Here is a 230,686-nt window from a genome sequence, read left to right as displayed (position 1 = left end):
CCCGCTTTCATGAGCGGGTTTTTTCGTTTCTGGAGGGTTATAAAATGCAGATCTAAACGGATAGACCGCAGCTATTAGGTAAAGCAGCAGTCATGATGCTGCCCCGAGTCGCGTAATGGCGAACCTGTGTAGTGATGGGTGAGGATCATAGATCAAAACAAGCTCCGGTAAAGCAGCGCGACAGCCAAACGCGCACCGGTTATTAGCGGCGATGAAGCGACAGCACCTCAAGGGCATGAGCGTGGCCACTCCGGGAAGTGGTAAAGAATCTACAGAGGCTCGCATATGCGGGCCTTTTTCACACCCGCGCTACGCTCGGCGCAATTCAACCACAGAGCCTTTCAGAGGTGAGCCAGAGTGATGGTCGGTGTGACCGTCTCTGTGGGCTGACCATTTCTGAGCGCTGGCTCACCCCCTAAAAGGAAAGTCACTATGTTCGGTTTCGGTAAAAAAGCACGTAAAGCAGTAAGCGACATCAAGAAGTTCGAAAAGCGGGATCTGGCCCAGGCGGTGGTAAACGCTGCTTACCTGGTGGCATACGCCGACGGCGAGTGTGAAGCGTCAGAAAAGGCGAAGATCGAACAGGTGCTGCGCAACCAGCCATCACTGGCGGCGTTCACCTCTGAAATCAACGCTATCAGCGCAACGATCGTCGGCCAGCTGGATACCAACTTTAAGATTGGTCGCCGGGCAGCGCTGCGTGAGATTGAAGATGTTAAGCACGATCCCCGTGAAGCAGAAGACGTTCTCGACGTGGCGGTGGCTATTGCTGAAGCTGACGGGGAAGTAGAATCGGAAGAGCGTAAGGTGCTGGAAGAGATCGCCAACGCGCTCGGCCTGCGTCTGGAAAATCACCTGTAATGGCAAAGCTGCGATGGGTAGCCGCTGGTGTGCTGCTGTTCCTGGTGATCGCTATCGACTTTACCAGCAAGTTGATGTCGATCCTTGCGGACGGCGTGCTGGTGGCGGGTGTGATTGTTTTGCTTCTGCCACTGATTAAAACAACAAAATAACATTCTTCTAAAGGCGTCCGCCGGGCGTCTTTTACAGAGTGCATTGGGCTGCCAGCAGGTGGCCTTTTTATTTCCCCTCATCTGAGAGGATCAACAGCAATGACGAGGGGGCTAAATGTCCGAACCTTTATCCGGGTCTGTTGCAGCTGCGAGTGCATTAACGGGCGCCAGCATTTATGGACTGCTGACCGGCACTGATTATGGTGTCGTGTTCGGCGCGTTCGCTGGTGCCGTTTTCTACGTGGCCACCGCAGCAGACCTGACGATTTTCCGCCGATCTGCATACTTCATCGTTTCCTATTTTGCCGGGGTATATGGTTCCGGGCTGGTGGGCTCCTGGCTCGCCAGCATGACCAGCTACAACGACAAGCCGCTTGATGCGCTGGGCGCGGTACTTCTTTCCGCGCTGGCTATCAAGACACTCACTTTTTTCAGTGAGCAGGATCCGCTGACGTTATTGCAAAGGTGGAGAGGAGGAACCAATGGTAATAAGTGATCCTCTGGTGCTGACCAACGTAATGACATGCACCGCGATCGTTCTGCGCCTGATGATGTTCCGCAAGCCGGGTGGCAAACATAACTGGTGGGCGTCCTGGCTGGCGTACCTGATTATCCTGGCGTATGCCTCGGTACCGTTCCGCTTCCTGTTCGATTTCTATTTCCACGCCCACTGGGCGACCGTCACCATCAACTTAATCATCTGCGCCGCCGTGTTCAGGGCTCGGGGTAATGTGGCGCAGCTGTTCCAGGTACTGAGGCCAGAATGAACCAGACACAATTTCAACGGGCGGCTAATCTCAGCGCCGGGTTAGCCGCGCGCTGGTTTCCGCATATCGATGCGGCGATGCGTGAATTCGGCATCACCGAACCGGTGCAGCAGGCCATGTTCATTGCGCAGGTAGGCCACGAATCAACGGGCTTTACCGCGCTGGTGGAGAGCTTCAACTACAGCGTGGCGGGTCTGGCCGATTTCATCCGCGCCGGGCGTATCACGCAGGACCAGGCGAATATGCTTGGCCGCCGCGCCGGTGAACCTTCACTTCCGCTGGAGCGCCAGCGCGCGCTCGCAAATCTGGCTTACAACAAACGCAACGGCAACAAAGGTCCGCAGGATGGCTGGAAATATCGCGGTCGCGGTCTGATCCAGATCACCGGTCTGGAAAATTACCGAAAATGCGGTGCTGCCCTGAAACTCGATCTGGTCACCACGCCTGAATTGCTGGCGGAAGACCGCCACGCAGCCCGATCAGCGGCATGGTTCTTTGCCACCAGCGGTTGCATGCGGTATCCGGGCGATGTGGTGCGGGTGACGCAGATCATCAACGGCGGGCAGAACGGCCTCGATGACCGTGCTGAACGTTATAAGCGCGCCCGTCGCGCACTGTGAGGTGAGCATGGTTATCGAAAACTGGCGTAAGTGGTGGCGGCTGTTCAGCGTTCAGGCGCTGGCAGTAGCTGGCGCCATCCCGCTTATCTGGTCGCAACTGCCTGATGATGTGAAAGCAAACATCCCGGCAAGCTGGATGGGCACCATCACTGCGGTTGTGGCGGTATGCGGCATCATTGGCCGCCTGGTGAAACAGCCAACTGTAACGGAGAAACCGTAATGGGTGCTGAAGGGTTGATCGGCGGCATAATTACACTGGTGCTCCTGCTGGTGGGCACCTGGCGCATCAGTAAATCGCAGGGCAAAGACACTGCCGAGGCGGACGCCCGGGCGCGTGAGGCAGAACAGCGGGCCGCAGGCAGTGCAGCAGCGGCAGAACGCCGCGTTGAAGCAACAAAGAGGGCGGCAGATGCTGAACAGGCTGTTAACCATATGTCTGGCGATGATGTTGATCGCGAGCTGCTCGACAACTGGCAGCGTAAGGATTGAGGTTGTAGATACCGCCTGCGACTGGGTGCGGCCGATTTACGTAACTGCCCATGACGTAGCCGTGATGGACAGGCAGACCAAAGCCGACGTCGCGGCGCATAACAAAGCGTGGCAGGATAACTGCCACGCGAAGGAGAATTAATCATCTTCCATGAATCTGCGTTTGTTTGAAGCGCGAAAAGATTCTTCTTCTTCGCAACTTTCGCAGAGCATGCTTTCTTCTTGGTAGCAGTGAATGAGCCTTCCTTCTTCAATTGTGCTTGGACAGTCGAAATGCGAGCCCTCGTCACCATCAAATTCGTCATACCATCCTTGGCAAGGTACATCCTCTATGAGGGGAAGTAGAGCATTATCGAACAGGTAACGTTGCTTTTCAGATAAGCCGGTGATGCTATTTTCACCCACGACTTTTTGAGCGACACCCCAAACATTATCTTCGTTTAGTCCATTATCATTTGCTGAATCACGAATTAATTCTTCACGATTCCGAACAAGAAAATTCAGTACATCAAGGTTCATATTTTCTCCGTTTGCTGTGTGTGTAACGGTTCTAACGTAGCGAATCACCTGAAAGTGTCAGCAATATTTCTGTGGAAATGATATATGGCTCACGAATGAATGCCGTTTAGTCAACGTTTTTTCCTGAGACACTGTCACAAGGCGCTTTCACAGCAGAGCGCCTGATGATGTTCTCTCCGCTGCACAACAACACGGTTAGCCACGCTGCGAAGCGCCGCGACTCCGGCCCACTGCTCACCCTGAGCAACGAGACAATCAATTACTCTGGTAAAACGTGATGAGAAAGACGCTTCTCTGCCTGGCGGTGCTGGCGCTTGCTGCCTGCGATATCAATGATGCCGATGTAGCCAGCCGCAACGTAAGCAAGGCCGCTGATAACTTTGAGGCGCAACGGCGCTTTGTTTTTTATAACGGGATTACCGGCGAGTTCATGCTGGAAATTACCGGGCTTTGCTCAAAGGACAATACCAGCACCGAGCGAACGCTGGGCGTTATCTGCAAGACCGGGCCGGACACTTACAAAAAGCACATGCTGGGCCTGTCGGATAACGTGACCTGGTTTATGGAAGACCTGAGCGGCACGAACGCCAGCGTTAACCATTACCGTGTCACCTTCAAGCCGTCGGTGATCATCCCTGATATTGACGTTCGTTAATCGCCGTCATTTAAAGCGCATCGCAGCGCACCATTAACCCATAAGGTAAAACAATGAGCGAAGCAAAACCGCAGGACGGCAGCACCGTTAAGGGTTATCGCACGTTAACGCCGGGCGATATTGAAGTGATGAACCGGATGAAAGATGTGAGTCGTCATTTCCTCCACCTACTGGATACAGCTAAAGAGACAGGCGCAGATCCGCGCTGGGTTGCTATGGCGAAAACGGAAATGCAGAAAGCTTGCATGTTTGCGTGTCGCTCTGTAGCCAAGCCTGATGACGACTGTTAAGGCATTACAGCAGGCATTCACTGAGTGCCTGTGATAATGACGAATTGTGGTGTGCGTGTTAATCGTCAAATAAGCAGGAAAAGGCGAGCGCACCTTTACGATGGCTATCCGACTTAGATCGGCACACCCGAGCCAACACGTACACCACAACCCATTCAAGCCACTGGTATCCGCTGGTGGCTTTTTTATTGGAGTGAATATGGCTTCCAGTTCACCCTGGCATAACCTCTACAACACCAAGCGCTGGTACCGTCTGCGTTACCACCAGTTGCAGAAACAGCCACTGTGCGAGTTTCACCTTAAACGTAATCAGGTAGTGTCAGCCTCCATCGTTGACCACGTCACACCGCATAAGGGTGATGAAACACTCTTTCACGACCCGGAAAATTTACAAAGTTTATGCAAACGCTGCCACGACTCCGTGAAGCAGCGCATGGAGAAGGGCGGAACGGTGACAGAGTTCGACAGTGAAGGCCGGGTTATCTGGTAAAAGGAGCATGCAATGCAGGACCTCAGGATTGAATACCGTGAAGGCAAGCTGATTGAACTGAGCATCGATGGCATCAGCTTCAGCTCACTCACTGCGATCAGCCTCCACCATCAGGTAGGCGAGACGCTGCCCACGGTTACATTGACCATTCCCATCGGTACCCGCGAACGACTGGTGCCAAACCCTCAGCCCCGCGATAACCTGCGCATCATCGAGAAGTGAGAGCGATTCTCATTTGTCAGACCGGAAGGGTGGGGGGGAGGGATAAAACTCTGACGGCAAAATCTTAAAGACCGCGCCCTCAGTCTTTTTATTAAAAACGTCCAGAAAAAAAGGAAAAAGTGATGGCACAGCGAGGCAGAAAGTCTCTCGCTGCGACGTCTGCTGTCTCGCTGCCGGCGCTGGCTGAAAGCAGATTACAGCCGTCGCTGCATCTCAGCGATCCGGAGATCAATGTCTGGATCCGACTGGTCAATTACAATCCTGCCAGTTCGTTCACCGAAACCCATCGCGACATGATGGAGATGTACTGCCGCCATGTCGTGCAGGCCAGGATCATCACCACGCAGCTGGAAGCGTTCGAGCTGGAATGGCTGTCCCGTGAAGATGGCCTTAAGCGTTACGACCGGTTGCTGACCATGCGTGAGCGTGAAGTCCGTTCCGCATCTTCACTGGCTACCCGTTTGCGGATCACGCGCCAGGCCACAGCCGACCCGAAAACAGTAGGGCGGGCGCATAACAACCTGGCGCGGGAGAAGAAGCCCTGGGAAATTGATTAAGGCTGAGTAGCTGATGGTTAAAAAGAACCTTACACGGGCTGAACGAAACATCCGGTGGTGTGAGCAGAACATCCTCATTCCTGAGGGCAAGTTTGTCGGACAGCGGCTGAAGATGGCCGATTTCATGAAGGATGACTTCAGGGCAATTTTTGACAACGTGCACGGCACCCGCCGCGCGATCATCAGCAGGGGGCGTAAAAACGCCAAGACGGTGGAAACTGCCATGCTGATGCTGCTTTATCTGGTTGGCCCGGAGGCGGCGCACAACTCCCAGCTTTATTCAGCGGCGCGTTCCCGCGATCAGGCTGCAATCCTCTTTAACCTCGCCTCAAAAATGTGCCGGATGAACCCGGTGCTGATGCAGTACGTGGCGATTAAAGACTCAGCCAAAGAGATCCATTGCCCTGAACTGGGCTCCTATTACCGGGCGCTGAGCGCCGAAGCTACAACCGCTTACGGATTCTCGCCGCGCTTTGTGGCCCACGATGAGTTAGGCCAGGTTCGTGGCCCGCGTGATCCGCTTTACGAGGCACTGGAGACAGCAACCGCCGCGCAGGAAAACCCGATCTCGGTGATTATCAGTACCCAGGCACCGGATGCCAGCGACCTCCTGAGCCTGCTGATTGATGACGGGCTGACTGGCGCCGACCCGCGCACGGTGGTCCGGTTACAGACTGCGCCAGAAGATATTGATCCGTTTTCGGTTGAAGCGATCAGAGCAGCAAACCCGGCATTTGATGTGTTCATGAACCAGCAGGAAGTGCTGGACATGGCCGCCAGCGCCAAACGTCTGCCGTCGCGCCAGGCTGAGTTTGAAAACCTTGTCCTTAACCGGCGGGTGGAAGCGAAAAGCCCCTTCGTCAGTCAGACCGTCTGGCATATGAATAAAGAAGAACCTGACAGCCTGGCCGGTGCCACCGTCTGGGGCGGGCTTGACCTGTCCAGCGTCTCGGATCTGACGGCGCTGGTGCTGAATTCTGCCAGAGGCGATGTGCACTGTAAGTTCTGGCTTCCTGCGGAAGGACTGGCTGATAAGGCCCGTAACGATCGCGTGCCCTATGACATCTGGGCGCGGCAGGGTTACCTCAACACAACGCCCGGCAAGGCCATTGAGTACGCCTTTATCGCAAAAGAGCTGCGCGACATCTTCGATACCTGCAACGTCAGGGCGCTGGCCTTTGACCGTTACAACATGCGCTTTCTTCGCCCGCACCTTATTGACGCCGGATTCACAGAAGCTGAACTCGAACGGTTCGTGGAATTCGGGCAGGGCTTTGTATCTATGTCGCCGGCGCTGCGTGAGCTGGAAACCAAACTGCTCGGCGCGCAGCTGAAGCACGGCAATCATCCGATCCTGGAGATGTGCGCCAAAAATGCGACCGTCATCACTGACCCTGCGGGCAACCGCAAATTCGTAAAAGGCAAATCTAGCGGGCGCATCGATGGCATGGTCGCGCTGGCAATGTCCGTCGGGGCGCAGAACAGCGACGAGGTGGAAGAGCAGGGTGACGTTAACGATTTCATTTACAACTTTTTGAGCGTGTAAACATGGCTGATACCGATTACAGCATTGACCTGCGAACGCGATCGCCATTCTGGGCGCGCATGGCCTCCATCCTGACCGGCGGCCGACTGGTGACGCCGGATAAAGGTTCGCAGATGGCGGGAACGTCTGCGCACGGTGTGGTCGGTGACTCGGTGGTGACTGACGAGCGTAATATGCAAATCAGTACGGTGTGGGCCTGTATCAGGCTTATCTCCACCGTCACCGCATCGTTACCCCTTGATGTCTACCAGACCAAAGATGATCAGCGCAGCAAAGTACCGGGCACGCATCCTCTCGCAAAGCTTCTGCGCTTCCGGCCTAACAATTTCATGACCGCGCTGGAGTTTCGCGAGGCCATGACAATGCAGCTGTGTGCCTACGGAAATGCCTACGCGCATGTGGAACGAAACAGCGTCGGCGACGTTATCAGTATGGTTCCGCTGATGAGTGCCAACATGGAGGTGCGGCTCAGCGATAACGGTAAAACCATTATCTACCGGTACCGCCGTGACACGGAATATGCCGACTTTTCACAGAAAGAAATCTTCCATCTCAAGGGATTTGGTTTTAATGGCCTGACCGGACTGTCACCCCTGGCGTTCAGCGCGAAGTCTGCCGGTGTTGCCATTGCCATGGAAGATAACCAGCGTGAGTTTTTCGCAAACGGCGCGAAGTCACCGCAGATCCTGATGACTGACGGCAAGGTACTGACCAAAGAGCAGCGCGGGCAACTGGAAGAAAACTTCAAAGAGATTGCCGGCGGTCCGGTTAAGAAACGCCTGTGGATCCTGGAGAGCGGTTTCACTACACAGGCTATCGGGGTTTCGCCTCAGGACTCCGAAATTCTGGCAGCGCGAAAATTTCAGGTCGCCGAACTGGCGCGCTTTTACGGTGTACCTCCGCATCTGGTAGGGGATGTGGATAAAAGCACCTCATGGGGATCCGGCATCGAGCAGCAAAACCTCGGCTTCCTCCAGTACACCCTTAAACCTTATCTCGATCGCTGGGAATACAGCATTGAGCGCTGGCTGGTTAAAGAATCAGAGCAGGGCAGTATTCACGCCGAACATAATCTCGACGGGCTGTTGCGCGGCGATTCTACAAGCCGGGCCTCGTTTATGCAGATCATGGTTAATACCGGGATCCGTACCGTAAATGAAGTACGACGGCTGGATAACCTGCCGCCCCTGCCCGGTGGCGATGTGGCAACGCGCCAGTCGCAGAACATACCGATCACCGATCTCGGAACAAATAACAAGCCCCTCTCCGGAGGGGCTTAATTTTTATGGGGGCTACGATGCCTGAGATTCAAAAAACGCTGGCGTTCGACCAGACAGAAATCAAGTTTACCGGCGACGGCAGTAAGGGGACCTTTGAGGGGTACGCCTCGGTTTTCAATAACACCGACGCCGATGGCGACATTATTTTGCCCGGCGCTTTTGCGGGTGTGATCGCCAGCCAGAGTCGTAAAGTGGCCATGTTTTTCAACCACCAGACCCGCGCCATCCCTGTCGGCAAATGGGATGCGATGCATGAAGATGAGAAAGGGCTGTATGTCCGCGGACAGCTTACGCCTGGACTCAGCATTTCAGAAGATCTTAAAGCCGCCATGCAGCACGGCACTGTTGAGGGCATGTCAGTAGGGTTTTCTGTCGGTCCTGACGATTACAGCGTCGGGAGCACCGGCCTTATTTTTAAAAACATCTCCTATCTGCGGGAAATCAGCGTCTGCACGTTCCCGGCTAATGAGCTGGCAGGCGTGACCGCCATGAAGTGTATCGACGGTATCAAAACCATTCGTGACGCGGAGGCCTGGCTGAGGGATTCAGTCGGCCTGACGCGCGCTGAGGCGCAGGCATTTATTGCCCGCGTGAAGTCCGCAGGCCGGAGCGAGTCCGGTAGCGGCGACATTGACGCGCTGGCACAGCGCATAACTTCCTTTGCCGCTAATCTGCGGAATGCTTAACGGAGCAACACATGTCTGAATTATCTGTACTGGAAAAAGCGATCGAGAATTCACAGAAAGAAGTGAAGCAACTGATCGACGAACAACGTAAGTCCATTAATGAAAATGGCGAAATTAACAAACAACTCCAGGCCGACCTGACCAAAGCGCAGGATGAACTGAAAACCACCGGTACGCGCCTGTTCGATCTTGAGCAGAAGCTCGCTGGTAACGTCCCCGACCAGACCGCGAAGAAATCTTTTGCAGAGCGTGTGTCCGAAGACCTGATGAAGGGCTGGGACGGTTCGCGCACCAAAGCGAAGGTAACCAGCTTCGACAAGGCGATCGGCTCGGGTGCTAACTCCGCCGGTGCGCTGGTTCTGCCGCAGCAGCAGCCGGGCATTCTCATGCCAGGCCTGCGCCGTCTGACCGTGCGTGATCTTCTGGCGCAGGGGCGTATCACCAGTAACGCACTGGAATATGTTCGCGAGAACGTGTTTACCAACGCTGCGGCGCCGGTGGCGGAAGGCACCCTCAAGCCGGAAAGTAACATCACCTTCACCAAAGAAATGGCGAACGTGAAGACCATCGCCCACTGGATCCAGGCATCGCGTCAGATTATGGACGATGCGCCGGCTCTGGAGTCTTATATCAACTCCCGCATGATGTATGGCCTGGCACTGGTGGAAGAAAACCAGATGCTGAACGGTGATGGTACCGGCGACAACCTGCAGGGTCTGAACGTGGTTGCCAACGAGTATGAAACCGCGCTGAATGCTTCAGGTGATACGGGGGCTGACGTGCTGGCGCATGCTATCTACCAGGTATCACTCAGCGAATTTGAAGCCGACGGTATCGTTCTTAACCCGGCAGACTGGCATCGCATTGCGCTGCTGAAGGACGCGAACGGCAATTACATCCTTGGCGGCCCTCAGGCATTTGCCTCGAAGTTGCTCTGGGGGCTGCCGGTCGTGTCCACCACAGCGCAGGCGGCCGGTACGTTTACCGTCGGCGCATTTGGCCTTGCCTCTCAGGTCTGGGACCGCATGGATGCCACTATCGAAATCAGCAACCAGGATCGCGATAACTTCGTGAAAAACATGCTGACCATCCTGTGCGAAGAGCGCCTGGCGCTGGCGCACTATCGTCCTGCCGCCATCGTTACCGGTGATATTGCTGTCGGTACCGGCGCATAACAAAAGGGCGCGGTCAGCAATGGCCGCGTAAACGCTATGAAAATTAAAGCTCTCCGTATGTTCTCGCATTATCACCTCGGAACGGTGTCACAGGGTGAAACCCGCGTGGTGAAGAAAGAAATCGGCGAAGCACTGGTGAAATTGCACCTGGCCGAAGAGGTTGAAACCGAAAAGGTGGGAGCTTCCGATCCTGTGCAGTCTGAAAAAGCCAAAACCGGGGGTAAAGGTGGAAATAAGCGCGGAGCAGATGGCGCAGATAAAGACGCATCTGAAAGTTGACAGTGGCGCCGAAGACGATCTGATTGCTGCCTATGCCTCGGCAGCTGTTGATTACGTTGAGCACTTCTGCGACGGTGCGCTGGTGGAATCGCTGACACCTCCCCACGAAGAAAAGGAGCCTCCCCGTGAGGTTCTTTTTACTTCGGGTATCTGGGCGGCAATGCTTTTGCTGATTGGTCACTGGTACGCAAACCGCGAGGCAGCGGCGCAGAACCTGGCGGAAACGCCGCTGGGCGTCGAAGCGCTGCTGTTACGCCACCGGCGGTGGCACTGATGGCCTGCGCCGGATGTAAACGCCGCCGGGAGTGGCTGAAAAAATGGAGGGACATTGCCTATGAACGAGCAACAGGTAAACGGCCTGCTGGCAGCGATGGCAGCGCAGACCGCCGCAATGACGCGGCTGGCGGAGTCAAACGAAGCCCTGGCGGCGATGATTTACCAGTCAATGGTGGGGGAGATTGAAACGACCACGATCGACTCCCCGGTACACACTTACCTCAGCGGTAAACCCAGGGGGTAAGCATGCAGGCCGGAAAGCTAAACAGGCGCGTCATGCTCCAGAAGCCGGTGAAAACCCAAAGCCCTGCCACAGGCGCCGTCACTAATGGCTGGGCTGACGTCGCAGAGTTGTGGGCCAGTGTTGTTGATTTATCTGCCCGCGATTTTGTGGCCGCGCGAGCCGCGCAAAGTGAAGTGACTACCCGGATCACCATTCGCTGGCGGGATGATATCACGGATAAACATCGCATTGTTCACCGGGGCCGCATCTACAACATTCATGGCGTGCTGGAAGACGATAAAAGCGGCCGGGAATACCTGACGCTGCCGTGTTCGCGGGGAGTTAATGATGGCTGACGGTATTGATTTCAGTATCACAGGGCTGGAGTCGCTGCTGGGTAAGCTTGATGCCGTCAGTGACGATCTGCGGCGTAAAGGTGGCCGGGCGGCGCTCCGGCGCGCCGGTAATGTGATTGTCGAAAAAGCTAAAGAAAACGCCAGCCGTATTGATGATCCGGAAACCGGGCGCAGCATTGCCGCAAACGTCACGCAGCGCTGGAATGGTCGCCTGTTCAGGCGCACCGGTGACCTGGGATTTCGGATCGGCGTGCTTCATGGCGCTGTGCTGAAAAATCATCCTGACCTGAGCGAGAACGCCCCGACCCCGCACTGGCGACTCATTGAATTCGGTACCGAGAAGATGCGCGCTCAGCCATTTTTGCGTCCGGCAGCTGAGAACAACCTTAACGAGGTGACAAACACTTTTGCCACTGAATACGAAAAGGTGCTCGACCGGGCCATTAAGCGCGCACAGAAGAAAGGAGTTCCGCCATGATCGCTCCGATTTTCGCCGTTTGCGCTGGCAGCCCGCGCGTAAGAGCATTGCTGGGGTCTGACCCGTTGCGCGTTTACCCCTTCGGTATGCAGGACGATGCAGTCGTTTATCCGTATGCGGTCTGGCAGAATGTCACCGGAGCGCCGGAGAACTACCTGGCGCAGCGACCTGACGCTGATGCATTCACGCTTCAGGTGGATGCCTATGCCGACACGGTGGATGAGGTCATTGCCGTCGCCGCTGCACTGCGCGATGCCATAGAGCCGCACGCGCACATCACGCGCTGGGGAGGGCAGGAGAAAGACCCCGAAACAAAACGCTATCGCTATTCCTTCGACGTTGACTGGATAGTGAAGCGATAACCCTCAATACACCGGCCCCGAGCCGGTTTTTTTATATCCGGAGATAACTATGTCTGTAGTGACTCAGGGCACACAGCTCTATGTTCTGGCGGACGGCGCAGTCAGCGAAGTTGAGTGCATCACCGCGTTTAGCCCTGGCGGCAACCCCGCCGACCAGATTGAAGATACCTGCCTCAGTGAGCGAAGCACGCGAACTTATAAAAAAGGTCTGCGTACCCCCGGCGCGGCCACGGTGACGCTTAACGCGGATCCGGCGAATCTCAGCCATCTGATGCTGCACCGCATGGCAGAGTCCGACAATCAGGACGATCTTACTTGGGCAGTGGGCTGGGCTGATGGTGAGTCAGCGCCTACAGTCGGATCAGGAGCTGGTAGCGTAGATGGCCTCCAACTTCCGGAAGACCGCACCTGGTTTGTGTTCAAAGGCAAGGTGACCGATTTCCCGTTCGATTTTGCGGCTAACACGGTTGTGGCCACGTCGGCATCGGTTCAGCGTTCTGGCCCGGCGGTATGGGTGCCGAAAGTCCAAGCTGGCAGTTAAGCAACGCGGGGCGTATGCCCCGTATAACTTTTGGAGCAGGAAAAATCATGCAACTGACGCTCGATAATCTGAAAAAAGCCGGGGCGTTCACCGGCCGCCCGATTGAAAAAGAGATCACCTGGAAACAGGGAGAAGAGGAGCTGACCGCAACGGTGTTCATTCGGCCTGCCGGTTACCATGCTGCTACCCAGGGCATTCAGGCCAGCGCAGGCAAAATAGATGGCGTAGCCGGTTATATCGCGGCGGCGGTTTGTGATGAAGCCGGCAACCCGATTTTTACGCCCAAAGATATCACCGGCGAAGCTGATCCGGAGCGCGGCGCGCTTGATGGGGCGCTTACGGTGGCGCTGCTGGTCGCTATTCAGGAGGTGAACGAGCTGGGAAAGATGAACTCACCGCCGAAGATGAGGTTTGGTGCGAGCTCGTCCTCAACGGCATCGGCGGAAGAACGATCGCCGAAGCTCAAGAACGACTCAGCCTCAGAGAGTTCCAGCTCTGGCTCCGGTACCGCAGCCAGTATGGAGGACTGAACCCGATGATGCGGACAGAGTGGGGCGCGGCGCTGATCGCCTCCGTGCTGGCGAACGTCAACAAAGGTAAGGACACCCCGTCGTTCCGCATCAGTGATTTCGCGCCTCATATTGACGAGCCGCCCGTGTCGCTGGAAGACGCGATGAAAAACTGGAATTAGTCAGCAGGCGGTAATAATCACCGAATAAACCCTGAATGTAAAAATATCCGCTTTGGCGGTTTTTTTATGGAGATAATATGGCCGGTAAATCCCTCGGAACCCTGACGATTGACCTGATCGCCAAGGTGGGTGGTTTTGTTGCTGGCATGGATAAAGCAGAACGCTCGTCTGAGAAGTGGCGGAAAAAAGTCCAGTCAGATGTAAAGGCTGCGGGCTCTGCCATTGCCACCATAGGTACAGCCGCAGCGGGCGCGGCAGTTGCTGTATCCTCGGCAGGAATAGCTTTACTGAAGTCCACCTCTGAACAAATCACTGAAACGGACAGGTGGGCAAAGTCTCTGCAAGTATCTACGCAGGAACTGATGGCCTGGCAGTTTGCCGCTGAAAAGGCTGGAGTGTCAGGTGACCAGATAGCCGACATTTTTAAAGATATCGGCGATAAAATCGGTGATGCTGTACTTAATAAGTCGGGTGAAGCGGTCGACGCGCTTAATGCCTTGGGCCTTTCCGCGGAAAAACTATCTAAGGTTAGCCCTGATAAACAATTGATAGCTATTGGTGACGCGCTAGGGAAAATAAATACCAACGCCGAAAAGACCAATATTCTTGAAAGCCTCGGTAATGATCTATCAAAGCTATTACCGCTATTTGATAATAATAACCAAAAATTAAACGAGTTTATTCAACTGGCGAAAGACTACGGTGTTGCACCAGATCCGAAATCTATAGATGACCTTTTAAAAGTGAATCAGATATTTCAGGATCTGGAAGCACAGGCCAGTGGTCTGAAGATGGAGATTGCTGCAGGGCTCGCTAAAGTTGATCTTTCACCACTTCAGGAAGGGCTGGATGATCTTAAAAAGACTTTCACCGACCCAGCAGTTTTGCAGGGATTATCGGAGCTGGTTGGTGGTGTAGCATCTCTTGTCGGATGGCTCGGTAACGCAGCTTCGGAGTTGGGTCGCCTTGTAGAGAACTTTCAGGGCGGACAAAGAGTTGCGGCCAACGCTTCAAGCGTAGAAATTCAAAGGCGGATTAAAAATCTTGAAGCTGACCTGAGCGATAAAGGTTTTCTGGCTGGAATAAACCGTATTGGTATGGATACCGATGCCAAGCAAAAAGAATTAAAGGAACTGCGCGAAAAACTTGCCAGTTTAGATAAATTCCAGACTTCTTTACCAATATTCCCGGCAGTTACGAGCAGCTCCGCTACTACGGGATATAAGCTTGGAAAAGGAGAAGTTAACGGTAAGCCCACGGCAGATGCAGGAGCCAACAAACTTGAGAACGCCTTTAAGGCGACCGAGCAGGCATACCAGCGCCAGATAGCGCTGATCGACACCACAGGTAAAAAGGTGGTCGAGGTAACTGAGCTTCAACGGCTTCAGTTTGATATTGCTGACGGAAAGCTGGCCGGACTCAACGAGACGCAGAAAACCCGCCTGTCGCAGCTAGCTACCGAAATTGACCGCCTGAACGCTGTTCGCCGGGCGAATGAAGAAAACCTCAAACTGGCTGAGTTCACCGCCGGGCTGCATGCATCCAACCAGAACGAGAAAGCCTCGCTTGATATCGATGTTGCTGGTGGGTGGCTGGGCGCGCAGGAGCGCGAGCGTATGCATGATCGCCTTCAGATTCAGGCCGATTTCCTCTCTCGTCAGGCTGATCTCCAGAAACAGTATCAATCTGGCGATATCACCAAAACGCTGTATGACAGCGAGACGCAGGCTCTGAACGACGCGATGGCCGAACGCCTGCAGATTCAGGAGGACTATTACCAGCAGGTTGACGATCTCCGCAATAACGGTAACGCTGGTTTTGTCTCGGGGCTTGCCACGCAAATAGAAGCCTCTATGGACCTGTACTCCAATATGCAGCAGGTTGGCGCGCAGGCATTCAGCAGCCTGACCGATATGATTATCGAATGGGCTGAAACAGGGAAGATGAACGTTAAGGACTTCGCCGCCACCTTTATTCAGTCGATGGGCGCGGCGCTGCTTCAGTATGCAGCTGCTCAGGTAGCCATGGCTGCACTTCAGGCATTTACCAGCATGATTGGTGTGCCGTATGTGGGGCCAGCCCTTGCGGGGTCAGCAGCCACAGCTGCCGCTGCCGGAGCGGGTGTGTTGATGCTGGGCGTCAGCTCAGCCCTCAAGGGCCAGGCTCATGACGGTATCGACTCGGTACCGGAAACCGGCACCTGGTTGCTGCAAAAAGGTGAACGCGTTACCACCGCCAAAACCAGCGCGAAACTGGATGCCACGCTGGAGCGTGTAGGAAAACAGTCTACCGGTAGTCAGGCACCAAACATCACCATTCCTCTCGAGGTTCACGGTGATCCAGATCAGCGCACTCTGGCTCTGATTGAGGGTGCAGTGAAGCGCGGCGCGACGCTGGGCTACCAGATGACGGCTAACGATCTGGCTGGCGGTTCAGGGCAGGCATCAAAAGCCCTTAACAACGGCTGGGCGGTTGGGAGGAAAAAGCGCTGATGGCCATTACAACCAATATTAACTATCCACATGATGCACTACCCGTACCTCTTCAGGAGGGATACGGCTTTCAGCCTGTCAGCCCGATAGTCAGAACGCAGATGACCAGCGGACGTGCACGGCAGCGCCGCCGCTACATCTCGACACCGACAGTGGCCAGCATATCATGGTTATTGACAGACCAGCAGGCGCAGGCATTCGAGGCATGGTTTCGCGACGTGCTGACGGACGGCGCGGACTGGTTCAACATGAACCTGCGCACGCCCGGAGGCGAAGCCCCAAAGGTTTGCCGGTTCACCGACATTTACGAGGGGCCAAGTCTGGAAGGCGGGAATTTCTGGCGTTACTCGGCACAGCTTGAGCTTTATGAACGTCCGTTACTGGCTCCAGGCTGGGGTGTATTCCCGGGCTTTATTACCGGCGCTGACATTATCGATCTCGCTGTTAACAGGGAGTGGCCAAACGCATGACGGTACTGAACCGGCTTTATGCATCAAGCGGTGACGAAGTGTTGATCGAGACCCTACAGATCAACATCGGCAATGACGTTTATTACCTCACCCGTGGCTGGGACGACATCGAGGTGACAACTGAGAATGGCGAGCTACTAACCTTTCAGGGCTGTGGCATTGATATTGCGCTGCCAGCCCGCAACAATGACGGTACGCAGGATCTTAAATTTGCCATCAGTAATATTACCGGTGAGGTATCCAGCACGATCCGTAAAGCCCTGGAGAATATTCAGGGCGCAACGCTGACCTACCGCCTGTACATCTCAACCAGCCTGAACGCACCCGCAGCGCGCCCGTACACATTGTCCATTAAAACCGGGTCATGGACTTCAACCGAAGTGCAGATCACCGCGGGCTATATGAATGTGCTGGATATGGCGTGGCCACGCTACCGCTACACGCTGCCTTCTTTTCCGGGCCTTCGCTACCTCTGAGGTTTCAATGTTTAATATCGACAAATACCGCTCTGTCACCTGGCAGATGGGCGGGCGCGTCTGGCCGGTACTTGACTGCTACGGCGTTGTGCATGAGGTACGCCGGGATCTCGGGCTTCCGGAATGGCCTGCATTTGAGGGCGTGATCCGCGAAGGGGATACGATGGCACGGGCGTGCGTGGCGTTCTCGGCCAACGTCCGACGCGTGGAAGCGAAAGAAGGGGCAGTGGCTGCGTGTTATTCCGGGGGGTTATCGATCACCTGGGCGTGGTGGTCAATATCGAAGGAACGCTGCATGTTCTCGAATCAAACCCACACCGTAACGTGACTATCCTGCCGCTGGCCCGCTTTGAGAGGCTTTATTCATCCGTGGAGTATTACGAGTGACCATACGCATTTATCCGTCCCGGCTGCCGGGTGAACCGCTGGAGACGCACGAACACGACTCCCTTACACTCCATCAGTGGTTTGCAGAAAACGTTACCGGTTACCAGAATGACCGGCAGCAGCCCGTTGCGGCCGAAGTCAACGGCGCCCCCATCCCGCCTGAGGAATGGCCGCTCTGCCATCTTCGGCCTGACAGCGATGTGCGAATCTACCCTATCCCGTACGGACCAGCTGCGCCCGCCTGGCTGGTATGGACGGCTGTTGCGGTAGCGGTAGCATCAGCAGCGTATTCCATCTACATGATGACCACCATGGATAAGGGAGGGCTCAGTGGGCAGGGGCAGGGCGACCAGATATCGCTTGATCCGGCAAAAGCTAACGCCGCCCGCTTGGGCGATCCCATTCGTGAGGTGTTTGGTCTCTACCGCGTCTATCCGGATTATGTTGTGCAGCCTGTCAGCCGGTTCGTCAACGAACGTGACATGGTAACCAGCATGTTTGTGTGCTGGGGCGTCGGCAGTGGAGATATCAAAAAAGAGGATCTGCGCATCGGGGCAACGCCTGTCAGCAGCTTTGGCGATGATGTCTCTTACACCGTATACCCGCCGGGCGCAGATGTTTCTGCCGATCCCCGCTCTGAGAACTGGTACAACTCCACGGAAGTGGGTGGTACATCCGCTGGTGGCTCTGGTCTGGATCTCGGTACCAGCGGCCCGGCCGCCGTCACCGTTGACGCTGATGCTGTACTCGTATCCGGCAATACGGTGACGCTGATTGGCTCTGTGTCATCCGGGGACAGTGACACGGAGATCCCGTCCGGCTGGGTGGAGGGCACGCTGATTAACATTGATGCTCCGGACACGTACAGGGTAACCAGTACCGCCGGGTATAGCGAGATCGCCGGATCGGTGGATGAACTCGCCCCTTTGGTGGGTATGCCGCTGACTCTTGAAATCAACAATGACCAGTTTGATCTGGTTGTCGCAGAGTATTCCCCGGCGGTTGCGGCTGTTCCCGGCGTGGGTGGCAGTAGCGCTACTGTCACCGCCAGCGCCGCGCCCCAGACCTACGACTTCAGCGGTAGCCAGCAGACGTTCAGTATTACTTGGAAAAACCGCGCCTTGCCTGTGTCGCTGACCGCAAACTACGTGACTATGTCCGGCCTGGTGTCAGCGATTACCAGTCAGCTGAACGGATCCGGGCTAGTTGCCAACGATAAATCTGGGCGCATTATTATAAGCGAGGAGTCTAGCCCGTTCGCTGGTGGGTCCATAACCTTCAGCTCATTGCCGGTGGTCTTATTCGGCAGCGCTCCTGTATCCGTCGCGGGCCTGGCATCCAGCGGTGGTACCGCTGCCCGGCTGGCGAGTCTGCGCTTGTCTTACCCGTCGGGTGCGCCGTTCGCCGGTCTGCCTGCCGGTCAGCAGCGATTTAGCCTGACCCCCTCCGGGTATCAGTACCAGATAACGGCCATTAATGCGCTGACGATCACCGTAGCGCGCGTAACGGTTACCAAAGACCTGGCCGGGAACACGGCAACAACAGTGGATCCGCGCTGGACAGGTTTTACCGCACGTACATTACTGGATGCGTCGGTTACCGGCGTTAACGATAACTATGACTGGCTGGGGCCTTTCCTGTGCTGTCCTGACGGCGAGACCACCGACCGTATGGAGATAAACCTGAATTTCCAGAACGGACTGGTGCGCTACAACAGCAAAGGAAAGCGGAGATCCGCCAGAGTTGGGATAATCATTCAGTACCGTGCCGCCGGTAGCACCAGTGACTGGCAGCAGGTCGCGCTGGGGTATGAGCGCCAGACTGAAGACCAGATAGGGTTCACTGAGGTGATCGACGTTACACCCGGACAGTATGAAGTACGCATGCGCCGTACCGAGCCGCCGGCGGGCAGCAGCACGCGCGATCAGGTTTACTGGCAGGCACTTCGCTCGCGGTTGCCGCGTCGTCCTGCGCGCTATGAGGGCGTGACCATTATCGGGCTAACCGTCAGGACGGGCTCCCGCCTGGCCGCGCAGTCCGATCGCCGCGTCAGCGTGACGTCGCCGCGTATCTATGACAATGGTTACCCGGCGCGCAGCATCAGCGGTGCACTGTGGCATATTCTTGAATCAATTGGTATGGAAGCTGACGCCGCGGCGATCGCCGCGCTCGAGTCGGCATACTGGACGCCGCGGGGGGAAACGTTCGACTACATGGCCAGTGAGTCCGGCAAATCAGCACTCGATATCCTGCAGACGATCTGCAACGCCGGCATGAGCTATTTCCTGCTTTCCGACGGACTGGCCAGCGTGGGACGTGAAGGGGTTAAAAACTGGGTTGGCGTCATCAGCCCGCAGGAAACCACCGAGGAGCTCCAGACGTCGTTCACAGCACCGACAGAGGATGACTTCGACGCAGTGGACGTCACTTTCGTCAGCAGCCTGACCTGGGCAGAGGAAACCATACATTGCAGGCAGGGCAGCGGCACGCCGCGTAAGGTCGAGGACTACAAGCTTTACGGGGTTACAGACCCGGATCGGGCCTGGCGGATCGGGATGCGACGTCTGATGAAGCATCTGTATCAGCGGCTGGCGCACTCCACTTCCACGGAGCTGGACGCGCTTTGCTACCAGTATGGCGATCGCTTGGTGCTGACCGATGACATCCCGGGGAGTGACACCATCAGCTGCCTGGTCACGGATATGATCCACGACGGCGCACTGGTAACCATGAAAGTCAGTGAGCCGCTGGACTGGTCATTTGAAAACCCCCGTTGCTTGCTGCGCCTGCAGGACGGTAGCGCAACGCCGCTGCTGGTACCAGAACGCGTAGATGCATACACACTGACGGTTCCGGAGAGCGATGCACTGCGCCTCAGCGAGTGGGAGATGAACAGCCCGTACATCGAGCCGCTGCGCCTGATTTTCTGCTCATCCAGAAGGGTTGGGTATGACGCCACGGTTACAAGTGTCGATCCGTCTTCAGACGGAACCTGCCAGCTCAACGCCGCGCAGTATTCGCCACTCTATTACCAGTACGACAACGCCAACTATCCCGGCAATGTTGCTTAAGTAAATCCACTTCTCATGAACCTGCTCCGGCGGGTTTTTTCGTTACTGAGGCCCATATGACGACTTATAACACCGGCAATCCGCTGGGGTCCGCTGCTGCTAAAGATTTATACGATAACGCCGAGAATCTCGATCATTTAACCAACGATATGGCGAACGAGACATGGCCAGACCGTCTTGGGAGGCCTCGCAAAACATGGTATGGTATTGAGAAAAATGCTAATCAGGCAATTCTGAATTATGGCTATATCACGAAGGATTCTTTTGAAGATGGCAGCACCCTTAGCACTGCTAACGAGTGCCTGCGCTGGAAGAGCAACGGGGAATACTACCGGTGGGACGGCAACTTCCCCAAAGTAGTACCCCCTGGCTCAACGCCAGATAGCACAGGGGGAGTGCAAAAAGGCGCATGGGTTGGAGTTGGCGATGCCTCTTTGCGAGCTGATCTGAAAAAGGAAGAGGGCGCTGGGCTTGTCGGCTATCAGCCGGGTATGGATTATCCTTACGGCTCGGTTGGCGCATATCTCAACGCATCTTATGCAATGTTGCCTACGGTCAATATTGCTAACTATTCCTCACTTAAAGAAGCGATAGCAGCTATTCCTTCGGGGGGGACGGTATACGTCCCGGCAGCAAGATATGAGTCAGGGAAATGGAACGTTAATGCAGACAGCATGAACGTTGATAATATCCGTATACTTGGTGAAAGAGCGCCAACCTGGAACTCTACACTTACTCGACTTATCGGCGGATCGGTTATTGCTGGTCGCTTCATCGCCTGGGCGAATAACCTGACAGTGGAAAACATCGGCTTTGACAATGGCCGAGATTACATCAATTCAAAATATCCCGGCGCTGACACAACCACTGCTTCACATCCTGAAGGCAATACATGGGATGCATTTGTTTATGGCGCTCCATCTACTGGATTGGAACAAAAAAATGGACTTGTGCTGCGTAACATCATTGGATTGATGTATAACAGCCAGGCGCTAGGTCACGCGGTACTTACCGAAGGTTATAGCCATGGTCGGTTAGACAACGTCACCGGCATCGGTGGCTCACATGGCGTAATCATTAAAGCATCTGACGTAGTGGCTACGGGTATTTTTGCATACTGCCAAAGTGAAAACGGACTAATTATCAAAGCAGATGGATCATCAAACTGCGGTAACGTTTTCGTTCACGACTTCACTTACGCCTATAAACCGAGAAACACTAGCCCATGGTTTGAACCAGCATACGCTAAACATGGCGTGGATATTGACCCAAATGCCAGGACTTTCAACGGTCCTGTTTATATTGGTAGTGTACATACAAGCGGGGCAGTATGGGGAGTGCACGGTGCCGGATTAATGCCATTAGCTGATGTGCATATTGTTAATATTGTTGCAGATGGTCTTGCTGATAACAATGCTATCGTTGGTGAGTATGCTTTCATTATTGACGGAAATAATAGTTCATCACGCATCAGAATCGATCATGTCAGAGCCTCAAACTGTAAGCGTGGAATTTACCTAAATCAGCCTACTGAAAATCCCTCAGCTCAGCTCTCTATTGGCCGGTGCGAGGGTGTAAACATCACCAATGCAATGATTACAGCTTTGGCATTTGCACGTATCTTCATCGATCAGGTGGAAGGGACCACGGTTGGAAGCCTTTATTTCATGACCACCTATGCAAAAATTTATGTTGGTAGCGAGCGTTACAGCATCATTACTAAATCTAAATTTCAAATGGACGGAGGCAGCACCGGCCCGTCTCTTACCTTAGGATGGAATTCGGCATCATCTGAGAATGAGCAGTATGAATTTTCCCTGAAAAACTATCGTGCATCAGTGCGTGGATTTATGCAGGTAGGTTCCGGCGCGACAGCAAATATAGTATCGCTGCCAGCTGCGTTGCAGCCTGTCTCTCCCGGCGGTCGCTATACTGCATTGATGCTTGGTTCGACAGGCTTTGTAAATTCTCATATCTCAGTAACAGATCACATCCGCGTTCAGGATGGGACGCTTCCAGCAGGAACTCAGTTCGTATCGCTGTCCGGACTTGAGTGGGATTACTGACCTACAAACACAGCCCTCCATGTGAGGGCTTTCTTTTTGGTATTGACCAAATCTCCCCTTTGAAATACTGTTTATATATACAGTATAAATGGAGGGAGACTATGGCACGCAGATCAGACATTAGCGGCGCGTTCGTTGCGGCAATACACAAAAACCCCAAGGGCTATCAATGCTTGCGGACGGCGGATTTCGTGCGTGAACTGCGCAATCGCAACTGGCATTACACTCTGGCTGATGCCAATAAGTGGATAGAGCGATACCAGACAGGATTCGTGGACAAGACACCAGATACCAGCGAAAACCGGCTGTGGATGCTACGCAGTATGGGGTACGTTCAATAATGGGCTTCCCGTCTCCAGCGGCTGATTACATTGAAACAACGATGTGCGCTGACATCATATGCAATTTAACGGCTAACAGCCTGGTCATTGAGACATCAACCGGCGCGGCTGTGGTCGACAGGGGGTTAATAGCGCGGCAAGGCGACGTGCTGTTCGCCAGCCTGGATGGTCGTACCTATTTCGGGAAGTTTATGGGGAAGGCGTTCATCACGCATGATGGTGATCCGATAGAGGGAGAGTGCCTGAATGAGTTGCAGGTGATCGGCGTCGTCACCCATTTCGTCGTCGATACGCAGAACGGGGTGGATGACGAATGCCCGGTAATCTAATGGGGCATGTATGGGGCAAACTAAAATGTTCTGGGGCACGTATGGGGCATTTGTGCTCATATGAACTTTAGCGAATTTCATATGAGCTATGTTTATAACGTTATGAATACACAAAGAATACACATGCTCTTGGGCGTTCTTTAGTGATTTTTAAATTCCCCGCTCCACGCAGTTGAAGTGTCGGGCGTAGTCTTCAAGTCCCTGAATACCAAGCCGCGCCCATTTCGGGTGCGACCATTGCGGCAGCCCGATGTAGATCATAAGGCTGCCAGCACCTCTTCGGTGCTGCGTACGCGGCCGATGCGCGGGAAGATGTTGGTCATGCTGCCGAGATGCTGCTCGCTGCTGGCGGCGCTACAGGCGTCTTCCACCACCACAAGCTTAAAGCCCATTTCCCAGGCGTTACGGGCGGTGGACTCGACGCCGATATTGGTGGAGATCCCGCAGAGAATAATGGTGTCGATGCCACGGCGACGCAGCTGCATTTCCAGATCGGTGCCGTAAAACGCGCCCCACTGACGTTTGGTTACTTCCAGATCGCTCTCTTTTTTACCCAGCGCAAGAGGGTAATCCCACCAGTTGTCCGGCAGCGAGTGGGCCGGGATCGCGGCATCTACGGGCTGTTTCAGCGCTTCGGCAAAATCCGCAGACCAGCCGACGCGCACCATCACCACCGGCGCGCCTTTAAGGCGACATTGTTCCGCCAGCCGCGCGGCGCGGGCCACCACATCCCCGGCGCTGTGCGGGCCACCGGCAAAGGGCAGGATCCCCTCCTGCAAATCGATAACGACCAGTGCGGTGGTGGCGGCGTTCAGTTCCAGCATAATAACTCCCGTTTATTGAATGACATCGCGTTTACCTTACCTGTATAAAAGGGTAGCGCGGCTGACAAATATTGTTAATTTTTGTGAGATTACGCAATAAGCGCGCAGCAATCGCGCGTCCGCACGGCGTGGCACTTATCGTCCGCCAGAATTTCCAGTATAATAACCCCCTTTTTTCATCCAGTTGTGACATTAGGCTAACGCTGCGACAACGTGGCCTGCACGGCAGGCGACAATCGGCCTGCGGCAAAGTTAAGGGATATCTCATGCGTACAGAATATTGCGGACAGCTTCGACTGTCCCACGAGGGGCAGCAGGTGACTCTGTGTGGTTGGGTCAACCGTCGCCGTGATCTCGGCAGCCTGATCTTTATCGATATGCGCGACCGCGAAGGTATCGTGCAGGTGTTTTTCGATCCGGATCGCGCGGACGCATTAAAGCTGGCCTCCGAACTGCGTAATGAGTTCTGCATTAAAGTCACCGGCACCGTACGCCGCCGTGACGAGAAAAACATCAACAGCGACATGGCGACCGGCGAAATCGAAGTGCTGGCCACCGATCTGGAGATCATCAACCGTTCAGAATCGCTGCCGCTGGACTCCAATCACGTCAACACCGAAGAAGCGCGTCTGAAATTCCGTTACCTGGATCTGCGTCGCCCGGAAATGGCGACCCGCCTGAAAACGCGCGCCAAAATCACCAGCTTCGTGCGCCGCTTTATGGACGATCACGGCTTCCTCGACATCGAAACCCCGATGCTGACCAAAGCTACGCCGGAAGGCGCGCGCGACTATTTAGTGCCTTCACGTGTGCACAAAGGTAAATTCTACGCGCTGCCGCAGTCGCCGCAGCTTTTCAAACAGCTGCTGATGATGTCCGGTTTTGACCGCTACTATCAGATCGTTAAATGCTTCCGCGACGAAGATTTACGTGCTGACCGTCAGCCAGAATTTACCCAGATCGACGTGGAAACCTCTTTCATGACTGCGCCGCAGGTGCGTGAAGTGATGGAAGCGCTGATCCGCCAGCTGTGGCTGGACATTAAAGGCGTGGATCTCGGCGAGTTCCCGCAGATGACCTTCGCGGAAGCCGAGCGTCGTTACGGTTCCGATAAACCGGATCTGCGTAACCCGATGGAGCTGGTGGACGTCGCCGATCTGCTGAAAGACGTGGAGTTTGCGGTCTTCGCAGGCCCGGCGAACGACCCCAAAGGCCGCGTGGCGGCCCTGCGTGTGCCAGGTGGCGCGGCGTTAAGCCGTAAACAGATCGACGACTACGGCAACTTCATTAAGATCTACGGCGCGAAAGGCCTGGCCTATATTAAAGTGACCGAGCGCGCGAAAGGTCTGGAAGGCATCACCAGCCCGGTGGCGAAATTCCTTAACGCTGAGATTGTGGAAGCGATCCTTGCCCGCACTGACGCGCAGGATGGCGATATGATTTTCTTCGGCGCCGACAACAAGAAAGTGGTTGCCGATGCGCTGGGCGCGCTGCGTCTGAAGCTGGGTAAAGATCTGAACCTGACCGACGAGTCCAAATGGGCGCCGCTGTGGGTTATCGACTTCCCGATGTTCGAAGACGACGGCGAAGGCGGCCTGACCGCGATGCACCACCCGTTCACCGCGCCGAGCAACATGACGCCGGAAGAGCTGAAAGCAGCGCCGGAAACGGCTATCGCCAACGCCTACGACATGGTGATCAACGGTTACGAAGTGGGCGGCGGTTCCGTGCGTATTCACCGCACTGAAATGCAGCAGACCGTGTTCGGCATTCTCGGCATCACCGAACAGGAACAGCGCGAGAAATTCGGCTTCCTGCTGGACGCCCTGAAATACGGTACGCCGCCGCATGCGGGCCTCGCTTTTGGTCTGGATCGCCTGACCATGCTGCTTACCGGCACCGACAACATTCGTGATGTGATCGCGTTCCCGAAAACCACCGCAGCCGCCTGTCTGATGACGGAAGCGCCAAGTTTTGCTAACGACGCGTCCCTGACCGAACTGGGTATTCAGGTGATCAAAAAAGAGTCCCCGGAGAATAAATAATATGCAATATAAGCGTCCCGTTTCCGTGCTGGTGGTGATTTATGCGCAGGACACGAAACGGGTGCTGATGTTGCAGCGACGCGACGATCCTGATTTCTGGCAGTCGGTAACCGGCAGCCTGGAGGAGGGGGAAACCGCGTCGCAGGCCGCCCTGCGTGAAGTAAAGGAAGAGGTCGTTATCGACGTTGTGCAAGAGCAACTGACCTTAGTCGACTGTCAGCGCACGGTGGAGTTTGAGATCTTTACTCATTTGCGTCATCGCTACGCGCCGGGTATTGAGCGCAATACGGAATCCTGGTTCTGTCTTGCGCTGCCCCATGAGCGGCAGATTGTGTTTACGGAACATCTGACCTACCGCTGGCTGGATGCGCCCGCTGCGGCTGCATTAACCAAATCATGGAGCAACCGGCAGGCGATTGAAGAATTTGTAATTAACGCCGCCTGAAAGGGCGAGGCTTTTGGAGATATTTTTATGGCAGGTCATAGTAAATGGGCCAACACCAAACACCGCAAAGCGGCACAGGATGCCAAACGCGGTAAGATCTTTACCAAAATTATCCGTGAGCTGGTCACGGCTGCCCGTCTGGGCGGCGCTGACGTCGGCTCTAACCCGCGCCTGCGTGCGGCAGTGGATAAAGCGCTGTCTAACAACATGACACGCGACACCTTAAACCGTGCCATCGCGCGCGGTGTGGGCGGTGACGACGATGCGCAGATGGAAACCATCATTTATGAAGGTTACGGTCCTGGCGGCACGGCGGTAATGGTTGAATGCCTCTCTGATAACCGCAACCGTACGGTGGCGGAAGTGCGTCACGCGTTTAACAAATGCGGCGGCAACCTTGGCACTGACGGCTCTGTGGCCTATCTGTTCAGCAAAAAAGGCGTCATCTCTTTTGAAAAGGGCGATGAAGACACCATCATGGAAGCAGCGCTGGAAGCCGGTGCGGAAGACGTGATGACCTACGATGACGGCGCCATCGACGTTTATACCGCCTGGGAAGAGATGGGTGCGGTGAAAGATGCGCTGGAAGCGGCGGGCCTGAAAGCCGACGCGGCAGAAGTCTCCATGATCCCGTCCACCAAAGCCGATATGGATGCCGAAACCGCGCCGAAACTGCTGCGCCTGATCGACATGCTGGAAGACTGCGATGACGTGCAGGAAGTTTACCATAACGGCGAGATCTCTGATGAGGTTGCGGCTACGTTAGAATGACGTGCCAGGCAGGCCTTAACGACGGAGGCGCGTGATGTCGATTATTCTCGGTATTGACCCCGGCTCACGCATCACCGGTTATGGCGTTATCCGTCAGGTTGGCAGACAGTTGACCTACCTCGGCAGCGGCTGTATTCGCACCAAAGTCGATGATTTACCGTCCCGCCTGAAGCTCATTTACGCGGGCGTGACGGAAATCATCACCCAGTTCCGGCCGGATTATTTCGCCATTGAACAGGTGTTTATGGCGAAAAACGCCGACTCGGCGCTGAAGCTGGGGCAGGCGCGTGGCGTGGCGATTGTCGCCGCCGTCAACCAGGATCTTCCTGTGTTTGAATATGCCGCACGGCAGGTTAAACAGACGGTGGTGGGTACCGGCAGCGCGGAGAAAAGCCAGGTGCAGCACATGGTACGCACGCTGCTGAAACTGCCCGCCAATCCGCAGGCCGATGCCGCCGATGCGCTGGCCATCGCCATTACGCACTGTCATGTCAGTCAGAATGCGGTGCAAATCAGCGACAGCCGGCTCAATCTGGCGCGCGGGCGGTTGCGATAATTGCAAATCAGGCTGGATATTTATCCAGCCTTTTTTATATGATAGCCCCCAATAACTTTGCCATTAACGCAGGAGCGCGATGTGATAGGCAGACTCAGAGGCATTATTCTCGAAAAACAACCCCCGCTGGTACTGCTTGAGACGGGTGGCGTAGGCTATGAAGTGCATATGCCAATGACCTGTTTTTATGAACTGCCCGATGCCGGGCAGGAAGCCATCGTCTTTACGCAGTTTGTGGTACGCGAAGACGCGCAGCTGCTGTACGGTTTTAACAATAAGCAGGAGCGCACGCTGTTTCGCGAGCTGATCAAAACCAACGGCGTCGGGCCGAAGCTGGCGCTGGCTATTCTCTCCGGTATGTCCGCTCAACAGTTCGTAAATGCCGTGGAGCGCGAAGATCCCGTGGCGCTGACCAAATTACCAGGTATCGGTAAGAAAACGGCAGAACGCTTGATTGTCGAAATGAAAGACCGCTTCAAAGGCCTGCATGGCGATCTCTTCACCCCCGCCAGCGATCTGGTGCTGGCATCGCCGGCCGGTCCTGCGGAAGATGATGCCGAGCAGGAAGCAGTTGCTGCGCTGGTGGCGCTGGGATATAAACCTCAGGAAGCCAGCCGCATGGTGAGTAAAATTGCTCAGCCGGGTGCGAGCAGTGAAAATCTTATCCGTGAAGCGCTCCGCGCTGCAATGTGAGGTAGTAAAGGATGATTGAAGCAGACCGTCTCGTGTCGGCCGTAAACCTGACGCCAGAAGAAGCGGTGGATCGGGCGATCCGCCCTAAACTGCTCGACGAATACATCGGTCAGCCGCAGGTACGCTCGCAGATGGAGATTTTTATTCAGGCGGCGAAGCTGCGCGGCGATGCGCTGGATCATCTGCTGATTTTCGGCCCGCCAGGGCTTGGGAAAACCACGCTGGCGAATATTGTCGCCAACGAAATGGGCGTTAACCTGCGCACCACATCCGGCCCGGTACTGGAAAAGGCCGGCGATCTGGCCGCCATGCTGACCAACCTTGAACCTCATGATGTGCTCTTTATCGATGAGATCCACCGTTTATCGCCGGTAGTGGAAGAAGTGCTCTATCCGGCGATGGAAGATTACCAGCTGGATATTATGATCGGCGAAGGCCCGGCGGCCCGCTCGATTAAAATCGATTTGCCGCCCTTTACGTTGATCGGTGCAACCACTCGCGCCGGTTCCCTGACGTCGCCGCTGCGCGACCGTTTCGGTATTGTGCAGCGCCTTGAGTTTTACCAGGTGGCCGATCTCCAGCATATCGTCGGGCGCAGCGCGCGCTTTATGGGGCTGGAGCTGAGCGAAGAGGGTGCCTGGGAAGTGGCTAAACGCTCCCGCGGCACGCCGCGTATCGCCAACCGCCTGTTGCGCCGCGTGCGTGACTTTGCGGAAGTCAAACACGACGGCACCATTTCGCTGGAAATCGCGGCACAGGCGCTGGATATGCTTAATGTGGATGCGGAAGGCTTTGACTATATGGACCGCAAGCTGCTGCTGGCGGTGATCGATAAATTCTTTGGCGGCCCCGTTGGGCTGGATAACCTCGCCGCGGCCATTGGCGAAGAGCGGGAAACTATTGAGGACGTGCTGGAGCCATTTCTCATCCAGCAGGGCTTTTTACAGCGCACCCCGCGCGGCCGTATGGCGACGATCAGGGCCTGGGATCACTTCGGCATCACGCCGCCCGCCATGCCGTAACCGCGCTTTTGCCCTCTCCGGTGCGGAGAGGGCAGGCGGCCTGCATTACGCTGCCTGTTTCTTCAGCATACTCAGAATAAACAGCGCTGCGGCGCACAGCACCACCGACGGACCGGCAGGGGTGTCGTAAAAAGCAGAGAAGGTTAAACCGCCGGTCACCGCGACAACGCCAATACCCACGGCCACGCCCGCCATCTGTTCCGGCGTACGGGCGAAGCGCCGCGCCGTCGCGGCAGGAATGATCAGCAGCGACGTGATAATCAGCGCGCCGACAAATTTCATCGCCACCCCAATCGTCAGGGCGGTCACCAGCATCAGCAGTAATTTCACCCGTTGCAGTTTTACGCCGTCCACAAAGGCCAGATCCGGGCTGATGGTCATGGCAAGCAGATTGCGCCACTGGCTGAGCAGAATGCCGATCACCACCGTCACGCCGATGGCGATAGACAGCAAATCTTCCGGCGTCACCGCCAGCAGATCGCCAAACAGGTAGGCCATCAGGTCGACGCGGATGTTTGACATCAGGCTGACTACCACCAGACCCAGCGACAGCGCACTGTGCGCCATAATGCCCAGCAGGGTATCAATGGCAAGGTGAGGACGTTTTTCCAGCCACACCAGACCGGCTGCAAGCAACAGCGTAACGGCGATCACCGCATAGAACGGATTGACGTCCAGCATCAGGCCAAAGGCCACGCCAAGCAGTGAGGCATGCGCCAGCGTATCGCCAAAATAAGACATCCGACGCCAGACAACAAAAGAACCAAGCGGACCGGCGGCACAGGCCAGCATAATTCCGGCCAGCCAGCCGGGGAGTAATAATTCGATCATGAGTGTCCATTTCCCCGACGCAGTACAATGCGTCCCTGCAAATCGTGACGATGATTATGGTTATGGCGATAGATACCGAGCTGTTCAGCGCCGCGCGGGCCAAACATTGAAATAAATTCCGGATGCATGGAAACCACTTCCGGCGTGCCGGAACAGCAGATGTGATGATTCAGGCACAGTACTTCATCGGTTTTCGCCATCACGAGATGCAGATCGTGGGACACCATCAGCACGGCGCAATCCAGTTCGCGGCGTAACTGGTCTATCAGATCATAAAGCGCCACCTGACCGTTAACGTCCACGCCCTGGGTGGGTTCATCCAGCACCAGCAGCTGCGGGCGGTTAAGCAGCGCGCGCGCCAGCAGCACCCGCTGGGTTTCCCCGCCGGAGAGTTTCTGCATCGGCGCGTCAATGAGATGCCCCGCCTGCACGCGTTTAAGCGCAGGCAAAATGTCCGCTTTACGGGTTGCCGGACGCAGACGCAAAAAACGGCTGACGGTTAACGGCAGCGTGGCGTCGAGATGCAATTTCTGCGGCACATAGCCAATGCGCAGCTGCTTATCGCGCTTGATCACGCCCGCATCCGCTGCTACCAGGCCCAATACCACCCGCACGAGCGTCGATTTCCCGGCGCCGTTTGGCCCCAGTAAGGTTAAAATTTTCCCCGGTTTCAGTTCCAGCGAAATGTCAGACAAGACGCGGCGTTGACCGAAAGAGACAGAGACTTTTTCAAGTGAAACTAAATTAGTCATAGCGTTTAAAGACTTGCACAAGTGACAGAATGTTATAATATCACATTCCACCAATTCATTACGATGATAAGTCGCATTATGTTACATAAAAATACGCTTCTTTGCGCAGCGGTTTCCGCTGCTTTATGGGCTGGCCTGAGTACAGGCGCAAATGCAGCCGTAGTAACCTCACTTAAGCCAATCGGATTCATTGCGTCGGCTATTGCTGATGGCGTCACTAACACAGAAGTCTTACTGCCGGATGGCGCGTCTGAGCATGATTATGCGCTGCGCCCGTCCGATGTAAAACGCTTACAGAGCGCGGACTTAGTTGTCTGGGTGGGGCCGGACATGGAAGCCTTCATGCAAAAGACCACGCAAAAAATCCCGCAGGCGAAACAAGTGGTGATGGCCGAGCTGCCCGGCGTGAAACCTTTGCTGATGAAAGGCGCTGAGGAAGACGAGCACGAACATGAAGGCGGCCACGATCATGATGAAAATGGTGACCACCATCACCATCATGGCGAATACAACATGCATATTTGGCTTTCGCCAGACGTAGCGCGGCTGGCAGCGGTTGCAATCCATCAAAAATTAGTGGAAGTTATGCCGCAAAGTCGAGCCAAACTTGACGCCAACCTGAAGGATTTTGAGGCACAATTAGCCCAAACCGATGAGCAGGTGGGTAAAGAGCTGGCACCGCTGAAAGGTAAAGGGTACTTCGTTTTTCATGACGCCTACGGCTACTTTGAAAAACATTATGGTCTGACGTCTCTTGGTCATTTCACCGTTAACCCTGAAATTCAGCCTGGTGCTCAGCGTTTACATGAAATCAGAACACAGTTGGTTGAGCAAAAAGCAACCTGCGTTTTTGCTGAGCCACAGTTCAGGCCAGCCGTTATTGAAGCTGTTGCGAGAGGTACCTCAGTTCGCATGGGGACCCTGGATCCGCTTGGAACCAGTATCAAATTGAGTAAAGCGAGCTATCCCCAGTTCCTGACTCAACTCGCCAACCAGTACTCGGGCTGCCTGAAAGGAGAATAACGAGGAAGTGAATACGTGCAACAGATAGCCCGCGCGGTCAGCCTGGCGTTTAATAATCTGCCACGCCCCCATCGCGTTATGCTGGGGTCTCTTACTGTTCTCACATTAGCGGTCGCCGTCTGGCGACCCTATGTCTATCACCCCCAATCCCAGTCCGCACCCATTGTAAAAACCATCGAACTGGAAAAAAGCGAAATACGTTCTTTGCTCCCTGAAGCCAGTGAACCTATCGATCAGACCATGCCGGATGAAGTGGAAGCCATTCCGCAGGATGAGCTGGACGATAAAACGGCGAACGAAACGGGCGTACATGAATATGTCGTTTCCACCGGCGACACCCTGAGCAGCATCCTCAATCAGTACGGCATCGATATGGGCGATATCAGCCAGTTAGCCTCGGCGGATAAGGATCTGCGTAACCTGAAAATTGGTCAGCAGATCTCCTGGACGCTAAATGATGCCGGTGAACTGCAGCGCATGACCTGGGAAATGTCGCGCCGCGAAACCCGTACTTACGATCGCGCTGATAACGGCTTTAAAATGAGCGCCGAAATTCAGAAGGGCGACTGGGTTAACTCAACGCTTAACGGCACCGTGGGCGGCAGCTTCGTCAGCAGCGCCAAAAATGCCGGCCTGACCAGCGCGGAAATCAGCGCGGTGATCAAAGCCATGCAGTGGCAGATGGATTTCCGTAAGCTGAAGAAAGGCGATGAATTCTCGGTATTCATGTCCCGCGAAATGCTGGACGGCAAGCGTGAACAGAGCCAGTTGCTCGGCGTGCGTTTGCGTTCAGAAGGGAAAGATTATTACGCCATTCGTGCTGAAGACGGTAAATTCTATGACCGTAACGGTACCGGGCTGGCGAAGGGCTTCCTGCGTTTCCCGACCTCGAGACAGTTCCGCGTCTCTTCAAACTTCAATCCGCGTCGCTTAAACCCGGTTACCGGGCGCGTAGCGCCACATAAAGGCGTCGACTTCGCCATGCCGCAGGGCACGCCGGTACTCTCCGTGGGCGACGGCGAAGTGGTAGTGGCGAAACGCAGCGGGGCGGCAGGCTATTACGTGGCCATCCGTCACGGTCGCACCTATACCACCCGCTATATGCATTTACGCAAACTGCTGGTCAAAGAGGGGCAGAAAGTGAAACGCGGCGACCGCATTGCGCTCTCCGGCAACACTGGCCGCTCCACTGGCCCGCATCTGCATTATGAAGTGTGGATCAACCAGCAGGCGGTAAACCCACTGACGGCGAAACTGCCGCGCACCGAAGGGCTGACTGGTTCGGATCGTCGCGATTACCTCGCGCAGGTCAAAGAGGTTATACCGCAGCTTCGGTTCGATTAAGTAACGTACGAAATAAGCCGGGTGATAGTGCATACCCGGCTTTTTCTTTTGTGCGGATAAGTCAGCCTCGCTACACTTACGCATTATCTTTTTCTTACCCGAGTCCGCAGACCCTGGAAGATGCATGGAAACGAAAAAAAATAACAGTGAATACCTCCCTGAATTCGAAAGGGAATTTTTACATCCGCGCTACTGGGGCGCCTGGCTTGGGGTAATGGCTTTCGCCGGTGTGGCGATGATCCCGCCGTCAGTGCGCGATCCCTTGCTGGCAAAACTGGGGCGTTTGGGTGGACGGATGGGCAAAAGCGCCCGCCGCCGCGCGCAGATCAATCTTCTGTACTGCTTTCCTGAACTGAGCGACGCGCAGCGCGAAGACATTATTGATGAGATGTTCGCCACCGCGCCGCAATCGATGGTGCTGATGGCCGAGCTTGCCATGCGCGGGCCGGAAAAAATCCTGCCGCGTATTGACTGGCAGGGCCGCGAAATCATTGATGAGATGCACCGCAACAACGAAAAAGTGATTTTCCTTGTGCCGCATGGCTGGGGCGTGGACATTCCGGCGATGCTGATGGCGGCAACCGGGCAGCCTATGGCCGCTATGTTCCATAATCAGGGGAATAAGGTCTTTGATTACGTCTGGAACACCGTGCGTCGTCGCTTTGGCGGACGGCTGCATGCACGTAACGATGGCATCAAGCCCTTTATCCAGTCAGTACGTCAGGGTTACTGGGGCTACTATCTGCCCGATCAGGATCATGGCGCAGAGCACAGCGAATTCGTCGATTTCTTCGCCACCTATAAAGCGACGCTGCCCGCCATTGGGCGGTTGATGAAAGTATGCCGTGCGCGCGTTGTACCATTGTTCCCGGTGTATGACAGCGCCACGCACCGGCTGACCATTCAGGTGCGTCCGCCGATGGACGATTTGATGACCGCAGACGATACGACCATTGCCCGGCGTATGAACGAAGAGGTGGAAGTTTTTGTACGTCCGCACCCGGAGCAGTACACCTGGATCCTTAAGCTGTTGAAAACGCGCAGGCCAGGGGAAAAAGAGCCGTACAAGCGTAAAGAGCTTTTTCCGAAGAAGTAGCCGTTTTAAATGCCCGGCGGCGCTGCGCTTGCACGGGCCTACGAAGCGGGTAGGCCCGGCAAGCAAAGCGCCGCCGGGCACAACTACTTATTCGACGGTCAGAATACGGGTGGTATTGGTAGTACCCACAGTACCCATCACATCGCCCTGCGTCACAATCACCAGATCGCCGGACACCAGATAGCCTTTATCGCGCAGCAGGGTCACGGCTTCATTCGCCGCCACCACGCCGTCGGCGCTGCTGTCGAAGTACACCGGCGTCACGCCACGGTACAGGGCGGTCAGGTTCAGCGTACGCTCATGACGGGACATAGCGAAGATCGGCAGCCCGGAAGATATACGTGACGTCATTAACGCCGTACGGCCCGATTCGGTCATGGAAATGATAGCCGTCACGCCTTTCAGGTGGTTCGCGGCGTACATCGCCGACATGGCAATCGCTTCTTCAACGTTATCAAACTGAATATCCAGGCGATGCTTGGAAACGTTAATGCTTGGGATCTTCTCCGCCCCCAGGCACACGCGGGCCATCGCCGCCACGGTTTCCGCCGGATACTGACCGGCCGCCGTTTCCGCTGACAGCATCACCGCATCCGTACCATCCAGAACGGCGTTCGCCACGTCCATCACTTCCGCACGGGTCGGCATCGGGTTGGTGATCATCGATTCCATCATCTGGGTGGCGGTGATCACCGCGCGGTTCAGCTGACGGGCGCGACGGATCAACGCTTTCTGAATGCCTACCAGTTCCGGGTCGCCGATTTCAACGCCCAGATCGCCACGGGCAACCATCACCACGTCGGAGGCCAGGATCACATCATCCATCGCGTCCTGGCTGCATACCGCTTCGGCACGTTCCACTTTGGCGACGATTTTGGCGTCGCAGCCCGCGTCACGGGCGAGGCGACGGGCATAGTTCAGATCTTCGCCGCAGCGCGGGAAGGAGACGGCCAGGTAGTCGACGCCGATTTGCGCGGCGGTCAGGATGTCGGCTTTATCTTTGTCGGTCAGGGCTTCCGCAGACAAGCCGCCGCCCAGTTTATTGATGCCTTTATTGTTCGACAGCGGTCCGCCCACGGTCACTTCGGTGAACACTTTCATGCCCTGAACTTCGAGCACTTTTAACTGCACGCGACCGTCGTCGAGCAGCAGAATGTCGCCCGGCACCACATCAGCGGGTAAGCCTTTATAGTCGATACCGACGCGCTCTTTATCGCCTTCGCCTTTGCCGAGGTTGGCGTCAAGCAGAAACTTATCGCCGATGTTGAGGAAAACTTTGCCTTCTTTGAAGGTGGAAACACGGATTTTTGGACCCTGCAAATCGCCAAGAATAGCAACATGACGTCCCAGTTTTGCCGCAATCTCGCGCACTTTATCGGCACGCAATTTATGATCTTCTGCCGTGCCGTGTGAGAAGTTCATGCGCACCACGTTGGCGCCCGCGGCGATAATTTTCTCAAGGTTATTATCGCGATCGGTGGCCGGACCCAGGGTGGTAACGATTTTGGTTCTGCGAAGCCTTCTGGACATGTATTACTCCGTTGACTGAAACAACCGGTGTTGCGTGAATTAAAAATTCGGTGACATCGTGCGCCTCTGTGGGCCGCTATGAACTTAACCGAATGGCGTAATAAGTTACAACTTTGTTATCAACTTTTAATGTTTTCCCCTCTGACGAGGAGTTCCTTATCAAAGCGCGATTCTTTCAGCGCTTCCTTGACTCGCTTCAAGTTATCTCTGAATTTTGCCCCACGACGCAGGGTAAAGCCCGTTGCCAGCACATCAATGACCGTCAGCTGCGCCAGCCGCGACACCATCGGCATGTAAATATCGGTATCTTCCGGCACGTCAAGCGTAATGGAGAGCGTGGCTTCCCGCGCCAGCGGCGTACCGGCAGAAGTAATGGCAATGACCATGGCGTCGTTTTCGCGCGCTAACTGTGCCAGCTCCACCAGACTTTTGGTGCGCCCGGTGTGGGAGATGAGCACCACCACATCGTCTTCACTACAATTCATACAGCTCATGCGTTGCAAAACGATATCGTCGGTATACACCACCGGCACATTGAAGCGAAAAAACTTATTCATCGCGTCATGGGCTACGGCAGCGGACGAGCCAAGGCCGAAGAAGGCGATTTTTTTCGCCTGGGTGAGCAAATCCACCGCCCGGTTAACCGCCGCCATATCAAGGGACTGCCGCACATGATCCAGCGTCGCCATCGCCGATTCGAAAATCTTACCGGTATAGGCTTCCACGCTGTCGTCTTCGTCCACATTACGGTTCACATAAGGTGTACCATTTGCCAGACTTTGTGCCAGATGTAGCTTAAAATCGGGAAAGCCGCGGGTATCCAGGCTACGGCAGAACCGGTTAACGGTAGGTTCGCTGACGGAGGCCTGCTGGGCAAGGGCAGCGATACTGGAATGGATAGCCTGATCGGGGGAGGCGAGGATCACTTCCGCCACTTTGCGTTCGGATTTGCTAAGGTGTTCCAGTTGAGACTGGATCTTTTCCAGCATATTCATGTTTAACAGGGCGCTCTTGGGTAAAATCGATTCCAGAAATGGATGAAACCGCGGTGCGTGTAACTCGATATTACTCTTGTGACGTGATTATGGGTAAATAACAACCCGAAAAGTTGTTGTTTTTTTTCATTACATGATCAGGGTCGGATTTTAGTGACACCGACCCCGTGCAAAAACCCTGATATTTCAGGGCAATTGGCCTGTACGTACGCCCTGATGTCTTTAGCGCACAAGCGGCAAAACGTTAACGGTTTCGGTAATCACGTAAAAGCAGTACAGTGCACTGTAATAAAATTACAACTAAGGCCTGGCAGAAGCACCAGGATAGCTAACTGAGGAGAATGACATGGCGGTAACGCAAACAGCCCAGGCATGTGACCTGGTCATTTTCGGCGCGAAAGGCGACCTCGCACGCCGGAAATTGCTGCCTTCCCTGTATCAACTGGAAAAAGCGGGTCAGATCCATCCTGAAACGCGGATCCTGGGCGTCGGGCGTGCCGACTGGGACAAAGCGGCGTACACCAAAGTGGTGCGCGAAGCGCTGGAAACTTTCATGAAAGAGAAGATCGATGAAAGTTTGTGGGACACGCTGAGCGGACGCCTCGATTTCTGCAATCTGGATGTCAATGACACTAAATCCTTTAAGCGTCTCGGCGAGATGCTGGATCAGGAAAACCGCGTTACCATCAACTATTTCGCTATGCCGCCAAGCACCTTCGGCGCGATTTGCAAAGGCCTTGGTGAAGCGAAGCTGAACGCCAAACCGGCGCGCGTGGTAATGGAAAAACCGCTGGGTACGTCGCTGGAAACCTCCCGCGAAATCAATGACCAGGTGGGCGAGTATTTTGAAGAGTGCCAGGTATACCGTATCGACCACTACCTTGGTAAAGAGACGGTGCTTAACCTGCTGGCGCTGCGTTTTGCCAACTCGCTGTTTGTGAACAACTGGGATAACCGCACCATCGATCACGTGGAAATTACCGTGGCCGAGGAAGTGGGTATCGAAGGCCGCTGGGGTTACTTCGATCAGGCCGGTCAGATGCGCGACATGATCCAGAACCACCTGCTGCAAATTCTCTGCATGATCGCCATGTCTCCGCCGTCTGATCTGTCTGCGGACAGCATCCGCGACGCAAAAGTGAAAGTGCTGAAATCCCTGCGCCGTATCGATCGCTCCAACGTGCGTGAAAAAACCGTGCGCGGCCAGTACACCGCCGGTTTCGCTCAGGGCAAAAAAGTGCCGGGCTATCTGGAAGAAGAGGGCGCGAACAAATCCAGTAACACCGAAACCTTCGTGGCGATCCGCGTGGATATCGACGACTGGCGCTGGGCGGGCGTGCCGTTCTACCTGCGCACCGGTAAGCGTTTGCCGGCGAAGTGCTCTGAAGTGGTGGTCTATTTCACCACGCCACAACTGAACCTGTTTAAAGACTCCTGGCAGGATCTGCCGCAGAACAAGCTGACCATTCGTCTGCAACCGGACGAAGGTGTGGATATTCAGATCCTCAACAAAGTGCCGGGTCTGGATCACAAGCATAATCTGCAAACCACCAAACTTGATCTGAGCTACTCCGAAACCTTTAACCAGACGCATCTTGCCGATGCCTACGAACGTCTGCTGCTGGAAACCATGCGTGGCATCCAGGCGCTGTTCGTGCGTCGTGATGAAGTGGAAGAAGCCTGGAAGTGGGTGGACTCCATCACTGAAGCCTGGGCGATGGACAACGATGCGCCTAAGCCGTATCAGGCAGGCACCTGGGGGCCGGTGGCTTCAGTTGCGATGATCACCCGTGATGGTCGTTCATGGAATGAGTTTGAGTAACCGGAAGGCTCTTATTTTACCGGTAACATGATCTGACTCAGACTCCTGAGTAATATTTCAGCTTTTAAGCCCCGTGTGGATTCACCCACGGGGCTTTTTTTATTACACTGGCTGAAGCGATTTTGCCACCGGGCGACGGCGTACCGCAGGTTTAATGCCGGAACATGTCGAATGTTTACCCCCGCCCATGACAGATAATTTCAGGAGCTTCTATGAATGCAAAAATGTTACGGGTAACAGAACGAATTATCGAACGTTCCCGCGAGACGCGCGCTGACTACCTTGCCCGTATTGAGAAGGCGAAAAGCGAAACGGTGCACCGTTCATCACTGGCCTGTGGCAACCTGGCGCACGGTTTTGCCGCCTGCCAGCCGGATGACAAAGCGTCGCTGAAAAGCATGCTGCGCAATAACATCGCGATTATTACCTCCTATAACGACATGCTGTCCGCCCATCAGCCTTATGAAAAATATCCGGACATTATTCGTAAAGCGCTGCATGAGGCAAACGCCGTCGGCCAGGTGGCGGGCGGTGTCCCGGCCATGTGTGACGGTGTCACCCAGGGGCAGGACGGCATGGAACTGTCGCTGCTGAGCCGCGAAGTGATCGCCATGTCGGCGGCGGTGGGGCTGTCGCATAATATGTTTGATGGCGCGCTCTACCTGGGCGTGTGCGATAAGATCGTCCCCGGCCTTGTCATGGCGGCGCTGTCGTTCGGCCATCTTCCGGCAATCTTTGTGCCCTCAGGCCCGATGGCCAGCGGCCTGCCAAATAAAGAAAAGGTTCGCATCCGCCAGCTGTATGCGGAAGGCAAAGTGGATCGCATGGCGCTGCTGGAGTCCGAAGCCGCGTCCTACCATGCGCCAGGTACCTGTACCTTTTACGGCACTGCCAACACCAATCAGATGGTGGTGGAATTTATGGGTATGCAACTGCCCGGCTCCTCGTTCGTGCACCCGGACGCGCCGCTGCGTGAAGCCCTGACCGCCGCTGCGGCGCGTCAGGTGACGCGTCTGACCGGCAACGGCAACGAATGGATGCCGCTCGGCAAAATGCTCGACGAGAAAGTCGTCGTCAACGGCATTATTGCGTTACTGGCAACCGGCGGCTCCACCAACCACACCATGCATCTGGTGGCGATGGCGCGGGCGGCCGGCATTATCATCAACTGGGATGACTTCTCCGATCTCTCTGACATCGTGCCGCTGATGACCCGTCTCTACCCGAATGGCCCGGCGGATATTAACCACTTCCAGGCGGCGGGCGGCGTGCCGCTGCTGATGCGTGAATTGCTGAAAGGCGGTCTGCTGCATGAAGACGTGAACACCGTCGCCGGTTTCGGGCTTTCCCGTTACACCCTGGAGCCATGGCTGAACAATGGCGAGCTGGACTGGCGCGACGGGGCTGACAGCTCACTGGATGAGAATGTGATCGCCACCATCGACAAACCTTTCTCTCACCATGGCGGCACCAAAGTGCTGAGCGGCAACCTTGGACGCGCGGTGATGAAGACGTCCGCCGTGCCGGTGGAAAACCAGATCATCGAAGCCCCGGCCGTGGTATTTGAAAGCCAGCACGACGTCTTACCTGCCTTTGACGCGGGTCTTCTGGATCGTGACTGCGTGGTTGTTGTCCGTCATCAGGGGCCAAAAGCGAACGGGATGCCAGAATTACATAAACTGATGCCGCCACTTGGTGTATTATTGGACCGCCGTTTCAAAATTGCATTAGTTACTGATGGACGGCTCTCTGGTGCATCAGGTAAAGTGCCGTCAGCAATTCATGTCACCCCGGAAGCCTACGATGGCGGATTGCTGGCAAAAGTACGTGATGGCGACATCATCCGCGTGAATGGACAGACAGGGGAATTAACCCTGCTGGTGGATGAAACCGAACTGGCCGCACGTCAGCCACACATTCCTGACCTCAGCGCGTCGCGCGTGGGAACAGGGCGCGAGATGTTCAGCGCATTGCGCGAGAATCTCTCCGGTGCGGAGCAGGGCGCGACCTGTATCACTTTCTAAGACTTAAAAATTGTAGATCTGGCGAGAGAAAAAACTCTGATGAAAAACTGGAAAACGAGTGCAGAAGCAATCCTGAAAACTGGCCCGGTTGTGCCGGTGATCGTGATTAACAAACTGGAACACGCTGTACCTATGGCGAAAGCCCTGGTGGCTGGCGGCGTACGCGTGCTGGAAGTCACCCTGCGCACCGAGTGCGCCATGGATGCTATCCGCGCCATCGCAAAAGAAGTGCCGGACGCTATCATCGGCGCAGGCACCGTACTGAATCCGGCACAGCTGGCGGAAGTCACTGAAGCGGGCGCCCAGTTTGCCATCAGCCCGGGTCTGACGGAGCCGCTGCTGAAAGCGGCAACCGAAGGCACCATTCCGCTGATCCCTGGCATCAGCACCGTTTCCGAACTGATGCTGGGTATGGACTATGGACTGAAAGAGTTCAAATTCTTCCCGGCGGAAGCCAACGGCGGCACCAAAGCGCTGCAGGCCATTGCAGGTCCGTTCTCGCAGGTGCGTTTCTGCCCGACCGGCGGTATCTCACCAGCTAACTACCGTGACTACCTGGCGCTGAAAAGCGTGCTCTGCATCGGTGGATCCTGGCTGGTGCCGGCCGATGCGCTGGAAGCCGGTGATTACGACCGTATCACCAGACTGGCCCGCGAAGCCGTTGAAGGCGCGAAGCAGTAATCTGACGTCATGCCCGGCGGCGCAAGCTGCCGGGCATGTGGGCGCTTTATCCTTTTACCATCACACTGGCTGCTGCTGTCCTGGCACGCGCCACCGCATCATCAACATTTTCTGCCGTCGCTAATACCACACCCAGACGACGCGAACCGTCAATTTCCGGTTTGCCAAATAAACGCACCTGTAGCCCAGCGCCAGTGGCGGCATCGACGTTATCAAAGGTCACATTCTGGCTGGTAAGTGTGGGGAGAATAACAGCGGACGCTGACGGGCCATACTGACGAATACCGCCGACCGGTAAACCAAGAAACGCGCGCACATGCAGGGCGAACTCGGAAAGATCCTGCGAAATCAGCGTCACCATACCGGTATCGTGCGGACGCGGCGACACCTCACTGAAAATCACCTCATCGCCACACACAAACAGCTCAACGCCAAACAGCCCGTGGCCACCCAGCGCCAGCACCACCTCGCGGGCCACCGCTTCGGCACGCTGCTGCGCCAGTGCGCTCATCTGCTGCGGCTGCCAGGATTCGCGATAATCGCCGTCTTCCTGACGATGGCCAATCGGCGCGCAAAAATGTACGCCGTCAACGGCGCTGATGGTCAGCAGGGTAATTTCAAAATCAAAATTCACCACCCCTTCGACAATCACCCGGCCCGCGCCGGCACGGCCGCCCAGCTGCGCATAACGCCAGGCATCGGCCAGCTGATCGGCATGGCGGATCAGGCTCTGGCCTTTGCCGGATGAACTCATCACCGGTTTAATGATGCACGGCAGACCGATCTCATTCACCGCCTCCCTGAACGCCGCTTCGTTATCGGCAAAGCGGTAGCGGGAGGTCGGCAGCTTTAATTCCTCGGCCGCCAGCCGACGAATGCCTTCGCGATCCATGGTTAACTGCGCGGCGCGGGCGCAGGGCACCACGCGCTGCCCCTGGGCTTCCAGCGCCACCAGCATATCCGTGGCGATGGCTTCGATTTCCGGCACGATAAAGTGCGGTTGTTCCTGCGCGACCAGCGCTTTCAACGCCTCGCCATCCAGCATATTGATCACGTGGGCGCGATGAGCGACGTGCATGGCAGGCGCGTCGGCATAGCGATCAACGGCGATCACTTCCACACCCAGCCGCTGGCACTCGATTGCCACCTCTTTACCCAGTTCACCGGAGCCTAATAACATCACGCGTGTGGCTGCGGGACGCAGCGCAGTACCTAATAAAGTCATAACAACCTGCCCTTGAAAAAAGTTGGCAGCAGTATAAACGAAAACGTTTGCGTCTGTTAAGACTGGTAGCGTAGCGCATTGATAACGCACTGCAGGGCGGGTGCCACCTGACGGCGGCTGGTGTAGTAGAGATGATAACCCGGTAAAAGAGGACACCAGTCTTCCAGTACCGGGATCAGCCGTTGCTCCTCGATATGCGGAAGGGCAAGATCACGGGGGACATAGGCGAAACCCAGCCCGTCAATGGCACCCTGCAACATCAGGTAGGTATTATTGAAGACTGCCTGTCCTGTGACGCGTACTGACAGGGATTTGCCTGCTTTTTCAAAGTCCCAGGCATACAGCCCCCCGTGTGTCGGCAGGCGAAGATTGATGCACGCGTAGGATGTTAATTCCCCGGGAGTGAGCGGCAACGTTTTGCCCTGAAGGAATGCGGGGGCCGCCACCACCGCCATCCGGAAATCCGGTCCGATACGAACCGCAATCATGTCTTTATCCACGATATTGCCCACCCGGACCCCGGCGTCAAACTGCTGGGCAACAATGTCCGTCAGCCCATAATCCACGCTTAGCTCCAGGGTAATCTCAGGATTCTTCACCAGCAACGGCGTTAAACGTGGCCAGATAGCAGATGCAATGGCGTGATCGTGGGCGGTGATGCGAACCGTACCAGCGGGACTGATGCTGAATGAGCGCAGGGCTTTAAGTTCCTGTTCAAGATCATCAAGCATTGGCCCAAGCGTATTGATAAGCCGCTGGCCTGCTTCCGTCAGCGACACGCTACGTGTGGTGCGCATAAGTAACCGGACCCCCAGCCGTTCTTCCAGCGCGGTTATCGCGTGGCTCAGTCCTGAGCGCGACATACCCAGCTGCGCCGCCGCCCGGGTAAAGCTTTTCTCCTGAGCCACCCGCGCAAACGCGCGCAGATCGTTGAGATTTTCTGTCGACATTGTTGCATACCATGCACATGAGCATTCTGATTTGCATATCTTATCAATCAATCGCAGGCAACTTACACTTTTCACTCCCCGTTATTTTAAGGAGAACACCATGATCACGATCTTAACCCCGACTACCAGTCCCTCCGTAAAAGGCCCGGCCGAGTATTTCACCGGCAACGTTCGTATTGATGCGCCGTTTCAGGGCACTGAGCCTGCGAAATCAGGCGGTGCCACAGTGACCTTTGAACCTTCAGCCCGCACAGCATGGCATACTCATCCTCTCGGACAGACGCTGATTGTTATCGCCGGTGCCGGACGGGTGCAGGAGTGGGGCGGTCCGCAGCGTGAGATACGTAGCGGCGATATTGTCTGGATCCCGGCAGGGGTGAAGCACTGGCATGGGGCCGCGCCGGAAAACAGTATGTCCCACATCGCGATTGCCGAAGCGGAAGACGGCAAGGTTGTGGAGTGGATGGAAAAGGTCAGCGACGAGCAGTACACAGGCAATTAACCTGCTATCTGACACACTCGCATCTACAATCAGGAGAGTTTATTTGACCGATTTTCCTGACCTCACGTGCAGAACCCTCTGCCTGAGCCCTTTATAACCTGGAGTTCTACCATGACTGTCAAAGCTTATGGTGCCCATACCGGCACGCAGCCTCTTGAACCAATGGAAATTACCCGCCGTCAGCCTGGCGCCCATGACGTTAAAATCGATATCGCTTTTTGCGGCGTCTGCCACTCCGATATTCACCAGGTGCGCTCCGAATGGGCAGGGACGCAATATCCCTGCGTGCCGGGGCATGAAATTGTCGGGCGTGTGACCGCCGTGGGCGAGCATGTCTCTGCTTTTAAAGCGGGGGATCTGGTGGGCGTCGGCTGTATTGTCGACAGCTGTAAGCAGTGCGAAGATTGCGAGGAGGGGCTGGAGAACTACTGCGACGGCATGGTCGGCACCTACAACGGACCAACCCAGGACGCGCCGGGCCACACGCTGGGCGGTTACTCTCAGCAGATTGTGGTGCATGAGCGCTACGTCCTGCGCATCACCCATCCGGAAGATCAACTGGCTGCGGTGGCGCCGCTGCTGTGCGCCGGGATCACCACGTATTCGCCGTTGCGTCACTGGCAGGCGGGCCCCGGTAAAAAGGTTGGCGTCGTGGGCATCGGCGGCCTGGGACATATGGGCATAAAACTGGCCCACGCGATGGGCGCGCATGTGGTGGCCTTTACCACCTCCGAATCCAAGCGCGAGGCGGCAAAATCGCTGGGCGCCGATGAAGTAGTGGTGTCACGTAACGCCAGCGAAATGGAAGCGCATCTTAAAAGCTTCGACTTTATCCTTAATACCGTGGCGGCACCGCACAACCTCGACGCATTTATCACGCTGCTCAAACGCGACGGCACCATGACGCTGGTGGGCGCGCCCGCCACGCCGCACGCTCCGCCGGAAGTGTTCAACCTCATCACGAAGCGCCGGGCCATTGCCGGATCGATGATTGGCGGCATTCCGGAAACCCAGGAGATGCTCGATTTCTGTGCGGAACACGGGATTGTCGCCGATGTGGAAATGATCCGCGCCGAAGAGATCAACGAGGCCTACGAGCGCATGCTTAAAGGTGATGTGCATTACCGCTTTGTGATTGATAACGCCACCCTGGCCTGACGATCCTGTTCTGACCTTTCCTTCCGTCCCGGCTTGCCTTAAGCCGGGCGTTCAGTTATCATATACTGTATAAATAACCAGTAATGTGAGGCTGCATCATGGCGGTTGAAGTTAAATACGTAGTCATTCGTGAAGGTGAGGAAAAAATGTCTTTTGCCAGCAAAAAGGAAGCCGATGCTTATGACAAAATGCTCGATCTGGCGGAAGTGCTGGAGAGCTGGCTGGCGCAGGGGCCGGTAGCCCTGGATGAGGCACAGCGCGAGCAAATGGCGATGTGGATGGCGGAGCAGAAAGATACGCTCAATACCATCATCAAATCCGGTAAGTTACAAACCGACGACGCGCCGTCTGACGTCAACGTGACCGATATTCCGACGCCGAAGCGCACCAAAGCCGCCTGATCCGTCCTTGCGCTGCCGGCAATTTGTACCATGCTTTGAGTGGGTTAGCTCACAGGAGAAAAGCATGAAAACAGCAGGGGTAGTATTTGGTCTGGTGTTGCTGGCGGGCAGCATGGCGGCGCAGGCAGCCAATGAAAAGTCGGTGAAGTTTCCGGGTTGCGAAGGGCTGAAAGAAGACGGCATCGCCGCCGCGGTGAAGCGTGATTATCTGCAAAATCGCATAGCACGCTGGGCGGACGATCAGGAAATACTCGGTCAGGCGGATCCGGTGGCGTGGATTAACGTCAAAGAGATTTCCGGTAAGGACGATAACTGGAACGTGCCCCTGACCGTGCGCGGTAAAAATACCGATATCCACTATCGGGTGAAGGTCGACTGCAAAGCCGGGCGGGCGGATTATCAGGCGCAGTAACGCCCGTGAATTTGCGCATCTTTTGCTGATACAGACGTTTCCTGACATCCCCTCGCTTACGCTGTGGCAACTGTCATCAGCTATTTGAGGGGAATCATGGCTAACTGGATGGATCAATTACAGTCGCTGCTGAAGCAAAAAGGCGCATCGGCAACGTCGTCGGGCGATCAGGGTTTCAGCAAAATGCTGCCTGGCGCGCTGGGCGGTCTGGCGGGGCTGCTGGTTGCCAGCAAATCGTCCCGCAAGCTGTTAACCAAATACGGTACCAGCGCGCTGCTGGTGGGCGGCGGTGCCGTCGCCGGTAGCGTGCTGTGGAACAAATACAAAGACAAGGTGCGCGCCGCCCATCAGGATGAGCCGCAGTATGGCGTGCAAAGCTCACCGCTGGACGTGCGTACTGAACGTCTGATCCTTGCGCTGGTCTTCGCTGCTAAAAGCGACGGACATATCGACGACAAAGAACGTGCCGCCATCGACGCCCAGATGCGCGAAGCGGGCGTCGAAGAGCAGGGCAGAGCGCTGGTCACCCAGGCCATCGAACAGCCGCTGGATCCTGAACGTCTGGCGCGCGGCATCAAAAACGAAGAAGAAGCGCTGGAAATTTATTTCCTGAGCTGTGCGGCCATTGATGTCGACCACTTTATGGAGCGCAGCTATCTGAATGCACTGGGGGATGCCCTGAAGATCCCGCAGGATGTACGCGAGGGTATTGAACAGGATCTCAAACAGCAAAAGCTGGCGCTTCCCGGCTAATCATCTGCGCCCTGGTGGCACGCTGCGCTTGCAACATGCGTGTCTTTTGCCACCCTTATAGGGTGTAAACTGCAAAAGACAGACGCTATGCCACCAAAAGCCAGAAAAATTCCTCACGCCATCACCACGCATGGCGACACACGCATCGACGACTACTACTGGCTGCGGGACGACTCGCGCTCGCAGCCGGAAGTGCTGGATTACCTGCATCAGGAAAATGACTATGGCCGCGAGGTCATGGCATCGCAGCAGGCGCTGGAAGAGCGTCTGCTGGCTGAAATCGTTGGGCGTATCCCCCAGCGCGAAGTATCTGCGCCTTATACCCGCAACGGCTACCGTTACCGGCATATCTATGAGCCGGGCTGTGAATACGCTATCTATCAGCGCCAGTCGGTGCTCAGTTCCGAATGGGATGAGTGGCAGGTGCTGCTTGATGCCAACAAACGCGCCGCGCACAGCGAGTTCTACACCCTTGGCGGACTGGCGATCTCGCCGGACAATAATATTATGGCGCTGGCGGAAGATTATCTGTCGCGTCGCCAGTACGGTATTCGCTTTCGTAATCTGCAAACCGGCAACTGGTATCCGGAGATGCTGGCCAACGTCACGCCGGACTTTGTGTGGGTTAATGACTCTGAAACGCTGTACTACGTGCGCAAACACGCGACGACGTTGCTGCCGTATCAGGTCTGGCGTCATACCGTCGGCTCGCCTGTCTGTCAGGATGAACTGGTTTATGAAGAGCAGGACGAGACCTTTTACGTCAGCCTGCACAAAACCACTTCACAGCACTACGTGGTGATTTCGCTTTCCAGCGCCACCACCAGCGAGTCGTTACTGCTGGATGCAGAGCTGCCGGACGCCCAGCCGCTGCGCTTTTTGCCCAGGCGTAAAGATCATGAGTACAATCTTGATCATTATCAGCATACCTTTTACCTGCGCTCTAACCGCGAAGGCAAAAACTTTGGCCTTTACCGCACCAAAGTGCGCAGCGAGGCGAAATGGGAAGTGCTGATCCCGCCGCGGGACGCCATTATGCTGGAAGGCTTTACGCTCTTTACCGACTGGCTGGTGGTGGAAGAGCGCCAGCGCGGATTGACCAGTCTGCGACAGATCAACCGCAAAACCCGTGAAGTCACCGGCATTGCCTTTGACGATCCCGCCTATGTCACCTGGCTTGCGTATAATCCTGAGCCGGAAACGTCGCGCCTGCGCTATGGCTATTCGTCGCTGACCACGCCCGATACGCTGTTTGAACTGGATATGGATACCGGCGAGCGCCGCGTGCTTAAGCAGACGGAAGTGCAGGGTTTCGAGGCCAGCGACTACCGCAGTGAACATCTGTGGATCAAAGCACGGGATGGCGTGGAAGTGCCGGTATCGCTGGTATACCACCGCAAACATTTCCGTAAAGGGGAAAACCCGATCCTGATTTATGGTTACGGCTCCTACGGATCCAGTATGGATGCCGATTTCAGCAGCAGCCGTATCAGCTTGCTGGATCGCGGCTTTGTTTACGCCATCGCCCATGTGCGCGGCGGCGGCGAACTGGGACAGTCCTGGTATGAGGACGGCAAATTCCTGCGCAAGAAAAACACCTTCAACGATTATATCGACGTCTGCGACGCGCTTATCGCGCAGGGCTACGGCTCGCCGCACTATTGCTATGGCATGGGCGGCAGCGCGGGCGGCATGTTAATGGGGGTGGCGATTAACCAGCGGCCGGATCTGTTCCACGGTGTGATAGCCCAGGTACCCTTTGTGGATGTGGTGACCACCATGCTGGACGAATCCATTCCGCTCACCACCGGTGAGTTTGAGGAGTGGGGCAACCCGCAGGATCCGGAATATTACGCTTATATGAAGAGCTACAGCCCCTACGACAATATCCAGCGGCAGGCCTATCCGCATCTGCTGGTGACCACCGGGCTGCACGATTCACAGGTGCAGTACTGGGAGCCGGCGAAATGGGTCGCCAGGCTGCGTGAAATGAAAACCGACGACAACCTGCTGTTACTGTGCACCGATATGGATTCCGGGCACGGCGGGAAATCGGGCCGCTTCAAATCCTATGAAGGGGTGGCGCTGGAATATGCGTTTCTCATTGGCCTTGCGCAGGGCACGTTACCGGGACGTCAGGCTACTAATCGTTAAGGTAGTGCTTAAGGGTCAGGCGCAGCTCCGGACTCATACGATCCAGGTTATTAAACAGCCAGCGCAGGTAGCCCGGATCGCGTTCGGCCACTTCCGACACCGCTTTACCGCGATATTTGCCGAAGGTAAAAGTGGTCATCAGGGCAGGGCGGCCGGTAATGGTCGCCATCTGGTCCGGCGTCCAGCCTGAAGTATTCATAATATCAATCAGCAGCGCGGCGGTAATGTAGCAGTCATACAGCGCCCGGTGATGATGCAGCCCGGCCGGGGTCTGGACATTCAGTTTACGGGATTTATACAGCGCCATATTGCTGTATTTGATCCCAGGCCACAGCCGACGCGCCAGCTTCATGGTGCAGATCCACTCGCCGGGCATTTCCGGCAGCACGCGCCGGTCAAAGCTGGCGTTGTGGGCGACATACCATTCACTGCCCATATAATGGGGAATAACCTCTTCGATCCATGGCTGATCCGCCACCATCGCTTCCGTGATACGGTGGATAGCCATTGCCTGCGGACTGATAGGGCGATCCGGGCGCACCAGATGGCTCATCGGATTCACTATCTGGCCGTCAATAATATCGACGGAAGCAATTTCTACGATGCCGCCCTGCAAATCGCAGGTTTCGGTGTCTATCACGCGTAACATGTGGGTTTCCCTTAGCAGGTGGTGCAAATTTATTTCATTTTCGGCTCATACGGCAGGCGCGAGAGCGACACCGAGGCCAGACGATGGGCAATCAGGCGCTCCCTGAACCAGTCACGCAGATGCGCGGGCTGCTCACGCTCTACGGCTTCCGCGATCACCGGCATGTTATAGCGCTCCTTAAAGGCTACACCAGCCGCCGCCAGATCGACATTCACTTTGTCCATCTCATCCTGAGGAAGGGTAGCGAGATTTTTGTTCATAAACTTCTCCTGAGTGTTCGGCGCAAAACTTACTAAGCCTGCCCCGGAAAGGCAAGCCCGACTGCCGGCAGACTCGACTCATACATTCATCGGGGTTATTCTCATTACTGAGATATAACAAAAAGGAATGGAATAAATGACTTTCATGGTATCCCGTCTCTGTTCTGCCTTGCTGCTTGCAGGCGGAATGCTCGCAACGCCTGCTGTTTTTGCGCATGCCCATCTGAAACATCAGTATCCGGCAGCAGATGCGAAGGTCGATGCAGCACCCCAGGCGCTGACGCTCAATTTCTCGGAAGGGATTGAGCCAAAATTCAGCGGCGTGAAAATTACCGGCAGCAAACAGCAGGACGTGAAAACCGGCCCGGTGAAACGTAATGAGAACGACAAAACGCAGTTGATTGTGCCCATTGAGCAGGCGCTGACGCCGGGAGAGTATACCGTAGACTGGCACGTTGTGTCGGTCGATGGACACAAAACCACAGGTAATTATCACTTCAGCGTCAGATAACCGATGCTGGCCTTTCTCTATATCACGTTGCGGTTTATCCATTTCGCCACCCTGATACTGGCGACAGGTAGCGCCTGGTTCAGCGCCGTGCTGGCGCCGGCAGATATGCAACCGGTGATCATCCGCCGCTTTAAACGTATACAGCGCCTCTGCCTGACCCTGTGCGCTGGCAGCGCGCTGCTGATGTTTGCCGTACAGGGCGGAATGATGGGCAATGGCTTTGCAGATACGCTTCACCCTGATATCTGGCTGGCGGTGGCGCAGACGCAATTTGGCAGCGTCTGGCTGTGGCAGATGCTGCTGGCGCTCATCACGCTGGTTATGGTGATGGTGCAGCCACGCTGTCAGGGGCGCCTGTTTGCGTTGCTCCTCGCGCAGCTCATGTTACAGGCCATGGTCGGTCATGCGGCGATGCATGACGGGCTGCCCGGCCTGTTGCAGCGCCTGAATCACGCCCTGCATCTGATCTGCGCAACCGCATGGTTTGGCGGTCTCCTGCCGGTGATTTTTTGCACCCGACAAGCCGGAGGTCACAGGCGCGAAGCGGCAATCACTACGCTGATGCGTTTTTCCCGCGCCACGCATCTGGCGGTGGCGCTGGTATTCCTGACGGGTATTATTAATGCGCTGTTGATCCAGGGCGTTGCGCTACCCTGGCAGAGCGATTATGGTCGCCTGCTTTTGTGCAAATGTGCGCTGGTGCTGCTGATGCTGGTAATTGCGGTCGTGAATCGTTATGTTCTGGTGCCGCGCTTTCGCACCCATGGTCGTCAGGCGCAAACACACTTTATTCGCATGACGCAGGCCGAAGTGATCCTGGGTACACTGGTGCTGGCCCTGGTTAGCCTGTTCGCAACGCTTGAACCTTTCTGAATAACTGGCGAAGACAATGAAGAAAAGTATTCTCTCCCTGCTGTTACTTACCTGTTCCGCCGCCGCGCTGGCAGCCCCGAAAGTGATCACGGTAAGCCGTTTTGAAGTCGGAAAAGATAACTGGGCCTTTAACCGCGAGGAGGTGATGTTAACCTGCCGTCCGGGACATGCGCTCTTTGCGATTAATCCGTCGACGCTGGTGCAGTATCCGCTGAACGAGGCGGCACAAAAGCAGGTCGACAGCGGTCAGGCGCAGGGTACGTCCATCAGTGTGATCCAGGTCGATAATCCGCACAAAAGCGGTGAAAAAATGAGCCTCGCTCCGTTTATCGAGCGTGCTGAAAAGCTCTGCTAAATACCAAAAATATCTTTCTGATTTCCAATAAAAAAACCGCAGCCCTCATACTGAAGTGCTGCGGTTTTTTGCTTTTCGGCTGCGACCTTAACCGGATTTTCCAGACCACTCCTGCGGCAGACTGGAAAAGCTGGCGCTGTCATCTATTCTTAAAGTGCCAGGCGTAGTTTGCCTGCATTAATGCCAACTTTTAGCGCACGGCTCTCTCCCAAGAGCCATTTCCCTGGACCGAATACAGGAATCGTATTCGGTCTTTTTTTATTCTGTTTTCCATCAACAACTTAGCCAGCAGGTGCCGATCCCGCGCCTTTTGCCTGACTCAGGTTACAAGGTAAACGTTTTTTGGAGTGTATCCAACCCCTTTTCGACGCTTTTTGTCCGCACTTTGTGGGTTCGCCCTCATGCTGATATTAGCGGGCACGTGAAGGTTAAATAAAACTAATTAAAGTGTAGTATCGTATTAGGCTATTTAAATATTTATTTTGCGCTAAAATATTCACGAAGGTTATATGTATGAACAAAAAACACAGTTATATTGATTCAACTATTCTTGGGCTCAATAATTCATCCGAAGCCCATTTTAAATGGCTGGTAAAAGTACTCCATTTTATCGCGAATAAATCGGCGCTGATGCCTGAGCTGACTTATGACGACGCCCATAAAATTTGCGAATTTGGTCAGTGGATCGACGAGCGGCTGACAGAAGAGCGCAATGACGGCAGTTTTCTTCAGGACATCCACCGCAGGCACCACGACATTCATATCACCTGCCGGGCGCTGGTGGAGGCGGTGCGCAAGGGTGAAGTGAGCGACGCGCGTTTTGATAGCTTTGAAAATGCGCTCATTGCCTTCAATGCCTCGGTGACCGACTATAAAACCCATCTTTTACAGTTGCGCAGCAGTTACGACACGCTCACCGGTTTACCTTTACGACGCACGCTGGATGATTCTTTTAGCGGGATGGTCGATCAATACAGTCAACAGGGATTGTATTTATTACTGGTGGACATCGATCACTTCAAAAAAATAAATGATAACTACGGGCATCTGGTGGGAGATGGGGTATTACGCTGTCTGGCGCTGACGCTGGAAGATAATGTCAGAAAGTGTGAGACCGTATATCGCTATGGCGGTGAGGAGTTTATTATTGTGTTGCATGCCGCCACAAAAAAAGAAGCCTGCATTGCTGCCGAACGGATCCGCAACCTGATTGCCAGAACATTAATGCTTGTGGCCGGGCATGAAATTAAGATCACCTTTACCGCCGGGTTAACCCGTATCGATGAAGATGAAGTATTACGCGAAGTGCTGGAAAGAACCGACAAGGCGTTATACCACGGCAAGGAAACCGGTCGTAATCGCTGTATTTATGTTGATCGCGAAAAAATAATGCAAAAAATCGAGGTTTAAAAAAACTACCACTCCCCGCGGCACCGCGGGAAGGGGAATATCAGCGTTGCAGAAAGAGGGCGTTTTCGCGCGGCGACCAGTCTTTTTCTGAGAAATCAAAAACCGGGAAAGCGGTGTCACGCACACCCTGGGCGAGCAGCATTTCACGCGCCTCGACGGGCAGGTTTTCTTCACGGAATAATTCAGCCATCACAAACATGGCATCATTGAAGGAAAGCTGCTTAATCTCGAAAGGCTTCCAGCCGGTGCGCTTGAAAATCAGGTGATAAAGCGCTTCTTCGCCGGATAGCGGAACAAACATGCTGGCGTATTTATCACGATGCCTGGCGAGCAGCACTTCCAGAATAAATATTTGCGCGATACGCTGTCGGGTGGCATTCCCCAGGGGACTCTCTTCGTTTTCCATTTCCGCAAAGGGAATGTCGTTGTTTTCACGCACCCGCGTGGCTATGGCATTCCACAATTCATCAAACTTTTGCATACCGCTACCTTGTCTTAAGTGTTCCTGGCCTTAAGACAATAACAGAGAGCCCGCCACCCCGCCAGACGCTGCCCGGCGGGTGATGATTAATCAAACAGCGCCCGCAGACGGGCCTGAACATCATCCATCAGCGCAAAGCGGCGGCGATACTCAGCGCGTTTCTTGCTGGCAATGCTTTCAAGGGATTTACGCTCAAGCTGTAACGGCAACTTCCAGCGCCAGGCATTGTCAGGCGTGCCATCCACGGAGGCCCAGAATTCATCGTAGCTGGCATGAAAATGCCGGCCCTTACTGAAACGATAGCGCAGGGCACGGAACACATGGCCTTTATCGCTGACGCCATAGACCGCCGTAATGCCGGTAAGCGCCGCCAGTTGCCAGAATATTTCCATCAGCATACGTTTCGGAAAGATACCGTAGCAGGCGCGGGTGGACTGTTTAATGACGTCGTGAGAAACCGAGCGGCGCGGTCCCTGTAATCCTCCCACCATCAGCGCGCGCGCTCCCTTTTCCGTCACCACGCTGAAAGTGGCGCTTGCCAGCAGCGTATTATCTGCGCCATACAGCCACAGGGTGCTTTCACCTTCACGCTCGGCTTTGCTGGCGCAGGAGGCGTAGACGGTAAAAGGCGCATCGTCTTTGCCGGTAAATTCCAGTAGAGGTACCGGCGCGGCAGCGGTCAGCGCCTCCGCAAGCGGTGCTGAGGTAAGACTGTCGATAAAGTCATAGTGGCTGATGATAGCGTCGGCGCGCTGTCCGGCACGCAGCCCCCGCATCAAATACTGGCGGTGCGATTTACTGGGCAGCGTGATTTGGGCGCTGAGCAGGCGGTCGAAACCCGGACGGCTGGACAGGCTGTTCAGCATTTTAACGGTCGACGGCCAGAAGAGCAGCGAGCGCAGGAGAAATTTAACGCGATAATCGCGCTTTTGCCAGATCGGTCCGGGCGTCAGACGGCCATGGATCAGGTCGGAAATAAGGTGTGGATGCGGCGATGAGGGCGCATCAATTTGCAGGGTAGTGTTTGTCACAATAATGACCTCTCTAATTTCCGACTATTCTGGAGGCCTGACAAAAATATGTTAATGGCTGCGGGAGTTTTATTTCCGCTTTGTTTAGGATTGATTGAGGTTAATCTGATTTAAATAAAAAGACCGGAAGGGCAATAAACAGGGACGCGGGCGAGGGTATTATTGCGTCTGCGGAGCACCCGCAGCGCAATATATGACAAAGGTCATCAGAAATCACTGTACTCCTGAGCCGGACGCCAGAAGCCATCGATAAAATCTTCTACCGGGTAGCAGCCGCCGTGCCGCAAACGTTGCTCATCCATGGCCACCAGGCACTGTTGTTCAGTGTTATAGACATCAATCACAATGTCATCACACCCACCATCCAGGTAACAAACAAATAATACCAGTGCGAACATTCCATCCTCAGATCGGGCTAACGTAGGGTAAGTGTAGGGGATGAAACAGAGCGGGGGAAATTCGTGGAGTAAATAACCCGTCCGGAAGACGGGTTCTTCGGATCAGGCAAGACGCATAATCCAGGTATCAGACTGCTCATCATAATGTTCGCGGTACAACACTGAGTGCTCACCATTAAGCAGCGCCGGAATGCTGGTATCCGCATCCCAGGCATCCAGTTGCATACATAAATCCGGATCGGAACTGCATGGAATACGCAATGTTCGTTCACCCTGCTGTTCGCCTTGCAGCTCAGCATCATCGATTTCAAAGGTGCCAATACGCACGCTGGTTTTCGTCATAATGCTCTCCGTTAAGTTGCTATAGTGGTACGACCAGTAAAGTCACCCATTTTTTAGCCTGGTTCACTTAAGCGGAATACGCCAGTCAGAATGTGCTTATTTTTTTAAGCCGTCAGTCTCTGGCCGCAAATAAACGCCCGTCCCGCACCAGTTCACGTGGATAACTGTTTTTCAGCCGCGAGCCGATTTTTTTCGCCAGCCCCAATGGTTGCCCCTGGAAAGTGACAATCACGTCGTCCTGCGGGGGCGTGGTTTGCGGATAAACGTCACGCCCGCGATACCACTCTTCGGCTTCCTGATGGGTCAGCTCAAAGGCCAGCGGATTTGCAGTGCCGGCCAGCGCGATAATGGCTTCGTGCTGCCAGCGGAAACCTTTGTTATGCACCTCGGCAAATTTGATGCCCAGACGGGAGAAGCGCACTTTACCGATCATTGGTTCGATGGCCGCCGGGAATAACCAGATTTCTTTGTCCCGTTGCCACAGCCGCAACTGCTCGTCCCAGCGCAGCCCGACACTGGCCGCCGCATGTATCACGTTTGCGCTTTCACGGGTTTTCATCGGCGCGAAGGGAAAATTACCCACTTTGTAGGTCGGGGCCGGTAAAGGGGCCACGGAGGCGGTTTTACGCAGTCGCGCGACGAAAAAGCCTTCGCAGTCGTAAATCTGCGGGAAAACATGCAGGAAACCCTCTGCGGTAAGCGCGGCGCCGGCATCCGGAAACAGACTTGTCAGCGATTCAAATTCCACGGCGTCAGGATATTGCGCCTGCAGCCAGTGGCAGATGGCTTCGTTCTCGTCCAGGTTAAGCGTGCAGGTGGAATAGACCAGCGTCCCGCCGGGCCGCAAGGCGTGAAAAGCGCTGTCAATAAGTTCGCGCTGGGTGGCAGCGATTTCCAGATTGCTCGCCACCGACCAGTTTTTCAGCGCATCGGGATCTTTACGCACCACGCCTTCGCCGGAGCAGGGAGCGTCCAGCAGAATGGCGTCAAAGGCTTCCGGCAGCGCTGCGCCAAACACCCGTCCGTCGAAATGGGTGAGGGCGACGTTATGAATACCGCAGCGGCTGATATTGGCGTGCAGCACTTTTACGCGGCTGGCAGAAAATTCATTGGCGAGGATCGCCCCGCGATTCTGCATACGGGCGGCGATTTGCGTGGTTTTGGATCCCGGGGCGGCGGCCACATCCATTACCCGTAACGGCTGTTCATCCCCGGCAAAGAGCGCGGCGACCGGCAGCATGGAACTGGCTTCCTGAATATAAAACAGGCCGCTCAGGTGCTCGGCGGTACTGCCGAGCGGCACGGTATCTTCATCTTCACGCTCGATCCAGAAACCTTCGCCACACCAGGGCACCGGCGTCAGATGCCAGTCATAGGGCGCCACCAGCGTGAGAAAATCTTCCACGCTGATCTTCAGGGTGTTGACGCGAATGCTGCGGCGCAACGGGCGCTGGCAGGCGGCAATAAAGTCGTCAAAGGAGAGATGCGACGGCATGGCCTGGCGCATTTGCGTAAGAAAAGCATCGGGAAGATAAACAGAATTGTGTGCCACTCGCGTATCACCAGCAAAAAAACAGGCGCGCAGTGTAGCATAAAGGCCCCGGCGCAGACACGCCGGAGCCCCGGTTGGTTAACGCGGCAGGGCGGTGCCCCACTGACGCCACTCTTTCGGTTCACTGTCCTGTAACAGGAAGTGTTTACCGACCTGCGCTTTCGGTGCCAGCGGCGTGCCCGGCGGGGTGGCGAAGGCAATACCACCGCGAATAAACTGGTTGAAGGTGCCGGTTTTCACCACGCCACCGGTCAGGCCAAAGTCCAGTGAATAGCCGGAAGCCAGCCAGAATACCGAGTTATTCCGCACCAGATGTTCATAGCGCTTACTGATCCGCAGGCCGACCATCACGCGATCTGACAGCGTGCCCAGCGTCAGGCCGGTGACCGTACCCACTTCCATGCCACGGAACAGCACCGGCGTACCGATATTCAGCCCGCCTGCTTCCGGCACTTCCACCACGATACTCAGCCCGTCCAGATAACGGGAGTCGGCGATAGTCGCTTCCTGTAACTCGAAGTCGCGGCGTGCGTTGCCGCGTCCCGGCTCGACGTTGATATAAGGCTGCAGAATGGTATCAAGATGCTCCACGCCCGCCGCGGAAATCTGCGGCGTGATCACCGAGAAGCGTGTCCCGGTGCGGGCAAAGGTCTGCACATATTCCGGATAAAGCACCGCTTTTGCCTGCACTTCGTTGCGTTCGGTGATGAGCTTCAGATCCTGCACCTGGCCAATATCAATGCCGAGGTATTTGATCGGCATCCCGGCGGACAGTTTTCCGGCATCAAACGCGTGCAGGGTGATCTGCCCACCGACGGCGCGGGCGGCGGTTTCTGACGGGAAGAGTACCCGCTTGTCGCCTTTACGCGTAGACGCGCCAGCGCCCGGCAGGTTATCGAAGCTGATGGCGCCTTTCAGCGCGCGGGACAGCGGCGAGGCCTGTACCGTCAGTCCGCTGCCGTTGAGCTGTACTTTCGCGCCGCCTTCCGCCCAGAACACGCTGTTGCTGGTCAACAGCGAGCGGTATTCCGGCTTAATATGCAGCGAAATGTCGAAGGCATTGGCGCGCGGCGTCACGGTGATGACTTCACCCACCTCAAACTTACGATACAGCACCACCGATCCCGCCTGTACGTCCGGCAGGGTTTCGGCGGAGAGCGTCAGCGTGGTGGTGGGCAGATCGCCGAGGCTGTTTTCCAGCGCCTTGTCGAGGTTAGCAAACAGCGGATAGGTGGATTTCATCTCGCCTTTATTGCCCGGCAGGATGCGGATCCCGCCGCTGATCCACTCGCTGGCGCTGGCGGCGAGAAACTCCACGCCGTCCAGACCGAGCTTCACGTCCACCCGGCTGTTGACCACAAATTTGCTGTCGCCATGCAGCAGATCGCGATACTGCGGATCCAGCGCCACCGCGAAGGTCACGCCTTTCGCCGTCAGATTACGCTCCAGTACCTGACCCACCTGCACACCGTGCAGGATCACCGGCTGACCGGCATCGATGCCGTAACTTTCCGGCGCGGTCAGGGTGGTGGTGATCACGCCCGGCTCCTGCAACAGGGTTTTATCGGCGGGCAATACCACAAAGTGATCCCGCGGCTCGCCTTCGCCCGGCACCAGCTCCAGCGTATTGCCGGTTAACAGCGAACTGAGACTGGTATCGTTCAGGGAAATTTTCGGGCTGCGCATCTCAATGCGCGTATTGTCACGCAGCAGATTGACCACGCTCGGATCCACCGTCATTTCGCCGGTGACGCCGCCGCCTGGATTAAGGTTAATTTTGGTCAGCTCGCCCACTTCCAGCCCCTGATACATCAGCGGCGTAGAGTTCTCTTTCAGCCCCTGGCCGCCCGGCAAATCGAGTTTGATCAGCACGCCGCGCTGGCTGTGGGCTAAATCTTCGTACAGACCAAATTCATCGTCCGGCTCTGCGGGTTTGGAGCTGTCCGGCGAGTCAAAAGCGATGGCGCCATTCACCAGCGAGGCGAGGCTTTCCAGCTCCACCTTCGCACCGCTCAGGCCCACGTCCGCCTTCACGCCGGAGACGTTCCAGAAGCGGCTGCCTTTTTTCACCAGGTTAGTGAAACGGCGCTCAATCAGCACGTCGATGGTGACGCCCTGTTTGTCTTTGTTGATGGCGTAGTCATAGACGCGGCCCACCGGGATTTTACGGAAGTAGACCAGCGAGCCGCTGCTCAGGGAGCCCAGATCCGCCGCATGGAGATGGATCATCAGCTCACCGTTGTTAAGACGGTATTTTGGCTGCGTATCCAGCGCGGTAAAATGATCCTGAGGTTCGCCTTTGCCCGGCATCATGCCGATATAGTTACCTCCCACCAGCGCATCCAGACCTGAAATACCGGCCAGCGATGCCTTGGGCGTCACCAGCCAGAACTGGGTATCGCTACGCAGCGCATCTTTCATGTCGGCTTTTATACTCGCCCGCACCTCAATTTTATTGAGTTTTTCGCTCAGGCGAATGTCCTGCACCGTGCCGACTTCCACCCCCTGATAACGGACCGGCGTGCGTCCCGCCACAATGCCATCGGCAGAAACGAAGTCGATGGTAATGGTATTACCGCGATCTTCGAAACTGCTCCAGACAAGCCAGCCTGCGATCATCAGCGCGATGACCGGCAGCAGCCAGAAAGGTGAAATACGACGTTTAGTTTTAATGCGCGCTTCAGTCGGTGAAGCGGGGGTTTCCTGACTCATGTGCATCCCAAAGTAAGCGGCTGTCCAGCCATTCCACAGCAAGAATAGTCAAAATTACCGCTGCGCCGAAATAAAACGCAGCTGGCCCCATGGTAAACGCGAGCAATTGATCGCGATTAATCAAAGACATGGTGAGTGAAATTACAAACAAATCCAGCATCGACCAGCGCCCGATCCAGGTCACCAGCCGCAATAACAATACACGAGTCCGTAATCCTTGCTCACATTTAAAATGAATGCTGACAAGCAGCGTCAGCATGACCAGAACCTTGGTGAAGGGCACCAGAATACTGGCGATAAATACGATGGCGGCGACGGCGATATTGCTGCTCCCCAGTGAAATAATCCCCGACATAATGGTGTCTTCCTGGCGCGCGCCATTAATGTAAACCACCGAGATGGGCAACAGATTCGCAGGTAACAGAAAGACCATGGACGCCAGCAGCGCCGCCCAGCATTTCTGAATGCTCTGCCGACGGCGAAAACGTAACGGAATATGGCAGCGCGGACAGCGACCGCGGGCATCGGGCAAACCGGTGAAATGGCAGCCGAGGCAGACGCGCAGGTTATCATGCGGGCGGGTCGCCGGCCGCTGGGGATAAAAACGCTCCCACAGCTGTTCCACGTTGAGGTGGATAATGGTCAGGATGCTGAGGATCACCAGCGCGATAAACGCCAGCAGCCCGACGCCCGGTTGCAGGTAGGCGTAATCCTGCACCTTGATGGAGGCGACGCCAATACCGACCAGATAAATATCCAGCATCACCCACTCTTTCAGCCGCTCGATCATCAGCAGCACCGGGCGCAGGTTCATGCCGAGAATATTACCGAACCACAGATAGGCAATGGCGGCGACCAGCACCAGCGGCGCGCCGACGGTACAGAACAAAACCATTGCTGCGGTCAATGGATCGCCCTGGGCGGTCATCTGCCAGATGCCCATCAACAGGTTGGCGTCGATGCGCGTGCCCAGCAAATAGAAGCGCAGCAAGGGTTCGCTCCAGGCAAAGGGCATCAGCAACAGCATGGTGACGGCCATCGCCGCCAGGCGCGTCAGCGACCAGTCGCGTCCATCGCGAATTTTGGCGTCACACCGCGGACACCAGGCGCTCTGGTGCGATTTCATCACCGGTAACGCAAAAAGCGTATCGCACTGCGGGCAACGCTGATAATGTGCACGAGGCAAAGCATCACCAACCGAATGTACGGTGATTTTTTTGTCTGGTGTTACCTGCGAGATTTTTAAAGCCATGGTTTCAATAGCCAGTGTTGGAATGCATCTATATTAACTCATGAATGGAATCATCTTGAGCAAGAACGCATTTAATGCTTATTTTATTAGGCTGTGCAGGAATTTTGTAAGACAACCAAGTGATTAAATAATGAACAAAGCAGATTTCTATGCGGATTTGAACCGCGATTTTCAGGCGTTGATGACAGGCGAAAGCAGTTTCTTAGCCACCCTTGCCAATACCAGCGCGCTGCTGTTTGAGCGTCTGGACGGGGTTAACTGGGCAGGCTTTTACCTGCTGGAAGGCGAGACGCTGGTGTTAGGGCCGTTCCAGGGCAAAATCGCCTGTGTACGTATTCCTGTCGGTCGCGGCGTGTGTGGCACCGCGGTGGCGCAAAACCGTGTGCAGCGGGTGGATGATGTGCATGCCTTTGATGGCCACATCGCCTGCGATTCCGCCAGTAATGCTGAAATTGTTCTGCCGCTGGTAGTGAACGATCAGATTATTGGCGTGCTCGACATCGACAGTACGGTCTTTTCCCGCTTCACTGCTGAGGACGAAGAGGGCCTGCGCCAGCTGGTTTCGCAGCTTGAAACCGTTCTGGCGGCGACCGATTACCGTAAATTCTTTGCAGCCGTCGCAGGATAATCAACGGATAACGTAGCATTTACTGATAGCGTCATTATAATGACGCCTGTTCATGCCTGCGGCTAGTTGGCTACGTCCGTTGTAATCAGGAAATTTCATGGAAAATCAACCTAAGTTGAACAGTAGTAAAGAAGTTATCGCATTTTTGGCCGAACGTTTTCCGCTCTGTTTCAGTGCTGAAGGCGAAGCGCGCCCCCTGAAAATTGGTATTTTTCAGGATCTCGTCGAGCGTGTTGATGGTGAGATGAATCTCAGCAAAACCCAACTGCGCTCTGCATTGCGTCTTTACACCTCCAGCTGGCGCTACCTGTACGGTATCAAAGCGGGCGCAGCGCGCGTCGATCTCGACGGCAACCCTTGCGGTGTGCTGGACGAGCAGCACGTAGAGCACGCCCGTAAGCAGCTGGAAGAAGCCAAAGCCCGCGTGCAGGCACAACGTGCCGAGCAGCAGGCGAAAAAGCGCGAAGCTGCCGCCGCCGCCGGGGAGCCGGCAGAAGACGCACCGCGTCGTGAACGTAAACCGCGCCCGGCGACGCCTCGTCGCAAAGAAGGCGGCGAGCGTAAACCGCGTGCCGATAAGCCAGCCGCTAAGCCACAGCGCGCACCGCGTGAAGAGCCGCAGCATACTCCAGTGTCAGATATCACTGCGCTGAGTGTGGGGCAGAACCTCAAGGTGAAAGCGGGCAACAATGCCATGGATGCCACTGTAACGGAAATCACCAAAGATGGCGTTCGTGTGCAGCTGACTTCTGGTATGTCGATGATTGTACGCGCAGAACACCTGTTGTTCTGAAACGGAGGCCAGGCCTGGCATGAACACTTTGTTTAAGCGCACCGCGTTGGCTGGCCTGCTCCTGATCACAGGGCAGGCTTTCGCCGTCGAAGATATTACGCGTGCTGATCAAATTCCGGTGTTAAAGGAAGAGACGCAGCATGCCACAGTGAGTGAACGCGTGACTTCGCGCTTCACTCGCTCCCACTACCGCCAGTTCGATCTGGATCAGGCGTTTTCCGCCAAAATTTTCGATCGCTACCTGAACCTGCTGGATTACAGCCACAACGTGCTGTTAGCCAGCGATGTCGCCCAGTTTGCCCAGAAAAAGGGCGTGATCGGCGATGAGTTACGCACCGGTAAACTCGACGTTTTCTACGATCTGTACAATCTGGCGCAGAAGCGTCGCTTTGAGCGTTATCAATACGCGCTGAAAGTGCTGGAGCGTCCGATGGACTTTACCGGCAACGACTCCTTCAACGTCGATCGCAGCAAAGCGCCGTGGCCGAAAGACGAAGCCGAGCTGAACGCCCTGTGGGATGGCAAGGTTAAGTTTGACGAACTGAGCCTGAAGCTGACCGGTAAAAACGAAAAAGAGATCCGCGAGACCCTGACGCGTCGCTATAAGTTTGCGATCCGTCGTCTGGTGCAGACCAACAGTGAAGATGTTTTCTCACTGGCGATGACCGCGTTCGCGCACGAAATCGATCCGCACACCAATTATCTCTCGCCGCGTAACACCGAACAGTTCAACACGGAAATGAGCCTCTCCCTTGAGGGGATCGGCGCCGTGCTGCAAATGGACGATGACTACACCGTCATTAATTCGATGGTGGCAGGCGGTCCGGCGGCGAAAAGCAAAGCCATTACCGTTGGCGATCGCATTGTTGGCGTTGGTCAGACCGGGCAGAACATGGTGGACGTGATCGGCTGGCGTCTGGACGACGTCGTCGCGCTGATTAAAGGGCCGAAGGGCAGCAAAGTGCGTCTGGAGATCCTGCCGGCAGGTAAGGGCACCAAAACGCGCATTGTTACCCTGACCCGTGAACGCATTCGCCTGGAAGATCGCGCGGTGAAAATGTCCGTGAAAACCGTGGGCAAAGAAAAAGTCGGCGTGCTGGATATTCCGGGCTTCTACGTTGGCCTGACGGATGACGTCAAGGTGCAGCTGCAGAAGCTGGAAAAACAGAACGTCAGCAGCGTGATTATCGATCTGCGTACCAACGGCGGCGGCGCGCTGACCGAAGCGGTATCGCTCTCGGGTCTGTTTATCCCGTCCGGCCCGATGGTGCAGGTGCGTGATAACAACGGTAAAGTGCGCGAAGACAGCGATAACGACGGCATTGTGTACTACAAAGGCCCGCTGGTGGTACTGGTTGACCGCTTCAGCGCCTCGGCATCGGAGATTTTCGCCGCCGCCATGCAGGATTATGGCCGTGCGCTGATTGTCGGGGAACCAACCTTCGGTAAAGGTACCGTGCAGCAGTATCGCTCGCTGAACCGTATTTACGATCAGATGCTGCGTCCGGAATGGCCAGCGCTGGGCTCGGTGCAGTACACCATCCAGAAATTTTACCGCGTTAACGGCGGCAGTACGCAGCGTAAAGGCGTCACGCCGGACATCATCATGCCGACAGGTAATGAAGAGACGGAAACCGGCGAGAAGTTCGAGGATAACGCCCTGCCGTGGGACAGCATCAACGCCGCGACCTTTGTGAAGTATGGCGATTTAACGCCGCACGGGCCGCAGTTGCTGAAAGATCATAACGAGCGTATCGCAAAAGATCCTGAGTTCCAGTACATCATGAAGGACATTGCCCGTTTCAACGCCATGAAGGAAAAACGGGACATCGTGTCGCTGAATGAGGCGCAGCGCGAGAAAGAGAACGCCGAAGACGATGCCATTCGTCTGGCGCGTCTGAACGATCGCTTTAAGCGCGAAGGCAAGCCGTTACTCAAGAAGCTGGATGACCTGCCAAAAGATTACAAGGAGCCGGATCCGTATCTGGATGAAACGGTGCATATCGCCCTTGATCTTGCCCATCTCACAAAAGATCAACCGGCGGCGAAGCCCGCTCCTGCAAAATAAAAACCACAGGCACAAGAAATTGTGCCTGTTTTTTTTAACAAACGCGTATTCACGTCAGCAATGTCATTCTCAATGTAAAGTTGTGTCTTTCTGGTGACTTACGAAGCCTGGATCCTTGAAAATGCCGCGTATACCCATACGATGTGGGTAATCGCATAGTGCGTTTTGTTAAACTGGGGTTAAAAGAAAATTATGATGCGGATAGCGCTTTTCCTGCTGACCAACCTGGCCGTGATGGTGGTTTTCGGGCTGGTGCTCAGCCTGACAGGCATTCAGTCCAGCAGTATTCAGGGCTTGTTAATCATGGCGCTGCTTTTCGGTTTTGGCGGATCCATCATTTCACTGATGATGTCGAAATGGATGGCGCTGAAATCCGTGGGTGGCGAAGTCATTGAGCAGCCGCGTAACGATATGGAACGCTGGCTGATGCAGACCGTCGAGCAGCAGTCCCGCCAGGCCGGGATCGCCATGCCGCAGGTCGCTATTTACCACGCGCCGGATATTAACGCCTTCGCCACGGGCGCCAGCCGTAACGCTTCGCTGGTGGCGGTGAGCACCGGGCTGTTGCAGAACATGAGCCGCGACGAAGCGGAAGCGGTTATCGCCCATGAAATCAGCCACGTTGCCAACGGTGACATGGTTACCATGACGCTGGTGCAGGGGGTGGTGAACACCTTCGTTATCTTCATCTCCCGTATCCTGGCGCAGCTGGCGGCGGGCTTCCTTGGCGGTAACCGCGAAGAGGGCGAAGAGAGCAACGGCAACCCGATGATCTATTTCGTGGTGGCGATGGTGCTGGAACTGGTGTTCGGTATCCTGGCCAGCATTATTACCATGTGGTTCTCCCGCCACCGTGAATTCCACGCCGACGCCGGTTCTGCGCGTCTGGTCGGGCGTGAGAAAATGATCGCGGCGCTCCAGCGTCTGAAAACCAGCTATGAGCCGCAGGAAGCCAGCAGCATGATGGCCTTTTGCATCAACGGTAAGTCCAAATCGCTCAGCGAGCTGTTTATGACTCACCCGCCGCTGGATAAACGCATTGAAGCGTTGCGTAGCGGCGCTTATCTGAAATAAGCCGTCATTTGATACATCAGGCGCGCCACCCGGCGCGCTTTTTTTATGCCGTCCGGCAGGATATTCGGTTTTATGTCGCAGATTTGTAAAGAAGATGCCAAACGCGCATTGCGGGCAGCCCGCCGCGAATTTATAATAAAAACCGGTTCTAATTTTTATAAAACACTGGCGATGAGGTGATTAATGGCAATCGCAGATTTGGATAAGCAGCCAGATTCTGTCTCTTCAGTTCTGAAAGTTTTTGGCATCCTGCAGGCGCTCGGCGAAGAGCGTGAAATTGGTATCACCGAACTGTCGCAGCGGGTCATGATGTCAAAAAGCACTGTTTATCGCTTTTTGCAGACCATGAAATCGCTGGGTTATGTGGCGCAGGAAGGTGAGTCAGAAAAGTATTCGCTGACGCTGAAGCTTTTTGAACTTGGCGCGCGTGCGCTACAGAATGTGGATCTGATCCGCAGCGCGGATATTCAGATGCGCGAACTGTCCCGTCTGACCAAAGAGACGATCCACCTGGGCGCGCTGGATGAAGACAGTATCGTCTACATTCACAAAATCGATTCCATGTACAACCTGCGCATGTATTCCCGTATCGGGCGTCGCAATCCGCTGTACAGCACGGCGATTGGCAAAGTGCTGCTGGCGTGGCGCGATCGTGAAGAAGTGAAGCAGATCCTGGAAGGCGTTGAGTATAAGCGCAGTACCGATCGCACCATTACCACAACTCAAGATCTGCTGCCGATGCTGGATATCGTACGTGAGCAGGGCTACGGCGAAGATAACGAAGAACAGGAAGAAGGCCTGCGCTGCATTGGCGTACCGGTATTTGACCGTTTTGGCGTGGTGATTGCGGGTCTGAGTATTTCGTTCCCTACGCTGCGTTTCTCTGAGGAGCATTTGCACGATTACGTGGCCATGCTGCACACTGCCGCGCGTAAAATCTCTGAGCAGATGGGCTACAACGACTACCCGTTCTGAATAGAAATCGTTGCCCGGTAGCCGCTGCTGACCGGGCAATCACTTAATCAATTACCGTATTGCTTTTGCGCAGTACCGGGCAATTCGTAAAACCAATAATTCCACTGTCGGTATGAATATATTGCGCTGTGCTGAAGCCCTGCGCCGTCAGATAGCGACACTGCAAACCGAGTCCGGCGGCATTTTCTTTGCTGCCAACCAGTACGCCGTAACCACTCAGTAATACGCCAATCCACAGCAGAGCGATGATCATAATCGTGCGAACTGTCATGCGCATATAAACTCCTTTTATTATCCTGTGCGTAAAATCCTGGCGGTTTTTACGCAATGAAACAAGTCACGCATTCCTAAAAAGGCCGGATAGCGCTACAGTTAGCCGCGGTTTAACAAGCGCGTGATAACCTTGAGACAGGGTATTAATTCGGAGAGTGTAGTGAGAAAATTTCGGTGGCTTATCGTGATCGCCGCGCTGGTTGTCTGCCTGTTGATGTGGACCCAGATGCTGAATGTTATGTGCGATCAGGATGTGCAGTTTTTCAGCGGTATCTGCGTTATCAATAAATTTATTCCCTGGTGACGGCATTTTTTCAGTGAATGATTTCCTTCCTTAATGCCAGTGGTAAGATAGCGCGTTAACATTGAGGTGGTGAAATGAACGAAGTACTGAATTCAGGCGTGTTTAATCTTGCGTCTTTGATCGTATCGCTGGTGGTGCTGGTCGCAGGTCTGATCCTGTGGTTTTTTGTCAATCGTCTGAGCTCACGTACCCGTGAACAGATCGAACTGCTTGAAGCGCTGCTCGATCAGCAAAAGCGGCAGACGGCCTTGCTGCGCCGCCTGTGCGAAGCAAACGAACCTGAAAAAGAAGCGCCCGAGAAAGCGGTGAACGTTCAGGCCGATGGCGACGATTTTATTCGTCTGGTCGCCGAGCGCTGATCGTCAGGGGAGGGTGCAGCATGGCATGGAAAAATCCCTGGTATAATCCTGATCTGCCGCATCATTCCCCTGAAGGTTTTCGTAACCTGTCTGAAACCGGACATAAACCTGGCGACGTGGAGCGCTGGCGTAAAGAACGTCGTGCCGCCGGGTTACCTTTAGCACCACAGGGTGGTTATGACGCTTTTATCGACAAATGGTGGCAACGCGCCGTTATTTCCGGGGAAGACGATCGCGTCTGGTGGCTCGGTCATACCAGTATGCTGTTGCGACTTGACGGCAAGCATCTGCTGATTGACCCGGTATTTTCAGATCGCGCCTCACCGGTGAGTTTCAGCGGGCCGCGGCGCAAAACGCCCCTGGCGCTGAACATCAACGATCTGCCCGCCCTCGACGCCATCCTGATTTCCCACAACCATTATGATCATCTTGATAAGCGTACCCTGCGTGCGCTGCTAAAGCGTTTTCCTTATGTCACCCTCTTCGTACCGCTCGGTCTGGGCGACTGGTGTCGCCGTCGCGGTGTACAGCATATCGTTGAGCTCGACTGGTGGGATCACCGCAGCTTCCATGGGTTGACGATAACTGCCGTTCCCGCCCAGCACTGGAGTATGCGCACCCTGTGGGATCGCAATCGGTCGCTTTGGTGTGGCTGGGTAGTGACATCCCCGCACCAGCGTTTCTGGTTTACCGGCGATACAGGCTACACGCCGACGCTGGCCGACATCCCGCAGCGTCTGGGGCCATTCGATATGGTGGCGCTGCCGGCTGGCGCTTATGCACCACGCTGGTTTATGGCCTCACATCATATGGATCCTCAGCAGGCGGTGCGACTCTGGCAGCAGGCCGGGGAACCGCTGGCTTTTCCGGTGCACTGGGGCGTGTTTGAGCTGGCGGATGAAGGGCTCGATGAACCTGTCCGGGAACTGGTGCAGGAATTAAACGAAGCGGGAGGGCGGCGTGATAACTTTCGCATCCTGAAAATCGGTCAGTATTTATCCTTTCCAGCGAAATTATTCGCATAAGCTTTTCCTTATTCCCGCATTAACAGCAAATGCTATTATTTTTTGCACCAGCGAAACGTTTTTATTGCTTTACGATGATGCAATGTCATTAAACTTTCATTATTTTGGTGCAGGCACATTATTATTTGTGCAACTTTTATTCACTCACTCAGCACCTTTGTATAACCAGGTAAAATTACGCTTTATTGATGGTTCTTTTGTTAACTTTATAAGCCAGAAGAAAAAGTTATAAGGATATATTTTATATTATATCAATCGCTTAGCTTAGGCTGGATCAATCCATCATATTAAGCTATGGTTATAAAGTCGTGTTTTTCACAGGATCCGCACGTGCCCATAACTACCGTTAAAGCGCCCTGATCTGCAACGTCAGGTCTTATCGAAGGCGGGTAGTGAAGGCATTTGCAGAATTTGTGCGGCGGATCCAGACATGTTTAAAAATGGCTTGCCATATTTCATGTTGTATGTGATAACACGTCGTGAGTCGAACGAGGTACAGTTCTGTTTATGTGTGGCATTTTCAGTAAAGAAGTCCTGAGTAAACACGTTGTCGTTGAATACCGCTTCTCTGCCGAACCTTATATTAGTGCCTCAAGCAGTAATGTCTCAGTTTTATCTCAGTTAATGCCTGCGGGCTAAGAAAACACTCTAAGGAATTTTGCAAATGGCAAAGATTAAAGGTCAAGTTAAGTGGTTCAACGAGTCTAAAGGTTTTGGCTTCATTACTCCTGCTGACGGCAGCAAAGATGTGTTCGTACACTTCTCTGCAATCCAGGGTAACGGCTTCAAAACTCTGGCTGAAGGCCAGAACGTTGAGTTCGAAATTCAGGACGGCCAGAAAGGCCCGGCAGCAGTTAACGTTACCGCTATCTGATTTCTGCCACCGACTTGAACGCCACAGGCGGTCAATGTCAGCATAAAGCCTCGCCCGGTGCGGGGCTTTTTAATGCCTTCATTTCAAAGTGTTACCTCCTGCTTCCTCATTATCCTTTTGTAGCAAAGCCATACCGTTATTAGCACAGTTTTTTCCCTTTCTGCGCCTGTTTCCCGTTAAATCAGCGGGTTAATTCATTACAGGAGCCACGGTGAAAAAGAACAGCCTTACCCTCAATTTTACCCCTCTGCGTTTTACCCTGCTTTGCATCGCCATTCTTTTCTCGCTGGGCATACTGCTGGGCCGCACCGCCTGGCTGCAGATTATTGCCCCGGACAAACTGGTCAGGCAGGAGGACAGGCGTTCTTTGCGCGAAGTGAAAGTGTCGTCGCCGCGCGGCATGATTGTCGATCGCAATGGATCACCGCTGGCGGTCAGCGTGCCCGTTGATGCTGTCTGGGCCGATCCGAAGGTTATCCGTGAAAAGGGCGGCCCGGTGGATAACGGACGCTGGCAGGCGCTGACGAAAGCGCTGGGAATGCCGCTGAGCGATCTGGCCGCCATGCTCCGGCAACATGCATCGTCGCGCTTTGTCTATCTGGCGCGGCAGCTTGATCCCCAACAGGCGCAGTGGATAGATCGCCTCAATCTGCCGGGCATTAATCTGCAAACGGAATCACGGCGCTTTTATCCCGGCGGGCATGTTGCCGCCAATCTGATCGGTTTTACTAATATCGACGGGCAGGGGATCGAAGGCGTTGAGAAAAGCTTTAACGCGCAGCTGACCGGCAAGCCCGGTCTGCGCGAGGTGCGTAAAGATCGCTATGGGCACGTGATTGAAAATATCACCGAAACGCCCGCGGTACCGGCACAAACCCTGGCGCTGAGCATCGATAAACGGCTGCAAACCCTGGCGGAAGATGCGCTGAATAACGCCGTTACCTGGAATAAGGCGGAGTCAGGCGCGGCGGTGCTGATAAAAATAGACACCGGTGAAATTCTGGCGATGGCCAATTATCCCGATTTTAATCCCAATAATCGCAGCGGCGCGACCCTGGATGATTTCCGTAACCGCGCCATCAGCGATACCTTTGAACCCGGCTCGACCGTTAAGCCGATGGTGCTGATGACTGCGCTACAGCAGGGGATAGTCAAACCTGACAGCGTGGTGGATACCCACCCGTATGTCATTGACGGACACCGTATTCGCGACGTGGGCTATTACCCGGAACTCACGCTGACCGGCATTCTGCAGAAATCGAGCGATACCGGCGTGTCCAGACTGTCGCTGGCGATGCCCATCCAGAAGCTATTGGATACTTATAAAAGCTTTGGCTTTGGTATCCCCACCGGGCTGGGTCTGACCGGCGAAAGCCGTGGCAGCCTGCCGGTGCGCCGTTACTGGGGGCAGTTAGATCGCGCCACCTTCTCATTTGGCTATGGCCTGATGGTCACGCCGCTACAGCTGGCGCATGTCTACGCCACTATCGGCAGTTTTGGTCTGGCGCGGCCGCTTTCTATTACCCGTGTCGATCCGCCGGTGATGGGTACGCAGGTGATGCCCGCTGACATTGTTCATCAGGTGGAGCATATGATGGAGAGCGTCGCGCTACCGGGCGGCGGCGGCACCAAAGCGGCGGTACGCGATTACCGGGTGGCGGTCAAAACCGGCACGGCGAAGAAAATCGGCGATGACGGGAAATATGTCGATAAATACGTCGCCTACACGGCAGGCGTCGCGCCAGCCAGTCATCCGCAATATGCGCTGGTGGTGGTGATCGACGATCCCAAAAACGGTGCCTATTACGGCGGTGCCGTGTCGGCGCCGGTATTCAGCGAGATCATGACCCGTGTACTGCGTGTCGAAAATATCGAACCCGACGGTTTGCGCCCCGGCGACGATCATCTGCTGGTGCTCAATTCTTCTTCCGGCGTGGCGGCAACGCGCTAAATCATTTCCCGCAGGGGCGATTGGCGTTACACTTTCGCCCTTTATTATCGCCCGGAGTTGATATGTCCTTCAGTTGCCCCCTTTGCCATGCGCCGTTGCGCCGTCAGGAAAATAGCCTCGTCTGCCCGCAACGGCATCAGTTTGATCTGGCGAAAGAGGGCTACGTCAATTTGCTGCCCGTTCAGCATAAACGCTCCCGCGAGCCGGGGGACAGCGCAGAGATGATGCAGGCGCGCCGCGCCTTTCTGGATGCGGGGCACTATCAGCCGTTGCGGGATGCCATCAGCGAGCAACTGGACGCACGCTTACCGGCGCAGGCCAGTGCGCTGCTGGATATTGGCTGCGGCGAGGGTTATTACACCGATGCGTTCGCGCAGATCGCCGCGCAGCACGGGGCGCAGACTTTCGGGCTGGATGTGTCAAAGCCCGCAATACGCGCCGCGGCAAAGCGTTATCCGCAGGTGATGTTCTGTGTGGCGTCAAGCCACCGGCTGCCGTTTGAAGCCAGTACGCTGGATGCGATTGTACGTATCTACGCGCCCTGTAAAGCGCAGGAGCTGGCAAGGGTAGTGAAAGCCGGTGGCTGGGTGATCACCGCCGCTCCCGGCCCGCATCACTTACAGGAGCTGAAAGGGCTGATCTACGATGAAGTTCAGCTTCACGCGCCGCAAAGTGAGCAGATCGAAGGTTTTACGCTGGCAGAGCAGCATGCGCTGGGGTACCGCATGACCCTGAGCGGGGCGGAAGCGGTGGCGCTGTTGCAGATGACGCCCTTCGCGTGGCGGGCGAAACCGGCGGTATGGGAAGCGCTGGCGGATATGGAACAGTTCAGCTGTCAGACGGATTTCAGCATCCAGTGCTGGCAGCGTAATCCTTAACCGGCGAAGTGGCTCCAGAGGATCTGCGAACCAATACCGATCAGCACGATCCCGCCGAGAATTTCAGCCCGTTTTCCTAACAGCGGGCCAATAAAGCGGCCAATCATGATCCCGAGCGTCGACATCACCAGGGTCGCGCAGCCAATGGTGAGCGCGGTGGTGATAATATTGACCTGCAGGAAGGCCAGCCCGACGCCAACCGCCATGGCATCCAGGCTGGTGGCAATCGCGGTTGTTACCAGTAGCCAGAAGCCGTGACGCTGCAGGGGCGTATCTTCATCATCATTTCCCCGTACCCCTTCCAGCACCATGCGTCCGCCCAGAAAAACCAGCAGCAAAAAGGCGATCCAGTGATTCCACTCCAGTACGAACTGGCTGGCGAGCATGCCCAGTCCCCAGCCTATCAGCGGCGTCAGGGTTTCAATCGCGCCAAAGATCAGACCGGTGCGCAGGGCCTCGGAGAATCTGGGTTTGTGCAGGGTAGCGCCTTTCCCGATGGAAGCGGCGAAGGCATCCATCGACATGCCAAAAGCGAGCAGGAGAGTGGCAGATAAATTCATAAGAGCGTCCTGACCGGGGTATCCATATAACACATCACTGCCCCCAGTAATCAGCAGTTGATGTGTCAATGGTCTCGCCAAATCAAACGGCTATGCGGTTTGATTCGTACGCGCCACGTTTTTCAACGAGTATGTTGACGCGCACATTTCCGGGGTGAATGGAAATCGGCTACTCCCCAACGACGGGCGCAACCTTACCATATTTCGCAAGGTGAGAACAATCACAGAAATTCATTACTTTTTTGTCAGGCTGATAACGATTTGCATTTGTCTTTATTGGTAATAATCAGGTTAAAAAATATAAGTTATTCCGTAGAAAATAATATAGCAGTGGCTATAACTGCGGTGATTTTATGTGCAGAAATATAGCCTTCGCTATATTTTAACTCATTGAGTTTTAACCATAACTTTGTAGATCTTTTCCAGGTCATCGATATTGCGCACCCGGATAAGCAGGCGGCGCTGCTCTAATTGCATTACCAGCACACCATCTTCAGATAAATTCATCTCTTTAATGCGGTTATAAGCAATCCAGACATTGGCGAAGAAAAAACCATCCTGTTTGAAGATGATTTTCGGCGCGCGAACCCAGAACAGATAAATAGCCATCAGCGCCAGTGCGCATAATAACCATGTGGTTAAAACCGCACCATTATTGGTCACGTTGTTATAAATAAGGATCACCAGCAACCCGGCAAAAATGAAGCCGTCGACCCGGCTGCGGCGCAACAGGGGTACGCTGAGCAGCGTTTGTCCATGGCGGCGGGGCATGATGAATTCATCATAAAGTGCGTAAGCCAGCAGTGCAGCAACAAACAAAATCAACACGATATCCGTGATCGTCATTCATCCTCCCGAAAAAAAGCCGGGGCAAAGGCCCCGGCGCAATAACTACCCTTTACAGACCCAGCAGGCCGACGGCGTAACCGGCAATACCGATAACAAAGAAGCCGACGATGATCCACAGCGGGTTCACTTTCTTACGCAGCAGCCACATACAGGCGAAGGTCAGCAGCAGCGGCACCAGCCCCGGCATCAGCTGATCGAGGATGGTCTGTACGGTGGTGACGTTGGTTTTCCCGGTCTGGTCGGTAATTTCCGACACCACCAGCGGGATATTCACGTGCGTCCACTTGTTAACCAGCGCCCCCATGACAAACAGGCCGAGAATTGACGCCCCCTCGGTCAGTTTTTGCAGGAAGCCGCCACCCATGTCTTTTACGATGTCCACGCCTTTACGGTAACCGTAGGCCACACCGTAATAACGGGTTGCCAGGCGCACGGCGTTAAACAGGATGAAGAACAGCAGCGGCCCGAGCAGAGAACCGCTCATCGCGATCCCGGCACCCAGCGCGGCAAACACCGGACGCACCGTACCCCAGAAAATCGGGTCACCCACGCCTGCCAGCGGCCCCATCAGACCAACCTTGATCCCGTTGATGGCGCCGTCGTCGATCTCCGCACCGTTAGCACGCTGCTCTTCCATCGCCAGCGTCACGCCCAGTACTGGAGCCGCCACGTAAGGATGGGTATTGAAGAACTCCAGATGGCGCTTGATGGCCTGACGGCGCGCTTCGTTGTTTTCCGGATAGAGGCGTTTGATCGCCGGCACCATTGAGAAGCAGAAACCCAGCGCCTGCATACGTTCGAAGTTCCACGACCCCTGGAACAGGTTTGAACGAATGAACACGCCACGAATATCACCCGGAGTGAGTTTTTTCACTGCGGTAGTTTTTGTCATATCAACCATGTCGCTCACCTGCTAGTCCAGTTCGTTATCAAGATCGTTTGCACCCGCGGCCGGTACCGGGCCACCTGCTGAACGGTTGTATTTCGGGCTCAGCTGGATATAAAGGATGGCCATTACCGCGCCAATCACGCCCAGCGCCACCAGGTTGAAGTTGGTGAAGGCGGCAGTGACGAAGCCCAGGTAGAAGAACGGCATCAGGTAGCCCGCGCGCATCATGTTGATGACCATCGCATAACCCACTACCACGATCATGCCCCCGGCGATGTTCAGACCGCTGGTTACCACTTCAGGAATGGCGTTAAGCATATTCTGCACTTCGCTGGTGCCCACAGAAACCGCAACGATGACGGCCGGGATCGCGATACGCATCGCCTGCAGGAACAGGGAAGAAACGTGGATCCAGGACAGCGCCGTAAGGTTGCCGTTGTCGGCCGCCTTATCCGCCGCGTGCTGGAATGCCACGGTAATGGTACGAACGATGATGGTTAACACCTGGCCTGCCGCCGCCAGCGGAATAGCCAGCGCAATCCCGGCGCCGATGCTCTGGCCCCCGGCAATGACCAGCACGGTGGAGATGATCGACGCCAGCGCGGCATCCGGCGCCACGGCGGCCCCGATGTTCATCCAGCCGAGGGCGATCATTTCCAGGGTACCGCCGATGATGATGCCTTTTTGCATATCACCCAGCACCATGCCAATTAACGTACAGGCCACCAGCGGACGGTGGAACTGAAATTCATCCAGTACCGACTCCATACCGGCGATACAGGCAACGACAAACACCAGCACAATCTGAAGAAGGGTGATCTCCATTGTACTTCTCCTATAACTAAGACGTAGTTGTGAAAACTGAGTAAATCAGCTCGTGCCGGCTACTTCGCCACTTTGCCGATCAAGTCCATCATTTTCAGTTTCGGATCGTTTGAGACTTTACGGACTTCCAGCTCAATACCGCGGGCATTGAGTTTTTTGAAGGCCTCAATATCCTGTTCATCCACCGAAACGGCGTTGTTTACCTGGGTTTTGCCCTGACGATAAGCCATACCGCCGATATTGACGGAGGTGATCTTCACCCCGGCCTCCACCAGACGTTCAACATCGGTAGGGTTGGTAAACAGCAGCATGATGCGTTCACCCGCGTATTTCGGGTTGTTATAAACGCGGATCATCTTCGCGACATCCACTACGTGCGCCGTCACGCCAGGCGGCGCAACCTGCGTCAGCAAGGTCTTACGCACGGTATCAGCGGCCACTTCGTCACTGACCACGATAATGCGCTGCACGTTGGTTTCTTTGGTCCAGCGTGTTGCCACCTGGCCGTGGATCAAACGGTCATCGATACGCGCAAGACCGATCACCATGTAATCATCCGCGCCCATGGGCTTAACCGGTGCGGCGGGTTTTGCCACAGCAGCAGGCGCAGGCGTTACCGCTTCCGGCGCTTTTGCCTTCAGGGCTTTCACCCCCTCACGTCCCGCCTCAACCGCCACGGCAACCAGATCGTCAAAACTCGGATCGTCATCACGCCCCATGAGCGTTTCAACCAGCATAGGAATGTTGACCCCGGCAACCACTTCATAATGCTCTTTATCGACGACAATTCGACTGGCGGCGTTAAACGGACTGCCGCCCCATGTATCGACGAGAAACAGCACCCCTTGACTGGTGTCGAGATTTGCCAGCCGGGCGTTGTATTTTTCGATGAGCGTTTCGGCGTTCTCGCCGGGAACGAAATCGATCCAGCCGACGTTTTCCTGCTCACCCAACAGCATTTCGGCTGTTTTGAGCAATTGTTCTGCAGCCCAGCCATGTGTGCCTATTACAATAGCAATGGTCACTTGCTACCTCCGTTATTATCGTTAACACCTCTGTAACAGATGTGTTGTGAATCAATCTTTACCAGCGAATCGATTCAGATAAGGGTTTGAAAGAAAAGTTAAAACTTCCGTGAATTATTTTAGACATCGAAAAAATAATTTTTGTGATGCGCATCCGTAATTTAGCTTTCGTCGATCAGAAATTTCGGCCCGCGAAATAACCACAAAATTCCAATTGCAAATTCCGGTAAATCTTTGCAAAACATTAATTCTCTCTGCTATGTTTACCATCCGTTTAATTATCAAGGAGTATAGGGCAGTAGCCCCGTGTATGGACCGTCACCGACGTCAGTTAACCCATTGGCCGTTTCGTGCCTCGCAATCCGGCGTTTTCCGCCACCTTTCATTTTCATCTGCTGTCATCACGCCTGTGCTTAACGCACCGTTTTGCCATTCCGTAAACAGGAGCCTGTCATGGAATTCTTAATGGACCCCTCGATCTGGGTGGGGTTGTTGACGCTTGTTGTTCTTGAAATCGTTCTCGGTATCGACAACCTGGTGTTCATTGCCATCCTTGCGGATAAACTCCCGCCTAAACAGCGTGATAAAGCCCGCCTGATCGGCCTGTCACTGGCGCTGATCATGCGACTCGGCCTGCTGTCGGTGATCTCGTGGATGGTAACGCTGACAAAGCCGCTGTTTACCGTGATGGATTTAAGCTTCTCCGGCCGTGACTTAATCATGCTGCTCGGGGGACTATTCTTGCTGTTCAAAGCGACAACAGAATTACACGAGCGACTTGAAAACCGTGAACATGACACCGGACAGACGAAAGGCTATGCCAGCTTCTGGGTCGTGGTGGTACAGATCGTCATCCTTGATGCGGTCTTCTCACTCGATGCGGTGATCACGGCGGTCGGTATGGTGAACCATCTGCCGGTCATGATGGCGGCGGTAGTGATCGCCATGGCGGTGATGCTGCTGGCTTCAAAACCGTTGACGCGATTCGTCAATCAGCATCCGACGGTGGTGGTGCTCTGTCTGAGCTTCCTGTTGATGATTGGTCTGAGTCTGGTGGCGGAAGGCTTCGGCTTTCATATTCCGAAAGGCTACCTGTATGCCGCGATTGGTTTCTCAATCATTATTGAGTTCTTTAACCAGATTGCTCGCCGCAACTTTATTCGCCATCAGTCAACGCTGCCGCTGCGTGCCCGTACCGCGGACGCCATTCTGCGTCTGATGGGCGGTCGCCGCAAAGATAATCAACAGCATGAGCCGGACAGCGAAGCGCCGGTGCAGGTGCCGGAAGGGGCCTTCGCCGATGAAGAGCGTTATATGATCAACGGCGTACTGACGCTGGCGTCGCGCTCGCTGCGCAGCATTATGACGCCGCGCGGCGACATCAGTTGGGTGGATGCCAGCCTGGATAAGGACACTATCCGCCAGCAATTGCTCTCGTCGCCGCACAGCCTGTTCCCGGTCTGCCGTGGCGAGCTGGATGAAGTGATCGGTATCGTGCGCGCCAAAGAGATGCTGGTAGCGCTGGAAGAGGGCGGCGATGTGGCGGCGATAGCGTCTGCGTCCCCGGCGATTGTGGTGCCGGAAACCCTGGATCCGATCAAACTGCTTGGCGTGCTGCGCCGCGCCCGCGGCAGCTTTGTTATCGTCACCAATGAATTTGGTGTGGTGCAGGGCCTGGTGACGCCGCTCGACGTGCTGGAAGCCATTGCCGGTGAATTCCCGGATGCCGACGAAACGCCGGAAATCATCGCCGATGCCGATGGCTGGCTGGTAAAAGGCACCACCGATCTGCATGCCCTGCAACATGCGCTGGGGCTGGATAACCTGGTTAACGACAGCGAAGATATCGCGACCGTTGCCGGTCTGGTGATTGCCATTAACGGTCAGATCCCACGCGCGGGTGACGTGCTGCAACTGGCGCCGCTGACCATTACCGTGCTGGAAGCCAACGACTACCGGGTCGATCTGGTTCGGGTTGTTAAAGAGCGTCCGGAGCACGACGAAGAAGAGTAAGGCTACTGTAACGGCATTGACGGCATCATCCGCCCGTTATGCCGGGCTGGCGGCGGGGTACTTCCCGCCAGCCAGCCGGGGAAATCTTTCAGCGGCATCGGCTTCGCATAGAGAAACCCCTGTAACACATGCACCCCGCGCTGGCGCAGATGTGCCGCCTGCAGCGGGGTTTCCACCCCCTCTGCCACCATTTCCAGCGCAAGACGTTTGCCCAGCGCAATGATCATGTCCGTCACCGTCGAATTCACCGCATCCGTACCAATGGCCGCAATATAGGATTTGTCGATCTTAAGAATGTCCGGGCTAAGCTTTTCCAGCCACGAGAGGGACGTGTTGCCGGTGCCAAAATCATCAATCGCCACTTTCACGCCCATACGATGCAGTTCACGCACCATGCGGAAATCCGCCTCGCTCAGGCTGTCCCGCTCGGTGAGTTCTATCACCAGTTGCTGCACCGGACGGATGTTAAACCAGTGCTGGTTCAGATCGGCAATCAGCTCTCCGTGGCCGAAATGGCTGGCGGCGACGTTAATGCCGATATGAAAGTGCGGCGAGGGCGGGAAGAGGGCGAGCTGGCGATGGGTTTCCGTCAGCACGTAGCGCGTCAGCGGGGCGATCAAACCCTGGTTTTCGGCTATAGGAATAAACACATCCGGCGAGATCCAGCCCTGACGGCGATTATTCCAGCGCAGCAGAATTTCCACTCCCACGCACTGCTGGGATTGTGCGTCCAGCAACGGCTGACAAAACAGCTCAAACTCATTTTCCGCCAGCCCCATATGGATCTCCCACGCAAAGCTCATGCGGCTGGCGGTCGCCACCCACGCGATATAACCCACCAGCAGGCTGAGCAGCAGCGCCAGCGGAAACTGGGAGGGCAGATGCCGCAGCGCCAGCTCCGTTGCGCCCGGCCCGCGGACGTTAACCGTAAAAGGGTAGCGCTGTGACGTTTGCGAAAAGCGTTTTTCATCCGTCAGCGCGGGCAGGGCGTCCGCCACCCCACCGCCATACAGTAGATGCCGGTTATTGACCGACAGACTGGCGCCGGTGATCAGCGGTTTTTGCGGCTCCAGCATCAGGTCGGTCAGCAGCGTAATATTGACAATGGTCATCACCCCGCTGTCATCCCCTTGCGCAGAAGGAAACCATTGGATCAGTATCGGGCTGCCTTTGAGTAACGATTTATCGGTGGACAGGATCAGCTGTGCTTCGCTGGCGGGCAGCAAAGGCTGAAGTTGACGCACCTGCACATTGCGAAAACCAAAAATGCTTGAACAGTACAGCATCCCGTTCTCCACCAGGCCAATGGAGCGGATAGTCTGCAAAGAAGCCGCTTCAATACGCAGCGCCAGATGCACGTCGTCGCAGGGTTTACCTACCAGCGGCAACAGCAGGGGACGCCCGCGTTCAAGGGCGGAGAGTACTTTTTCCAGTGAGGAAACAGCATGAGAAGTGAAAGATAACAGACGCTGCTGATTTAAATTCCGCTCCGAAATAAATCGCGCGCCGAGGGTCAACAGCAGCATGGAAACGGCCGCAAGCACGCAGACGATAATGCGTTTTCGCCGGTAGTCGCTAATGATCCGTTGCGCAGTCTGCATGAAGTCATCGTCCGGTAAGTATACCGTTGATCGCAAAAGGCAACGGCACCACAGCAAGTGTAGTGTGGAAAAAATAATCGGACGAGAATTGGAGGAGATTTAGCCCTTCTGTCGCAGAAGGGCTATGAGAAGTATTAGTCGCACTGCACCTTGATTGCCAGACCACCGCGGGAGGTTTCGCGGTATTTGGCGTTCATGTCTTTACCGGTTTCGTACATGGTTTCAATAACCTTATCCAGCGACACGCGCGGCGCGCTGGTACGGCGCATCGCCATGCGTGAGGCGTTGATCGCTTTCACCGAGGCGATGGCGTTACGCTCAATGCACGGCACCTGTACCTGTCCGGCCACCGGATCGCAGGTCAGACCCAGGTTATGCTCCATGCCGATTTCGGCCGCCACGCACACCTGCTCCGGGCTTGCGCCCAGCAGTTCCGCCAGACCGGCCGCCGCCATTGAACAGGCCACGCCCACTTCGCCCTGACAGCCCACTTCCGCGCCGGAAATAGAGGCGTTCATCTTGTACAGCGCGCCAATAGCGCCGGACGCCATAAAGTAGCGGATATAAATATCCGGCGTCACCGGCTCAATAAAGTGATCGTAGTAGGCCAGCACCGCCGGAACGATACCGCATGCGCCGTTAGTGGGCGCGGTGACCACGCGGCCACCGGCGGCGTTTTCTTCGTTTACCGCCAGGGCAAACATATTCACCCAGTCGATAACGTTCATCGGATCGCTGGACAGCTTATCGCTGGCCACCAGCAGGCGGCGCAGCGCCGAGGCGCGACGCGGCACGCGCAGCGGGCCAGGCAGCACGCCTTCAGTGTTCATACCGCGATCGATACAGGCGCGCATGGTCTGCCAGACATCAGCGAAGTAATCTTCGATCTCCTGCTTGCTGTGCAGCGCCAGTTCGTTCTGCATCACCATACCGGATAACGACAGGCCGGTTTCATGGCAGTAATCAAGCATCTCTTTTGCCGAGGTGAACGGATAAGGCACGCTCACTTCATTGCTGGCTTCTTTGCCGAAATGCTCTTCGTCGACGATAAAACCGCCGCCGATGGAATAGTAAGTTTTGCTGTAAACGGTGGTGTCGCCGTTGTAAGCATGGATCTGCATGGCGTTTTCATGCAGCGGCAGGTTATTACTCTGGAAGCGCATGCCGTTATCTTTCGGGAAATCCACCTCATGACGACCCTGCGCCAGCAGCAGACGACCGCGGGTTTCAACGTCGCGGATAAACGCCGGAATGGCGTCAATATCGACGGTGGCCGGCGCATTGCCCGCCAGACCCATAATAATGGCGATGTCCGTATGGTGACCTTTACCGGTCAGTGACAGCGAACCGTACACGTCAACCGCCACGCGGGTTACGCTCTCAAGCAATCCCTTTTCGACCAGGTCATCGACGAACTGTTTGCCGGCCTTCATCGGGCCTACAGTGTGGGAAGATGAGGGACCAATCCCCACCTTAAACATGTCGAATAGACTAATCACATTAACACTCCTGACAGGGTTACCGGACTTTCCGATAACGATGTAATAATTGCGCATAGTGTATGAGGGAACTGCGGGATCGGCTGGAGTATTCGCATGAATTAAATTAATGCGTGAACATTAATTTTCTAATGGCGAGACGCGGATCCCACTCCTGGCAGAAGGGTTATTGCATAAAGAATATTCAGGGTTTGATGCCAATCTGCAACGCCAGTTCACGAATGATACCCGCCGTCATCCCCCAGACGAAATAGTGCTCATACCACGACAGCCATACGCGGTGATCGTTGCCGCGACGATGGATGTCTAAAGGATGATAGCGCCCCAGACGCAGAGCTTCCGCCAGCGGCATCTCAAAAACCGCCGCCACTTCATCTTCACTGGCGTGATAGTGCAGGTCAGGGGGGATAATGCCGACCACCGGCGTCACCTGAAATCCCGTCACGCTGTCCACCGGCGGCAGCACGCCGATCACCTCCACCGTCTCCGGCGGGATCGCCACTTCTTCCTGCGCCTCACGCAGGGCGGCGGCGATGAGCGACGCATCGCTGCTGTCCACCGCGCCGCCGGGGAAGGCCACCTGACCGGCATGTTTACGCAACTGCGCCGAACGCTGGGTCAGCAACAGACCGGGCTGTTCACGGCGAACCACCGGGATCAGCACCGCCGCCTGTCTGGCGTTCAGCGACGCGCGGCTCGCCTGCGGACGTAAAAGTTGAAATCGCGATAAAAAATCATCCAGTGTCAGCGCCTGTAAATCCAAAATCAGCTCTCCAGTTGATGCAGAATACGATTAACCTTATCAAAGGTTTCCTGATATTCCGCCTGCTCCTCGCTGTCGGCGACGATGCCGCCGCCCGCCGAACAGTATAGCTGCCCGTTACAGGCGCTCAGGGTGCGGATAGTGATGCTGGTGTCCATATTGCCGCACAGACTGATATAGCCGATGCTGCCGCACCAGGCGTTACGGCGGTGCGGCTCCAGCGCATCGATAATTTCCATCGCCCGCACTTTCGGCGCGCCAGTGATCGATCCCCCCGGAAAAGCGGCGCGTAATACGTCGCAGGCGGTACGCGAGGCAGGAAGCCGGGCGGTGATGGTGCTCACCAGATGATGCACCGCCGGGAACGGTTCGACGACGAACAGCTCCGGCACGCGTACGGATCCCGGTTCGGCGACGCGGCCCAGATCGTTGCGCATCAGATCGACAATCATCAGGTTTTCGGCGCGATCTTTGGGCGACTGCGCCAGCCGCGCGGCCTGATGAGCATCCGCCTGCGCATCGCTTAACCGCGGCAGCGTACCTTTAATGGGGCGGGTCTGAATGGTCCCGTTATTCAGCTGAATAAAGCGCTCCGGCGACAGGCTGAGCACCACCCCCTGCGGCAGACGCAGAAACGCACTGAACGGCGCACGGTTGGCGCGGTTCAGCTGCATAAACGCCTGCCACTCATCGCCGCGGTAATGTGCCTGAAAGCGCTGGGCAAGGTTAACCTGATAGCAGTCGCCGCTGTGTAAAAACGCCTGCACCGCGCGAAACTTCTCGCCATACTGCTCGCGGGTTATATTTGAACGCCAGGGCGAGGTTAAGCTAAACGATTGCGTCTCTTCGGCCCGTTGCGCTTCCAGCCAGGCCAGACGTTGCGCTATATCGCCATAGCTAAGCAGGGTGACTTTTTGCTGATGATGATCGACAATCAGCGCCCAGTCGTACAGCCCGACGGCCATATCCGGCAGGGGAAGATCCTGTTCGGCCTGCGATGGCAGCGTTTCAAAGCGGCGACCCAGGTCATAACCAAACAGACCCAGCGCGCCGCCGGTAAACGGCAAATCAGGATCGCAGGGCGGGGCAAGCTGCATGGCGTCCAGTTCACACTGTAACAGCGCCAGCGGATCCGCTGTGGACGCTGTACGGACACCCTCGCGGGTCACGGTGGTATTGTCGCCGTGCGTTACCAGCGTGCAACAGGGCTGCGCCACCAGAATATCAAAACGGTTATGGGCATGCTCCGCATGGCCGGAATGCAACAGCATGGCCCATGGCTGCGTGTTGAGTGGGGTAAACCAGTGGCTGGCGGCGTCGGGGCGCCACGGCAGCGAAATAACGGCGGGTGATAACGTCTTCATTAATCCAGACTCTTTGCTATCCGGTAACCGGCTTATGGGGTAGCATGTTTGATCAGCGCGAACAATTTAGCAGGAGTTCACTATGTTTGCAGGTTTACCTTCCCTTACGCACGAGCAACAACAAGAGGCCGTCGATCGCATTCATGCGTTGATGGCTGAAGGCATGAGCAGCGGCGAAGCCATTGCCCTGGTTGCTGCGGAACTGCGCGCCAGCCATAAAGGCGAACGGGTTCTGGCACGCTTTGACGAAGAAGACGAGGAAGAATAATCGCCTTTAAACGGCGGCGATAATTTTAATTTCCACTTTATATTGCGGGTTCATCAGCGTGGCCTGCACTGTACAGCGCACCGGCGCATGACCCGCAACCACCCATGCATCCCACGCTTTATTCATCGCGGCAAAATCCTTGCTGTCCGCCAGAAAAATGGTGGCATCCAGAATGCGTGATTTGTCGCTGCCCTGGCTTATCAGCATCGCATCAATCTGCGCCAGCGTGTTGGCGGTTTGTTCAAAGGCATCCGCCTGCAAATTCTCCGGCACGCCGGTGTAATACAACGTCTGATTGTGGATCACCGCATCAGACCAGCGGGCTGCGGCATCAATACGCACGATTGTCATGACCATCTCCTTAATTTCCATTGGCGCGCCAAGACTGCCACAGAGTTTTTACCCTGTCACGACTTCGGCTGGCTAAAAGCCATCGCCCCTGACATAATCACTGGCGATTTAACCAGGGGGTAGTGTGGCGAAAAACAGTGAGACGGACGATTTTGCGATCGACGGTCAGTTAGCAAAAGCGATACCGGGATTTAACCCGCGTGAACCGCAGCGGCAGATGGCGCAGGCTGTGGCTGAGGCCATCGCGAAAACGCAGCCGCTGGTAGTGGAAGCGGGAACCGGCACCGGGAAAACATACGCCTATCTTGCACCTGCACTGCGCGCCGGGAAAAAAGTCATTATCTCAACCGGATCGAAAGCGCTTCAGGATCAACTTTACAGCCGCGATCTGCCCACCGTCTCCCGCGCGCTGGAGTACAGCGGGAAACTGGCGCTGCTGAAAGGCCGCTCCAACTATCTGTGCATCGAACGTCTGGAACAGCAGGCGCTGGCGGGGGGCGATCTACCCGTGCAGACCCTGAGCGACGTTATTCTGCTGCGCTCATGGTCAAACCAGACCGTCGACGGCGATATCAGCACCTGCGCCAGCGTGGCGGAAGACTCTCCCGCCTGGCCGCTGGTCACCAGCACCAACGATAACTGCCTCGGCAGCGACTGCCCGCAGTACAAAGACTGTTTTGTGGTGAAGGCGCGTAAAAAAGCCATGGATGCCGACGTGGTGGTGGTTAACCATCACCTGTTCCTGGCGGATATGGTGGTGAAAGACAGCGGCTTTGGCGAACTGATCCCCGAAGCCGAGGTGATGATTTTCGACGAAGCGCATCAGTTGCCGGATATCGCCAGCCAGTATTTTGGTCAGTCGCTTTCCAGCCGTCAGTTGCTCGACCTGGCAAAAGATTTCACCATCGCCTATCGCACCGAACTGCGCGACACCCAGCAGCTGCAAAAATGCGCCGACCGGCTGGCGCAGAGCGCCCAGGATTTTCGGTTGCAGCTCGGCGAGCCGGGCTATCGCGGGAATCTGCGCGAACTGCTGGCGGACAGCCACATTCAGCGCGCTTTTTTGCTGCTCGATGACACCCTTGAGCTGTGCTACGACGTGGCAAAACTCTCCCTCGGGCGTTCAGCCCTGCTGGATGCCGCCTTTGAACGCGCCACCCTGTACCGCGCACGCTTAAAACGCCTGAAAGAGATCAACCAGCCCGGCTACAGCTACTGGTACGAATGCACCTCGCGGCACTTCACCCTCGCGCTGACGCCGCTGTCGGTAGCCGATAAATTCAAAGAAGTGATGGCGCAGAAGCCGGGCAGCTGGGTCTTTACCTCCGCCACCCTGTCGGTGAATGATGATCTGCACCACTTCACCGCCCGGCTGGGCATTGAAGAGGCGCACTCGCTGCTGCTGCCGAGTCCGTTTGACTATGCCCGTCAGGCGCTGTTGTGCGTGCCGCGCAATCTGCCGCAGACCAATCAACCGGGCGCGGCGCGGCAACTGGCGGCGATGCTGCGTCCATTGATCGAAGCCAACAATGGCCGCTGTTTTATGCTCTGCACCTCCCACGCCATGATGCGCGATCTGGCGGAACAGTTCCGCGCCACCCTGACGCTGCCGGTGCTGTTGCAGGGCGAAACCATCAAAGGGCAGCTGTTGCAGCAGTTCGTCACCGCCGGTAATGCGCTGCTGGTGGCGACCAGCAGTTTCTGGGAAGGGGTGGACGTGCGTGGCGACACGCTGTCGCTGGTGATCATCGACAAACTGCCGTTTACTTCCCCGGACGATCCGCTGCTGAAAGCGCGCATGGAAGACTGCCGTCTGCGCGGCGGCGATCCCTTCGATGAAGTCCAGCTGCCGGATGCGGTGATCACCCTGAAACAGGGCGTCGGCCGCCTGATCCGCGATATTGACGATCGCGGCGTGCTGGTGATCTGCGATAACCGGCTGGTGATGCGGCCCTATGGCGCGACCTTCCTCGCCAGCCTGCCGCCGACGCCGCGCACCCGCGACATCTCCCGCGCCGTGCGCTTTCTCGCCGTCCCGCCGACACAGTAATCGCAGTCTGTGATATTATGCGCGCCATTTATTAAAGAGAGCGCGCGAAGACCCATGCGAATTCTGGCTATCGATACCGCAACTGAAGCCTGTTCAGTTGCGCTACTGCAAAACGACACCATCCATTCCCATTTTGAACTCTGCCCGCGTGAGCACACGCAGCGCATTCTGCCGCTGGTTCAGCAGATCCTGAACGAAGGCGGCGTGGCGCTGCGCGATCTTGACGCGCTGGCCTTTGGCCGCGGCCCTGGAAGTTTTACCGGCGTGCGTATCGGCATCGGCATTGCCCAGGGGCTGGCGCTGGGCGCAGAGCTGCCGATGATCGGCGTCTCAACCCTCGCCACCATGGCGCAGGGCGCTTACCGTAAAACCGGCGCCACCCGCGTGCTGGCCGCCATCGACGCCCGCATGGGCGAAGTCTACTGGGCGCAGTACGAGCGCGATGCGCAGGGTGTCTGGCACGGCGAAGAGACGGAAGCCGTCCTGAAACCGGAAGCCGTGCGCGCGCGTCTGGCGCAGCTGGACGGCGCCTGGGCTACCGTGGGCACCGGCTGGCCCGCCTGGCCGGATCTGGCGCAAGGCTGCGATCTCACGCTGACGGACGGCGACATTCTGCTCCCCGCAGCGGAAGATATGCTGCCGCTGGCCTGCCAGCTGCTGGCGGCGGGCAACACCGTGACCGCCGATACCGCCGAACCTGTTTATTTGCGAAACGAAGTGGCATGGAAGAAACTTCCTGGTCGCGAGTGAATCTTAGATACAGGATGTTCATAACGGGAGTCGCAACATGGCACTGAATAAACGAGTTGTAAACGGCGCAGTCGCCGCGCTGGTGGCCGTCGCCCTGAGCGGTTGCGTCAGCGTACCGGATGCCATTAAGGGCACCAGCCCGACGCCGCAGCAGGATCTGGTGCGGGTGATGAACGCGCCGCAGCTCTATGTGGGTCAGGAAGCGCGTTTTGGCGGCAAAGTGATCGACGTGAAAAACGAGCAGGGCAAAACCCGCCTTGAGATCGCCGCCGTGCCGCTGGACAGCGCTGCCCGTCCGGTGCTGGGCGAGCCGTCCCGCGGACGTATTTATGCCGATGTCAGCGGCTTCCTCGATCCGGTCGACTTCCGCGGTCAGCTGGTCACCGTTGTCGGGCCGATTACCGGCACCGCCGAAGGCAAAGTCGGCGACACGCCATATAAATACATGGTGATGCAGGCGAACGGCTATAAACGCTGGCGTATTACCCAGCAGGTGATGATGCCGCCGCAGCCCATCGACCCGTGGTTCTGGGGACCGGGGCCTCACCCGTGGCGCTACGGTTATGGCGGCTGGTACAATCCCGGCCCGGCGCAGGTTCAGACCATAGTAACCGAGTAAACTCCTGTTAATGCAACAAAAGAAACAGCGGCCGGTCCGCTGTTTCTGCGTTTTCAGGATCATAAGAAAAATAAATAGTGACGCGCTTCGCAACCTTAAATCCGTTTAATTATTAAACTGGTACGCTGAGTTAATATAATGTTAACGACTTGTTTATTATCCGGGGTTGCGATGACGACAAATACTCATTTCAGAGGTGATGCATTGAAGAAGGTTTGGCTTAACCGTTATCCCGCCGATGTGCCAGCAGAGATCAACCCCGACCGCTACCAGTCACTGGTAGAGCTGTTTGAACACTCCACGGCGCGTTATGCCGATCAACCTGCCTTCGTGAATATGGGGGAGGTGATGACCTTCCGCAAACTCGAAGAGCGTAGCCGGGCGTTTGCCGCTTATCTCCAGCAGGGGCTGGGGCTGAAGAAGGGCGATCGCGTGGCGCTGATGATGCCTAACCTGCTGCAATATCCGGTGGCGCTGTTCGGCATTCTGCGCGCCGGTATGGTGGTGGTGAACGTCAACCCGCTGTACACCCCGCGCGAGCTGGAGCATCAGCTTAATGACAGCGGCGCGGCGGCGATTGTTATCGTCTCCAACTTTGCTCACACGCTGGAAAAAGTGGTGGAAAAAACCCAGGTCCAGCACGTCATCCTGACGCGTATGGGCGATCAGCTCTCCCCGGCGAAGGGCACGCTGGTGAATTTCGTGGTCAAATACATCAAAAAGCTGGTGCCGAAATATCACCTGCCGGATGCGATTTCGTTTCGCCAGGCGCTGCACAACGGCTACCGGATGCAGTACATCAAGCCGGAAGTGGTGACTGACGATCTGGCGTTTTTACAGTACACCGGCGGCACCACCGGCGTGGCGAAAGGCGCGATGCTGACGCACCGCAATATGCTCGCCAACCTCGAACAGGTGAATGCCACCTACGGCCCGCTGCTGCATCGCGGTAAAGAGCTGGTCGTAACGGCGCTGCCGCTGTACCACATCTTTGCGCTGACCATGAACTGCCTGCTGTTTATCGAGCTGGGCGGCCAGAACCTGCTGATCACCAACCCGCGCGATATTCCGGGGCTGGTGAAAGAGCTGGCGAAATATCCCTTCACCGCGATGACCGGCGTCAATACGCTGTTTAACGCGCTGCTCAATAACAAAGAGTTCCAGCAGCTGGACTTCTCCTCTCTGCATCTCTCCGCGGGCGGCGGCATGCCGGTACAACAGGCGGTGGCCGAGCGCTGGGTGAAGCTGACCGGACAATACCTGCTGGAAGGCTACGGGCTGACCGAGTGCTCGCCGCTGGTGAGCGTCAACCCGCACGACATTGATTATCACAGCGGCAGCATTGGTCTGCCGGTGCCGTCCACCGAAGCCAAACTGATCGACGATGAAGGCAACGAAGTCGAGCACGGTCAGCCTGGCGAGCTGTGCATTAAAGGCCCGCAGGTGATGCTTGGTTACTGGCAGCGTCCTGCCGATACCGATCAGATCCTCAAAGACGGCTGGTTACTCACCGGCGACATTGCGGTGATGGACGACGAAGGCTTCCTGCGTATTGTCGATCGTAAAAAAGATATGATCCTGGTCTCCGGCTTCAACGTTTACCCTAACGAAATTGAAGACGTGGTCATGCAGCATCCCGGCGTGCTGGAAGTGGCGGCGGTGGGAGTACCCTCCGGCAACAGCGGTGAAACGGTCAAACTCTTTGTGGTCAGGAAAGATCCGGCGCTCACCGGTGAGGCGCTGATAACCTTCTGCCGTCGTCAGCTTACCGGCTACAAAGTGCCAAAACTGGTGGAATTCCGCGATGAACTGCCGAAATCCAACGTTGGCAAGATTTTGCGACGAGAATTGCGTGACGAAGCCCGCGCCAAAGTGGACAATAAAGTCTGAGCTTTGAGTAAGTCGCCCGACGCCGGTTAGCCGGCGTTTTTTATGGGCGCAAACCTGAGAGAACCTGATTTGAATTACCAGATGATTACCACCAACGACGCGCTGGCCGCCATGAGCGACGCCGCGCGTGCGTTTCCCGCTATCGCCCTTGATACCGAATTTGTCCGTACCCGTACCTACTATCCGCAGCTTGGCCTGATCCAAATGTTTGACGGCGAGCAGGTATCGCTGATCGATCCGCTGACCATCACCGACTGGACGCCGTTCCGCGCGCTGTTACAGGATCGCAGCATCACCAAATTCCTGCATGCGGGTAGCGAAGATCTGGAAGTGTTCCTCAACGTCTTTGGCGAACTGCCGGAACCGCTGATCGACACGCAGATCCTCGCTGCCTTCAGCGGACGCCCGATGTCATGGGGCTTTGCCGCGATGGTAGAGGAGTATACCGGCACGGCGCTGGATAAAAGCGAATCCCGCACTGACTGGCTGGCGCGTCCGTTAACGGAGCGTCAGTGCATCTATGCGGCGGCGGATGTCTGGTACCTGTTACCCATCGCCCACAAACTGATGGCGGAAGCCGAAACCGCAGGCTGGCTGCCCGCCGCGCTGGACGAGTGCCGCCTGATGCAGCAGCGCCGCCAGGAAGTGCTGGCCCCTGAGGAGGCATGGCGCGACATCAGCAACGCCTGGCAGCTGCGCACCCGTCAACTGGCCTGTCTGCGTCTGCTGGCGGACTGGCGTCTGCGTAAAGCGCGTGAGCGCGATCTGGCGGTAAACTTCGTGGTACGTGAAGAGCACCTGTGGGCCGTGGCGCGTTATATGCCCGGTAGCATGGGCGAGCTGGACAGCATTGGCTTGTCAGGCAGCGAGATCCGCTTCCACGGTAAAACCCTGCTGGCGCTGGTGGCGAAAGCGCAGGAATTGCCGGAGGAGGCGCTACCTGAGCCGCTGGTGAATCTGGTGGATATGCCGGGCTACCGCAAGGCGTTTAAAGCCATCAAAGCGCTGGTACAGGAGGTCAGTACGGAAAGCGGCGTCAGCGCCGAACTGCTGGCTTCCCGTCGCCAGATTAATCAGCTGCTCAACTGGCACTGGCAGTTAAAACCGCAAAGCGTGCAGCCTGAATTAATTTCCGGCTGGCGCGGCGATTTAATGGCGCCAAAACTTAACGTGCTGCTAAAAGAATATCCGCGGTGATCTTTCATTACCCCTGTAATTAATTACAGGGTTTTTTGGCAGATAAATAAAAAGGCAGCGTTAAGGCTGCCTTTTTTATCTCTGATATTTTAACCAGTAAGAGAGATTTATTTACTGTCTTCTGTTTCCGGTAGCGTCACGTTCAGCTCCAGAATAGAAATATCGCCATCACGCTGTTCCAGTTGCACCGAGACCATTTCCGGATCGATCTGCACATAGCGGCAAATGACTTCGAGAATGTCCTTTCTCAGCTGCGGTAAGTAGTGAGGTTCAGCATCGCTACGGCGACGCTCGGCAACGATAATCTGTAAACGTTCTTTCGCGATGTTGGCGGTACTTTTCTTTCGTGAGAGAAAAAAGTCGAGTAAAGCCATAATTTATCCTCCGAACAGGCGTTTGAGGAAACCTTTCTTCTCTTCTTCTATGAAGCGGAAAGGACGATCTTCTCCCAACAGACGTTCCACCGTATCTGCATAGGCCTTGCCCGCGTCTGACGCGGCATCCAGGATCACCGGCTCGCCCTGGTTGGAGGCGCGCAGCACCGACTGGTCTTCCGGGATCACGCCAACCAGCTTGATACGCAGAATTTCCAGCACGTCTTCCATGCTCAACATATCGCCTTTGCTGACGCGGCCCGGATTGTAGCGGGTCAGCAACAAATGCTCCTTGATTGGCTCCTTGCCCTGTTCCGCACGGCGCGATTTTGACGCCAGAATGCCCAGAATACGGTCAGAGTCGCGCACGGAAGAGACTTCCGGGTTGGTGGTGATAATGGCTTCATCAGCGAAATAAAGCGCCATCAGCGCGCCGGTTTCGATACCTGCCGGTGAATCACAGACGATAAAATCGAAGTCCATTTTCTGCAGATCGTCGAGCACTTTTTCCACGCCTTCACGGGTCAGCGCGTCTTTATCACGCGTCTGCGATGCCGGCAGGATGAACAGGTTTTCAGTACGCTTATCTTTGATAAGTGCCTGATTTAACGTCGCATCGCCCTGAATAACGTTAACGAAATCGTATACAACGCGGCGTTCGCAACCCATGATCAGATCAAGGTTACGCAGGCCGATATCAAAATCGATAACGACGGTTTTCTTTCCCTTCTGGGCTAAACCTGTCGCGATGGCCGCGCTGGAGGTGGTCTTGCCGACGCCCCCTTTACCCGAAGTAACAACAATAATGCGTGCCATAGGAGTTCCTTGTTAAAAAGGGCTTAGTTCAATGGTTGAACAGTCAAAGCGTTATCTGCAATCAACAGACGCGCCGCTTTGCCATAAAATTCGGCCGGGATGTTCTCGCTCAGCCAGTATTCCCCCGCGATAGAAACCAGTTCCGCGGTGAGATGGGTACAGAAAATTTGTGCCTCACGATCGCCGCTGGCGCCTGCCAGCGCGCGTCCACGCATCATGCCGTAGATATGAATATTGCCATCGGCAATCAGTTCTGCACCTGCGCTGACATGACTGGTAACAATCAAATCAGAGTTAGGTGCATAAATACGTTGCCCGGAACGCACCGGCGTATCTATCAACCGTGAAATGGTGTGGGGCGCAACAGCAGGTTCTTCCACCACTGCAACGGGGGCAGGGGCCTGACGTACCGCCTGCTCCTTGCCTTCCGTCAGTAACGGCAGGCCTGCTTGTTCGATTTCGGCTTTCAGGGCGGCATCTTTGCAGCCGCTGATCCCCACCACGCGCAAACCGGTACTGGCGATCACCTTTTGCAGCGTGGCCCAGGAAATATTGCCTTCCACATCAGCGACGTTAATTACAACCGGCGCATGTTGTAAAAACGCGGGAGCCTGAGCGATTTTGTCTTTCAACGCCTGACGAATAACCTCGGGCTTTGCATCATGCAAATGAACCACTGATAAGGTGAAGCTACTGCCTTTTAGCTCGATGGGCGTGTTTGACATCCTGACCTTACTCAATTTGCTATTATCACCCGTACAGCGGGTAATATTCCGAAGACCAGAAGGCATGTTATAGTCAGGATTATATTGAGGCAAGTGACCTCCCGACAAATAAGAGCAAAAGAATGTTTTGTGTGATCTACAAAAGCCCACGGCGTGAACAGACCTACCTTTACGTTGAAAAAAAAGACGATTTTTCCCGCGTGCCTGAAGCCCTGATGCAGGGGTTCGGTAAACCGCAACTGGCGATGCTCTTACCCCTCGACGGGCGTAAAAAACTGGTCAACGCCGATCTGGAAAAAGTGAAAGAAGCGCTGAAGACGCAGGGCTATTATTTGCAGTTGCCACCGCCGCCGGAAGATTTGCTGAAACAACATCTGGCGAGCAACGGAAAAGGTTAATTTCTTACGCGTTCAGGGTGTTACTCAGGGGGAACTCATGTATCAACATCATCACTGGCAGGGCGCACTGCTGGAAATGCCGGTCAGTAAAGTTGTCTGCGTCGGCAGCAATTACGCAAAGCACATCCAGGAGATGGGCAGCGCCACCCCGACGGAGCCGGTGTTGTTTATCAAACCGGAAACCGCGCTTTGCGATCTGCGCCAGCCGCTGGCGCTGCCGCAGGGACTGGGATCGGTGCATCATGAAGTTGAACTGGCAGTGCTGATTGGCGCCACGCTGCGTCAGGCGAGCGAAGCGCACGTCGAACAGGCGATCGCCGGGTACGGCGTGGCGCTCGATCTGACATTGCGTGATATTCAGGGGCAGATGAAGAAAGCGGGGCAGCCGTGGGAAAAAGCGAAAGGCTTTGATAATTCCTGCCCGATTTCCGGTTTTATCCCGGCGGCAGAATTCCAGGGCGATCCGCAAAACACCCCGCTCAGCCTGAAAGTAAACGGTGACGTGCGCCAGCAGGGAACGACGGCCGACATGATCCACAAAATCGTGCCGCTCATCGCCTACATGAGCCGGTTTTTCACCTTACGCGCCGGGGATATTATCCTCACCGGCACGCCGGAAGGCGTCGGCCCGCTGCACAGCGGCGATGCGCTGGAAGTGAGCCTCAACGGGTTAACCATCAATACCCGCGTACTTTAAATGCGAAATGCCGTCCGCAAGGGCGGCAAAGCTTGCATCAACGAGCCTGACTGGTTATAAGGTGCAGCTTGATTTCCTACTGGCGGATCCGCTTATGACTGACACTCCTTTCTGGCAAAGCAAAACACTTGAGCAGATGACCGACGCCGAGTGGGAATCGCTGTGTGATGGCTGCGGGCAATGCTGCCTGCACAAACTGATGGATGAAGACACGGATGAAATCTATTTCACCAACGTCGCCTGTCGCCAACTGAATATCAAAACCTGTCAGTGCCGCAACTATGAGCGCCGTTTCGAATTTGAACCGGACTGCATCAAGCTGACCCGCGATAATCTGCCAACCTTCGAATGGCTGCCGCCGAGCTGCGCCTATCGACTCCTCGCTGAAGGGAAGAGCCTGCCGGTCTGGCATCCGCTGCGTACCGGCTCCAAAGCCGCAATGCACGCCGAACGTATCTCCGTGCGTCACATTGCGGTTAAAGAGTCAGAAGTGAATGACTGGCAGGATCATATTTTGAATAAGCCGGAGTGGGCGGATTAAACGGTTACTCATCAAAGTATTTACTTCTTCAGTTCGACTGTTGCTGGCACTCTGGATAGCGCCTTAACTGAAATTTGTTTCATATAGCCATGATTACCTTGACCTGGATAAGGGAAAAATGGGTACATAGTCAGTAAAATTTCGGGAATTAAGATAAATGACATCCCGGTAATACTGAAATATGGCTATATCCCGAAGGATCCTTCTGAAAATGGCAGCGCCGTTGGCCCTGCTGACCAGCGCTCGCTCTGCGAATTCAACAGAGAATCTCCCAGGTGGAACAACCAGTTCCCCAAAGTTGTTCGCCCCGTTCCAGCACATGAAAGGGATGGGGGCATACATAATGAAGCCTGGGATCAAGTTAGTGACGCATCGCTGCGATCTGAACTGAGCAGTGACAGCGGTGCGGGTTTATTCGGCTACAGCTCTGAACTATCCTATGGACCGAAAACGGTAGGGACTGCTCTTAATGACCTTTACGGCAGGCTACCCACTGTTAATATAGCGAATTATCCTTCCCTTAAAGCGGCTATTGCGGCTTTAACAAATGGCGGAACAGTCTACGTTCCGGCTGGCCGTTGGGAATCCGGAAGCTGGAATACCACAACCGATTACATGGGGACAGATAATGTTCGTATTCTTGGTGAACGAGCTCCTGTCTGGAATAACACTCTCAGTCGTTTAACAGGCGGTTCAGTGCTATGTGGAAGATTCAAAGTTTATGCAAACAATTTTAATGCCTTAAATGTCGGATTTGATAACGGCAAAGATTATATCGATGAAAAATACCCCGGAGCCGATATCACTACATCTTCTCATCCCGACGGGGGTGACTGGGATGCTTTTGCATTTGCTGCCCCACATAAAGGCACTGCACAAAAGCGCAATTTTATTTTACAAAATGTGACAGGTTTACTTTATAACAGTGAAGCACGCGGACACGCAGTTCTTACTGAAGGATATACAGGTGGACGACTTGATAATATTACAGGGATTGGTGGGTATCATGGCATTATCATCAAGGCCTGCGATGTTACCGCTACCGGTATTTATACTTATTCGCAAAGCCAGAATGGTTTGATTATTAAAGCAGATAATTTCTCCGATTGTGGCAATGTGAAAGTCATCGACCATTATTGCAGGCAAAAGCCGCGCGGAACTTCGCCCTGGTTTATCCCTGCGGTGGCACTTCACGGTATCGATCTTGATACGAACGCAAAGCCATTCACTGGTCCCATATTCATAGGCTTTACTGGCGCATCCGGTGCCAGGTGGCATGTGCATATTGGGGGACTAGTCCCATTAAAAGATGTGCAAATTGCCAGTATATCTACAGATGGCATGGGACTCGATGGTACAATAGTGGGCGAATACTCTTATATAGTGGAAGGTTCAACTACAGCATCCAGAATTAATATCGGCTCAATGAATGTCAGTAATTGCGCACATGCGGTTTATATTGCTACTCCCGAGATGAACCCCCAGCAGACTCACATAACTTCGCTGTATGCAGTAAACATCACTGGCGCAGTTATTCGTAGTCTTGATCATGCGTGTGTAAATATTGATGTTCTGGATGCGTGGTCTGTAGGCAACCTTTATTATATGACGCAACTTGGTAAAATTTATGTGGGTGATGAGAAATACTCAGCCCTCACTGGCCCAAAATTTGATACTGCTACCCTCGGCGGCTCGGCTCCGGCGCTGACAGGAGGGTGGGTGCAAAGCGAAGGAAATGAAAACTTTGAGTTTTGCCTTAAGGGATACAGGGCCGTAGTTAAAGGTTTTATATCTTCAGGTACTTCTGCCGCAATGGTTTCGCTTCCATTATCTCTCCGGCCCTCTTTTCCCGTCAGGAGGACAATGATGGGTATTGTATCGGGGAAGCTTGTATCTTTCCCATGCTCTATCATGGATACCGTGAGGACAAAGGACGGATCATTACCCGAGGGAATTACCCACGCTTCGTTAACCGGAATTAAATGGGATTACTGACAATTCGCCATTGAAAGCATCATGGCATAAAGAGGCAGTTCACTGCGAACTGCCTCTTTATGATCTCAGGCGACCGCTGGTGTTCTTTTCCTGAGCATAACCTTAGATAAACTACCTATTGGCCGTTCGATATACTTATAGCTTATGTATGAAGTAACTATTGTAAAGGGAACACAAAGTGCAGATACGATATACTTGCAATATTTATAATCGCTGAATATGTACAGGAGACTGCAAATGATGATGACGTGGCAAAGATAAGTAGAGTAGGAATAATCGCCTAATCTTATAATAAATTTAACCACTTTGCTTTCACTTATCTGTGCTTCCAGGCCAATAGCTGTTGCAACAATGATAGCGCACGGGATACCTATGAATAGTATATCGTGGTCTTCCTTCCTGTTATAAATAAATATCATTGAGGCCAGCAACAGACTTGCCAGAATCATTGGGTTAATTCGGTCCAGCATCCCGTTCTTGTGAAAATCAGCTATAAAAATCCCCAGCAAAAATTCCAGCATCATACCGTTGCCATAAAAAGGCATTTGCGCCAGGGAAGGTTTCAGGAATTCATAACTAAAAATTATCACTAACGAAATTAAGACTATAAACCTCTCACGAGAGATTAAAATGACCAGACAGGCCAGCAGGTAGAAAAACATCTCATAGTTTAAAGTCCAGCCTACCGTCAGGAAGGGGATATAACCCATTATGTCAGCACGCTCTGTAGGAATGAAAAGCAGACTGCGTATCAGTAACTCAGGATTTGTAGAAGTAGCAAACATTAGGCCATCAAAATATACTGCCAGCAGCGCAACGAGGCCTGTAAACAGCCAGTATGCCGGTACTATTCGCATTATGCGGTTGATGGCAAATTGTTGAGCACTTATATGGCGGGAATATATTGACTGATAAATGATAAAGCCGCTGATGATAAAGAAAAGATCAACCCCTGCTGCGCCTTTATGAGCAATTTGGTCAATGAATGGTATTCCAATGGCATCAGAAAAGACAATCTGCTTGACATGATGTAGCACGACAAGCCAGACAGCCAAAGCTCTAAGCATCTGAATCGATCGAAACATAATCTTACCAAATGATAAATTTTTATTGAGCATAATCTCATAGACAAAATTTGTCTACTGAGAAATAAATAAATTCATTAAAAATACAAAACATTGGAACAAGTATTTATTGTCAATGAATTCAATCAGATACGATTGAGAAGGTCTGGTGTGCGTGGATATATTTTGTTGTTTATTTCGAGGATATGAGATGGAGGGCATAAAAAAATCCGGAAACATTAAGTATTTCCGGATTTCTGTAAAGCCGGGCTAAAAGATTACCGCCCGAACAGATCGCGTTTTTTCGGTTTGAACGCCTGGGCAATCACCACCAGTACCGCAACCGCGAAGTAGGCGATAAAAATGCCCAGCAACCACTGCGGCATTTCCAGTGACAGGAACGACCACTGACGTTCCGCGCAGTCGCCGGACGCCACAAACACCTGCGGCAGCCACTTATCCAGCGGCAGCCAGCTCGGGAAGCGGGCGGCAAAATCACAGGTCGCAAACGGATTCGGGTGCAACATAATGTCAGTATGTTCCCAGGCCAGCTGGATCCCCCGAAAGGCGCTGTACAACCAGATCGCCATCGCCACATAGCGCAGTGGCGTTTTAGGCGCGATGGCTCCCACCAACCCCGCACCCATCACGCCAAACAGCGCGCTTCGTTCATAAATACAGAGTACGCAGGGTTTAAGCAGCATCACATGCTGGAACCACAACGCCACCATTTCAAGCGCCAGCGCGGTGAGTGCCATTAACAGCCAGGCACCGCGTCCGTGTGAGCACTTGTTCAAAAATCGCAACATAATCATTTCCCTAAGACAAGCGTGGACAACGCAGTGTAAACGAATTCACTTCCTGCGCCACTAGCCACAATAAAAATAATAAGTAATGGATTATTTTACCTGAATCGTCGCCAGGATAAGCCTGTCCCTTAAGTCAGTTTGCTGGTTTTATTCACCAGAAAAATGCGTCTGACAAAATCTTAAAAATGAAGTCCCGATCCCTTTTTCTTCATGCCTGGCGCTATCTGCGCCTGTATCGCTCTGGTATGATGAGTGTCTTTGTTAAGCTGTGTAATGGAAATCTCACTATGGTCATTAAGGCGCAAAGCCCGGCGGGTTTCGCTGAAGAATACATCATCGAAAGTATCTGGAATAACCGCTTCGCCCCTGGAACCATCCTGCCAGCCGAGCGTGAGCTTTCTGAACTGATTGGTGTCACTCGCACAACCCTGCGTGAAGTGTTACAGCGTCTGGCCCGCGACGGCTGGCTGACCATTCAGCACGGCAAACCCACCAGAGTAAATAATTTCTGGGAAACGTCCGGGCTGAATATTCTTGAAACGCTGGCACGCCTCGATCACGAAAGCGTTCCTCAGCTGATCGATAACCTGCTTTCCGTGCGCACCAACATCGCCACCATTTTTATCCGTACCGCCTTCCGCCAGCACCCGGAAGATGCGCTGAAGGTGCTGGCCACCGCCAGCGCTATTGAAGATCATGCGGATGCCTTTGCCGAGCTGGATTACAACATCTTCCGCGGGCTGGCGTTTGCATCAGGTAACCCGATTTATGGCCTGATCATCAACGGCATGAAAGGTTTATATACGCGTATTGGCCGTCATTACTTTGCTAATCCGGAAGCGCGCAGCCTGGCGCTCGGCTTTTATCACCAGCTGGCGCAGGTGTGTGAGCGGGGCGAGCTTGATCAGGTATATGACACCGTGCGTCGTTACGGTCGCGAGAGCGGCGAAATCTGGCACCGCATGCAAAAGACGCTGCCCGGCGGTATCTCAATGCACGGACGCTAAGAAAAAGCCCTCTCACCGGAGAGGGCTTTTTGTTTTACAGATTGTTTGGCCGTGGCGGGCAACGATCCAACAGCTCCACGCTGCCATCTTCATTTTGCTGCTCCAGCGCGACGTCAAAACCCCACAGACGATGCACATGCTTTAACACTTCCCGACGGCCCTTATCCAGCGGCGCGCGGTTGTGCGGAATATAACGCAGCGTCAGCGAACGATCCCCGCGCAGATCCACGTTCCAGACCTGAATATTCGGCTCCAGATTGCTCAGGTTGTACTGAGCCGAAAGCCTGGCGCGTAGCTCCCGGTAACCGTCTTCGTTATGAATAGCCGAAATTTCCAGATAATTATTACGATCGTCATCCAGTACGCTGAACAGACGGAAATCGCGCATCACCTTTGGCGACAGGAACTGGCTGATAAAACTCTCGTCCTTAAAATCGCGCATGGCGAAATGCAACGTTTCCAGCCAGTCCGATCCGGCAATATCCGGGAACCAGTAGCGATCTTCTTCAGTGGGCGACTGACAAATGCGTTTAATATCCTGGAACATGGCGAAGCCCAGCGCATAAGGGTTAATACCGCTGTACCAGGGGCTGTTATAGGGCGGCTGGAATACCACATTGGTGTGGCTGTGCAAAAACTCCAGCATAAAACGTTCGGTGACTTTACCCTCGTCATACAGGTGATTGAGGATGGTGTAATGCCAGAACGTGGCCCAGCCTTCGTTCATCACCTGGGTTTGTTTTTGCGGATAAAAATACTGGCTAACCTTACGCACAATACGCAGGATTTCGCGCTGCCAGGACTCCAGCAGCGGGGCATTTTTTTCCATAAAATAGAGCAGATTTTCCTGCGGTTCGGACGGATAGCGGCGCGCTTGCGCCACGGTTTCCACCTCTTCGCGTTTCGGCAGCGTGCGCCACAGCGTATTCACCTGGCTTTGCAGATACTCCTCACGGCTTTTTTGCCGCGCTTTTTCTTCCTGCAACGAAATTTTCTGCGGACGTTTATAGCGGTCAACGCCGTAATTCATCAGGGCATGGCAGGAGTCGAGCAGTTTTTCCACCTCGTCCACGCCATAGCGCTCTTCGCAGTCGGTAATGTATTTCCGGGCGAAGATCAGGTAATCGACAATGGAGCTGGCATCGGTCCAGCTGCGGAAAAGATAGTTATTTTTAAAGAAAGAGTTATGTCCGTAACAGGCATGCGCCATCACCAGCGCCTGCATGGTGATGGTGTTCTCTTCCATCAGATAAGCAATACAGGGGCTTGAGTTGATAACGATTTCATACGCCAGCCCCTGCTGGCCGTGTTTGTAGAGCCGTTCTGTCTCGATAAACTTCTTACCGAAAGACCAGTGAGGATAATTGATCGGCATCCCGACGCTGGAATAGGCATCCATCATCTGTTCAGAGGTGATCACCTCAATCTGGTGCGGATAGGTATCCAGACGGTAGAGCTTTGCCACGCGGTCAATTTCAGCAAGATAGGTATCGAGCAGCTCAAACGTCCAGTCAGGTCCATCGCTGAGACGTGTCGTATCCTTATTCATGGAATCAATCGTAGCCATTAGCGCGCCCTCATTGTTGGCGGATCTCTCTGTATGGAGAGCCTCATTTCAAGCATAGATCAAGGTGTCACAAAGGGTCTGCCTGGTAAATTTTTTTCTTCGCCATTTCGCCTTGTGGTGACGGGGTAAAAGCGCCTGTTTGCAGCATTAAATGCTGACTAAAATCGCCGGTCAGCAGGAGATCCTAAATCCGCCATCACAGGCCGCGCGGGCGAAGATGTGAGGTAAGTCACCATAAAAAAGCCATATGTTGAATAACATTTTCATCTGGGTTATCAATTTGTAATCAGAACATTGTTCTTTCTCAAAGGGAGTGGTTATGCGCATTGTTGTACTGGGAAGTGGCGTAGTAGGCGTCACCAGCGCCTGGTATCTGAATCAGGCCGGACACGAGGTCACGGTGATCGAACGGGAGCCGGGCCCGGCGCTGCAAACCAGCGCCGCCAATGCCGGGCAGATCTCCCCCGGTTACGCCGCCCCCTGGGCCGCGCCCGGCGTGCCGCTGAAGGCCATCAAATGGATGTTTGAGCGCCATGCGCCGCTGGCCATCAGCCTTGATGGTTCCCCGTCACAGCTGAAATGGATGTGGCAAATGCTGCGCAACTGCGACACCCGTCACTACATGGAAAACAAAGGCCGCATGGTGCGTCTGGCGGAGTACAGCCGCGACTGCCTGAAAGCCCTGCGCGACAGCACCGGCATCCAGTACGAAGGGCGGCAGGGCGGCACGCTGCAACTGTTCCGCACCGCGCAGCAATATGAAAACGCCACCCGCGATATCGCGGTGCTGGAAGACGCAGGCGTTCCGTATCAGCTGCTGGAATCTTCCCGCCTTGCCGAAGTCGAACCGGCGCTGGCGGAAGTGGCACACAAACTGACCGGCGGCCTGCGCCTGCCGAACGATGAAACCGGCGACTGCCAGCTGTTTACCCAACGTCTGGCGGCGATGGCGGAACAGGCGGGTGTGGTGTTCCGCTATAACACGCCGGTGGAGCAACTGCTGTATGAAGGCGAAAAAATCTATGGCGTGAAGTGCGGCGATGAGGTGATCAAAGCCGACGCTTATGTGATGGCTTTTGGCTCTTACTCCACGGCGATGCTGAAAAATATTGTCGATATTCCGGTTTATCCTCTCAAAGGCTATTCACTCACCATTCCGGTGGCCGAAGATGACGGCGCGCCAGTTTCGACCATACTGGATGAAAGCTACAAAATCGCCATCACCCGTTTTGACCAGCGCATTCGCGTCGGCGGGATGGCGGAAATTGTCGGCTTTAACACCGAACTGTTACAGCCGCGGCGCGAAACCCTGGAGATGGTGGTGCGCGATCTCTTCCCGCGCGGCGGCCATGTGGAGCAGGCAACCTTCTGGACCGGGCTGCGGCCGATGACGCCGGACGGTACGCCGCTGGTGGGGCGCACGCCGTTTAAAAACCTGTGGCTTAACACGGGTCACGGCACCCTGGGCTGGACCATGGCCTGCGGTTCCGGGCAGTTGTTAAGCGATTTACTCTCCGGCCGTACTCCGGCCATTCCGTTCGAGGATCTGAGCGTGGCGCGCTACCAGCCCGGTTTTACCCCGGCCCGCGCGCAACACCTGCACGGTGTGCAAAACTAAAAAGGAGCAGTCATGTCTCGTCCTGTACTGGCCACCATCGACACTCAGGCGCTGCGGCACAACCTGCAGGTCGTCCGGCTGGCCGCGCCGGTGTCCCGCGTCTGGTCGGTGGTGAAAGCCAACGCCTATGGTCACGGGATTGAGCGGGTCTGGAATGCGCTCAGCAGCACCGATGGCTTTGCGATGCTTAATCTGGAGGAGGCCATTGCGCTGCGCGAACGCGGCTGGAAAGGGCCGATCCTGATGCTGGAAGGGTTCTTTCACGCCGATGAACTGGCGCTGTTCGATCAGTATCGCCTGACCACCAGCGTGCACAGCAACTGGCAACTGAAAGCGCTGCAAAATGCACGCCTGCAGGCGCCGCTGGATATTTATCTCAAGGTGAACAGCGGTATGAACCGCCTCGGCTTTCAGCCGGAGCGGATCCATACCGTCTGGCAGCAACTACGGGCGATGAGCAACGTCGGCGATATGACGCTGATGTCGCATTTCGCCGTTGCGGAACGGCCGGATGGCATTGATGAGGCGATGGTAAAAATCGAACAGGCGGCAGAAGGGCTGGATTGCCCGCGCTCGCTGTCCAACTCGGCGGCCACGCTCTGGCATCCGGCGGCGCATTTCGACTGGGTCAGACCGGGTATCATACTTTACGGCGCATCGCCGTCTGGCCAGTGGCAGGACGTGGCCACCAGCGGCCTGAAACCGGTGATGACCCTGAGCAGCCAGATCATCGGCATTCAGACGTTAAAGGCGGGCGATCGTGTGGGTTACGGCCAGCGTTATCAGGCACGGGGCGAGCAGCGTATCGGCATTGTTGCCTGTGGTTATGCCGACGGTTATCCGCGCGTCGCGCCGGACGGCACGCCGGTGCTGGTGGACGGCGTGCGCACCCGTACGGTAGGCACGGTGTCCATGGACATGCTGGCGGTGGATCTCACTCCCTGTCCGCAGGCGGGAATAGGTACGCCGGTGGAGCTGTGGGGGCAGGAGATCAAAATTGATGATGTGGCTGCTGCCGCAGGCACGGTGGGCTATGAACTGATGTGCGCCTTAGCCCCGCGCGTGCCTGTCGTGACGGTGTAACTTTTAACGGGGCGGTTATTCCGCCTCGTCTTCCATCGGGCGCACCCCTACCTTACGCACGGCATTGTCTTCCTTCTCGGCTACCGTCCAGATCATACCGGCAAATTCCACCTGGTCACCGACGACCGGCGCCGCGCCCAGCAGTTTCTGAATGATTTCCCCCAGCGTCTGCTGCTTGTCGCGGTAATCCGCGCCGACGTCAATGCCGTAGATCAGCGCCACATCCGCGAATTTCGCGCTGGCTTCGAGGATAAAGTCGCCAAAGAAGCGCTGATCCAGCGCCACCGGCGGCGAATGGCTGAACAGCTTGCCGAGCGCCGGCAGATCTTTCTCACGGCCAATTACGCACAGCACATCCCCTTCACGCAGCCGGGTGCTGCCGGTGGGGTGCAGCAGGGCGTTATCACGGAACAACGCGGCAATGCGCGTTTCCGCGGGCATGTGTAAATCGCGCAGCGCCGCGCCGACACACCATTTGTCATCGCTGAGCTGATAAATAAACTGCTCCCAGGGATTTTCCGGATGAATATCCAGCCCGACGCGGGATTCCGGCCAGCCCACCGGCGGTACCACCACTTTCGCTTTTTTCGCCGCCCAGCCGAGTGAAGTGCCCTGGAAAAGCAGCGAAATCAGCACCACGAAGAAGGCGATGTTGAAGAACAGCCGCGCATTATCAAGCCCGGCCATCATCGGGAAGACTGCCAGAATGATCGGCACCGCGCCGCGCAGACCCACCCAGCTGATAAACACCCGCTCGCGGAGGTTAAAGCCGCGGAACGGCAGCAGCCCGGCAAAGACCGACAGCGGACGGGCGAAGAAAATCATCCATGCTGAGAGGATCAGCGCCGGAATGGCGATCGGCAGCAGATCCGATGGCGTCACCAGCAGGCCGAGCACCAGGAACATGGCGATTTGCGCCAGCCACGCCAGTCCGTCAAAGTTTTGCTGGATGCTGTAGCGGTTGCGCAGCGGGCGGTTGCCCAGTAAAAAGCCGCACAGATAGACCGCCAGGATCCCGCTGCCTTCCAGCGCCGTGGTGATAGCAAACACCATAATGCCGCCGCTTAACGCCAGCAGCGGATACAGACCGGCGGGCAGCGCGATACGGTTGATCATCTGCTGGAGCAGATAACCCCCGGCCAGCCCGAGCACGATACCCAGACCAAACTGCTGAATAATGTGCACTGCAAACATCCAGCTCAGCCCGCTTTCGTGCTGCTGGATCATCTCAATTAAGGTAATGGTCAGAAAGACCGCCATCGGGTCGTTGCTGCCGGATTCGATCTCCAGCGTCGAGCCCACGCGCTCGTTAAGCCCTTTGCCGCCAAGCAGGGAAAAGACCGCTGCGGCGTCCGTTGAGCCGACAATCGCGCCCACCAGCAGGCCTTCCATTATGTCCAGATGAAACAGCCAGGCCGCCATCATCCCGGTCAGGCCGGAGGTGATCAGCACGCCCACCGTCGCCAGCGACAGCGCCGGGCCCAGCGCCACACGAAACGAACTGGCCTGGGTGCGCATCCCGCCATCCAGCAGGATCACCGCCAGCGCCAGGTTACTCACCATATAGGCAAAGGGATAGTTATCGAAAGGGATACCGCCAACACCATCCACCCCGGCAAGCATGCCGATGGCAAGAAAAATGACCAGGATAGGAATACCGAGACGAGAGGAGAAAGAACTTAATAAGATGCTACAGGTTACAAGAACAGAACCCAGGATAAAAAGACCGATTATCGCCTCTGCTTCCAATGTCGAATTACTCCTTAAAACACCGTTACTGCCAGACAACATGCACGATCGGTGACCGTGCATCTCAATACGCTTCTTTATATTAACGGCAGGAGGTCAGATTTGATAAGTGCGATGAATGGTTTTTTTACGCATGCAGCACAGAATGCCCTGTCAGGGTTAACCCGGTATGGCTGCCATCGTGATCCAGCGTCGCCTGCGCGCCAAGGGGCAGGGTGACGGTTTGCGGCTCATGGCCGAAGGCCAGCCCGGCGATTAACGGAATAGGAATTTGCGTGCGCATATAGTCGATCATCGCCTCAAGCGTGTAACCCGCGTCGTAATCGTTCGGGGCGCTGCCGCTGAAGCTGCCGAGGATCACCGCCCGCTGGCGGGATAAAATACCGGCATGGTGCAGCTGCAACAGCATGCGCTCCACGCGGAACGGATGCTCGTTAATGTCTTCCAGCACCAGAATGCCGTTGTCGATAACAGGTAGCCAGGGCGTGCCGATAAGCGACACCAGCATCGCCAGATTTCCGCCCCACAGCGTCCCCTGTGCCTGGCAGGGCTGGCCGTCGCCGTGCCATTCCACTGTGAAGGTTTCGTTGCGCAGTGCCAGCCAGAAGTGGCGTTCGGTGAAAGCGTCTACGGTTTCCGCGCCGACGTTGCCCGCCAGCATCGGCCCGCTGAAGCTCATCACGCCGTGCTTAAGCAGTCCCATCTGAAAAGCGGTGAAATCGCTGTGTCCGCAAATTAGCAGCGGATCCTGCTGCTGGCGCTGCGCCAGCCCGTGCCAGTCCACCGACGCCAGCAGACGGCTGGCCCCGTAGCCGCCGCGTACCGGCATCACGATAGTGTTTTTACCGGCCAGCCGGGCAAGTCCGTTGAGATCCGCCAGACGCTCGGCATCGCTCCCGGCGAAGCGCTGCCAGCGACGGGCGATCACCTCGCGATTACGTACCTCATGACCGGCGGCCTCCAGACGCGCGACCCCGCGGGCGGCTGCCTGCTGATTGATGCAGTAGCCCGAAGGCGCAATCAAATGAAACACTGACATGGCAATTCCTTGCTGACATATAAGGTGAAACGTTTATCATGCCGCTTACGCCCGTCACACTTCAAGCGGCATCTGCTGGCTGGCGGGCGACTGAACATTACATACCGGTATAAGGATCGTTGGCGTGAAATTAAGATGGTTTGCTTTTTTGATTGTGTTACTGGCGGGATGCAGTTCAAAACAGGACTATAAAAATCCACCATGGAACCCGGAAGTACCGGTAAAACGCGCCATGCAGTGGATGCCGATCACCGAGAAAGCGGGAGCGGCATGGGGCGTCAGCCCACGACTCATCACTGCGATCATTGCGGTGGAATCCGGCGGTAATCCGACGCTGGTCAGCAAATCCAACGCGGTTGGCCTGATGCAGCTGAAAGCCTCAACCGCCGGACGTGAAGTGTACCGGCATATGGGCTGGAAGGGGCAACCTTCCACCAGCGAGCTGAAAAACCCGGAGCGTAATATCTCTATGGGAACCGCTTACCTGAGCATACTGGAACACGGCGTGCTGGCAGGGATCGAAGATCCGGAAGTGATGCAGTACGCGCTGGTGGTGTCTTATGTGAACGGGGCGGGGGCGCTGTTGCGCACCTTCTCATCGGATCGTAAAAAGGCCATCAAAGAGATCAACTCGCTCAGCCCGGATGAGTTTGTCGACCATGTGGCCGACAATCACCCTGCACCCCAGGCACCCCGCTATATCTGGAAAGTCCAGCAGGCGATGGATGCCATGTAACGCCTAGCGAACGTTGTTCGCCCGTTGATGCGCTTCGCGCTCCAGCGAGAAAATAATGCGCTGGAGCTCGCGCTCAACTGCCGGATTCACATTCAGAAAGCGGAAGCTCAGGCGCGGCGTGGTGACGGTTTCGTTTTTGCCGTCCACCACGGTGCGCTCGCTGATCGACAGTAACTGGGCATCGAAATAGAACTGACCCCATCCCGCCATATCCAGTTCAATCTGCGTAAAGCGCAGACCTTCCTTCAGCGCTTCCGGCGCGTTACCTTCCAGCAGCGCGCCCATGCCGCCAAGGGACAAATCAAACAAACGGAAACGCAGCATGGATTTATCCGGCATTCTGGCTTTGCAGTAATAGGCCGGATAGAGCGGGGCGGAAATGCGGAAATATTCCCGGCGCTGGATAAACCAGAGTTCAGCAGGCAGTGGCGTGGTAAAGGCTGGCAGTGCCTGGTACTGACCGCTCTGTAAACGGGGCAGCGTAAATTCAACTTTTGCGCCACGGGTTTCCGCCGTGATGGCGATATTTTCGGCACGCTGAACGGCTTTGTTATCGTATTCCTGGCTGCCATAGTCCATCACCAGCCCTTCCGGCGTAACATCGAGGATCTTACTGATGAACTGACCGCTGGCCCATGAGATGCGCAGTGGCACCTGGCCTTTTTGCAGATCGCGCAATACCCCCAGTACGGCCAGTGGGGTCTGCTTCAGAAACTGCTCACTATAATTACTCACGCCGGATGGCTCCTTAATAGCGTATCGCCTGTCGGGAATATATCGGCATGGCGGCGGGAAACTTAATACAAACGACCAAATATTTTTTGCGATTAAACTGAATTAAGTCTGTGACAACTAACCCTTTTGCTGTGGTTGCCTATACTTAGCGTCGTGGGCAGGAAATCAATCTTGCAATATCAAGTCACAACAAAAAGAGGAAATGCAAAATGGGCATTATTGCGTGGATCATTTTTGGTCTTATTGCCGGTGTTATCGCTAAATTAATCATGCCAGGACGTGATGGCGGTGGTTTCATTCTGACCTGTATTCTTGGGGTGGTGGGTGCCGTGGTCGGCGGCTGGCTGGCGACGATGTTCGGCTTTGGCGGCGACGTGACAGGTTTTGATCTGCACAGCTTCCTGGTCGCGGTGGTAGGTGCGATTGTGGTACTGGCGCTGTTCCGTTTGCTGCGTCGCGGGTAAATTAGCTATTAGTATTGTGGTCTGTTGCGCTCTTACTGACTTCTGAGTATGGCTCAGACTTCAGGCGCACAGAGCGCGCAAGGGGCGGCCAGTCGCCGCCGCCCCCTGCACCCCCGGGCTCCCGGCAGGAAAATCGCCGCTTCGCGGTGCCTTCGGCTTATCCCTTCCGGCTTCGGGTCGGGCGTGATGCAGCGTCCCTGCAAGTCGCGCCCTCAGCCCGCATCCATGCGGGCTGCCCCGGCCGTAAGGGAACGCCTCAGCGATTTTCAGCCGGACTCCCCACACTTCATGATTTCTAAAAAACACCACTCACAGCTTCCTGTAAGTTCAGACAAACACACAGCCACTCAGTCGTAACAAACCGTCATCGTAATTAACGCGAGGGATTGAGTCCCCGCTGAAACCGGTGAGCCGGAGGCCGGATGACAAGGGCTGGACGCCATGGATGGCGGCCAGAGGCGAAATGAGGCAGGATGCCGAATCGAGCCGACCGCGGGCAGACGGTCGGGAGGTGAGCGCAGTGCGCAGCACCGGTTTCTGTGCGGGGCCGCGGGGATTGCTAAGGGGGCCGCGGTGGCCCCCTTAGCACGTTCACCATCAGCGGTGTTACGTTTGATGCGAAACGCAAAGTGAACGGAACATTCCACTAAACCCTGTTCGACAGGAAATACGCAACGCGATCAGAAGTCATATCCCACGGTCGCCACCACGCTGCGCTCCGCCGCGTAATAGCAGTTATTGGTTCCGTAGCATCCCGCCACGTACTCACGATCGCCGAGGTTATTGGCATTCACCTGCACGAACGCCCCTTTCAGCGGCGCTGACCACTCGCCCAGATCCGCACGCACCGAGGCATCAAACACCGTAGCCGACGGCAGGCGCGATGAGTTTGTATCATCCGCCCACTGCTTGCCGATGTAACGCACGCCCGCGCCGACGCTCAGGCCGTAATCAAACTTATAGTTTGCCCAGAAGGAGGCCATCTGGTCCGGCGTCAGCTGCGGCGTATTACCGTTGTTACCATCGAGCGAATCCTGATACTTCAGGCGATTCCAGGTATAGCCCGCAATGGTGCTCAGGCGTGGCGTTAACTGGTTACGGGCTTCGATTTCCACTCCCTGGGAATGCACTTTCCCGGCAGGCAGATAGCTCGCAGTGGCGATATTAATATCGCGGGTGGCGACGTCTTTCTGCGTCAGGTCGTAAAGGGCAATGCTGTACATATCCGAGGTGCCCGGCGGCTGGAATTTCAGACCCGCTTCATACTGCTCGGCGGTGGTCGGTTTCAGCAGCGTACCGTCCGCACCTGGCAGCGAGGCCGGGGTGATCGCCTGGCTGTAGCTCATGTAGGGGGAAAGACCGTTTTCAAAGGCATACAGCAGTGACGCTCTGCCGCTGATATGATCATCCTGGCGACGATTCGAGGTGGCATTGCTGTCGCTCACCTGCTCAGAGACGATGCGGTCATAGCGGCCGGAGAGATCCATATGCCAGCGATCCCACACCATCTCATCCTGCAAATAGATGCCGGTCTGGTAATAGCGGCGGTTGTTGTCATCGCTGTAGGTCACAACGTGGCCATGCTGCGCAGTGTAACCGGTGTACGGGTTGAGCGGCGAAGCGCTGCCCGCGCCTGTCCACAGATTGTTGCGATAGCGATGGTATTCGCCGCCGAGGATCAGCGTATGCGCCACCTCGCCGGTATTGAAATCCGCCTGCACGCGGTTATCCGTAGACCACGCATCCAGTGAGCCACGGTTGCCGCTATAGCCGCGAGACAGCGTATCGCCGCCGTCGATCCAGCCGGTCTGATACACCTGATCCAGTGATACATTGGCATGGGTATAGCTGCCGCTGGAGTGTACTGACCAGATATCGTTGAACTGGTGATCGAACTCCAGGCTGTAGATCTGCTCACGACGACGGTAGCCGTCTTCGCTTTCGCCTTCATTCGTACTGGTGTCGAGCTTGCGGCCATTGTGGGCAAAGCGCGTGCCGTCGAGAGGCAGGGAGCCGTGATAGCCGCCGGTCGGATCTTTTTGCAGATAAGCGCGCAACAGCAGGCTGGTATCCGAATCCGGCTGCCACAACAGCGACGGGGAGATGGCGTAGCGCTCTTCGCGGGTGTTGTCATACTGGGTATCGCTGCTGCGCGTCATCCCGATAATGCGGAACGCCAGCTGCTCGTTGATCGCGTCGGTGTAATCGAAGGCGCCGCCTTTGGTGTTATGGGTACCGCCGCTGAGACGGAAATGGCCTTCCTGTTTAAACTGCGGGCGTTTGGAGGTGAGATTCACCAGCCCGCCCGGCACGCTCTGACCGTACAGCGCCGATGACGGGCCTTTCACCACATCGACACGCTCAATAAACCACGGATCCACCTGCAACACACTGTGGCTGCCGCCGTCGCTCATCAGACGCATCCCGTCGAGGAACAGGTTATCCACGTCGCCGCCGTGGAAGCCGCGCAGGGAAACGGTATCGAAGCGGGTAGCGCCGCCGCCGAAGCTGGAATAAACCCCCGGCGTATAGGCCAGCGCCTGGGACACCGTCGCCACGCCCTGATCTTCCATCTGCTGGCGGGTAACGACGGACACCGACTGACCGGTAGTGATCAGCGGTTCATCGGTCTTGGTCGCGCCGCGGGTGCTTTGCACGGTATAGCCTTCGGTCGGCGCAATGGCTGACTGAGGCGCGGTGGCGGTAACCACCACGGTATCTTCCGCGAGCACCGCATGAGGAAGCGCCAGCGCAAGAGCGCACAGCAGGGACGAACGTTTCAGGGATAATGTCGTGGTCATTCCGGGATCCTGAGTACCGTTGTGCGCGGAACAAGCCTCCGCCACAAACAGGAAATTTGTATTAACAAATGTAAAAGGAATGCGAATTATTATCGTTAACGTTAAAGAATACAACGGAAAATCAGTGTGGGATTAACCGAGGGGAGAGTGAGGAGATTGCTGTAGGCCCGGCAAGCCTGCGCCGCCGGGCAATGTGTTGATTTCGCACATTAAAACCTGCTACCAAATCTGGTAGCAGGCGAACCGCTTATTGTGCGACTTTTTCTGCCGTCGGGGCAGGAGCAGATGACTGCGCGGTAGCCGGTTGCGCGGTGGATTGCGCAGCGGGCTGCGTCTCCGGTACGTTATCGCAGGGTTGCGCTTTCGGACAGACCAGATCCAGCATCATCAGCGTCACGCCGTTGGTCCAGCCAAAGCCGTCCTGTAGCGGGTATTCACCGCCGCCACCACCGGTGCCGGTGCTGCTGACGTCATACTTCTCCACCAATTTTTGCTTGCTGTCATAAGTATGCTGGACGTTTTTCAGGAAGCGCCAGGTGACATCCATTGCGGCCTTCTCATGGTCATAGTTTTTCAGACCAGCGGTGGCGACCCACTGCAACGGCGCCCAGCCGTTCGGCGCATCCCACTGCTGACCGCTGTTCACTGTGGTGGTGGTGAGCCCGCCTGGCTTGATCAGCCGGGCCTCGGTCGCTGCGGCCACTTTATCCGCGCGATCTTTCGCCGCCGCGTTAACATACAGCGGGAACAGGGCGGCGGCGGTCAGTTGATTACGCACCTTTTTGGTTTTCAGATCGTAATCAGCGTACCAGCCGTCCTTGTCATTCCACAGATTGGCTTCCATCGCCTTCTGGCGCGCATTCGCCAGCGCTTCAAACTTCTGCGCTTTGCCCGTATCGCCGGCCGCCTGGCTGGCGCGGGCGATCATTTTTTCCATCTTGTACATCAGCGCGTTCAGATCCACCGGCACAATGCTGGTGGTGCGGATAGTGCCGAGCTGTTCGGGATCGTCCATCCAGCGGGAGCTGAAGTCCCAGCCGGAGGCCGCTGCCGCACGCAAATCGCGATAGATTTCCGTCGCCGGGCGGTTAGGGTTGTTTTTCGCCGTGGTCACGTCAGCCAGCCAGGATTCCGGGCGCGGGGTGTCGCGATCGTCCCAGTAGCGGTTGAGCAGCGAGCCATCCGGAAGTTTAACCACGCGCTTACTGGCTTCTCCCGGTTGCAGGGCGTCTGCGCCCTCCATCCAGTACTGATACTCTTTTTCCATCTGCGGCAGATACTGCTTCAGCGCATCATCCCCTTCGTGGGTGGCTAACAACTCAACCATAAACGGGAAGAAGGGCGGCTGCGAACGGCTCAGGTAGTAGCTGCGGTTGCCGTTGGGGATATGGCCCCAGGCGTCCAGTTCATGGGCGAAGTTGTCGACCATATCCTGCACTTTGTCCCAGTGGTCGCTCTCAGCCAGCCCCAGCATGGTGAAATAGCTGTCCCAGTAATAGACCTCGCGGAAACGGCCGCCAGGCACGACATAAGGTTTCGGCAGCGGCAGCAGGGAGTCCCATTTTCCGGCGGTATCGGTGGTGCGCGTCAGCTCGGACCACAGGCCGTCGATATGCTCGCGCAGGCTTTGTCCGGCAGGCGGCACATATTTTTTGCCTTCGCCCGGCACAATAAAGTTCACGTCAACAAAGTGGCGCAGATCGAAGCCGGACTGGTTGCGCTGCATGCGGTAATCCGCCAGCACCATCAGCGGATCGCCTTTCGGCACCGCATCGGCGAAGGTTTTTTGATCCGGGAAGAGTTTGGCGGTCTGCACATCGGTAAACAGCGGGCCAAGCAGGACATCCGGCGACTGCGGCTGGCCTTTGTTCTGCACTTCATCGGCCAGCAGCGGGGCGGAAAGGGACAGCAGTGCGCCACCAATCGCGAGTTGCATGGCGAAAAACAGCGTGTGGGGACGGCGCATAAAAGGTTTGGTCATTAATTATTCTCCTTGAGGGGTGAACAGCGAAACCGCTGCAATCAACCTTGAGAAAACAGTAGACGAATATCGGGCAGGGTGCGTGGTGGATTTAACTTTTTGCGCAATGGAAGGCAAATTTTGAGGGGGGCAGGCGGATCTGTGGAATGTTTGGTTTGGAGGGATGTTTGGTTCTGTGGAATGTTTGGTTTGGTGGAATGTTCCGTTCACTTTGCGTTTTGAGTCAGGCGTGACGCCGCTGACGGTGAACGTGCTAAGGGGGCCACCGCGGCCCCCTTAGCAATCCCCGCGGCCCCGCACAGAAACCGGTGCTGCGCACTGCGCTCACCTCCCGGCCGTCTGCCCGCGGTCGGCTCGATTCGGCATCCTGCCTCATTTCGCCTCTGGCCGCCATCCATGGCGTCCAGCCCTTGTCATCCGGCCTACGGCTCGCCGGTTTCAGCGGGGACTCAACCCCTCGCGTCATTATTTTTATTCTTTATAAGACGACTGAGTGGCGTTAATTTTTTTTAACTTACAGGAATCTGTGAGTGGTGTTTTTTAGAAATCGTGAAGTGTGGGGAGCCCGGGGGGCAGGGGGCGGCGGCGACTGACCGCCCCTTGCGCGCTCTGTGCGCCTGGAGTCTGAGCCGTACTCAGAAGCCAGTAAGAGCGCAATTTACTACGAAACGAATCACCCCTGCGGATTAATCAGCCAGGTACCCGGCGTGGCGATCGCCAGCGACTGCGTATGCGTCTGGCTGCCGCTTTGCAGCGTAATATCATACTTCCCGGCCGGGAGCTGAATAAACGCGAACCCGCTCGACGCGGCCACCGCCTTCTGCGGCTTGCCGTTTACCAGCAGATGATCCGCATCGCTCATGCGGATATACACCCGCGCGATAAGCCCGCCCGCAGGCGTAGGCGTCACCGGCGTGGCCGTTGGGGTGGCCGTCGCGGTTGGTGGCGCATCAGGAACCTCCGCAGGCTCGCCGCGGAACAATAAAGCCCCGACGATCACCCCGACCAGCACGCCTGCGGCGATTTGCAACGGCGATTTAACGCGCGCCCACAGCGGTTTTGCCGCCGCGGCTTCTTCTACCGGCACCAGCATCGTGCCGGTTTTTTTCAGCCCGCCAATTTCCGTGCTGCGATGGGTATTGATCTCCGCCAGCGCCGCAAAGGCTTCAATGGACTGCGGACGGGCTTCCGGTTTCAGCGCCAGCGCCTGATCCACGGCCCGTAACAGCGCCGGTGACCAGCCTGCCGGTGGATTTTCCGTCAGACGAATACAGTTATCCTGAATGCTGCGCGTCACGCTGGCTGGGGGCGCAACGCCTGTGATCAGCGTATAGAGCACCGCGCCCAGGGCGTAAATATCGGTCCAGGGTCCGATCTGATTTTCCAGATCGCTGCTGTACTGCTCCAGCGGCGCATAGCCCGCATGCAGCATAGTGGTATTGAGATCGCGCACCTCGTCGCCCTGCGGACGCGAGACGCCAAAGGTCAGCAGCAGCGGCACGCCGTTGTCCTGGATCTGAATGCTTTTCTGCGATAAATCGCGATGGATCACGCCTTCTGCATGCAGCGCCGCCAGCGCGCCGCACAGCATCGGCAGGATACGACGCACCCACTCTTCGTCCAGCACGTCCGGCTGTTGCTGATGCAGTTCCGCCAGGGTGATGCCGCTGTAATAGCGCGTCACCGTGTAGGCCGTGTCATTTTCCGTCCAGAAGCGCAGCACCTGCACCAGTTCCGGATAGTTAAACTTCGCCAGGCGGCGGGCGTCCTGAATAAAGGCGGTAAGACCTGCGCTGTATGCCGGATGATCCTGCTGGCTGCGTAGCGCGAGGTGCATGTCATCGCTGCGCACCACCATCGCGCGCGGCATATATTCGCGAATGATAACGGCGCGTTCCAGCTGATGATCCCACGCACGATAGACAATCTCGCACGGCGTGGTCTGCAAAACGTCCTGTATTTCAAATTCGTCAAAACGATAGCCCGGCGGCAGAGCGTCGGCTATCGCTGGAGTGTAATCGCTGGTTGTCATTATGCGGCTTCTCTGTTCCAGACGGACGTGATCATTTTTGCGTGCGCCACGAACCGGCGGCCGGGTCGCGAAGTTGCGGATGCAAATTATCGATTAACAGCAGCGTCAGCGGTGTGCCCGGCTCCAGCCATTGCGACCAGACCTTGCGTACCGCATTCAGGCGCGTCTGTAATCGCGCTTCGTCCAGCGCCAGTTCACGGGACACTTCGACGGCCACCGTGCCGTTACTTTTCCAGCCGTTAATCTCCGGGCTGTAAGGCAAAATCATCCAGCTCTGCGGGGCCTGCTCGTTGCTGACCACCATGCGTTCATTATTGACGCTGGTGATAAGGAGCGTATCGGCATTCACCGCGCTGCTTAATCCGCTGACCGGGAAACCGTGCACAAAGGTCATCATCATGCGCTTATCGCCATTGACGCCGCTTTGCACCATCTCGCTGCGGCCGTTCAGCCAGCCGCCTTTCTCACACTGATCCTGCGCTTTGGCCGGAATAAACAGCGCCGAGGCATTGGCATCGCCGCGCCAGAAGGTGCGCAGATGGCAGCCATCCTGCAGGGTAAATTCCAGCCAGGGGGTGCGATCGGCCGGGGCGGAGAGGGTGGCCTGCGCCGGTGCGCCTTCCGGCTCCAGCGTTTGCGGCGCGATATCCAGCGCCCAGTCACTCTCTTTACTGGCGGTGCCGGTCGCCAGCACATGATCCTGCGGATCCACCAGCTGCCAGCTAATCTGCGTCAGGGTGCTGCACTGACTCAACAGCAGTTTGCCGAGGCGTGGCATAAAGTTACTGAGAATGAACGGGTTTTTATCGCCCATCGTGGTAATACGCAGCGGGAGTTCAGCGGCGCACCAGCTTTGCGGGGAGTTATCCTTTATATCGTCTATCCAGACATCCAGCTTCTGCGAAGGGGATTGCACGATGCGATAATTCCCAGCTGACGCGGTAGTGGTTGCCAGAAGCAATGCCAGACCGGAGAGCCAGAGTTTCATAAAAATCCTTGTTAGCCTGTGAAAAATGAAGTTGCGACTTCATCACCCTGGATACGTATTTTAGTTCAGAATTATCTTATGAGAAGGGGGAGCGACGTTGCATCTGCTCCCCGTTATGAATTCAGTCGATGATCCAGGTACCGCTGTCGCCTTTCTGACAGGCTTTGCTGCTGTCATCCACGGCCACGCAGGTGGATTTTTTCGCCGCGCGTTTCGGACGCGGACGGTCGCTTTTCAGCGCCTGCTCGTAACGCTCGCTGACCACCATGGCGCGCTGCGGCACGTAGCCCAGCAGCTGAGGGTTATCCGTGGTGCTGATGGCCAGCCAGGATTGTTCAACAAAACCTAACACCATATAGGTTTCGCCGGTTTTCAGCTCGCCCAGCACCTTGCCGCTGAAATCGGGCTTGCTGAGGATGGAGCCGGGGTACATCGCCCGGTATTCATCGTTAACCGGGTTAAATTCTTTAGGCGGGACCACAATATGACGGTGGGTCAGCGTTACACCATTTACCTGACTGGTCACGATGGTATCGTCGGTGATTTTCGGCGGCGGCGCTTTACACCCCACGACGGTGCTGACCACTAAAAGGAGTAACAAGCTTCGCAAATTCATCGTAACTTTCCCTGCAATAAAGTTGAACCCGACGTGAAATATGCCATGCTGCCTGGATAACCGGTGCACCGGCAAATCTGCCAACGCAAAACGGTAAAGCAATTAACATGGATTAGCATCATCTTTATGATTTTACATTGACTGATTAACAATTCAATGGCGTTTGCCAGCCCGCCTCTCACAATGCTGAATAAACCGCCATCATGCATAAGTATGAGATTAAGTTGATTCTTATCCCTTACCTGACAGGGGTTAATCCCAGCTTATCTTATGGTGTTGAGTAAAGGCTATATTGCGTTATTTCGCACGTGACAATCGACTAAAAAAAGAGATTTTTCTTAGGTTAAATCAGCGCATCAAAACACGCCTTAAGCCTGCCACTGAAAAATAGGCCTGCACCGCTTTGCGGCACTGCCCCATTTTGGGTCGCTATTTTTGCTCACCGCCTCCTTATCGCCAGTGAAAATCCCCGCCGCCGGGGAAAGGTAAAACTGGCACAGCGCTTGCTTTATTCATTTCAGAAGGCAGCGCATCAGACAATTATCTGTAAAAAATAGCGGGCTAGGGTTCCGGTTCACCCAGGTGAATGCTGGTCCGAGAGCACGCGACCTCTGTGAGGTTACACGGCGGGACAAAAACCCGGGAGACAGCAGCACCAGATGGTGTCGCGCTGCCCCCTTTTTGTCCAACCAGAGGTCGAACCATGAAGACATTTCCCTTGATCCGCACCCTCGCGCTGTCACTTGTGATGCTGACCAGCCTGCCAGCCCTTGCTGCCGCCAAAAAAGAGTTCAACGTCTGCTGGACCATCTACGCCGGCTGGATGCCCTGGGGCACCATTGCGGGTGACAAAATCATCGACAAATGGGCCAGCAAATACGGCATTAAAATCAATGTTGTGCAGCTTAACGACTATATCGAATCCATTAATCAGTACACTGCGGGCCAGTTTGATGGTTGCACCATGACCAATATGGATGCGCTGACGATTCCGGCTGCGGGCGGCGTCGATACCACCGCGCTGATCCTTGGCAGCTACTCGGAAGGCAACGACGGCGTGGTGATGAAAGGCGAAGGCAAAACGCTGGCGGATCTGAAGGGCATGAAGATCTACCTGCCGGAGCTGTCGGTGTCCCACTATCTGCTGGTGCGCGGGCTGGAGAAAGCCGGGCTTGCCGAGCGTGACGTAACGGTGGTGAATACCTCCGATGCGGATATTGTCTCTGCTTTTAGTACGCCGGACGTCGAAGCGGCGGTGGCCTGGAACCCGCAGTTGTCAGTGATCAAGAGTACGCCGCAGGCGACGGAAGTGTTCAGCTCTGCTGCGGTGCCAGGCGAGCTTATCGACATGATGGTGGTGAACACCGCCACCCTGAAAGACAATCCCGCGCTCGGCAAAGCCCTGACCGGCGCCTGGTATGAAATGATGGGCCTGATGAAAGCGCAGGATGCGAAAGCCCTTAATGCGATGGCGGCGGCCTCCGGCACCGATCTGGCGGGCTACCAGGCGCAGCTCAAAACCACTCACCTGTTCTATACCCCGGCGGATAACCTCACGTTCACCACCTCGGCCGATCTGGCAAAAACCATGCAGCGCGTGGCGCAGTTCTCCTTTGATAAAGGGCTGCTCGGCGATGGCGCACAGAGCGCGGATTTCATCGGCATGGCTTTCCCCGGCAACGTCACTCAGGGCGATGCCGGCAACATTAAGCTGCGCTTTGACGACAGCTTCCTGAAAATGGCCGTGGCCGGGACGCTCTGATGCGCCAGATTAACCGCCATCCGTCCCGGGGGATGCACATCATGCTGATGCTGCTGCCGTTTTTCCTGCTGCTGGGGGTGTACTTCATTGGCTCCGCGGTGCGCCTGGACGCTAATCCGCACGACAAGCTGCTGCCAGGGCTGGATCAGATGCTGAGCGCCCTCGACCGCATGGCTTTTACGCCAGACCGCCGCAGCGGTGACTACCTGTTCTGGATGGACACCCTGGTCAGTCTGGCGCGTCTGCTGACCGGGCTGCTGATTGCCTCGCTGCTCGGGCTGTGCATCGGCATTACCGCCGGTGTTTTTCCGCTGTGGCGGGCATCGTTGTCGCCGCTGATGACCGTGCTGTCGATGATCCCGCCGCTGGCAATCTTGCCGGTGCTGTTTATCGTCTTCGGGCTGGATGAGCTGTCGAAAATCATGCTGATAGTTATTGGCATCACGCCGATGCTGGCGCGGGATCTGGAGCACCGCGCCCGTGAAATTCCGCAGGAGATCATTATCAAAGCCCAGACCCTCGGCGCGAACAGCTGGACGCTGGTGCTGCGCGTGGTGCTGCCGCAACTGCTGTCACGCCTGCTGACCTCGCTGCGGCTGCTGCTGGGCTCGGCCTGGCTGTTCCTGATTTCCGCCGAAGCGATTTCGTCCACCGCCGGGCTGGGCTACCGCATTTTCCTTGTGCGCCGCTACATGGCGATGGACGTGATCATCCCTTACGTGGTGTGGATCACGCTGCTGGCGTGGCTGATGGATCTGGCCCTGCGCAAACTGCACAGCGTCTGTTTCCCGTGGGCGGAAGGGGGCAAAGCATGAGTTTTATCAATATCAACAATATCTGGCAGGAGTACGGCGATCATGTGGTGCTGGAGCGGGTTAACCTGCAAATCCGGGAAGGGGAGTTCTGCTCGATGGTCGGCGCGTCCGGCTGCGGCAAATCCACTTTCCTGCGTCTGCTGCTCGGCCAGGAAGCGCCCAGCCGCGGCACTATCACCCTTGACGGCAAACCCCTTACCGCCGAGCCGGATCGCAGCCGTGGGGTGGTGTTCCAGCGTTATTCCGTGTTTCCGCATCTCAACGTGCTGGATAACGTGGCCATTGGCCTTGAACTGCCCCATGCGCCGCTGCTCGGGCGGCTCTTCGGCAACCGTAAAAAAGCCGCCCGGGAACAGGCGGCGCAGATGCTGCACAAAGTGGGGCTGGGACAGGCGCTGCATAAATACCCGGCGCAGCTCTCCGGCGGGATGCAACAGCGGCTGGCCATCGCCCAGGCGTTCATTATGCAGCCGCGCGTGCTGCTCCTCGATGAGCCCTTTGGCGCGCTTGATCCCGGTATCCGCAAAGACATGCACAGCCTGCTTTTACAGCTGTGGAGCGAAACCCGCATGACGGTGTTTATGGTCACTCATGACCTGTCCGAGGGCTTCAACCTTGGCACCCGTCTGCTGGTGTTCGACAAAGTGCGAATTGATCCCCACGAACCTAATGCGTATGGCGCGCGCATCACCTACGACATTCCGCTTAACGAAGCGCGCATGGCGGAAGTGATGGCCGCGGCCCCGGTTAACGTCGTATCCATGAAGGAGTACATCTGATGACGCAACAGTATCATTCCGCCCCCGCGCTGCGGGAGGAAACCGTCCCCGGCGGCGGCCATCTCTCTTTTATTCTCAAGCGTGGGCAGATCCTGCGCATGACCGATCTGCACGGCGGGGCCAACGTCAGCATGATGATGCTTAACGCACATGAAAAAAGTGAACGCCTGAATCTGCCGGACACGCTGAAAGGTCAGCACACCGCGCGGCTGACCGCCGGGCACTGCTTTTACTCGGATATGGGCCGTGTGCTGACCGGCATTCTGACAGACAGCTGCGGCTGGCACGATCCCTTCGGCGGCGTGCTGAACGCGGCGGAAACCCTGGAGAAATACGGCGAAGGGCGCTATCAGGAGCGACGCAACGGTTTTTACCGCAATGGCATGGATAACCTGCTGGTGGAGATGGGCAAGTGGGATCTGAACCTCGAAGATCTGCTGATGGTGGTCAACTTTTTCAGCAAGGTCAGCGTGGATGAAGACGGGCGTTTCCATTTTCAGCGGGATTTTTCCGCGCCGGGAAGCGTCGTCGAACTGTATGCGGCGATGGATACGCTGATCGTGCTCACTTCGTTACAACATCCTTTGGATCCAGACCCGGAGTACGCGCCGCGCCCGGTGGCGCTCAGCTGGTTCACGGCGGACGATCCCCTGGCTGCGGAGCACGCGCTGTTAACGCGCCCGGAAAACGGTCGCGCACTGGATAACACTCACCTGTTTGCCCTGTAAGGAGACGCATCATGACGCTGGTCGAAAGCCAAAAAAATCCGCAGCAGGCGGTGTTCCGCCATGTGATCCCGGCAGGGGAGCATTATCTGTTTGATGTTAAACGCGGGCAGACGCTGCGCCTGGTCGATCTGGAAGGCAATCAGGCGATCGATACGCTGTTCTATAACGCCGATAACCCGCGCGAGCGCTACGATCCCCAGCGCACGCTGCGCCGTCAGCGAAATGCTTACCTGACTACCGGCAGCGTACTCTGGTCGGGGCTGGGCAATCCGCTGCTGACCATCGTCGCCGATACCTGCGGGCGTCACGACACCCTCGGCGGCGCCTGCGCCCAGGAGAGCAACACCGTGCGCTACTCGCCGGAGGTGCGCTATATGCACAGCTGCCGCGACAACTTTCTCTGCGCCTGCCTGCACGATGGTCGTCTGCACAAGCACGACATCGGCGCGAACATCAATTTCTTTATGAACGTGCCGGTGACGCCGGAGGGCGGCCTGACCTTTGCCGATGGCATTTCTGCGCCGGGCAAATACGTCGAGCTGCGCGCCGAATGCAATGTCATCGTACTGATTTCCAACTGCCCGCAGCTGAATAATCCCTGCAACGGCTGGAACCCGACGCCGGCGGAGGTGCTGGTATGGAACTGACGCGCTTACAAAAACTGCGCCGCGCGATTTTCCGCCTGTTCGAAGTGCGTGCCAACCGGCTGAAATGAGGCGGGCTTTTGTCGGGTGGCTCTGCGCTTACCCGACCTACGGATCGATGATGATTGTAAGTTTGTAGGCCCGGCAAGCCTGCGCCGCCGGGCGTAAACGGATAATCCAAATAAATTTTCCCCCTGGACGACCAGGCGGCGACACTTTTCCGGCGGGACGACCCGCCACGGTTCGGGGCTGGATCATGTTCACGAAACTCCTTATTGCCAACCGCGGGGCCATTGCCTGCCGCATTCTGCGCACCCTGCGCGACATCAACGTCCAGGGCGTCGCCGTCTGGTCTGAATCGGATGCCAGCAGCCTGCATATCCGTGAGGCGGACGAAGCGATCTGCCTCGGCAGCGGCCCGGCGGCGCAAACCTATCTCCAGGTGGATAAAATTCTTGCCGCTGCGCGTGAGACCGGCGCGCAGGCCATCCATCCGGGTTATGGCTTTCTCTCGGAAAACGCCGCCTTTGCCGATGCCTGCGACGCCGCGGGCATTGCCTTTATCGGCCCGACGGCAGAGCAGCTGCGCGTCTTTGGCCTGAAACATACCGCCCGCGCCCTGGCAAAACAGCACGGCGTGCCGATGCTCGAAGGTACCGATCTGCTGGCGGACAGCGACGCGGCGCTGGCGGCGGCGGAACAGGTTGGCTATCCGGTGATGCTGAAAAGCACCGCGGGCGGCGGCGGGATCGGCATGCGCGTCTGCCAGACCCCGGAGGAGCTGGCTGATGCCTTTGATGCAGTGCAACGCCTCGGCAAAAACAACTTCAGCGACGCGGGTGTGTTTATTGAGAAATACATCCAGCGCGCGCGTCATCTGGAAGTACAGATTTTTGGCGATGGTCACGGCGAGGTGATCGCCCTCGGCGTGCGCGACTGCTCCGTGCAGCGCCGTAACCAGAAGGTGCTGGAAGAAACCCCCGCGCCCGGTTTGCCTGACGGCATGGCGGATGCCCTGTGCGCCGCCGCCGTGCGTCTCGGGCAGGCGGTGCAGTATCGCAGCGCCGGTACGGTGGAATTTGTTTATGACAGCGACGCCGGGCAGTTTTACTTCCTCGAAGTGAATACCCGTTTGCAGGTGGAGCACGGCGTCACCGAGCAGGTATGGGGTGTGGATCTGGTGCGCATGATGATCGAACTGGCGGCAGGGGATCTGCCGCCGCTGCGCGACATCGCCGCCACCCTCACGCCGCGCGGGCATGCGGTGCAGGCGCGGCTGTACGCCGAAGATCCGGGACGTCATTTTCAGCCGTCCCCCGGTCTGCTGACCGAAGTGGTGTTCCCGCTGCAGGATCGCCAGGCGCTGCGTATCGACACCTGGGTGGAGTCCGGCTGCGAGGTGCCGCCGTTTTTCGATCCGATGCTCGCTAAAATCATCACCCATCAGCCCACCCGTGACCAGGCCATCGCCGCGCTGGATGAGGCGCTGGCGCAGACCCGGCTGTACGGCGTGGAGACCAACCGCCACTATCTGCGGCAAATTATCGCGGACGCGCCTTTTGCCTGCGGCCAGCCGTGGACGCGCTGCCTGGAAAATCTGCATTATCAGGCTGATACCCTGGAAGTGTTAAACCCCGGCACCCAGACCACGGTGCAGGATTATCCGGGCCGCCTCGGTTACTGGGCAGTGGGGGTGCCGCCGTCCGGCCCGATGGACGATCGCGCGCTGCGGCTTGGCAACCGCTTACTGGGTAACGCGCCCGGCGAGGCGGCGCTGGAGATCACCCTGAGCGGCCCGACGCTGAAGTTTAATACTGCCGCCGTGGCCGTTGTTACCGGCGCGGCGCTGGCGATCACGCTGGACGGCGAGCCGCAGGCGATGAACCGCGTATTTGCCATTCCGGCAGGGGCGACGCTGCGGCTGGGTGATCTGACGGCGCAGGGCGTGCGCAGCTATCTCTGCCTGCGCGGCGGCTTTGCGGTGCCGGAGTATCTCGGCAGCAAAAGCACCTTTACGCTCGGGCAGTTCGGCGGCCATGCCGGGCGCGCGCTGCGCACCGGCGATGTGCTGCACCTGACGCCGCTCACCGATACCCGCACCGGGGCGGCGCTGCCCGATGCGCTGCACACCCGGCTGCCGGCGGTGCGCGAACTGCGGGTGATCTACGGCCCGCACGGCGCACCGGAATATTTCACACCCGGCTACATGGACACCTTTTTCGCCACCGACTGGGAAGTGCATTTCAACTCCAGCCGTACCGGCGTGCGTTTAATCGGCCCCAAACCGGAGTGGGTGCGCGAAAGCGGCGGCGAGGCGGGTCTGCATCCGTCGAATATACACGACAACCCTTACGCCATAGGCGCGGTGGATTTTACCGGCGACATGCCGGTGATCCTGGGGCCGGACGGCCCGAGCCTCGGCGGATTTGTCTGCCCGGTCACTATTATTGAAGCGGATCTGTATCAGCTCGGGCAGCTTAACGCCGGGGATAAGGTGCGCTTTGTGCCGGTGAGTATTGAGACTGCGCGACTGCTGGCCCACGCCCGGGCGCAGGAGCTGGTGTCGCTTGCGCCGGTCAGTATCAACTGGCATCCGGAACCGCTCACCTCGCCGGTGATGATGGAGACCGGTCATGGCGACAAGCGTCTGGTGGCGCGGCTGTCAGGCGATACGCATTTGCTGCTGGAAATCGGCGACGCGGAGCTGGATCTGGTGCTGCGTTTTCGCGGTCACGGGCTGATGCAGGCGCTGGAGGCGCTGGTGTTGCCTGGGGTTATTGACCTGACCCCCGGCATTCGCTCGCTGCAAATTCACTACCAGCCGGACGCCATGCCACTCGCCACCTTGCTGAAGACGGTGGCGGAAGCCTGGCGCGGGGTCTGTCAGCAGGAGGATTTACAGGTGCCATCGCGCATCGTCTGGCTGCCGCTCTCCTGGGACGATCCGGCGTGCCAGAAAGCCATCGACAAATACATGACCACCGTGCGGCGTGATGCGCCCTGGTGTCCGAGCAACCTGGAGTTTATCCGCCGTATTAACGACCTCGAAAATATCGACGCGGTGTATAAAACCGTCTTCGACGCCAGCTATCTGGTGATGGGGCTGGGGGATGTCTACCTCGGCGCGCCTGTGGCCACGCCGCTCGATCCGCGGCACCGGCTGGTGACCACCAAATACAACCCGGCGCGCACCTGGACGGCGGAAAACTCGGTGGGTATTGGCGGGGCCTATATGTGCGTTTACGGCATGGAAGGACCGGGAGGCTATCAGTTCGTCGGACGCACGCTGCAAATGTGGGATCGCTATCATGAGCTGCCGGACTTCGGCGGCAAGCCCTGGCTGCTGCGTTTTTTCGATCAGATCCGTTTCTATCCGGTTTCGGCAGAGGAACTGCTCGACATCCGCCGGGATTTCCCGACAGGACGTTATCCGCTGCGCATTGAAACCACAACCCTGCGTCTGGCGGAGTACCAGCAGTTTCTGGCGGCGGAAGCCGACAGCATCGCTGCCGCCCGTCGCCATCAACAGGCCGCTTTTAACGCCGAGCGCCAGCGCTGGGAAGCCTCCGGTCAGGCGCATTTTGACAGCCACGAGGCGACAGCGGATGAAAGCGACGATGCGGCACTGAAGCCCGGTCAGCGCGGCATCGACAGTCCCATTGCCGGAAATCTGTGGCAGGTTAACGTCGAACCCGGCGCGCAGGTGCGTGAAGGCGACGTACTGGTGGTGCTGGAGTCGATGAAAATGGAGATCCCGCTGGTGGCAAGCGCGGATGGCGTGGTGGAGCAGGTGCGCGTGCAGCCCGGATCCCCGGTGCGCGCCGGTCAGTGTGTGGTGGTGATCGCAGAACACTAAGGACTTCAGATGTTTACAGGGATGTAATTTATATGTAAATGGAATAATTTCGTTTTGCGATGAAGTTATCTCTCCCCACGCCGATAGATCCTGTGAGGGATGTTGCTGCACAGGCTGTGCCACACAGAATCTGCAACTCCGGGGAGAGCCGTAATGGCAACACAACACAATAAGAAAACATTAAGTACACGCGCACAAATGCTGCTGACCGGCGCATTGACCATTACGCTGGGCTTTGCGGTGACCATCGGCGTGCTGAGCTGGCAATCCAGCCGTCAGCAAAAACAACTGGCCGAAGAGTATTTGCAACAAATCGCGCAAACGAATGCATTGAAAGTGCAGCATGAACTGAGCTATGCCCGCGATGTAGCGCGCAATCTCGGTCATAACCTGATCGCGCTACCGGCGGCAGGCAAGGCAGACCGCGCCATTGCTGACAAAATGGCGGAATACACCCTGCGCGCCAATCCTGAATATCTTTCAATGTCCGTGATTTTCGAAGAGAACGCCCTCGACGGACGTGACGCCGAGTTTGCCGCGCTGCCGGGCCAGGCGCCCGGTGGTCGCTACGCCTGGTTCGTTGATAAAGACGCGGGCGGTAAATACAGCATGCACCCGCTGACCAGTTATCTGACGCCGGGGCAGGGGGATTACTATCTGCTGCCGCAAAAATCCCGCAAAGACACCGTTACCGAGCCGTACACTTACGCCTATAACGGCGTCGATACGCTGCTCACCTCCGTGGCCGCGCCCATTGTCGAGGAAGGGAAATTGTGGGCGGTAGTGACGGCCGATATTTCACTCGCCTCGCTACAGGACAAAATCGCGCAGATCAAACCCTGGCATGGCGCAGGTTATGCAGTGCTGCTTTCCAGTAAAGGCAAAATTGTCGCTTATCCGGATAAATCCCTGACCAGCAAAGCCTGGTCCGAACCGGTGGGTGGCCTGAGCAGCACCATGGCTGAACGCCACGATCCGATCCTCGGCGAAGACGCGCTGGTCACCTGGCAGCCGATTACCGTCGGCAACAGCGATGAGCACTGGCTGCTGGGCGTGGTCGCGCCTGTCAGTCTGGTGATGGAGGCGGCTAACCGCCAGTTGATGTGGGCCATTGCGTTGATGGTGTTAAGCATCGTCATTGTCAGCGCCTTACTGGGGCTGGTGTTCAGCCGTAAAGTGCTCAAACCGCTGGGTGGCGAACCCCGTCAGGCGGCAAGCTTCGCGCTGGCGGTCGCCGATGGACGCCTAAGCAACGCGATTACCGTGCACGGCAACGATCGCAGCAGCCTGTTCTACGCGCTCAATACCATGCAGACGCAACTGCGGGAGATTGTCGGGCAGATCAAAGACGCCAGCCTGTCGGTGCGCCAGGGGGCGGAGGAGATCGCCAGCGGCAACCTGAATCTGGCTTCCCGTACTGAGCAACAGGCTGCGGCGCTGGAGCAGACGGCGGCCAGCATGGAGCAGATCACCGCTACCGTTAAACACAATACCAGCAACGCCCATCAGGCCACCGAGCTGACGGCGAACGCCACCCGCATCGCCAGTCGCGGTGAAAAACTGGTTGGGCAGGTGGTGCAGAATATGGCGCAGATTGACGAGAGTTCCCGCAAAATAAGCGACATTACCACCATGATCAACAGTATTGCCTTCCAGACCAATATCCTCGCGCTCAACGCCGCCGTCGAAGCGGCGCGCGCAGGGGAGCAGGGGCGTGGCTTTGCGGTGGTGGCGACCGAGGTGCGTAACCTGGCGCAGCGCAGCGCCAGCGCGGTGAAAGAGATCGCCACCCTGATTGAGGAGTCGACCCAGCGCGTGGAAAGCGGCGTGCAGCTGGTGCAGGACGCCGGTAAAACCATGCAGGAGATGACCCAGGCGGTGAGCTCGGTGCAGAGTATTATCGGCGAGATCGTTAATGCCTCGGAAGAGCAGTCGCGCGGTATCAGCCAGGTGACCATCGCGGTGAATGAGATGGACGGCGTGACCCAGCAGAACGCCGCGCTGGTGCAGCAGATGTCAGCGGCAGCCAGCTCGCTGGAGGATCAGGCGGGGCAGCTGGCACAGACGGTGGCGCAGTTCCGGCTTGAAGCTTAAGGTTGCATTTTGTACGGGGTAAGGTGCGCTCTTATGAGTATTATGTTTGGTACCGGGTAGGTTGCGCTCTTACTGGCTTTTTTGTAAGGCTTTAACAGTGGGCGCACAGAGCGCGCAAGGGGCGGCCAGTCGCCGCCGCCCCCTGCACCCCCGGGCTCCCGGCAGGAAAATCGCCGCTGCGCGGTGCCTTCGGCTTATCCCTTCCGGCTTCGGGTCGGGCGCGATGCAGCGTCCCTGCAAGTCGCGCCCTCATCCCGCATCCATGCGGGCTGCCCCGGCCGTAAGGGAACGCCTCAGCGATTTTCAGCCGGACTCCCCACACTTCATGATTTCTAAAAAACACCATTCACAGCTTCCTGTAAGTTCAGACAAACACAAAGCCACTCAGTCGTAACAAACCGTCATCGTAATTAACGCGAGGGGTTGAGTCCCCGCTGAAACCGGCGAGCCGGAGGCCGGATGACAAGGGCTGGACGCCATGGATGGCGGCCAGAGGCGAAATGAGGCAGGATGCCGAATCGAGCCGACCGCGGGCAGACGGCCGGGAGGTGAGCGCAATGCGCAGCACCGGTTTCTTTGCGGGGCCGCGGGGATTGCTAAGGGGGCCGCGGTGGCCCCCTTAGCACGTTCACCGTCAGCGGCGTCACGCCTGACACGAAACGCAAAGTGAACGGAACACTACCACTGAACCTACCACTGGACCTGTCCCTGCACCCTGCCAAATGTTATCTGCATCAAGTGCTCGATATATAAGCTTAATGTTTCACCATTCCCCGCCGATAACCGAATAACGTCATGAAATGAGGGAATATCATGCAAGTCCGGTCACCATTGTCCACCACCATCAACAGCCTGCTGGCGCCGCGCGTGCAGCCTCCCCAGGCCACGCAGAACAAATCCTCCGCGGCGGCTCAGCCGTCCGCTATCGTCTCGCTGAATAACACCACCACGCTGCCGGCGGTATACAGCCTGAATCCGGCGAAAACCGTCAACACCGCAGGGCTTGATCACAGCCAGCTGAGCATTTTGATCGGCACCAACGTGCGCGGCGCGCAGGCGGATGCCTTCCAGGGCCTCGGAAAAGCGCTGCTCGAAGGGCTAAAAGATCATCCGCAGGGCATCACCCTGTCGGCGACGGTTGACACGCAGGGCGCGCAGGAGCGTCAGCCGGATCGTGCGGTGGCGCTGAATATCACCACCGCCTCCGGTATCAACGTCAGCCTCGGTATGACGCGCAACCAGAACGGCCTGGTCGTGGAACTGAAAACCGCCGGGGGTGAATTAACTGAAGATGAAACCGCCGCCATCGCCGGTTTAGCGGATGCTTTCCAGAGCACGCTCGATGGCCTGTCGGCTGACACGCCGTCGCTTAACCTGCAGGGGCTGATGAATTTTGACAGCACGCTGCTGAAAGCCGTCGATCTGCAAACGGATGTGCGAAAAGATGCGGATTCGCTGCAGTCGCTGAAATTCCATGCCGACAGCAGCGCCCGCGCGATGAGTTATCAAACCGACAAGGTGGCGTTCGATCTGAGCACCGATCTGTCGCACCCGGAAACGGTGGGCAGCTACGGGCAGCAACAGCAGGCGCTCGCCAGCTGGGCCAGTCAGCTCGACAGCGCCCGAGCACGCGGTCAGGGTGATAAAAACCTTATTGATATGTTTAAAAATAGCTTTATGGCGCTGAACAGTCAGTACGGCTCAAATGAAGTGGATAATCGCCTTAATATTATTACGCGTACTAACGATAATGTCGTGCAGGAAAATTTAAGCGGTCTGGCAGATTATTCTGCGAATTTTAAACAGGCCGATAAATCACCAAATCCATTCCGTAAAGATGAGCGCGATAGCTTTGCTTATTCCTCTTCTCAGCGCACAGAACGCGAAAATGCCGGCAGGCTGACGCAGAAAACCACTGCGCATTTGCAGGCCAGTTATCATCAGGCGATTGATAAAACCGTTCCGCTGGCGTTAACCCTTGAAGCCTCGTCGCAAAACTATAGCTATCATCAGATTGATGACAGAAGCAGCACTGAAACGGCGCTGGCATTCAATGAAAAAGGGGAAGTGAAATCCGTTACTCAGGCTGCTGAAAAGCACAATGTTGAGACGGTGAAAAAATATAACGCCGGGCGTCTGATTGAAGAAACCCGCACGCCTTATGATGATGAGCAAACCAGCACCCGCGCGCTGATTGTCGACCATCTCCGGGTGGATCACCACAGCGGCAGATAACTCGCAGCCTTCCTACAAAAGCCACGCTAATGCGTGGCTTTTTTTATGTAAAAAATACGCATGTAGTAGTGCAGTAATTATATATAAAGGCTAACGTTGGATTAGCGTCATGATAATTATTTTACCCGCTTTAGATGATGCTGAAATAAATTTAAATACGACTAAAGTATGATATTTATTTATTTTTGAGAAGAATTTTAAGTCTGGTGTATTGAATTAAAGCCGGTCATATTGCCGCAATAAATTAATGAAAAGCTCATCTCTGGTATAAGGATATAAGGACAGTTATGTTCAGTATTCGACGACGTGAAAATTGCGTAAAGCGCTTTAGTCCCGGAACCTGTTTATTTACAGCAAGTATTCTGTTTCCGGTTTTCGCCTGGGCTGAAACCCCGGTCTACGATCAACTGATTATTCAGGCTCGCAGCGGAGACAGTGCGCCCTTACTCAATTATCTCAAACAGCAGGAAACCCAAACGCGTCTGACGCCGGGTCAGGTCGCCGACTGGCTACAGGTCTCGGCCTGGTCGGATAACGACGCGCAAACCCTGGCCATCTGGTCGCGTTATCAGGGCAGCATGGCGATCCCGGCACGTGGTCAGCTGGCGGTGGCGCGGGCGCTGCGCAACCAGAAGAAATGGGATGAGTCGCTGGCGGTATGGGACAACGTGCTGCGGGAAATGCCGGACGACAAAGATGCGCGCGCGGGCTGGATCATGACGCTGGCGGACGCCCGTCGTAACCAGGAGGCCATCACCCAGGCCACCGCCTGGGCAAAAAGCACGCCGGGGCCGGAGAGCGATGCGGTGCTGGCTTACGTTTATCACGCGCAGGGCAAAAACTGGGACGCGCTGCTGGCCGCCAGCCGCGCCCAGGCGCTGGATCCGCAGAATAAAAGCGTGCAGCCGACGCTGCTGGCGGCGATGTCAGCGAACCGTATTGCCGGACCGGCGCTCGAACTGTCGGAAACCAGCAAAACCCCTGACGCGCTGGCGCGCAGGCTGGAGCTTGATGCCGCCGCGCAGACGGTACGCACCGCGTTCACGCCGACGCGCAACGAAGAGGAGCGCTTTCTGGTGGCGGATAAAGCGCTGGCCCGCTACGACCGGCTGATCGCCGCGTGGCAGGATAATCCGCAGGCGGCAGCCGATCTGCGCCGCGCCCGTATTGACCGTCTGGGCGCGCTGGTGATCCGCAAACGCACCGCCGAAGCCATTCGTGAATATGAGTCGCTCACCGCCGATGACAAGCCGGTTCCCGACTATGCGAAGCGTTGGATCGCCTCGGCCTGGCTGACGGAAGAACAGCCCGATAAAGCGGAAGCCATGCTGGAGCAGCTGTATTTCCCGCGCGGCCCGCTGCCGGTAACGCCGCTGACCAGCGACGATGAGCAGGAGCTGTTTTACGCTCGTCTTGATAATAACCATTTTGAAGAAGCCAAAGCGCAGGTCGATACGCTGATCAAAGACAGCCCTTATCTGAAACGGGTCTACGGCTCGCCGACGCCGCAGCCGAACGATAACTGGCTGCTCGGGCAGACGCTGCTGACCGAATATGAGATCGCCACCAACGATCTGCCCGCCGCGGAAAGCCATGCCGAAAGGCTGGCGCGTACCGGGTCCGGCAACCAGGCGCTGCGCATTACCTACGCCGCGGTGCTGCTGGCGCGCGGCCTGCCGCGTGAGTCGGAACGGGAACTGAAGCTGGCGGAAGTGATCGAGCCGAGCAACCTTTCCCTTGAACGTCAGCAGGCCGCCACTGCGCTGGAACTACAGGAGTGGCGGCAGGCGAAAGAGCTGACGGCGGATGTTATTTCCCGCAGCCCGGACGATGCCGCCAGTCTGCGGCTCAAACGCATCATCGATGTGCACGAAAAAGCCGAGCTGCGCATCAGCGGCGGGCAGGGCATCGACTCCGACAGCCCGATCAGCGGCCAGCACGATTTCACGCTTAACTCTGCGCTCTACAGCCCGCCGATCAACGATAACTGGCGCTTGTTCACCGGCTTCAACTTTGCCACCGGCGAGTTCGAAGAAGGGAAGGGCATCAGCCGGGATATTGCCGCAGGCGTCGAGTGGACCTCACGCAATAACTGGGCGGAACTGGAGATCTCCGGGCGCAACTATGGCGACGGACAAAAGATCGGCGCACGCTTTTCCGGCTGGCACGACTTTAACGACAACTGGCGCATCGGCGGCTCCGCCGAACGGCTGTCGCGCAATACCCCGCTGCGCGCTCTGCGTAATGGCGTCAGCGCCGACGGCGGCGATCTGTGGCTGCGCTGGTACAAGAACGAACGCCGCGAATATTCAGTTTCGGTGTCCGCCGCGCATTTCTCCGATGGCAACGATCGCCTGGAATACAGCCTGAGCGGTAAAGAGCGGCTGTGGACCACGCCACGCTTCACGCTGGATTTCACGCCGGGGCTGAGCGGCAGTCACAACACTAAAGAAGACGTGCCCTATTACAACCCGCAGCGGGATTTCTCGCTGGCGCCGGGTCTGAGCGCGGAGCATGTGATTTATCGCCATTACGACACGGTATGGAAACAGCAGTTTCAGGCCGGGGCGGGGCGCTACTGGCAGAAAGGCCAGTCCAGCGGCGCGATAACGCAGTTCGGTTACGGGCAGCGGGTGCAATGGAATAACGTGGTGGATACCGGGGTGATGCTCACCTGGGATAAGCGTCCCTACGATGGTAAGCGGGAGCGCAACATTGCCCTCGCTTTTGATTTGAATGTCAGGTTTTGAGGACGTTTCATGTTTAGACGATGGCTGCACGCCGGGATCATTTTCGCGGGATTGCTGATGATCACCGCGTGCGGGAGCGCCGAGACGCCCCGCTATATTCCCCCCGCCGACCGGGTACCGCTTAATGCGGATCACGCCTGGCCGAAAAACAGTTTCCTCGTTCTGGGGTATCACGATGTGGAAGATGACGCCGCGGATCAGCGCTATCTGTCAGTGCGTACCAGCGCGCTGAACGATCAGCTGGCCTGGCTGCGTGACAACGGCTATCACCCGATCAGCGTACAGCAGATAGCGGATGCTCACGCCGGGAAGATCGTCCTGCCGGAAAAAGCGGTGCTGTTAACCTTCGATGACGGTTACAGCAGTTTTTACACCCGCGTCTGGCCGCTGCTGGAGCGCTATAAGTTCCCGGCGTTATGGGCGCCCGTCGGCAGCTGGGTGGACGCGCCAGCCAATCAGCCGGTGGATTTTGGCGGCCTGAAAACCGCGCGCGATAAGTTCGCCACCTGGGAGATGGTGCGCGAAGTCAGCAAGTCGCCTTTAGTGGAGATCGGCGCGCATACCTGGGCATCGCACTACGGCGTGCAGGCGAATCCACAGGGCAGTAAAGAACCGGCGGTGGCGAACCGGTTATATGACAAAAATACCGGGCAGTACGAAACCGATGCGCAGTATGAAGCGCGCATCAATGCCGATCTCGAACGCGTCACCAAAAAGATCGCCGAGGTGACCGGTAAGCCGCCGCGCGCCTGGGTCTGGCCTTACGGCGCGGCCAACGGCACGACGCTGAAACTGGCGCGCCAGCATGGTTATCAGATGGCCTTTACCCTGAACCCTGGCCTTGCCAATGCCGCCAGTCTCGACGATGTGCCGCGCATTCTGATCTCTGATAACCCGTCGCTGCGTAACTTTGCCAGCCAGGTCGCGCAGGTGCGCGAGGAGCAGACAATGCGCGTGATGCATATCGATCTGGATTATGTCTATGACAAGGATCCGGTGCAGCAGCGCAAGAACATCGACAAGCTGATCCAGCGCGTTTACGACATGCGCATCTCCCACGTCTTTTTGCAGGCGTACGCCGATCCCGAGGGTGATGGCAATATTCGTGAGCTCTATTTCCCTAACCGCTGGCTGCCGATGCGCGCTGATCTGTTCAACTTTATCGCCTGGCAATTGCAGACCCGTGGCGGGGTGAACGTTTATGCCTGGATGCCGGTGCTGGCCTTCGATCTGGATGCCTCGGTGCCGCGCGTTGAGGCCTGGTCGCCGGAGAGCGGCCGGGCGGCGGTGGATCGTCAGCATTATGTGCGGCTGTCGCCCTGGAGCCCGGTGGCGCGCCAGCGCATTAAGGATATCTACGAGGATCTGGCCCGGCACGCCTCCTTCCACGGCATTTTGTTCCACGATGACGCCATGCTGACTGATTTCGAGGATGCGTCACCGGACGCGATGCGCGCCTATCAGGCCGCCGGATTCCCCGCCAGCATTGCGGAGATCCGCAGCAATCCGCAAACGATGGAGCGCTGGACGCGCTTCAAGAGCCGGGCGCTGATCGACTTCACGAAACAGCTGACGGAAACCGTGCGCGCCATCCGTGGCCCGCAGGTGAAAACCGCGCGCAATATCTACGCCATGCCGGTGCTCGATCCCGCCAGCGAAGCCTGGTTTGCGCAAAACCTGAACGATTTCCTCGGCGCGTACGACTGGACCGCGCCAATGGCGATGCCGCTGATGGAAAACGTGCCCGCCGGACAGGACGATGCCTGGCTCGACAGCCTTGTTAACCGCGTGGCGCAGATCCCCGGCGCGCTGGATAAAACCGTCTTTGAGCTGCAGGCCCGCGACTGGCGTAAAAGCGGCGAACATGCCGATATCAGCGGTGAACAGCTGGCTCACTGGATGCGTCAGCTGAAACTCAGCGGCGCAAAAAACTATGGCTATTACCCCGACGATTTCATTAACGATCACCCTGAAATGTCGGCAATACGCCCCACCTTTTCCTCTTACTGGTACCCGCAAAAATGACCGATCGCATCGTCGCGTTTCTGATCCTTTGCCTGATGTTCAGCTTCCCGCTGGGCGTGGCTGCCATTTTCACGGGTGAAGTGATCCTCAATTTCGTGTTTTTCTGGCCGCTGTTTATGTCCGCACTGTGGATCAGCGGCGGGCTGTATTTCTGGTTCTACCGCGAGCGGCACTGGCCCTGGGGGAAAGGGACGCCCGCGCCGGAACTGCCGGGCAACCCGCTGATCTCCATTCTTATCCCCTGTTATAACGAAGGGCTGAACGCGCGGGAAACCATCGAGGCGGCGCTGGCGCAGCGCTATCAGAACATCGAGGTGATCGCCATTAATGACGGTTCGAAAGATAACACCGGGGCGGTGCTGGATGGACTGGCGGAAGAGTTTCCGCGCCTGCGGGTGATCCATCTGGCGGAAAACCAGGGCAAGGCGGTGGCGCTACAGGCGGGCGCGGCGGCGGCAAACAGCGATTTCCTCGTCTGTATTGATGGCGATGCGCTGCTGGATCGCGACGCCGCGGCTTATCTGGTGACGCCGTTGCTGCTTTACCCGCGGGTCGGGGCGGTGACGGGCAATCCGCGCATCCGTACCCGCTCCACGCTGATTGGCCGCGTCCAGGTGGGGGAATTCACGTCGATCATCGGGCTTATCAAACGCACCCAGCGGATCTACGGTCAGGTGTTTACCGTCTCCGGCGTGATCGCCGCTTTCCGCCGCCGGGCGCTGGCGGAAGTGGGCTACTGGAGTCCGGACATGATCACCGAGGACATCGACATCAGCTGGAAGCTGCAACTGCGTCACTGGTCAGTATTTTTTGAGCCGCGGGCGCTGTGCTGGATCCTGATGCCGGAGACGCTGAAAGGCCTGTGGAAGCAGCGGTTGCGCTGGGCGCAGGGCGGCGCCGAAGTGTTTATCGTCAACATGCGTCGCCTGTGGGCCTGGGAATATCGCCGCATGTGGCCGCTGTTTCTGGAGTTTTGCTTATCGACGATTTGGGCCTTCGCCTATGCGATCAGCATTTTGCTGTTCCTCTTCGGCATGGTGCTGCCTATGCCGGATTCCTTACATGTTCAACATCTGTTTCCACCGGCGTTTACCGGGCTGATGCTCGGCGTGGTGTGTCTGTTGCAGTTTATGGTCAGTTTGCTGATTGAGCGGCGTTACGAAAAGGGCATTGCGGCGTCGCTGTTCTGGATCATCTGGTTCCCGGTGGTCTACTGGATGTTGAGTTTATTTACCACCCTGGTGGCTTTCCCTAAGGTCATGCTGGCGCGTAAGCGCAGCAGGGCACGCTGGGTCAGCCCGGATCGCGGTATCGGGAGAATTGAATCATGAATGAACCTCTGATTTTTACTGAACAGCGGGTCTTCCCGCGGGTGATGGACGCCGTGCTGACGCTGGTGGCCTGGCTGGGCTTTTCGTATCTGATCTATACCGGGCTGATGGTCGCGCTGGCGGAGTCGCCTGACAGCGGGGTGCGGCCTTTTTACAGCACTTACGGTACGGTGATGCTGTATATGGCTGTGGCATTACTGATCGGCGCCGTGCTGATTGGCTGGGCGAAATATAATCAGCACCGTTTTCGCGTCGAGCGCCGCCGCCGCCGTCCGGGGCTGGAAAAGCACGAAGTCGCCGCCAGTTTTTCCATCACGCCGGAACTGGCGCTGGAGTTGAGTAAGGCGCGGGTGCTGACGCTGGCGCATTACGATACCGGGGCGATTGACCGGGTGTATATGGCGAAACTGCTGGCGGATGAGCCGGAGTATGAGGTTCGGCGGTAGCGTGGTGCGGGATGCCGGGTGGCGGCTGCGCCTTACCCGGCCTGCGGGTCAGCGTTCATTTGTAGGCCCGGCAAGCCTGCGCCGCCGGGGGATGCGCCCCGGTTAAACCGGCTGGCGTTTTTCGCGGCGGCGATACAGAGTACTGCGCGAGATGCCTAATTTACGGGCGGCGAGACTCATGTTGCCCTGCGCTTCGGCAATGGCAAGCTCATCGCTATAAGCGGGTGCAGGCGTGCTTTCCGGCAGATCCGCCAGCCCAATGTGCTCACCATCATCAGCCAGCGCCATCAGCACCCGCAGCTGGCTTATCAGCTGGCGTACGTTGCCCGGCCATGGGCGCGCCGCCAGCTCACTGACCACCGCTTCGCTCAGCGTCAGCTGACGTTTTGCGGCCCCCAGTTCATTCCACAGCCTGAGGATAAAGGCTTCGCGGTCAGGCCACTCCCGTAGTGGCGGCATACGCAGGTGATATTCCTGAATGCGATAAAGCAGATCTTCGCGGAACGCCCCGGCTGCCGCGCGGGCAACCAGATCCTGATGTGTGGCGCAAATCAGCGCGAAATTCACGTCACGGCTGGTGCTGGCCCCGAGCGGGGTGACTTTTTTCTCCTGCAACACCCGCAGCAGCCGCGTTTGCAGCGTCAGTGGCATATCGCCGATCTCATCCAGAAACAGCACGCCGCCATTGGCCTCGCACAGCTTACCGCTGTAACCGCGCGGACTTGCGCCGGTAAAGGCGCCAGGCGCATAGCCGAACAGCTCGGATTCGATCAGATTTTCCGGCAGGGCGGCGCAGTTGATCGCCACAAACGGGCCAGTGCGCCACTGGCTGCTGGCGTGCAGCTCGCGGCTCAGATGTTCTTTGCCGCAGCCGGTTTCCCCGGTCACGCACAGGGCGATCCCGGCGTTCAGTACGCGCAGCGCTTTGGCTTTTTGCGGATCGACCACGGCCTGTGGCGCAGCGATGCCGCGTCCGGGATAACGGCGGGTGGGCGGCGTCTGGCGCAGGGTGTAATGCCGCTGGTTGCAGGCGACGGTGCGGGTGGTCCCGCCGGTCAGGGCGATCTGCGGCAGCAGTGTGCTGATGGCGGTGCTGCCAAAATGCGCCGGCAGCAGGGCGAACTCTTTCATTGCCAGGCTATTCGCGCCGAGCAGGACATTATCTTCAACGATAAACAGCAATTCCCCGGCGCTGCCGGGCAGGGCGGCATCCGCGTGCAGACTCAGCAGCCAGCGCTGTGTACCCGCGGCGCTGGTGGTCCAGGCGTGTTCGATCTGACAAACGGCGCGTCGCACAATTGCCGCCGCATCGGGGCGCGGTGCGTGGGCGGGCGTCGAGAGATCCAGCACTCCGGCGACCAGCCCATCCGGGCGGAACACCGGTGAGGCGGAGCAGAAAAGCCCGGCGTTACGGCTGAGGTAGTGCTCGCCGCCGGAGACTTCGCAGTGCTGTTGCAGCGCCAGCGCCGTGCCGATGGCGTTAGTGCCGCGGGCGTGCTCGCCCCACAAATTGCCGGGAGAAAGGGCATAGCGCTGGGCTTTATGCAGAAAATCGCTGTTGCCGTGCGTTTCCAGCACCAGCCCGCTGGCGTCGGAAAGCACCATTATCGACGGATGGCTGGCGAGTTCCGGATGCAGCCGCGCCAGCAGCGGATCCGCCAGGCGGCTGATCCAGGTGTTTTCCGCTCGCGCCTCTTTCAGCTGTCCGGATGCGACCCACGGCTGGCTGTCGTCGTCACGTTGCAGGCCATAATTCAGGCTGCGTTGCCAGGAGGCTTCCACCTGGCAGGGTACGGGTTGCGGCATCGCTGACTCCGGAAAAAGGAATGTTAAGAATGTGTAGCATAAAGGTGTCTCACGTGTAGCGACGTGCAACACACTTCCGCAACAGGTGTCTGGATCGGCGCACGGCGATATGAGAAGGAATAAGCGTATGTATTTAATAATTAATAAAAAAATAAACAGCAGTTCTTATGCCGCTGAACTGGCATAAGAACTGCTTATTCCATATTGTCCGCCACCGGCGAGACGCCTCACCCCTACTTATAAAAACAGAGGAACATCTTATGCTCTACGCTCATCCTGGCCTGAACGGCGCGAAAGTCTCGTTTAAAAAACGTTATGGCAACTATATTGGCGGCGAATTTGTCGATCCGGTCGAAGGGCGCTGGTTCGATAACACCACGCCGGTGACGGGTGAAGCTATCGCACAGTTTCCCCGTTCGGGCGCGGCGGATATTGAAAAAGCGCTGGACGCCGCTCATGCCGCCGCCGACGCCTGGGGTAAAACCAGCGCGCAGGAGCGCGCAAATGTGCTGCTGGCGATCGCCGATCGCATTGAGGAAAATCTGGAGCTGCTGGCGCTGACGGAGACCTGGGATAACGGCAAACCGATCCGCGAAACCCTGGGGGCGGATTTACCGCTGGCGGTGGATCATTTCCGCTATTTTGCCGGTTGTATCCGCGCCCAGGAGGGTACCGCGGCAGAAATCGACAGCACCACGGTCGCGTACCATATTTATGAACCGCTCGGCGTGGTCGGTCAGATCATTCCGTGGAACTTTCCGCTGCTCATGGCGGCGTGGAAACTCGGCCCGGCGCTGGCGGCGGGCAACTGCGTGGTGCTGAAACCGGCGGAGCAGACGCCGCTCGGCATCAGCGTGCTGATGGAACTGATTGGCGATCTGCTACCGAAAGGCGTGCTTAACGTGGTGCACGGTTTCGGTACCGAAGCGGGTGAGCCGCTGGCGCGCAGCAAGCGTATCGAGAAAATCGCTTTCACCGGATCCACCTCTATCGGGCGGCATATTCTCTCCTGTGCGGCGGAAAATATTATTCCCAGCACCGTTGAGCTGGGTGGGAAATCGCCGAATATTTTCTTTGAAGACATCATGAACGGCGACGCGGAGTTTATCGACAAAGCCGTTGAGGGCGCGGTGCTCGGCTTCTTCAACCAGGGAGAAGTCTGTACCTGTCCGTCGCGCGTGCTGGTGCAGGAGTCGATCTATCCGCAGTTTGTGGAGAAAGTCATCGCCCGCATGGAAACCATCCGCAAGGGCGATCCCTTTGATACGGACACCATGATCGGCGCGCAGGCTTCCCGCGAGCAGTACGACAAGATCCTCTCCTACATTGAGATCGCCAGGGAAGAGGGCGGCGAGATCATCACCGGCGGGGCGCATATCGATCATGGCGACACCCTGCAAAACGGCTTCTATATCCAGCCGACGCTGATCAAAGGCCACAACAGTATGCGCTGCTTCCAGGAGGAGATTTTTGGACCGGTGCTGGGTATTACGACCTTTAAGGATGAAGAAGAAGCGCTGCGCATTGCCAACGATACGGAGTACGGGCTGGGAGCGGGGTTGTGGACGCTGGATATTAACCGCGCGTGGCGTATGGGACGGGCGATCAAAGCCGGTCGTGTGTGGACCAACTGCTACCATCTGTATCCGGCGCATGCGGCCTTCGGCGGGTATAAAAATTCCGGCGTCGGACGTGAAACGCACAAAATGGCGCTGAGTCAGTATCAACAGATCAAAAACCTGCTGGTCAGCTACAGCGGAAAGCCGCTGGGCCTGTTTTAAAATCTAAATGCCCGGCGGCGCTGCGCTTGCCGGGCCTACATGAACGATGAACATTGTGGTGATGTAGGCCGGGTAAGGCGCAGCCGCCACCCGGCATTAACGTATCAATCACAACCCGCGTTTCGCCATCAACCGCGCCAGATCCACCAGCCGGTTCGAGAAGCCCCATTCGTTATCATACCAGGCGAGAATTTTCACCAGATTGCCGCCAATCACCAGCGTGGACAGCCCGTCGATAATGGATGAACGGGGATCGCCACGGTAATCGCTCGATACCAGCGGTTCGTCGCTGTAACCCAGAATACCTTGTAGCGGACCGGATGCGGCAGCCTCGCGGAAGGCGGCGTTCACTTCTTCAACGGTGACGTCGCGTTTCAGGGTGACGGTCAAATCGACAATGGACACCACCGGCACCGGAACGCGCAGCGAGTACCCGGTCAGGCGACCGTCCAGTTCAGGGATCACTTTGCCGAGGGCTTTCGCCGCGCCGCTGGAGTAAGGCACAATCGACTCTGCCGCTGCTCGTGCGCCGCGCAGATCTTTCTCCGGCTGATCGTGCAGCGCCTGGCTGTTGGTGTAAGCGTGGGTGGTATTCATCAGCCCGTGCTCGATACCAAAATGCTGATGTAAAACCTGGGCGGCAGGGGCGAGGCCGTTGGTGGTGCAGCTGCCATTGCTGACCACAAAGTGTTTTTCTGGATCGTAATTTTCGTGGTTAACGCCCAGCACCACGGTCAGGTCGTCGTTTTTCGCCGGGGCGGAGATGATCACGCGTTTCGCGCCGCCGTGGGTGATATGCACTTCGGCTTTTTCACGCTCGGTGAAGAAACCAGTGGCTTCAATCACTATCTCAACACCCACGCTGCTCCACGGAATGTTCGCCGGATCGCGCTCGGAGAAGACGCGGATGGAGTTTCCGTCTACTTTCAGCTCGCCTTCGCTGGCTTCCACCGGCGCGGCAAGGGTGCCAAGCAGGGTGTCGTATTTCAGCAGATGCGCGAGGGTTTTGCTGTCGGTGAGGTCGTTGATCGCCACGACCTGAATGTCGTCGCTACCCAGCGCGGCACGCAGCATATTGCGTCCGATCCTGCCGAAGCCATTAATACCGATCTTAACCATGATTGCCTCCTGTTATGCGGTTTCTGCATTCAGAGTAGGCCGGGTCAGGAGTGGCGTAAATGACAAAAATGGATCACATTACGCCAGATTGCGGCTGTGAAATCGCTGCCGGTATTCGCCGGGCGTCAGCTTGAGCTGCTTCTCGAAAATGCGGCGCAGATTGATGCTGGAGCCAAAGCCCGTGCTGATGGCGACCCGCTCCAGGGTGTCGCGGGTCTGCTCCAGCTGGTGGCGTGCTGCGGCCAGCCGCGCTTCCGCCACGAAGCGCGCGGGAGACACACCCGCGTCGCGGGTAAAGACACGGGTGAAATTGCGCGGGCTCATTGCCACCCGATCCGCCAGATTTTCAACGGATAAATCAGCAGAGAGGTTATTGAGGATCCAGCGTTGTAATTCACCTATCGGGCCGGGAAGATCGCAGTTTTGCAGCTGGAAACGGCTGAACTGCATCTGCCCGCCAGGGCGACGCAGATACATCACCAGATCCTGGGCCACTTCACGGGCGAGGGTAAATCCGTAATCATCCTCTACCAGCGCAAGCGTCAGATCAAACCCGGAACTCACGCCGCCGGAGGTCCAGATAGGGCCGTCCTGAACATAGAGTGGGCCGCTTTCCACTGCCACCAGTGGATAGCGGGATTTCATCTCCTCCAGCAGCTTCCAGTGTGTCGTGGCACGTCGTCCGTTCAGCAGGCCAGCCTGCGCCAGTAGCATCGCGCCGCCGCAAACAGACACTACCCGCCTGGCGTGCGGGGCGGCAAGACGTAGCCAGTCGACCACCGCCACGCCTTCATCTTCATTTGTGCCGCGCCCGGTGATCATAATGGTGTCGCGGAGCTCACGCGGATCGAGCTGCGGCAGACGATAATCCGCCAGCAGGTTCAACCCCGACTGCCCGTGGATCACCTGGTGCGGCTGAGTGGTGGCAATGGTGATCTGATAGCGCGGCGGCGCGTGCTGCTCTGCCTGCACGCGGTTGGCCTGCATCAGGATATCGGCGATACCGGCAGCTTCGAACAACATGCCGCCATCGGGAACAATAATCAAAAAAGTTTTCATGTCCTGAAAAGTACGCTGATAACAAAATAAGTCAATATGGGTATGGCTGGAAGAGAGAAAAGAAACGGGTGCATTGAGAATTCAACCCGGCAACCAGACACGCGGGGACTGAGCCCCCGCGTTCAGGCTACTTCTTCGGTTCGTAAGCGAGAACGGCCTTAAACTCCATACCACGCTCTTTGATGCTCAGTTCACAGAGTGAATCGCGCACCATCAGCGTGAATCCCAGCGCTGTCAAACACAGCACAATGATCGCCACCAGGGCGTACTTTGTCAGCATGTCTTGCCTCCGTGCGAAGAAGAGACTAACATCTGAATTGCTTAGGTTCATACGTTGGCCTCAGGTTGATTAACATCTCCTGGGGCTTTCGTCTTTCTGAACCTTGCAAATGCTCAAAGCCAGAAAGCCTCAAGCACCCACCCGCGATCCTACATGGCGATATTGTGAAAGCTATCACGATTGAAGGTCGTTATTTGCTTTTAGGAATATATAAAGGTGGGGCAGTAACAGAAAAGAAACGGGTGCATTGAGAATTCAACCCGGCAACCAGACACGCGGGGACTGAGCCCCCGCGTTCAGGCTACTTCTTCGGTTCGTAAGCGAGAACGGCCCTAAACTCCATACCACGCTCTTTGATGCTCAGTTCACAGAGTGAATCGCGCACCATCAGCGTGAATCCCAGCGCTGTCAAACACAGCACAATGATCGCCACCAGGGCGTACTTTGTCAGCATGTCTTGCCTCCGTGCGAAGAAGAGACTAACATCTGAATTGTCTAGGTTCATACGTTGGCCTCAGGTTGATTAACATCGCCTGGGGCTTTCGTCTTTCTGAACCTTGCAAATGCTCAAAGCCAGAAAGCCTCAAGCACCCACCGGCAGTTTACCTTCCCCCCACCAGAAATTTGTTACCTCCTGACCCTTCACCTTACTTTTAGGAATTCATCAAGTTTTTTGCGCGTAATTATTAAGGAGTAATATTTTTCTACTCAAGTTACTGGCTTGCCTTATTGCAATAGTTAATAAGGGGTATATAGCAGCATTTTATATTAATTATCCATTTATGCTCAGCGGCAGGACAAATGACAGCACGTGTTAATAAACGCTGTAAATATTTAACATTAAGAGCGGAAAATTATTTCTAAAAAGTAGTCCACAAATTATAAAACAGGTATATGATATGCAACATAAGGTTTTCCCCTCCCGTTAAGCCGCGCTTAACGAAATGAACGAGGTTGAAACATGCAACGTATCGTTATACCCGCTAATTATATTCACACCCGCAGTACGCCTTTCTGGACTAAAGAGACCGCACCTTCTTCTATCTGGCGTCGGCATCTGGATGCCGGAACGCGACAGGGCGTCTATCCCCGTCTGAGCGTGATGCGCGGCATTATTCGTTATTACGGTTACGCCGATGAAACCAGCCCGCAACCCATTGAGACGTTAACAATTAACGCCGGTGAGTTTGGGGTATTTCCGCCCGAGAAATGGCATAACATCGAAGCGCTAACCGATGACACCCTGTTCTGCGTGGATTTTTACGTCGATCCGCAAATTTTGATTGAAAGTTAAGGAAAGTATGATGGCACCTGATAATAAAGGCTATTCTTTAGCAGTGGAAAATCGCCGCAGTAAAGAGATTCAGGAAAAAATCTATCTCAAACCGATGGCGTTATATGTTCCGGATATTGCCGTGCAGGCGGTAACAGAATTGGTTGCAGGATTATCTGATAGCAAAGAAAACGATAAGGATTTTGTGCTGACTGTTACCAATAATAATAATGGCGTATCCGTGGATAAAGATTTTGACAGCATTGACGAACTCAGGGATCCCCTTGTTGTTGCTGATGCCGTTAAAGACCTGATTAATATCGTTCGTGGCTACGAGTCAGATGAAGAGACTAATGTTTGTGGCTGGTAACACGACTAAAATCGGAGGTTCCCGTTATGGCTTTACAAATTCCCGTTCATTTTCGTCACACCCGTTCCACCCCGTTCTGGACTAAAGAGACGGTGCCGCAGGCGCTGTTAACGCACCATAACACCAAAAAAGGCGTTTATGGCCGGTTATCCGTGATGCAGGGCGCGGTGAAGTACTATGGCTTCGCCAGCGAACATGACGCCACGCCGGAAATCGAAGTGGTTATCGAGGCCGGGCATTTTGGCATCAGCCCACCGGAATACTGGCATCACGTCGAACTGCTGACCGACGATACGTACTTTAATATTGATTTCTTTGCCGATCCGCAGGAAACGCTGGAAGGTAAGGGTATTGGTCAGGTAGTCAATACTCATCGCAGCTAAGTCCGGGGTAAAAGACGCAGGCCGGTCAGGGCGGACTGGTCTGTAAATCTCCTTATTTTTACTAAGTTAACCATACCATTTGCCGATAACTGCTGATGACGCTCTTCATTCTGAGGCGTTAGTTTTTACATAGCACTATTATGCAAGGGTATATCATGTCAGTAAGGCGTTTTTCAGTACTCGTTTTCACTTTTTTACTCTGTATTTTTCTCGCCAGCGCGGCCTCCAGTCTCTGGTCACTCACCCGTAGTAATCAGTCGCTTGATAATGTGAACAAGGAAATTCGTGTCGTCCTTTCCGTTATCGATCCTATTAACCACAGCCGCACGCTGCGGGTGCGTTTAATGGAGGCGATGATTAACGCGTCCCTGGGCGATAACCAGAAAGCGCAGGCGTCGCTGACCAGCGCGAATGAGACAATGCAAAAAGCGACAGCGGCGTTTAATAACTATCAGGCCGCGCCGCGCGTGGCTGGCGAAGAAGAATTCGCCGCGCCTTACCGTCTCGCCTGGCAGACCTATGTTGATGAGGGACTGCGCCCGCTGATGGACGCCGCAAGCCGCAACGATAGCGCTCGCTTTAATCAGCTGGTCAGCACCTCTATTCCGCAGCTCGATCGTCAGTTTGAAATTACGCTGGATAACCTGCTGGCGTTCCGCGAAAAATACGCTCAGCGTCTGAATAATGAAGCACAGAATCGCTTTATGAACAGCATGCTGACGATTGGTATTTTTGCGCTGGTATTTACGCTGATCATCGCTGCCATTTACGTCCTGCTGCGCCGCCGAGTGTTGTCGCCGCTGGACAGGGCGCGTCTGCACTGTCAGAAAATGGCGGCGGGCGAACTGCATGTCCCGGTGATTTCCCATGCACGGGATGAAATTGGTGACATGTTGTCGTCGCTGGATCAGATGCGTCTTGCGCTGGTGGAGATCATTGCCCAGGTGCGTCACTCCAGTCAGAGCGTGGCCCATGCAGCCGAAGAAATTGCCGCCGGGAATACCGATCTGTCGGCGCGTACTGAGGAACAGGCCGCGTCGCTGGGGCAGACGGCAGCCAGCATGGAACAGCTTACCTCAACGGTGAAACATACGTCAGAAAACACCCTCCAGGCTAACACGCTCGCCAGCAACATGCGCAGCGCCGCGCAGGAAGGCAACGCCATTGTTGAAGAAGCCGTGGTATCCATGAAGGAAATCGAATCCAGCTCCGGCAAAATCGACACCATCATTGGCATCATTGAAGACATCGCCTTCCAGACCAATATCCTGGCGCTTAACGCGGCGGTGGAAGCGGCCCGCGCAGGGGAGCAGGGGCGTGGTTTTGCGGTGGTGGCGAGTGAAGTGCGTAACCTGGCGCAGCGCTCATCCGTGGCGGCAAAAGAGATCAAAGAGCTTATTGAGCAATCTGGTAAGCAGGTACTGCTGGGCAGCGAACGCGTGACCAGCGCGGGGGCAAGCATGCAGCGTATTATTACCTCGGTGAGGCAGGTTTCCGAGCTGATGTCTGAAATTGCCCTGTCAACCGGCGAGCAAAGCCGCGGCATTGAGCAGATCAATCAGGCGGTGGCGCAGATGGATACGGTGACGCAACAAAACGCCGCGCTGGTGGAAGAGGCTTCTGCGGCCGCGCATTCTCTCCAGGAGCAGTCAAAAGTTCTGGAAGAAACCGTGGCCGTATTTAAACTCAACTGATCGCTTACAAAGAAAAATCCACGCAGCCGCGTGGATTTTTTATTTATGGTGCCGGGATCCAGCGCTGCTGCGTTGTGCCGTCGTCACAATTCACCCCGGCAGGCAGGGAAATCAGTTCGATTAACACGCCAAACGGCGTCATGCCAAACCAGGTCTGATTTCCCTGGCCTTCTTCCTGACCAAAGCAGTCTGAAGGCCCGTCGAACATCTTAGCCCCGTGGGCGCGCATCTGTACGCCCGCTTTCTGAATATCGTCGACGTATACGGAAAAATGATTAATACCCGGCAGGCCAGGATGTGCAGGGCGATCGTTGACCGCAGGCGCAGTCTGGAACAACTCAACATTGCTGCCATTTGCCAGGCGCAGCATCGACAGGCCAATCACGTTCATTTCAGGCGGAAAACCATTCAGAGGATTCATATTTTCACCTTCCACCCGTTTACTGTCATCCCCGGGCGGGATCATTCTGTACAGTACAGAAGCCCCCAGCGCGCCGATAAAAAATTGTTCTGCCTGGGCTAAATCAGAAACCGTGATGCCAATGTGTTCGATACCGCGAATAGACATTCTTTCTCCTGTGATGTGTTACCTGATTGATTAATCCACATATTTTAATCCTGGCAGAAAGGTGACCATTGTCACAGGCGACAGGAAATTTTCCTGAGGCCATTAATCTCAGGTGAACAAAAATAATACTGGATAAATACACAGCAATTGTTTATTATTTCCTCAGTTTGGTGGTTATTGTGTCAATGAAGTGAGTGGTGAACCCTATGATGATTTCTGTAGATACTCTCCAGGCGCAGAATCGGGCCGTGACAATGAGCAGCCGTGAGCTGGCGAAGTTGATGGGCGTTGCCCACACTGAAGTGAAGCGTATGGTCAAAAGCCTGGAAACCGCGCAACGTCTCTCATCGCCTGTCACGGGCAACCAGTACGAATCCGACGGTGAGATGCGCGAAGAGTTCTTGTTGAATAAACGGGACTCGCTGCTGACGGTGGCACGCATTTCTCCAGCCTATACCGCAGAGATGCTGGATCGCTGGCAGGAGCGTGAAAAAGACATCAGCCTGCCGGATTTCACTAATCCGGCTGCGGCGGCGCGTGCCTGGGCCGAACAGTATGAGCGGTGCCAGCGTGCGGAAAAGCAGCTTGAGCTATTTGCCCCTAAGGCGGCCTTTTTCGATGAGTTTGTGCAGGTAAATGAGTCGCTGGGTTTTCGTCAGCTGTGCAAAATGCTGAAGGCGAAAGAAGTGGATTTTCGTAATTTCCTGCTGGAGCGCAACATTATGATGCGCACCAACGGCACGCTGACGCCGCCGCTGCATCATATCCAGGCAGGCTATTTTACTCTGCATGGCGGTACCGGTGAGAACCGGCATACCTGGTCACAGGCGCGCTTTACGCAAAAAGGGGTGAAGTGGGTCGCGGATCTGTGGGCGAAGCATCTCGCCGCCCGTCCGATTGACACCCGGCCGCCTGAGCGTAAAGAGCTGGCGCAGGGGCCGGGCTGGTTTTAAGGCGCAGGACAAACGGCTGCATCAGTAACTGATGCAGCCGTTTTTTTATTCAGGAATATTTGCGCCATCCTGCTGTGACGGCCATTTCCATCCCTGTACCTCCGGCAGATCCTCGCCGTATTCCCGCACATAACGGTGATGGTCGGCAATTTTTTCCGCCAGCGCATCAAGAATGGCATCCGCTTTTCCTTCCAGCGAAGGGATATGCTGAATGGCATCCTGCGCCAGATGGAAGCGGTCCAGTTCATTGAGCACCGTCATGTCAAACGGCGTGGTTGTGGTGCCTTCTTCAATAAATCCATGCACGTGGAAATGCTGCTGGTTCTTGCGCTTATAGGCCAGGCGGTGGATAAGTCCCGGATAACCGTGGAACGCAAAAATCACCGGCGTATCCGACGGGAACAGCGCCTCAAAAGCGTCGTCGTCAAGACCGTGCGGATGCTGATCCTTTGTCTGCAATGCCATCAGATCCACCACGTTCACCACCTGAATGCGCAACTCCGGCAGGTAGCCGCGCAGCAGATCCACCGCCGCCAGCGCCTCCATTGTCGGCACATCCCCCGCACAACCAATCACCACATCCGGCTTTTCACCTTCCTGTACGGTACCGGCCCAGTGCCAGATCCCCATGCCCGCCGCGCAGTGTTTTTCTGCTTCCTCCAGCGTCAACCACTGAGGCGAAGGCTGTTTCCCGGCGACAATCACGTTAATGCGATCCCAGGTTTTCAGGCAGTGATCGGCGACGCAGAGCAGGGTATTGGCATCAGGCGGCAGATAGATGCGCACAATATCGGCTTTTTTATTCGCCACATGATCAATAAATCCCGGATCCTGATGGCTGTATCCATTATGATCCTGCCGCCACACGTGCGACGAAAGCAGATAGTTAAGCGAGGAAACCGGTTTACGCCAGGGAAGCTTGCGCGTGACTTTCAGCCATTTCGCGTGCTGGTTAAACATCGAATCGACAATATGTATAAAGGCTTCATAGCAGTTAAACAGACCGTGGCGGCCGGTAAGCAGATACCCCTCCAGCCAGCCCTGACACTGATGCTCGCTCAGGATTTCCATTACCCGGCCATCCGCCGCCAGTTGCTCATCATAGCTTTTTTTCGGCAGCAGCCAGGTACGACTGGTGACATCGAAAACTTTGCCCAGCCGGTTCGATTCGGTTTCATCCGGCCCGAACAGCCGGAAATTATCCGGGTTTTGCTGAAAAATTCCCGCCAGATAAGCCCCCAGCGCGGCGGTGGTGCCGGTTTGCGTCTCGCCGGGTGAGGCGACATCAACGGCAAATTCCCGCAGCGGCGGTGTGTTCAGCTCACGGCGCAGCAGCCCCCCGTTTGCCCAAGGCGATGCCCCCATGCGCTTCTCACCGGACGGGGCGAGGGCGCGCAGCTCTTCTTTCAGCAGGCCTTTCTGGTCAAAGAGATCGTCCGGCTGATAGCTGCGCATCCACTGTTCAAGGATGTGACGATGATCGTCGTTTTCCCGGCAGGCGGAGACGGGCACCTGATGCGCGCGCCAGAAATCTTCCACCTTTTTATTATCCACGCTCTGTGGACCCGTCCAGCCTTTTGGACTGCGCAGGATTATCATCGGCCAGCGGGGCAGCGTGGAAGACGCCGTACCCGCTCGCGCCTGCTGCTGATAATCGCGGATAGCATTGAGGGCGTTATCGAGGGTTTCCGCCATCTGGCGATGCATTTTTTCTGGCTCGTGACCGCTTACCAGCAGCGGCTCATAACCATAACCCCGGAAAAGATCCTGCAAATTCTCATCGCTGGCGCGACCGAGGATCGTCGGATTGGCAATTTTATAGCCATTCAGGTGCAGGATCGGCAGTACCGCGCCGTCGCGCGCCGCATTGATAAATTTATTGCCAAACCAGCTGGACGCCAGCGGGCCGGTTTCCGCTTCGCCATCGCCAATGACGCAGGCAGCGATCAAGGAAGGGTTGTCAAACACCGCGCCAAAAGCATGCGACAGCGAGTAGCCCAGCTCGCCTCCTTCGTTAATCGACCCTGGCGTTTCCGGGGCAGCGTGGCTTGGAATACCGCCCGGGAAGGAAAACTGTTTAAACAGCTTCTGCATCCCTGCGGCGTCCTGGCTGACGTCCGGATAAATTTCGCTGTAGCTGCCTTCAAGCCAGGTGTTCGCCACCATGCCCGGCCCGCCATGCCCGGGGCCGCAGATATAGATCATATTCAGATCGCGCTCGCGGATGGCGCGGTTGAGGTGAGCATAAATAAAATTCAGGCCGGGCGTGGTACCCCAGTGCCCCAGCAGGCGCGGTTTGATATGTTCCGGTTTAAGCGGCTCGCGCAGTAAGGGGTTATCCATCAGATAAATTTGCCCGACGGAGAGATAATTCGCGGCTCGCCAGTAGCGATCGATGAGTGCAATGTCATGGTCAGAAAGAGAAGATGTCTGTGTCATGCGTTCCCCGGATGGTTAGCGGTGCCAGTAAAACAGAAGGTAGTACAAGCCTGGCATAAATCAGGAAGAGGGTAAGGCGGGTATGGCAGGGGATAGTCTGAAAAGAAAACCCTCGTTTGATCTTTATGTCTTGGGCGGGGGGCATAAATCGCAGCAGCAGAGAAAATGGATTTTCTGCTTAATGTTATGTTATAACATATTGCATGTGTTTCTTGATCAGTAAACAGCATCGTGAAAAACAACAGCGCTATCCCGCAAACAGGCCATGCGGATGCACAGGATTGCGTTCTGAGTGTCGATATCCGGTCTTCCGGGCGACCGGGGGGCGGAAGGTTACTTTCAGACATCCGTTTTACGGTTAATACCGGGGAATGCCTGGCCATTATCGGGCCTAACGGCAGTGGGAAATCGTCATTATTACGGGCCATCAGTCAGGAACTGACGTCCCTTCACGGCGACATTCGTCTGCGGGGCCGGTCTTTATCCTGTCTATCTCCTCAACAGCGGGCCAGACAGGTAGCTGTACTGGCGCAAAATGATACGCCTGATTTACGGCTTTCCCTGGAAGACTATGTGGCGCTGGGGCGTATTCCTCATGCCGGACGTGTGCCGCGCCATGAAGATGACGCGATTATCGCCAGCGCCATTAAAGAAAGCGGATTGCAGCACCTGCGCAGGCGATCGCTGTTTGCCCTTTCTGGCGGCGAAAGGCAGCGGGCGGCGCTGGCACGTGTACTGGCGCAGACGCCTGATCTGATCCTGCTGGATGAACCGACCAACCATCTCGATCCCCCCGGGCGCGAGGAATTACTGTCGCTGGTGAAAAGTAAGGGGATGGCGGTGGTGGCGGTTTTGCACGATCTGACCCTTACGGGATCCTTTGCCGATCGGGTGCTTCTCCTGTCACAGGGGCGTTCCACAATCTGCGACACCCCGGATAAAGTTCTGATTTCAGAACACCTGTATCCCGTCTTTGGATTAACCAGCTTTACCGTACCGCACCCTGAGACAGGAAGGGCGTTGCGTATTTTTGAAGTGCCGCATTGTGCGTAAATGAATTCTGAGAGTCAGTCATGAAAAAAATGCTTATCACCCTGCTGGCCGTGCTGTCTGTTTCTGCAGCCAGCGCGGCAGATTTTCCGGTGACCATTGAGAGTTGCGGAACGCCGGTGACCTTCACCGGCCCGCCGAAAAGAGCGATTATCAACGATCTGAATATGGCGGAAATGGCCTTTGCGCTGCATCTGCAGGATCGCATTGTCGGGCTGACGGGGATCAGCGGCTGGTACAAGATGACGCCGCAATTTAAACAGGCGATGGGGACGATCCCGGAACTGGCGCCAAAGTATCCCGGGCTTGAGGTCTTACTGGCCGCGGAACCTGATTTCTTTTTTGCCGGCTGGAACTATGGCATGAAGCCCGGCGGTGAAGTGACGCCGGATACCTTAGCCAGATACGGCATCAGGACCTTTGTTCTCAGTGAAAGCTGCGTATTCACCACTGCACACAAAAATAAAGCCACTATGGATCTGTTGTATAACGACGTCCTCACGCTGGGTAAGATTTTTGGTAAGCGCGAAGAGGCGCAGGCGCTGGTCAGCGGCTGGAAAAAAAGACTCAATGCCTTACCAGAGCGGGCCGCGGGAACCCGACCTTTAAAGGTCTTTGTTTATGATTCAGGCGAGGATAAGCCCTTTACCAGCGGCAAATACGCCATGCCTGAAGCGATCATTGAGGCGGCTGGCGGTAAAAATGCGCTGGACGCGCTGGAGACCAGCTGGGGCACGACCTCATGGGAAAGCGTCGCGGCGACGGCACCGGACTTTATCATTTTGCTGGATTACCAGGCGGGCAGCGGCGCGGACGCGCTGCGTCATTTTCTGGAGAATCATCCGCTAATGAAACAAACCCCCGCGGTTCAGCATCAGCGCTACCTTAAACTTCAGTATGCCGAACTGACGCCGGGACCGGCTAACGTTGAGGCGGTGGAAAAGCTGGCGCGGGCGATGTACCCGACGGCGGCAAATTAATGCGTATGGCCTACCGCTATCACTGGGCGATGTGGGGCGCGCTGGCGGTGTTGATCGGCTTAATGCTGTTCAGTATTACCCGCGGCGCGGTTCCTCTCACGCTGTTACAGGTGCTGGGGGCGCTTAAGGTGGTGGATGTACCGGTAACAGCTATGGTCACCACTATCGTCACGGATTTGCGCTTACCCAGGACACTCCTTGCGGCACTGACCGGGGCGGGGCTGGCGATGGTCGGGGCGCTATTGCAGACCACCACGCGTAATGACCTGGCGGATCCCTTCCTGTTTGGCCTCTCATCCGGCGCGTCGGCCGGGGCGGTTCTGGTGATCACCCGTTTTGGCGATCGGCTGGGGGCCCTGACGCTGCCCGTCGCGGCGTTTGCCGGGGGGCTTTGTTCGGCAATCGCGGTACTGCTCCTGTTTCATTTTAAAAAACAACGCGGCGCTGAGCATCTGGTGCTTTGCGGGCTGGCCATCTCGTTTTTATTTGGCGCGCTCACCAGCTATTTGATTTTTTCCGGCGATCAGCGGGCAGCCAGTTCCGTGCTGTTCTGGTCACTGGGCGGGCTGGGGTTAGCCACCTGGAGTAATCTTCCCTTCGCGCTGCTCAGCCTGCTGGTGATCGTTATTTTTGTCCTGTTCCGCTGGCGCGCCCTGGATGGCGTACTGGCCGGAGAACAGACCGCGCTCTCGCTGGGTATTAACGTCAGCCGCCTGCGCATCGAGATATTTCTCTGCTGTGCACTGGCGACCTCACTGCTGGTGGCATTAACCGGCGTAATTGGCTTCGTGGGATTAATGGTGCCGCACCTGTGCCGGCATTTCGCGGGGGTAAAGCATCTGCGCTTGCTGCCGTTATGCGGCATCTGGGGGGCGATCCTGCTGTGCGGCGGGGATATTGTCAGCCGGACAATGCTGGCGCCGCAGGAGTTGCCGATTGGCATTATCACGGCGGGTATCGGTGGCGTGTTTATTATCACCTTACTGGCACGGAACGCACCCTGAAGCGCGGGCAAAAAAAATCCACGCCGGAGCGTGGATTTGAGCAGGTATAACGCGATCGTCAGACGTTGAACAGGAAGTTCATCACGTCGCCATCTTTCACGATGTAGTCTTTGCCTTCCGCACGCATCTTACCGGCTTCTTTCGCGCCCTGTTCGCCTTTGTAGGCGATGAAGTCTTCAAACGCGATAGTCTGGGCGCGGATAAAGCCTTTTTCGAAATCGGTATGGATCTTACCGGCAGCCTGCGGGGCAGTGGCGCCAACCGGGATGGTCCAGGCACGCACTTCTTTCACGCCAGCGGTGAAGTAAGTTTGCAGGTTCAGCAGTTCGTAACCGGCACGGATCACACGGTTCAGGCCCGGCTCTTCCAGACCCATTTCCGCCATAAATTCAGCGCGATCGGCATCGTCCAGCTCAGCGATATCCGCTTCAACCGCCGCACAAACGGCAACCACCACTGAACCTTCTTTGGCGGCGATTTCGCGCACTTTATCGAGGTACGGGTTATTTTCAAAACCGTCTTCGTTAACGTTGGCGATGTACATGGTCGGTTTCAGCGTCAGGAAGCTCAGGTAGCGGATCGCGGCTTTGTCTTCGTCGGTCAGGTTCAGGGAACGCAGCATGCCCGCTTCAGCAAGGTGAGGCAGACATTTTTCCAGCGCCGCCTGTTCAGCCTTCGCGTCTTTATCGCCGCCTTTGGCTTTTTTCTGCACGCGGTGCAGGGCACGTTCGCAGGTATCCAGATCGGACAGCGCCAGCTCGGTGTTGATGACGTCGATATCCTCAGCCGGATCGACTTTATTATTCACGTGGATAATGTTGTCGTTTTCGAAGCAACGCACCACGTGACCAATAGCTTCGGTTTCACGGATGTTGGTCAGGAACTGGTTGCCCAGGCCTTCACCTTTGGAAGCGCCTTTGACCAGGCCTGCGATGTCCACGAATTCCATGGTGGTCGGCAGAATGCGCTGCGGCTTGACGATTTCAGCCAGCTGATCCAGACGCGGGTCAGGCATCGGCACAACGCCGGTATTCGGCTCAATGGTACAGAACGGGAAGTTCGCCGCTTCGATGCCCGCTTTGGTGAGCGCATTGAACAGGGTAGATTTACCGACGTTCGGCAAGCCGACGATACCGCATTTGAATCCCATGGTTTAAATCACCTTAATGTCTTGATATTCAACCCGTTAGAGATAACAGATTGTAGAAAAGTTAATAACTCTGCCTATTATACACGTAACCATCATCGTGCGGGGCAAAAAAGCCATGCACCGCGCTTACTGGGCCTTAAAAGTATGCAGCCGGTTGGTCGCTTTGGTTAACCCATCCGTAAGCCAGATTTCGGTACAGCGCGCCGCTTCGTCTACCGCATCGTCGATCAGCTTCTGTTCGGAGACAGGCGGTTTGCCCAGCACGAAGCCGACAACTTTGTTTTTATCGCCCGGATGACCAATTCCCACCCGTAAGCGATGAAAATTGGGGTTATTGCCCAGCTTGCTGATAATGTCTTTCAGGCCGTTATGCCCGCCATGCCCGCCGCCCAGTTTGAATTTTGCCACGCCCGGCGGCAGATCCAGCTCATCATGCGCCACCAGGATCTCATCCGGATTGATGCGATAGAAGGTAGCCATCGCCGCCACCGCTTTACCGCTGAGATTCATAAAGGTGGTGGGCACCAGCAGGCGCACATCGGCGCCGGCAACGTTAATGCGCGAGGTGAAACCGAAGAATTTCGGCTCTTCACGCAGTGGCGCGCGAAAGCGTTCGGCCAGTAAATCAACATACCATGCACCCGCATTGTGGCGGGTGGCAGCATACTCAGCGCCTGGATTGGCCAGGCCGACAATGAGTTTAATCGTCACGTCTTCGTTCCTGAAGGGATCACATTTTGGGGCGTAGTTTACGTGGTGCGGGGCCGGTTGACAAAGTTCTGCTGCGGTTATCAGGAAATCCCAATAATTCAGAGTGTGAACTATTAGAAAATCAAGCAGTTCAGCGGTTTATATGTAAAGTTGTGTTTATCTGATGTTAATAACTGTGATCGTCGCCGCAACCGTTCTGCGGGGTGTTGCCTATACTTTACACACAAGGAACAGGGACTTTTCCCTGCAACCCGGCATCCCGGAGGTGACAGATGAAACGCAAAAACGCGTCGTTGCTCGGTAACGTATTAATGGGGTTAGGGCTGGTAGTGATGGTGGTTGGCGTGGGCTACTCCATACTGAACCAGCTTCCGCAGTTTGACCTGCCGCAATACTTCGCCCATGGCGCTATTTTAAGCATCTTCGTCGGTGCGATCCTGTGGCTGGCGGGGGCGCGCGTCGGCGGGCATGAACAGGTATGCGATAAGTACTGGTGGGTGCGTCACTACGATAAACGCTGCCGCCGCGACCAGAATCATCGCCACAGCTGATAACATTGGTTCTGGCCTTCAGGCCCGGCAAGCTTGCGCCGCCGGGCCATAGCGTCACAGATCGGCCAGCGCCGCAGTTTTATCCGGATAGAATGACAGACGCCCTTCAATCGGCTTAATACCCGCTCGCGCCATAGTGCGCAGCGGCTGGAACTCCAGATTACTCACCCGCAGTTCACACCCTTCCGGCAGACGTTCCACCAAGCGCTTAAACGCATCCAGCCCGCCCGCGTCCAGCACCGGCACCGCATCACATTTCAGCACCACTATGCGTTTGCCCACGCAGCGCGTCGCCAGATCGGTAAACAGGCTGTCTGCCGCCGCGAAAAATAACGGTCCGATCACCCGCAGCACCAGTACATCTTCCGGCACTTCGACATTTACCGTTGCCAGCCGCGTCATGCGCGCAATACGGCGCATAAACAGCAGCGAGGCGAGAACGATGCCGACGCTGATGGCGATCACCATATCGAACAGCACCGTCAGCGACATGCACAGCAGCATGACAATGATGTCGTCTTGCGGGCCGGTGCGCAGCAGGTTCACCACTTTATGCGCTTCGCTCATATTCCATGCCACCATCAACAGCAGCGCGGCCATCGCCGACAGCGGCAGCCAGGAGAGCAGCGGGGCTAAGATCAGCAGCGCGAGGATCACCAGCAAAGCGTGGATGACAGAGGAAACAGGAGAGGTTGCTCCGGCGCGCACGTTGGCCGCCGAACGGGCGATGGCGGCGGTGGCGGTAATGCCGCCAAAGAAAGGCGCCACCAGGTTTCCCAGCCCCTGGCCAATGAGTTCGCCGTTGGCTTTATGCCGCGTGCCGGTCATGCCGTCGAGCACGACCGCGCAAAGCAGAGACTCAATGGCGCCAAGCATCGCCATAGAAAAAGCGGCAGGAAGCAGGGCGCGCAGGGAGGCCCAGCTCAGGGTAAAGTGCGATCCCGGCATATCCCAGGGCAGCACCAGCTGCGGCAGCAGTTGCGGAATACCGTTGCCGCGGGTGCCGTCTGCCAGCACATAATGGAACTGCGAGCCGATGGTCGCCACATGGCCGCCCGCGAGGTTAACCACCACCATCACGGCGCAACCTGCCAGCAGCGCGGGCAGATGGCCGGGCAGGCGGATCCCAAGCCGGGGCCAGAAAATCAGCGTGCCAAGGGTCACCACGCCGATGGCGGCATCCCCCGGATTGAGTGTCGGCAGCGCGCCTGCCAGCGCGCCTACTTTTTGCAGATAGTGTTCAGGCACCTGTGTGAGATGCAAACCGAGAAAATCTTTGATCTGCATGGTGCCGATGGTGATGCCGATCCCGGAGGTAAAGCCAAGTGTGACCGACAGCGGAATATACTCAATCAGGCGACCAAAACGGGCGAGGCCAAACAGGATCAGGAATACGCCGGACATCAGGGTGGCGACCAGCAGCCCCGCCAGCCCGAACTGTTGAGATACCGGATAAAGGATCACCACAAAAGCGGCAGTAGGACCGGAGACGCTGAAGCGCGAACCGCCGGTCAGCGCAATGACAATCCCGGCAACCGCCGACGTGTACAGACCATACTGCGGGGCCACGCCGCTGCCAATCGCCAGCGCCATCGCCAGCGGGATGGCAATAATGCCGACGGTGATCCCGGCAATCAGATCGCGGGTAAAGCGCGACAGAGAGTATTTTTCTTTCCAGCAGGCGTCGATAAGGGCGCGAAAAGGAAGAGCATCAAAAGACGTCAATTTTTTCACTGTTTTCATTTCATTCAGGCGCAATCCATTTATTTCATGAATAATTAAAATGGAAAGCATTAATCATACAAATAAAAATCACAGACAAAAAAACCCGCCGCGGCGGGTTTTTACGCTGTGTCCGATTAGTGCTCGAACATCGCAGAGATGGATTCTTCGTTGCTGATACGACGAATCGCTTCCGCCAGCATGCCTGACAGGGTCAGGGTACGGACGTTCGGCAGAGATTTGATTTCGTCAGTCAGCGGAATGGTGTCGCAAACCACTACTTCGTCGATGACGGAATGACGCAGATTGTTAGCCGCATTGCCGGAGAAGATCGGGTGAGTCGCGTAGGCGAATACACGCTTGGCGCCACGTTCTTTCAGGGCTTCAGCCGCCTTACACAGGGTACCGCCGGTATCGATCATATCGTCAACCAGCACGCAGTCACGACCGGCCACGTCACCAATAATGTGCATCACCTGGGAGACGTTCGCGCGCGGGCGACGTTTGTCGATGATAGCCATATCGGTATCGTTAAGCAGTTTGGCGATAGCACGGGCACGCACCACGCCGCCGATGTCCGGAGAAACCACAATTGGGTTATCCAGATTCAGTTGCAGCATGTCTTCCAGCAGGATCGGGCTGCCGAACACGTTATCAACCGGCACATCAAAGAAGCCCTGGATCTGTTCAGCATGCAGGTCAACGGTCAGTACGCGGTCAACGCCCACGCTGGAGAGGAAATCGGCGACAACTTTTGCGGTAATAGGCACACGCGCGGAACGCACGCGGCGATCCTGACGGGCATAGCCAAAGTAAGGAATAACAGCGGTGATACGACCTGCAGAAGCACGACGCAGCGCATCAACCATAACAACCAACTCCATGAGGTTGTCATTGGTGGGAGCACAAGTGGACTGGATGATGAAAATATCACCACCGCGTACATTTTCATTAATTTGTACGCTGACTTCGCCGTCGCTAAAGCGACCTACAGCGGCGTCGCCGAGGGAAGTGTACAGGCGGTTGGCAATACGTTGTGCTAGTTCCGGGGTGGCGTTACCAGCAAAAAGCTTCATATCAGGCACGAGAAGAACCTCAGGCATGCGTCCAGTGGTGGATAGCGTCGCCAAAAACTGTGCGGGCCAGGCAAAACACTATCCAGCGGTGTATTAAAGAGCGCGATGCAACGTCTGGAACAGGGTGACGTTGTCACCGGAGCTCAGGTTGCCCAAACATAGCCTGGTGCAGTGGAGAAAGGTTTACACCTTTCGCGACAAAACCATGTAGCCAGTCCGGGGCTTGCTCCAGCACCTGACGCGCAGAGGACTCGGTGTCAAATTCAGCAAAGACACAAGCTCCTGTGCCAGTCAGGCGCGACGGCGCGTATTCTAACAGCCAGGAAAGCGCGGCATCAACCTCGCGAAAACGTTTTCTTGCGATAACCTCGCAATCGTTGCCGAATTCACAATTTAGCAACGTATTAATTGACCTTTTCGGCGTGTCTCTTGGCAAATCAGGATCTTTGAAAATAACCGGGGTAGGAATACTGACGCCGGGATGCATCACCAGATACCATTTTTCCGGCGGATCGACCGGGATCAACTGCTCACCCACGCCCTCTGCGAAGGCCGCATGACCGCGCACAAATACCGGCACATCCGCGCCAAGTTGCAGGCCCAGATCCGCCAGTTCATCCACCGACAAGCCGCAGCCCCAGAGATGGTTCAGCGCCACCAGCACGGTGGCGGCATTAGATGAACCGCCGCCCAGACCGCCGCCCATGGGCAGACGTTTTTCAATGCGGATGTCAGCGCCGCTCCCGGCTGGCAGACAATCACGCTGACGGGCGGCGTCCATTAATAACCGCGCCGCGCGCACGATGAGGTTTTCCTCATCCGGCACGCCAGCCACCGGCGTCAGCAGGCGGATAGCGCCATCGTGACGGGGCGCGATACTGAGGGTGTCACCATAATCCAGAAACTGAAACAGCGTCTGAAGCTCGTGATAACCATCGCTGCGCTGACCGGTAATGTATAAAAAGAGATTAAGTTTTGCCGGAGAGGGCCACTGGGTCATCATTTCACAATCCAGTTATCCATTTTGAGTTTGATGCGCTGTCCGTCCTGCGTCAGCTCCATATTGGCGGGCAGGCTCGGTTTGGTTTTCTCGTCATAGTCGCCGTAAACCACTTTCCAGGTTTTGCCGCCTTCAGAGTAGTTCAGTTCGCTCAGACGGTACTGGCTGTCGAGTTTGTAGTCTGTCGCCTCGCCCGGCAGACCCAGGATCCACTGGCGCAGGCTATTGAGCGGGATCGGCATGCCGGTCAGCTTGCTGATGGTCTCTTCCGCATCGGTCGCGGTATAGCGCTGGCCTTTATTATCGACGATCTGCACGTTACCCGGACGGGCGCTCAGCTCAAGCTCGGTGCTGCCCAGCGGATTGGTCAACAGCAGACGGTAGTTATCCTGGCCGGTTTGCTGCCAAAAATAACGGGCATAAACTTTCTGCTCAGGGGAAATATAGGCAAAGGCACCGCGGGTCTGATACTGGTTAAGATTACGCACTTCCTGCTGATGCTGCCGCCACTGCGGGGAGTCAGGGCTTTTACCCGGTCCTTTTGGCGCGGTGAGTGTACATGCGGTCAGCACAAGGCTGGCGAGCGGCAGAAGGCGGAGCAGGCGGGTATTGGCTGACATCATAATGAGGAAAAATCCTTGTAATACGTTGCAGTTATATCGTTAATGCTAGCGCCGCGGCGGCACAGCGTCTACGTTCAACTTGTCTTAAATCATTATATTATCGATTACTCCAAAAGGGGGCGCTCTCTTTTATTGACCTCACGCATCCTGTATGATGCGCACAGACTAACCTTATCAACGCTGGTACTACTCCCGCTGACATGACCCTTTTAGCGCTCGGCATCAACCACAAAACTGCGCCTGTTGCGTTGCGAGAACGTGTTTCGTTTTCGCCGGATACGCTCGACCAGGCGCTGGAAAGCCTGCTGGCTCAGCCAATGGTGCAGGGCGGCGTGGTGCTCTCGACGTGCAACCGCACCGAGCTTTACCTCAGCGTGGAAGAGCGTGACGATTTACAGGAAGCGTTGATCCGCTGGCTGTGCGATTACCATCATCTTAATGAAGAAGAACTGCGTAAAAGCCTCTACTGGCATCAGGACAACGACGCTGTAAGCCATCTGATGCGCGTCGCCAGCGGGCTGGATTCACTGGTGCTGGGCGAGCCGCAGATCCTGGGCCAGGTCAAGAAAGCCTTTGCCGATTCCAGCCGCGGGCACCTTAACGCCACCGAACTGGAGCGCATGTTTCAGAAATCCTTCTCGGTGGCCAAACGCGTGCGTACGGAAACTGACATCGGTGCCAGCGCCGTCTCTGTCGCCTTCGCCGCCTGTACGCTGGCGCGTCAAATCTTTGAATCGTTATCCACCGTCACGGTAATGCTGGTCGGCGCGGGTGAAACCATCGAACTGGTGGCGCGTCATCTGCGCGAGCATAAAGTGAAGAACATGATCATCGCCAACCGCACCCGCGAACGCGCACAGGTGCTGGCGGATGAAGTGGGTGCCGAGGTGATTTCGCTCAGCGATATCGATGAGCGCCTGAAAGACGCCGACATTATTATCAGCTCCACGGCCAGCCCGCTGCCGATCATCGGCAAAGGCATGGTGGAACGCGCCCTGAAAGCCCGTCGTAACCAGCCGATGCTGCTGGTGGATATCGCCGTGCCGCGCGACGTCGAGCCGGACGTCAGCAAGCTGGCGAACGCCTATCTGTACAGCGTCGATGATTTACAGAGCATCATTTCCCACAACCTGGCGCAGCGCAAAGCCGCCGCCGTGGAAGCGGAGACCATCGTTGAGCAGGAAACCAGCGAATTTATGGCCTGGCTGCGTGCGCAAAGCGCCAGCGAGACCATTCGCGAATACCGCAGCCAGGCCGAACAGGTGCGGGATGAACTGACAGCAAAAGCCCTCGCAGCCCTGGAAAAGGGCGGCGATGCGCAGGCCATCATGCAGGATCTGGCGTGGAAACTGACCAACAAGCTGATCCACGCCCCAACCAAATCTCTTCAGCAGGCTGCCCGTAACGGGGATGACGAACGCCTGCATATTCTGCGCAACAGCCTCGGGCTGGAGTAGCACAACAACCTCTAATAACAGAACAGGGTGCATTTACGCCTATGAAGCCTTCTATCGTTGCCAAACTGGAAGCCCTGCACGAGCGTCATGAAGAAGTACAGGCGCTGCTGGGCGACGCGGGGACCATTGCCGATCAGGATCGTTTTCGTGCCTTATCGCGCGAATACGCTCAGTTGAGCGATGTCTCACGCTGCTTTACTGACTGGCGACAGGTTCAGGAAGACATGGAAACCGCGCAGCTGATGCTCGAGGATCCGGAAATGCGCGACATGGCGCAGGAAGAACTGCGCGAGCTGAAAGAGAAAACCGAACAACTGGAACAGCATCTGCAGGTGCTGTTGCTGCCGACCGATCCGGATGATGAACGTAACGCCTACCTAGAAGTGCGTGCCGGAACCGGCGGCGATGAAGCCGCGCTCTTTGCCGGCGATCTGTTCCGCATGTACAGCCGTTACGCGGAATCCCGCCGCTGGCGCGTGGAGATCATGAGCGCCAACGAAGGCGAGCATGGCGGTTATAAAGAAATTATCGCCAAAATCAGCGGCGAAGGCGTCTATGGCCGACTGAAATTTGAATCCGGCGGTCATCGCGTACAGCGCGTACCGGCCACCGAATCCCAGGGCCGCATTCACACTTCCGCCTGTACCGTGGCGCTGATGCCGGAATTGCCGGAAGCGGAACTGCCGGACATCAACCCGGCGGATCTGCGTATTGATACCTTCCGCTCCTCCGGCGCGGGCGGTCAGCACGTTAACACCACCGATTCGGCGATCCGTATCACCCACATTCCGACCGGGATCGTGGTGGAGTGCCAGGACGAACGTTCCCAGCACAAAAACAAAGCCAAAGCGCTCTCCGTGCTGGGTTCGCGTATTCGCGCCGCCGAAATCGCCAAACGCCAGCAGGCCGAAGCGTCCACGCGCCGTAACCTGCTGGGCAGCGGCGACCGTAGCGATCGCAACCGCACCTATAACTTCCCGCAGGGCCGCGTAACCGACCACCGCATCAACCTGACGCTCTACCGTCTGGATGAAGTGATGGAAGGAAAACTGGATATGCTGATCGAGCCTATCGTCCAGGAATACCAGGCCGATCAGCTTGCCGCGCTTTCCGAGCAGGACTGATGGATTACCACGCCTGGCTACGCCTTGCCATTGAACAGCTTGCGGGCAGCGACAGCCCGCGGCGCGATGCCGAGATCCTGCTGGGATTTGTCACCGGACGCGCCCGCACTTTTATTCTTGCCTTCGGCGAGACGCTGCTGACGGACGCAGAACAGGCGCAGCTCAGCGAACTGCTGGCGCGCCGCGTGCAGGGCGAGCCGGTGGCGCATCTGGTGGGCGTACGGGAGTTCTGGTCGCTGCCGCTTTTCGTCTCACCCGCCACGCTGATACCCCGTCCGGACACCGAATGTCTGGTGGAACAGGCGCTGGCGCGTCTGCCTGACTCACCCTGTCGTATTCTGGATCTGGGCACCGGCACCGGCGCAATCGCGCTGGCGCTGGCAAGCGAACGCCCGGACTGCGATGTGATTGCCGTCGATATGATGCCCGACGCTGTGGCCCTTGCCCGGCGCAACGCGGAGCATCTGCATATCCGCAACGTCAGTGTGCTGCAAAGCCACTGGTTCAGCGCGCTGGACGGCGAGCGGTTTGCGATGATCGTCAGTAACCCGCCCTACATTGATGAGCAGGATCCGCACCTGTCGCAGGGGGATGTGCGCTTTGAACCGCGCACCGCGCTGGTGGCGGGCGATCAGGGCATGGCGGATCTGGCGTGGATTATCCATCACGCACAATCATTCTTACTACCCGGCGGAACGCTGCTACTGGAGCATGGCTGGCAGCAGGGCGCCGCCGTGCGCGCCTGTTTTGCCGCAGAGGGTTATGCGCAGATCGAAACCTGTCGCGATTATGGCGGTAATGAGCGCATCACGCTTGGCCGGTTAGCGCTACAGGAATAAGCGCGGTGAATGCTTTAACCCGTCTCGGCATGCCTTTTCTCGTCGCTGTTGTCACGATGATGAAAGCGGCATGGCTGACGCAGACGTCATTTGGCGTTATCATCACAGCGTTTTGGGTTTTCTTGCGCAGGGGTAATGTTGCCCTCGCAGCCAGCAGGCCGGGTTTATCGCGCTTCTGCTGGGGCTGGTGGTGCTGTACATCATCATTAAACTCGCCACCACAAAAATACCGTTACTGGGGTAAATGATGAAGTCGTTGGCAGATTTCGAATTTAATAAAGCGCCGTTATGTGACGGGATGATCCTCGTATCGGAGTTGATCCGCGATGATTTCCCCTCACAGTATGTCTACGACGAGCTGGAAGGGCTGGTCAGTCTGGCCCGGGAAGAGATTAGCGAGGCGAAGCCTCAGGACTGGCAACTGGAGAAACTCATCGAGCTGTTTTACGGTGAGTGGGGCTTTCGGGACACGCGCGGCGTCTACCGCCTGTCAGATGCTCTGTGGCTGGATCACGTGCTGAAAAATCGTCAGGGCAGCGCCGTTTCACTGGGCGCCATTTTGCTGTGGGTCGCGGACAGGCTGGATATTCCGCTGATGCCGGTGATCTTCCCGACGCAGTTAATTTTACGCGCCGAATGGATGGACAGCGAAATGTGGCTGATCAATCCGTTCAACGGCGACACGCTGGACGAGCACACCCTCGAAGTGTGGCTCAAGGGTAATATCAGCCCCATTGCGGAACTCTTTAATGAAGATCTGGACGAGGCCGACAACGCCGAAGTGATCCGCAAACTGCTGGATACGCTGAAATCGGCGCTGATGGAAGAGCAGCAAATGGAGCTGGCCCTGCGCGCCAGCGAAGCGCTGTTACAGTTCAATCCCGAAGATCCGTATGAAATTCGCGACCGCGGCCTGATTTATGCCCAGCTCGACTGCGACCATGTCGCGCTCAATGATTTAAGTTATTTTGTAGAACAATGTCCGGAAGATCCGATCAGCGAAATGATCCGCGCGCAGATTAACAACATCGCGCACAAGCAGATCACGCTGCACTGATACCTCCCGATCCAAACCTGATAAGGCGATCCTATGAAACAAAAAGTGGTTAGCATTGGCGATATTAACGTGGCAAACGACCTGCCGTTCGTGCTGTTTGGCGGTATGAACGTGCTGGAGTCACGCGATCTTGCTATGCGTATTTGTGAACACTACGTGACTGTTACGCAGAAAATGGGTATTCCGTACGTGTTCAAGGCCTCTTTTGACAAAGCCAACCGCTCGTCTATTCACTCCTACCGTGGCCCGGGCCTCGAAGAAGGGATGAAAATCTTCCAGGAGCTGAAGCAGACCTTTGGCGTGAAAGTGATCACCGACGTGCACGAAGCCAGCCAGGCGCAGCCGGTATCCGAAGTGGTTGACGTGATCCAACTGCCGGCCTTCCTAGCCCGTCAGACCGACCTGGTGGAAGCCATGGCGAAAACCGGTGCGGTGATCAACGTGAAGAAACCGCAGTTCGTAAGCCCTGGCCAGATGGGCAACATCGTGGATAAATTCCGCGAAGGCGGTAACGAGAAGGTGATCCTGTGCGACCGTGGCGCTAACTTCGGCTACGACAACCTGGTGGTGGACATGCTCGGCTTCAGCGTGATGAAGAAAGTCTCCGGCAACTCCCCGGTGATTTTCGACGTGACCCACGCCCTGCAGTGCCGCGATCCCTTTGGCGCGGCGTCAAGCGGCCGTCGCGGTCAGGTGACCGAGCTGGCACGCGCCGGCATGGCAACGGGGCTTGCGGGTCTGTTTATCGAAGCGCACCCGGACCCGGATAACGCGAAGTGTGACGGCCCGTCCGCACTGCCGCTGGCGAAGCTGGAACAGTTCCTCACCCAGATCAAAGCCATTGACGATCTGGTGAAAAGCTTCCCTGAGCTGGATACCGAGCACTAATTCCTGCCCGACGTCACGCCATCCCGGCGTGACGTTTTCACTTATGTAAGCGTTATTTTGAGTAGGTCAGGTTAGCGCAGCGACACCTGACATAAAACGAACACTTTGCCAGGTTTTGTGCCCGGCGGCGCAAGCTTGCCGGGCCTACACTCCCGTCCGTTGTCAGGCGAATATCGTCATCAGATAGGCGATAAACAGCGCCAGATGCGCCGCGCCGTTCAGCACATTGGTGCGACCGGTCGAGAATGACAGCTGACACAGCAACAGCGCGGACAGCATAACAATCATCTCCGGCCCGCCCAGGCTGAACACCAGATCGTTACCCGTCGCCCAGGCGATCAGCGTCACTACTGGTACGGTCAGAGAAATGGTCGCCAGCACCGAACCAAAGAACAGGTTCATCGCACGCTGCACCTGATTATTCAGCACCGCGCGCAGCGCGCCCAGGCCTTCCGGCGAGAGGATCAGCAGCGCCACCAGGAAACCGGTAAAGGCGACAGGGGCGTTAAGCTCCGTCAGCAGCGTTTCCAGCGGATTCGCGTTCATTTTGGTGACGGCGATAACCGCAACCAGATGAATAATCAGCCACAGCGCGTGCCACAGATTACTGTGCGCGGAGGGCTTGCCGTGGTGCGGATCGTCATCATCGCCATCATCTTCATGCTCGTAAACAAACAGGCTCTGGTGCGTTTTGGTCTGGATCAGCAGGAAAACGCCGTACATGGCGGCGGAAATCAGCGCGACCAGCAGGGCTTGCGAGGTGCTGAAATTACCGCCCGGCAGCGCCATGGGGAAGACCAGCACAATCACCGCCAGCGGGAAGAGGGCGATCAGATACTGTTTAATGCCAAACAGATTCATATACTGGGTGGCGAATTTCTGACCACCCAGCAGCAGTGAAAAGCCCACCAGACCGCCGGTCACAATCATAATGATGGAATAGAGCGTATCGCGCATCAGCGTCGGCGCGGCATCGCCGGTCGCCATCAGGGCGGAAATAAGGCTCACTTCGAGAATAACGACGGAAAGACTTAAAATTAATGAACCGTAAGGCTCGCCGAGGCGGTGTGCCAGAACATCGGCATGGCGTACCACACTAAATGCGCTGCTTAATATCCCGACCAGCGCCAGCAGGTTGATACCAATGACCACTGGCAGTGACTGGCTGCTTCCCCACAGCAGCAGCACTGCCAGGGCCACTACCGGGAAAATGAGGGAGGTCTCCTTGTGGCGGGTTTTAACCGCCTCGATCGTTGTCGGCATTATCCATCTCCGTGTTTGCAGGTGCGTAATAAGTTTAGTTTGAAAATTCAGCAGACCGGTAAAATAACAGATCCTGTTAATAAGCGGTGTTATGTTTACCTAATTTTACGGGAAAATCATATTATCAATATGAAGTGGCTATATTTATAAGATATTATATTTATACCCATTAATAACAGTTATTTATATCGTTTGATTTTCAAAAATACCTCTGCGCTGGCAGCAATGCCGGTTGTCGTCCACACTTAGGTTTTATCCCTGACTGAGGACTTATCATGCCGTTTAAATCCCGAACCGACTTACCGGACAGCGTACAACATGTGCTACCTGCCCATGCGCAGGATATCTATAAAGAAGCCTTCAACAGCGCCTGGGATCAGTACAAAGATAAAGAGGATCGCAAGGGCGATGCCAGCCGTGAAGAGACCGCCCACAAAGTGGCGTGGGCAGCGGTGAAACATGACTATGAAAAGGGTGATGACGACAAATGGCACAAAAGGAAATAATCAGCTGAAATAAATACGCTTTAGATTTTCCTCCACCGCCCGATAACAATAAGTGAGCCGCTTACGCCTGCGTCTGGCTTGCAAGCGGCCCGTGAATTGCATATCGTCGTAGCGGGTTGCTTTCTTAAAAAGCACCAAAAAAGCCTGGAAGGCGTCAAAAAAGTAGTCGCATGGATGCACGCAGTGGTGGAGGTAAACGATGTTAACGCGTGATTTTTTGATGAAGGCCGACTGTAAAACGGCTTTTGGCGAGATAGAAGAATCCCTGCTCTGGTCAGCAGAACAGCGGGCAGCCTCGCTGGCGGCGACCCTGGCCTGCCGCCCGGACGATGGCCCGGTGTGGATTTTTGGCTATGGCTCCCTGATGTGGAACCCGGCGCTGGAATATACCGAATCCTGTACCGGCACCCTGGTTGGCTGGCATCGTGCCTTTTGCCTGCGCCTGACCGCCGGACGGGGCAGCGCCTGCCAGCCGGGTCGCATGCTTGCCCTGAAAGAGGGCGGACGCACCACGGGCGTGGCCTACCGGCTCGCCGATGACACCCTGCACGACGAACTTTCGCTGCTGTGGAAGCGCGAGATGATCACCGGCTGCTATCTGCCGAGCTGGTGCAAACTCACCCTCGACGATGGCCGTACCATTAACGCGCTGGTCTTTATTATGGATCCGCGACATGCGCTTTATGAATCCGATACCCGCGCCCAGGTGATCGCCCCGCTGATTGCCGCCGCCAGCGGCCCGCTCGGCACCAACGCGCAGTATCTTTTCTCGCTGGAGCAGGAGCTGATTAAGCTCGGCATGCACGACGACTGCTTAAACGATCTGGTGGGTAAAGTACGCCGCTTATTATGCGACGAAAAACCCGGCCCGGAGATGCAGCCAGGTTTTGCCTGACAGGACCGGCAGCGCACGCCGCGCTGCCGTAGACTCAGATGCGGAAGTGCCCGGCGGTTTCCGCCAGCTCCGCTGCCTGCAATTGCAGCGCATCCGCCGCTGCCGCAGATTCCACTACCAGCTCAGCGTTCTGCTGCACCATGCGGTCAAGGTCGATCACCGCGTGGTTAATTTCCTGAATGCCTTTCATCTGCTCGCTGGTGGCGACGGTGATTTCACGCATGATCACCGATACGCTGTCGATGCCCGATACAATATCCCCCATGCTTTCCCCTGCCAGCCGCACATAACGTGAGCCGGTCGACACGCTCTGGGTGGTGGATTCGATCAGCGATTTGATCTCCTTCGCCGCCTGCGCGCTGCGGCTGGCAAGGGTTCGCACTTCCCCGGCCACCACGGCGAAACCGCGGCCCTGTTCCCCGGCCCGCGCCGCTTCCACCGCGGCGTTCAGCGCCAGAATATTGGTCTGGAAGGCGATGCCGTCGATGACGCTGGTGATGTCGCCGATTTTGGACGATGCCTCTTCAATAGACTGCATGGTGGTGATCGCCTGTTTCACCACGTCGCCACCGCGTGATGCGGCTTCAGAGGCGGCCTGCGCCTGGGTATTGGCCAGGGCGGCGGAATCGGTGGACTGGCCCACCGAGGCGGTGATCTGCTCGATGGCGCTGGCAGTGCCGCGCAGACTGGAGGCGGCCTGTTCAGTACGTCCGGAGAGATCCTGGTTACCGGCGGCGATCTCCCGGGCGGCGAATTTCACCGAGGTACTGGAATCCCGCAGTTTGACCATCACCACCGCCAGCTTATCGCTGAAGGCGTTAAAGGCACGGGCGATCTCCGCCACCTCATCGTTGCCGTTTTCCGGCAGACGCTGGGACAGATCGTCGGTGCCGTTGCTGATGGCGTGCATCGCATCGCGGATGGTGACCAGGCGTTTAAGCAGGGTCGCCACCAGCCAGTGCATCACCGCGCCGCCAGTAAGCACCAGCACGACAAGCGACAGCGCCGAAGCTTTAAGCTGGGCGCTCAGTCCGCTGGTGGCATCATTGTCATCCAGCGCCACCACCAGCAGCCACTGTGTGCCTTTCACCGGCGAGGCGAGCAGGGTTTTGTCGGCACCGGCCAGCGTGCCGTCTTCAGCGTGACCCGCTTTAAGGGCGCTGAATTCCACGCCCTGGATGGCGTCGCTGAAGGGTTTTAAGGTCAGCGCGGGGTCGCTGGCGGCGATCACCGTGCCGTCGCTGTCCAGCAGCAGGCCGCTGCTTTGCGGCGTGGGCTGAATACCCTGTACGTTCGCCACCACGCTGTCCATGGTCACATCACCGGCCACCACCGCCGTCAGCGTACCGTTCACTTTCACCGGCACCGCAAAGGTCACCACCAACTTACCGGTGCCCGCGTCCACATAGGGCGCGGTGACCACTGGCGCATCGGCTTTCAGCACCTGCTGATACCAGGGGCGGATAGTGGGATCGTAATCTGCGGGCACGCCGGTGGGATCGGAGAATTTGGCGGTTTTCGCCGCATTGCCGACATAAACGTTAGTAAAACCGCCCGCCTGAGCGATCTGTTTGAAGACCGGCACCGGATCGTCCTGCACCGCCACGCTCTGTAACGAGGCGATCATCGTCATCTTGCTGTTCACCCAGTCGGCGATTGCCAGACTGTGGCTGTTACTCGTGCTGGTTAAAATATCCTGCCGGGTCTGCTGGTTGTCCTGACGGGCCACCTGATAATTAATAATAGTGTTAAGAAGCAAAGCGATAGCCAGACAGCCTGCTGTCGCCACAATAATGCGCGCGCGAATGGACCTGATCATGATGTTGTACCTGCTGTGTTGTTATAAAAAAGCTATCGGCAACGCAGCAGGCAAACTTGATGCCCGTATGACATCTATAAGAAATATATATTAAAGCAGCGTGATTATTAAAAAGTCAGCACTTTGTCTGCCGCCAGCGTCCACTGCGCCAGCTCCACCAGGGTGCCGATTTCCACACCCTCTACCAGCGGCAACGCGCTGATGCCGCGTCCATCGGTGCAGGTTTTGCACAGCTTCACCGGCACGTTTTGCGCGGTGAGGATCTCCAGCATCTGCTGAATGTTATAGCCTTCGGCAGGACGCTGGCCGCGCAGCCCGGCGGTGACGGCATCGGACATTAAAAACAGCCGCAGTTCGGGGGCAGGATCCTGCTCACGCAGGGCGATAGCCAGACGCAGACTGTTAAACAGGGATTCACTGCCGTACGCCGCGCCGCTGGCGACGATCACTATCTTTTGCATTTTCACTCCTTCGACAAGGCATGATTATTGCTTTATTCAGCGGACACATTGACCGGGAGAATAAGCATGACCATAAATGCTGACCGCGCGAACAGCGCCATCGACTGGTTTCGTTACGCGCGCCAGATCCAGAAACAACAACTCCGCCAGCTGGCGCAGTCGGGTGAGCTGGCAAGCAGGATCTGCCATCTGGTGCATATGCTACAGTGCGAACGCGGCGCTTCCAACATCTGGCTCTGTTCGCAGGGGCGATTGTATGAAGCCGAGTGTCGCGCCAGCCGCGCGCTGGTGGATGAACAACGGCAGGCGCTGCTGCCGCTGCTGCGTTTTGACCAGCCGCTGAACAGCAGCGCCCTGTGCCAGCGTATCGCCTCCGCGCTCTGGGGGCTGGAACAGCTGCCTGAATTACGTCAGCGCGTGCACGAACAACGAACAGAAGCAGCGGAAGCCATGGAACAGTTCAGTGCCACCATCCGTCATCTGTTAAGTATTGTGCCGCAGCTGAACGACACCCTCGACGATCCGCGCATTGTGCAGCCGCTGGTGGCGCTCTACAGCCTGATGCAGGGTAAAGAGCTGGCGGGGCAGGAGCGGGCGCTGGGGGCGCTTGGTTTTACCCTCGGTCATTTCAGCGACGCCCTGCGCCAGCGGCTGGTGGATCGCATCGACGGTCAGCAGCCCTGTTTTGATACTTTCCTTTCGCTCACCACCGGCGAACTGAGCGACATTTTTCACGCCCGCTGCGGGGCGACGCTGGAGATCGAACAGCTGCGTCGTCTGGCCTGTACCCGTCAGCCGCCGCAGGATCAGGGGGAAAACGCGCTGCGCTGGTTTGTGCTGCACACGCAGCGGCTGGAACAGCTACGCGCGCTGGAAGAATCACTGATCGACGCCCTGATGCATACCGTGGCGACCTTACTGGCGGAAGAGGATCAGGCCCCGCCGCTAAGCGCCGCCTTTCTTGAACCCGCCGGGGAGGGGCTGTCGCTGTGCTCTGATCATCAGCTGTTGCCGCTGGTGCGCCAGCAGGCGCGCGAACTGGATCAGCTCACTACGCAGCTGGCGTCGCTGAAAGCCTCCCTCGACGAGCGCAAGGTGATCGACAGCGCCAAGCACGTGCTGATGACACACCAGAATATGACCGAAGAGCAGGCATGGCAGTGCCTGCGCAAAATGGCGATGGACAAAAACCAGCGCATGGTGGAGATCGCCCGGGCGCTGTTAACGGTGAAAAATCTCTGGCAGTAATCCAAAAGGAGTAGTTGCACGGTTTACGGGCAAAAGATGCACATGCCCGGTGCGCGGGATTCAGTGTAGGCCGGGTAAGCGCAGCGCCACCCGGCAACAGACATCGTGCCGTCCGTCCCGCCCGGCGGCGCAGGCTTGCCGGGCCTACGATCTGCGGAGACGGCCGGGGTGAGGGGTTGAAACCTGGCATCCCCTTTGCATTACTCCTGTCACAACATACTGAACCGGCCCGCCAATGGCGGCAGGCAGGTTTTGAGGATAAAGGCGTCCTGCGGTGCGAAAGCACTGCCGGGCGCTTTTTTTTGCTTCAGGAGTGGTGATGGCTGATTCAACCTTTTCTCTTTCCCGCCGACGCCTGTTACAGGCCACCGCCGTTATGGGCGGCAGCCTGTTGTTACCGGGCGTGATGCAGGCGGCTTATGCGGCAGGCTCTGACAAGCCGGAGCAGCAGATCGTGCGCGTCGGTTTTATCCCGCTTACCGACTGCGCGCCGCTGGTGATCGCCGCCCTTAAAGGCTTCGATAAAAAATATGGCATCACCCTTGTACCAACCAAAGAAGCCAGTTGGGCGGCGGTGCGCGACAAACTTACTTCCGGCGAGCTGGATGCGGCGCACGTGCTGTACGGGCTGCTTTACGGGCTGGAGATGGGCATCGGCCCCAAACCCCAGGCGATGGCGAACCTGATGACGCTGAACCAGAACGGCCAGGCGATCACCCTGTCGGCGGAGTTGCAGGAGAAAGGCATTCGTGATGCCGCCGGACTGAAAACCCTGATCGGCCAGAGCGCGCCAGGCAGCTACACCTTCGCACACACCTTTCCGACCGGCACCCATGCCATGTGGCTCTACTACTGGCTGGCTAACGCCGGGATCAACCCCTTTGACGATATCCGCACCGTGGTGGTGCCGCCGCCGCAGATGGTGATGAACATGCGTATCGGCAATATGGTCGGGTTTTGCGTCGGCGAGCCGTGGAACACCCGCGCCATTAACGATCGCATCGGCTTTACCGCAGCGACCTCGCAGGAGATCTGGCCCGATCATCCGGAAAAAATCCTCGGCACCCGCCGCGCCTGGGTGGAGCAGAATCCGCACACCGCGCGGGCGCTGGTGGCGGCGGTGCTGGAGGCCGCCCGCTGGATCGACGCCTCGGCGGAAAACAAACGCGAAACCGCGCGCATTCTTGCCCGTCGCGCCTGGCTTAATACCAAAGAACAGTTTCTTACCGGCCGTCTGCTGGGGGAGTACGACAACGGCGCAGGCCGCCGCTGGCAGGACGCCCACGCCATCCGTTTCTTCAATGAGGGACAGGTTAACTATCCGTGGCACTCCGACGGCATGTGGTTCCTGACCCAGTTCAGACGCTGGGGACTGCTTAAAACCGCACCGGACTATGCCGCCATCGCGGCTCGCATCAACCGCACCGACATCTTCAGCGATGCCGCCGCCCAGGTCGGGGGGATTTCGCTGCCTTCTTCACCGCTGCGCGCCAGCACGCTTATTGACGGCACCGTCTGGAACGGCACCGATCCGGAAGGGTACGCCAGCCGTTTTGCCATTCAACGTAAAGGGGCATGACATGACACTTGCACAGAAAAAAATCACCGTTAAGCCGGAAACCACCCAGGGCGAAGTGATCGTCCTGCCGCCGGTGCAGGTGCGCCGCCGCACGCCGCGCCTGAATCGCCATCTGCGCGATGTTGCGCAGCGTATTATCCCCGCGCTGCTCGGTCTGGGACTGCTGGTGGTCGCCTGGCAGCTGGCCGCCATTAACAGCAAAGGCTTCCCGACGCCGCTCTCCACCCTGGATTCCGCCCTGACATTGTTTGCCGATCCCTTTTACAACGACGGGCCTAACGACATGGGCATCGGCTGGAACGTGCTGGCCTCCCTGCAGCGCGTGGCGATAGGTTTCGGGCTGGCGGCGCTGGTGGGGATCCCGCTCGGCTTTTTGATTGGCCGCTTTGTCTTTTTCTCGCGCATGTTCACACCGCTGATCGCGCTGCTGCGTCCGGTCAGCCCGCTGGCCTGGCTGCCGATTGGCCTGCTGCTGTTTCAGAAAGCCGAGCCCGCCTCCAGCTGGACCATTTTTATCTGCTCCATCTGGCCGATGGTGATCAACACCGCCGAAGGGGTGAAGCGCATTCCTGCGGACTACCTCAACGTCGCCCGCGTGTTACAGCTTTCTGAATGGACGGTGCTGCGCCGCATTCTGTTCCCGGCGGTACTGCCCGCGGTGCTCACCGGCGTGCGGCTGTCCATTGGCATCGCCTGGCTGGTGATTGTGGCTGCCGAAATGCTCACCGGCGGCGCAGGTATCGGCTTCTGGATCTGGAACGAGTGGAACAACCTCAACGTGGAAAACATTCTCATCGCCATCGTCATCATCGGCGTCGTAGGTCTGCTGCTGGAGCAGGGACTGATGCTCATCGCCCGCCGTTTCAGCTGGCAGGATAAATAAGGAGTCGCGTATGAAACCCATTATTCAGGTGCAGGCCGTCAGCCAGCGTTTCGCCACCGCCAGCGGTGAATTCCTCGCGCTGCAAAACGTCTCTTTTGATATTCACGAAGGGGAGACCGTCAGTCTGATTGGTCACTCCGGCTGCGGCAAATCGACGCTGCTCAATTTGATCGCCGGCATTACGCTGCCCACAGAGGGCGGGCTGATCTGCGATAACCGCGAAATCGCCGGCCCCGGCCCGGAACGCGCGGTGGTGTTCCAGAACCACTCGCTGCTGCCGTGGCTGACCTGCTTTGACAACGTGGCGCTGGCTGTGGATCAGGTGTTTCGCCGCACCATGAGCAAAGCCGAGCGCCGCGAGTGGATCGAGCACAACCTTGAGCGCGTGCAGATGGGCCATGCGCTGCACAAGCGCCCGGATGAGGTGTCCGGCGGCATGAAGCAGCGCGTCGGCATTGCCCGTGCGCTGGCGATGAAGCCAAAAGTGCTGCTGATGGATGAACCCTTCGGCGCACTGGATGCGCTGACCCGCGCCCATTTGCAGGACACCGTGATGCAGATCCAGCAGTCGCTGAATACCACCATCGTGCTGATCACTCACGATGTGGATGAAGCGGTACTGCTCTCGGATCGCGTGATGATGATGACCAACGGCCCGGCGGCGACGGTGGGGGAAGTGCTGGCGGTAAACCTGCCGCGTCCGCGACACCGCGTGGCGCTGGCGGAAGACAGCCGCTACCACCACCTGCGTCAGCAAATCCTGCATTTCCTCTACGAAAAACAGCCGAAAGCGGCGTAAGGGGCAGCGATGATGCGGCAACTGATCATTATCGGCAACGGTATGGCGGCGACCCGGCTGGCGCAGGCGCTTATCAGCCGCGATGCGACGCGCTTTGCCATCACCCTTATCGGCGACGAGCCTTGCGCGGCCTATAACCGCATTCAGCTTTCCCCCGTGCTGAGCGGGGAAAAGCCTTTTGCCAATACGCGGCTGCTGCCTGAGGACTGGTACGACGCGAACCGCATTACCGTGCTCTACGGCGAACGGGTGCTGGCGGTGGATCATGCAGCGCGAACGCTACAAACCGATCAGCGCCAGCTCTCCTGGGACGAACTGGTGTTTGCCACCGGATCGCTGCCCTTTATTCCACCCATTCCCGGTCATGCGCAGCCGCACGTTTTTGCATTTCGCACGCTGGCGGATGTCAACGCCATGCTGGCAACGCGCGGGCCGGTGGTGGTGCTCGGGGGCGGCGTGCTGGGCGTGGAGGCAGCGGCGGCCTTTGCCCGCCGTGGTGACAGTGTCACGCTGGTGCACCGCGCCGATCGCCTGATGGAGCAGCAGCTGGATCTCCGGGCAGGGGATCTGCTGGCGGCACACCTGCGGGCGCGCGGTATCACCTGCGAACTGAACAGCGGTATCACGGACATCGGGCAGGAGGCCGTCACGCTGACCGACGGGCGCACCGTTCCGGCGTCGCGCGTGGTCATCGCCACCGGCGTGAAACCCAACGCGTCGCTGGCGCAGGCCAGCGGCATCCCGTGCCGGCGCGGTATTGTGGTGGATCGTCAGCTGCGCACCACTATGAGCGGTATCAGCGCCCTCGGCGAATGTTGCGAAATCGACGGCCAGACCTGGGGACTGGTGGCCCCCTGTCTGCAACAGGCCGACGTGCTGGCGGCCCGTCTGTGCGACCAGCCCGGCGACGATTTTCACTGGCACGACAGCGGCACGCGTTTAAAAGTCACCGGCATCGATCTGTTCAGCGCCGGTCAGGTAAACGCCGACGCCGGGGATCAAACCTGGCACAGCTTCGATCCGCTGTCCGGGCATTACCGCCGTCTGCTGATCCGCGACGGCAGGCTCGCGGGCGTGCTGCTGATGGGCGACTGTCGGAGCGCGTCCACCCTTACCGAACTGCTCGCCACCCCGCAACCCGCCAGTGCTGACTGGCTCTTTGACCGTTTCGCAACCCGGCCACAGGCTGAAGGACATAAGACAATGACAAAACCAACGCTGGTAGTGGCAGGACACGGCATGGTCGGCCACCATTTTTTAGAACAGTGCGTCAGCCGCGATCTGCATCTGGCGTATCAGATCGTGGTGCTGTGTGAGGAGCGTTACGCCGCTTACGATCGTGTGCATCTGTCAGAATACTTTTCCGGGCGCAGCGCGGGATCCCTGTCGCTGGTGGAGGACGATTTCTTCGCCCGCTACGGCATCGAATTGCGTTTGTGCTGCCGGGTGGCGGAAATCGACCGCGATCTGCGCGTGGTGCGCGATACCGCCGGGCATGAAACCCATTTCGACAAGCTGGTGCTGGCCACCGGCTCGTATCCTTTTGTACCGCCAGTGCCGGGGCGCGATCTGCCGGGCTGCTTTGTCTATCGCACCCTTGACGATCTGGACCGTATCCGCGAAAGCGCCGCCACCGCCACACGCGGCGTGGTGATCGGCGGTGGTCTGCTGGGGCTGGAAGCGGCGAATGCCTTAAAACAGCTTGGCCTGGAAACCCATGTCGTGGAGTTCGCCCCCAGCCTGATGGCGGTGCAGCTGGACGCTCCGGGCGCGGAGATGCTGCGCAGGAAAATCACTGCGCTGGGCGTCGGCGTGCACACCAGTAAATCCACCACCGCCATTGTCGAAACCGACAGCGGCATGGCGTTACAGTTCGCCGACGGCGGAACGCTGGACACCGATATGGTGGTGTTCTCCGCAGGCATCCGTCCGCAGGATGCGCTGGCGCGGGGCTGCGATCTCACCATCGGCGAGCGCGGCGGCATTTGCATCGACGACGCCTGCCGCACCAGCGATGACGACATTTTCGCCATCGGCGAATGCGCCCTGTGGGAGGGCAAAATCTACGGTCTGGTTGCGCCGGGCTATCAGATGGCGAGGGTGGCCGCCGCTCAGCTGGCCGGGGAAAACGCGATCTTTACCGGTGCAGACATGAGCACCAAACTCAAGCTGCTGGGGGTGGACGTGGCGTCCTTTGGCGATGCGCAGGGGCGCACGCCGAAGTGCCTCAGCTACCAGTGGACCGACGGCCCGCACCAGACCTACAAAAAGATCGTCATCAGCCAGGACAGCAAAAAGCTGCTCGGCGGCGTGCTGGTGGGCGATGCCAGCGACTACGCCACGCTGTTACAGATGATGCTTAACGATCTGCCGCTGCCCGCGCAGCCGGAAAGCCTGATTTTACCGCAGCTGGCAGGCAGCCCGGCGAAAGGCCTCGGCGTGGCAGCGCTGCCGGAGAGCGCGCAGATCTGCTCCTGCCATAACGTCAGCAAGGCAGACATCTGCCAGGCGGTCAGCGCCGGGGCGTCTGATATGGGGGCAATCAAAAGCTGCACCAAAGCGGCGACCGGCTGCGGCGGCTGTAGCGCGCTGGTGAAGCAGGTGATGGAATTTCAGCTCGCCGCCCAGGGCGTGGAGGTGAAAAAAGACATCTGCGAACACTTTGCTTATTCCCGGCAGGAGATTTACCACCTGGTACGCGTCAACCATATCCACACCTTTGATCAGCTGATTTCCCGCTACGGTCAGGGGCAGGGCTGCGAGATCTGCAAACCGCTGGTCGGCTCGGTGCTGGCGTCCTGCTGGAACGATTATCTGCGCAAACCTGCCCATCTGCCGTTGCAGGACACTAACGACCGCTTCTTTGCCAACATCCAGAAAGACGGCACCTATTCCGTGGTGCCGCGCATGCCCGCCGGGGAGGTCACTGCCGACGGGCTGATTGCCGTCGGGCAGATCGCCAAAAAATACCAGCTGTACAGCAAAGTCACCGGCGGACAGCGTATCGATCTGTTTGGCGCGCAGCTCGATCAACTGCCTGACATCTGGCGGGAACTGGCGGACGCCGGTTTTGAAACCGGGCACGCCTACGGCAAATCTCTGCGTACGGTGAAATCCTGCGTCGGCTCCACCTGGTGCCGTTACGGCGTGCAGGATTCCACCGGGCTGGCGGTGACGCTGGAGCACCGCTACAAGGGCCTGCGCGCGCCGCACAAAATCAAAATGGCGGTGTCGGGCTGTACCCGGGAATGCGCCGAAGCGCAGAGTAAAGACATCGGGGTCATCGCCACCGAAAAGGGCTGGAACCTGTATGTCTGTGGTAATGGCGGCATGAAGCCGCGCCACGCGGATCTCTTTGCCAGCGATATGGATGAAGCCGCGCTGATCCGTACCGTCGATCGTCTGCTGATGTTCTACATTCGCACCGCCGACCGTTTACAGCGCACCAGCGTATGGATGGATAACCTGGAGGGCGGCATCGACTATCTGCGTGAGGTGATCCTGGAGGATTCGCTGGGACTGGGGGCAGAACTGGAGCAGGAGATGGCGCGTATCGTGGAAACCTACCAGTGCGAGTGGCAGACCACGCTTAACGATCCCCAACAGCTGGCGCAGTTTAAAACGTCCATTAATGGCGATGCTCAGGCCCTCGGCAAACCCTGGCAGGCAATTTGCGGCGTCGAGGAAATCCCGGAGCAGGCAGGGATCGGCGCGCGTATCGGCGAGCGGCAGATCGCGCTGTTCCGCTGCGGGCACTCGGTGTATGCGCTGGACGATCTGGAGCCGGGCAGCGAGGCGAACGTCCTGTCACGCGGTCTGATCGGTGACGCAGCGGGTGAGCCGATTGTCATTTCGCCGCTCTACAAACAGCGCATTCGTCTGCGGGACGGGCGTGCGCCGGACAACGGCGAGCCGCTGGTTCGCGCCTGGCCGGTAAAAATTGAAAACGGCAAAGTGTGGGTGGGCAATCAGGCCCTGCTGCTGCGCGCGGAGGCATCATGACGGAAACCCGGACAACCTGCCCGTACTGCGGCGTCGGCTGCGGCGTCATTGCCCGCGTGGATCAGGGCGAGGTCAGCGTGCGCGGCGATGAAAACCATCCGGCAAATGTCGGGCGGCTGTGTGTTAAAGGCGCGGCGCTGGGGGAAACCACCGGCCTTGCGGGACGGTTGCTGCACCCGCAGGTGGACGGCGAGCGCTGCGACTGGGAGCAGGCGCTGGCCACGGCGGGCGATCGCCTGCGCAGCATTATTGATGAATTCGGCCCGCAGGCGGTGGCGTTTTACGCCTCCGGCCAGCTGCTGACCGAGGATTATTACGCCGCCAACAAACTGATGAAGGGCTTTATCGGCGCGGCAAATATCGACACCAATTCGCGACTGTGCATGTCCTCGGCGGTGACCGGCTATAAACGGGCGTTCGGCGCGGATGTGGTGCCGTGCAGCTATCTGGATGTGGAGCAGAGCGATCTGGTGGTGCTGGTGGGATCCAACGCCGCCTGGGCGCACCCGGTGCTTTATCAGCGGCTGGCGCAGGCGAAACGTGAACGCCCGCAGATGAAAATTGTGGTCATCGATCCGCGCCGCACCGCCACCTGCGACATCGCCGACCTGCACCTGGCGCTGGCGCCCGGCAGCGATGGCGGGCTGTTTGTCGGCCTGCTGCACGCCATTATGCAGCGCGGCGGCGAGGCAGGGGCGTTTGATGAGGGGGAACAGGCAGCTGCCGTGGCCGCTGACTGGCCGCCGGAACGGGTGGCGCAGTTTTGCGAGCTGCCGCTTATGGAGGTCAATACCTTTTTTGACTGGTTTATCTCCGCGCCGCGCGCCATCACGCTTTACACCATGGGGATTAACCAGTCCGCCAGCGGCAGCGACAAATGCAACGCCATCATTAACGTGCATCTGGCGAGCGGTAAAATACACCGCCCGGGCTGCGGGCCGTTTTCGCTGACCGGTCAGCCGAATGCCATGGGCGGGCGCGAGGTGGGCGGGCTGGCGACGCAACTGGCGGCGCACATGAATTTTGAACCTGAGGATCTGGCCCGCGTGGCGCGCTTCTGGGGTACGGAGCGGCTGGCGCAGACGCCGGGGCTGATGGCGGTAGAGCTGTTTGAGGCCATCGGACGTGGCGAGGTGAAAGCGGTATGGATCATGGGTACTAATCCGGCGGTATCGCTGCCGGACAGTCTCGCGGTCTGCCAGGCGCTGGCGACATGCCCGCTGGTCATCGTCTCGGAGGTGGCGGCGGATACCGACACCAGCCGCTTTGCGCATATCCGGTTTCCGGCGCAGGCGTGGGGTGAAAAAAACGGCACTGTGACCAACTCCGAGCGGCGCATTTCGCGTCAGCGGGCGTTTTTGCCGTCGCCCGGCGAGGCGCGCCCCGACTGGTGGATCGTCGCGCAAATTGCCCGGCAACTGGGCTACGGCGAGGCTTTTGCCTGGCAGCACGTCCATGAGGTGTTCAGCGAGCATGCCGCGCTCTCCGGCTATGAAAACAACGGCAGGCGGGCGTTTGATATCAGTCCGCTGGCAAACCTCACCCGTGAACAATGGGATGAGATGACGCCGGTGCAGTGGCCGGTGGGAAAACCCCTCGATCTGACCCGGGGCTGGCGCGACAGCGGGCGGTTGCGTATGTTGCCGGTATTGCCGGAACGCCCCCGCGCCCGGCCCGACGCGCGCTATCCTTTCATCCTCAACAGCGGTCGCATTCGCGATCAGTGGCACACCATGACCCGCACCGGCACGGTGGCGCGGCTGATGCAGCACATCGCCGAACCGCGGGTGGAGATCGCGCCCTCAGACGCGGCACTGCATGGCGTTCAAACCGGCGATCTGCTGCGCATCAGTTCCCCACGGGGCCTGATGGTGGCGCGGGCTTTCGTCAGCGAGGCGCAGCGCCCTAGATCATTATTTGTCCCCATGCACTGGAACGCGGTGTTCGCCCGCCAGGGCAAGGTCAATACGCTGGTCGCGCCGGTATGCTGTCCGCAGTCGGGGCAACCGGAAAGCAAACAGACCGCCGTGCGTATCAGTGTCTGGCAACCCGCCTGGCAGGGGGAGCTGTTCGGTCGTGACAACGTCACTCTACCGCCGTCGGTGCACTGGCTGCGTAAGGCCGCGTCGGTGACGCACTATACGCTGGCAGGCGATAAACCGGCGCAGCCGTGGCTGATGGCATTTTGCGAGGCGCAGGGCTGGCAATTACAACAGGCGCAGGCCGGAACCGCGTGGCATCTGCTTGCCTGGCACAACGGGGAGTTAATGCTTGCCTTCTGGAGCGATCGTCATCTGCCGGAAACAGACAGCGCGCGGGTGGAAGCGGCCTTTGCCCGTGCCCCCGCGACCGCGTTTGAACGACATGCGCTGTTAAGCGGTCAGGCGGCGGACGAGCAGACAGCGCCGGGCCGCACCGTGTGCAGTTGTTACGGCGTGGGGGAAAATACCCTTCAGGAGGCGATCCGCAACGGCTGCCATTCCGTCGCCTCGCTCGGCAGAACGTTGCGCTGCGGCACCAATTGCGGATCCTGTATTCCTGAACTTAACGCTCTGCTGGCGAGGGCGTTACTGCCCGAAGCGGCCGATTAACCCGGCGGCGCCCAGCGCTTTACCTTTCAGTTTTTCCAGCAACTCCTCGCGGGTTAAACCGGCAGGCAGATCGGGCGCCTGTTCGGTGGCGATCAGCGTAAAGGTATAATGGTGTGCGCCTGTGCCCGGCGGCGGGCAGGGCCCATGCCATTTATCGGTGCCGGGGGTATTTTTTCCGCCAGTAAAGTTTTTGCCGTCCCGCAGATCGTTGGCGGCAAGGCCGGTAGCAGACGGCGAAATGTTATAGGCCACCAGGTGGGTGACGCCTAAACCCTTCGCGCCTTCCGGATCGTGGACGATCAGCGCAAAGCTTTTGGTATTGGCCGGCGGGTTACTCCAGATCAGCGCCGGTGATTCGTTATCGCCGGTGCAGTTAGGATTATTGTCAGCCTTACCGGCGAAGCGTTTTTCCAGTAAGGCGTTATCCCCAAAGGCGGGGGATTGCAGCATAAAGAGTTCGCTGGCGCTGGCGGCGGCACCATAAAACATCAACGAACTCCATAAAGCCCATTTCAGCGTTTTATTCATGACCAGATCTCGTGCATAAGCGGTTCTATAACTGTAGTCCTGACGAAGCGGGAGCGATTAAGGATTTTCCTGGAATTTGTCAGAAAGCTGAAACCACGGGTAAAAAACGTTAGCATTGACTTTTATAACCGCTCAACTACCCGGCAGGTGAGACGTCGCTGAAGATATTGATGCGTAAAGCGTTAAGACCATTTCATCCTTTCCTGTTATTTCTGCTGCTGACAGGCGGCAGCCACGCGGCTACGCCCGGCTGGAACCAGCAGGCGCAAAATCCCTTTGATAATGATGCAGACGGCCTGCCCGATCTGGGCATGGCGCCGCCCACCAACAACGGCGAAAAGCATCTGGCAGAGATGGCGAAGGCCTTCGGTGAAGCCAGCCAGAGCGACAGTACGTTGAGCGCCGGACAGCAAGCGCGGCAGTTTGCGCTGGATAAGGTGCGCGATGCGGTGAGTGGCGAAGTGAACGAGCAGGTGGAGTCGTTACTGTCACCCTGGGGCAACGCCAGCGTCAACGTGCAGGTCAATGATGAAGGGCGCTTTACCGGCAGTTCCGGCAGCTGGTTTATTCCCTGGCAGGACAATAACCGCTATTTAAGCTGGAGCCAGCTGGGGTTGACCCAGCAGGAAGATGGGCTGGTCAGCAACGCGGGCATCGGCCAGCGCTGGATGGCAGGCAACTGGCTGCTGGGCTACAACACCTTTTACGACAACCAGATTGACACCCATCTGCAACGCGCGGGCGTCGGTGCGGAAGCCTGGGGGGAATACCTGCGGCTGTCGGCCAACTACTATGAGCCGCTGTCCGGCTGGCATGATGACGGCGCGACCCTGCAACAGCGCATGGCGCGCGGCTACGATATTACCGCTCAGGCGCGGATGCCCTTTTATCAGCATCTCAATACCAGCCTCAGTCTGGAACAGTATTTTGGCGACAGCGTCGATCTCTTTGACTCCGGCACCGGTTATCACAACCCGATGGCGGTGAAAGTGGGGCTGAACTATACCCCGGTGCCGCTGGTCACGCTCACCGCGCAGCATAAGCAGGGGGAGAGCGGCGACAGCCAGAACGATCTGGGGCTTAAGCTGAATTATCGTTTCGGCGTACCGCTGAAAAAGCAGCTTTCCGCCAGCGAAGTGGCGCAAACCAGCTCGCTGCGCGGCAGTCGCTATGACAGCCCGACGCGCAACAATCTGCCGGTGGTGGAACAGCGCCAGCGTAAAACCCTGTCAGTGTTCCTCGCCACGCCGCCCTGGGATCTCTCCCCCGGCGAAACGGTGGAGCTGAAAGTGCAGGTGCGCAGCGTTCATGGCATTCGTAACGTTGTCTGGGAGGGCGATACTCAGGCGCTGAGCCTGACGCCGCCGGTCAATGCTCATCAGCCTGAAGGCTGGAGCATCATTATGCCTGCCTGGGATGCCCGTGAAGGCGCGAGCAATCGCTGGACGTTGTCGCTGACGGTGGAAGATGAGAAGGGGCAGCGCGTTTCATCCAATGAAATCACGCTGGTGCTGACGCAACCGCTGACCAGTGAACCTGTCAGCGATCCGCGCTGGCTGCTGCTGCCCGCGCCCTGATCAGAAAATCCGGTCCTGATGTACCCACACGGCGGCTTCGACACGGGATTTCAGCTTCATTTTCTTCAGCATATGCTTCACGTGAACTTTGACGGTGCTTTCGGTGATGTCCAGACGGCGGGCGATCATTTTGTTCGGCAAACCCTGGGCGATGAGTTTGAGAATATCGCGCTCGCGGGGCGTTAACTGACTGACGTCACGGTCAGAAGTGGCGCGGTTGGCGCGCAGGCTGGCGGCCAGCACCGGCGTCAGCGCTTCGCTGAGCACCATTTCTCCTGCGGCAGCCTGTTGCAGCGCTTTCAGCAGATCCTCCGGCTCCATATCTTTTAACAGATAACCGTCCGCGCCGCGTTTCAGCGCCGTCACTACGTCTTCTTCATGATTCGACACGCTGAATACCACGATGCGCCCGGAGAGGGTTTTCTCCCGCAGCTTGTCGAGGGTTTCCAGGCCGTTCATGCCCGGCATATTTAGATCCAGTAAAATCAGGTCCGGATCTAACGCCTCGGCCAGTTCAATGCCCTGTTCGCCGTTACTGGCTTCGCCAGCCACCGTGATGTCGTTTGCCATGCTGATGAGCTGCTTAACGCCGGTGCGCAGCATCGGATGATCGTCAATCAGCAGGATAGTGGCGGGTTCCGGATTAGTCATCGTTATCTCCTGGTCGTGATGAGAGAAGCTTTTCAGGTATGAAGGTGATTATCACTTCGGTTCCACCGGCCTCCCGGCGGCGGATCACACAGTCGCCGCGCAAACTCTGGGCGCGGTCACGCATGATAATCAGGCCATAATGGTTGGTGCGCTCGGCATGTTCCGGGATGCCGCACCCGTTGTCTGTCACGCACAGCGTTACCCGCTGCGCCTGTTGGGTCACCGACACGGTTACTTCAGTGGCCCCGGCGTGTTTAAGGGCGTTGCTCAGGGCTTCACGGGCAATTTGCAGCAGATGGATCGCCTGATGCGAGGGCACAAAGCGGGGCGGCAACTGGTAATCCAGCGTGACCGGGAAGCCAAAATGGGCGCTGTATTCCTGACAGCTGGCCTGCAGTGCCGGGCGCAGACCGGGCTCAGTGAGCTGTAAGCGGAAGGTGGTAAGCAACTCCCGCAGTTGCGCCCAGGAAGTATTGAGCTCATTGCGGATCTGACCCAGCAGCTGGCGGCTGTTTTCCGGCAGCGTATCCCCCTGCATTTGCAGACAGCTGACCTGTATCTTCATACAGGAGAGCGACTGGGCGATGGAGTCATGCAGTTCCCGCGCAATGGTGGCGCGCTCCTCCATCACCATCATCTGCTGCTGGCGCTCCTGATGACGCTCCAGCGCCAGGGTGGCGGTGAGCTGTTCCACCAGCGTATCCACCAGTTGTTGCTGATCGTGACTGAGATGACGGCCCGGCGGCAGCTGAGCCAGCAGCAGGCCATATTGCATATGGGCATCCGCCAGCCGCCACTTGAGGGTTATACCCCCTGCGGGGGACGCTTCCTGGCTGCGTGGGCAGAGATTGCAGCCGATATTGTCGCAGCTGGCGTCCGACTGGCAGGTAAATTCCTGGTGGTTTGCCTCATCTTCAATATCGTAAATACGCAGTTCGATATCATGCAGTAGCGTCAGACTTTGCAGGCCGTTCAGCACCGGCGAAATACGCTCGCACATGGGGACCTGAGAGTGCAGGCGGCGGTTGGCCTGCCACAGGAAGGAGAGGATCTGATTTTTTTGCTCAAGCCCGGCGGTTTTTTCCTGCACCCGCTGCTCCAGCACGGCGTAGCTTTCTGCCAGCTCCGCGGACATATTATTGAGCGCCATGCCCAGCGTCGCCATTTCATTGCGTCCGCTGATATTCGCCCGGCGGGTGAAATCCCGGTGGCTGACCGCCCGCGCCATGCGCACCAGCTGTTGCCACGGACGTAGCAGGCGGGCGCGCAGCCAGACAATAGTGAATACCAGCAGGCAACCCATCACCGCCGCCATAGCCCACTGCATCACCACCACGCGCTCAATACGCTGTTCGGTACTGTGATCAAAAGCGGTCACCAGCATATCAATGCGATTAACAAAGGTGGCGATTTCCGCGGAAACCTCCTGCGGTTCGCGGGCGCGTTTTAAGCCCGGCTCGACATCGCTGCGCCAGAAATTTTGCAGGGCGATCAGCTGTGATTGTTGGTCGTCACGCACAGCGGCCTGCGCCAGCTCCGGGCTGAAGGCGGTCTTCGACATTTCATCCAGCAGCGGCTGATCGTCAGCAGTCAACGGGATGGCCGCCAGCAGGCGGTAGCTCTGCATTCGCAGTGAACCGGCTTTATTGATGGCATGGGCGCTGCCCTGGACACCCTGCGCCAGCGAGCCGGAAATCGCCATGCCCGTCACGCCGATAAGGGTGGACAGCAGCATGATCAGCGCCAGTTGATTAACCAGCGTGAGGGGAGAAAACAGGCGTTTTAACATCGTCAGGGCAGCTCCAGACCTGGGACAGGTGCGAGTGAGGCGGTATTGTCGGACATACCCCGGAGTATACCCATACCTAAAAAGAGTTACCTCTTTATTGCCCATGCCGGATGACAAAGATCCATGCATGCGGCGAATACCTACAGCGCCGTGAAAAACCACACTATTTTTGACGCTTTTAAGTGCCCATTAGGGAGTAGGGTTAATTTTTGTGCCGCTGACCGTCAACTTTTCCTTTGATTTATATCAACTTAAGCGCCGCTGTAAACCCTAAGGTGGCAGGCGTTGAATTGATTATCAGAGGTGTCTATGAGTCACTCTTCCGTTCCTGAAAGGGCTACCGGATCCGTCATTACTGAATGGCGTCCGGAAGATCCTGCTTTCTGGCAACAAAAAGGCCATCGTGTGGCGAGCCGCAATTTGTGGATCTCCGTGCCTTGCCTGCTGCTGGCGTTTTGCGTGTGGATGTTGTTTAGTGCGGTCGCGGTAAACCTGAATAAAGTGGGTTTTAACTTTACGACCGATCAGCTGTTTATGTTAACCGCGCTGCCGTCCGTATCCGGGGCGTTGCTGCGTGTGCCTTACGCCTTTATGGTGCCGATCTTTGGTGGCCGCCGCTGGACGGCGTTCAGCACCGGGATCATGATCATACCCTGCGTATGGTTAGGTTTTGTGGTGCAGGATCCGACCACGCCGTTCAGTACTTTCATCATCATTGCGCTGCTGTGCGGTTTTGCCGGGGCAAACTTTGCTTCCAGCATGGCGAACATCAGCTTCTTCTATCCGAAAGAGAAGCAGGGCGGCGCGCTGGGCATTAACGGCGGCATGGGCAACCTCGGCGTGAGCGTGATGCAGCTGGTGGCACCGCTGGCGATCTCCATGTCCATTTTCGCGGCCTTTGGCGGCACAGGCGTTGAACAGGCCGACGGTTCGCGTCTGTATCTGGAAAACGCCGCATGGATTTGGGTGCCGTTCCTGGTGGTCTTCACCCTCGCGGCCTGGTTCGGCATGAACGAGCTGGCGACCTCGAAGGCCTCGCTCCGTGCGCAGTTACCGGTATTAAAACGCGCCCATCTGTGGATCCTCGGCTTCCTGTATCTGGCAACTTTCGGCTCCTTTATTGGTTTCTCTGCCGGATTTGCGATGCTGGCGAAAACCCAGTTCCCGGATGTTAATGTGCTGCATTATGCCTTCTTTGGCCCGCTGATTGGCGCCATTGCCCGCTCCTGTGGCGGGGCGCTGTCGGATCGTCTGGGCGGGACCCGCGTCACGCTGGTGAACTTCATCGTTATGGCCATTTTCAGCGCGCTGCTGTTCCTGACGCTGCCGACGGCGACCAGCGCCGGTCATTTCGAAGCCTTCTTCGGCGTGTTTATGGTGCTGTTCCTGACGGCCGGGCTGGGGAGTGGTTCCAGCTTCCAGATGATTTCGGTGATTTTCCGCAAGATGACCGTTGAGCGCGTGAAAGCGCAGGGCGGCGATGATGCCCAGGCGCTGCGCGAAGCGGCAACCGACACCGCAGCCGCGCTGGGCTTTATCTCGGCGATTGGCGCGATCGGCGGCTTCTTTATCCCGAAAGCCTTTGGCACCTCGCTGGCGCTGACCGGTTCCCCGGCCGATGCCATGAAAGTGTTCCTCGTGTTCTATGTCGCCTGTGTGATCATCACCTGGGCGGTGTATGGCCGTAATTCTAATAAAAAGTAAGTACTGTTGATTATCCTTGCGCGGCCTCGCCGCGCTTTTTTTACCCCTCATATAGTTACAACATACTTTAATTTTTCACCCGTTGCACCGTGGAAAAACGTTGCGCGGCGTCACAGGGTGAAATCATCTACCCCCTAATACCCCGCATGGCTGAATATCGACAGTAAAATTACGGGTTAATTTAAAAATACGTTATATTTCAAAGTGTTATGAAAATCCAGGTTATCCCCCTTTGGTGGTATGGCGTTTAACGACCGCCATAACTAAGCCGGTGTGCCTTGATCGCCATCAATTCCCGTCATCATTCAGCGCGTTACCTTCGCCGCAACTTGCAGCAATGTCGATTTACCAGAGAGCCGCACAGGCTCCTTACAGGAGAAACCCGATGAGTAAATTCCTGGACCGGTTTCGCTACTTCAAACAGAAGGGCGAAACCTTTGCCGATGGGCATGGCCAGATTCATGAATCAAACCGGGACTGGGAGGACGGATACCGTAACCGCTGGTCGCACGACAAAGTGGTGCGCTCCACGCACGGTGTAAACTGTACCGGTTCTTGCAGCTGGAAGATTTTTGTTAAAAACGGCCTGGTCACCTGGGAAACCCAGCAGACCGATTACCCGCGTACCCGTCCGGATATGCCGAACCACGAACCGCGCGGCTGCCCGCGTGGTGCGAGCTACTCCTGGTATCTCTACAGCGCAAACCGCCTGAAATACCCGCTGATGCGTAAACGTCTGATGAAGATGTGGCGTGAAGCGAAAGCCCGTCACAGCGATCCGGTGAATGCCTGGGCATCGATTATTGAAGACGCGGAAAAAGCCAAAAGTTTTAAACAGGCGCGTGGTCGCGGCGGCTTTGTGCGCTCCTCCTGGCAGGAAGTGAACGAGCTGATCGCCGCCTCTAACGTCTATACCGTGAAAACCTACGGCCCGGACCGTGTCGCGGGCTTCTCGCCGATCCCGGCGATGTCGATGGTGTCTTATGCCTCTGGCGCGCGTTACCTGTCGCTGATTGGCGGCACCTGTCTGAGCTTCTACGACTGGTACTGCGACCTGCCGCCTGCGTCCCCGCAGACCTGGGGCGAGCAGACCGACGTGCCAGAATCCGCCGACTGGTATAACTCCAGCTATATCATTGCCTGGGGCTCTAACGTCCCGCAAACCCGTACTCCGGACGCCCACTTCTTTACGGAAGTTCGCTACAAAGGCACCAAAACCGTCGCCATTACCCCGGACTACGCGGAAATCGCCAAGCTGTGCGACCTGTGGCTGGCCCCGAAACAGGGCACCGATGCCGCGATGGCGCTGGCGATGGGCCACGTGATGCTGCGTGAGTTCCACCTCGATAACCCAAGCCAGTACTTCACCGATTACGTGCGCCGTTACACCGACATGCCGATGCTGGTGATGCTGGAAGAGCGTGAAGGTTACTACGCCGCAGGCCGTATGCTGCGCGCCGCCGATCTGGTGGATGCCCTCGGCCAGGAAAATAACCCGGAATGGAAAACCGTTGCCGTTAACGACAACGACGAACTGATCGCGCCGAACGGCTCCATCGGTTACCGCTGGGGCGAGAAAGGCAAGTGGAACCTCGAACAGCGCGACGGCACAACCGGTGACGAGGCGCATCTGCGTCTGAGCCTGCTCGGCAATCACGATGACATCGCTGACGTTGGCTTCCCGTACTTTGGCGGCGACGGCACCGAGCACTTCAACAGCGTGGCGCTGGACAACGTGCTGACCCATAAACTGCCGGTCAAACGTCTGCAACTGGCCGACGGCAGCACCGCGCTGGTGACCACGGTTTACGATCTGACGCTGGCGAACTATGGCCTCGATCGTGGCCTGGACGATGCCAACTGCGCCACCAGTTATGACGAGGTCAAAGCTTATACCCCGGCATGGGCCGAGCAAATCACCGGCGTGCCGCGCGCGCAGATCATCCGTACCGCCCGCGAGTTTGCTGATAACGCCGATAAAACCCATGGTCGTTCTATGATCATCGTCGGCGCCGGACTGAACCACTGGTATCACCTCGATATGAACTATCGTGGCCTGATCAACATGCTGATTTTCTGCGGCTGTATCGGTCAGAGCGGCGGCGGCTGGGCACACTATGTCGGCCAGGAAAAACTACGTCCGCAGACCGGCTGGCAGCCGCTGGCGTTTGCCCTTGACTGGCAGCGTCCGGCGCGTCATATGAACAGCACCTCGTACTTCTATAACCACTCCAGCCAGTGGCGCTATGAGTCGCTGACCGCGCAGGAGCTGCTTTCACCGCTGGCGGACAAATCCCGCTACAGCGGCAACCTGATCGACTTTAACGTTCGCGCCGAGCGTATGGGCTGGCTGCCATCTGCACCGCAGTTAGGCACCAACCCGCTGCGCATCGCCGCCGAAGCGGAAAAAGCCGGGATGAACCCGGTGGATTACACCGTGAAGGCGCTGAAAGAGGGCACCATCCGTTTCGCGGCAGAGCAGCCGGAAAACGGCAAAAACCATCCGCGCAACCTGTTTGTCTGGCGCTCCAACCTGCTGGGCTCTTCCGGTAAAGGCCATGAATACATGCTGAAGTACCTGCTGGGTACCGAGCACGGCATTCAGGGGCTGGATCTCGGTCAGCAGGGCAGCGTTAAGCCGGAAGAAGTGGAATGGGTGGATAACGGTCTCGACGGCAAACTGGATCTGGTGGTGACGCTCGACTTCCGTCTGTCCAGCACCTGCCTCTATTCCGACATCGTGCTGCCGACCGCCACCTGGTACGAAAAAGACGACATGAATACTTCGGATATGCATCCCTTTATTCATCCGCTGTCTGCGGCCGTCGATCCGGCGTGGGAGTCAAAAAGCGACTGGGAAATCTATAAAGGCATCGCGATGTCCTTCTCTGAAGTGTGCGTCGGCCATCTCGGTAAAGAGACAGATATTGTGACGCTGCCAATCCAGCACGACTCTGCCGCCGAACTGGCGCAGCCGCTGGATGTGAAGGACTGGAAAAAAGGCGAATGTGATCTCATCCCGGGTAAAACCGCGCCGCACATTATTCCGGTTGAACGCGACTACCCGGCCACCTGGGAGCGCTTCACCTCTATCGGCCCGTTGATGGAGAAAATCGGCAACGGCGGCAAAGGCATCGCCTGGAATACCCAGAGCGAAATGGATTTGCTGCGTAAGCTGAATTACACCAAAGCGGACGGCCCGGCCAAAGGCCAGCCGATGCTGAATACGGCCATTGACGCCGCAGAAATGATCCTCACACTTGCGCCGGAAACCAACGGTCATGTGGCGGTAAAAGCCTGGGCAGCGCTCAGTGAGTTTACCGGTCGTGATCATACGCATCTGGCGACCAATAAAGAGGAAGAGAAGATCCGCTTCCGCGATATTCAGGCTCAGCCGCGCAAAATCATCTCCAGCCCGACCTGGTCTGGCCTGGAAGACGAGCACGTCTCCTATAACGCGGGTTACACCAACGTTCATGAGCTGATCCCGTGGCGTACGCTGTCCGGCCGTCAGCAGCTGTATCAGGATCATCAGTGGATGCGTGACTTCGGCGAAAGCCTGCTGGTGTACCGTCCGCCGATCGACACCCGCTCGGTAAAAGCGGTGATGGGCAAGAAATCCAACGGTAATCCGGAGAAAGCGCTGAACTTCCTGACGCCGCACCAGAAATGGGGCATTCACTCCACTTACAGCGACAACCTGCTGATGCTGACCCTGTCACGCGGCGGCCCGATTGTCTGGATGAGTGAGAGCGACGCCAAAGATCTGGGCATTGAGGATAACGACTGGATCGAAGTCTTCAACAGCAATGGCGCGCTGACGGCGCGTGCGGTGGTGAGCCAGCGTGTCCCGTCCGGCATGACCATGATGTATCACGCGCAGGAACGTATTGTGAACCTGCCGGGATCGGAAATCACCGGTCAGCGCGGCGGCATTCATAACTCCGTCACCCGTATCAGCCCGAAACCGACCCATATGATCGGCGGCTATGCACAGCTGGCCTACGGCTTTAACTATTACGGCACGGTCGGTTCTAACCGCGATGAATTCGTAGTGGTACGTAAGATGAAAAATATTAACTGGCTGGATGGCGAAGGCAACGACCAGGTACAGGAGAGCGTAAAATGAAAATTCGTTCACAAGTCGGCATGGTGCTGAATCTTGATAAATGCATCGGCTGCCATACCTGTTCAGTCACCTGTAAAAACGTCTGGACCAGCCGTGAAGGCATGGAGTACGCGTGGTTTAACAACGTGGAATCCAAACCCGGCATCGGCTATCCCAATGACTGGGAAAACCAGGAAAAATGGAAGGGTGGCTGGATCCGTAAAATCAACGGCAAAATCCAGCCGCGCATGGGTAACCGTGCGACGCTGCTGGGTAAAATCTTCGCTAACCCGCATCTGCCGGGCATCGACGATTACTACGAGCCCTTTGATTACGATTATCAGCACCTGCATACCGCGCCGGAAAGCAAACATCAGCCGATCGCCCGTCCGCGCTCGCTGATTTCCGGCCAGCGTATGAACAAAATCGAGCACGGCCCGAACTGGGAAGAGATCCTCGGCGGCGAGTTTGAAAAGCGCGCCAAAGATCAGAACTTCGAGAACATGCAGAAGGCGATGTACGGTCAGTTCGAAAACACCTTCATGATGTACCTGCCGCGCCTGTGCGAGCACTGCCTGAACCCGGCGTGTGTGGCGACCTGTCCGAGCGGCGCGATCTATAAGCGTGAAGAAGATGGCATTGTGCTGATCGACCAGGATAAATGCCGCGGTTGGCGCATGTGCATCACCGGCTGCCCGTACAAAAAGATCTACTTCAACTGGAAGAGCGGTAAATCCGAGAAGTGCATTTTCTGCTACCCGCGTATTGAAGCCGGTATGCCGACGGTGTGTTCTGAAACCTGCGTGGGCCGTATCCGTTATCTCGGCGTGCTGCTGTATGACGCGGACGCCATTGAACATGCGGCAAGCACCGAGAATGAAAAAGATCTCTATCAGCGTCAGCTGGATGTGTTCCTCGATCCGAACGATCCGGCAGTGATCGCCCAGGCGCTGAAAGACGGCGTGCCGCAGAGCGTGATCGACGCGGCGCAAAACTCGCCGGTGTACAAAATGGCGATGGACTGGAAGCTGGCGCTGCCGCTGCATCCGGAATACCGCACGCTGCCGATGGTCTGGTACGTGCCGCCTCTGTCACCGATCCAGTCCGCTGCCGATGCGGGCGAGCTGAGCAGCAACGGTATTCTGCCGGACGTCGACAGTCTGCGTATTCCGGTGCAGTACCTGGCGAACCTGCTGACCGCAGGCGACACCCAGCCGGTACTGCTGGCGCTGAAACGTATGCTGGCGATGCGTCACTTCAAACGTGCTGAAACCGTGGACGGCGTGCTCGATACCCGTGCGCTGGAAGAAGTGGGGCTGACCGAAGCCCAGGCGCAGGAGATGTACCGTTATCTGGCCATCGCCAACTACGAAGATCGTTTCGTGGTGCCGTCCAGTCACCGTGAACTGGCGCGCGATGCCTTCCCGGAAAAAAGCGGCTGTGGATTTACCTTTGGCGATGGCTGCCACGGATCTGACAGCTCCTTTAACCTGTTCAACAGCCGTCGCATCGACGCGGTCGATGTGACCAGCAAAACGGAGCCGCACCCATGATCGAACTGGTGATGATTTCCCGCCTGCTGGAATACCCGGATGCTGCCCTGTGGCAGCATCAGCAGGAATTATTTGATGGTTTCGCCTCCTCTGAAAATCTTGAGAAAAGCGACGCTCAGGCGCTGACGGTCTTTCTGCGTGATTTGACGCAGCAGGACATGCTGGATGTCCAGTCACGCTACAGCGAACTTTTCGATCGTGGTCGCGCGACCTCGCTGTTGCTGTTCGAGCATGTGCACGGTGAATCCCGCGACCGGGGCCAGGCGATGGTGGATCTGATGGCGCAGTATGAGCGCCACGGTCTGCAGCTCGACAGCCGCGAACTGCCGGATCATCTGCCGCTGTATCTGGAATATCTGGCGCAGTTGCCAAAAGACGAGGCGCTGGGTGGCTTGCAGGACATCGCCCCGATCCTCGCGCTGTTAAGTGCGCGTCTGCAACAGCGTGAAAGCCCGTACGCGACGCTGTTCGGCGTGCTGCTGAATCTGGCGAACACCACCATTGACAGCGACAAAGTGGCCGAGAAAATCGCCGGTGAAGCCCGTGATGACACCCCGCAGGCGCTTGACGCCGTCTGGGAAGAAGAGCAGGTGAAATTCTTTGCTGAACAGAGCTGTGGCGAGTCGGAGATCAGCGCCCATCAGCGTCGTTTTGCGGGGGCTGTCGCTCCGCAGTATCTGAATATTTCTAACGGGGGGCAGCAATAATGCATTTCCTGAATATGTTCTTCTTTGACATCTACCCGTACATTGCGGGGACCGTCTTCCTGGTCGGTAGCTGGCTGCGTTATGACTATGGTCAGTACACCTGGCGGGCAGGCTCCAGCCAGATGCTGGATCGCAAGGGCATGAATCTTGCGTCTAATCTGTTCCATATCGGTATTCTCGGCATTTTTGCAGGGCACTTACTGGGGATGCTGACGCCGCACTGGATGTATGAATCTTTCCTGCCGATTGACGTGAAGCAGAAGATGGCGATGATCGCCGGCGGCGCATGTGGTGTGCTTACGCTGGTGGGCGGCCTGCTACTGCTGAAACGCCGTTTGTTCAGCCCGCGCGTACGGGCGACCACCACCGGGGCGGATATTCTGATCCTTTCCCTGCTGATGGTGCAGTGCGCGCTGGGCCTGCTGACCATTCCGTTCTCGGCGCAGCATATGGACGGCAGTGAAATGATGAAACTGGTGGGCTGGGCGCAATCGGTGGTGACCTTCCACGGCGGCGCATCTGCGCATCTGGACGGCGTGGCCTTTATTTTCCGTGTGCATCTGGTACTGGGCATGACGCTGTTCGTCCTGTTCCCGTTCTCGCGCCTGGTACACATCTGGAGCGCACCGGTAGAGTATTTGACGCGTAAGTATCAGGTAGTGCGCGCGCGTCGCTAAGCACGCATTCAGCGCCGTTATAACCCCGCTCAGGCGGGGTTTTTTGTTTGCGTTGCGCCGGATGGCGGCTACGCCTTATCCGGCCTACAGGGAAATCTTTGGAGGATATTCGTAGGCCCGGTAAGCGCAGCGCCACCGGGCAAAAAGCATATTGTCGGTGTTTGATTTAATTATGAGGGGATGAAACAGAGATGGTGGTGGGGGAAGGATTCGAACCTTCGAAGTCGATGACGGCAGATTTACAGTCTGCTCCCTTTGGCCGCTCGGGAACCCCACCAGGGGTAATTCAAATTTTGAGAAGAGATGGTGGTGGGGGAAGGATTCGAACCTTCGAAGTCGATGACGGCAGATTTACAGTCTGCTCCCTTTGGCCGCTCGGGAACCCCACCACGGGGTAATACTGGTACTGGCCTGCCTCCGCTGGGGAAGCGGGGCGCATCATATCAAATGACGCGCCGCTGTAAAGCATTCCTTTCGTGAAAATGAATCGTTTGCCTGCTTTTTATGCGTCATGCAGCAATGCTAAGCAATTCATTTCATTACCGCTTACAGAATGATGGTCCGGTTGCCGTAAACAAACACGCGCTGCGCCAGCACCTGATACAGGGCACGGCTCAGCACATTCTTCTCTACGTCACGACCGGCGCGCATCATATCCTCTGCGGTATAGTTGTGATCGACGTGGATCACGTCCTGCATGATGATCGGGCCTTCGTCGAGATTATCATTCACGTAGTGGGCCGTTGCGCCGATAATCTTCACGCCGCGCTCGTAGGCCTGATGATACGGGCGCGCGCCGATAAAGGCGGGCAGGAACGAGTGATGAATATTAATGATCTTATTCGGGAAGCGGGAGACAAAAGTCGGCGTCAGTACGCGCATATATTTCGCCAACACCACGTAATCCGGCTGATGGGCTTCAATGGCGGCCGCCATTAATTCATCGTGCGCTTCACGGGTATGACCTTCATGGCTGACCAGCTCGAAAGGAATATCAAAGCGTTCCACCAGCGAGCGTAAGGTATCGTGGTTACCAATCACCGCGGCAATTTCCACGTCCAGTCCGCCATAATTCGCTTTCATTAACAGATCGCCCAGGCAATGCGCTTCTTTAGTCACCAGGATCACCACGCGGCGGCGGCCTGCCGGCGTCAGTTCACGGATCGATCCTTCCGGCAGCGCGCTGTCGAGATCGGCCAGCAGCGTGGCATCATTAAAAATGCCTTCCAGTTCGGTACGCATAAAAAAGCGTCCGGTGCGATGGTCAACGAACTCGTTATTCTGCACGATGTTCAGTTCGTGCTTGTAACAAATGTTGGTGATGCGCGCGATAAGACCTTTCTGGTCGGGACAAATAGTGCGCAGTACTTTACGTTGTAATGAATGCATTGCCGCGAAAATCCTGTTGAGTTTGCATGAGGGTGAAGCTGGGTTTATTGCCCGCAACACTTTTTGAATTTTTTTCCTGACCCGCAAGGGCAGGGATCGTTACGGCCAAACAGTGGGCGCGTGCCGTCGATATAATACCACTGACCATTTTCCTTCAGGAAACGTGAGCGTTCAATGATAGCGCCGGGTTTACCCTGCTCGCTAAAACGCGCCACAAAGCTGACATAGCCTTCATCTTGGGTTGCACCAGCTTCGTGCGCGTAAACCGTCAGGCCATGCCATTCCGTTTGCGCAAAGCCCTTTTCGATGTCCTGACGAAAGGCGGCAGCATGACACGACGGATGCCAGGTTTTGATCAGATAATCCGCATCTTTTAATACAAATGCGCTATAGCGGGAGCGCATAAGATGTGACGGATCCGGCGCAAGCTGTTCACCAGACACATAACGTGCGCAACATGCGCTATACTCCTGAGCGCTACCGCAGGGACAAGGTTGAGACAAAATCGTAATCCTGGAATAATAATGGCGCAACGGCGCATGGATGCATCTATGTTAACCGAGCGATAGCCTCGATGCTATGGCTGGAAGCCGGGGATGTAAAAAACGTCACGAGCAAAGGTGAGGCTGGACTGGCGACGGGTTCGCCAGTGGTTTAATCAACGATTTAGGGCGTAAAAGGTTTAGTCGCGAGGCATTAAGGTGTAGTTTGTTGGCCCTGACGGCGTCGCAAAGCTGTGCAATCCTCTTCAGGTCTTCCTGCATCGGTTTACACACAACGGCATTCCCGACAACGTATCCGACGTTTTGCTAACCCTATGAGGTTCACTTGTCTCCGCCAGTTGTCTCACGCGGACAAGGAGAGCTTTTGTGTAACGCATCCGGAGCTAAAGGGGAACCGCACGGTAAGCTACATCTTTCCGGCGCGGTTTAGCGAAAAATATATTCGATGACTTCAGGAAATTCTGACAGGCGCGAGTTGCAATAGCATGCCACTATTGAACTACTGCAAAGCAGGGGAGAGAACATGACGCAGCCTTTGACTGGAAAACATATTTTGATTGTTGAGGACGAACCCGTTTTCCGTTCACTGTTGGATTCATGGCTCACTTCTTTAGGCGCAACTACTTCACTGGCGATGGATGGCCTCGATGCGCTTGAGACCATGAAGACGGTGAGACCAGATTTAATGATTTGCGATCTTGCCATGCCACGAATGAACGGTCTGAAACTCGTGGAACATTTGCGCAATGAGCGCGACCAGATGCCCATCCTGGTTATATCAGCGACAGAAAATATGTCCGACATTGCCCGTGCTTTACGTCTGGGCGTACAGGATGTATTACTGAAACCGGTAAAAGATCTGAACCGTTTACGTGAAACGGTTTATGCCTGCCTCTATCCCAATATGTTTAATTCCCGGGTAGAGGAAGAAGAACGCCTTTTTCAGGACTGGGATGCGCTGGTAAGCGATCCGCAGGCCGCCGCCAAATTGTTGCAGGAGTTACAGCCTCCGGTTCAGCAACATATCTCAAATTGCCGTATTAATTATCGCCAGCTGGTATCTGCCGATCAGCCGGGTCTGGTGCTCGATATTGCAGCACTCTCTGAAAAAGACCTCGCATTTTATTGCCTGGATGTCACCCGCGCCGGCGATAACGGTGTGTTAGCCGCATTATTGCTGCGGGCATTGTTTAACGGCTTATTACAGGAACAGCTCTCTCATCAGCGTCAGCGTTTGCCTGAACTGGGAAGTTTGTTAAAGCAGGTTAATCAATTACTGCGCCAGGCAAATTTACCAGGGCAGTTTCCGCTACTGGTTGGCTATTACCACCATGAGCTTAAAAATCTCATTCTGGTGTCGGCCGGTCTTAATGCCACGCTTAATACCGGTGAGCATCAAATTCAGATTAGCAACGGCGTTCCGCTGGGTACGCTGGGAAATACCTATTTAAACCAGGTCAGCCATCGCAGCGAAGCATGGCAGTGTCAGGTTTGGGGCGCAGGCGGTCGGTTACGTTTAATGTTGACTGCCGAATGAGCAAACGCAACGGCAGGGTGATTTAGCTTTACCTGCCGTTCTCTCCGGGTGTTACTATCTGCGCAGTATTATAAGTAATTGTCTTAATTAAGCCTCAATGCGTTCATTTCGGACCCGGCTCACAGCTCCGGGCTGATATACTCTAACGCGTGATTCATTATGTACATGTTCCCAATGTGAACATTCCAGGAGATTTTCAATGGCTGCCCTTAATTCAAAAGTAACGAAAGCAGTTATCCCGGTTGCGGGATTAGGAACCAGGATGTTGCCAGCCACCAAGGCGATCCCGAAAGAGATGTTGCCGCTGGTTGACAAGCCATTAATTCAGTATGTCGTAAATGAATGTATCGCTGCGGGTATTACCGAAATTGTACTGGTAACCCACTCCTCTAAAAACTCTATCGAAAACCACTTCGATACCAGTTTTGAACTTGAAGCCATGCTGGAAAAACGCGTTAAGCGCCAGTTGCTGGATGAAGTTCAGTCTATTTGCCCGCCGCACGTGACTATTATGCAGGTCCGTCAGGGTCTGGCGAAAGGTCTTGGACACGCCGTACTTTGCGCGCATCCGGTTGTCGGCAATGAGCCGGTTGCAGTGATCCTGCCCGACGTGATTCTGGATGAATTTGAATCCGATCTCTCGCAGGATAACCTGGCGGAGATGATCCAGCGTTTCGATGAAACAGGCTGCAGCCAGATCATGGTTGAGCCGGTAGAAGACGTGACCGCTTACGGTGTGGTTGACTGCAAAGGCGCGGAGCTGAAACCGGGCGAGAGCGTGCCGATGGTAGGCGTGGTAGAGAAGCCTAAAGCGGACGTAGCGCCTTCCAATCTGGCTGTTGTAGGGCGTTATGTTCTGAGCGCAGAAATCTGGCCACTGCTGGCGAAAACGCCTCCGGGAGCCGGTGATGAAATTCAGCTGACCGACGGCATTGATATGCTGATCGAGAAGGAAACCGTTGAAGCCTACCACATGAAAGGCAAAAGCCATGACTGCGGTAATAAGCTGGGATATATGCAGGCTTTCGTGGAATACGGTATTCGTCACAAAGCACATGGCGAAGAATTTAAAACCTGGCTGGAAGAGTCCATGGGTTTTAAGAAGTAAAGCGCTAATACCCGGGCTTTAACTGAGCCGGAGATAACGCCGCCACCTGCGGAGTGTCTCCGGCTTTTTTATTGCTGATTGTTTCTGCCCCTATATTCATTGTTTGCGCAACCAGCCAGCGCAGTTATTTAGCGGCGGCCATTAAGAAAACAGGGGTATGGGATGCCTGGTTTTTCACCAGTAAACAGAACGGGGTAATGTGATAACAGGTAACGGGCAGGGGTAATTTGCAGGCAAAAAAAATCCCGCCAGCGGCGGGATTTCAGCAAGGGGCAGGTGATTAACCTTTGATAAGGAAATCTTCCAGTTTTTTGCCTTGCTCATCCATAGCTTTCTTAATAACAGCCGGAGTACGACCCTGGCCGGTCCAGGTTTTTTCTTCGCCGTTCTCATCGATGTAGCTATATTTAGCCGGACGTGCAGCACGCTTAGCTTTAGTACCTACTTTAGCGGCAGCCATGCTGTTCAGCAGTTCGTTCGGATCAATACCGTCAGCAATCAGCATTTCACGGTATTGTTGCAGCTTACGCGTACGTTCTTCGATTTCTGCAGCCTGAGCGTTTTCTTCTTCACGACGCTCATTAACAACAACTTCTAATTTTTCCAGCATTTCTTCCAGTGTCTCAAGAGTGCATTCTCTTGCCTGTGCACGAAGAGTACGGATGTTGTTCAGAATTTTAAGTGCTTCGCTCATTGTAGTAATCTCAAACTTATAATGGGGTGGTTTGTTGAGCTAATAATAGAGCGTTAATTTGCGTTGTGCAATAGCTGACAATGTAAGGAATTCAAAATCAGCCGTTATTTATCCTCTTTATTAATTGCGCTATCTTAAATTTTTTACGAGACGCCTCGCAAAAATAGCTTATCCACACGAAGTATCATGCCGCCTCGCCGCGTGCAGGCAGGGTGAATTTACGATTAATCCGCAAGGTGTTAAAGCCGCTGTGGATAAATATCAACCTTTTCTATTAGTCGCTTCGCCACCACGTAAGCGCAAATCATTAATAATTTCTGAACCATAACTAAAAGCGAAGGGGTTTAAAAAAAGCATAAAATGTGACTTATTGTGAATAGCGCTGACGTTTCTTTGGCAGTAACAGCGGCCAAAATGCTCAGGTTGTATATCCCGGATAAAGCGCAGGGGCGGCGACACGCTGTTTGTGCGTCGACGCAGTGATGACCAGATAAAATATGGTACTATCCCGCCCTGAAATATTTTTACTTTGATCGGGGTGTGGCGGCCAATGGCACAGCTTTATTTCTACTATTCAGCAATGAATGCGGGTAAATCCACCGCATTGTTACAGTCTTCCTACAATTACCAGGAAAGAGGAATGCGCGCGGTGGTCTACACGGCGGAAATCGATAACCGTTTCGGCTCCGGCAAAGTCAGCTCGCGTATCGGCCTCTCTTCCCCTGCTAAATTGTTTAATCAGCAGTCTTCACTCTTTGATGAAATAAGCGCTGAGCACGCGCGTAAGCCCGTACATTGCGTGCTGGTGGATGAAAGCCAGTTCTTAACCCGCCAGCAGGTGCATGATTTATCGGAAGTGGTCGATCAGCTTGATATTCCCGTACTCTGTTACGGACTGCGTACCGATTTCCGCGGGGAGTTATTTGTCGGTAGCCAGTATTTACTGGCCTGGTCTGACAAACTGGTGGAATTAAAAACCATCTGCTTCTGTGGCCGTAAAGCCAGTATGGTATTGCGCCTGGATGAGGCGGGGCGTCCGTACAACGAAGGCGAGCAGGTGGTGATAGGCGGCAACGAACGCTATGTTTCCGTGTGCCGTAAGCACTATAAGGATGCGCTTGCTGAGGGCTCGCTGACGGTGATCCAGAAGCGGGTGCGGGGGTAGGGCCTATTTAGCCGTTAAAACGTCACAGAGCGCCTCTCAGGCCATAAAAAAACCCGCCATCAGGCGGGTTTTTCATTTAAGCGAGGAGTTATGCGGTTTTCTTCGCTTTTTTGTCTGCTTTCACCGCTACAGCCTCTGTTGCTGTAGCTGCGGTGTCACCTTCTTTGTACTCACGTCCATAGTAGGTATCCAGCAGGATCTGTTTCAGCTCGGAGATCAGCGGATAACGCGGGTTAGCGCCAGTACACTGGTCATCGAATGCATCTTCAGACAGTTTGTCTACGTGTGCCAGGAAGTCTGCTTCCTGTACACCGGCTTCGCGGATTGACTTCGGAATGCCCAGTTCAGCTTTGATGCTGTCCAGCCATGCCAGCAGTTTTTCAATCTTCGCAGCGGTGCGGTCGCCCGGTGCGCTCAGGCCCAGGTGATCTGCGATCTCAGCGTAACGACGACGTGCCTGCGGACGGTCATACTGGCTGAACGCTGTCTGCTTGGTCGGGTTGTCGTTCGCGTTGTAGCGAATAACGTTAGAGATCAGCAGGGCGTTCGCCAGACCGTGAGGAATGTGGAACTGCGAGCCCAGTTTGTGCGCCATGGAGTGACACACGCCCAGGAAGGCGTTCGCAAACGCGATACCGGCGATGGTTGCAGCATTGTGTACACGCTCGCGAGCAACCGGGTTTTTGGAACCTTCGTTGTAAGACGCCGGCAGGTTCTCTTTCAGCAGTTTCAGCGCCTGCAGAGCCTGACCGTCAGAGAATTCGCTCGCCAGCACGGAAACGTAGGCTTCCAGCGCGTGGGTTACGGCATCCAGTCCCCCGAAAGCACACAGCGACTTCGGCATATCCATCACCAGGTTGGCGTCAACAATCGCCATATCCGGGGTCAGGGCGTAGTCTGCCAGTGGATATTTCTGGCCGGTGGCATCATCAGTAACAACCGCAAACGGCGTGACTTCAGAACCGGTACCGGAGGTGGTGGTGACCGCAATCATTTTTGCTTTCACGCCCATTTTCGGGAACTTGTAGATACGTTTACGGATGTCCATAAAGCGCAGCGCCAGTTCCTCGAAGTGGGTTTCCGGATGTTCGTACATGACCCACATGATTTTCGCGGCGTCCATCGGGGAACCACCGCCCAGTGCGATGATGACGTCTGGTTTGAAGGAGTTCGCCAGTTCAGCGCCTTTACGTACCACAGACAGCGTCGGGTCAGCTTCAACCTCAAAGAACACTTCAGTTTCAACACCTGCGGCCTTCAGCACGGAGGTGATCTGGTCAGCGTAACCGTTGTTAAACAGGAAGCGGTCAGTCACGATCATGGCACGTTTGTGACCATCAGTAATCACTTCGTCCAGCGCGATTGGCAGGGAGCCACGGCGGAAGTAGATAGATTTCGGAAGTTTATGCCACAACATGTTTTCAGCTCGCTTAGCAACGGTTTTCTTGTTGATCAGATGTTTTGGACCAACGTTTTCAGAGATGGAGTTACCACCCCAGGAACCACAACCCAGAGTCAGGGAAGGCGCGAGTTTAAAGTTGTACAGGTCGCCGATACCACCCTGAGAAGCAGGGGTGTTGATCAGAATACGAGCGGTCTTCATTTTATCGCCAAAGAACTTGACGCGTTCCGGCTGGTTATCCTGATCGGTATACAGGCAGGAGGTGTGGCCGATACCGCCCATCTCAACCAGTTTTTCGGCTTTAACCACGGCGTCTTCAAAATCTTTCGCGCGGTACATGGCCAGCGTCGGGGACAGTTTTTCGTGAGCGAACGGCTCGCTATCGTCGACGATAGACACTTCGCCGATAAGAATTTTGGTATCAGCCGGAACGGTGAAGCCCGCCAGCTCTGCGATTTTGGTGGCAGGCTGACCAACGATAGCGGCATTCAGCGCGCCGTTTTTCAGGATAATGTCCTGTACGGCTTTCAGTTTCTGACCCTGCAACATGTAACCACCGTGGCTCGCAAAGCGTGCACGTACGGCGTCATAGGCGGAATCCACAACGATAACGGACTGTTCGGACGCGCAGATTACGCCGTTATCGAAGGTTTTGGACATCAGAATAGAAGCAACAGCACGTTTGATGTCAGCGGTTTCATCAACCACCACAGGCGTGTTACCTGCGCCCACACCAATTGCTGGTTTACCGGAGCTGTAAGCGGCTTTAACCATGCCCGGGCCGCCTGTCGCCAGGATCATATTAATGTCCGGGTGATGCATCAGTGCGTTGGACAGTTCAACGGAGGGTTGGTCAATCCAGCCAATCAGATCTTTTGGTGCGCCGGCAGCAATGGCAGCCTGCAGAACGATGTCGGCGGCTTTGTTGGTAGCGTCTTTGGCGCGCGGGTGTGGCGAGAAGATAATACCGTTACGGGTCTTCAGGCTGATCAGCGATTTGAAGATTGCAGTAGAAGTCGGGTTAGTGGTCGGAACAATACCGCAGATAAGGCCGATAGGTTCGGCGATGGTGATGGTCCCGAACGTGTCGTCTTCAGACAGCACGCCGCAGGTCTTTTCATCTTTATAAGCGTTGTAGATATATTCAGAAGCGAAGTGGTTTTTGATCACTTTATCTTCAACAATGCCCATGCCGGATTCGGCAACCGCCAGTTTAGCCAGCGGGATACGAGCATCAGCAGCGGCCAGAGCGGCGGCGCGGAAGATCTTGTCGACTTGTTCTTGAGTAAAGTTGGCATATTCACGCTGGGCTTTTTTCACGCGTTCGACGAGTGCGTTAAGTTCAGCGACATTAGTAACGGCCATAATGCTCTCCTGATAATGTTAAACTCTTTTAGTAAATCAGCTGCTAACACGTCAGTATAGTCAAGACCAACAACAGCCTGAGAAAGTGTTTACTTACAACAACTTAAATTCAAAACTGCGCCCCTGATTTACTAAAAGAGCCTTACCTAAGCATCGAACCCGCTTGACGCTGTTCTCCCTGGCGGCGTAATCAAGGTTACTCACTTCTGAGTAGTGAAATCGTGATCTAAATCAAGTTTTACCCAAGCTGACACCTTTCAGCAGGCTCTTTTTCGTGATGTACAATAATTGTTATGGAATCAGGGGAAGACTCCCTGGAGATTATAATAATTAGTACAATTTTCTAACATCCCGGGATAGTAATGTTTTTAATGATTTTCCTGGTGAACTATGCTGACAAAAAGCGTATCTTCAGCACGGTTTTTACAGGGACTTTTGCCATCAGCCTTGCCACTATGCGGAGCCGACCGTGATCCAGACGTTGTTTGATTTTCCAACCTACTCAAAATTTTTTATTGGCTTATTTGCTCTGGTTAACCCGGTGGGGATTATTCCCGTCTTCATTAGTATGACCAGTTACCAGACGGCGGCGGCAAGGAACAAAACCAATCTGACGGCCAACCTGTCTGTTGCCATTATCCTGCTGACCTCACTGTTTCTCGGTAACGGCATTCTGCAACTCTTTGGTATTTCCATCGATTCGTTTCGCATTGCTGGCGGTATTCTGGTGGTAACCATTGCGATGTCGATGATCAGCGGTAAGCTTGGGGAAGATAAACAGAATAAGCAGGAGAAGTCGGAGACGGCGATCCGTGAAAGCATTGGCGTCGTGCCGCTGGCATTGCCGTTGATGGCAGGTCCAGGGGCAATCAGCTCCACTATTGTCTGGGGCACGCGTTATCACAACTGGATGCATCTGCTGTGCTTTTCTGTCGCCATTGCGCTTTTTGCGCTGTGCTGTTGGGGCGTCTTTCGTATAGCGCCCTGGCTGGTGCGCCTGCTGGGGCAAACCGGCATTAACGTCATTACGCGTATTATGGGGCTGCTGCTGATGGCGCTGGGGATTGAATTTATTGTTACCGGTATTAAAGCGCTGTTTCCAGGGCTGCTCGCCTGATGTTTTTCATTATCAGTAAAACTTATAACTAAAGTTGAAAATTACATCAAATATAATAAATAGTACTGTTTACTATTAATCCATGAATTTCATTTAGTTACCCGCCACCTCCGTTCGGGGGTGGTCATTATAAACGCAGTCGCCGTGTTATTTTCCTCACATGATACTCTTGGGCTTGCTGTCAGATAATTGAAATGATATTAGTAATTTCATCATCCAGGCAGATGAATGTGCTAATTAGTCGCCAATTGTTACTTTTTTGTGTAAAAAACAATCAATGTCACGACAAAGCAGCAAGGACGAAGTAGCAACGCGGTAAGCGACTGAACTTAAAAAGTTTACTGATGTACACGCAACATCAACTCCCGTCTTTGACCGCCCGCCATCTGCCATAAAAGAGAATTGCTTAACAAATTTGCAAAATGTATTGGCGAGGGATCAGCGCTTTTGGTACTTTCCGGCCTTATATTTTGTGGACGAATAATAAAGATGAGAATCATTTTCATATAACCCTCGTCCGGACAGAACAGACGCATTTCAGAACAGGGGAAATGCGCGAAAATCGACAGAAGGCTGCCATACGAGCTGCCGGTAATAATGAAAGTCGGTGATAGCAAAAAGCAAAAAACGCCTGGCGGTAGCAAAAACTCCTGCACTGCACAGGAACCCTTAACGGGTATGAAACAGGCTGGTGTTCGCACCAGTAATTATAATGATCGGAGTCACAACACAATGTCCATCATCACAAAGAAAAGCCTAATCGCGGCAGGGATCCTGACTGCACTCATCGCCGGCAATGTTGCTATGGCGGCGGATGTGCCAGCGGGCGTTCAGCTGGCAGAGAAACAAGTTTTAGTGCGTAATAACGGCGCGGAACCACAATCCCTTGATCCAAATAAAATCGAAGGCGTTCCTGAGTCAAACGTCAGCCGCGACCTGTTTGAAGGTCTGCTGATCACGTCTCCGGTTGACGGCCATCCAATCCCGGGTGTGGCTGAAAAATGGGAAAACAAAGATTTTAAAGTGTGGACTTTCCATCTGCGTAAAGATGCGAAATGGTCCAACGGCGAGCCTGTCACCGCACAGGATTTCGTCTACAGCTGGCAGCGTCTGGTGGATCCAAACACCGCCTCGCCATACGCAAGCTACCCGCAGTACGGTCATATTCTTAACGTTGATGCGATCATCGACGGCAAAATGAAGCCGAGCGAGCTGGGCGTCAAAGCCATTGATGACAAAACGCTGGAAGTCACGCTGAGCGAGCCAGTGCCTTATTTCTATAAACTGCTGGTTAACCCGGCTATGTCGCCGGTGAACAAAACCGCGATCGAGAAATTCGGTGAAAAATGGACGCAGCCTGCAAATATCGTCTCCAACGGCGCATTTAAATTGCAGGACTGGGTGGTTAACGAACGTATCGTGATGGTGCGTAACACCAACTACTGGAATAACGCAAAAACCGTTCTCGACCAGATCACTTTCCTGCCAATCTCGTCTGAAGTCACCGACGTGAACCGCTACCGCAGCGGTGAGATTGACATGACTTATAACAACCTGCCGATTGAACTCTTCCAGAAACTGAAAAAAGAGATCCCGCAGGAAGTTCACGTTGATCCGTATCTGTGCACCTACTATTACGAAATCAACAACCAGAAAGCGCCGTTCAACGATGCTCGCGTACGTACCGCGCTGAAACTGGGCCTGGATCGCGATATCATCACCAATAAAGTGAAAGCGCAGGGCGATCTGCCAGCCTTCGGTTATACGCCGCCGTATGCGGATGGTGCGAAACTGACCAAGCCGGAGTGGTTCACCTGGACCCAGGAAAAACGTAACGAAGAAGCGAAAAAACTGCTGGCGGAAGCGGGCTATACCAAAGATAAGCCGCTGTCCTTCAACCTGCTGTATAACACCTCCGATCTACACAAGAAGCTGGCTATCGCCGCCTCGTCCATCTGGCAGAAAAACCTGGGCGTTAACGTCAAGCTGGTAAACCAGGAGTGGAAAACTTTCCTGGATACCCGTCATCAGGGTAACTACGACGTGGCGCGTGCGGGCTGGTGTGCGGATTACAACGAACCGACTTCCTTCCTGAACACCATGCTGTCCGGCAGCTCAATGAATACCGCGCACTATAAGAGCCCGGCATTCGACAGCATCATGGCTGAATCCGTGAAAGCGGCCGATGAAGCGCAGCGCAGCGCGCTGTATGACAAAGCAGAGCAGCAGCTTGGCAAAGACTCTGCCATCGTTCCGGTGTATTACTACGTAAACGCCCGACTGGTGAAACCATGGGTTGGCGGATATTCCGGTAAAGACCCTATGGATAACGTTTACGCTAAAGATCTCTACGTTATCAAACATTAATGGCAATTCGTGGGGCAGGGCGTCACCGTATTTTTTGACGGTTACGTTTTGCCCCATCGTGTCTTAATTCATCGCACGCAAAGGCACAGGCCAGAAGGTACGGGCAATGTTGAAATTTATTTTACGTCGTTGTCTGGAAGCAATTCCGACACTCTTAATTCTTATCACTATCTCCTTCTTTATGATGCGTCTTGCGCCGGGTAGTCCCTTTACCAGCGAGCGCGCGCTGCCGCCGGAAGTCATGGCGAATATCGAAGCGAAATACCATTTAAACGATCCCATCATGACGCAGTATTTCAGCTATCTGAAACAGCTGGCGCAGGGGGATTTCGGACCGTCTTTCAAATATAAAGACTACTCCGTTAACGATTTGGTGGCGTCGAGCTTCCCGGTCTCCGCGAAATTAGGCGCAGCAGCCTTCCTCCTCGCCGTCATTTTTGGCGTCGCGGCTGGGGTAATCGCGGCACTCAAACAAAATACCAAATGGGATTATACAGTAATGGGCTTTGCCATGACCGGGGTGGTTATTCCGAGCTTCGTGGTAGCCCCGTTGCTGGTATTAATATTCGCGATCACGCTGAAATGGTTACCAGCCGGTGGCTGGAACGGCGGCGCGCCAAAATTCATGATCCTGCCGATGGTGGCGTTATCGCTGGCCTACATCGCCAGTATTGCGCGTATCACCCGCGGATCGATGATTGAAGTGCTGCACTCCAACTTCATCCGTACCGCGCGGGCGAAAGGCTTGCCGATGCGCCGTATTATCCTGCGCCACGCCCTGAAACCCGCTTTACTGCCTGTGCTCTCTTACATGGGGCCAGCGTTCGTCGGCATCATCACCGGCTCAATGGTCATCGAAACCATTTACGGTCTGCCGGGTATCGGCCAGCTGTTTGTTAACGGCGCGCTCAACCGCGACTATTCGCTGGTGCTGAGCCTGACGATCCTTGTCGGAACCCTAACCATTCTGTTTAACGCGATTGTTGACGTGCTCTACGCCGTTATCGATCCGAAAATCCGTTACTAACGCTGGAGTACGCCATGATGTTAAGTAAGAAAAACAGCGAGGCGCTGGAAAACTTCAGTGAGAAGCTTGAAGTCGAAGGGCGCAGCCTGTGGCAGGACGCGCGCCGTCGCTTTATGCATAACCGCGCCGCCGTCACCAGTTTGATTGTGCTGGTGCTGATTGCGCTGTTTGTGGCGCTGGCCCCGGCGCTGTCGCAGTTCAGTTATTTCGATACCGACTGGGGCATGATGTCCAGCGCGCCGGATATGGAATCGGGTCACTACTTTGGTACTGACTCCTCTGGCCGCGATCTGCTGGTGCGTGTGGCTATCGGCGGGCGTATCTCGCTGATGGTAGGGATTGCCGCCGCGCTGGTGGCGGTGGTGCTTGGCACATTATACGGCTCGCTTTCCGGCTATCTCGGCGGCAAAGTGGATTCCGTGATGATGCGCCTGCTGGAGATCCTCAACTCCTTCCCGTTTATGTTCTTCGTTATTCTGCTGGTGACCTTCTTCGGGCAAAACATTCTGCTGATCTTTGTTGCTATCGGCATGGTGTCCTGGCTGGATATGGCGCGTATCGTGCGCGGTCAGACGCTGAGCCTGAAACGTAAAGAGTTCATCGAAGCCGCGCAGGTTGGCGGAGTCTCCACCTTTAATATCGTCGTACGTCATATTGTGCCAAACGTGCTGGGCGTGGTGGTGGTTTACGCCTCGCTGCTGGTACCCAGCATGATACTGTTTGAATCCTTCCTGAGCTTCCTTGGCCTCGGCACGCAAGAGCCGCTGAGCAGCTGGGGCGCGCTGCTGAGCGATGGCGCAAACTCAATGGAAGTTTCACCCTGGCTGCTGCTGTTCCCGGCAGTATTCCTGGTCGTAACCCTGTTTTGTTTCAACTTTATCGGCGATGGCCTGCGTGATGCCCTCGACCCGAAAGATCGTTAAGGAGCGCTGTAATGAGCATGACTGAAATCGTATCGACGTCTCAGGCGCAGCAAACTTCCGACATCCTGCTGGATGTGAAAGATCTGCGGGTGACGTTTAAAACTCCGGACGGCGACGTGACGGCGGTAAATGACCTGAACTTCAGCCTGAAAGCCGGTGAAACCCTGGGTATCGTGGGCGAATCGGGTTCGGGTAAATCCCAGACCGCCTTTGCGCTGATGGGCCTGCTGGCCTCCAACGGCGTGATCGGCGGATCGGCGAAATTTAATGGCCGCGAGATCCTCAACCTGCCTGAGCAGGCGCTTAATAAGCTGCGTGCCGAACAAATTTCGATGATTTTCCAGGATCCGATGACCTCGCTGAACCCGTATATGCGGGTCGGCGAGCAGTTAATGGAAGTGCTGATGCTGCACAAAAACCTCGGCAAAGCCGCGGCTTTTGAAGAGTCAGTGCGTATGCTGGATGCGGTAAAAATGCCGGAAGCGCGTAAGCGTATGCGCATGTATCCCCATGAGTTTTCCGGCGGTATGCGCCAGCGTGTGATGATCGCCATGGCGCTGCTGTGCCGTCCTAAGCTGCTGATTGCCGACGAACCGACCACCGCGCTGGACGTGACCGTTCAGGCGCAAATCATGACTCTGCTCAACGAGCTTAAACGCGAATTTAACACCGCAATTATCATGATCACCCACGACCTCGGCGTGGTCGCCGGTATCTGCGATAAAGTGCTGGTGATGTATGCCGGACGTACCATGGAGTACGGCTCGGCGCGCAATGTGTTCTATCAGCCGGCGCACCCGTATTCCATTGGCCTGCTCAACGCCGTGCCGCGCCTGAATGCTGAAGGCGAAGCGCTGCTGACCATTCCGGGCAACCCGCCGAACCTGCTGCGTCTGCCGAAGGGCTGCCCGTTCCAGCCGCGATGCCCGCATGCGATGGAAATTTGTCACACCGCGCCGCCGCTGGAAGAATTCGCCCCGGGCCGCCTGCGTGCCTGCTTTAAGCCGGTGGAGGAACTGGTATGAATGCGCTGACCGAAGAAAGAAAAGTCCTGCTGGAAATTGCCGATCTGAAAGTGCACTTCGACATCAAAGACGGTAAACAGTGGTTCTGGCAGCCGTCCAAAACCCTGAAAGCTGTTGATGGCGTCACGCTGCGTCTGTATGAAGGCGAAACCCTCGGCGTGGTGGGTGAATCCGGCTGCGGTAAATCGACTTTTGCCCGCGCCATTATTGGCCTGGTGAAAGCCACCGACGGTAAAGTCGCGTGGCTGGGGAAAGATCTGCTGGGGATGAAGCCGGAAGAGTGGCGCGATGTGCGCAGCGATATCCAGATGATTTTCCAGGATCCGCTGGCCTCGCTGAACCCGCGTATGACCATCGGCGAAATCATCGCCGAGCCGCTGCGCACCTATCAGCCGAAAATTTCCCGCCAGGAAGTGCGCGAGCGCGTGAAAGCGATGATGCTGAAGGTCGGCCTGTTGCCGAACCTTATCAACCGCTACCCGCACGAATTTTCCGGCGGTCAGTGTCAGCGTATCGGCATCGCCCGCGCGCTGATCCTTGAGCCGAAGCTGATTATTTGCGATGAGCCGGTGTCGGCGCTGGACGTGTCAATCCAGGCGCAGGTAGTGAACCTGCTGCAAAAATTACAGCGTGAAATGGGGCTGTCGCTGATCTTCATCGCCCATGACCTGGCGGTGGTGAAGCACATCTCCGATCGTGTGCTGGTGATGTATCTGGGACACGCGGTGGAGCTGGGCACTTACGATCAGGTGTACCACAATCCGCTGCACCCTTATACCAAAGCGCTGATGTCAGCGGTGCCGGTACCGGATCCGGATCTGGAGCGAAACAAGCAGATCCAGTTGCTGGAAGGGGAGCTGCCGTCGCCGATCAATCCGCCGTCGGGCTGCGTTTTCCGCACCCGCTGCCCGATTGCCGGACCGGAATGCGCGAAAACCCGTCCGGTGCTGGAGGGCAGTTTCCAGCACGCGGTGTCGTGCCTGAAGGTTGATCCCCTGTAACTTAAAACCTTGCCCGGGGGCGCAGGCATGCCGGGCCTACAGGTTCTGTGCAGGCCGGGTAAGCGCAGCGCCACCCGGCACAGAAGTAATAAAAAAGGGCTGACACTCGTCAGCCCTTTTTACATTGATAGGCAGTTTATTCACGCCACAGAATATGGCAAAGCTTGTGATCTTTTTCCCGGCACAGCAGCACGCGGGCGAAAATATCGTTCAGCTCTCCACCGTCGGTATCCGCCAGACCAATCACCACTTCCGAGAAGAAATCCGGGTTCAGATCATAATCGACATGTTCCTGCCAGTCTTCTGCCGGATCGAACAGTTCAGCACCGCCGCGCTCTTCAAATTGTAAATTAAAAAGGATCACGTCTGCCGGATCGAGGTTATCGACCGCCAGTTCGAGAAAAATGTCGTAAGCCTGCTCAAGCGTTTCGTCTTCAGTCAGACGATTGTTCAGATCCATTTCCATGATGACTACCTGGTTAACCACTGTTGGGCACGTTTTACAGCAACGGGCTGAAGAAGTAAAACAGTCGCTCAGTGATCCGTTGCCACAGCGGGCGTTTAACCCACAGTCTGGCATCCAGCATCCGTGAACGCGAAATATAATCGTCCTGTACCGCCGCCAGATCGGCGCCGAAACCGGCGTCGTCGATCACCAGCGTGATCTCAAAGTTGAGCCACAAACTGCGCATATCCAGATTGACCGTACCCACCAGGCTCAGTTCGCCATCCACCAGCACGCTCTTGGTATGCAGCAGGCCGCCTTCAAACTGATAGATTTTCACCCCGGCGGCGAGCAGTTCCGAAAAGAACGCTCGACTCGCCCAGCCCACCAGTACCGAGTCGTTTTTACGCGGCAGGATAATGCTCACGTCAACGCCACGATGCGCCGCCGTACAGATGGCATGCAGCAGATCGTCGCTCGGCACGAAATAGGGCGTGGTCATAATCAAATATTCACGTGCGGAATAGACTGCGGTCAGCAACGCCTGATGGATCAAATCCTCCGGAAAGCCGGGCCCGGAAGCGATAGTGTGAATGGTATGTCCGCTGGCCTGCTCAAACGGCATAATATTGGCGTCCGGCGGAGGCGGGAGGATGCGTTTACCGGTTTCGATTTCCCAGTCGCAGGAATAGACAATGCCCATTGCGGTTGACACCGGGCCTTCCATGCGCGCCATTAAATCTACCCACTGGCCGACGCCCGCATCCTGTTTGAAGAAGCGCGGGTCAACCATGTTCATGCTGCCGGTGTAGGCGATATAGTTGTCGATCATCACCATTTTACGGTGCTGACGTAAATCCATGCGGCGCAAAAAGACACGCATCAGATTCACTTTTAGCGACTCAACGACCTCGATGCCCGCGTTGCGCATCATATTGACCCACGGGCTGCGGAAATAATTCACGCTGCCGGCGGAATCCAGCATCAGCCGGCAATGTACGCCGCGACGGGCGGCGGCCATCAGCGATTCAGCAACCTGATCCGCCATGCCGCCGGGCTGCCAGATATAGAACACCATCTCGATATTATGGCGCGCCAGCTGAATATCGCGGATCAGCGCCTGCATCACATCATCAGAAGAGGTGAGCAGCTGTAGCTGGTTGCCTTTCACCCCGGCGATGCCCTGACGCCGTTCGCACAGTTTAAACAGCGATGCGGCAACGTCGCTGTTTTCTTCGGCGAAGATATGCTTGCAGGCTTTGAGATCGTTTAACCATTTAGCGGTGGAGGGCCACATCGCCCGGGCGCGTTCGGCGCGTCGTTTGCCCAGATGCAGCTCGCCAAAGGAGAGATACGCAATAATGCCCACCAGCGGCAGGATATAGATGACCAGAAGCCAGGCCATGGCGGAGGTGACGACGCGGCGTTTCATCAGGATGCGTAACGTTACACCTGCAATCAGGAGCCAGTATCCCAAAATGACCAGCCAACTCACCAGCGTGTAGAAGGTTGTCATAAAAAATCCTTTTGAATGCGTAATCCCCTGAGTTTACGCGTAAGCATTCAACTGGCAAATAAAAACCACCGACAAAAGCGCTGGTATGGCCCGTGCAAGGGTCTATAATGCGGGCTTCGTTATTAAAGAGTTGTCATCATGAAGCGTAGTAGACCGGAAGTAGGGCGCTGGCGTATGGTTCGCCAGGCGAGCCGCCGTAAGGCGCGCTGGCTGGAAGGGCAGTCACGTCGAAATATGCGCATCCACTCGATCAGAAAATGTTTACTCAACCATCACCGTAATTCGCTGCTGTTTGCGTTTCAGGAATTCTGATCCCCAGGGCACCGCCAGCCGGTGCCCACTGTTTCGCGCCTTAAAATACTTTGCGGAACGGTTTCACTGAAACCTTCTTATAGACGCCTGCCGCCACATACGGATCGGCATCTGCCCAGGCTGTCGCCTCTTCCAGCGATGGGAATTCCGCAATGACGGTTGAGCCGGTAAAGCCCGCCGGGCCCGGATCGTTACTGTCCACCGCAGGCATCGGCCCCGCGGTCAGCAGACGACCCTCATCACGCAGCAACTGCAAACGGGCAAGGTGTGCCGGACGCACTGACATGCGTTTTTCGAGCGAATCAGCATTATCTTCAGCGTAAATCACATAAAGCACGGGCAAACTCCTTAATGGGTAAAGTCGCGGGTTACGTTAAGTGAAAGTATTCTGGACTGCAACGCAAAGTTAGCCGGGGTGTTAATAACCTTGATTTACATGCGCTATTTACAGGAAATGAACGCACTAAATGCGCGATAGATGAGATGGCTTATTGAATATGATTGCTATTTGCATTTAAAATCAGGGCCTGGTTTTTTAACTGATACGATTATGACTTCAATGACCTTTGATACGCCTCGCCGCATTGCCTGGCCGACGCTGCTGTCTGTTGGTGTACACGCCGCTGTGGTGGCCGTGGTGCTTTATAGTTCCGTAAAACAGGTTATTGAACTGCCTGCGCCCTCGCAGCCCATCTCCGTCACCATGGTCACCCCCGCTGAGCTGGAGCCGCCACAGGTGGCACCGCCGCCGGAACCGGTGGTTGAACCGGAACCAGAGCCTGAGCCGGAACCCGTTCCGGAGCCGCCAAAAGAAGCGCCGGTGGTGATCGAAAAACCGAAGCCAAAGCCGAAACCCAAACCGAAGCCGAAGCCAAAACCGGAAAAACGCGTTGAGCAGCCGAAGCGGGATATGCGCCCGGTGGAACCGCGTCCGAGCGCGCCAGCACAGAGCTTAGCGCCGCGTACCGTGACCAACCCGGCGCCGGCGCAAAGCCGACCGGTGAATAACACTCCGGCCGGTCCGCGCGCGATAAGTCGTGGTGAGCCGCAGTATCCTGCGCGCGCGCAGGCGCTGCGTATTGAAGGCCGTGTGCGGGTTAAATTTGACGTGACCTCCGACGGGCGCGTAGAGAATGTCCAGATCCTGGACGCCACGCCGCGCAATATGTTCGAGCGGGAAGTGAAAACCGCGATGCGTAAATGGCGTTATGAGCCGGGCAAACCGGGTAACGGCATCACCGTTAACATCGTCTTCCGACTGAACGGCGGGGCCTCGATGGACTGACGGGCCGCCGGGCCAAAAAAAAAGCCTCTGTACAGAGGCTTTTTTATTGTCTTCGATTCAGGGCTGTGGCGGCAGGGCGCGGGGTTTACCTTCGCTGTCCACGGCCACATAGATAAAGAGCGCTTCGGTGGCCTTATAGCGCTGGCCAATGGGTTCGGATGAGACTTTCTTCACCCATACTTCCACATTGATGGTCACAGAGGTATTGCCGCGCTTAATGCAGCGGGCATAGCAGCACACCACATCACCCACGGCCACCGGGCGCAGAAAGGTCATGCCGTCGACGCGCACCGTCACCACGCGGCCATGGGCGATCTCTTTCGCCATAATTGCGCCGCCCATGTCCATCTGCGACATCAGCCAGCCGCCAAAAATATCGCCATTGGCATTAGTATCTGCGGGCATCGCCAGCGTGCGTAATACCAGTTCTCCCTGCGGAGCCTCATTTGTTGTCGTCATTATTATCTCAGTCTGAAACGGCGTCAGGATTTATCTTCCGTCGGCATATGACGGTAAATATAAATCCCGCTCAGCAGCGTGAAAATCAGCGTTAAGGCCGACAGGCCAAACACCTTAAAGTTAACCCAGATATTTTGCGGCAGCCAGAAGGCAATATAGATGTTCGCCAGCCCGCAGAGAATAAAGAACACCGCCCAGGCGATATTCAGTTTCGACCAGACGTGCTGTGGCAGGGTGAGCTCTTTGCCCAGCATGCGCTGGATCAGCGGCTTTTTCATCACCCACTGGCTGAATAACAGCGCACCGGCAAACAGCGCATAAATTACCGTCACCTTCCATTTAATAAATTCATCGTTATGGAAGAACAGCGTTAAGCCGCCAAATACCGCCACCAGCACAAAGGTGATCAGCGCCATTTTTTCCACTTTGCGGTAACGCACCCAGCTGTAAACCAGCACCACGGCAGTGGCGACGATCAGCGCAGCCGTCCCGGCATAAATGTCATACAGCTTATAGAAGGCGAAAAAGACAATCAGCGGCAGAAAATCAAGAAACTGCTTCATTCTTTAATTCCGATAGTAATACCCGTCGACGTGAAGGCCGACGGGTGAATGTTAAGGACGGATCAGCATATAAAGGCGGAAAAGATAAATCAGCAGTACGGCAGAGATTAAATTGCTCACCGTATTAGCCACCACCGCGCCCACGTTCGGCGTCAGGGCGGCAAAGCTGGAGGCAAACATCAGCAGCACTGTTTTTGCCAGCAGCCAGCCGATAATGGCGGGTGCCACCAGTCGCATATTCGCCCAGGCCATGCGCATGCTGGCGCGCAGCGCGGCAAAGATACCCATTTTTTCCTGCACCAGCATGACGGGCGCAAACGACAGAACGATGGCCAGCAGCACGCCGGGCACGACGATCATCATAATGCCCACCTGCACCAGCAGGGTGGTGATGAAAATCAGCGCAAACAGCTTCGGCAGCACAGGCGCGCTGGCGCCAATCGCCCGCAGGGCGCTGACGCGCTGCCCGGCGGAGATCAATTGGATCATCAGCAGCACACCACCGGCCAGAATGGCGTTACCAATCAGCCCGGAGAAGGTGGACGCCGCCGACGCGCGCAGCAAAACCTGCTGCTGCTCCGGCGTCATATTCTGCACCAGTTCCATCAGACCAACGCTGCCGGACAGATTATCGCCTTCGCTTAAAATCGACAGTTGTTCCTCACTGGGCGAAAAAACATGACCAAGCATCACCGTGATAAATGCACATAACAACGCGATCAGCAGAATAGTAACGAACTGATTACGAAAAAAATTTCCCGTGTCACGGTAAACGGACTTCGCCGTGATAGACATGCCCTCTCCTTGAGTTAAGCAGGTGTTTATTCAGCTGCCGATTGTACCCTGGTTGACCCGCAAGTGGCAGCATCAAGGGTGGTATGGAAAAGCATATCTTTGTAAAGCGAGAGTAATGGCTGCCCGTTACGCACAAAAAGTAAAAATTGATGCAGACCGGTAAACACGGTTTTATCGGAATGGGCGGTAAAATTAATCCAGATCAACAAAGGTTAAATTATTGGTTTAAATGTGATCTGTGGCAGATCACTTTCTACTTCGATGTAGGTATATTCACCGCGCAAATAAAACCACATCAAAGGAGTGGAGATGAAAAAGTTAGCTGTGGCAGCGCTGGTACTGGCAGGTCTTTCCCAAAACGTGTATGCCCATGAAGCAGGCGAATTCTTTGTCCGTGCCGGTTCCGCCACCGTGCGCCCGACGGAAGGCTCTGATAACGTGCTGGGCAGCCTCGGCGGGTTTAACGTCGATAACAATACCCAACTGGGTCTGACCTTCACTTATATGGCAACGGACAATGTTGGCGTTGAATTGCTGGCTGCCACGCCGTTCCGTCATAAAGTCGGTACAGGGCCGACCGGCGACCTGGCGACCGTTCATCATTTACCGCCGTCGTTGATGGCGCAGTGGTATTTCGGCGATGCCACCAGCAAAGCGCGTCCCTATATCGGCGCGGGCGTCAACTACACCACGTTCTTTGATGAAAAATTCAATGATACCGGCAAAGAAGCCGGGCTGTCGGATTTGAGCCTGAAAGATTCATGGGGGCTGGCGGGGCAGGTGGGGCTGGATTATCTCATCAACCGTGACTGGCTGCTGAACATGTCAGTCTGGTATATGGATATTGATACCGATGTACGTTTTAAAGCCGGTGGCGAGCAGCAGAGCGTGCATACCCGTCTCGATCCCTGGGTATTTATGTTTGGCGCGGGTTATCGATTCTGACAGGAATATGCCGCCCGATTATCATTCAGGCGGCAGATGAGGTTATTGCGGCAGGGTCGCGGCTTTCAGGCCCTGTACAAAAGCTTTCAGCTCCGCCAGCATCGCGGTGGAGTTATCAAGATGCTTCTCGATAATTTTGACAATGGCAGAGCCGGAGATCGCCCCGGCAGCGCCCGCGCCCAGCGCGGCAGTCACCTGAGCCGGTGCCGAAATACCAAATCCCTGCAATGCCGGTGCGGCATTATATTCCCGCAGTTTATCCACCAGGTGATTCAGCGGCAGCGCGGTGCCGTTCTCGGATCCGGTCACCCCGGCGCGTGACAGCAAATAGGTATAGCCGCGGCCATAAGAGGCGATCTGGCGCAACAGATCGTCATCGGCGTTCGGCGGGCAGATAAAAATCGGTGCCACATTGTGACGCAGCGCCGCCTGACGGAACGGGGCTGACTCCTCCACCGGCACATCCGCCACCAGCACGGAATCGACACCGGCCTTTTCACACTGGGCATAAAACTCATCAATGCCGCGGCTGAATACCAGGTTGGCGTACATCAGCAGGCCAATGGGCATATCCGGATATTTCTGGCGCACGGTGGTCAGGATTTCAAAGCACTGCGCGGGGGTGACACCTGCGGCAAAGGCGCGCAGGGTCGCGTTCTGAATGGTCGGGCCATCCGCCAGCGGATCGGAGAAGGGAATGCCCAGCTCCAGCGCATCGGCACCCGCTTCAATCAGCGTGTCGATGATTTTCAGCGACTGCTCAGGGGTGGGATCCCCCAGCGTCACGAAGGGGACAAACGCGCCTTCCTTGCGATCCTTCAGGCGTTTAAACAGGTTTTCATAGCGTTCCATTACATTTCCCCTCGCGCTTTCAGAATATCGTGAACCGTAAAGATGTCTTTATCGCCGCGGCCGGACAGGTTAACCACCAGCAGTTGCTCTTTTTCCGGGTTTTCGCGCATCATTTTCAGCGCATGGGCCAGCGCGTGTGAAGATTCCAGCGCCGGAATAATGCCTTCACTGCGGCACAGCAGTTTGAACGCGTCCAGCGCTTCGTCATCGGTGATGGACACATAATCCGCACGCCCGATGCTGTTAAGATGCGCGTGCTGCGGGCCAACGGACGGGAAATCCAGACCGGCAGAAATGGAGTAAGACTCTTCAATCTGACCATCTTCCGTCTGCATCATTGGCGACTTCATACCGAAGTAAATCCCCACGCGGCCATGCTTAAGCGGCGCGCCGTGCTCGCCGGATTCAATACCGTGTCCGGCAGGCTCAACGCCAATCAGCCCGACGCCGGTCTCTTCGATAAAGTCAGCAAACATGCCGATAGCGTTAGAACCGCCGCCGACGCAGGCGATCACCGCATCCGGCAGACGCCCTTCTTTTTCGAGGATCTGTGCTTTGGTCTCTTCGCCGATCATGCGCTGGAATTCACGCACGATAGTCGGGAAGGGGTGCGGGCCAGCCGCGGTACCCAGCATATAGTGCGCGGTATCGTAGCTGCCGGACCAGTCGCGCAGCGCCTCGTTACAGGCATCTTTCAGCGTGGCCGAGCCGCTGTAGACCGGGATCACTTCCGCGCCCATCAGGCGCATACGGAAGACGTTCGGCGACTGGCGCTCCACGTCTTTTGCGCCCATATAAATGCGGCATTTCAGACCGAGCAGCGCCGAGGCCAGCGCTGACGCCACACCATGCTGACCCGCGCCGGTTTCGGCGATGATTTCCGTTTTACCCATTTTCTTCGCCAGCAGCGCCTGACCCAGCACCTGGTTAGTTTTGTGCGCGCCGCCGTGCAGCAAATCTTCACGCTTGAGGTACAGCGTGGTTTTCGTGCCCGCCGTCAGGTTCTGGCATTTCGTCAGCGCCGTCGGACGACCGGCATAGTTTTTCAGCAGGTCAGTGAACTGCGCCTGGAATTCAGGATCTTTTTGCGCGTTTACAAAAGCTTCTTCAAGCTGACGCAGGGCGGGCATCAGGATCTGCGGCACGTACATACCGCCAAACTCGCCGAAATAGGGATTCAGTAATGTTGTCATGCTTGCTTCCTTAATATGCTCTGAGCGTGCGGAAAACCGAGGCCAGTTTATCGGCATCTTTAATACCCGGTTCACGCTCTACGCCTGAATTAAAATCGAGACCGGCACAACCGGCCCTGGCGGCTTCCACGCAGTTATCGGCGCCAAGGCCACCTGCGAGCAGTACATTGCCGAGGCGTTGGCCTGCCAGCAGCGACCAGTCAAATCGCTCCCCGCTGCCGCCCTGACCGTTATCGAAAAGGTATTTGTCCACGTGCTGATAATCCCGCGCGGGCAGGCTGCGGGTGACGCTGAGCGCTTTCCAGATCTGCACATCAGCCGGCAGCGCGGCGCGTAATGCATTCACATACTGCTGGTCTTCCGTACCATGTAATTGCACGGCGGCAAGCCCCAGCCGTTGCGCGCGTGCAACCACATCCTCCACCGGCGCATTGCGGAACACGCCGACGTAACGCAGACCCGGCACGGCATTGATCACCGCCTGCGCCTGTTCATCGCTGACTGCGCGTGGCGAGGTATCGACAAAAATCAGCCCGCCGTACAGCGCGCCCGCCTCAAAAGCCGCCTGCGCGTCTTCTGACCGGGTGAGGCCGCAGACTTTGTTTTCGCCGAGCAGCACGCGCAGCACGGCGGCATTCAGATCGGGATATTCCATCAGCGCCGAGCCAATCAGGAATCCGTTGGCGAAATGACTCAGCTCACGCACCTGCGCATAGGTATTAATGCCTGACTCGCTGATCACCGTGACGCCTGCGCCCAGGCGTGGCGCCAGCTGGCGGGTACGGTTCAGATCGATAGAAAGATCGCGCAGGTCACGGTTATTAATGCCGACCACTTTCGCCTCAAGGGCAATGGCGCGCTCCAGCTCTTCTTCATTACTGACTTCCGTCAGCACGCCCATCTCCAGGCTATGTGCGACGGCGGCAAGCTGGCGGTACTGCTCGTCATCCAGCACGGACAGCATCAGCAGGCAGGCATCCGCCTGGTAGAAACGCGCCAGGTAAATCTGGTAAGGATCGATAATGAAATCCTTACAGAGGATCGGCTGCGGCGCGATGGCGCTGACCACCGGCAGAAAATCGAAGCTGCCGTGGAAATATTTTTCATCCGTCAGCACCGAAATAGCCGACGCATGGTGTTTGTAGATCTCGGCGATCTGCGCCGGATCAAAGTCTTCACGGATCACGCCTTTAGACGGCGATGCTTTCTTGCACTCCAGAATAAAGGCCGTGCGCGCGCCCTGTAAGGCAGAATAGAAGCGACGCGTACTCGGCACCACCTGATTCTGAAAACTGGTAAGCGGCTGTTGCGCTTTGCGGGCCTCAACCCAAATCGCCTTATCTGCGACGATTTTCGCTAAAACGGTTTCCATCATTTACCCTCTTGCCGCAAGTGCGGTGACTTTGTCATACGCCGCGCCGCTGTGCAGCACATCCAGAACTTTTTGCGCATTGGCCTGTAAATCTTCTTCACCGTGCAAACGCATCAGCATGGCGACGTTAGCGGCCACGGCAGCTTCATGCGCAGCCTCGCCTTTACCTTGTAATAAGCGCGTCAGAATGTCACGGTTTTCTTCCGGCGTGCCGCCTGCCAGCTGCTCCTGATGGTAAGGCGTCAGGCCAAAATCGGCGGCGGTCAGCTGATAGCTTTTGATTTCTCCTTCATGCAGTTCGGCTACCACCGTCGGCGCATGCAGCGACACTTCATCCATGCCGCCGCTGTGTACCACGGCCGCACGCTGATAGCCCAGCACGCGCAGCGTTTCGGCAATCGGCAGCACCAGCTCCGGGCTGTAGACGCCGATCAGCGCCAGCGGCGGATGCGCCGGATTGATCAGCGGCCCCAGCACGTTAAACAGCGTGCGGGTTTTCAGCTGCTGACGCACCGGCATGGCGTGACGAAAACCGGTGTGATATTTCGGCGCGAACAGGAAACAGACGCCCAGCTCGTCCAGCGCGGTGCGGGATTTTTCCGCCTGCATATCCAGATTAATGCCGAAGGCCGCCAGCAGATCGGAAGAGCCCGATTTACTGGAAACGCTGCGGTTGCCGTGCTTGGCGACTTTCAGCCCACAGGCCGCCGCCACAAAAGCGCTGGCGGTGGAAATATTGATGCTGTTGCTGCCGTCGCCGCCGGTGCCGACAATATCTGCAAAGGCATAATCCGGGCGCGGGAAGGGCGCGGCGTTTTCCAGCAGGGCGGTGGCGGCCCCGGCGATCTCATTCGGGTGTTCGCCGCGGATCTTCATGCTGACCAGCGCCGCCGCCAGTTGCTCTGGCTTCAGCTCGCCGCGCACCACCGCGGAAAACAGCTGGTGGCTCTCCTGCTGGCTCAGGGTCTGCGCCTGGTAAAGTTTTTCGAGGATCGGTTGCAGGGTATTGGTCTGCTCCAGTTTTTGCATCGCCCATGCCAGAGTCTGCTCCAGCAGACGCGCGCCCTGGGTGGTGAGGATCGATTCCGGATGGAACTGGAAGCCGCAGACGCGATCCGCATCGTGGCGCACTGCCATCACCATGCCGTTGAAATGGGCGTTGATGGTCAGACCCGCCGGAATATTACTGCCCACCAGCGAATGGTAACGGGCTACCGGCAGCGGATTGCTCAGCCCGGCGAACATCGCCTGGCTGTCATGTTCAATGCTCGACGCTTTGCCGTGCAGGATCTCACCTGCCTGGCCCACGTAGCCGCCGTAGGCTTCGACAATCGCCTGATGACCCAGACAGATGCCGATGATCGGCAGTTTGCCGCGCAGACGGGTGAGCAACTCCGGCATACAGCCCGCTTCCGACGGCGCGCCCGGCCCTGGCGAGAGCATCAGCACCGGGTTGTCCATGGTGGTCAGACGGTCAATCAGCGTCTGCGCCGGGACATGATTACGGTAAATCACCACATTGTGCCCGCTGGCGCGCAGCTGATCGGCGAGGTTGTAAGTAAACGAGTCGATATTATCGAGCAGCAGAATATCAGCCATCAGAACGTCTCCTGTGCGTGGTGTGCAGTGGCAATGGCGCGCAGGACGGCGCGGGCTTTATTACGGGTTTCATCGGCTTCGGACTGCGGCACAGAATCCAGCACCACGCCTGCGCCCGCCTGAACGGTGGCGACGCCGTTTTCCACGTAGGCGGAACGAATGACGATGCAGGTGTCGAGATCGCCGTGGGCAGTAAAATAACCCACCGCGCCGCCGTAGCTGCCGCGGCGGGTACCTTCGGCACCGGCGATGAGCTGCATGGCGCGAACTTTTGGCGCCCCGCTCAGGGTACCCATGTTCATACAGGCGCGATAAGCGTGCAGCGCATCCAGATCGTGGCGCAGTTCACCCACCACGCGGGAAACCAGGTGCATCACAAAGGAGTAGCGATCGACTTTGGTCAGATCCGCCACATAACGGCTGCCCGGCGTACAGATGCGGGCCAGATCGTTACGCGCTAAATCCACCAGCATCAGGTGCTCTGACAGCTCTTTATGATCGGTACGCATCTCCAGCTCAATACGGCTGTCCAGATCGCGATCCAGCGAGCCATCGGCACGACGCCCGCGCGGGCGCGTCCCGGCAATGGGGTAGATTTCAATCTGGCGGGTGTTTGCGTCATATTTCAGCGAGCTCTCGGGCGACGCGCCGAACAGGGTGAAATCGGCATCCTGCATAAAGAACATGTACGGGCTGGGATTGCTTTTCTTCAGCACATCATAGGCCGCCAGCGGCGACGGGCAGGGCAGGGAGAAGCGGCGGGACGGCACCACCTGGAAAATTTCCCCGGCGCGGATCGCTTTCTGCATTTCGCGCACTACCGCGCCGTACTCCTCGTCGCTCTGATTACAGTCGCAGCGCATGGAGGCGATGGATTCCACCGGCAGCGCAACGGGCAGGTCGTGCAACTGCTGGCGCAGCGTTGCCATTCGTTGCGTCAGGCGATCGCGCTCGGCGGCCTGCGGCGTAAAGAGGCTTGCCTGGATACGGGTATGCTGCTTCTGGTGATCGATCACCAGCAGCGTTTCCGCCAGGTAAAAACAGTAATCCGGGCAGTTATTATCCTGCGCCAGGGCCGGTAATTCTTCAAAACCTGCCACCAGGTCATAGGCGAACAGACCGCCAAAGAACATCGCTTCACGCTCATCGGCAGGCAGTGTGACCAGCGTTTGCAGCAGGCGGAAGGCGTCAAACACCGACAACGAACACAGGCGGGCGTCTTCATCCAGCAACGCGCTAACCGGCGGGAAGCGCAATACACGACTGTTATCCGTTTTTATATTTTCCACGCCTGAGGGCAGCGCCGCGTCCAGCAGCGGCAGCAGGGACGCGCCGTTGGCGGTAAAGGCATTGATGGTGACAGTGTCACCCAGCGCGGTAATGCGCAGCGCGGCATCCACCAGCAGCAGGCTTTTTAAATCATTTTTGCTGTCGATGTCTGCGGATTCGAGCAGCAGCGTCGCCGGCCGCGCGCCGCAGATCTGGTGAAACAGCGCCGTTGGATTTTCACGGTACACCGCATCATCAGTAAGAAGTTCGAGTGCTGGTTTTTGCGTTTGCATAATCGTTCTCGTTATTTTGTTCATAAAAAAGCCCGCTCACGAGGCGGGCCGGGGTATCTGTTTGCGTGACGCAGACGTGACCTCACTGCCCGTAATCAGGAGTGCGCCACCAGCGGTTACGTGTTGAGAATGCAGTCATTTTCAGATACCTCGTCGTGTGAACTTGCGTACTAGTTAACTGGTTCGGGGAAATAAAGTCAACCCCTGATTTCGCAAAAATCATCGGCAACCGTTATGATGGCGCGGTCACCTTCTTTATATCCCCATGGGAGCCGCTTTGAGCGACACGAATTACGCAGTGATTTACGATCTTCATTCCCACACTCTCGCTTCAGACGGTTTGCTTTCACCCGAAAAACTGGTGCACCGCGCGGTTGAGATGCGCGTCGGTACGCTGGCGATCACCGATCATGACACCACCGACGGCATCGCCGCCGCGCAGGCCGAAATCGAACGCGCGGGCCTGGCATTAACGCTCATCCCCGGCGTGGAAATCTCAACCCTCTGGGAAAACCATGAGATCCATATCGTCGGCCTCAATATTGATAGCACTCATCCGGCGGTGTGTGAACTGCTGGACGAACAAAAGGCGCGACGCCAGCAGCGGGCGCAGCTTATCGCCGAACGGCTTGAAAAAGCGCATATTCCCGGCGCGCTGGAAGGGGCGCAGGCCCTGGCGCAGGGCGGTGCCGTGACCCGTGGGCATTTCGCGCGTTTTCTGGTCGCCAGCGGCAAAGCCAATAACGTGGCGGATGTATTTAAAAAATACCTCGCGCGGGGGAAAACCGGCTACGTTCCGCCACAGTGGTGTACAATAAAACAAGCTATTGATGTCATTCATCATTCTGGCGGCAAAGCGGTTATCGCCCATCCGGGGCGGTATGATTTGAGCGCTAAATGGCTGAAAAGACTGCTGGCGCACTTCGCCGAACAGGGCGGCGACGCCATGGAAGTATCGCAATGTCAGCAGGCGCCTAACGAGCGCACCCAGCTTGCAGCTTATGCGCAACAGTTTGGTTTACTGGCTTCGCAGGGCTCGGATTTCCATCAGCCCTGCCCGTGGATCGAACTGGGTCGTAAGCTCTGGTTACCCGCAGGCGTGGAAGGGGTGTGGACATCGTGGGAGCAGCCACAGAACACCAATGAGAGGGCAGTATGAGTCAGTTTTTCTATATTCACCCGGACAACCCGCAGGCGCGGCTGATTAATCAGGCCGTGGAAATTGTGCGCAAAGGCGGGGTGATTGTTTATCCAACCGATTCCGGCTATGCGCTGGGGTGCAAACTGGAAGACAAGGGCGCCATGGAGCGCATTTGCCGCATCCGCCAGCTGCCGGACGGCCACAACTTTACCCTGATGTGCCGCGATCTGTCGGAGTTGTCCACCTACGCTTATGTGGATAACGTGGCGTTCCGTCTGATCAAAAACAACACGCCCGGCAACTACACTTTTATTCTGAAAGGCACGAAAGAAGTGCCGCGCCGGCTGTTGCAGGAAAAACGTAAAACCATCGGCCTGCGTGTGCCATCCAACCCCATCGCCCTGGCGCTGCTGGAAACGCTCAATGAGCCAATGCTTTCCACCTCGCTGATGCTGCCGGGCAGCGATTTTACCGAATCCGATCCGGAAGAGATCAAAGATCGCCTGGAAAAACATGTCGATCTGGTCATCCACGGCGGTTACCTTGGCCAGCAGCCAACAACGGTTATCGATTTAACCGATGATTCGCCGGTGATCCTGCGCGAAGGCGTCGGGGACGTTAAACCTTTCTTATAAGTGATGCGCCGGGCCACAACAGGTGGCCCGGCTTATAGCGTACAGAACTCGCTTAATGCCTGCGCCAGTCCTGTCGGGTTTTCCCATGACATAGAGTGGCCTGCGGCATTAATGATCCGGCACGCTATTCCTTGTGACTTAACCGCTTCAAAATCCTGATCCGGCAAAGACCATTCCCCGAACAGTAACTGTTTACGAACCGGCAGGGCGGTAAAGAGGGAAAACCATTCAGGTTCGATACCTTCAACCAGTGATGTTGCTCCGCGCCAGACGGCGAGCGGCAGAGTGCTCTGCAAAGAACCTTTCCATGGACTCTCTTCGTTATCAATTAAGCCCTGGTAACCTCCGGCTATAAATTCATCTTGTGAGATTGCCGCAATCCCGCGGCTGAATTGGCCGCCACCTTTATAAAAGTTTGGCTCCGATACAATTAGTCCCAGAAGTGATGCCTGCATTGCGGTGGCCACTTCAATGGCAATGCTACCGCCCATGCTGTGCCCGTATAACCAGAACTGCGTCAGGCCAATGTCCGTCAGCAATTCAGTTACCGCCTGAGCCTGATCGGTGGTGGAGTAACTGTAATACGCTGGTTTATCACTGTAGCCACTGCCCGGTAAATCAATCAGGATCACCCGACGTGGTGAGAAAGCCGGGTCCATGACGACACGCGGATATTCAAAGGACGAGGCGCATCCCAGCCCGTGAATAAAGACCAGCGGTTCGCCAGGCCCCGGCAGATCGTGATAGCGGATCTGACAGCCAGCCACAGAAGAGGTAAAGCTTTTCATTATGCCTTCCTTATATACTCCAGAAATGCGGTTCGCGAGCAGCATTGCAGCATTCGTGCATAAATTCGTGTAATATGTGCGGCCACATGAAATTGGGCGCGTTCTTTGACGCCAGCGATTTTACATAGCAGCGAGGGTGAAATTCATAACTCGTTGTTTTTGAAAGTATACCAGACGCCTGTGAAGGCGACACCTGAAGGATGCTCCATGAGCGAAAAACTACAGAAAGTGCTGGCGCGTGCCGGCCACGGCTCACGCCGTGAAATTGAAACCATTATCGAAGCGGGTCGCGTCAGCGTAGACGGCAAAATTGCTAAGCTGGGCGATCGCGTTGAGGTTCAGCCGGGCCTGAAAATCCGTATCGACGGACATCTGATCTCCGTAAAAGAATCCGTTGAACAAATCTGCCGCGTGCTGGCCTATTACAAACCCGAAGGTGAGCTGTGTACGCGCAACGATCCGGAAGGGCGTCCGACCGTATTTGACCGTCTGCCGAAACTGCGCGGCGCGCGCTGGATCGCCGTAGGGCGTCTTGATGTTAATACCTGCGGCCTGCTGCTGTTTACCACCGATGGTGAACTGGCGAACCGTCTGATGCACCCGAGCCGTGAAGTGGAACGTGAATACGCTGTGCGCGTTTTCGGTCAGGTCGACGATAACAAGCTGCGTGAACTGGCCCGTGGTGTTCAGCTGGAAGACGGCCCGGCCGCCTTTAAAACCATCAAGTTCAGCGGCGGCGAAGGCATCAACCAGTGGTACAACGTCACCTTAACCGAAGGGCGCAATCGTGAAGTGCGTCGTTTGTGGGAAGCCGTTGGCGTGCAGGTCAGCCGCCTGATCCGCGTTCGCTACGGCGATATTCCGCTGCCGAAAGGCCTGCCGCGTGGGGGTTATACCGAACTGGATCTGGCGCAGACCAACTACCTGCGTGAGCTGGTGGAGCTGAAACCGGAAACCGAATCAAAAGTGGCCGTCGAGAAAGATCGCCGCCGGGTGAAAGCGAATCAGATCCGCCGTGCGGTAAAACGTCACAGCCAGACCTCAAACCCGCGTCCGGCATCAACCGGTCGCCGCTCAAGCACTCGTAACAAAACAAACGGTTAATCTGTACACAAGCCCGGCGGCGCTTCGCTTGCGCGGGTTTTCAGGACTGTGACTGGCAGGCCAGGTGAGCGTAGCGCCACCTGGCAAAATCACTCAATAATCTATTCCCATCTGCGCTTTTACGCCCGCATCAAAAGCATGTTTAACCGGACGCAGCTCGCTGACGGTATCCGCCAGTTCCAGAATGTCACGATGACAACCGCGCCCGGTAATAATCACCGTCTGCTGCGGGGGACGATTTTGCAGGGCGCTGATAACCTCTTCCAGCGGTAAATAGTCATAGGCCACCATGTAGGTCAGCTCGTCCAGGATCACCAGATCCAGAGAGGCATCCGCCAGCATCCGGCGGCCATGCTCCCAGACGGCGGTACAGGCGGCGGTGTCCGATTCACGATTTTGCGTGTCCCAGGTAAAGCCGGTGGCCATCACCTGAAATTCCACACCGTGCGGCTCAAGCAGATTGCGCTCGCCGTTAGGCCAGGTACCTTTGATAAACTGGATCACTCCCACTTTTTTGCCGTGTCCGACAGCGCGTGTCGCGGTGCCGAAGGCCGCGGTGGTTTTGCCTTTGCCGTTGCCGGTAAAGACGATGATAATGCCGCGTTCATCCTGGGCGGCGGCAACGCGCGCATCGACTTTCTCTTTCACGCGCTGCTGACGCTGCTGATAACGATCTTCACTCATTGCGATATTCCCGGTTTACGTCCTGGCTGAGCATCAAAGCTCAGGCCGGTTTTGCGACGGCTGTCATCGCCCATTAACCATAAATAGAGCGGCATAATATCCGCCGGCGTTTTCAGTTTTTGCGGATCTTCCGTCGGGAAGGCGCTGGCGCGCATACCGGTGCGGGTTCCGCCCGGATTAATGCAGTTTACCCGCAGATGACGGCTTTGATACTCCTCTGCCAGCACCTGCATCATGCCTTCGGTGGCAAACTTGGAGGCGGCATAAGCGCCCCAGTTGGCGCGACCCTGACGTCCAACGCTTGAGGAGGTAAATACCAGCGAACCGGCTTCTGATTTCAGTAATAAAGGAAGCAATGCCTGGGTGAGGAAAAAGGTGGCATTGACGTTGACCTGCATCACCCGTTGCCAGACCTGCGGATTTTGCTGATCCATCGGACAGATATCGCCAAGCAGACCGGCGTTATGTAATACACCATCCAGCCGCGAATAATGCGCGGCAAGCGTCTGCGCGAGCTGTTCACAGTCGGCAGGGGTGCAGGTTTCCATATCCAGCGTAAACCAGCGCGGCATCTGCCCGCATTCATCCGCAACGGCCTGCGCAACCCGGCGCAACTTTTCGTCGTTACGCCCCAGCAGGATCACCTGGGCACCGTGGCGGGCATAGGTACGCGCGGTTTCTTCGCCAATACCTGCGCTGGCGCCGGTGACCAGAATGATGCGGTTTTGCAGTAGATCTCGTTGTGGCTGGTAATACACATTCTCTCCTCAGGCGTCGCGATCGTGGCGCGCCAGGCTGACTTCGACTTGACTTGCTGGTTTTATGCCTTAATCCGGCCCGTATTTCAATCAGCCAAAGGCAGACAATCCTGCTGGTTAACACTTTGCAACCTTTTCATGGAGTCTAAAAAAATCAGGAAGATGCCTCGTAACATTGTGCGGTGGCAGAAGACGAGCCGGAACCTGTCATGTACACTGAATGCGAACGTAATGCGGTTTAACCAAGGTGGTACGCGTGGAATTACTGTCTGAATATGGGTTGTTTTTGGCAAAGATTGCCACCGTTGTGCTGGCGATTGTTGTCGTGGCGGTACTGATTGTAAATCTTGCCCAGCGCAAGCGTCAGCGGGGTGAATTACGTGTCACCAGGCTGAGCGAACAATATAAGGAGATGCAGGAGGAGGTCTCCGTCGCGCTGCTGGACGATCACCAGCAAAAGCTGTGGCATAAAGCGCAGAAGAAAAAAGCGAAGCAGGACGCGAAAGCGGCGAAGGCCAGCGCGAAGCAGGGCACCCCGGTTACGGCCACGAAGCCACGGGTTTTTGTGCTGGATTTCAAAGGCAGTATGGATGCCCATGAGGTGAACTCCCTGCGCGAAGAGATCACCGCGGTGATCACCATCGCAGGGCCGGAAGACCAGGTGGTGCTGCGTCTGGAAAGTCCCGGCGGCGTGGTGCATGGCTACGGGCTGGCGTCTTCCCAGCTCCAGCGCCTGCGCGACAAAAACATCCCCTTAACGGTGGCGGTGGATAAAGTGGCGGCCAGCGGCGGCTATATGATGGCCTGCGTGGCCGATAAGATCGTGGCTGCGCCTTTCGCCATCGTCGGCTCTATCGGCGTGGTGGCGCAAATCCCGAACTTTAACCGCTTCCTGAAAAGCAAAGACATCGACATCGAGCTGCACACCGCCGGGCAGTACAAGCGTACGTTGACGCTGCTGGGTGAAAACACCGAAGAAGGGCGGCAGAAGTTCCGTGAGAGCCTGAATGAGACGCACGATCTGTTTAAAGAGTATGTGAAGCAGATGCGTCCGTCGCTGGACATCGACCAGGTCGCCACTGGCGAGCACTGGTATGGCGTACAGGCGCTGGAAAAAGGACTGGTGGATGAAGTGGGCACCAGCGACGATCTGCTGCTGGGGCTGATTAAAGAGCGCGAGGTGATCGGCATCCGTTACGCCCAGCGTAAAAAGCTGATGGACCGCTTTACCGGCAGTGCGGCGGAAGCCGCTGACCGCCTGCTGCTGCGCTGGTGGCAGCGCGGTGAAAAACCGTTGCTGTAAAACAAAAAGCGAGGTGAATCACCTCGCTTTTTTATTGCCGTCAGTCCGCAAGGGTATACTTTTCGGACAGCACATGGGCCAGGTGTTTGAACATATTAAACACCGCCGTACTTTTCGACGTCGGCAGGCCTTGCTCATCAAGGAAATAGTCGCCGCTGAACACCAGCACGCCGTTGCGTTCAGTGACATCCGTCGCTTCGATGCCCTGAATAAAATCGTCATGCTCGCGGATGATTCGGTTAGCTTCAGCTAATAGTGACTGGCGATCGATAGGTTGAATGTTCTCGTGCATAGTCTGCTCCTCTGACAAGGCATTTATTCTACGTCTGCCGGTGGGCCAGGCGCAAATTTTCCCTGTTTTTAAAATGGTTTTCACACCGGGGACTGGCTGGCGTGATTTGCTTTTGCATGCTAATAAAGTTGCGTAACGAATTTTATCAGGTAGAGTGTGCGCTTTC

218 protein-coding genes, 2 tRNA genes, 5 pseudogenes, 2 riboswitches and 1 other annotated feature are annotated in these 230,686 nt (G+C 56.3%); of the genes and pseudogenes, 142 read left to right on the top strand and 83 right to left on the bottom strand.

The window, feature by feature from the left end; all coding sequences use genetic code 11:
• The first annotated feature begins 432 nt into the window (after positions 1-432).
• From BMF08_RS17625 to BMF08_RS17600, 7 genes are all read left to right on the top strand, one after another.
• On the top strand, positions 433-861 hold the full coding sequence (locus tag BMF08_RS17625) for a tellurite resistance TerB family protein (protein ID WP_072568832.1): 429 nt from the start codon (positions 433-435) through the stop codon (positions 859-861).
• Complete coding sequence (locus BMF08_RS21200; RefSeq protein ID WP_110783174.1) at positions 861-1,013, top strand: DUF3927 family protein; 153 nt, start codon at positions 861-863, stop codon at positions 1,011-1,013. The genes BMF08_RS17625 and BMF08_RS21200 overlap by 1 nt, the downstream gene beginning before the upstream one ends.
• A 115-nt stretch (positions 1,014-1,128) precedes the next feature.
• Complete coding sequence (locus tag BMF08_RS17620) at positions 1,129-1,509, top strand: phage holin family protein (protein WP_072568831.1); 381 nt, start codon at positions 1,129-1,131, stop codon at positions 1,507-1,509.
• Positions 1,496-1,780, top strand: a complete 285-nt coding sequence (locus tag BMF08_RS17615) for a phage holin family protein (RefSeq protein WP_072568830.1) — start codon at positions 1,496-1,498, stop codon at positions 1,778-1,780. Before BMF08_RS17620 ends, BMF08_RS17615 begins: the two co-directional genes overlap by 14 nt.
• Positions 1,777-2,400 (top strand): glycoside hydrolase family 19 protein, encoded by a 624-nt coding sequence (locus BMF08_RS17610; protein ID WP_072568829.1) that lies wholly within the window; start codon positions 1,777-1,779, stop codon positions 2,398-2,400. Before BMF08_RS17615 ends, BMF08_RS17610 begins: the two co-directional genes overlap by 4 nt.
• 7 nt (positions 2,401-2,407) lie before the next feature.
• Positions 2,408-2,620 (top strand): DUF7940 domain-containing protein, encoded by a 213-nt coding sequence (locus tag BMF08_RS17605; protein WP_029591900.1) that lies wholly within the window; start codon positions 2,408-2,410, stop codon positions 2,618-2,620.
• Positions 2,620-2,889 carry a hypothetical protein gene (locus BMF08_RS17600; RefSeq protein WP_072568827.1) on the top strand — a complete coding sequence of 90 codons (270 nt, stop codon included), beginning with the start codon at positions 2,620-2,622 and terminating at the stop codon, positions 2,887-2,889. The genes BMF08_RS17605 and BMF08_RS17600 overlap by 1 nt, the downstream gene beginning before the upstream one ends.
• Before the next feature lie 138 nt (positions 2,890-3,027).
• On the opposite strand, the gene BMF08_RS17590 is transcribed toward BMF08_RS17600, so the two are convergent.
• Positions 3,028-3,408: a hypothetical protein gene (locus BMF08_RS17590; RefSeq protein ID WP_072568825.1), complete on the bottom strand. Its 381-nt coding sequence runs from the start codon at positions 3,406-3,408 to the stop codon at positions 3,028-3,030.
• Positions 3,409-3,685: 277 nt separating this feature from the next.
• On the opposite strand from BMF08_RS17590, the gene BMF08_RS17585 reads away from it, so the two are divergent.
• The 26 genes and pseudogenes from BMF08_RS17585 (at position 3,686) to BMF08_RS17465 (ending at position 23,147) form a co-directional block, all read left to right on the top strand.
• Positions 3,686-4,063, top strand: coding sequence for a beta-sandwich lipoprotein (locus BMF08_RS17585; protein WP_024559555.1), 378 nt, complete (start codon positions 3,686-3,688; stop codon positions 4,061-4,063).
• A gap of 53 nt (positions 4,064-4,116) precedes the next feature.
• Positions 4,117-4,353, top strand: a complete 237-nt coding sequence (locus tag BMF08_RS17580) for an Acb2/Tad1 domain-containing protein (RefSeq protein WP_072568824.1) — start codon at positions 4,117-4,119, stop codon at positions 4,351-4,353.
• A 199-nt stretch (positions 4,354-4,552) separates the two neighbouring features.
• Positions 4,553-4,843 carry an HNH endonuclease gene (locus tag BMF08_RS17575; RefSeq protein ID WP_072569466.1) on the top strand — a complete coding sequence of 97 codons (291 nt, stop codon included), beginning with the start codon at positions 4,553-4,555 and terminating at the stop codon, positions 4,841-4,843.
• 12 nt (positions 4,844-4,855) lie between these two features.
• Positions 4,856-5,065: a serine acetyltransferase gene (locus tag BMF08_RS17570; protein WP_072568823.1), complete on the top strand. Its 210-nt coding sequence runs from the start codon at positions 4,856-4,858 to the stop codon at positions 5,063-5,065.
• 122 nt (positions 5,066-5,187) lie between these two features.
• Positions 5,188-5,622 (top strand): hypothetical protein, encoded by a 435-nt coding sequence (locus BMF08_RS17565; protein ID WP_072568822.1) that lies wholly within the window; start codon positions 5,188-5,190, stop codon positions 5,620-5,622.
• Between the two features lie 112 nt (positions 5,623-5,734).
• On the top strand, positions 5,735-7,168 hold the full coding sequence (locus tag BMF08_RS17560) for a terminase TerL endonuclease subunit (protein WP_234007189.1): 1,434 nt from the start codon (positions 5,735-5,737) through the stop codon (positions 7,166-7,168).
• A gap of 2 nt (positions 7,169-7,170) precedes the next feature.
• On the top strand, positions 7,171-8,448 hold the full coding sequence (locus BMF08_RS17555) for a phage portal protein (protein ID WP_072568820.1): 1,278 nt from the start codon (positions 7,171-7,173) through the stop codon (positions 8,446-8,448).
• A gap of 17 nt (positions 8,449-8,465) precedes the next feature.
• Entirely contained in the window at positions 8,466-9,134 is a 669-nt protein-coding gene (locus tag BMF08_RS17550) for an HK97 family phage prohead protease (protein WP_072568819.1), read from the top strand.
• Positions 9,135-9,145: 11 nt separating this feature from the next.
• On the top strand, positions 9,146-10,309 hold the full coding sequence (locus BMF08_RS17545) for a phage major capsid protein (RefSeq protein ID WP_072568818.1): 1,164 nt from the start codon (positions 9,146-9,148) through the stop codon (positions 10,307-10,309).
• Positions 10,310-10,345: 36 nt separating this feature from the next.
• Positions 10,346-10,588 (top strand): hypothetical protein, encoded by a 243-nt coding sequence (locus BMF08_RS17540; protein ID WP_072568817.1) that lies wholly within the window; start codon positions 10,346-10,348, stop codon positions 10,586-10,588.
• Positions 10,557-10,862, top strand: a complete 306-nt coding sequence (locus BMF08_RS17535) for a head-tail connector protein (protein ID WP_072568816.1) — start codon at positions 10,557-10,559, stop codon at positions 10,860-10,862. Before BMF08_RS17540 ends, BMF08_RS17535 begins: the two co-directional genes overlap by 32 nt.
• Before the next feature lie 60 nt (positions 10,863-10,922).
• Complete coding sequence (locus tag BMF08_RS17530) at positions 10,923-11,108, top strand: hypothetical protein (protein WP_072568815.1); 186 nt, start codon at positions 10,923-10,925, stop codon at positions 11,106-11,108.
• 2 nt (positions 11,109-11,110) lie between these two features.
• Entirely contained in the window at positions 11,111-11,443 is a 333-nt protein-coding gene (locus tag BMF08_RS17525; RefSeq protein ID WP_072568814.1) for a phage head closure protein, read from the top strand.
• Entirely contained in the window at positions 11,436-11,921 is a 486-nt protein-coding gene (locus BMF08_RS17520; protein WP_072569465.1) for an HK97-gp10 family putative phage morphogenesis protein, read from the top strand. The genes BMF08_RS17525 and BMF08_RS17520 overlap by 8 nt, the downstream gene beginning before the upstream one ends.
• Positions 11,918-12,283: a tail completion protein gp17 gene (gp17, locus tag BMF08_RS17515; RefSeq protein WP_072568813.1), complete on the top strand. Its 366-nt coding sequence runs from the start codon at positions 11,918-11,920 to the stop codon at positions 12,281-12,283. Before BMF08_RS17520 ends, gp17 begins: the two co-directional genes overlap by 4 nt.
• A gap of 49 nt (positions 12,284-12,332) precedes the next feature.
• The gene (locus BMF08_RS17510) at positions 12,333-12,824 is read left to right on the top strand and encodes a phage tail tube protein (RefSeq protein ID WP_072568812.1); all 492 of its coding nucleotides are present in this window, start codon (positions 12,333-12,335) and stop codon (positions 12,822-12,824) included.
• A gap of 47 nt (positions 12,825-12,871) precedes the next feature.
• Complete coding sequence (locus BMF08_RS17505) at positions 12,872-13,354, top strand: phage tail assembly chaperone family protein, TAC (RefSeq protein ID WP_072568811.1); 483 nt, start codon at positions 12,872-12,874, stop codon at positions 13,352-13,354.
• Between the two features lie 5 nt (positions 13,355-13,359).
• Positions 13,360-13,515 (top strand): phage tail assembly protein T, encoded by a 156-nt coding sequence (locus tag BMF08_RS21380; protein WP_234007188.1) that lies wholly within the window; start codon positions 13,360-13,362, stop codon positions 13,513-13,515.
• A gap of 77 nt (positions 13,516-13,592) precedes the next feature.
• Positions 13,593-16,007: a phage tail tape measure protein gene (locus BMF08_RS17500; protein ID WP_072568809.1), complete on the top strand. Its 2,415-nt coding sequence runs from the start codon at positions 13,593-13,595 to the stop codon at positions 16,005-16,007.
• A complete protein-coding gene (locus BMF08_RS17495; protein WP_072568808.1) occupies positions 16,007-16,477 on the top strand; it encodes a hypothetical protein in 471 nt (156 codons plus the stop codon). Before BMF08_RS17500 ends, BMF08_RS17495 begins: the two co-directional genes overlap by 1 nt.
• The gene (locus BMF08_RS17490) at positions 16,474-16,953 is read left to right on the top strand and encodes a DUF1833 family protein (protein ID WP_072568807.1); all 480 of its coding nucleotides are present in this window, start codon (positions 16,474-16,476) and stop codon (positions 16,951-16,953) included. Before BMF08_RS17495 ends, BMF08_RS17490 begins: the two co-directional genes overlap by 4 nt.
• A 7-nt stretch (positions 16,954-16,960) precedes the next feature.
• Positions 16,961-17,340 (top strand): annotated as a pseudogene (locus tag BMF08_RS17485) (nitrite transporter).
• On the top strand, positions 17,337-20,411 hold the full coding sequence (locus tag BMF08_RS17480) for a host specificity factor TipJ family phage tail protein (protein ID WP_072568805.1): 3,075 nt from the start codon (positions 17,337-17,339) through the stop codon (positions 20,409-20,411). The pseudogene BMF08_RS17485 and the gene BMF08_RS17480 overlap by 4 nt, the downstream one beginning before the upstream one ends.
• A gap of 56 nt (positions 20,412-20,467) precedes the next feature.
• The gene (locus BMF08_RS17475) at positions 20,468-22,477 is read left to right on the top strand and encodes a hypothetical protein (RefSeq protein WP_072568804.1); all 2,010 of its coding nucleotides are present in this window, start codon (positions 20,468-20,470) and stop codon (positions 22,475-22,477) included.
• 101 nt (positions 22,478-22,578) lie between these two features.
• Complete coding sequence (locus tag BMF08_RS17470) at positions 22,579-22,818, top strand: hypothetical protein (protein WP_072568803.1); 240 nt, start codon at positions 22,579-22,581, stop codon at positions 22,816-22,818.
• Positions 22,818-23,147, top strand: coding sequence for a hypothetical protein (locus tag BMF08_RS17465; protein ID WP_072568802.1), 330 nt, complete (start codon positions 22,818-22,820; stop codon positions 23,145-23,147). The genes BMF08_RS17470 and BMF08_RS17465 overlap by 1 nt, the downstream gene beginning before the upstream one ends.
• 162 nt (positions 23,148-23,309) lie before the next feature.
• Here BMF08_RS17465 and BMF08_RS21375 read toward each other — a convergent pair.
• Both BMF08_RS21375 and BMF08_RS17455 read right to left on the bottom strand, forming a co-directional pair.
• Positions 23,310-23,408 (bottom strand): annotated as a pseudogene (locus BMF08_RS21375) (DUF72 domain-containing protein); the annotation flags it as partial.
• Complete coding sequence (locus BMF08_RS17455) at positions 23,405-23,971, bottom strand: hydrolase (protein ID WP_072568801.1); 567 nt, start codon at positions 23,969-23,971, stop codon at positions 23,405-23,407. The gene BMF08_RS17455 and the pseudogene BMF08_RS21375, both read right to left, overlap by 4 nt.
• Positions 23,972-24,237: 266 nt before the next feature.
• Between BMF08_RS17455 and aspS the strand changes: the two genes are divergently transcribed.
• The 6 genes from aspS to ruvB all read left to right on the top strand — a co-directional run bounded on the left by aspS (position 24,238) and on the right by ruvB (position 29,503).
• The gene (aspS, locus tag BMF08_RS17450; protein ID WP_072568800.1) at positions 24,238-26,016 is read left to right on the top strand and encodes an aspartate--tRNA ligase; all 1,779 of its coding nucleotides are present in this window, start codon (positions 24,238-24,240) and stop codon (positions 26,014-26,016) included.
• A 1-nt stretch (position 26,017) separates the two neighbouring features.
• The gene (gene nudB, locus BMF08_RS17445; protein ID WP_072568799.1) at positions 26,018-26,461 is read left to right on the top strand and encodes a dihydroneopterin triphosphate diphosphatase; all 444 of its coding nucleotides are present in this window, start codon (positions 26,018-26,020) and stop codon (positions 26,459-26,461) included.
• 27 nt (positions 26,462-26,488) lie between these two features.
• Positions 26,489-27,232, top strand: coding sequence for a YebC/PmpR family DNA-binding transcriptional regulator (locus tag BMF08_RS17440; protein ID WP_072568798.1), 744 nt, complete (start codon positions 26,489-26,491; stop codon positions 27,230-27,232).
• A 34-nt stretch (positions 27,233-27,266) separates the two neighbouring features.
• Positions 27,267-27,788: a crossover junction endodeoxyribonuclease RuvC gene (gene ruvC / locus BMF08_RS17435; protein WP_072568797.1), complete on the top strand. Its 522-nt coding sequence runs from the start codon at positions 27,267-27,269 to the stop codon at positions 27,786-27,788.
• A gap of 81 nt (positions 27,789-27,869) precedes the next feature.
• A complete protein-coding gene (gene ruvA, locus BMF08_RS17430; protein ID WP_072568796.1) occupies positions 27,870-28,481 on the top strand; it encodes a Holliday junction branch migration protein RuvA in 612 nt (203 codons plus the stop codon).
• 11 nt (positions 28,482-28,492) lie between these two features.
• A complete protein-coding gene (gene ruvB, locus BMF08_RS17425; RefSeq protein WP_072568795.1) occupies positions 28,493-29,503 on the top strand; it encodes a Holliday junction branch migration DNA helicase RuvB in 1,011 nt (336 codons plus the stop codon).
• Between the two features lie 45 nt (positions 29,504-29,548).
• On the opposite strand, the gene znuB is transcribed toward ruvB, so the two are convergent.
• Positions 29,549-30,334: a zinc ABC transporter permease subunit ZnuB gene (gene znuB / locus BMF08_RS17420; protein WP_072568794.1), complete on the bottom strand. Its 786-nt coding sequence runs from the start codon at positions 30,332-30,334 to the stop codon at positions 29,549-29,551.
• Entirely contained in the window at positions 30,331-31,086 is a 756-nt protein-coding gene (znuC, locus tag BMF08_RS17415; protein ID WP_072568793.1) for a zinc ABC transporter ATP-binding protein ZnuC, read from the bottom strand. Before znuC ends, znuB begins: the two co-directional genes overlap by 4 nt.
• Positions 31,087-31,164: 78 nt before the next feature.
• Between znuC and znuA the strand changes: the two genes are divergently transcribed.
• The 3 genes from znuA (at position 31,165) to lpxM (ending at position 34,549) form a co-directional block, all read left to right on the top strand.
• A complete protein-coding gene (gene znuA / locus BMF08_RS17410) occupies positions 31,165-32,109 on the top strand; it encodes a zinc ABC transporter substrate-binding protein ZnuA (protein ID WP_158684899.1) in 945 nt (314 codons plus the stop codon).
• A 15-nt stretch (positions 32,110-32,124) separates the two neighbouring features.
• Positions 32,125-33,453, top strand: coding sequence for a murein DD-endopeptidase MepM (mepM, locus tag BMF08_RS17405; RefSeq protein ID WP_072568791.1), 1,329 nt, complete (start codon positions 32,125-32,127; stop codon positions 33,451-33,453).
• 124 nt (positions 33,454-33,577) lie between these two features.
• Positions 33,578-34,549, top strand: a complete 972-nt coding sequence (gene lpxM, locus BMF08_RS17400; protein ID WP_072568790.1) for a lauroyl-Kdo(2)-lipid IV(A) myristoyltransferase — start codon at positions 33,578-33,580, stop codon at positions 34,547-34,549.
• Between the two features lie 87 nt (positions 34,550-34,636).
• Here lpxM and pyk read toward each other — a convergent pair whose 3' ends face one another.
• Both pyk and BMF08_RS17390 read right to left on the bottom strand, forming a co-directional pair.
• Positions 34,637-36,079: a pyruvate kinase gene (gene pyk, locus BMF08_RS17395; protein ID WP_072568789.1), complete on the bottom strand. Its 1,443-nt coding sequence runs from the start codon at positions 36,077-36,079 to the stop codon at positions 34,637-34,639.
• A 119-nt stretch (positions 36,080-36,198) separates the two neighbouring features.
• The gene (locus tag BMF08_RS17390; protein ID WP_072568788.1) at positions 36,199-37,074 is read right to left on the bottom strand and encodes a MurR/RpiR family transcriptional regulator; all 876 of its coding nucleotides are present in this window, start codon (positions 37,072-37,074) and stop codon (positions 36,199-36,201) included.
• Positions 37,075-37,420: 346 nt separating this feature from the next.
• Here BMF08_RS17390 and zwf point away from each other — a divergent pair, with 346 nt between their 5' ends.
• The 3 genes from zwf to kdgA all read left to right on the top strand — a co-directional run bounded on the left by zwf (position 37,421) and on the right by kdgA (position 41,601).
• A complete protein-coding gene (gene zwf / locus BMF08_RS17385; RefSeq protein ID WP_072568787.1) occupies positions 37,421-38,896 on the top strand; it encodes a glucose-6-phosphate dehydrogenase in 1,476 nt (491 codons plus the stop codon).
• 212 nt (positions 38,897-39,108) lie between these two features.
• Positions 39,109-40,920: a phosphogluconate dehydratase gene (gene edd / locus BMF08_RS17380; RefSeq protein ID WP_072568786.1), complete on the top strand. Its 1,812-nt coding sequence runs from the start codon at positions 39,109-39,111 to the stop codon at positions 40,918-40,920.
• A 39-nt stretch (positions 40,921-40,959) separates the two neighbouring features.
• Positions 40,960-41,601 (top strand): bifunctional 4-hydroxy-2-oxoglutarate aldolase/2-dehydro-3-deoxy-phosphogluconate aldolase, encoded by a 642-nt coding sequence (gene kdgA / locus BMF08_RS17375; RefSeq protein ID WP_072568785.1) that lies wholly within the window; start codon positions 40,960-40,962, stop codon positions 41,599-41,601.
• Positions 41,602-41,647: 46 nt separating this feature from the next.
• Here the strand turns inward: kdgA and purT are convergent, their stop codons facing one another.
• Positions 41,648-42,826 carry a formate-dependent phosphoribosylglycinamide formyltransferase gene (purT, locus tag BMF08_RS17370; protein ID WP_072568784.1) on the bottom strand — a complete coding sequence of 393 codons (1,179 nt, stop codon included), beginning with the start codon at positions 42,824-42,826 and terminating at the stop codon, positions 41,648-41,650.
• Between the two features lie 56 nt (positions 42,827-42,882).
• Entirely contained in the window at positions 42,883-43,776 is an 894-nt protein-coding gene (locus tag BMF08_RS17365; protein WP_072568783.1) for a LysR family transcriptional regulator, read from the bottom strand.
• 100 nt (positions 43,777-43,876) lie between these two features.
• On the opposite strand from BMF08_RS17365, the gene BMF08_RS17360 reads away from it, so the two are divergent.
• From BMF08_RS17360 to ptrB, 6 genes are all read left to right on the top strand, one after another.
• Positions 43,877-44,278: a (R)-mandelonitrile lyase gene (locus BMF08_RS17360; RefSeq protein WP_083580930.1), complete on the top strand. Its 402-nt coding sequence runs from the start codon at positions 43,877-43,879 to the stop codon at positions 44,276-44,278.
• 111 nt (positions 44,279-44,389) lie between these two features.
• Positions 44,390-45,436 carry an NAD(P)-dependent alcohol dehydrogenase gene (locus BMF08_RS17355; protein ID WP_072568781.1) on the top strand — a complete coding sequence of 349 codons (1,047 nt, stop codon included), beginning with the start codon at positions 44,390-44,392 and terminating at the stop codon, positions 45,434-45,436.
• A 98-nt stretch (positions 45,437-45,534) separates the two neighbouring features.
• On the top strand, positions 45,535-45,837 hold the full coding sequence (locus BMF08_RS17350; protein ID WP_072568780.1) for a YebG family protein: 303 nt from the start codon (positions 45,535-45,537) through the stop codon (positions 45,835-45,837).
• 64 nt (positions 45,838-45,901) lie between these two features.
• Positions 45,902-46,249 carry a protein YebF gene (gene yebF, locus BMF08_RS17345; RefSeq protein WP_072568779.1) on the top strand — a complete coding sequence of 116 codons (348 nt, stop codon included), beginning with the start codon at positions 45,902-45,904 and terminating at the stop codon, positions 46,247-46,249.
• A gap of 96 nt (positions 46,250-46,345) precedes the next feature.
• The gene (locus BMF08_RS17340) at positions 46,346-47,002 is read left to right on the top strand and encodes a tellurite resistance TerB family protein (RefSeq protein WP_072568778.1); all 657 of its coding nucleotides are present in this window, start codon (positions 46,346-46,348) and stop codon (positions 47,000-47,002) included.
• 87 nt (positions 47,003-47,089) lie between these two features.
• On the top strand, positions 47,090-49,156 hold the full coding sequence (gene ptrB, locus BMF08_RS17335) for an oligopeptidase B (RefSeq protein WP_072568777.1): 2,067 nt from the start codon (positions 47,090-47,092) through the stop codon (positions 49,154-49,156).
• On the opposite strand, the gene exoX is transcribed toward ptrB, so the two are convergent.
• The gene (exoX, locus tag BMF08_RS17330) at positions 49,146-49,805 is read right to left on the bottom strand and encodes an exodeoxyribonuclease X (protein WP_072568776.1); all 660 of its coding nucleotides are present in this window, start codon (positions 49,803-49,805) and stop codon (positions 49,146-49,148) included. The genes ptrB and exoX overlap by 11 nt on opposite strands.
• 29 nt (positions 49,806-49,834) lie before the next feature.
• On the bottom strand, positions 49,835-50,065 hold the full coding sequence (locus BMF08_RS17325) for a DNA polymerase III subunit theta (RefSeq protein WP_072568775.1): 231 nt from the start codon (positions 50,063-50,065) through the stop codon (positions 49,835-49,837).
• 136 nt (positions 50,066-50,201) lie between these two features.
• On the opposite strand from BMF08_RS17325, the gene yobA reads away from it, so the two are divergent.
• From yobA to BMF08_RS17305, 4 genes are all read left to right on the top strand, one after another.
• On the top strand, positions 50,202-50,576 hold the full coding sequence (yobA, locus tag BMF08_RS17320; protein WP_072568774.1) for a CopC domain-containing protein YobA: 375 nt from the start codon (positions 50,202-50,204) through the stop codon (positions 50,574-50,576).
• Between the two features lie 3 nt (positions 50,577-50,579).
• Complete coding sequence (gene copD, locus BMF08_RS17315; RefSeq protein ID WP_072568773.1) at positions 50,580-51,449, top strand: copper homeostasis membrane protein CopD; 870 nt, start codon at positions 50,580-50,582, stop codon at positions 51,447-51,449.
• Positions 51,450-51,465: 16 nt separating this feature from the next.
• The gene (locus BMF08_RS17310; RefSeq protein ID WP_072568772.1) at positions 51,466-51,804 is read left to right on the top strand and encodes a YebY family protein; all 339 of its coding nucleotides are present in this window, start codon (positions 51,466-51,468) and stop codon (positions 51,802-51,804) included.
• Positions 51,805-52,317: 513 nt separating this feature from the next.
• Positions 52,318-53,214 carry a diguanylate cyclase gene (locus tag BMF08_RS17305; protein WP_072568771.1) on the top strand — a complete coding sequence of 299 codons (897 nt, stop codon included), beginning with the start codon at positions 52,318-52,320 and terminating at the stop codon, positions 53,212-53,214.
• Between the two features lie 40 nt (positions 53,215-53,254).
• Here the strand turns inward: BMF08_RS17305 and BMF08_RS17300 are convergent, their stop codons facing one another.
• The 7 genes from BMF08_RS17300 to yebS all read right to left on the bottom strand — a co-directional run bounded on the left by BMF08_RS17300 (position 53,255) and on the right by yebS (position 60,982).
• Entirely contained in the window at positions 53,255-53,695 is a 441-nt protein-coding gene (locus BMF08_RS17300; protein ID WP_072568770.1) for an ECs1072 family phage-associated protein, read from the bottom strand.
• 86 nt (positions 53,696-53,781) lie between these two features.
• A complete protein-coding gene (locus BMF08_RS17295; RefSeq protein WP_072568769.1) occupies positions 53,782-54,726 on the bottom strand; it encodes a VirK/YbjX family protein in 945 nt (314 codons plus the stop codon).
• Positions 54,727-54,932: 206 nt separating this feature from the next.
• Positions 54,933-55,124, bottom strand: a complete 192-nt coding sequence (locus tag BMF08_RS17290) for a YebW family protein (protein WP_072568768.1) — start codon at positions 55,122-55,124, stop codon at positions 54,933-54,935.
• Positions 55,125-55,226: 102 nt separating this feature from the next.
• On the bottom strand, positions 55,227-55,466 hold the full coding sequence (locus tag BMF08_RS17285) for a YebV family protein (RefSeq protein ID WP_072568767.1): 240 nt from the start codon (positions 55,464-55,466) through the stop codon (positions 55,227-55,229).
• Positions 55,467-55,578: 112 nt separating this feature from the next.
• Entirely contained in the window at positions 55,579-57,018 is a 1,440-nt protein-coding gene (gene rsmF, locus BMF08_RS17280) for a 16S rRNA (cytosine(1407)-C(5))-methyltransferase RsmF (RefSeq protein ID WP_072568766.1), read from the bottom strand.
• Positions 57,019-57,096: 78 nt separating this feature from the next.
• Positions 57,097-59,730, bottom strand: a complete 2,634-nt coding sequence (locus BMF08_RS17275; RefSeq protein WP_072568765.1) for a PqiB family protein — start codon at positions 59,728-59,730, stop codon at positions 57,097-57,099.
• Complete coding sequence (gene yebS, locus BMF08_RS17270; RefSeq protein WP_072568764.1) at positions 59,699-60,982, bottom strand: membrane integrity lipid transport subunit YebS; 1,284 nt, start codon at positions 60,980-60,982, stop codon at positions 59,699-59,701. The genes BMF08_RS17275 and yebS overlap by 32 nt, the downstream gene beginning before the upstream one ends.
• A 130-nt stretch (positions 60,983-61,112) precedes the next feature.
• Between yebS and BMF08_RS17265 the strand changes: the two genes are divergently transcribed.
• From BMF08_RS17265 to kdgR, 5 genes are all read left to right on the top strand, one after another.
• Positions 61,113-61,610 (top strand): GAF domain-containing protein, encoded by a 498-nt coding sequence (locus BMF08_RS17265; RefSeq protein WP_072568763.1) that lies wholly within the window; start codon positions 61,113-61,115, stop codon positions 61,608-61,610.
• Between the two features lie 97 nt (positions 61,611-61,707).
• On the top strand, positions 61,708-62,403 hold the full coding sequence (gene proQ / locus BMF08_RS17260) for an RNA chaperone ProQ (protein ID WP_072568762.1): 696 nt from the start codon (positions 61,708-61,710) through the stop codon (positions 62,401-62,403).
• Between the two features lie 19 nt (positions 62,404-62,422).
• On the top strand, positions 62,423-64,471 hold the full coding sequence (gene prc / locus BMF08_RS17255; protein ID WP_072568761.1) for a carboxy terminal-processing peptidase: 2,049 nt from the start codon (positions 62,423-62,425) through the stop codon (positions 64,469-64,471).
• Between the two features lie 192 nt (positions 64,472-64,663).
• Complete coding sequence (gene htpX, locus BMF08_RS17250) at positions 64,664-65,545, top strand: protease HtpX (protein ID WP_072568760.1); 882 nt, start codon at positions 64,664-64,666, stop codon at positions 65,543-65,545.
• Between the two features lie 183 nt (positions 65,546-65,728).
• Positions 65,729-66,520 carry a DNA-binding transcriptional regulator KdgR gene (gene kdgR / locus BMF08_RS17245; protein ID WP_072568759.1) on the top strand — a complete coding sequence of 264 codons (792 nt, stop codon included), beginning with the start codon at positions 65,729-65,731 and terminating at the stop codon, positions 66,518-66,520.
• Between the two features lie 43 nt (positions 66,521-66,563).
• Here the strand turns inward: kdgR and BMF08_RS17240 are convergent, their stop codons facing one another.
• Entirely contained in the window at positions 66,564-66,797 is a 234-nt protein-coding gene (locus BMF08_RS17240) for a YobH family protein (RefSeq protein ID WP_072568758.1), read from the bottom strand.
• Between the two features lie 156 nt (positions 66,798-66,953).
• Here BMF08_RS17240 and mgrB point away from each other — a divergent pair, with 156 nt between their 5' ends.
• From mgrB to rlmA, 7 genes and pseudogenes are all read left to right on the top strand, one after another.
• Positions 66,954-67,097, top strand: coding sequence for a PhoP/PhoQ regulator MgrB (mgrB, locus tag BMF08_RS17235; RefSeq protein ID WP_072568757.1), 144 nt, complete (start codon positions 66,954-66,956; stop codon positions 67,095-67,097).
• A 74-nt stretch (positions 67,098-67,171) separates the two neighbouring features.
• Positions 67,172-67,456, top strand: coding sequence for a YebO family protein (locus BMF08_RS17230; protein ID WP_072568756.1), 285 nt, complete (start codon positions 67,172-67,174; stop codon positions 67,454-67,456).
• 20 nt (positions 67,457-67,476) lie between these two features.
• Positions 67,477-68,481 carry an MBL fold metallo-hydrolase gene (locus BMF08_RS17225; protein ID WP_072568755.1) on the top strand — a complete coding sequence of 335 codons (1,005 nt, stop codon included), beginning with the start codon at positions 67,477-67,479 and terminating at the stop codon, positions 68,479-68,481.
• Positions 68,482-68,988: 507 nt separating this feature from the next.
• A pseudogene (locus BMF08_RS17220) lies at positions 68,989-69,133 on the top strand (DUF2627 domain-containing protein).
• A 12-nt stretch (positions 69,134-69,145) separates the two neighbouring features.
• Entirely contained in the window at positions 69,146-69,355 is a 210-nt protein-coding gene (gene cspE / locus BMF08_RS17215) for a transcription antiterminator/RNA stability regulator CspE (protein ID WP_001062678.1), read from the top strand.
• A gap of 211 nt (positions 69,356-69,566) precedes the next feature.
• Entirely contained in the window at positions 69,567-71,306 is a 1,740-nt protein-coding gene (ftsI, locus tag BMF08_RS17210; protein WP_072568753.1) for a peptidoglycan glycosyltransferase FtsI, read from the top strand.
• Positions 71,307-71,368: 62 nt separating this feature from the next.
• Positions 71,369-72,184, top strand: coding sequence for a 23S rRNA (guanine(745)-N(1))-methyltransferase (rlmA, locus tag BMF08_RS17205; protein WP_072568752.1), 816 nt, complete (start codon positions 71,369-71,371; stop codon positions 72,182-72,184).
• Here the strand turns inward: rlmA and mntP are convergent.
• From mntP to manX, 5 genes are all read right to left on the bottom strand, one after another.
• Positions 72,181-72,744 carry a manganese efflux pump MntP gene (gene mntP / locus BMF08_RS17200; RefSeq protein ID WP_072568751.1) on the bottom strand — a complete coding sequence of 188 codons (564 nt, stop codon included), beginning with the start codon at positions 72,742-72,744 and terminating at the stop codon, positions 72,181-72,183. The two genes, rlmA and mntP, sit on opposite strands and share 4 nt — an antisense overlap.
• A gap of 79 nt (positions 72,745-72,823) precedes the next feature.
• A riboswitch (yybP-ykoY riboswitch) is annotated at positions 72,824-72,934 on the bottom strand.
• A 197-nt stretch (positions 72,935-73,131) separates the two neighbouring features.
• Positions 73,132-73,590, bottom strand: a complete 459-nt coding sequence (locus BMF08_RS17190; RefSeq protein WP_072568750.1) for a DUF986 family protein — start codon at positions 73,588-73,590, stop codon at positions 73,132-73,134.
• A 52-nt stretch (positions 73,591-73,642) separates the two neighbouring features.
• Positions 73,643-74,494: a PTS mannose transporter subunit IID gene (locus tag BMF08_RS17185; RefSeq protein WP_072568749.1), complete on the bottom strand. Its 852-nt coding sequence runs from the start codon at positions 74,492-74,494 to the stop codon at positions 73,643-73,645.
• A gap of 12 nt (positions 74,495-74,506) precedes the next feature.
• Positions 74,507-75,307 (bottom strand): PTS mannose/fructose/sorbose transporter subunit IIC, encoded by an 801-nt coding sequence (locus BMF08_RS17180; RefSeq protein ID WP_072568748.1) that lies wholly within the window; start codon positions 75,305-75,307, stop codon positions 74,507-74,509.
• Between the two features lie 59 nt (positions 75,308-75,366).
• Positions 75,367-76,332, bottom strand: a complete 966-nt coding sequence (gene manX / locus BMF08_RS17175; protein WP_072568747.1) for a PTS mannose transporter subunit IIAB — start codon at positions 76,330-76,332, stop codon at positions 75,367-75,369.
• A 259-nt stretch (positions 76,333-76,591) separates the two neighbouring features.
• Here manX and BMF08_RS21490 point away from each other — a divergent pair, with 259 nt between their 5' ends.
• Both BMF08_RS21490 and yoaE read left to right on the top strand, forming a co-directional pair.
• A complete protein-coding gene (locus BMF08_RS21490) occupies positions 76,592-76,798 on the top strand; it encodes a protein YoaL (protein ID WP_072568746.1) in 207 nt (68 codons plus the stop codon).
• Entirely contained in the window at positions 76,786-78,345 is a 1,560-nt protein-coding gene (gene yoaE, locus BMF08_RS17165; RefSeq protein WP_072568745.1) for a CNNM family cation transport protein YoaE, read from the top strand. The genes BMF08_RS21490 and yoaE overlap by 13 nt, the downstream gene beginning before the upstream one ends.
• A gap of 2 nt (positions 78,346-78,347) precedes the next feature.
• Here yoaE and BMF08_RS17160 read toward each other — a convergent pair whose 3' ends face one another.
• The 4 genes from BMF08_RS17160 to pabB form a co-directional block, all read right to left on the bottom strand.
• Positions 78,348-79,946: an EAL domain-containing protein gene (locus tag BMF08_RS17160; RefSeq protein WP_072568744.1), complete on the bottom strand. Its 1,599-nt coding sequence runs from the start codon at positions 79,944-79,946 to the stop codon at positions 78,348-78,350.
• 134 nt (positions 79,947-80,080) lie between these two features.
• Positions 80,081-81,445, bottom strand: coding sequence for an L-serine ammonia-lyase (sdaA, locus tag BMF08_RS17155; protein ID WP_072568743.1), 1,365 nt, complete (start codon positions 81,443-81,445; stop codon positions 80,081-80,083).
• 184 nt (positions 81,446-81,629) lie between these two features.
• Positions 81,630-82,208, bottom strand: a complete 579-nt coding sequence (locus BMF08_RS17150; RefSeq protein WP_072568742.1) for a CoA pyrophosphatase — start codon at positions 82,206-82,208, stop codon at positions 81,630-81,632.
• 2 nt (positions 82,209-82,210) lie between these two features.
• Entirely contained in the window at positions 82,211-83,572 is a 1,362-nt protein-coding gene (gene pabB / locus BMF08_RS17145) for an aminodeoxychorismate synthase component 1 (protein WP_072568741.1), read from the bottom strand.
• A gap of 82 nt (positions 83,573-83,654) precedes the next feature.
• Between pabB and BMF08_RS17140 the strand changes: the two genes are divergently transcribed.
• Positions 83,655-83,840: a YoaH family protein gene (locus BMF08_RS17140; RefSeq protein WP_072568740.1), complete on the top strand. Its 186-nt coding sequence runs from the start codon at positions 83,655-83,657 to the stop codon at positions 83,838-83,840.
• A 6-nt stretch (positions 83,841-83,846) separates the two neighbouring features.
• On the opposite strand, the gene BMF08_RS17135 is transcribed toward BMF08_RS17140, so the two are convergent.
• A complete protein-coding gene (locus BMF08_RS17135; RefSeq protein ID WP_072568739.1) occupies positions 83,847-84,191 on the bottom strand; it encodes a RidA family protein in 345 nt (114 codons plus the stop codon).
• 124 nt (positions 84,192-84,315) lie between these two features.
• Between BMF08_RS17135 and BMF08_RS17130 the strand changes: the two genes are divergently transcribed.
• The 5 genes from BMF08_RS17130 to rnd all read left to right on the top strand — a co-directional run bounded on the left by BMF08_RS17130 (position 84,316) and on the right by rnd (position 90,697).
• A complete protein-coding gene (locus tag BMF08_RS17130) occupies positions 84,316-86,241 on the top strand; it encodes an ATP-dependent DNA helicase (RefSeq protein ID WP_105310577.1) in 1,926 nt (641 codons plus the stop codon).
• Positions 86,242-86,295: 54 nt separating this feature from the next.
• The gene (gene tsaB / locus BMF08_RS17125; protein WP_072568737.1) at positions 86,296-86,991 is read left to right on the top strand and encodes a tRNA (adenosine(37)-N6)-threonylcarbamoyltransferase complex dimerization subunit type 1 TsaB; all 696 of its coding nucleotides are present in this window, start codon (positions 86,296-86,298) and stop codon (positions 86,989-86,991) included.
• A 37-nt stretch (positions 86,992-87,028) separates the two neighbouring features.
• Positions 87,029-87,610, top strand: coding sequence for a Slp family lipoprotein (locus tag BMF08_RS17120; RefSeq protein WP_072568736.1), 582 nt, complete (start codon positions 87,029-87,031; stop codon positions 87,608-87,610).
• A gap of 204 nt (positions 87,611-87,814) precedes the next feature.
• On the top strand, positions 87,815-89,500 hold the full coding sequence (gene fadD / locus BMF08_RS17110; RefSeq protein WP_158684898.1) for a long-chain-fatty-acid--CoA ligase FadD: 1,686 nt from the start codon (positions 87,815-87,817) through the stop codon (positions 89,498-89,500).
• A gap of 69 nt (positions 89,501-89,569) precedes the next feature.
• On the top strand, positions 89,570-90,697 hold the full coding sequence (rnd, locus tag BMF08_RS17105) for a ribonuclease D (RefSeq protein ID WP_099458795.1): 1,128 nt from the start codon (positions 89,570-89,572) through the stop codon (positions 90,695-90,697).
• A gap of 107 nt (positions 90,698-90,804) precedes the next feature.
• Here rnd and minE read toward each other — a convergent pair whose 3' ends face one another.
• The 3 genes from minE to minC are packed head-to-tail and all read right to left on the bottom strand — an operon-like array spanning position 90,805 to position 92,612.
• Positions 90,805-91,071, bottom strand: a complete 267-nt coding sequence (gene minE / locus BMF08_RS17100; RefSeq protein ID WP_072568733.1) for a cell division topological specificity factor MinE — start codon at positions 91,069-91,071, stop codon at positions 90,805-90,807.
• A gap of 3 nt (positions 91,072-91,074) precedes the next feature.
• Positions 91,075-91,887 carry a septum site-determining protein MinD gene (gene minD / locus BMF08_RS17095; RefSeq protein ID WP_072568732.1) on the bottom strand — a complete coding sequence of 271 codons (813 nt, stop codon included), beginning with the start codon at positions 91,885-91,887 and terminating at the stop codon, positions 91,075-91,077.
• 23 nt (positions 91,888-91,910) lie between these two features.
• A complete protein-coding gene (minC, locus tag BMF08_RS17090) occupies positions 91,911-92,612 on the bottom strand; it encodes a septum site-determining protein MinC (RefSeq protein ID WP_072568731.1) in 702 nt (233 codons plus the stop codon).
• 122 nt (positions 92,613-92,734) lie between these two features.
• Here minC and BMF08_RS17085 point away from each other — a divergent pair, with 122 nt between their 5' ends.
• The 4 genes from BMF08_RS17085 (at position 92,735) to BMF08_RS17065 (ending at position 96,243) form a co-directional block, all read left to right on the top strand.
• On the top strand, positions 92,735-93,010 hold the full coding sequence (locus BMF08_RS17085; protein ID WP_072568730.1) for a YcgL domain-containing protein: 276 nt from the start codon (positions 92,735-92,737) through the stop codon (positions 93,008-93,010).
• 37 nt (positions 93,011-93,047) lie between these two features.
• A complete protein-coding gene (locus BMF08_RS17080) occupies positions 93,048-93,707 on the top strand; it encodes a fumarylacetoacetate hydrolase family protein (RefSeq protein ID WP_072568729.1) in 660 nt (219 codons plus the stop codon).
• A gap of 94 nt (positions 93,708-93,801) precedes the next feature.
• Positions 93,802-94,248: a YcgN family cysteine cluster protein gene (locus tag BMF08_RS17075; RefSeq protein ID WP_072569464.1), complete on the top strand. Its 447-nt coding sequence runs from the start codon at positions 93,802-93,804 to the stop codon at positions 94,246-94,248.
• A gap of 615 nt (positions 94,249-94,863) precedes the next feature.
• Entirely contained in the window at positions 94,864-96,243 is a 1,380-nt protein-coding gene (locus BMF08_RS17065) for a hypothetical protein (protein ID WP_158684897.1), read from the top strand.
• Between the two features lie 65 nt (positions 96,244-96,308).
• On the opposite strand, the gene BMF08_RS17060 is transcribed toward BMF08_RS17065, so the two are convergent.
• Together BMF08_RS17060 and dsbB are read right to left on the bottom strand one after the other, a co-directional pair.
• Entirely contained in the window at positions 96,309-97,361 is a 1,053-nt protein-coding gene (locus BMF08_RS17060; RefSeq protein WP_072568726.1) for an acyltransferase family protein, read from the bottom strand.
• Positions 97,362-97,585: 224 nt separating this feature from the next.
• Positions 97,586-98,116, bottom strand: a complete 531-nt coding sequence (gene dsbB, locus BMF08_RS17055; protein WP_072568725.1) for a disulfide bond formation protein DsbB — start codon at positions 98,114-98,116, stop codon at positions 97,586-97,588.
• 287 nt (positions 98,117-98,403) lie between these two features.
• Here dsbB and fadR point away from each other — a divergent pair, with 287 nt between their 5' ends.
• Positions 98,404-99,123 carry a fatty acid metabolism transcriptional regulator FadR gene (fadR, locus tag BMF08_RS17050; protein ID WP_072568724.1) on the top strand — a complete coding sequence of 240 codons (720 nt, stop codon included), beginning with the start codon at positions 98,404-98,406 and terminating at the stop codon, positions 99,121-99,123.
• A gap of 34 nt (positions 99,124-99,157) precedes the next feature.
• On the opposite strand, the gene BMF08_RS17045 is transcribed toward fadR, so the two are convergent.
• Complete coding sequence (locus BMF08_RS17045) at positions 99,158-100,690, bottom strand: SpoVR family protein (protein WP_072568723.1); 1,533 nt, start codon at positions 100,688-100,690, stop codon at positions 99,158-99,160.
• A 319-nt stretch (positions 100,691-101,009) separates the two neighbouring features.
• Between BMF08_RS17045 and BMF08_RS17040 the strand changes: the two genes are divergently transcribed.
• Complete coding sequence (locus BMF08_RS17040; RefSeq protein WP_072568722.1) at positions 101,010-102,308, top strand: D-amino acid dehydrogenase; 1,299 nt, start codon at positions 101,010-101,012, stop codon at positions 102,306-102,308.
• Between the two features lie 12 nt (positions 102,309-102,320).
• Positions 102,321-103,391, top strand: a complete 1,071-nt coding sequence (dadX, locus tag BMF08_RS17035) for a catabolic alanine racemase DadX (RefSeq protein ID WP_072568721.1) — start codon at positions 102,321-102,323, stop codon at positions 103,389-103,391.
• A gap of 81 nt (positions 103,392-103,472) precedes the next feature.
• Here the strand turns inward: dadX and BMF08_RS17030 are convergent.
• Positions 103,473-105,182 (bottom strand): annotated as a pseudogene (locus BMF08_RS17030) (potassium/proton antiporter); the annotation flags it as partial.
• An 85-nt stretch (positions 105,183-105,267) separates the two neighbouring features.
• Positions 105,268-106,179, bottom strand: coding sequence for a muramoyltetrapeptide carboxypeptidase (gene ldcA, locus BMF08_RS17025; RefSeq protein WP_072568719.1), 912 nt, complete (start codon positions 106,177-106,179; stop codon positions 105,268-105,270).
• A 124-nt stretch (positions 106,180-106,303) separates the two neighbouring features.
• Here ldcA and emtA point away from each other — a divergent pair, with 124 nt between their 5' ends.
• Complete coding sequence (emtA, locus tag BMF08_RS17015; protein ID WP_072568718.1) at positions 106,304-106,915, top strand: membrane-bound lytic murein transglycosylase EmtA; 612 nt, start codon at positions 106,304-106,306, stop codon at positions 106,913-106,915.
• Between the two features lie 3 nt (positions 106,916-106,918).
• Here the strand turns inward: emtA and ycgR are convergent, their stop codons facing one another.
• On the bottom strand, positions 106,919-107,650 hold the full coding sequence (gene ycgR / locus BMF08_RS17010; RefSeq protein ID WP_072568717.1) for a flagellar brake protein YcgR: 732 nt from the start codon (positions 107,648-107,650) through the stop codon (positions 106,919-106,921).
• 209 nt (positions 107,651-107,859) lie between these two features.
• Between ycgR and BMF08_RS17005 the strand changes: the two genes are divergently transcribed.
• On the top strand, positions 107,860-108,114 hold the full coding sequence (locus tag BMF08_RS17005) for a GlsB/YeaQ/YmgE family stress response membrane protein (protein WP_072568716.1): 255 nt from the start codon (positions 107,860-107,862) through the stop codon (positions 108,112-108,114).
• Positions 108,115-108,794: 680 nt separating this feature from the next.
• On the opposite strand, the gene BMF08_RS16995 is transcribed toward BMF08_RS17005, so the two are convergent.
• From BMF08_RS16995 to BMF08_RS16975, 5 genes are all read right to left on the bottom strand, one after another.
• Entirely contained in the window at positions 108,795-110,915 is a 2,121-nt protein-coding gene (locus tag BMF08_RS16995) for a TonB-dependent siderophore receptor (RefSeq protein ID WP_072568714.1), read from the bottom strand.
• Between the two features lie 247 nt (positions 110,916-111,162).
• The gene (locus BMF08_RS16990; RefSeq protein ID WP_072568713.1) at positions 111,163-112,896 is read right to left on the bottom strand and encodes an alpha,alpha-trehalase; all 1,734 of its coding nucleotides are present in this window, start codon (positions 112,894-112,896) and stop codon (positions 111,163-111,165) included.
• A gap of 673 nt (positions 112,897-113,569) precedes the next feature.
• The gene (locus BMF08_RS16985) at positions 113,570-114,928 is read right to left on the bottom strand and encodes a serine/threonine-protein kinase (protein WP_072568712.1); all 1,359 of its coding nucleotides are present in this window, start codon (positions 114,926-114,928) and stop codon (positions 113,570-113,572) included.
• A gap of 31 nt (positions 114,929-114,959) precedes the next feature.
• Positions 114,960-115,916 carry a hypothetical protein gene (locus tag BMF08_RS16980; protein ID WP_072568711.1) on the bottom strand — a complete coding sequence of 319 codons (957 nt, stop codon included), beginning with the start codon at positions 115,914-115,916 and terminating at the stop codon, positions 114,960-114,962.
• Positions 115,917-116,037: 121 nt separating this feature from the next.
• Positions 116,038-116,532, bottom strand: coding sequence for an SH3 domain-containing protein (locus BMF08_RS16975; protein WP_072568710.1), 495 nt, complete (start codon positions 116,530-116,532; stop codon positions 116,038-116,040).
• 550 nt (positions 116,533-117,082) lie between these two features.
• Positions 117,083-117,180, top strand: a riboswitch (guanidine-I (ykkC/yxkD leader).
• A gap of 55 nt (positions 117,181-117,235) precedes the next feature.
• On the opposite strand from BMF08_RS16975, the gene BMF08_RS16970 reads away from it, so the two are divergent.
• The 12 genes from BMF08_RS16970 (at position 117,236) to pgaD (ending at position 135,997) form a co-directional block, all read left to right on the top strand.
• On the top strand, positions 117,236-118,294 hold the full coding sequence (locus tag BMF08_RS16970; protein ID WP_072568709.1) for a putative urea ABC transporter substrate-binding protein: 1,059 nt from the start codon (positions 117,236-117,238) through the stop codon (positions 118,292-118,294).
• A complete protein-coding gene (locus tag BMF08_RS16965; protein WP_072568708.1) occupies positions 118,294-119,109 on the top strand; it encodes an ABC transporter permease in 816 nt (271 codons plus the stop codon). Before BMF08_RS16970 ends, BMF08_RS16965 begins: the two co-directional genes overlap by 1 nt.
• Entirely contained in the window at positions 119,106-119,888 is a 783-nt protein-coding gene (locus BMF08_RS16960) for an ABC transporter ATP-binding protein (RefSeq protein WP_072568707.1), read from the top strand. The genes BMF08_RS16965 and BMF08_RS16960 overlap by 4 nt, the downstream gene beginning before the upstream one ends.
• On the top strand, positions 119,888-120,616 hold the full coding sequence (locus tag BMF08_RS16955) for an urea amidolyase associated protein UAAP1 (RefSeq protein WP_072568706.1): 729 nt from the start codon (positions 119,888-119,890) through the stop codon (positions 120,614-120,616). The genes BMF08_RS16960 and BMF08_RS16955 overlap by 1 nt, the downstream gene beginning before the upstream one ends.
• Positions 120,617-120,627: 11 nt before the next feature.
• Positions 120,628-121,263 carry an urea amidolyase associated protein UAAP2 gene (locus BMF08_RS16950; RefSeq protein ID WP_072568705.1) on the top strand — a complete coding sequence of 212 codons (636 nt, stop codon included), beginning with the start codon at positions 120,628-120,630 and terminating at the stop codon, positions 121,261-121,263.
• A 253-nt stretch (positions 121,264-121,516) separates the two neighbouring features.
• Positions 121,517-125,116: an urea carboxylase gene (uca, locus tag BMF08_RS16945; RefSeq protein ID WP_072568704.1), complete on the top strand. Its 3,600-nt coding sequence runs from the start codon at positions 121,517-121,519 to the stop codon at positions 125,114-125,116.
• A gap of 153 nt (positions 125,117-125,269) precedes the next feature.
• A complete protein-coding gene (locus tag BMF08_RS16940; RefSeq protein WP_072568703.1) occupies positions 125,270-127,210 on the top strand; it encodes a methyl-accepting chemotaxis protein in 1,941 nt (646 codons plus the stop codon).
• A gap of 813 nt (positions 127,211-128,023) precedes the next feature.
• Positions 128,024-129,445 (top strand): hypothetical protein, encoded by a 1,422-nt coding sequence (locus BMF08_RS16930; RefSeq protein WP_072568701.1) that lies wholly within the window; start codon positions 128,024-128,026, stop codon positions 129,443-129,445.
• A 287-nt stretch (positions 129,446-129,732) separates the two neighbouring features.
• On the top strand, positions 129,733-132,195 hold the full coding sequence (gene pgaA / locus BMF08_RS16925; RefSeq protein WP_072568700.1) for a poly-beta-1,6 N-acetyl-D-glucosamine export porin PgaA: 2,463 nt from the start codon (positions 129,733-129,735) through the stop codon (positions 132,193-132,195).
• A 9-nt stretch (positions 132,196-132,204) separates the two neighbouring features.
• The gene (pgaB, locus tag BMF08_RS16920; protein ID WP_072568699.1) at positions 132,205-134,220 is read left to right on the top strand and encodes a poly-beta-1,6-N-acetyl-D-glucosamine N-deacetylase PgaB; all 2,016 of its coding nucleotides are present in this window, start codon (positions 132,205-132,207) and stop codon (positions 134,218-134,220) included.
• Positions 134,217-135,551 carry a poly-beta-1,6-N-acetyl-D-glucosamine synthase gene (pgaC, locus tag BMF08_RS16915; RefSeq protein WP_072568698.1) on the top strand — a complete coding sequence of 445 codons (1,335 nt, stop codon included), beginning with the start codon at positions 134,217-134,219 and terminating at the stop codon, positions 135,549-135,551. The genes pgaB and pgaC overlap by 4 nt, the downstream gene beginning before the upstream one ends.
• Positions 135,548-135,997, top strand: a complete 450-nt coding sequence (gene pgaD, locus BMF08_RS16910) for a poly-beta-1,6-N-acetyl-D-glucosamine biosynthesis protein PgaD (RefSeq protein WP_072568697.1) — start codon at positions 135,548-135,550, stop codon at positions 135,995-135,997. The genes pgaC and pgaD overlap by 4 nt, the downstream gene beginning before the upstream one ends.
• Before the next feature lie 102 nt (positions 135,998-136,099).
• Here pgaD and BMF08_RS16905 read toward each other — a convergent pair whose 3' ends face one another.
• Positions 136,100-137,803 carry a sigma-54-dependent Fis family transcriptional regulator gene (locus BMF08_RS16905; RefSeq protein WP_072568696.1) on the bottom strand — a complete coding sequence of 568 codons (1,704 nt, stop codon included), beginning with the start codon at positions 137,801-137,803 and terminating at the stop codon, positions 136,100-136,102.
• A 260-nt stretch (positions 137,804-138,063) separates the two neighbouring features.
• Between BMF08_RS16905 and exaC the strand changes: the two genes are divergently transcribed.
• The gene (gene exaC, locus BMF08_RS16900; protein ID WP_072568695.1) at positions 138,064-139,584 is read left to right on the top strand and encodes an acetaldehyde dehydrogenase ExaC; all 1,521 of its coding nucleotides are present in this window, start codon (positions 138,064-138,066) and stop codon (positions 139,582-139,584) included.
• Between the two features lie 108 nt (positions 139,585-139,692).
• On the opposite strand, the gene gap is transcribed toward exaC, so the two are convergent.
• The 4 genes from gap to BMF08_RS16880 form a co-directional block, all read right to left on the bottom strand.
• Complete coding sequence (gene gap / locus BMF08_RS16895; RefSeq protein WP_072568694.1) at positions 139,693-140,703, bottom strand: type I glyceraldehyde-3-phosphate dehydrogenase; 1,011 nt, start codon at positions 140,701-140,703, stop codon at positions 139,693-139,695.
• 78 nt (positions 140,704-140,781) lie between these two features.
• A complete protein-coding gene (locus BMF08_RS16890) occupies positions 140,782-141,762 on the bottom strand; it encodes a GlxA family transcriptional regulator (protein ID WP_072568693.1) in 981 nt (326 codons plus the stop codon).
• A 127-nt stretch (positions 141,763-141,889) separates the two neighbouring features.
• Entirely contained in the window at positions 141,890-142,042 is a 153-nt protein-coding gene (locus tag BMF08_RS16885) for a Hok/Gef family protein (protein WP_072569463.1), read from the bottom strand.
• A gap of 301 nt (positions 142,043-142,343) precedes the next feature.
• Positions 142,344-142,496 (bottom strand): Hok/Gef family protein, encoded by a 153-nt coding sequence (locus BMF08_RS16880; protein ID WP_072569462.1) that lies wholly within the window; start codon positions 142,494-142,496, stop codon positions 142,344-142,346.
• A gap of 507 nt (positions 142,497-143,003) precedes the next feature.
• Between BMF08_RS16880 and BMF08_RS16875 the strand changes: the two genes are divergently transcribed.
• From BMF08_RS16875 to BMF08_RS16860, 4 genes are all read left to right on the top strand, one after another.
• Complete coding sequence (locus BMF08_RS16875) at positions 143,004-143,336, top strand: DUF1971 domain-containing protein (RefSeq protein WP_072568692.1); 333 nt, start codon at positions 143,004-143,006, stop codon at positions 143,334-143,336.
• A gap of 10 nt (positions 143,337-143,346) precedes the next feature.
• Positions 143,347-143,685 carry a DUF1869 domain-containing protein gene (locus tag BMF08_RS16870; RefSeq protein ID WP_072568691.1) on the top strand — a complete coding sequence of 113 codons (339 nt, stop codon included), beginning with the start codon at positions 143,347-143,349 and terminating at the stop codon, positions 143,683-143,685.
• A 26-nt stretch (positions 143,686-143,711) separates the two neighbouring features.
• A complete protein-coding gene (locus tag BMF08_RS16865; protein WP_072568690.1) occupies positions 143,712-144,068 on the top strand; it encodes a DUF1971 domain-containing protein in 357 nt (118 codons plus the stop codon).
• 155 nt (positions 144,069-144,223) lie between these two features.
• Positions 144,224-145,762 carry a methyl-accepting chemotaxis protein gene (locus BMF08_RS16860; protein ID WP_072568689.1) on the top strand — a complete coding sequence of 513 codons (1,539 nt, stop codon included), beginning with the start codon at positions 144,224-144,226 and terminating at the stop codon, positions 145,760-145,762.
• A 43-nt stretch (positions 145,763-145,805) separates the two neighbouring features.
• Here the strand turns inward: BMF08_RS16860 and BMF08_RS16855 are convergent, their stop codons facing one another.
• Positions 145,806-146,330, bottom strand: coding sequence for a VOC family protein (locus BMF08_RS16855; RefSeq protein WP_072568688.1), 525 nt, complete (start codon positions 146,328-146,330; stop codon positions 145,806-145,808).
• Positions 146,331-146,536: 206 nt separating this feature from the next.
• On the opposite strand from BMF08_RS16855, the gene BMF08_RS16850 reads away from it, so the two are divergent.
• Positions 146,537-147,283 carry a phage antirepressor KilAC domain-containing protein gene (locus BMF08_RS16850; protein WP_072568687.1) on the top strand — a complete coding sequence of 249 codons (747 nt, stop codon included), beginning with the start codon at positions 146,537-146,539 and terminating at the stop codon, positions 147,281-147,283.
• A 45-nt stretch (positions 147,284-147,328) separates the two neighbouring features.
• Here the strand turns inward: BMF08_RS16850 and BMF08_RS16845 are convergent, their stop codons facing one another.
• Positions 147,329-149,722 (bottom strand): phosphoketolase family protein, encoded by a 2,394-nt coding sequence (locus tag BMF08_RS16845; RefSeq protein WP_072568686.1) that lies wholly within the window; start codon positions 149,720-149,722, stop codon positions 147,329-147,331.
• Between the two features lie 231 nt (positions 149,723-149,953).
• Here BMF08_RS16845 and BMF08_RS16840 point away from each other — a divergent pair, with 231 nt between their 5' ends.
• Genes BMF08_RS16840 through BMF08_RS16825 form a run of 3 tightly spaced genes read left to right on the top strand, consistent with a single transcriptional unit; the run spans position 149,954 to position 152,756 of the window.
• Positions 149,954-150,775 carry an ABC transporter ATP-binding protein gene (locus tag BMF08_RS16840; protein WP_072568685.1) on the top strand — a complete coding sequence of 274 codons (822 nt, stop codon included), beginning with the start codon at positions 149,954-149,956 and terminating at the stop codon, positions 150,773-150,775.
• A 20-nt stretch (positions 150,776-150,795) separates the two neighbouring features.
• The gene (locus BMF08_RS16830; protein ID WP_072568684.1) at positions 150,796-151,752 is read left to right on the top strand and encodes an ABC transporter substrate-binding protein; all 957 of its coding nucleotides are present in this window, start codon (positions 150,796-150,798) and stop codon (positions 151,750-151,752) included.
• Positions 151,752-152,756 (top strand): FecCD family ABC transporter permease, encoded by a 1,005-nt coding sequence (locus tag BMF08_RS16825; RefSeq protein ID WP_072568683.1) that lies wholly within the window; start codon positions 151,752-151,754, stop codon positions 152,754-152,756. The genes BMF08_RS16830 and BMF08_RS16825 overlap by 1 nt, the downstream gene beginning before the upstream one ends.
• A 58-nt stretch (positions 152,757-152,814) precedes the next feature.
• Here BMF08_RS16825 and ychF read toward each other — a convergent pair whose 3' ends face one another.
• Positions 152,815-153,906 carry a redox-regulated ATPase YchF gene (gene ychF / locus BMF08_RS16820; RefSeq protein ID WP_072568682.1) on the bottom strand — a complete coding sequence of 364 codons (1,092 nt, stop codon included), beginning with the start codon at positions 153,904-153,906 and terminating at the stop codon, positions 152,815-152,817.
• A gap of 126 nt (positions 153,907-154,032) precedes the next feature.
• The gene (gene pth, locus BMF08_RS16815; RefSeq protein ID WP_072568681.1) at positions 154,033-154,617 is read right to left on the bottom strand and encodes an aminoacyl-tRNA hydrolase; all 585 of its coding nucleotides are present in this window, start codon (positions 154,615-154,617) and stop codon (positions 154,033-154,035) included.
• 272 nt (positions 154,618-154,889) lie between these two features.
• Here pth and ychH point away from each other — a divergent pair, with 272 nt between their 5' ends.
• Entirely contained in the window at positions 154,890-155,168 is a 279-nt protein-coding gene (gene ychH, locus BMF08_RS16810; RefSeq protein ID WP_072568680.1) for a stress-induced protein YchH, read from the top strand.
• A 54-nt stretch (positions 155,169-155,222) separates the two neighbouring features.
• Here the strand turns inward: ychH and dauA are convergent, their stop codons facing one another.
• The 4 genes from dauA to lolB form a co-directional block, all read right to left on the bottom strand.
• Positions 155,223-156,911 carry a C4-dicarboxylic acid transporter DauA gene (gene dauA / locus BMF08_RS16805; protein ID WP_072569461.1) on the bottom strand — a complete coding sequence of 563 codons (1,689 nt, stop codon included), beginning with the start codon at positions 156,909-156,911 and terminating at the stop codon, positions 155,223-155,225.
• Between the two features lie 116 nt (positions 156,912-157,027).
• Complete coding sequence (prs, locus tag BMF08_RS16800) at positions 157,028-157,975, bottom strand: ribose-phosphate diphosphokinase (protein ID WP_088218684.1); 948 nt, start codon at positions 157,973-157,975, stop codon at positions 157,028-157,030.
• 124 nt (positions 157,976-158,099) lie between these two features.
• Entirely contained in the window at positions 158,100-158,966 is an 867-nt protein-coding gene (gene ispE, locus BMF08_RS16790; RefSeq protein ID WP_072569460.1) for a 4-(cytidine 5'-diphospho)-2-C-methyl-D-erythritol kinase, read from the bottom strand.
• A complete protein-coding gene (gene lolB / locus BMF08_RS16785; protein ID WP_072568678.1) occupies positions 158,966-159,589 on the bottom strand; it encodes a lipoprotein insertase outer membrane protein LolB in 624 nt (207 codons plus the stop codon). The genes ispE and lolB overlap by 1 nt, the downstream gene beginning before the upstream one ends.
• Before the next feature lie 200 nt (positions 159,590-159,789).
• Here lolB and hemA point away from each other — a divergent pair, with 200 nt between their 5' ends.
• From hemA to kdsA, 6 genes and pseudogenes are all read left to right on the top strand, one after another.
• Positions 159,790-161,046, top strand: a complete 1,257-nt coding sequence (gene hemA, locus BMF08_RS16780) for a glutamyl-tRNA reductase (RefSeq protein WP_072568677.1) — start codon at positions 159,790-159,792, stop codon at positions 161,044-161,046.
• Positions 161,047-161,087: 41 nt separating this feature from the next.
• Positions 161,088-162,170, top strand: coding sequence for a peptide chain release factor 1 (gene prfA / locus BMF08_RS16775; RefSeq protein WP_072568676.1), 1,083 nt, complete (start codon positions 161,088-161,090; stop codon positions 162,168-162,170).
• Complete coding sequence (gene prmC / locus BMF08_RS16770) at positions 162,170-163,009, top strand: peptide chain release factor N(5)-glutamine methyltransferase (RefSeq protein ID WP_072568675.1); 840 nt, start codon at positions 162,170-162,172, stop codon at positions 163,007-163,009. Before prfA ends, prmC begins: the two co-directional genes overlap by 1 nt.
• Before the next feature lie 62 nt (positions 163,010-163,071).
• Positions 163,072-163,253, top strand: a pseudogene (locus tag BMF08_RS16765) (siroheme synthase); the annotation flags it as partial.
• Between the two features lie 3 nt (positions 163,254-163,256).
• Positions 163,257-164,066 carry an invasion regulator SirB1 gene (gene sirB1 / locus BMF08_RS16760; protein ID WP_072568674.1) on the top strand — a complete coding sequence of 270 codons (810 nt, stop codon included), beginning with the start codon at positions 163,257-163,259 and terminating at the stop codon, positions 164,064-164,066.
• A gap of 33 nt (positions 164,067-164,099) precedes the next feature.
• Positions 164,100-164,954, top strand: coding sequence for a 3-deoxy-8-phosphooctulonate synthase (gene kdsA, locus BMF08_RS16755; RefSeq protein WP_072568673.1), 855 nt, complete (start codon positions 164,100-164,102; stop codon positions 164,952-164,954).
• 162 nt (positions 164,955-165,116) lie between these two features.
• Here the strand turns inward: kdsA and chaA are convergent, their stop codons facing one another.
• The gene (chaA, locus tag BMF08_RS16750; protein WP_072568672.1) at positions 165,117-166,217 is read right to left on the bottom strand and encodes a sodium-potassium/proton antiporter ChaA; all 1,101 of its coding nucleotides are present in this window, start codon (positions 166,215-166,217) and stop codon (positions 165,117-165,119) included.
• Between the two features lie 275 nt (positions 166,218-166,492).
• On the opposite strand from chaA, the gene chaB reads away from it, so the two are divergent.
• Both chaB and BMF08_RS16740 read left to right on the top strand, forming a co-directional pair.
• The gene (gene chaB, locus BMF08_RS16745; RefSeq protein ID WP_072568671.1) at positions 166,493-166,723 is read left to right on the top strand and encodes a putative cation transport regulator ChaB; all 231 of its coding nucleotides are present in this window, start codon (positions 166,493-166,495) and stop codon (positions 166,721-166,723) included.
• Positions 166,724-166,922: 199 nt separating this feature from the next.
• Positions 166,923-167,618 carry a gamma-glutamylcyclotransferase gene (locus tag BMF08_RS16740; protein ID WP_072568670.1) on the top strand — a complete coding sequence of 232 codons (696 nt, stop codon included), beginning with the start codon at positions 166,923-166,925 and terminating at the stop codon, positions 167,616-167,618.
• Positions 167,619-167,652: 34 nt separating this feature from the next.
• On the opposite strand, the gene BMF08_RS16735 is transcribed toward BMF08_RS16740, so the two are convergent.
• Both BMF08_RS16735 and BMF08_RS16730 read right to left on the bottom strand, forming a co-directional pair.
• Positions 167,653-169,437, bottom strand: coding sequence for a methyl-accepting chemotaxis protein (locus BMF08_RS16735; RefSeq protein WP_072568669.1), 1,785 nt, complete (start codon positions 169,435-169,437; stop codon positions 167,653-167,655).
• Positions 169,438-169,544: 107 nt separating this feature from the next.
• Positions 169,545-169,898, bottom strand: a complete 354-nt coding sequence (locus BMF08_RS16730) for a DsrE/DsrF/TusD sulfur relay family protein (RefSeq protein WP_072568668.1) — start codon at positions 169,896-169,898, stop codon at positions 169,545-169,547.
• A gap of 66 nt (positions 169,899-169,964) precedes the next feature.
• Between BMF08_RS16730 and nasR the strand changes: the two genes are divergently transcribed.
• From nasR to BMF08_RS16695, 6 genes are all read left to right on the top strand, one after another.
• On the top strand, positions 169,965-171,146 hold the full coding sequence (gene nasR / locus BMF08_RS16725; RefSeq protein ID WP_072568667.1) for a nitrate regulatory protein NasR: 1,182 nt from the start codon (positions 169,965-169,967) through the stop codon (positions 171,144-171,146).
• Positions 171,147-171,465: 319 nt separating this feature from the next.
• Positions 171,466-172,725, top strand: coding sequence for a CmpA/NrtA family ABC transporter substrate-binding protein (locus BMF08_RS16715; RefSeq protein ID WP_072568665.1), 1,260 nt, complete (start codon positions 171,466-171,468; stop codon positions 172,723-172,725).
• Between the two features lies 1 nt (position 172,726).
• Positions 172,727-173,608 (top strand): nitrate ABC transporter permease, encoded by an 882-nt coding sequence (gene ntrB, locus BMF08_RS16710; RefSeq protein WP_072568664.1) that lies wholly within the window; start codon positions 172,727-172,729, stop codon positions 173,606-173,608.
• A gap of 10 nt (positions 173,609-173,618) precedes the next feature.
• The gene (locus BMF08_RS16705) at positions 173,619-174,407 is read left to right on the top strand and encodes an ABC transporter ATP-binding protein (RefSeq protein WP_072568663.1); all 789 of its coding nucleotides are present in this window, start codon (positions 173,619-173,621) and stop codon (positions 174,405-174,407) included.
• Between the two features lie 9 nt (positions 174,408-174,416).
• Positions 174,417-178,409, top strand: a complete 3,993-nt coding sequence (gene nirB / locus BMF08_RS16700; RefSeq protein WP_072568662.1) for a nitrite reductase large subunit NirB — start codon at positions 174,417-174,419, stop codon at positions 178,407-178,409.
• Positions 178,406-181,000, top strand: coding sequence for a nitrate reductase (locus BMF08_RS16695; protein WP_072568661.1), 2,595 nt, complete (start codon positions 178,406-178,408; stop codon positions 180,998-181,000). Before nirB ends, BMF08_RS16695 begins: the two co-directional genes overlap by 4 nt.
• On the opposite strand, the gene BMF08_RS16690 is transcribed toward BMF08_RS16695, so the two are convergent.
• The gene (locus BMF08_RS16690; RefSeq protein ID WP_072568660.1) at positions 180,977-181,528 is read right to left on the bottom strand and encodes a YbhB/YbcL family Raf kinase inhibitor-like protein; all 552 of its coding nucleotides are present in this window, start codon (positions 181,526-181,528) and stop codon (positions 180,977-180,979) included. The two genes, BMF08_RS16695 and BMF08_RS16690, sit on opposite strands and share 24 nt — an antisense overlap.
• Before the next feature lie 170 nt (positions 181,529-181,698).
• Between BMF08_RS16690 and BMF08_RS16685 the strand changes: the two genes are divergently transcribed.
• Entirely contained in the window at positions 181,699-183,105 is a 1,407-nt protein-coding gene (locus BMF08_RS16685; protein ID WP_072568659.1) for a YchO/YchP family invasin, read from the top strand.
• Here BMF08_RS16685 and narL read toward each other — a convergent pair whose 3' ends face one another.
• Together narL and narX are read right to left on the bottom strand one after the other, a co-directional pair.
• A complete protein-coding gene (narL, locus tag BMF08_RS16680; protein WP_072568658.1) occupies positions 183,106-183,756 on the bottom strand; it encodes a two-component system response regulator NarL in 651 nt (216 codons plus the stop codon).
• The gene (gene narX / locus BMF08_RS16675) at positions 183,749-185,545 is read right to left on the bottom strand and encodes a nitrate/nitrite two-component system sensor histidine kinase NarX (protein WP_072568657.1); all 1,797 of its coding nucleotides are present in this window, start codon (positions 185,543-185,545) and stop codon (positions 183,749-183,751) included. The genes narL and narX overlap by 8 nt, the downstream gene beginning before the upstream one ends.
• 309 nt (positions 185,546-185,854) lie before the next feature.
• On the opposite strand from narX, the gene BMF08_RS16670 reads away from it, so the two are divergent.
• The 5 genes from BMF08_RS16670 to narI all read left to right on the top strand — a co-directional run bounded on the left by BMF08_RS16670 (position 185,855) and on the right by narI (position 194,294).
• Complete coding sequence (locus BMF08_RS16670; RefSeq protein WP_072568656.1) at positions 185,855-187,249, top strand: NarK family nitrate/nitrite MFS transporter; 1,395 nt, start codon at positions 185,855-185,857, stop codon at positions 187,247-187,249.
• A gap of 385 nt (positions 187,250-187,634) precedes the next feature.
• Positions 187,635-191,378, top strand: a complete 3,744-nt coding sequence (locus BMF08_RS16665; RefSeq protein ID WP_072568655.1) for a nitrate reductase subunit alpha — start codon at positions 187,635-187,637, stop codon at positions 191,376-191,378.
• Complete coding sequence (narH, locus tag BMF08_RS16660) at positions 191,375-192,910, top strand: nitrate reductase subunit beta (RefSeq protein WP_072568654.1); 1,536 nt, start codon at positions 191,375-191,377, stop codon at positions 192,908-192,910. Before BMF08_RS16665 ends, narH begins: the two co-directional genes overlap by 4 nt.
• On the top strand, positions 192,907-193,617 hold the full coding sequence (gene narJ / locus BMF08_RS16655) for a nitrate reductase molybdenum cofactor assembly chaperone (RefSeq protein WP_072568653.1): 711 nt from the start codon (positions 192,907-192,909) through the stop codon (positions 193,615-193,617). Before narH ends, narJ begins: the two co-directional genes overlap by 4 nt.
• Positions 193,617-194,294 (top strand): respiratory nitrate reductase subunit gamma, encoded by a 678-nt coding sequence (narI, locus tag BMF08_RS16650; protein WP_072568652.1) that lies wholly within the window; start codon positions 193,617-193,619, stop codon positions 194,292-194,294. Before narJ ends, narI begins: the two co-directional genes overlap by 1 nt.
• Positions 194,295-194,486: 192 nt before the next feature.
• On the opposite strand, the gene BMF08_RS16645 is transcribed toward narI, so the two are convergent.
• From BMF08_RS16645 to BMF08_RS16630, 4 genes are all read right to left on the bottom strand, one after another.
• A tRNA-Tyr gene (locus tag BMF08_RS16645) sits at positions 194,487-194,571 on the bottom strand.
• A 27-nt stretch (positions 194,572-194,598) separates the two neighbouring features.
• Positions 194,599-194,683: transfer RNA gene (locus BMF08_RS16640), tRNA-Tyr, on the bottom strand.
• Between the two features lie 157 nt (positions 194,684-194,840).
• Positions 194,841-195,683, bottom strand: coding sequence for a formyltetrahydrofolate deformylase (purU, locus tag BMF08_RS16635; protein ID WP_072568651.1), 843 nt, complete (start codon positions 195,681-195,683; stop codon positions 194,841-194,843).
• A 44-nt stretch (positions 195,684-195,727) separates the two neighbouring features.
• Complete coding sequence (locus tag BMF08_RS16630; protein ID WP_072568650.1) at positions 195,728-196,186, bottom strand: YchJ family protein; 459 nt, start codon at positions 196,184-196,186, stop codon at positions 195,728-195,730.
• A 523-nt stretch (positions 196,187-196,709) separates the two neighbouring features.
• Between BMF08_RS16630 and rssB the strand changes: the two genes are divergently transcribed.
• Positions 196,710-197,723, top strand: coding sequence for a two-component system response regulator RssB (gene rssB / locus BMF08_RS16625; protein WP_072568649.1), 1,014 nt, complete (start codon positions 196,710-196,712; stop codon positions 197,721-197,723).
• A gap of 199 nt (positions 197,724-197,922) precedes the next feature.
• A complete protein-coding gene (gene galU, locus BMF08_RS16620) occupies positions 197,923-198,831 on the top strand; it encodes a UTP--glucose-1-phosphate uridylyltransferase GalU (RefSeq protein WP_072568648.1) in 909 nt (302 codons plus the stop codon).
• 280 nt (positions 198,832-199,111) lie between these two features.
• Here the strand turns inward: galU and hns are convergent, their stop codons facing one another.
• Positions 199,112-199,525, bottom strand: a complete 414-nt coding sequence (gene hns, locus BMF08_RS16615) for a histone-like nucleoid-structuring protein H-NS (RefSeq protein WP_072568647.1) — start codon at positions 199,523-199,525, stop codon at positions 199,112-199,114.
• 550 nt (positions 199,526-200,075) lie between these two features.
• Between hns and tdk the strand changes: the two genes are divergently transcribed.
• The gene (tdk, locus tag BMF08_RS16610; protein WP_072568646.1) at positions 200,076-200,690 is read left to right on the top strand and encodes a thymidine kinase; all 615 of its coding nucleotides are present in this window, start codon (positions 200,076-200,078) and stop codon (positions 200,688-200,690) included.
• 88 nt (positions 200,691-200,778) lie between these two features.
• Here the strand turns inward: tdk and adhE are convergent, their stop codons facing one another.
• A complete protein-coding gene (gene adhE / locus BMF08_RS16605; RefSeq protein WP_072568645.1) occupies positions 200,779-203,457 on the bottom strand; it encodes a bifunctional acetaldehyde-CoA/alcohol dehydrogenase in 2,679 nt (892 codons plus the stop codon).
• Between the two features lie 469 nt (positions 203,458-203,926).
• On the opposite strand from adhE, the gene BMF08_RS16600 reads away from it, so the two are divergent.
• The 6 genes from BMF08_RS16600 (at position 203,927) to oppF (ending at position 210,917) form a co-directional block, all read left to right on the top strand.
• On the top strand, positions 203,927-204,574 hold the full coding sequence (locus BMF08_RS16600) for a YchE family NAAT transporter (protein ID WP_072568644.1): 648 nt from the start codon (positions 203,927-203,929) through the stop codon (positions 204,572-204,574).
• A 732-nt stretch (positions 204,575-205,306) separates the two neighbouring features.
• Entirely contained in the window at positions 205,307-206,941 is a 1,635-nt protein-coding gene (oppA, locus tag BMF08_RS16595) for an oligopeptide ABC transporter substrate-binding protein OppA (RefSeq protein ID WP_072569459.1), read from the top strand.
• Between the two features lie 106 nt (positions 206,942-207,047).
• Positions 207,048-207,968, top strand: a complete 921-nt coding sequence (gene oppB / locus BMF08_RS16590; protein WP_072568643.1) for an oligopeptide ABC transporter permease OppB — start codon at positions 207,048-207,050, stop codon at positions 207,966-207,968.
• 14 nt (positions 207,969-207,982) lie between these two features.
• Positions 207,983-208,891: an oligopeptide ABC transporter permease OppC gene (oppC, locus tag BMF08_RS16585; protein WP_072568642.1), complete on the top strand. Its 909-nt coding sequence runs from the start codon at positions 207,983-207,985 to the stop codon at positions 208,889-208,891.
• 11 nt (positions 208,892-208,902) lie between these two features.
• The gene (locus tag BMF08_RS16580; protein ID WP_072568641.1) at positions 208,903-209,916 is read left to right on the top strand and encodes an ABC transporter ATP-binding protein; all 1,014 of its coding nucleotides are present in this window, start codon (positions 208,903-208,905) and stop codon (positions 209,914-209,916) included.
• A complete protein-coding gene (gene oppF / locus BMF08_RS16575; protein ID WP_072568640.1) occupies positions 209,913-210,917 on the top strand; it encodes a murein tripeptide/oligopeptide ABC transporter ATP-binding protein OppF in 1,005 nt (334 codons plus the stop codon). Before BMF08_RS16580 ends, oppF begins: the two co-directional genes overlap by 4 nt.
• A gap of 136 nt (positions 210,918-211,053) precedes the next feature.
• On the opposite strand, the gene BMF08_RS16570 is transcribed toward oppF, so the two are convergent.
• Both BMF08_RS16570 and cls read right to left on the bottom strand, forming a co-directional pair.
• Positions 211,054-211,383 (bottom strand): HI1450 family dsDNA-mimic protein, encoded by a 330-nt coding sequence (locus BMF08_RS16570; protein WP_072568639.1) that lies wholly within the window; start codon positions 211,381-211,383, stop codon positions 211,054-211,056.
• Between the two features lie 34 nt (positions 211,384-211,417).
• Complete coding sequence (gene cls / locus BMF08_RS16565) at positions 211,418-212,878, bottom strand: cardiolipin synthase (RefSeq protein WP_072568638.1); 1,461 nt, start codon at positions 212,876-212,878, stop codon at positions 211,418-211,420.
• A gap of 138 nt (positions 212,879-213,016) precedes the next feature.
• Between cls and BMF08_RS21195 the strand changes: the two genes are divergently transcribed.
• Positions 213,017-213,190, top strand: coding sequence for a YciY family protein (locus BMF08_RS21195; protein ID WP_088218644.1), 174 nt, complete (start codon positions 213,017-213,019; stop codon positions 213,188-213,190).
• A gap of 40 nt (positions 213,191-213,230) precedes the next feature.
• Here the strand turns inward: BMF08_RS21195 and BMF08_RS16560 are convergent, their stop codons facing one another.
• Positions 213,231-213,527, bottom strand: a complete 297-nt coding sequence (locus BMF08_RS16560; RefSeq protein WP_072568637.1) for a YciI family protein — start codon at positions 213,525-213,527, stop codon at positions 213,231-213,233.
• A 222-nt stretch (positions 213,528-213,749) separates the two neighbouring features.
• Here BMF08_RS16560 and tonB point away from each other — a divergent pair, with 222 nt between their 5' ends.
• Positions 213,750-214,475: a TonB system transport protein TonB gene (gene tonB / locus BMF08_RS16555; RefSeq protein ID WP_199775961.1), complete on the top strand. Its 726-nt coding sequence runs from the start codon at positions 213,750-213,752 to the stop codon at positions 214,473-214,475.
• Positions 214,476-214,532: 57 nt separating this feature from the next.
• On the opposite strand, the gene yciA is transcribed toward tonB, so the two are convergent.
• The 3 genes from yciA to BMF08_RS16540 are packed head-to-tail and all read right to left on the bottom strand — an operon-like array spanning position 214,533 to position 216,292.
• Positions 214,533-214,934 (bottom strand): acyl-CoA thioester hydrolase YciA, encoded by a 402-nt coding sequence (gene yciA, locus BMF08_RS16550; RefSeq protein WP_072568635.1) that lies wholly within the window; start codon positions 214,932-214,934, stop codon positions 214,533-214,535.
• A 23-nt stretch (positions 214,935-214,957) separates the two neighbouring features.
• Complete coding sequence (locus tag BMF08_RS16545; RefSeq protein ID WP_072568634.1) at positions 214,958-215,497, bottom strand: septation protein A; 540 nt, start codon at positions 215,495-215,497, stop codon at positions 214,958-214,960.
• Between the two features lie 51 nt (positions 215,498-215,548).
• Positions 215,549-216,292 (bottom strand): YciC family protein, encoded by a 744-nt coding sequence (locus tag BMF08_RS16540; RefSeq protein ID WP_072568633.1) that lies wholly within the window; start codon positions 216,290-216,292, stop codon positions 215,549-215,551.
• A 309-nt stretch (positions 216,293-216,601) separates the two neighbouring features.
• Between BMF08_RS16540 and ompW the strand changes: the two genes are divergently transcribed.
• On the top strand, positions 216,602-217,237 hold the full coding sequence (gene ompW, locus BMF08_RS16535; protein ID WP_072568632.1) for an outer membrane protein OmpW: 636 nt from the start codon (positions 216,602-216,604) through the stop codon (positions 217,235-217,237).
• A 42-nt stretch (positions 217,238-217,279) separates the two neighbouring features.
• Here ompW and trpA read toward each other — a convergent pair whose 3' ends face one another.
• From trpA to BMF08_RS16510, 5 genes are read right to left on the bottom strand one after another with little or no spacing between them, the layout of a single operon-like run.
• Entirely contained in the window at positions 217,280-218,089 is an 810-nt protein-coding gene (trpA, locus tag BMF08_RS16530) for a tryptophan synthase subunit alpha (RefSeq protein WP_072568631.1), read from the bottom strand.
• The gene (gene trpB / locus BMF08_RS16525) at positions 218,089-219,282 is read right to left on the bottom strand and encodes a tryptophan synthase subunit beta (RefSeq protein ID WP_072568630.1); all 1,194 of its coding nucleotides are present in this window, start codon (positions 219,280-219,282) and stop codon (positions 218,089-218,091) included. Before trpB ends, trpA begins: the two co-directional genes overlap by 1 nt.
• A gap of 10 nt (positions 219,283-219,292) precedes the next feature.
• Positions 219,293-220,654 (bottom strand): bifunctional indole-3-glycerol-phosphate synthase TrpC/phosphoribosylanthranilate isomerase TrpF, encoded by a 1,362-nt coding sequence (trpCF, locus tag BMF08_RS16520; protein WP_072569458.1) that lies wholly within the window; start codon positions 220,652-220,654, stop codon positions 219,293-219,295.
• 3 nt (positions 220,655-220,657) lie between these two features.
• Positions 220,658-222,253 carry a bifunctional anthranilate synthase glutamate amidotransferase component TrpG/anthranilate phosphoribosyltransferase TrpD gene (gene trpD / locus BMF08_RS16515; protein WP_072568629.1) on the bottom strand — a complete coding sequence of 532 codons (1,596 nt, stop codon included), beginning with the start codon at positions 222,251-222,253 and terminating at the stop codon, positions 220,658-220,660.
• Positions 222,253-223,815, bottom strand: coding sequence for an anthranilate synthase component 1 (locus BMF08_RS16510; RefSeq protein ID WP_072568628.1), 1,563 nt, complete (start codon positions 223,813-223,815; stop codon positions 222,253-222,255). The genes trpD and BMF08_RS16510 overlap by 1 nt, the downstream gene beginning before the upstream one ends.
• Positions 223,816-223,837: 22 nt before the next feature.
• Positions 223,838-223,933: a sequence feature (Trp leader region), on the bottom strand.
• Between the two features lie 159 nt (positions 223,934-224,092).
• Between BMF08_RS16510 and rnm the strand changes: the two genes are divergently transcribed.
• On the top strand, positions 224,093-224,974 hold the full coding sequence (rnm, locus tag BMF08_RS16505) for an RNase RNM (RefSeq protein ID WP_072568627.1): 882 nt from the start codon (positions 224,093-224,095) through the stop codon (positions 224,972-224,974).
• Positions 224,971-225,591: an L-threonylcarbamoyladenylate synthase gene (locus tag BMF08_RS16500; protein WP_072568626.1), complete on the top strand. Its 621-nt coding sequence runs from the start codon at positions 224,971-224,973 to the stop codon at positions 225,589-225,591. The genes rnm and BMF08_RS16500 overlap by 4 nt, the downstream gene beginning before the upstream one ends.
• A 32-nt stretch (positions 225,592-225,623) precedes the next feature.
• Here the strand turns inward: BMF08_RS16500 and BMF08_RS16495 are convergent, their stop codons facing one another.
• Positions 225,624-226,379 carry an alpha/beta fold hydrolase gene (locus BMF08_RS16495; RefSeq protein WP_072568625.1) on the bottom strand — a complete coding sequence of 252 codons (756 nt, stop codon included), beginning with the start codon at positions 226,377-226,379 and terminating at the stop codon, positions 225,624-225,626.
• Between the two features lie 207 nt (positions 226,380-226,586).
• Here BMF08_RS16495 and rluB point away from each other — a divergent pair, with 207 nt between their 5' ends.
• Complete coding sequence (gene rluB, locus BMF08_RS16490) at positions 226,587-227,483, top strand: 23S rRNA pseudouridine(2605) synthase RluB (RefSeq protein WP_072568624.1); 897 nt, start codon at positions 226,587-226,589, stop codon at positions 227,481-227,483.
• A 93-nt stretch (positions 227,484-227,576) separates the two neighbouring features.
• Here the strand turns inward: rluB and cobO are convergent, their stop codons facing one another.
• Both cobO and BMF08_RS16480 read right to left on the bottom strand, forming a co-directional pair.
• Entirely contained in the window at positions 227,577-228,167 is a 591-nt protein-coding gene (gene cobO, locus BMF08_RS16485) for a cob(I)yrinic acid a,c-diamide adenosyltransferase (protein WP_072568623.1), read from the bottom strand.
• Positions 228,164-228,925 carry a YciK family oxidoreductase gene (locus BMF08_RS16480; protein WP_072568622.1) on the bottom strand — a complete coding sequence of 254 codons (762 nt, stop codon included), beginning with the start codon at positions 228,923-228,925 and terminating at the stop codon, positions 228,164-228,166. Before BMF08_RS16480 ends, cobO begins: the two co-directional genes overlap by 4 nt.
• A 256-nt stretch (positions 228,926-229,181) precedes the next feature.
• Here BMF08_RS16480 and sohB point away from each other — a divergent pair, with 256 nt between their 5' ends.
• Positions 229,182-230,228 (top strand): protease SohB, encoded by a 1,047-nt coding sequence (gene sohB, locus BMF08_RS16475; protein ID WP_072568621.1) that lies wholly within the window; start codon positions 229,182-229,184, stop codon positions 230,226-230,228.
• Between the two features lie 40 nt (positions 230,229-230,268).
• Here sohB and BMF08_RS16470 read toward each other — a convergent pair whose 3' ends face one another.
• Positions 230,269-230,520: a YciN family protein gene (locus BMF08_RS16470; protein WP_072568620.1), complete on the bottom strand. Its 252-nt coding sequence runs from the start codon at positions 230,518-230,520 to the stop codon at positions 230,269-230,271.
• Positions 230,521-230,686: the final 166 nt, after the last annotated feature.

The sequence above is a fragment of the Enterobacter sp. SA187 genome (genome assembly GCF_001888805.2).
Classification (GTDB): Bacteria; Pseudomonadota; Gammaproteobacteria; order Enterobacterales; family Enterobacteriaceae; genus Enterobacter_D.
This window is presented reverse-complemented; position numbering and strand designations above follow the sequence as displayed.

Coding starts and splice junctions, on each gene's coding strand:
- BMF08_RS17625 (WP_072568832.1), top strand. CDS start 433: ATGTTCGGTTTCGGTAAAAAAGCACGTAAAGCAGTAAGCGACATCAAG.
- BMF08_RS21200 (WP_110783174.1), top strand. CDS start 861: ATGGCAAAGCTGCGATGGGTAGCCGCTGGTGTGCTGCTGTTCCTGGTG.
- BMF08_RS17620 (WP_072568831.1), top strand. CDS start 1,129: ATGTCCGAACCTTTATCCGGGTCTGTTGCAGCTGCGAGTGCATTAACG.
- BMF08_RS17615 (WP_072568830.1), top strand. CDS start 1,496: ATGGTAATAAGTGATCCTCTGGTGCTGACCAACGTAATGACATGCACC.
- BMF08_RS17610 (WP_072568829.1), top strand. CDS start 1,777: ATGAACCAGACACAATTTCAACGGGCGGCTAATCTCAGCGCCGGGTTA.
- BMF08_RS17605 (WP_029591900.1), top strand. CDS start 2,408: ATGGTTATCGAAAACTGGCGTAAGTGGTGGCGGCTGTTCAGCGTTCAG.
- BMF08_RS17600 (WP_072568827.1), top strand. CDS start 2,620: ATGGGTGCTGAAGGGTTGATCGGCGGCATAATTACACTGGTGCTCCTG.
- BMF08_RS17590 (WP_072568825.1), bottom strand. CDS start 3,408: ATGAACCTTGATGTACTGAATTTTCTTGTTCGGAATCGTGAAGAATTA.
- BMF08_RS17585 (WP_024559555.1), top strand. CDS start 3,686: ATGAGAAAGACGCTTCTCTGCCTGGCGGTGCTGGCGCTTGCTGCCTGC.
- BMF08_RS17580 (WP_072568824.1), top strand. CDS start 4,117: ATGAGCGAAGCAAAACCGCAGGACGGCAGCACCGTTAAGGGTTATCGC.
- BMF08_RS17575 (WP_072569466.1), top strand. CDS start 4,553: ATGGCTTCCAGTTCACCCTGGCATAACCTCTACAACACCAAGCGCTGG.
- BMF08_RS17570 (WP_072568823.1), top strand. CDS start 4,856: ATGCAGGACCTCAGGATTGAATACCGTGAAGGCAAGCTGATTGAACTG.
- BMF08_RS17565 (WP_072568822.1), top strand. CDS start 5,188: ATGGCACAGCGAGGCAGAAAGTCTCTCGCTGCGACGTCTGCTGTCTCG.
- BMF08_RS17560 (WP_234007189.1), top strand. CDS start 5,735: ATGGCCGATTTCATGAAGGATGACTTCAGGGCAATTTTTGACAACGTG.
- BMF08_RS17555 (WP_072568820.1), top strand. CDS start 7,171: ATGGCTGATACCGATTACAGCATTGACCTGCGAACGCGATCGCCATTC.
- BMF08_RS17550 (WP_072568819.1), top strand. CDS start 8,466: ATGCCTGAGATTCAAAAAACGCTGGCGTTCGACCAGACAGAAATCAAG.
- BMF08_RS17545 (WP_072568818.1), top strand. CDS start 9,146: ATGTCTGAATTATCTGTACTGGAAAAAGCGATCGAGAATTCACAGAAA.
- BMF08_RS17540 (WP_072568817.1), top strand. CDS start 10,346: ATGAAAATTAAAGCTCTCCGTATGTTCTCGCATTATCACCTCGGAACG.
- BMF08_RS17535 (WP_072568816.1), top strand. CDS start 10,557: ATGGCGCAGATAAAGACGCATCTGAAAGTTGACAGTGGCGCCGAAGAC.
- BMF08_RS17530 (WP_072568815.1), top strand. CDS start 10,923: ATGAACGAGCAACAGGTAAACGGCCTGCTGGCAGCGATGGCAGCGCAG.
- BMF08_RS17525 (WP_072568814.1), top strand. CDS start 11,111: ATGCAGGCCGGAAAGCTAAACAGGCGCGTCATGCTCCAGAAGCCGGTG.
- BMF08_RS17520 (WP_072569465.1), top strand. CDS start 11,436: ATGGCTGACGGTATTGATTTCAGTATCACAGGGCTGGAGTCGCTGCTG.
- gp17 (WP_072568813.1), top strand. CDS start 11,918: ATGATCGCTCCGATTTTCGCCGTTTGCGCTGGCAGCCCGCGCGTAAGA.
- BMF08_RS17510 (WP_072568812.1), top strand. CDS start 12,333: ATGTCTGTAGTGACTCAGGGCACACAGCTCTATGTTCTGGCGGACGGC.
- BMF08_RS17505 (WP_072568811.1), top strand. CDS start 12,872: ATGCAACTGACGCTCGATAATCTGAAAAAAGCCGGGGCGTTCACCGGC.
- BMF08_RS21380 (WP_234007188.1), top strand. CDS start 13,360: ATGATGCGGACAGAGTGGGGCGCGGCGCTGATCGCCTCCGTGCTGGCG.
- BMF08_RS17500 (WP_072568809.1), top strand. CDS start 13,593: ATGGCCGGTAAATCCCTCGGAACCCTGACGATTGACCTGATCGCCAAG.
- BMF08_RS17495 (WP_072568808.1), top strand. CDS start 16,007: ATGGCCATTACAACCAATATTAACTATCCACATGATGCACTACCCGTA.
- BMF08_RS17490 (WP_072568807.1), top strand. CDS start 16,474: ATGACGGTACTGAACCGGCTTTATGCATCAAGCGGTGACGAAGTGTTG.
- BMF08_RS17475 (WP_072568804.1), top strand. CDS start 20,468: ATGACGACTTATAACACCGGCAATCCGCTGGGGTCCGCTGCTGCTAAA.
- BMF08_RS17470 (WP_072568803.1), top strand. CDS start 22,579: ATGGCACGCAGATCAGACATTAGCGGCGCGTTCGTTGCGGCAATACAC.
- BMF08_RS17465 (WP_072568802.1), top strand. CDS start 22,818: ATGGGCTTCCCGTCTCCAGCGGCTGATTACATTGAAACAACGATGTGC.
- BMF08_RS17455 (WP_072568801.1), bottom strand. CDS start 23,971: ATGCTGGAACTGAACGCCGCCACCACCGCACTGGTCGTTATCGATTTG.
- aspS (WP_072568800.1), top strand. CDS start 24,238: ATGCGTACAGAATATTGCGGACAGCTTCGACTGTCCCACGAGGGGCAG.
- nudB (WP_072568799.1), top strand. CDS start 26,018: ATGCAATATAAGCGTCCCGTTTCCGTGCTGGTGGTGATTTATGCGCAG.
- BMF08_RS17440 (WP_072568798.1), top strand. CDS start 26,489: ATGGCAGGTCATAGTAAATGGGCCAACACCAAACACCGCAAAGCGGCA.
- ruvC (WP_072568797.1), top strand. CDS start 27,267: ATGTCGATTATTCTCGGTATTGACCCCGGCTCACGCATCACCGGTTAT.
- ruvB (WP_072568795.1), top strand. CDS start 28,493: ATGATTGAAGCAGACCGTCTCGTGTCGGCCGTAAACCTGACGCCAGAA.
- znuB (WP_072568794.1), bottom strand. CDS start 30,334: ATGATCGAATTATTACTCCCCGGCTGGCTGGCCGGAATTATGCTGGCC.
- znuC (WP_072568793.1), bottom strand. CDS start 31,086: ATGACTAATTTAGTTTCACTTGAAAAAGTCTCTGTCTCTTTCGGTCAA.
- znuA (WP_158684899.1), top strand. CDS start 31,165: ATGTTACATAAAAATACGCTTCTTTGCGCAGCGGTTTCCGCTGCTTTA.
- lpxM (WP_072568790.1), top strand. CDS start 33,578: ATGGAAACGAAAAAAAATAACAGTGAATACCTCCCTGAATTCGAAAGG.
- pyk (WP_072568789.1), bottom strand. CDS start 36,079: ATGTCCAGAAGGCTTCGCAGAACCAAAATCGTTACCACCCTGGGTCCG.
- BMF08_RS17390 (WP_072568788.1), bottom strand. CDS start 37,074: ATGAATATGCTGGAAAAGATCCAGTCTCAACTGGAACACCTTAGCAAA.
- zwf (WP_072568787.1), top strand. CDS start 37,421: ATGGCGGTAACGCAAACAGCCCAGGCATGTGACCTGGTCATTTTCGGC.
- edd (WP_072568786.1), top strand. CDS start 39,109: ATGAATGCAAAAATGTTACGGGTAACAGAACGAATTATCGAACGTTCC.
- kdgA (WP_072568785.1), top strand. CDS start 40,960: ATGAAAAACTGGAAAACGAGTGCAGAAGCAATCCTGAAAACTGGCCCG.
- purT (WP_072568784.1), bottom strand. CDS start 42,826: ATGACTTTATTAGGTACTGCGCTGCGTCCCGCAGCCACACGCGTGATG.
- BMF08_RS17365 (WP_072568783.1), bottom strand. CDS start 43,776: ATGTCGACAGAAAATCTCAACGATCTGCGCGCGTTTGCGCGGGTGGCT.
- BMF08_RS17360 (WP_083580930.1), top strand. CDS start 43,877: ATGATCACGATCTTAACCCCGACTACCAGTCCCTCCGTAAAAGGCCCG.
- BMF08_RS17355 (WP_072568781.1), top strand. CDS start 44,390: ATGACTGTCAAAGCTTATGGTGCCCATACCGGCACGCAGCCTCTTGAA.
- BMF08_RS17350 (WP_072568780.1), top strand. CDS start 45,535: ATGGCGGTTGAAGTTAAATACGTAGTCATTCGTGAAGGTGAGGAAAAA.
- yebF (WP_072568779.1), top strand. CDS start 45,902: ATGAAAACAGCAGGGGTAGTATTTGGTCTGGTGTTGCTGGCGGGCAGC.
- BMF08_RS17340 (WP_072568778.1), top strand. CDS start 46,346: ATGGCTAACTGGATGGATCAATTACAGTCGCTGCTGAAGCAAAAAGGC.
- ptrB (WP_072568777.1), top strand. CDS start 47,090: ATGCCACCAAAAGCCAGAAAAATTCCTCACGCCATCACCACGCATGGC.
- exoX (WP_072568776.1), bottom strand. CDS start 49,805: ATGTTACGCGTGATAGACACCGAAACCTGCGATTTGCAGGGCGGCATC.
- BMF08_RS17325 (WP_072568775.1), bottom strand. CDS start 50,065: ATGAACAAAAATCTCGCTACCCTTCCTCAGGATGAGATGGACAAAGTG.
- yobA (WP_072568774.1), top strand. CDS start 50,202: ATGACTTTCATGGTATCCCGTCTCTGTTCTGCCTTGCTGCTTGCAGGC.
- copD (WP_072568773.1), top strand. CDS start 50,580: ATGCTGGCCTTTCTCTATATCACGTTGCGGTTTATCCATTTCGCCACC.
- BMF08_RS17310 (WP_072568772.1), top strand. CDS start 51,466: ATGAAGAAAAGTATTCTCTCCCTGCTGTTACTTACCTGTTCCGCCGCC.
- BMF08_RS17305 (WP_072568771.1), top strand. CDS start 52,318: ATGAACAAAAAACACAGTTATATTGATTCAACTATTCTTGGGCTCAAT.
- BMF08_RS17300 (WP_072568770.1), bottom strand. CDS start 53,695: ATGCAAAAGTTTGATGAATTGTGGAATGCCATAGCCACGCGGGTGCGT.
- BMF08_RS17290 (WP_072568768.1), bottom strand. CDS start 55,124: ATGTTCGCACTGGTATTATTTGTTTGTTACCTGGATGGTGGGTGTGAT.
- BMF08_RS17285 (WP_072568767.1), bottom strand. CDS start 55,466: ATGACGAAAACCAGCGTGCGTATTGGCACCTTTGAAATCGATGATGCT.
- BMF08_RS17275 (WP_072568765.1), bottom strand. CDS start 59,730: ATGAGTCAGGAAACCCCCGCTTCACCGACTGAAGCGCGCATTAAAACT.
- yebS (WP_072568764.1), bottom strand. CDS start 60,982: ATGGCTTTAAAAATCTCGCAGGTAACACCAGACAAAAAAATCACCGTA.
- BMF08_RS17265 (WP_072568763.1), top strand. CDS start 61,113: ATGAACAAAGCAGATTTCTATGCGGATTTGAACCGCGATTTTCAGGCG.
- proQ (WP_072568762.1), top strand. CDS start 61,708: ATGGAAAATCAACCTAAGTTGAACAGTAGTAAAGAAGTTATCGCATTT.
- prc (WP_072568761.1), top strand. CDS start 62,423: ATGAACACTTTGTTTAAGCGCACCGCGTTGGCTGGCCTGCTCCTGATC.
- htpX (WP_072568760.1), top strand. CDS start 64,664: ATGATGCGGATAGCGCTTTTCCTGCTGACCAACCTGGCCGTGATGGTG.
- kdgR (WP_072568759.1), top strand. CDS start 65,729: ATGGCAATCGCAGATTTGGATAAGCAGCCAGATTCTGTCTCTTCAGTT.
- BMF08_RS17240 (WP_072568758.1), bottom strand. CDS start 66,797: ATGCGCATGACAGTTCGCACGATTATGATCATCGCTCTGCTGTGGATT.
- BMF08_RS17230 (WP_072568756.1), top strand. CDS start 67,172: ATGAACGAAGTACTGAATTCAGGCGTGTTTAATCTTGCGTCTTTGATC.
- BMF08_RS17225 (WP_072568755.1), top strand. CDS start 67,477: ATGGCATGGAAAAATCCCTGGTATAATCCTGATCTGCCGCATCATTCC.
- cspE (WP_001062678.1), top strand. CDS start 69,146: ATGGCAAAGATTAAAGGTCAAGTTAAGTGGTTCAACGAGTCTAAAGGT.
- rlmA (WP_072568752.1), top strand. CDS start 71,369: ATGTCCTTCAGTTGCCCCCTTTGCCATGCGCCGTTGCGCCGTCAGGAA.
- mntP (WP_072568751.1), bottom strand. CDS start 72,744: ATGAATTTATCTGCCACTCTCCTGCTCGCTTTTGGCATGTCGATGGAT.
- BMF08_RS17190 (WP_072568750.1), bottom strand. CDS start 73,590: ATGACGATCACGGATATCGTGTTGATTTTGTTTGTTGCTGCACTGCTG.
- BMF08_RS17185 (WP_072568749.1), bottom strand. CDS start 74,494: ATGGTTGATATGACAAAAACTACCGCAGTGAAAAAACTCACTCCGGGT.
- BMF08_RS17180 (WP_072568748.1), bottom strand. CDS start 75,307: ATGGAGATCACCCTTCTTCAGATTGTGCTGGTGTTTGTCGTTGCCTGT.
- BMF08_RS21490 (WP_072568746.1), top strand. CDS start 76,592: ATGTTTACCATCCGTTTAATTATCAAGGAGTATAGGGCAGTAGCCCCG.
- yoaE (WP_072568745.1), top strand. CDS start 76,786: ATGGAATTCTTAATGGACCCCTCGATCTGGGTGGGGTTGTTGACGCTT.
- BMF08_RS17160 (WP_072568744.1), bottom strand. CDS start 79,946: ATGCAGACTGCGCAACGGATCATTAGCGACTACCGGCGAAAACGCATT.
- pabB (WP_072568741.1), bottom strand. CDS start 83,572: ATGAAGACGTTATCACCCGCCGTTATTTCGCTGCCGTGGCGCCCCGAC.
- BMF08_RS17140 (WP_072568740.1), top strand. CDS start 83,655: ATGTTTGCAGGTTTACCTTCCCTTACGCACGAGCAACAACAAGAGGCC.
- BMF08_RS17135 (WP_072568739.1), bottom strand. CDS start 84,191: ATGACAATCGTGCGTATTGATGCCGCAGCCCGCTGGTCTGATGCGGTG.
- tsaB (WP_072568737.1), top strand. CDS start 86,296: ATGCGAATTCTGGCTATCGATACCGCAACTGAAGCCTGTTCAGTTGCG.
- BMF08_RS17120 (WP_072568736.1), top strand. CDS start 87,029: ATGGCACTGAATAAACGAGTTGTAAACGGCGCAGTCGCCGCGCTGGTG.
- minE (WP_072568733.1), bottom strand. CDS start 91,071: ATGGCTTTACTCGACTTTTTTCTCTCACGAAAGAAAAGTACCGCCAAC.
- minD (WP_072568732.1), bottom strand. CDS start 91,887: ATGGCACGCATTATTGTTGTTACTTCGGGTAAAGGGGGCGTCGGCAAG.
- minC (WP_072568731.1), bottom strand. CDS start 92,612: ATGTCAAACACGCCCATCGAGCTAAAAGGCAGTAGCTTCACCTTATCA.
- BMF08_RS17085 (WP_072568730.1), top strand. CDS start 92,735: ATGTTTTGTGTGATCTACAAAAGCCCACGGCGTGAACAGACCTACCTT.
- BMF08_RS17080 (WP_072568729.1), top strand. CDS start 93,048: ATGTATCAACATCATCACTGGCAGGGCGCACTGCTGGAAATGCCGGTC.
- BMF08_RS17075 (WP_072569464.1), top strand. CDS start 93,802: ATGACTGACACTCCTTTCTGGCAAAGCAAAACACTTGAGCAGATGACC.
- BMF08_RS17065 (WP_158684897.1), top strand. CDS start 94,864: ATGGGGACAGATAATGTTCGTATTCTTGGTGAACGAGCTCCTGTCTGG.
- BMF08_RS17060 (WP_072568726.1), bottom strand. CDS start 97,361: ATGCTCAATAAAAATTTATCATTTGGTAAGATTATGTTTCGATCGATT.
- dsbB (WP_072568725.1), bottom strand. CDS start 98,116: ATGTTGCGATTTTTGAACAAGTGCTCACACGGACGCGGTGCCTGGCTG.
- fadR (WP_072568724.1), top strand. CDS start 98,404: ATGGTCATTAAGGCGCAAAGCCCGGCGGGTTTCGCTGAAGAATACATC.
- BMF08_RS17045 (WP_072568723.1), bottom strand. CDS start 100,690: ATGGCTACGATTGATTCCATGAATAAGGATACGACACGTCTCAGCGAT.
- BMF08_RS17040 (WP_072568722.1), top strand. CDS start 101,010: ATGCGCATTGTTGTACTGGGAAGTGGCGTAGTAGGCGTCACCAGCGCC.
- dadX (WP_072568721.1), top strand. CDS start 102,321: ATGTCTCGTCCTGTACTGGCCACCATCGACACTCAGGCGCTGCGGCAC.
- ldcA (WP_072568719.1), bottom strand. CDS start 106,179: ATGTCAGTGTTTCATTTGATTGCGCCTTCGGGCTACTGCATCAATCAG.
- BMF08_RS17005 (WP_072568716.1), top strand. CDS start 107,860: ATGGGCATTATTGCGTGGATCATTTTTGGTCTTATTGCCGGTGTTATC.
- BMF08_RS16995 (WP_072568714.1), bottom strand. CDS start 110,915: ATGACCACGACATTATCCCTGAAACGTTCGTCCCTGCTGTGCGCTCTT.
- BMF08_RS16990 (WP_072568713.1), bottom strand. CDS start 112,896: ATGACCAAACCTTTTATGCGCCGTCCCCACACGCTGTTTTTCGCCATG.
- BMF08_RS16985 (WP_072568712.1), bottom strand. CDS start 114,928: ATGACAACCAGCGATTACACTCCAGCGATAGCCGACGCTCTGCCGCCG.
- BMF08_RS16980 (WP_072568711.1), bottom strand. CDS start 115,916: ATGAAACTCTGGCTCTCCGGTCTGGCATTGCTTCTGGCAACCACTACC.
- BMF08_RS16975 (WP_072568710.1), bottom strand. CDS start 116,532: ATGAATTTGCGAAGCTTGTTACTCCTTTTAGTGGTCAGCACCGTCGTG.
- BMF08_RS16970 (WP_072568709.1), top strand. CDS start 117,236: ATGAAGACATTTCCCTTGATCCGCACCCTCGCGCTGTCACTTGTGATG.
- BMF08_RS16965 (WP_072568708.1), top strand. CDS start 118,294: ATGCGCCAGATTAACCGCCATCCGTCCCGGGGGATGCACATCATGCTG.
- BMF08_RS16960 (WP_072568707.1), top strand. CDS start 119,106: ATGAGTTTTATCAATATCAACAATATCTGGCAGGAGTACGGCGATCAT.
- BMF08_RS16955 (WP_072568706.1), top strand. CDS start 119,888: ATGACGCAACAGTATCATTCCGCCCCCGCGCTGCGGGAGGAAACCGTC.
- BMF08_RS16950 (WP_072568705.1), top strand. CDS start 120,628: ATGACGCTGGTCGAAAGCCAAAAAAATCCGCAGCAGGCGGTGTTCCGC.
- uca (WP_072568704.1), top strand. CDS start 121,517: ATGTTCACGAAACTCCTTATTGCCAACCGCGGGGCCATTGCCTGCCGC.
- BMF08_RS16940 (WP_072568703.1), top strand. CDS start 125,270: ATGGCAACACAACACAATAAGAAAACATTAAGTACACGCGCACAAATG.
- BMF08_RS16930 (WP_072568701.1), top strand. CDS start 128,024: ATGCAAGTCCGGTCACCATTGTCCACCACCATCAACAGCCTGCTGGCG.
- pgaA (WP_072568700.1), top strand. CDS start 129,733: ATGTTCAGTATTCGACGACGTGAAAATTGCGTAAAGCGCTTTAGTCCC.
- pgaB (WP_072568699.1), top strand. CDS start 132,205: ATGTTTAGACGATGGCTGCACGCCGGGATCATTTTCGCGGGATTGCTG.
- pgaC (WP_072568698.1), top strand. CDS start 134,217: ATGACCGATCGCATCGTCGCGTTTCTGATCCTTTGCCTGATGTTCAGC.
- pgaD (WP_072568697.1), top strand. CDS start 135,548: ATGAATGAACCTCTGATTTTTACTGAACAGCGGGTCTTCCCGCGGGTG.
- BMF08_RS16905 (WP_072568696.1), bottom strand. CDS start 137,803: ATGCCGCAACCCGTACCCTGCCAGGTGGAAGCCTCCTGGCAACGCAGC.
- exaC (WP_072568695.1), top strand. CDS start 138,064: ATGCTCTACGCTCATCCTGGCCTGAACGGCGCGAAAGTCTCGTTTAAA.
- gap (WP_072568694.1), bottom strand. CDS start 140,703: ATGGTTAAGATCGGTATTAATGGCTTCGGCAGGATCGGACGCAATATG.
- BMF08_RS16890 (WP_072568693.1), bottom strand. CDS start 141,762: ATGAAAACTTTTTTGATTATTGTTCCCGATGGCGGCATGTTGTTCGAA.
- BMF08_RS16885 (WP_072569463.1), bottom strand. CDS start 142,042: ATGCTGACAAAGTACGCCCTGGTGGCGATCATTGTGCTGTGTTTGACA.
- BMF08_RS16880 (WP_072569462.1), bottom strand. CDS start 142,496: ATGCTGACAAAGTACGCCCTGGTGGCGATCATTGTGCTGTGTTTGACA.
- BMF08_RS16875 (WP_072568692.1), top strand. CDS start 143,004: ATGCAACGTATCGTTATACCCGCTAATTATATTCACACCCGCAGTACG.
- BMF08_RS16870 (WP_072568691.1), top strand. CDS start 143,347: ATGGCACCTGATAATAAAGGCTATTCTTTAGCAGTGGAAAATCGCCGC.
- BMF08_RS16865 (WP_072568690.1), top strand. CDS start 143,712: ATGGCTTTACAAATTCCCGTTCATTTTCGTCACACCCGTTCCACCCCG.
- BMF08_RS16860 (WP_072568689.1), top strand. CDS start 144,224: ATGTCAGTAAGGCGTTTTTCAGTACTCGTTTTCACTTTTTTACTCTGT.
- BMF08_RS16855 (WP_072568688.1), bottom strand. CDS start 146,330: ATGTCTATTCGCGGTATCGAACACATTGGCATCACGGTTTCTGATTTA.
- BMF08_RS16850 (WP_072568687.1), top strand. CDS start 146,537: ATGATGATTTCTGTAGATACTCTCCAGGCGCAGAATCGGGCCGTGACA.
- BMF08_RS16845 (WP_072568686.1), bottom strand. CDS start 149,722: ATGACACAGACATCTTCTCTTTCTGACCATGACATTGCACTCATCGAT.
- BMF08_RS16830 (WP_072568684.1), top strand. CDS start 150,796: ATGAAAAAAATGCTTATCACCCTGCTGGCCGTGCTGTCTGTTTCTGCA.
- BMF08_RS16825 (WP_072568683.1), top strand. CDS start 151,752: ATGCGTATGGCCTACCGCTATCACTGGGCGATGTGGGGCGCGCTGGCG.
- ychF (WP_072568682.1), bottom strand. CDS start 153,906: ATGGGATTCAAATGCGGTATCGTCGGCTTGCCGAACGTCGGTAAATCT.
- ychH (WP_072568680.1), top strand. CDS start 154,890: ATGAAACGCAAAAACGCGTCGTTGCTCGGTAACGTATTAATGGGGTTA.
- dauA (WP_072569461.1), bottom strand. CDS start 156,911: ATGAAAACAGTGAAAAAATTGACGTCTTTTGATGCTCTTCCTTTTCGC.
- ispE (WP_072569460.1), bottom strand. CDS start 158,966: ATGACCCAGTGGCCCTCTCCGGCAAAACTTAATCTCTTTTTATACATT.
- lolB (WP_072568678.1), bottom strand. CDS start 159,589: ATGATGTCAGCCAATACCCGCCTGCTCCGCCTTCTGCCGCTCGCCAGC.
- hemA (WP_072568677.1), top strand. CDS start 159,790: ATGACCCTTTTAGCGCTCGGCATCAACCACAAAACTGCGCCTGTTGCG.
- prfA (WP_072568676.1), top strand. CDS start 161,088: ATGAAGCCTTCTATCGTTGCCAAACTGGAAGCCCTGCACGAGCGTCAT.
- prmC (WP_072568675.1), top strand. CDS start 162,170: ATGGATTACCACGCCTGGCTACGCCTTGCCATTGAACAGCTTGCGGGC.
- sirB1 (WP_072568674.1), top strand. CDS start 163,257: ATGAAGTCGTTGGCAGATTTCGAATTTAATAAAGCGCCGTTATGTGAC.
- kdsA (WP_072568673.1), top strand. CDS start 164,100: ATGAAACAAAAAGTGGTTAGCATTGGCGATATTAACGTGGCAAACGAC.
- chaA (WP_072568672.1), bottom strand. CDS start 166,217: ATGCCGACAACGATCGAGGCGGTTAAAACCCGCCACAAGGAGACCTCC.
- chaB (WP_072568671.1), top strand. CDS start 166,493: ATGCCGTTTAAATCCCGAACCGACTTACCGGACAGCGTACAACATGTG.
- BMF08_RS16740 (WP_072568670.1), top strand. CDS start 166,923: ATGTTAACGCGTGATTTTTTGATGAAGGCCGACTGTAAAACGGCTTTT.
- BMF08_RS16735 (WP_072568669.1), bottom strand. CDS start 169,437: ATGATCAGGTCCATTCGCGCGCGCATTATTGTGGCGACAGCAGGCTGT.
- BMF08_RS16730 (WP_072568668.1), bottom strand. CDS start 169,898: ATGCAAAAGATAGTGATCGTCGCCAGCGGCGCGGCGTACGGCAGTGAA.
- nasR (WP_072568667.1), top strand. CDS start 169,965: ATGACCATAAATGCTGACCGCGCGAACAGCGCCATCGACTGGTTTCGT.
- BMF08_RS16715 (WP_072568665.1), top strand. CDS start 171,466: ATGGCTGATTCAACCTTTTCTCTTTCCCGCCGACGCCTGTTACAGGCC.
- ntrB (WP_072568664.1), top strand. CDS start 172,727: ATGACACTTGCACAGAAAAAAATCACCGTTAAGCCGGAAACCACCCAG.
- BMF08_RS16705 (WP_072568663.1), top strand. CDS start 173,619: ATGAAACCCATTATTCAGGTGCAGGCCGTCAGCCAGCGTTTCGCCACC.
- nirB (WP_072568662.1), top strand. CDS start 174,417: ATGATGCGGCAACTGATCATTATCGGCAACGGTATGGCGGCGACCCGG.
- BMF08_RS16695 (WP_072568661.1), top strand. CDS start 178,406: ATGACGGAAACCCGGACAACCTGCCCGTACTGCGGCGTCGGCTGCGGC.
- BMF08_RS16690 (WP_072568660.1), bottom strand. CDS start 181,528: ATGAATAAAACGCTGAAATGGGCTTTATGGAGTTCGTTGATGTTTTAT.
- BMF08_RS16685 (WP_072568659.1), top strand. CDS start 181,699: ATGCGTAAAGCGTTAAGACCATTTCATCCTTTCCTGTTATTTCTGCTG.
- narL (WP_072568658.1), bottom strand. CDS start 183,756: ATGACTAATCCGGAACCCGCCACTATCCTGCTGATTGACGATCATCCG.
- narX (WP_072568657.1), bottom strand. CDS start 185,545: ATGTTAAAACGCCTGTTTTCTCCCCTCACGCTGGTTAATCAACTGGCG.
- BMF08_RS16670 (WP_072568656.1), top strand. CDS start 185,855: ATGAGTCACTCTTCCGTTCCTGAAAGGGCTACCGGATCCGTCATTACT.
- BMF08_RS16665 (WP_072568655.1), top strand. CDS start 187,635: ATGAGTAAATTCCTGGACCGGTTTCGCTACTTCAAACAGAAGGGCGAA.
- narH (WP_072568654.1), top strand. CDS start 191,375: ATGAAAATTCGTTCACAAGTCGGCATGGTGCTGAATCTTGATAAATGC.
- narJ (WP_072568653.1), top strand. CDS start 192,907: ATGATCGAACTGGTGATGATTTCCCGCCTGCTGGAATACCCGGATGCT.
- narI (WP_072568652.1), top strand. CDS start 193,617: ATGCATTTCCTGAATATGTTCTTCTTTGACATCTACCCGTACATTGCG.
- purU (WP_072568651.1), bottom strand. CDS start 195,683: ATGCATTCATTACAACGTAAAGTACTGCGCACTATTTGTCCCGACCAG.
- rssB (WP_072568649.1), top strand. CDS start 196,710: ATGACGCAGCCTTTGACTGGAAAACATATTTTGATTGTTGAGGACGAA.
- galU (WP_072568648.1), top strand. CDS start 197,923: ATGGCTGCCCTTAATTCAAAAGTAACGAAAGCAGTTATCCCGGTTGCG.
- hns (WP_072568647.1), bottom strand. CDS start 199,525: ATGAGCGAAGCACTTAAAATTCTGAACAACATCCGTACTCTTCGTGCA.
- tdk (WP_072568646.1), top strand. CDS start 200,076: ATGGCACAGCTTTATTTCTACTATTCAGCAATGAATGCGGGTAAATCC.
- adhE (WP_072568645.1), bottom strand. CDS start 203,457: ATGGCCGTTACTAATGTCGCTGAACTTAACGCACTCGTCGAACGCGTG.
- oppA (WP_072569459.1), top strand. CDS start 205,307: ATGTCCATCATCACAAAGAAAAGCCTAATCGCGGCAGGGATCCTGACT.
- oppB (WP_072568643.1), top strand. CDS start 207,048: ATGTTGAAATTTATTTTACGTCGTTGTCTGGAAGCAATTCCGACACTC.
- oppC (WP_072568642.1), top strand. CDS start 207,983: ATGATGTTAAGTAAGAAAAACAGCGAGGCGCTGGAAAACTTCAGTGAG.
- BMF08_RS16580 (WP_072568641.1), top strand. CDS start 208,903: ATGAGCATGACTGAAATCGTATCGACGTCTCAGGCGCAGCAAACTTCC.
- oppF (WP_072568640.1), top strand. CDS start 209,913: ATGAATGCGCTGACCGAAGAAAGAAAAGTCCTGCTGGAAATTGCCGAT.
- BMF08_RS16570 (WP_072568639.1), bottom strand. CDS start 211,383: ATGGAAATGGATCTGAACAATCGTCTGACTGAAGACGAAACGCTTGAG.
- cls (WP_072568638.1), bottom strand. CDS start 212,878: ATGACAACCTTCTACACGCTGGTGAGTTGGCTGGTCATTTTGGGATAC.
- BMF08_RS21195 (WP_088218644.1), top strand. CDS start 213,017: ATGAAGCGTAGTAGACCGGAAGTAGGGCGCTGGCGTATGGTTCGCCAG.
- tonB (WP_199775961.1), top strand. CDS start 213,750: ATGACCTTTGATACGCCTCGCCGCATTGCCTGGCCGACGCTGCTGTCT.
- yciA (WP_072568635.1), bottom strand. CDS start 214,934: ATGACGACAACAAATGAGGCTCCGCAGGGAGAACTGGTATTACGCACG.
- BMF08_RS16545 (WP_072568634.1), bottom strand. CDS start 215,497: ATGAAGCAGTTTCTTGATTTTCTGCCGCTGATTGTCTTTTTCGCCTTC.
- BMF08_RS16540 (WP_072568633.1), bottom strand. CDS start 216,292: ATGTCTATCACGGCGAAGTCCGTTTACCGTGACACGGGAAATTTTTTT.
- ompW (WP_072568632.1), top strand. CDS start 216,602: ATGAAAAAGTTAGCTGTGGCAGCGCTGGTACTGGCAGGTCTTTCCCAA.
- trpA (WP_072568631.1), bottom strand. CDS start 218,089: ATGGAACGCTATGAAAACCTGTTTAAACGCCTGAAGGATCGCAAGGAA.
- trpB (WP_072568630.1), bottom strand. CDS start 219,282: ATGACAACATTACTGAATCCCTATTTCGGCGAGTTTGGCGGTATGTAC.
- trpCF (WP_072569458.1), bottom strand. CDS start 220,654: ATGGAAACCGTTTTAGCGAAAATCGTCGCAGATAAGGCGATTTGGGTT.
- trpD (WP_072568629.1), bottom strand. CDS start 222,253: ATGGCTGATATTCTGCTGCTCGATAATATCGACTCGTTTACTTACAAC.
- BMF08_RS16510 (WP_072568628.1), bottom strand. CDS start 223,815: ATGCAAACGCAAAAACCAGCACTCGAACTTCTTACTGATGATGCGGTG.
- BMF08_RS16500 (WP_072568626.1), top strand. CDS start 224,971: ATGAGTCAGTTTTTCTATATTCACCCGGACAACCCGCAGGCGCGGCTG.
- BMF08_RS16495 (WP_072568625.1), bottom strand. CDS start 226,379: ATGAAAAGCTTTACCTCTTCTGTGGCTGGCTGTCAGATCCGCTATCAC.
- rluB (WP_072568624.1), top strand. CDS start 226,587: ATGAGCGAAAAACTACAGAAAGTGCTGGCGCGTGCCGGCCACGGCTCA.
- cobO (WP_072568623.1), bottom strand. CDS start 228,167: ATGAGTGAAGATCGTTATCAGCAGCGTCAGCAGCGCGTGAAAGAGAAA.
- BMF08_RS16470 (WP_072568620.1), bottom strand. CDS start 230,520: ATGCACGAGAACATTCAACCTATCGATCGCCAGTCACTATTAGCTGAA.